211 protein-coding genes, 1 tRNA gene and 1 other RNA gene (2 of these 213 only partly in view) are annotated in these 230686 nt (G+C 64.9%); 112 read left to right on the top strand and 101 right to left on the bottom strand.

What is annotated here, in order from left to right; all coding sequences use genetic code 11:
- Positions 1–644, top strand: partial view of an SDR family oxidoreductase gene (locus tag X268_RS28885; protein ID WP_128928083.1) — the 3' portion only. Its footprint begins 118 nt before the window's first position; the window shows 644 of its 762 coding nt (coding positions 119–762); its start codon lies off the left edge, out of view; the stop codon is at positions 642–644.
- 56 nt (positions 645–700) lie between these two features.
- On the opposite strand, the gene X268_RS28880 is transcribed toward X268_RS28885, so the two are convergent.
- Together X268_RS28880 and X268_RS28875 are read right to left on the bottom strand one after the other, a co-directional pair.
- On the bottom strand, positions 701–2299 hold the full coding sequence (locus X268_RS28880; protein WP_164937977.1) for a GMC family oxidoreductase: 1599 nt from the start codon (positions 2297–2299) through the stop codon (positions 701–703).
- Between the two features lie 157 nt (positions 2300–2456).
- Positions 2457–3833 (bottom strand): coniferyl aldehyde dehydrogenase, encoded by a 1377-nt coding sequence (locus X268_RS28875; protein ID WP_430648431.1) that lies wholly within the window; start codon positions 3831–3833, stop codon positions 2457–2459.
- Positions 3834–4204: 371 nt separating this feature from the next.
- Here X268_RS28875 and X268_RS28870 point away from each other — a divergent pair.
- A tRNA-Met gene (locus tag X268_RS28870) sits at positions 4205–4281 on the top strand.
- Between the two features lie 159 nt (positions 4282–4440).
- Here X268_RS28870 and X268_RS28865 read toward each other — a convergent pair.
- Positions 4441–4932 (bottom strand): hypothetical protein, encoded by a 492-nt coding sequence (locus X268_RS28865; protein WP_128928080.1) that lies wholly within the window; start codon positions 4930–4932, stop codon positions 4441–4443.
- A gap of 281 nt (positions 4933–5213) precedes the next feature.
- On the opposite strand from X268_RS28865, the gene X268_RS28860 reads away from it, so the two are divergent.
- From X268_RS28860 to X268_RS28850, 3 genes are all read left to right on the top strand, one after another.
- On the top strand, positions 5214–8267 hold the full coding sequence (locus X268_RS28860) for an ATP-binding protein (RefSeq protein ID WP_128929420.1): 3054 nt from the start codon (positions 5214–5216) through the stop codon (positions 8265–8267).
- Between the two features lie 311 nt (positions 8268–8578).
- Positions 8579–9796: an OpgC domain-containing protein gene (locus X268_RS28855; RefSeq protein WP_128928079.1), complete on the top strand. Its 1218-nt coding sequence runs from the start codon at positions 8579–8581 to the stop codon at positions 9794–9796.
- Positions 9797–9842: 46 nt separating this feature from the next.
- Positions 9843–10331, top strand: coding sequence for a DUF2059 domain-containing protein (locus tag X268_RS28850; RefSeq protein ID WP_128928078.1), 489 nt, complete (start codon positions 9843–9845; stop codon positions 10329–10331).
- 16 nt (positions 10332–10347) lie between these two features.
- Here the strand turns inward: X268_RS28850 and X268_RS28845 are convergent, their stop codons facing one another.
- The 4 genes from X268_RS28845 to X268_RS28830 form a co-directional block, all read right to left on the bottom strand.
- A complete protein-coding gene (locus tag X268_RS28845; protein WP_128928077.1) occupies positions 10348–11460 on the bottom strand; it encodes an ABC transporter permease in 1113 nt (370 codons plus the stop codon).
- A gap of 2 nt (positions 11461–11462) precedes the next feature.
- Positions 11463–14234 (bottom strand): ribosome-associated ATPase/putative transporter RbbA, encoded by a 2772-nt coding sequence (rbbA, locus tag X268_RS28840; protein WP_164937976.1) that lies wholly within the window; start codon positions 14232–14234, stop codon positions 11463–11465.
- Entirely contained in the window at positions 14231–15298 is a 1068-nt protein-coding gene (locus tag X268_RS28835) for an HlyD family secretion protein (RefSeq protein WP_128928075.1), read from the bottom strand. The genes rbbA and X268_RS28835 overlap by 4 nt, the downstream gene beginning before the upstream one ends.
- A 244-nt stretch (positions 15299–15542) precedes the next feature.
- Positions 15543–16748 carry an ABC transporter substrate-binding protein gene (locus X268_RS28830; RefSeq protein ID WP_128928074.1) on the bottom strand — a complete coding sequence of 402 codons (1206 nt, stop codon included), beginning with the start codon at positions 16746–16748 and terminating at the stop codon, positions 15543–15545.
- 209 nt (positions 16749–16957) lie between these two features.
- Here X268_RS28830 and X268_RS28825 point away from each other — a divergent pair, with 209 nt between their 5' ends.
- Positions 16958–18571 (top strand): acyl-CoA synthetase, encoded by a 1614-nt coding sequence (locus tag X268_RS28825; protein WP_128928073.1) that lies wholly within the window; start codon positions 16958–16960, stop codon positions 18569–18571.
- 76 nt (positions 18572–18647) lie between these two features.
- On the opposite strand, the gene X268_RS28820 is transcribed toward X268_RS28825, so the two are convergent.
- Positions 18648–19850: an MFS transporter gene (locus X268_RS28820; RefSeq protein WP_128928072.1), complete on the bottom strand. Its 1203-nt coding sequence runs from the start codon at positions 19848–19850 to the stop codon at positions 18648–18650.
- A 176-nt stretch (positions 19851–20026) separates the two neighbouring features.
- Between X268_RS28820 and X268_RS28815 the strand changes: the two genes are divergently transcribed.
- The 4 genes from X268_RS28815 to X268_RS28800 all read left to right on the top strand — a co-directional run bounded on the left by X268_RS28815 (position 20027) and on the right by X268_RS28800 (position 24489).
- Positions 20027–20830: an MBL fold metallo-hydrolase gene (locus tag X268_RS28815; protein ID WP_128928071.1), complete on the top strand. Its 804-nt coding sequence runs from the start codon at positions 20027–20029 to the stop codon at positions 20828–20830.
- 143 nt (positions 20831–20973) lie between these two features.
- The gene (locus X268_RS28810; RefSeq protein ID WP_128928070.1) at positions 20974–21990 is read left to right on the top strand and encodes an alpha/beta fold hydrolase; all 1017 of its coding nucleotides are present in this window, start codon (positions 20974–20976) and stop codon (positions 21988–21990) included.
- Between the two features lie 41 nt (positions 21991–22031).
- The gene (locus tag X268_RS28805; protein WP_128928069.1) at positions 22032–22997 is read left to right on the top strand and encodes a fatty acid desaturase; all 966 of its coding nucleotides are present in this window, start codon (positions 22032–22034) and stop codon (positions 22995–22997) included.
- A gap of 259 nt (positions 22998–23256) precedes the next feature.
- Positions 23257–24489, top strand: a complete 1233-nt coding sequence (locus tag X268_RS28800) for an EAL domain-containing response regulator (RefSeq protein WP_128928068.1) — start codon at positions 23257–23259, stop codon at positions 24487–24489.
- Between the two features lie 56 nt (positions 24490–24545).
- Here X268_RS28800 and X268_RS28795 read toward each other — a convergent pair whose 3' ends face one another.
- Positions 24546–24788, bottom strand: a complete 243-nt coding sequence (locus X268_RS28795; protein ID WP_128928067.1) for a hypothetical protein — start codon at positions 24786–24788, stop codon at positions 24546–24548.
- 138 nt (positions 24789–24926) lie between these two features.
- Positions 24927–25907, bottom strand: coding sequence for a helix-turn-helix transcriptional regulator (locus X268_RS28790; protein WP_128928066.1), 981 nt, complete (start codon positions 25905–25907; stop codon positions 24927–24929).
- 87 nt (positions 25908–25994) lie between these two features.
- Here X268_RS28790 and X268_RS28785 point away from each other — a divergent pair, with 87 nt between their 5' ends.
- Positions 25995–26639, top strand: coding sequence for a glutathione S-transferase family protein (locus X268_RS28785; RefSeq protein WP_128928065.1), 645 nt, complete (start codon positions 25995–25997; stop codon positions 26637–26639).
- Positions 26640–26877: 238 nt separating this feature from the next.
- On the opposite strand, the gene X268_RS28780 is transcribed toward X268_RS28785, so the two are convergent.
- From X268_RS28780 to X268_RS28765, 4 genes are all read right to left on the bottom strand, one after another.
- Positions 26878–27663, bottom strand: coding sequence for an enoyl-CoA hydratase/isomerase family protein (locus X268_RS28780; RefSeq protein ID WP_128928064.1), 786 nt, complete (start codon positions 27661–27663; stop codon positions 26878–26880).
- Between the two features lie 13 nt (positions 27664–27676).
- The gene (locus X268_RS28775) at positions 27677–28783 is read right to left on the bottom strand and encodes a cyclic nucleotide-gated ion channel (protein WP_128928063.1); all 1107 of its coding nucleotides are present in this window, start codon (positions 28781–28783) and stop codon (positions 27677–27679) included.
- A gap of 172 nt (positions 28784–28955) precedes the next feature.
- Positions 28956–29174, bottom strand: coding sequence for a hypothetical protein (locus X268_RS28770; protein ID WP_128928062.1), 219 nt, complete (start codon positions 29172–29174; stop codon positions 28956–28958).
- Positions 29175–29356: 182 nt separating this feature from the next.
- Positions 29357–30802, bottom strand: a complete 1446-nt coding sequence (locus tag X268_RS28765) for a TAXI family TRAP transporter solute-binding subunit (protein WP_128928061.1) — start codon at positions 30800–30802, stop codon at positions 29357–29359.
- 414 nt (positions 30803–31216) lie between these two features.
- On the opposite strand from X268_RS28765, the gene X268_RS28760 reads away from it, so the two are divergent.
- Positions 31217–31564, top strand: a complete 348-nt coding sequence (locus X268_RS28760; protein WP_063994636.1) for a DUF3307 domain-containing protein — start codon at positions 31217–31219, stop codon at positions 31562–31564.
- A gap of 246 nt (positions 31565–31810) precedes the next feature.
- Complete coding sequence (locus X268_RS39675; protein ID WP_164937974.1) at positions 31811–32209, top strand: hypothetical protein; 399 nt, start codon at positions 31811–31813, stop codon at positions 32207–32209.
- Positions 32210–32309: 100 nt separating this feature from the next.
- Here the strand turns inward: X268_RS39675 and X268_RS28750 are convergent, their stop codons facing one another.
- Both X268_RS28750 and X268_RS28745 read right to left on the bottom strand, forming a co-directional pair.
- Positions 32310–32633: a YkgJ family cysteine cluster protein gene (locus X268_RS28750; protein WP_164938198.1), complete on the bottom strand. Its 324-nt coding sequence runs from the start codon at positions 32631–32633 to the stop codon at positions 32310–32312.
- Between the two features lie 14 nt (positions 32634–32647).
- The gene (locus tag X268_RS28745) at positions 32648–33346 is read right to left on the bottom strand and encodes a helix-turn-helix transcriptional regulator (RefSeq protein ID WP_128928057.1); all 699 of its coding nucleotides are present in this window, start codon (positions 33344–33346) and stop codon (positions 32648–32650) included.
- 112 nt (positions 33347–33458) lie between these two features.
- Between X268_RS28745 and X268_RS28740 the strand changes: the two genes are divergently transcribed.
- Positions 33459–33719, top strand: coding sequence for a hypothetical protein (locus X268_RS28740; protein ID WP_128928056.1), 261 nt, complete (start codon positions 33459–33461; stop codon positions 33717–33719).
- A 35-nt stretch (positions 33720–33754) separates the two neighbouring features.
- Positions 33755–34483, top strand: a complete 729-nt coding sequence (locus X268_RS28735; protein WP_128928055.1) for a glutathione S-transferase family protein — start codon at positions 33755–33757, stop codon at positions 34481–34483.
- Between the two features lie 209 nt (positions 34484–34692).
- Here X268_RS28735 and X268_RS28730 read toward each other — a convergent pair whose 3' ends face one another.
- From X268_RS28730 to X268_RS28690, 9 genes are all read right to left on the bottom strand, one after another.
- Positions 34693–35844, bottom strand: a complete 1152-nt coding sequence (locus tag X268_RS28730) for an ABC transporter substrate-binding protein (RefSeq protein ID WP_128928054.1) — start codon at positions 35842–35844, stop codon at positions 34693–34695.
- A 77-nt stretch (positions 35845–35921) separates the two neighbouring features.
- Positions 35922–36341, bottom strand: coding sequence for an acyl-CoA thioesterase (locus X268_RS28725; RefSeq protein ID WP_128928053.1), 420 nt, complete (start codon positions 36339–36341; stop codon positions 35922–35924).
- A 22-nt stretch (positions 36342–36363) separates the two neighbouring features.
- Positions 36364–37125: an SDR family NAD(P)-dependent oxidoreductase gene (locus X268_RS28720; RefSeq protein ID WP_128928052.1), complete on the bottom strand. Its 762-nt coding sequence runs from the start codon at positions 37123–37125 to the stop codon at positions 36364–36366.
- 25 nt (positions 37126–37150) lie between these two features.
- Positions 37151–39034, bottom strand: a complete 1884-nt coding sequence (locus tag X268_RS28715; protein ID WP_128928051.1) for a feruloyl-CoA synthase — start codon at positions 39032–39034, stop codon at positions 37151–37153.
- Complete coding sequence (locus X268_RS28710) at positions 39031–39840, bottom strand: crotonase/enoyl-CoA hydratase family protein (protein WP_128928050.1); 810 nt, start codon at positions 39838–39840, stop codon at positions 39031–39033. The genes X268_RS28715 and X268_RS28710 overlap by 4 nt, the downstream gene beginning before the upstream one ends.
- 179 nt (positions 39841–40019) lie before the next feature.
- Positions 40020–40481: a DUF3237 domain-containing protein gene (locus X268_RS28705; protein WP_128928049.1), complete on the bottom strand. Its 462-nt coding sequence runs from the start codon at positions 40479–40481 to the stop codon at positions 40020–40022.
- Positions 40482–40493: 12 nt separating this feature from the next.
- Positions 40494–41813, bottom strand: a complete 1320-nt coding sequence (locus X268_RS28700) for a TRAP transporter large permease (protein ID WP_128928048.1) — start codon at positions 41811–41813, stop codon at positions 40494–40496.
- A 2-nt stretch (positions 41814–41815) separates the two neighbouring features.
- On the bottom strand, positions 41816–42325 hold the full coding sequence (locus X268_RS28695) for a TRAP transporter small permease (protein ID WP_128928047.1): 510 nt from the start codon (positions 42323–42325) through the stop codon (positions 41816–41818).
- Between the two features lie 219 nt (positions 42326–42544).
- Positions 42545–43561 carry a TRAP transporter substrate-binding protein gene (locus X268_RS28690; protein WP_128928046.1) on the bottom strand — a complete coding sequence of 339 codons (1017 nt, stop codon included), beginning with the start codon at positions 43559–43561 and terminating at the stop codon, positions 42545–42547.
- 264 nt (positions 43562–43825) lie between these two features.
- Between X268_RS28690 and pobA the strand changes: the two genes are divergently transcribed.
- Positions 43826–44995 (top strand): 4-hydroxybenzoate 3-monooxygenase, encoded by a 1170-nt coding sequence (pobA, locus tag X268_RS28685; protein WP_128928045.1) that lies wholly within the window; start codon positions 43826–43828, stop codon positions 44993–44995.
- Positions 44996–45223: 228 nt separating this feature from the next.
- Complete coding sequence (locus X268_RS28680) at positions 45224–45643, top strand: PaaI family thioesterase (RefSeq protein WP_128928044.1); 420 nt, start codon at positions 45224–45226, stop codon at positions 45641–45643.
- Between the two features lie 36 nt (positions 45644–45679).
- On the opposite strand, the gene X268_RS28675 is transcribed toward X268_RS28680, so the two are convergent.
- Positions 45680–46564, bottom strand: coding sequence for a LysR family transcriptional regulator (locus X268_RS28675; protein WP_128928042.1), 885 nt, complete (start codon positions 46562–46564; stop codon positions 45680–45682).
- 121 nt (positions 46565–46685) lie between these two features.
- Here X268_RS28675 and X268_RS28670 point away from each other — a divergent pair, with 121 nt between their 5' ends.
- Positions 46686–47309 (top strand): pyridoxamine 5'-phosphate oxidase family protein, encoded by a 624-nt coding sequence (locus tag X268_RS28670; protein WP_128928040.1) that lies wholly within the window; start codon positions 46686–46688, stop codon positions 47307–47309.
- Between the two features lie 412 nt (positions 47310–47721).
- Here X268_RS28670 and X268_RS28665 read toward each other — a convergent pair whose 3' ends face one another.
- The 3 genes from X268_RS28665 to X268_RS28655 are packed head-to-tail and all read right to left on the bottom strand — an operon-like array spanning position 47722 to position 51265.
- Complete coding sequence (locus X268_RS28665; RefSeq protein WP_128928039.1) at positions 47722–48453, bottom strand: ABC transporter ATP-binding protein; 732 nt, start codon at positions 48451–48453, stop codon at positions 47722–47724.
- Entirely contained in the window at positions 48450–50219 is a 1770-nt protein-coding gene (locus X268_RS28660) for a branched-chain amino acid ABC transporter ATP-binding protein/permease (RefSeq protein WP_128928037.1), read from the bottom strand. The genes X268_RS28665 and X268_RS28660 overlap by 4 nt, the downstream gene beginning before the upstream one ends.
- A gap of 5 nt (positions 50220–50224) precedes the next feature.
- Positions 50225–51265: a branched-chain amino acid ABC transporter permease gene (locus X268_RS28655; protein ID WP_164937973.1), complete on the bottom strand. Its 1041-nt coding sequence runs from the start codon at positions 51263–51265 to the stop codon at positions 50225–50227.
- 176 nt (positions 51266–51441) lie between these two features.
- Here X268_RS28655 and X268_RS28650 point away from each other — a divergent pair, with 176 nt between their 5' ends.
- The 8 genes from X268_RS28650 to X268_RS28615 all read left to right on the top strand — a co-directional run bounded on the left by X268_RS28650 (position 51442) and on the right by X268_RS28615 (position 59632).
- Entirely contained in the window at positions 51442–51963 is a 522-nt protein-coding gene (locus X268_RS28650) for a MarR family winged helix-turn-helix transcriptional regulator (protein ID WP_128928036.1), read from the top strand.
- Positions 51964–52220: 257 nt separating this feature from the next.
- Positions 52221–52490, top strand: coding sequence for a helix-turn-helix domain-containing protein (locus tag X268_RS28645; RefSeq protein WP_128928035.1), 270 nt, complete (start codon positions 52221–52223; stop codon positions 52488–52490).
- Between the two features lie 40 nt (positions 52491–52530).
- Positions 52531–54531 (top strand): hydrogenase 4 subunit B, encoded by a 2001-nt coding sequence (gene hyfB, locus X268_RS28640; protein WP_128928033.1) that lies wholly within the window; start codon positions 52531–52533, stop codon positions 54529–54531.
- The gene (locus X268_RS28635; RefSeq protein ID WP_128928032.1) at positions 54528–55484 is read left to right on the top strand and encodes a respiratory chain complex I subunit 1 family protein; all 957 of its coding nucleotides are present in this window, start codon (positions 54528–54530) and stop codon (positions 55482–55484) included. The genes hyfB and X268_RS28635 overlap by 4 nt, the downstream gene beginning before the upstream one ends.
- 3 nt (positions 55485–55487) lie before the next feature.
- The gene (locus X268_RS28630) at positions 55488–56150 is read left to right on the top strand and encodes a hydrogenase-4 component E (RefSeq protein ID WP_128928031.1); all 663 of its coding nucleotides are present in this window, start codon (positions 55488–55490) and stop codon (positions 56148–56150) included.
- Positions 56147–57586 (top strand): hydrogenase 4 subunit F, encoded by a 1440-nt coding sequence (locus X268_RS28625; protein WP_128928030.1) that lies wholly within the window; start codon positions 56147–56149, stop codon positions 57584–57586. Before X268_RS28630 ends, X268_RS28625 begins: the two co-directional genes overlap by 4 nt.
- Before the next feature lie 3 nt (positions 57587–57589).
- The gene (locus X268_RS28620; protein ID WP_128928029.1) at positions 57590–59104 is read left to right on the top strand and encodes a hydrogenase large subunit; all 1515 of its coding nucleotides are present in this window, start codon (positions 57590–57592) and stop codon (positions 59102–59104) included.
- A 3-nt stretch (positions 59105–59107) separates the two neighbouring features.
- Entirely contained in the window at positions 59108–59632 is a 525-nt protein-coding gene (locus tag X268_RS28615) for an NADH-quinone oxidoreductase subunit B family protein (RefSeq protein ID WP_128928028.1), read from the top strand.
- 33 nt (positions 59633–59665) lie between these two features.
- Here the strand turns inward: X268_RS28615 and X268_RS28610 are convergent, their stop codons facing one another.
- The 9 genes from X268_RS28610 to X268_RS28570 all read right to left on the bottom strand — a co-directional run bounded on the left by X268_RS28610 (position 59666) and on the right by X268_RS28570 (position 69598).
- The gene (locus tag X268_RS28610) at positions 59666–60949 is read right to left on the bottom strand and encodes a glycerate kinase type-2 family protein (RefSeq protein WP_128928027.1); all 1284 of its coding nucleotides are present in this window, start codon (positions 60947–60949) and stop codon (positions 59666–59668) included.
- A gap of 205 nt (positions 60950–61154) precedes the next feature.
- Positions 61155–62384, bottom strand: a complete 1230-nt coding sequence (locus X268_RS28605; RefSeq protein WP_128928026.1) for an ABC transporter substrate-binding protein — start codon at positions 62382–62384, stop codon at positions 61155–61157.
- 244 nt (positions 62385–62628) lie between these two features.
- A complete protein-coding gene (locus X268_RS28600) occupies positions 62629–63855 on the bottom strand; it encodes an ABC transporter substrate-binding protein (RefSeq protein ID WP_128928024.1) in 1227 nt (408 codons plus the stop codon).
- Positions 63856–63977: 122 nt separating this feature from the next.
- A complete protein-coding gene (locus X268_RS28595) occupies positions 63978–65213 on the bottom strand; it encodes an ABC transporter substrate-binding protein (protein WP_128928023.1) in 1236 nt (411 codons plus the stop codon).
- A gap of 30 nt (positions 65214–65243) precedes the next feature.
- A complete protein-coding gene (locus X268_RS28590; protein ID WP_128928022.1) occupies positions 65244–66263 on the bottom strand; it encodes a branched-chain amino acid ABC transporter permease in 1020 nt (339 codons plus the stop codon).
- Positions 66264–66265: 2 nt separating this feature from the next.
- Complete coding sequence (locus X268_RS28585; protein ID WP_128928021.1) at positions 66266–67144, bottom strand: branched-chain amino acid ABC transporter permease; 879 nt, start codon at positions 67142–67144, stop codon at positions 66266–66268.
- Between the two features lie 13 nt (positions 67145–67157).
- A complete protein-coding gene (locus X268_RS28580; RefSeq protein ID WP_128928020.1) occupies positions 67158–67871 on the bottom strand; it encodes an ABC transporter ATP-binding protein in 714 nt (237 codons plus the stop codon).
- A complete protein-coding gene (locus X268_RS28575) occupies positions 67868–68665 on the bottom strand; it encodes an ABC transporter ATP-binding protein (RefSeq protein WP_128928019.1) in 798 nt (265 codons plus the stop codon). The genes X268_RS28580 and X268_RS28575 overlap by 4 nt, the downstream gene beginning before the upstream one ends.
- A gap of 66 nt (positions 68666–68731) precedes the next feature.
- On the bottom strand, positions 68732–69598 hold the full coding sequence (locus tag X268_RS28570) for an IclR family transcriptional regulator (RefSeq protein ID WP_164937972.1): 867 nt from the start codon (positions 69596–69598) through the stop codon (positions 68732–68734).
- A 131-nt stretch (positions 69599–69729) separates the two neighbouring features.
- On the opposite strand from X268_RS28570, the gene X268_RS28565 reads away from it, so the two are divergent.
- The 10 genes from X268_RS28565 (at position 69730) to X268_RS28520 (ending at position 82428) form a co-directional block, all read left to right on the top strand.
- Positions 69730–71826, top strand: coding sequence for a 3-hydroxyacyl-CoA dehydrogenase NAD-binding domain-containing protein (locus tag X268_RS28565; RefSeq protein WP_128928017.1), 2097 nt, complete (start codon positions 69730–69732; stop codon positions 71824–71826).
- Between the two features lie 146 nt (positions 71827–71972).
- A complete protein-coding gene (gene pimA / locus X268_RS28560) occupies positions 71973–73655 on the top strand; it encodes a dicarboxylate--CoA ligase PimA (RefSeq protein ID WP_128928016.1) in 1683 nt (560 codons plus the stop codon).
- Complete coding sequence (locus tag X268_RS28555; RefSeq protein WP_128928015.1) at positions 73652–74839, top strand: acetyl-CoA C-acyltransferase; 1188 nt, start codon at positions 73652–73654, stop codon at positions 74837–74839. The genes pimA and X268_RS28555 overlap by 4 nt, the downstream gene beginning before the upstream one ends.
- Positions 74840–74855: 16 nt before the next feature.
- Positions 74856–76046 carry a pimeloyl-CoA dehydrogenase large subunit gene (gene pimC, locus X268_RS28550; protein WP_128928014.1) on the top strand — a complete coding sequence of 397 codons (1191 nt, stop codon included), beginning with the start codon at positions 74856–74858 and terminating at the stop codon, positions 76044–76046.
- A gap of 184 nt (positions 76047–76230) precedes the next feature.
- Entirely contained in the window at positions 76231–77373 is a 1143-nt protein-coding gene (gene pimD, locus X268_RS28545; protein WP_128928013.1) for a pimeloyl-CoA dehydrogenase small subunit, read from the top strand.
- A gap of 134 nt (positions 77374–77507) precedes the next feature.
- Positions 77508–78281: an SDR family NAD(P)-dependent oxidoreductase gene (locus X268_RS28540; RefSeq protein ID WP_128928012.1), complete on the top strand. Its 774-nt coding sequence runs from the start codon at positions 77508–77510 to the stop codon at positions 78279–78281.
- Between the two features lie 199 nt (positions 78282–78480).
- Positions 78481–78816: an endonuclease domain-containing protein gene (locus X268_RS28535; RefSeq protein ID WP_245477692.1), complete on the top strand. Its 336-nt coding sequence runs from the start codon at positions 78481–78483 to the stop codon at positions 78814–78816.
- Positions 78817–79087: 271 nt separating this feature from the next.
- Positions 79088–80593, top strand: a complete 1506-nt coding sequence (glpK, locus tag X268_RS28530) for a glycerol kinase GlpK (RefSeq protein ID WP_128928010.1) — start codon at positions 79088–79090, stop codon at positions 80591–80593.
- Positions 80594–80784: 191 nt separating this feature from the next.
- Positions 80785–81378 carry a GNAT family N-acetyltransferase gene (locus tag X268_RS28525; RefSeq protein ID WP_128928009.1) on the top strand — a complete coding sequence of 198 codons (594 nt, stop codon included), beginning with the start codon at positions 80785–80787 and terminating at the stop codon, positions 81376–81378.
- 306 nt (positions 81379–81684) lie between these two features.
- Positions 81685–82428, top strand: coding sequence for a hypothetical protein (locus X268_RS28520; protein ID WP_128928008.1), 744 nt, complete (start codon positions 81685–81687; stop codon positions 82426–82428).
- An 83-nt stretch (positions 82429–82511) separates the two neighbouring features.
- Here X268_RS28520 and X268_RS40110 read toward each other — a convergent pair whose 3' ends face one another.
- The 3 genes from X268_RS40110 to X268_RS28510 are packed head-to-tail and all read right to left on the bottom strand — an operon-like array spanning position 82512 to position 83926.
- Complete coding sequence (locus tag X268_RS40110; protein WP_245477690.1) at positions 82512–82706, bottom strand: DUF6636 domain-containing protein; 195 nt, start codon at positions 82704–82706, stop codon at positions 82512–82514.
- A gap of 15 nt (positions 82707–82721) precedes the next feature.
- Entirely contained in the window at positions 82722–82931 is a 210-nt protein-coding gene (locus tag X268_RS40105; protein WP_245477688.1) for a hypothetical protein, read from the bottom strand.
- Positions 82932–82942: 11 nt separating this feature from the next.
- Positions 82943–83926 carry a threonine/serine dehydratase gene (locus tag X268_RS28510; RefSeq protein ID WP_128928007.1) on the bottom strand — a complete coding sequence of 328 codons (984 nt, stop codon included), beginning with the start codon at positions 83924–83926 and terminating at the stop codon, positions 82943–82945.
- Positions 83927–83953: 27 nt separating this feature from the next.
- Here X268_RS28510 and X268_RS28505 point away from each other — a divergent pair, with 27 nt between their 5' ends.
- The gene (locus X268_RS28505) at positions 83954–84256 is read left to right on the top strand and encodes an ArsR/SmtB family transcription factor (protein WP_024340569.1); all 303 of its coding nucleotides are present in this window, start codon (positions 83954–83956) and stop codon (positions 84254–84256) included.
- 139 nt (positions 84257–84395) lie between these two features.
- Positions 84396–85025, top strand: coding sequence for a glutathione S-transferase family protein (locus X268_RS28500; RefSeq protein WP_128928006.1), 630 nt, complete (start codon positions 84396–84398; stop codon positions 85023–85025).
- A gap of 284 nt (positions 85026–85309) precedes the next feature.
- Here X268_RS28500 and metH read toward each other — a convergent pair whose 3' ends face one another.
- Together metH and metF are read right to left on the bottom strand one after the other, a co-directional pair.
- Complete coding sequence (gene metH / locus X268_RS28495; protein WP_128928005.1) at positions 85310–89155, bottom strand: methionine synthase; 3846 nt, start codon at positions 89153–89155, stop codon at positions 85310–85312.
- Between the two features lie 6 nt (positions 89156–89161).
- Positions 89162–90082, bottom strand: a complete 921-nt coding sequence (gene metF, locus X268_RS28490; protein ID WP_164937971.1) for a methylenetetrahydrofolate reductase [NAD(P)H] — start codon at positions 90080–90082, stop codon at positions 89162–89164.
- A gap of 393 nt (positions 90083–90475) precedes the next feature.
- On the opposite strand from metF, the gene X268_RS28485 reads away from it, so the two are divergent.
- Positions 90476–91492, top strand: coding sequence for an LLM class flavin-dependent oxidoreductase (locus X268_RS28485; RefSeq protein WP_128928003.1), 1017 nt, complete (start codon positions 90476–90478; stop codon positions 91490–91492).
- A 248-nt stretch (positions 91493–91740) separates the two neighbouring features.
- On the opposite strand, the gene X268_RS28480 is transcribed toward X268_RS28485, so the two are convergent.
- Together X268_RS28480 and X268_RS28475 are read right to left on the bottom strand one after the other, a co-directional pair.
- The gene (locus tag X268_RS28480; RefSeq protein WP_128928002.1) at positions 91741–92601 is read right to left on the bottom strand and encodes a prephenate dehydratase; all 861 of its coding nucleotides are present in this window, start codon (positions 92599–92601) and stop codon (positions 91741–91743) included.
- A 37-nt stretch (positions 92602–92638) separates the two neighbouring features.
- Positions 92639–93379, bottom strand: a complete 741-nt coding sequence (locus tag X268_RS28475; RefSeq protein ID WP_128928001.1) for a 3-deoxy-manno-octulosonate cytidylyltransferase — start codon at positions 93377–93379, stop codon at positions 92639–92641.
- A 218-nt stretch (positions 93380–93597) separates the two neighbouring features.
- On the opposite strand from X268_RS28475, the gene X268_RS28470 reads away from it, so the two are divergent.
- From X268_RS28470 to X268_RS28445, 6 genes are all read left to right on the top strand, one after another.
- Positions 93598–94155 carry a c-type cytochrome gene (locus X268_RS28470; RefSeq protein WP_128928000.1) on the top strand — a complete coding sequence of 186 codons (558 nt, stop codon included), beginning with the start codon at positions 93598–93600 and terminating at the stop codon, positions 94153–94155.
- A 211-nt stretch (positions 94156–94366) separates the two neighbouring features.
- The gene (locus X268_RS28465) at positions 94367–96268 is read left to right on the top strand and encodes an extracellular solute-binding protein (RefSeq protein WP_128927999.1); all 1902 of its coding nucleotides are present in this window, start codon (positions 94367–94369) and stop codon (positions 96266–96268) included.
- A 14-nt stretch (positions 96269–96282) separates the two neighbouring features.
- Complete coding sequence (locus tag X268_RS28460) at positions 96283–98169, top strand: extracellular solute-binding protein (protein WP_128927998.1); 1887 nt, start codon at positions 96283–96285, stop codon at positions 98167–98169.
- Positions 98170–98171: 2 nt separating this feature from the next.
- Positions 98172–99281, top strand: a complete 1110-nt coding sequence (locus X268_RS28455) for a microcin C ABC transporter permease YejB (RefSeq protein WP_128927997.1) — start codon at positions 98172–98174, stop codon at positions 99279–99281.
- A complete protein-coding gene (locus X268_RS28450; RefSeq protein WP_128927996.1) occupies positions 99281–100459 on the top strand; it encodes an ABC transporter permease in 1179 nt (392 codons plus the stop codon). The genes X268_RS28455 and X268_RS28450 overlap by 1 nt, the downstream gene beginning before the upstream one ends.
- 4 nt (positions 100460–100463) lie before the next feature.
- A complete protein-coding gene (locus X268_RS28445) occupies positions 100464–102101 on the top strand; it encodes an ABC transporter ATP-binding protein (protein ID WP_128927995.1) in 1638 nt (545 codons plus the stop codon).
- A gap of 50 nt (positions 102102–102151) precedes the next feature.
- Here X268_RS28445 and X268_RS28440 read toward each other — a convergent pair whose 3' ends face one another.
- Together X268_RS28440 and X268_RS28435 are read right to left on the bottom strand one after the other, a co-directional pair.
- Positions 102152–102994 carry a C40 family peptidase gene (locus X268_RS28440; RefSeq protein ID WP_128927994.1) on the bottom strand — a complete coding sequence of 281 codons (843 nt, stop codon included), beginning with the start codon at positions 102992–102994 and terminating at the stop codon, positions 102152–102154.
- Complete coding sequence (locus tag X268_RS28435; RefSeq protein WP_128927993.1) at positions 102987–104360, bottom strand: leucyl aminopeptidase family protein; 1374 nt, start codon at positions 104358–104360, stop codon at positions 102987–102989. Before X268_RS28435 ends, X268_RS28440 begins: the two co-directional genes overlap by 8 nt.
- 199 nt (positions 104361–104559) lie before the next feature.
- Between X268_RS28435 and X268_RS28430 the strand changes: the two genes are divergently transcribed.
- Together X268_RS28430 and X268_RS28425 are read left to right on the top strand one after the other, a co-directional pair.
- The gene (locus X268_RS28430) at positions 104560–104763 is read left to right on the top strand and encodes a hypothetical protein (RefSeq protein ID WP_128927992.1); all 204 of its coding nucleotides are present in this window, start codon (positions 104560–104562) and stop codon (positions 104761–104763) included.
- Positions 104764–104953: 190 nt separating this feature from the next.
- Positions 104954–105769: a tetratricopeptide repeat protein gene (locus tag X268_RS28425; protein WP_128927991.1), complete on the top strand. Its 816-nt coding sequence runs from the start codon at positions 104954–104956 to the stop codon at positions 105767–105769.
- Positions 105770–105830: 61 nt separating this feature from the next.
- Here X268_RS28425 and X268_RS28420 read toward each other — a convergent pair whose 3' ends face one another.
- The 10 genes from X268_RS28420 to X268_RS28380 all read right to left on the bottom strand — a co-directional run bounded on the left by X268_RS28420 (position 105831) and on the right by X268_RS28380 (position 114764).
- Complete coding sequence (locus X268_RS28420) at positions 105831–106805, bottom strand: type II secretion system F family protein (protein ID WP_128927990.1); 975 nt, start codon at positions 106803–106805, stop codon at positions 105831–105833.
- 9 nt (positions 106806–106814) lie between these two features.
- Positions 106815–107792: a type II secretion system F family protein gene (locus tag X268_RS28415; RefSeq protein WP_128927989.1), complete on the bottom strand. Its 978-nt coding sequence runs from the start codon at positions 107790–107792 to the stop codon at positions 106815–106817.
- Positions 107793–107808: 16 nt separating this feature from the next.
- Complete coding sequence (locus X268_RS28410; protein ID WP_128927988.1) at positions 107809–109278, bottom strand: TadA family conjugal transfer-associated ATPase; 1470 nt, start codon at positions 109276–109278, stop codon at positions 107809–107811.
- A gap of 21 nt (positions 109279–109299) precedes the next feature.
- Positions 109300–110568 (bottom strand): CpaE/TadZ family protein, encoded by a 1269-nt coding sequence (locus X268_RS28405; protein WP_128927987.1) that lies wholly within the window; start codon positions 110566–110568, stop codon positions 109300–109302.
- A complete protein-coding gene (locus tag X268_RS28400; protein WP_128927986.1) occupies positions 110565–111299 on the bottom strand; it encodes a CpaD family pilus assembly protein in 735 nt (244 codons plus the stop codon). Before X268_RS28400 ends, X268_RS28405 begins: the two co-directional genes overlap by 4 nt.
- Positions 111300–111319: 20 nt before the next feature.
- A complete protein-coding gene (locus X268_RS28395) occupies positions 111320–112795 on the bottom strand; it encodes a type II and III secretion system protein family protein (protein WP_164938197.1) in 1476 nt (491 codons plus the stop codon).
- An 11-nt stretch (positions 112796–112806) separates the two neighbouring features.
- A complete protein-coding gene (gene cpaB / locus X268_RS28390; RefSeq protein ID WP_164937970.1) occupies positions 112807–113607 on the bottom strand; it encodes a Flp pilus assembly protein CpaB in 801 nt (266 codons plus the stop codon).
- Positions 113608–113735: 128 nt separating this feature from the next.
- On the bottom strand, positions 113736–114260 hold the full coding sequence (locus tag X268_RS28385; RefSeq protein WP_128927983.1) for an A24 family peptidase: 525 nt from the start codon (positions 114258–114260) through the stop codon (positions 113736–113738).
- A 121-nt stretch (positions 114261–114381) separates the two neighbouring features.
- Positions 114382–114522: a hypothetical protein gene (locus tag X268_RS39670; RefSeq protein ID WP_164937435.1), complete on the bottom strand. Its 141-nt coding sequence runs from the start codon at positions 114520–114522 to the stop codon at positions 114382–114384.
- Between the two features lie 77 nt (positions 114523–114599).
- Positions 114600–114764 carry a Flp family type IVb pilin gene (locus tag X268_RS28380; RefSeq protein WP_128927982.1) on the bottom strand — a complete coding sequence of 55 codons (165 nt, stop codon included), beginning with the start codon at positions 114762–114764 and terminating at the stop codon, positions 114600–114602.
- Positions 114765–115031: 267 nt separating this feature from the next.
- On the opposite strand from X268_RS28380, the gene X268_RS28375 reads away from it, so the two are divergent.
- Together X268_RS28375 and X268_RS28370 are read left to right on the top strand one after the other, a co-directional pair.
- Positions 115032–115859 (top strand): sterol desaturase family protein, encoded by an 828-nt coding sequence (locus X268_RS28375; RefSeq protein WP_128927981.1) that lies wholly within the window; start codon positions 115032–115034, stop codon positions 115857–115859.
- A gap of 157 nt (positions 115860–116016) precedes the next feature.
- Complete coding sequence (locus tag X268_RS28370) at positions 116017–116514, top strand: pilus assembly protein N-terminal domain-containing protein (RefSeq protein ID WP_128927980.1); 498 nt, start codon at positions 116017–116019, stop codon at positions 116512–116514.
- A 167-nt stretch (positions 116515–116681) separates the two neighbouring features.
- Here the strand turns inward: X268_RS28370 and X268_RS28365 are convergent, their stop codons facing one another.
- The 3 genes from X268_RS28365 to X268_RS28355 all read right to left on the bottom strand — a co-directional run bounded on the left by X268_RS28365 (position 116682) and on the right by X268_RS28355 (position 119059).
- The gene (locus tag X268_RS28365) at positions 116682–116894 is read right to left on the bottom strand and encodes a cold-shock protein (RefSeq protein ID WP_097659975.1); all 213 of its coding nucleotides are present in this window, start codon (positions 116892–116894) and stop codon (positions 116682–116684) included.
- Between the two features lie 269 nt (positions 116895–117163).
- Positions 117164–117451 (bottom strand): translation initiation factor IF-1, encoded by a 288-nt coding sequence (gene infA / locus X268_RS28360; RefSeq protein ID WP_024340539.1) that lies wholly within the window; start codon positions 117449–117451, stop codon positions 117164–117166.
- A gap of 24 nt (positions 117452–117475) precedes the next feature.
- Positions 117476–119059, bottom strand: a complete 1584-nt coding sequence (locus X268_RS28355) for a DEAD/DEAH box helicase (RefSeq protein ID WP_128927979.1) — start codon at positions 119057–119059, stop codon at positions 117476–117478.
- Positions 119060–119539: 480 nt separating this feature from the next.
- Here X268_RS28355 and urtA point away from each other — a divergent pair, with 480 nt between their 5' ends.
- The 15 genes from urtA (at position 119540) to X268_RS28280 (ending at position 133461) form a co-directional block, all read left to right on the top strand.
- Positions 119540–120868: an urea ABC transporter substrate-binding protein gene (urtA, locus tag X268_RS28350; protein ID WP_128927978.1), complete on the top strand. Its 1329-nt coding sequence runs from the start codon at positions 119540–119542 to the stop codon at positions 120866–120868.
- An 84-nt stretch (positions 120869–120952) separates the two neighbouring features.
- Positions 120953–122560, top strand: a complete 1608-nt coding sequence (urtB, locus tag X268_RS28345; RefSeq protein WP_128927977.1) for an urea ABC transporter permease subunit UrtB — start codon at positions 120953–120955, stop codon at positions 122558–122560.
- On the top strand, positions 122557–123726 hold the full coding sequence (urtC, locus tag X268_RS28340) for an urea ABC transporter permease subunit UrtC (RefSeq protein ID WP_128927976.1): 1170 nt from the start codon (positions 122557–122559) through the stop codon (positions 123724–123726). The genes urtB and urtC overlap by 4 nt, the downstream gene beginning before the upstream one ends.
- 6 nt (positions 123727–123732) lie before the next feature.
- Complete coding sequence (gene urtD / locus X268_RS28335; protein ID WP_128927975.1) at positions 123733–124494, top strand: urea ABC transporter ATP-binding protein UrtD; 762 nt, start codon at positions 123733–123735, stop codon at positions 124492–124494.
- Positions 124495–124497: 3 nt separating this feature from the next.
- Complete coding sequence (gene urtE, locus X268_RS28330) at positions 124498–125193, top strand: urea ABC transporter ATP-binding subunit UrtE (protein ID WP_128927974.1); 696 nt, start codon at positions 124498–124500, stop codon at positions 125191–125193.
- A 31-nt stretch (positions 125194–125224) separates the two neighbouring features.
- Complete coding sequence (locus tag X268_RS28325) at positions 125225–126055, top strand: urease accessory protein UreD (protein WP_128927973.1); 831 nt, start codon at positions 125225–125227, stop codon at positions 126053–126055.
- Positions 126056–126091: 36 nt separating this feature from the next.
- Complete coding sequence (locus X268_RS28320) at positions 126092–126394, top strand: urease subunit gamma (RefSeq protein WP_007605424.1); 303 nt, start codon at positions 126092–126094, stop codon at positions 126392–126394.
- Positions 126395–126403: 9 nt separating this feature from the next.
- Positions 126404–126709, top strand: coding sequence for an urease subunit beta (locus tag X268_RS28315; protein WP_092227079.1), 306 nt, complete (start codon positions 126404–126406; stop codon positions 126707–126709).
- A gap of 57 nt (positions 126710–126766) precedes the next feature.
- A complete protein-coding gene (locus tag X268_RS28310) occupies positions 126767–127306 on the top strand; it encodes an HD domain-containing protein (RefSeq protein WP_128927972.1) in 540 nt (179 codons plus the stop codon).
- Positions 127307–127340: 34 nt separating this feature from the next.
- A complete protein-coding gene (gene ureC / locus X268_RS28305) occupies positions 127341–129056 on the top strand; it encodes an urease subunit alpha (protein ID WP_128927971.1) in 1716 nt (571 codons plus the stop codon).
- A gap of 125 nt (positions 129057–129181) precedes the next feature.
- On the top strand, positions 129182–129481 hold the full coding sequence (locus tag X268_RS28300; RefSeq protein WP_128927970.1) for a putative quinol monooxygenase: 300 nt from the start codon (positions 129182–129184) through the stop codon (positions 129479–129481).
- A gap of 14 nt (positions 129482–129495) precedes the next feature.
- A complete protein-coding gene (ureE, locus tag X268_RS28295) occupies positions 129496–130134 on the top strand; it encodes an urease accessory protein UreE (protein ID WP_128927969.1) in 639 nt (212 codons plus the stop codon).
- Positions 130115–130843, top strand: a complete 729-nt coding sequence (locus tag X268_RS28290; protein ID WP_128927968.1) for an urease accessory UreF family protein — start codon at positions 130115–130117, stop codon at positions 130841–130843. Before ureE ends, X268_RS28290 begins: the two co-directional genes overlap by 20 nt.
- Before the next feature lie 40 nt (positions 130844–130883).
- Complete coding sequence (gene ureG, locus X268_RS28285) at positions 130884–131507, top strand: urease accessory protein UreG (RefSeq protein ID WP_128927967.1); 624 nt, start codon at positions 130884–130886, stop codon at positions 131505–131507.
- A 292-nt stretch (positions 131508–131799) separates the two neighbouring features.
- Positions 131800–133461: a CHASE domain-containing protein gene (locus X268_RS28280; protein ID WP_128927966.1), complete on the top strand. Its 1662-nt coding sequence runs from the start codon at positions 131800–131802 to the stop codon at positions 133459–133461.
- On the opposite strand, the gene X268_RS28275 is transcribed toward X268_RS28280, so the two are convergent.
- From X268_RS28275 to X268_RS28255, 5 genes are all read right to left on the bottom strand, one after another.
- Positions 133458–134066 carry a TetR/AcrR family transcriptional regulator gene (locus tag X268_RS28275; protein ID WP_128929418.1) on the bottom strand — a complete coding sequence of 203 codons (609 nt, stop codon included), beginning with the start codon at positions 134064–134066 and terminating at the stop codon, positions 133458–133460. The two genes, X268_RS28280 and X268_RS28275, sit on opposite strands and share 4 nt — an antisense overlap.
- A gap of 204 nt (positions 134067–134270) precedes the next feature.
- Positions 134271–135413 carry an OpgC domain-containing protein gene (locus X268_RS28270; RefSeq protein ID WP_128927965.1) on the bottom strand — a complete coding sequence of 381 codons (1143 nt, stop codon included), beginning with the start codon at positions 135411–135413 and terminating at the stop codon, positions 134271–134273.
- A gap of 178 nt (positions 135414–135591) precedes the next feature.
- A complete protein-coding gene (locus tag X268_RS28265; RefSeq protein WP_164937969.1) occupies positions 135592–136047 on the bottom strand; it encodes a hypothetical protein in 456 nt (151 codons plus the stop codon).
- A gap of 92 nt (positions 136048–136139) precedes the next feature.
- Entirely contained in the window at positions 136140–136511 is a 372-nt protein-coding gene (locus X268_RS28260; protein ID WP_164937968.1) for an ElaB/YgaM/YqjD family protein, read from the bottom strand.
- Positions 136512–136588: 77 nt separating this feature from the next.
- Positions 136589–137701, bottom strand: a complete 1113-nt coding sequence (locus tag X268_RS28255; RefSeq protein ID WP_164937967.1) for an AI-2E family transporter — start codon at positions 137699–137701, stop codon at positions 136589–136591.
- A 209-nt stretch (positions 137702–137910) separates the two neighbouring features.
- Between X268_RS28255 and X268_RS28250 the strand changes: the two genes are divergently transcribed.
- Positions 137911–138684, top strand: a complete 774-nt coding sequence (locus X268_RS28250) for a L,D-transpeptidase (protein ID WP_128927962.1) — start codon at positions 137911–137913, stop codon at positions 138682–138684.
- A 17-nt stretch (positions 138685–138701) separates the two neighbouring features.
- The gene (locus tag X268_RS28245) at positions 138702–139352 is read left to right on the top strand and encodes a DUF2865 domain-containing protein (protein WP_128927961.1); all 651 of its coding nucleotides are present in this window, start codon (positions 138702–138704) and stop codon (positions 139350–139352) included.
- A 106-nt stretch (positions 139353–139458) separates the two neighbouring features.
- On the opposite strand, the gene X268_RS28240 is transcribed toward X268_RS28245, so the two are convergent.
- Positions 139459–141552: a methyl-accepting chemotaxis protein gene (locus X268_RS28240; protein ID WP_128927960.1), complete on the bottom strand. Its 2094-nt coding sequence runs from the start codon at positions 141550–141552 to the stop codon at positions 139459–139461.
- A 199-nt stretch (positions 141553–141751) separates the two neighbouring features.
- Positions 141752–143845 carry a methyl-accepting chemotaxis protein gene (locus X268_RS28235; protein WP_128927959.1) on the bottom strand — a complete coding sequence of 698 codons (2094 nt, stop codon included), beginning with the start codon at positions 143843–143845 and terminating at the stop codon, positions 141752–141754.
- A gap of 270 nt (positions 143846–144115) precedes the next feature.
- On the opposite strand from X268_RS28235, the gene X268_RS28230 reads away from it, so the two are divergent.
- Positions 144116–144271, top strand: a complete 156-nt coding sequence (locus X268_RS28230; RefSeq protein ID WP_063694217.1) for a Thivi_2564 family membrane protein — start codon at positions 144116–144118, stop codon at positions 144269–144271.
- A gap of 147 nt (positions 144272–144418) precedes the next feature.
- Here X268_RS28230 and X268_RS28225 read toward each other — a convergent pair whose 3' ends face one another.
- The 4 genes from X268_RS28225 to cysD form a co-directional block, all read right to left on the bottom strand.
- Positions 144419–144619 carry a CsbD family protein gene (locus X268_RS28225; protein WP_164718867.1) on the bottom strand — a complete coding sequence of 67 codons (201 nt, stop codon included), beginning with the start codon at positions 144617–144619 and terminating at the stop codon, positions 144419–144421.
- Positions 144620–144797: 178 nt separating this feature from the next.
- Entirely contained in the window at positions 144798–146963 is a 2166-nt protein-coding gene (locus X268_RS28220) for a malate synthase G (RefSeq protein WP_128927958.1), read from the bottom strand.
- Between the two features lie 396 nt (positions 146964–147359).
- Entirely contained in the window at positions 147360–149273 is a 1914-nt protein-coding gene (cysC, locus tag X268_RS28215; RefSeq protein WP_128927957.1) for an adenylyl-sulfate kinase, read from the bottom strand.
- Between the two features lie 19 nt (positions 149274–149292).
- Positions 149293–150087, bottom strand: a complete 795-nt coding sequence (cysD, locus tag X268_RS28210; RefSeq protein ID WP_128927956.1) for a sulfate adenylyltransferase subunit CysD — start codon at positions 150085–150087, stop codon at positions 149293–149295.
- A 244-nt stretch (positions 150088–150331) separates the two neighbouring features.
- Between cysD and cysG the strand changes: the two genes are divergently transcribed.
- From cysG to X268_RS28150, 12 genes are all read left to right on the top strand, one after another.
- A complete protein-coding gene (gene cysG / locus X268_RS28205) occupies positions 150332–151768 on the top strand; it encodes a siroheme synthase CysG (RefSeq protein WP_128927955.1) in 1437 nt (478 codons plus the stop codon).
- Positions 151765–152082: a DUF2849 domain-containing protein gene (locus tag X268_RS28200; protein WP_128927954.1), complete on the top strand. Its 318-nt coding sequence runs from the start codon at positions 151765–151767 to the stop codon at positions 152080–152082. The genes cysG and X268_RS28200 overlap by 4 nt, the downstream gene beginning before the upstream one ends.
- 10 nt (positions 152083–152092) lie before the next feature.
- A complete protein-coding gene (locus X268_RS28195) occupies positions 152093–153748 on the top strand; it encodes a nitrite/sulfite reductase (RefSeq protein WP_128927953.1) in 1656 nt (551 codons plus the stop codon).
- On the top strand, positions 153735–154250 hold the full coding sequence (locus X268_RS28190) for a DUF934 domain-containing protein (protein WP_128927952.1): 516 nt from the start codon (positions 153735–153737) through the stop codon (positions 154248–154250). The genes X268_RS28195 and X268_RS28190 overlap by 14 nt, the downstream gene beginning before the upstream one ends.
- 2 nt (positions 154251–154252) lie before the next feature.
- The gene (locus X268_RS28185) at positions 154253–154978 is read left to right on the top strand and encodes a phosphoadenylyl-sulfate reductase (RefSeq protein WP_430648430.1); all 726 of its coding nucleotides are present in this window, start codon (positions 154253–154255) and stop codon (positions 154976–154978) included.
- Positions 154979–155086: 108 nt separating this feature from the next.
- On the top strand, positions 155087–156100 hold the full coding sequence (locus tag X268_RS28180; RefSeq protein ID WP_128927950.1) for a sulfate ABC transporter substrate-binding protein: 1014 nt from the start codon (positions 155087–155089) through the stop codon (positions 156098–156100).
- Positions 156101–156121: 21 nt separating this feature from the next.
- Positions 156122–156973 carry a sulfate ABC transporter permease subunit CysT gene (gene cysT / locus X268_RS28175; protein WP_208764397.1) on the top strand — a complete coding sequence of 284 codons (852 nt, stop codon included), beginning with the start codon at positions 156122–156124 and terminating at the stop codon, positions 156971–156973.
- 9 nt (positions 156974–156982) lie between these two features.
- On the top strand, positions 156983–157900 hold the full coding sequence (gene cysW, locus X268_RS28170; protein WP_128927949.1) for a sulfate ABC transporter permease subunit CysW: 918 nt from the start codon (positions 156983–156985) through the stop codon (positions 157898–157900).
- Entirely contained in the window at positions 157890–158924 is a 1035-nt protein-coding gene (locus X268_RS28165) for a sulfate/molybdate ABC transporter ATP-binding protein (protein ID WP_128927948.1), read from the top strand. Before cysW ends, X268_RS28165 begins: the two co-directional genes overlap by 11 nt.
- Positions 158925–159085: 161 nt before the next feature.
- Complete coding sequence (locus tag X268_RS28160; protein WP_128927947.1) at positions 159086–159586, top strand: CAP domain-containing protein; 501 nt, start codon at positions 159086–159088, stop codon at positions 159584–159586.
- Between the two features lie 94 nt (positions 159587–159680).
- A complete protein-coding gene (locus X268_RS28155; RefSeq protein WP_128927946.1) occupies positions 159681–160856 on the top strand; it encodes a DUF3734 domain-containing protein in 1176 nt (391 codons plus the stop codon).
- 1 nt (position 160857) lies between these two features.
- Entirely contained in the window at positions 160858–161646 is a 789-nt protein-coding gene (locus X268_RS28150; protein ID WP_128927945.1) for a 3-hydroxybutyrate dehydrogenase, read from the top strand.
- A 156-nt stretch (positions 161647–161802) separates the two neighbouring features.
- On the opposite strand, the gene X268_RS28145 is transcribed toward X268_RS28150, so the two are convergent.
- The 3 genes from X268_RS28145 to X268_RS28135 form a co-directional block, all read right to left on the bottom strand.
- Positions 161803–162627, bottom strand: a complete 825-nt coding sequence (locus X268_RS28145; RefSeq protein WP_128927944.1) for a sulfite exporter TauE/SafE family protein — start codon at positions 162625–162627, stop codon at positions 161803–161805.
- Positions 162628–162824: 197 nt separating this feature from the next.
- Positions 162825–164192, bottom strand: a complete 1368-nt coding sequence (locus tag X268_RS28140) for an oligosaccharide flippase family protein (RefSeq protein WP_430648240.1) — start codon at positions 164190–164192, stop codon at positions 162825–162827.
- Positions 164193–164295: 103 nt separating this feature from the next.
- A complete protein-coding gene (locus tag X268_RS28135; protein ID WP_128927942.1) occupies positions 164296–165135 on the bottom strand; it encodes a protein-disulfide reductase DsbD domain-containing protein in 840 nt (279 codons plus the stop codon).
- Between the two features lie 142 nt (positions 165136–165277).
- On the opposite strand from X268_RS28135, the gene X268_RS28130 reads away from it, so the two are divergent.
- Positions 165278–165922, top strand: coding sequence for a YqgE/AlgH family protein (locus tag X268_RS28130; RefSeq protein ID WP_128927941.1), 645 nt, complete (start codon positions 165278–165280; stop codon positions 165920–165922).
- 211 nt (positions 165923–166133) lie between these two features.
- Here X268_RS28130 and X268_RS28125 read toward each other — a convergent pair whose 3' ends face one another.
- Positions 166134–167021 (bottom strand): TauD/TfdA dioxygenase family protein, encoded by an 888-nt coding sequence (locus X268_RS28125; RefSeq protein WP_128927940.1) that lies wholly within the window; start codon positions 167019–167021, stop codon positions 166134–166136.
- Positions 167022–167118: 97 nt separating this feature from the next.
- Entirely contained in the window at positions 167119–167898 is a 780-nt protein-coding gene (locus X268_RS28120; protein WP_128927939.1) for an SDR family NAD(P)-dependent oxidoreductase, read from the bottom strand.
- A gap of 99 nt (positions 167899–167997) precedes the next feature.
- Here X268_RS28120 and X268_RS28115 point away from each other — a divergent pair, with 99 nt between their 5' ends.
- Both X268_RS28115 and X268_RS28110 read left to right on the top strand, forming a co-directional pair.
- Positions 167998–168735, top strand: coding sequence for an SDR family NAD(P)-dependent oxidoreductase (locus X268_RS28115; protein ID WP_128927938.1), 738 nt, complete (start codon positions 167998–168000; stop codon positions 168733–168735).
- A gap of 76 nt (positions 168736–168811) precedes the next feature.
- Complete coding sequence (locus X268_RS28110; protein ID WP_128927937.1) at positions 168812–169189, top strand: CsbD family protein; 378 nt, start codon at positions 168812–168814, stop codon at positions 169187–169189.
- Between the two features lie 66 nt (positions 169190–169255).
- On the opposite strand, the gene X268_RS28105 is transcribed toward X268_RS28110, so the two are convergent.
- Both X268_RS28105 and X268_RS28100 read right to left on the bottom strand, forming a co-directional pair.
- Positions 169256–170950: an SGNH/GDSL hydrolase family protein gene (locus X268_RS28105; protein ID WP_128927936.1), complete on the bottom strand. Its 1695-nt coding sequence runs from the start codon at positions 170948–170950 to the stop codon at positions 169256–169258.
- 169 nt (positions 170951–171119) lie between these two features.
- Positions 171120–172517 carry a lytic murein transglycosylase gene (locus X268_RS28100; protein ID WP_208764396.1) on the bottom strand — a complete coding sequence of 466 codons (1398 nt, stop codon included), beginning with the start codon at positions 172515–172517 and terminating at the stop codon, positions 171120–171122.
- Between the two features lie 217 nt (positions 172518–172734).
- Here X268_RS28100 and galU point away from each other — a divergent pair, with 217 nt between their 5' ends.
- On the top strand, positions 172735–173610 hold the full coding sequence (gene galU / locus X268_RS28095; protein ID WP_128927935.1) for a UTP--glucose-1-phosphate uridylyltransferase GalU: 876 nt from the start codon (positions 172735–172737) through the stop codon (positions 173608–173610).
- A gap of 154 nt (positions 173611–173764) precedes the next feature.
- Here galU and X268_RS28085 read toward each other — a convergent pair whose 3' ends face one another.
- Positions 173765–175261, bottom strand: a complete 1497-nt coding sequence (locus X268_RS28085) for a sensor domain-containing diguanylate cyclase (protein ID WP_128927934.1) — start codon at positions 175259–175261, stop codon at positions 173765–173767.
- Positions 175262–175414: 153 nt separating this feature from the next.
- On the opposite strand from X268_RS28085, the gene X268_RS28080 reads away from it, so the two are divergent.
- Entirely contained in the window at positions 175415–175678 is a 264-nt protein-coding gene (locus tag X268_RS28080) for a DUF7662 domain-containing protein (protein WP_128927933.1), read from the top strand.
- 273 nt (positions 175679–175951) lie between these two features.
- Here the strand turns inward: X268_RS28080 and X268_RS28075 are convergent, their stop codons facing one another.
- Both X268_RS28075 and X268_RS28070 read right to left on the bottom strand, forming a co-directional pair.
- A complete protein-coding gene (locus tag X268_RS28075) occupies positions 175952–178828 on the bottom strand; it encodes an EAL domain-containing protein (RefSeq protein ID WP_164937965.1) in 2877 nt (958 codons plus the stop codon).
- Between the two features lie 152 nt (positions 178829–178980).
- Positions 178981–179979, bottom strand: a complete 999-nt coding sequence (locus X268_RS28070) for an NAD(P)H-quinone oxidoreductase (protein ID WP_128927932.1) — start codon at positions 179977–179979, stop codon at positions 178981–178983.
- A gap of 116 nt (positions 179980–180095) precedes the next feature.
- Here X268_RS28070 and X268_RS28065 point away from each other — a divergent pair, with 116 nt between their 5' ends.
- Both X268_RS28065 and rcdA read left to right on the top strand, forming a co-directional pair.
- On the top strand, positions 180096–180287 hold the full coding sequence (locus tag X268_RS28065) for a DUF1192 domain-containing protein (RefSeq protein ID WP_128927931.1): 192 nt from the start codon (positions 180096–180098) through the stop codon (positions 180285–180287).
- Positions 180288–180875: 588 nt separating this feature from the next.
- On the top strand, positions 180876–181385 hold the full coding sequence (gene rcdA / locus X268_RS28055) for a protease adaptor protein RcdA (RefSeq protein ID WP_128927930.1): 510 nt from the start codon (positions 180876–180878) through the stop codon (positions 181383–181385).
- Positions 181386–181558: 173 nt separating this feature from the next.
- Here the strand turns inward: rcdA and rpmE are convergent, their stop codons facing one another.
- Entirely contained in the window at positions 181559–181786 is a 228-nt protein-coding gene (gene rpmE / locus X268_RS28050) for a 50S ribosomal protein L31 (RefSeq protein ID WP_024337552.1), read from the bottom strand.
- Between the two features lie 196 nt (positions 181787–181982).
- Here rpmE and X268_RS28045 point away from each other — a divergent pair, with 196 nt between their 5' ends.
- Positions 181983–183833 carry an ABC transporter ATP-binding protein/permease gene (locus tag X268_RS28045; protein WP_128927929.1) on the top strand — a complete coding sequence of 617 codons (1851 nt, stop codon included), beginning with the start codon at positions 181983–181985 and terminating at the stop codon, positions 183831–183833.
- A 38-nt stretch (positions 183834–183871) separates the two neighbouring features.
- On the opposite strand, the gene X268_RS28040 is transcribed toward X268_RS28045, so the two are convergent.
- From X268_RS28040 to X268_RS28025, 4 genes are all read right to left on the bottom strand, one after another.
- Positions 183872–184090: a hypothetical protein gene (locus X268_RS28040; RefSeq protein ID WP_128927928.1), complete on the bottom strand. Its 219-nt coding sequence runs from the start codon at positions 184088–184090 to the stop codon at positions 183872–183874.
- A gap of 76 nt (positions 184091–184166) precedes the next feature.
- Positions 184167–184613: a GNAT family N-acetyltransferase gene (locus X268_RS28035; protein WP_128927927.1), complete on the bottom strand. Its 447-nt coding sequence runs from the start codon at positions 184611–184613 to the stop codon at positions 184167–184169.
- Positions 184613–185641: a peptidoglycan -binding protein gene (locus tag X268_RS28030; protein ID WP_128927926.1), complete on the bottom strand. Its 1029-nt coding sequence runs from the start codon at positions 185639–185641 to the stop codon at positions 184613–184615. The genes X268_RS28035 and X268_RS28030 overlap by 1 nt, the downstream gene beginning before the upstream one ends.
- Before the next feature lie 42 nt (positions 185642–185683).
- Entirely contained in the window at positions 185684–186700 is a 1017-nt protein-coding gene (locus X268_RS28025; protein WP_164937964.1) for a flagellar motor protein MotA, read from the bottom strand.
- 166 nt (positions 186701–186866) lie between these two features.
- Here X268_RS28025 and X268_RS28020 point away from each other — a divergent pair, with 166 nt between their 5' ends.
- The 4 genes from X268_RS28020 to X268_RS28005 all read left to right on the top strand — a co-directional run bounded on the left by X268_RS28020 (position 186867) and on the right by X268_RS28005 (position 193820).
- Positions 186867–187886, top strand: coding sequence for an SAM-dependent methyltransferase (locus X268_RS28020; RefSeq protein WP_128927924.1), 1020 nt, complete (start codon positions 186867–186869; stop codon positions 187884–187886).
- Between the two features lie 234 nt (positions 187887–188120).
- Complete coding sequence (locus tag X268_RS28015; RefSeq protein WP_128927923.1) at positions 188121–189314, top strand: efflux RND transporter periplasmic adaptor subunit; 1194 nt, start codon at positions 188121–188123, stop codon at positions 189312–189314.
- A gap of 6 nt (positions 189315–189320) precedes the next feature.
- Positions 189321–192479: a multidrug efflux RND transporter permease subunit gene (locus tag X268_RS28010; RefSeq protein WP_128927922.1), complete on the top strand. Its 3159-nt coding sequence runs from the start codon at positions 189321–189323 to the stop codon at positions 192477–192479.
- Between the two features lie 225 nt (positions 192480–192704).
- The gene (locus tag X268_RS28005) at positions 192705–193820 is read left to right on the top strand and encodes an AAA family ATPase (RefSeq protein ID WP_128927921.1); all 1116 of its coding nucleotides are present in this window, start codon (positions 192705–192707) and stop codon (positions 193818–193820) included.
- Between the two features lie 269 nt (positions 193821–194089).
- Here X268_RS28005 and X268_RS28000 read toward each other — a convergent pair whose 3' ends face one another.
- From X268_RS28000 to tkt, 8 genes are all read right to left on the bottom strand, one after another.
- Positions 194090–194881, bottom strand: a complete 792-nt coding sequence (locus X268_RS28000; RefSeq protein WP_128927920.1) for an inositol monophosphatase family protein — start codon at positions 194879–194881, stop codon at positions 194090–194092.
- An 85-nt stretch (positions 194882–194966) separates the two neighbouring features.
- Positions 194967–196049 carry a tetratricopeptide repeat protein gene (locus tag X268_RS27995; RefSeq protein ID WP_128927919.1) on the bottom strand — a complete coding sequence of 361 codons (1083 nt, stop codon included), beginning with the start codon at positions 196047–196049 and terminating at the stop codon, positions 194967–194969.
- An 8-nt stretch (positions 196050–196057) separates the two neighbouring features.
- Positions 196058–196741 (bottom strand): thiamine phosphate synthase, encoded by a 684-nt coding sequence (locus tag X268_RS27990; protein WP_128927918.1) that lies wholly within the window; start codon positions 196739–196741, stop codon positions 196058–196060.
- Positions 196742–196744: 3 nt separating this feature from the next.
- The gene (locus tag X268_RS27985; protein WP_128927917.1) at positions 196745–197770 is read right to left on the bottom strand and encodes a class I fructose-bisphosphate aldolase; all 1026 of its coding nucleotides are present in this window, start codon (positions 197768–197770) and stop codon (positions 196745–196747) included.
- A gap of 248 nt (positions 197771–198018) precedes the next feature.
- Complete coding sequence (fba, locus tag X268_RS27980) at positions 198019–199086, bottom strand: class II fructose-bisphosphate aldolase (protein ID WP_128927916.1); 1068 nt, start codon at positions 199084–199086, stop codon at positions 198019–198021.
- Between the two features lie 40 nt (positions 199087–199126).
- On the bottom strand, positions 199127–200323 hold the full coding sequence (locus X268_RS27975) for a phosphoglycerate kinase (RefSeq protein WP_128927915.1): 1197 nt from the start codon (positions 200321–200323) through the stop codon (positions 199127–199129).
- 127 nt (positions 200324–200450) lie between these two features.
- Complete coding sequence (gap, locus tag X268_RS27970) at positions 200451–201458, bottom strand: type I glyceraldehyde-3-phosphate dehydrogenase (protein WP_128927914.1); 1008 nt, start codon at positions 201456–201458, stop codon at positions 200451–200453.
- 151 nt (positions 201459–201609) lie between these two features.
- Positions 201610–203595 (bottom strand): transketolase, encoded by a 1986-nt coding sequence (tkt, locus tag X268_RS27965; protein WP_128927913.1) that lies wholly within the window; start codon positions 203593–203595, stop codon positions 201610–201612.
- Between the two features lie 373 nt (positions 203596–203968).
- Between tkt and X268_RS27960 the strand changes: the two genes are divergently transcribed.
- The 5 genes from X268_RS27960 (at position 203969) to X268_RS27940 (ending at position 206647) form a co-directional block, all read left to right on the top strand.
- On the top strand, positions 203969–204289 hold the full coding sequence (locus tag X268_RS27960; RefSeq protein ID WP_018318703.1) for a DUF4164 domain-containing protein: 321 nt from the start codon (positions 203969–203971) through the stop codon (positions 204287–204289).
- Entirely contained in the window at positions 204286–204669 is a 384-nt protein-coding gene (locus X268_RS27955; RefSeq protein ID WP_128927912.1) for a cell division protein ZapA, read from the top strand. The genes X268_RS27960 and X268_RS27955 overlap by 4 nt, the downstream gene beginning before the upstream one ends.
- A 220-nt stretch (positions 204670–204889) precedes the next feature.
- A non-coding RNA gene (gene ssrS, locus X268_RS27950) (6S RNA) lies at positions 204890–205050 on the top strand.
- Between the two features lie 198 nt (positions 205051–205248).
- Positions 205249–205845: a 5-formyltetrahydrofolate cyclo-ligase gene (locus tag X268_RS27945; RefSeq protein ID WP_128927911.1), complete on the top strand. Its 597-nt coding sequence runs from the start codon at positions 205249–205251 to the stop codon at positions 205843–205845.
- Positions 205823–206647 carry a TIGR00282 family metallophosphoesterase gene (locus tag X268_RS27940; protein ID WP_164937963.1) on the top strand — a complete coding sequence of 275 codons (825 nt, stop codon included), beginning with the start codon at positions 205823–205825 and terminating at the stop codon, positions 206645–206647. The genes X268_RS27945 and X268_RS27940 overlap by 23 nt, the downstream gene beginning before the upstream one ends.
- 425 nt (positions 206648–207072) lie before the next feature.
- Here the strand turns inward: X268_RS27940 and X268_RS27935 are convergent, their stop codons facing one another.
- The 5 genes from X268_RS27935 to X268_RS27915 all read right to left on the bottom strand — a co-directional run bounded on the left by X268_RS27935 (position 207073) and on the right by X268_RS27915 (position 214991).
- On the bottom strand, positions 207073–208416 hold the full coding sequence (locus X268_RS27935) for a c-type cytochrome (protein ID WP_128927910.1): 1344 nt from the start codon (positions 208414–208416) through the stop codon (positions 207073–207075).
- Positions 208413–210578, bottom strand: a complete 2166-nt coding sequence (locus tag X268_RS27930; RefSeq protein WP_164937962.1) for a xanthine dehydrogenase family protein molybdopterin-binding subunit — start codon at positions 210576–210578, stop codon at positions 208413–208415. Before X268_RS27930 ends, X268_RS27935 begins: the two co-directional genes overlap by 4 nt.
- An 8-nt stretch (positions 210579–210586) precedes the next feature.
- Complete coding sequence (locus tag X268_RS27925) at positions 210587–211051, bottom strand: (2Fe-2S)-binding protein (protein ID WP_208764395.1); 465 nt, start codon at positions 211049–211051, stop codon at positions 210587–210589.
- Between the two features lie 647 nt (positions 211052–211698).
- On the bottom strand, positions 211699–213123 hold the full coding sequence (locus X268_RS27920; protein ID WP_128927908.1) for a methyl-accepting chemotaxis protein: 1425 nt from the start codon (positions 213121–213123) through the stop codon (positions 211699–211701).
- A 119-nt stretch (positions 213124–213242) separates the two neighbouring features.
- Positions 213243–214991 (bottom strand): methyl-accepting chemotaxis protein, encoded by a 1749-nt coding sequence (locus X268_RS27915; protein WP_128927907.1) that lies wholly within the window; start codon positions 214989–214991, stop codon positions 213243–213245.
- 218 nt (positions 214992–215209) lie between these two features.
- On the opposite strand from X268_RS27915, the gene X268_RS27910 reads away from it, so the two are divergent.
- The 7 genes from X268_RS27910 (at position 215210) to X268_RS27880 (ending at position 220411) form a co-directional block, all read left to right on the top strand.
- Positions 215210–215956, top strand: coding sequence for a YebC/PmpR family DNA-binding transcriptional regulator (locus X268_RS27910; protein WP_128927906.1), 747 nt, complete (start codon positions 215210–215212; stop codon positions 215954–215956).
- A 125-nt stretch (positions 215957–216081) separates the two neighbouring features.
- Positions 216082–216609, top strand: coding sequence for a crossover junction endodeoxyribonuclease RuvC (ruvC, locus tag X268_RS27905; protein WP_128927905.1), 528 nt, complete (start codon positions 216082–216084; stop codon positions 216607–216609).
- Positions 216606–217223, top strand: coding sequence for a Holliday junction branch migration protein RuvA (ruvA, locus tag X268_RS27900; RefSeq protein WP_128927904.1), 618 nt, complete (start codon positions 216606–216608; stop codon positions 217221–217223). Before ruvC ends, ruvA begins: the two co-directional genes overlap by 4 nt.
- Positions 217224–217243: 20 nt before the next feature.
- A complete protein-coding gene (ruvB, locus tag X268_RS27895) occupies positions 217244–218281 on the top strand; it encodes a Holliday junction branch migration DNA helicase RuvB (protein WP_208764474.1) in 1038 nt (345 codons plus the stop codon).
- A gap of 127 nt (positions 218282–218408) precedes the next feature.
- The gene (locus tag X268_RS27890) at positions 218409–219329 is read left to right on the top strand and encodes a metallophosphoesterase (protein ID WP_128927902.1); all 921 of its coding nucleotides are present in this window, start codon (positions 218409–218411) and stop codon (positions 219327–219329) included.
- A 68-nt stretch (positions 219330–219397) separates the two neighbouring features.
- Positions 219398–219847, top strand: coding sequence for a tol-pal system-associated acyl-CoA thioesterase (gene ybgC / locus X268_RS27885; RefSeq protein ID WP_128927901.1), 450 nt, complete (start codon positions 219398–219400; stop codon positions 219845–219847).
- Between the two features lie 96 nt (positions 219848–219943).
- Positions 219944–220411 (top strand): nuclear transport factor 2 family protein, encoded by a 468-nt coding sequence (locus X268_RS27880; RefSeq protein ID WP_128927900.1) that lies wholly within the window; start codon positions 219944–219946, stop codon positions 220409–220411.
- 116 nt (positions 220412–220527) lie between these two features.
- On the opposite strand, the gene X268_RS27875 is transcribed toward X268_RS27880, so the two are convergent.
- Together X268_RS27875 and X268_RS27870 are read right to left on the bottom strand one after the other, a co-directional pair.
- A complete protein-coding gene (locus X268_RS27875) occupies positions 220528–221247 on the bottom strand; it encodes a type 1 glutamine amidotransferase (RefSeq protein WP_128927899.1) in 720 nt (239 codons plus the stop codon).
- 29 nt (positions 221248–221276) lie between these two features.
- On the bottom strand, positions 221277–222203 hold the full coding sequence (locus X268_RS27870) for a LysR family transcriptional regulator (RefSeq protein ID WP_128927898.1): 927 nt from the start codon (positions 222201–222203) through the stop codon (positions 221277–221279).
- Positions 222204–222354: 151 nt separating this feature from the next.
- Between X268_RS27870 and X268_RS27865 the strand changes: the two genes are divergently transcribed.
- The 9 genes in view from X268_RS27865 to X268_RS27825 are tightly spaced (at most 42 nt apart) and all read left to right on the top strand, a layout consistent with a single transcriptional unit that may run on beyond the window.
- A complete protein-coding gene (locus tag X268_RS27865; RefSeq protein ID WP_128927897.1) occupies positions 222355–223311 on the top strand; it encodes an N-carbamoyl-D-amino-acid hydrolase in 957 nt (318 codons plus the stop codon).
- Between the two features lie 42 nt (positions 223312–223353).
- A complete protein-coding gene (locus tag X268_RS27860; protein ID WP_128927896.1) occupies positions 223354–224181 on the top strand; it encodes an ABC transporter substrate-binding protein in 828 nt (275 codons plus the stop codon).
- Positions 224178–225035, top strand: a complete 858-nt coding sequence (locus X268_RS27855) for an amino acid ABC transporter permease (RefSeq protein WP_164937961.1) — start codon at positions 224178–224180, stop codon at positions 225033–225035. Before X268_RS27860 ends, X268_RS27855 begins: the two co-directional genes overlap by 4 nt.
- Complete coding sequence (locus X268_RS27850) at positions 225032–225796, top strand: amino acid ABC transporter ATP-binding protein (protein WP_128927894.1); 765 nt, start codon at positions 225032–225034, stop codon at positions 225794–225796. The genes X268_RS27855 and X268_RS27850 overlap by 4 nt, the downstream gene beginning before the upstream one ends.
- 15 nt (positions 225797–225811) lie before the next feature.
- Positions 225812–226627, top strand: a complete 816-nt coding sequence (locus X268_RS27845) for an ABC transporter substrate-binding protein (RefSeq protein WP_164937960.1) — start codon at positions 225812–225814, stop codon at positions 226625–226627.
- Complete coding sequence (locus X268_RS27840) at positions 226614–227498, top strand: polysaccharide deacetylase family protein (RefSeq protein WP_128927892.1); 885 nt, start codon at positions 226614–226616, stop codon at positions 227496–227498. The genes X268_RS27845 and X268_RS27840 overlap by 14 nt, the downstream gene beginning before the upstream one ends.
- An 8-nt stretch (positions 227499–227506) precedes the next feature.
- Complete coding sequence (locus X268_RS27835) at positions 227507–228160, top strand: aspartate/glutamate racemase family protein (RefSeq protein WP_128927891.1); 654 nt, start codon at positions 227507–227509, stop codon at positions 228158–228160.
- Positions 228161–228182: 22 nt separating this feature from the next.
- Positions 228183–229766 carry an ABC transporter substrate-binding protein gene (locus tag X268_RS27830; RefSeq protein ID WP_128927890.1) on the top strand — a complete coding sequence of 528 codons (1584 nt, stop codon included), beginning with the start codon at positions 228183–228185 and terminating at the stop codon, positions 229764–229766.
- A protein-coding gene (locus X268_RS27825; protein WP_128927889.1) for an amidohydrolase family protein crosses the window boundary here: on the top strand, positions 229763–230686 show its 5' portion. Its footprint extends 450 nt past the window's final position; 924 of the gene's 1374 nt are visible here — the first part of the coding sequence; the start codon lies at positions 229763–229765; its stop codon lies beyond the right edge, outside the window. Before X268_RS27830 ends, X268_RS27825 begins: the two co-directional genes overlap by 4 nt.

The following is a 230686-nucleotide window of genomic DNA, read 5'->3' as shown; positions in this document are numbered from 1 at the left end:
CGCGGCAGACCGGCAAGCTGAAGAGCCTGGCGGAGGAGATTTGCGGCGAGGGCGGCCGCGCCGCCGCGGTCGCGCTCGACGTCACCGACACGGCCTCGATCGCCGGGGCCATGGATGCCGTGGAAGCGACGCTCGGTCCGGTCACGGTGCTGATCAACAATGCCGGCATCGCCATCGAGAAGCTCGCGACCGAGCAGACCGAGGCCGATTGGGACGCGGTGATCGGTGCGAATTTGAAGGGTGCCTATTTCCTGGCGACCGAAGTCGCGCGGCGCATGATCGCGCGCAAGCAGCCGGGCAACATCGTCAACATCGCCTCCGTGCTCGGCACCAGCGTGCTGAAGGCGGTGTCGCCTTACGCGATCTCCAAGGCCGGCATCATCCAGGCGACCAAGGCGATGGCGCTGGAACTCGCCGGGCAGAACATCCGCGTCAATGCGCTCGCGCCCGGCTACATCGACACCGAGATGAACCACGCCTTCTGGTCGACGCCCGCAGGCGAGCGCCTCGCCAAGCGCATCCCGCAGCGCCGCGTCGGCGCTGAATCCGATCTTGACGGCGCGATCCTGCTGCTGGCGTCAAACGCGTCGCGCTACATGACGGGGAGCGTGGTGACGGTGGATGGCGGGTTCCTGCTCAACTAACCACCGCTGTCGTCCCGCGTTCGAGGGGACGACAGCGGATGACGCGACACCGTCGCTCAACTCGTCCGCATCTCCCCACGGATCATATCCGCCGCCTTCTCCCCGATCATGATCGTCGGCGCGTTGGTGTTGCCGCCGATCAACGTCGGCATGATCGAGGCGTCGACCACGCGCAATCCCCCTATGCCGTGCACCTTCAGCGCCGGGTCGACCACGGCCATCGCATCCGTCCCCATCTTGCAGGTGCCGACGGGATGATAGACCGTGTCGACGCGTTGGCGCAGAACGCTGCGGATGTCGTCATCGGTTCGCACGTCGGCGGTGAACATGTCCTTCTTCTGCAGCGCGCGCAGCGCCGGCGTCTCCATCAGCCGTCGCGTGGTCTTGAAGCCCGCGACCATCCTCTCGAGATCCTCCGCCTCGCCCAGGAAGTTCGGGTCGATCATCGGCGCTGCGAGCGGATCGGAGCTTTTCAGCCATACGCTGCCGCGGCTCTTCGGCCTGAGCAGGCAGACATGGCAGGAGAAGCCCGCCTCCTTGTGCTTCTTGCGGCCGTGGTCGTCGAGCATCGCGATGACGAAGTGGAGCTGGATGTCCGGCACGTCGAGGTGGGGCTGTGTCTTCAGGAAGCCGCCGCACTCGGCGAAATTGGTGGTCATCAGCCCGCGTCGCTCGCGGCGGTAGCGCTGGATGGCGCGGAGCAGGGAGGGCAGCCGGCTGATCGACGCGTGAACGAAGTGCGGATAGTCGGAGGCATAGACGAACACGAAGTCAGGATGGTCCTGCAGATTGCGCCCGACACCCGGCAGATGATGCACGACGCCGATGCCATGCGCGGCAAGCGCAGTGCCGTCGCCGATGCCCGACAGCATCAGGAGCTGCGGGGACTGGAACGCGCCGGAGGCGAGGATCACCTCGCGACGAGCGCGAAGCTGCTTTTTCTGCTTGCCCTGCACATATTCGACGCCGACGGCGCGGCCACCTTCGAACAGGATCTTCGTTGCCTGCGCCGCCGTCTCGACACGCAGATTGGCGCGCCTCTCCAGGTGAGGATCCAGATAGGCGCGCGCCGCGCTCCAGCGCTCGCCATTGTGCTGCGTCACCTGGTAGCTGCCGAGCCCCTCATGGTCCTCGGCATTGAAGTCGTCGCGGATGCGGAACTGCGCCTCGCGCGCGGCCTGCTGGAACACGTCATGGATCGGATTGTCCGAGCGCAGCCTGTTGACATGCAGCGGGCCGCCCTTGCCATGATACTCGCCGTCGAAATCGGCGTTGTTCTCCGACCGCGTGAAATAGGGCAGCACGTCGGCATACGACCAGCCGGCATTGCCGAGCGAGGCCCAGTGGTCGTAGTCCCATTTGTGGCCGCGGATGTAGACCATGGCGTTGATCGCCGAGGAGCCGCCGAGGCCCTTGCCGCGCGGTTGATAGCCGATGCGGCCGTTCAATCCCTTCTGCGGTACGGTGTCGAAGGCCCAGTTGGCCGCCTTGTAGGGCAGGGCGAGCCCGAATGGCGTGGTGATCCGCCAAGTGTCGTTCCGTCCGCCGGCATCGAGCAGCGCGACGGATGTCCCCGCATCCTCCGACAGCCGCCCTGCAACGGTGCAGCCGCCGGAGCCCGCGCCAACCACGACGAAATCGAATGTGTCGGTCAATGCTGTTTCCCCCTTGTATTTTCTTTTCGTCATTCCGGGGCGCGCGCAGCGCGAACCCGGAATCCATTTAGCCGCATCAACGGTGCGAAATGGATTCTCAGGTGCGCAATTGCGCACCATAGCTCGCCTCTTCGAGGCGCCCCGGAATGACGAGCTCCTACGACATGAACCGCATCAGCTTCTCCAGCCGCGCGATCTTGCCGCCATAGGGCGGATAGAGATCGGCGAGGCGGTTGAACTTGGAGCGATAGAACACCGGCTTCAGCTTGCTGAAGGTGCGAAAGCCCCATTCGCCGTGATAGGCGCCGGTGCCGGAGGCGCCGACGCCGCCCATCGGCTGGGTGATTTGCGTGAAGTGAAACAGGCAGTCGTTGACGGTGACGCCGCCGGAGACGGTGCGCGCCAGCACCGCGTCGCGCGCGGCAGCGTCCTTGCCGAACCAGTACAGCGCCAGCGGGCGGTCGCGATGGTTGATGAAGGCGATGGCATCAGTGGGGTGGCGATAGCCGAGAACGGGCAGCACAGGCCCGAAGATCTCCTCCTGCATCGCCGCCATTGCTTCGGTTGCGCCGACGATCAGCGTCGGCGGAAATTTGCGGTGCGCCTTCCAGTTCGGATCGTCCGCCTTCGCCGGTTGCAGGATTTTTGCGCCGCGCTGCGCCGCATCGGCGACGAGACCTTCGAGCCGCGCATAGTGCCGGTCCGAAATGATCGAGGTGTAGTCCTTGTTCGAAGGGTCCGTGCCGAACATCCGCCGCATCTGGGTGCGCACCTTCTCGGCGAAGGCCTGCAGCGACGGCTCCGGCACCAATACGTAGTCGGGCGCGATGCAGGTTTGCCCGGCATTGAGCAGCTTGCCGTAAGCGATGCGCTCGGCGGCTTCCTCGAGGTCGGCCGAGGCGTCGATGATCGCTGGCGACTTGCCGCCGAGCTCGAGCGTGACCGGCGTCAGGTTACGCCCCGCGGCTTGCGCGACCAGCCGCCCGACCCGGGTCGAGCCGGTGAACACGAGGTGATCGAACGGCAGCCGCGCAAAGGACTCTGCGATCTCGCCTTCGATGCCGGTGACGAGCAGCTCGGTTGCATCGAACCTCGCTGAGACCGTCTCCTTCAGCAGGCCTGCGAAATGCGGCGTGAGCTCGCTCGGCTTGATGAGAACGCGGTTGCCGGCGGCGAGCGCGCCGATCGCGGGGGCGAGCGTGAGCTGGAGCGGATAATTCCACGGCGCGATAATGCCGACGACGCCGAGCGGCTGCGGCATCAGCCGGTTGCGCGCGGGGAGGAATTGCAGCGCGGTCGCGATCCGCTGCGGCGCCATCCAGGCCTTCAGGTGCTTGGTGGCATACCGGATCTCGGAGAACAGCAGCATGGTCTCGGCGATGGTGGTCTCGACCGCCGACCGGTGGCCGAAATCGGCCGAGATCGCCTGGCGGAAGCGCTCCTCGTTGTCGGCGACGACGCTGCGCAGCCGCGCCAGCCGGTCGAGCCGCTCGGCCAAGCCGGGCGCCGGCTCGTCCCGCGACCGCGCGACCATGGCGTGGAACGCCTCCTCCAGCGCTCCGACCGGGGCGCTCGTCAGGGATTTGTCCACGGCGTTCCTCCCTCAGGCACGCGTTTTGAGCCCAAATCTTGTTGCCGCAAGCTGGCCCTTTGTGGAACTTCTGGCAAGAGCGCAGGCAATGCCGCGGAAATTGGTCGATTCCCCTGTCATAAAGTCGAAAAAAACGTTCCCGCAGCCCTTTCCAAAGCCACCCTGCCTTGATACATACGCCCCGCACCCGACGGGCTTTGCCCCGGGATTGCCTTCCAAGGAAGCCTTTGGGACGGACCAGAAGAGCCGCGCGAACCGCGTAGGCCTCAACCGACCGTCCCCGGGATTTAACTGAAGGCAAAGCAAGTGTTTAACGCGGGGTGGAGCAGCCCGGTAGCTCGTCAGGCTCATAACCTGAAGGTCATAGGTTCAAATCCTATCCCCGCAACCAAATTCGGATTGACCGGATCCGAGACGAAAATGGCCCGCTTGATGCGGGCCATTTTTGTTTTGGGAAGTTCTGTCGCAGCGCTCCTTTCCGACCACCGCGATCAGCGTGCGAGGCTGTAGTTGCGTCGGCTGCAAGGTGTCCGCGGGAGCAGGATGATGATCAGTCCCTGTACGGACAGACCATCGTCAGATTGAGCTGCGTCGGCTTGTCCGAGCCCTTCTTGTACTGCCACTCCAACCGGATCTCGTGCCGGTGGGCATAGGCGTCGTTCGGCGCGTGGACGATGATGTTGGTCTTCATCGGGATCGGCGGTTCGGAGTTGAAGCACTTCCGGACGCACGCATCGAGCAGGTCGCATCGCGTCAGCGGGATGACACCGGGCTCGTCCCTGGACAGCGGGACCGTGTTCGGCTGGGTGCTGAGGTCGAGACGAGCCCGGCCCTTCTCCTTGTGCCAGTACTTGGCGCTTCCCTGCGGCCACTTCGAGGCCGGCGTCAGAATCAGATGATACTGACCGTATTCCAGGGTCGGCAGGTCGATGTCGTCCGACGCCTTGAGCTTGGCCACGCTCTTCTTCATGTTCGCCAAGGGGTAGTAATTGCTGTTCATCAAGTCCCGAAATGCCTTACCGCTATATGTCCTGCCGCCCATCGCCTTGTCCTTCGATCCAATCCAATCAATGAGGGAAACGTGCAAGCCCAGCAGGTGCGTTGGCTAGAACGAAGCCCCGGTGCCCCCTAGAATGCGCGGCCCCATCTCGCGCGCGCAAACGCTATCACTCGAAATTGTGCTTCGTCCAGAGAGATGCAGACTGGCGATGCCGCCACGCTTGCGTGCAAGTTCGATTGCCATGAATCGTCCGATAGGTAATCTTGCGTCAGGCTCCTCGCGCGCGCCGGAAGGACGGTGCTGCTATTTTTGAAGGCACGGAAATGTATTGTGCCGCGTGTCAGTCGGCGATCGACCCAGGCCATAGCTGGTGCTCCAAATGCGGCATGGCCGTGCGGCGCTCCGAACCGGACAGCGAACGGCGGTTCGTGACGATTCTCCGCGCCGACGTCGTGGACTCGACCGAACTTGTTGCCGATCTCGATCCGGAGGAGGCAGTCTCGCGCCTGGAGCCGGCGCTGGCTGCCATGAGGGCTGCGGTGCGTCAGTTCGGAGGCATCGTCAGCAAGGAATTGGGCGACGGGCTCTCTGCGGTGTTCGGTGCTCCGATCGCGGACGACAATCATGCACCCCTGGCTTGCCACGCGGCGATCGAGCTGGTCCGACGCGTTGCCAGCCTCGGCGACCCCGGACTTCAGGTCCGGGTCGGCCTCCACTCGGGCCATGTCGTTGCCTACATGGTCGCCAGTGAGTTTTCGAAGGTCTACGAGATCGGCGGGGCTGCCCAGCATCTGGCGGCCCGGCTGGAGGCCGCGGCCGAGGCAAATCAGATCTATGTGTCGAAGGCCTGCCAGGAGCTCGCCGAAGGGCACGTCCGATTCGAGTTTCTGGGGGGGAAGCTGCTACGCGGCTTCAACCAATCCGTACCGGTCTACCGGATCGTGGGAGCGAGTGATCTGTCGAGCTGGCGGGTGCGGCGCGCGCGCAGCGTCTCGCGGTTTGTCGATCGGACCACCGAGCGGGCATTACTGGCCCGTGCAGTCGAGAGCGCCGGAACGGGCAGGCAGACAGTTCTGCTGCTGGGCGATGCCGGCATCGGCAAGTCGCGGCTCGCGCATGAGTTTGTCCAGGAGCTCAGGTCCGACGGCTGGCGCCTGATCGATGCCGAGTGCAGCCCGAATCTCCAGGGGGCTCCGTTCAGCACGCTCAAGCGCCTCTTGCTCTCGGCCCTTGAGGCGGCCACCAAGGAATCCGGCAGTCCCTCAGATCCCCGGAAAGATCTGGACGAGATTCAGCGTTGCGCCCTCGACGCCGTGCTAGATATTCCGATTGCGAATCCGCAGTGGAATCAGCTCGAGCCTCACGCCCGGGGGCGAGCCATCCTCGAGGTAAGCTGCGCTATCATCGAGACCATTGCTCGTCGCCAGCGAACGGTGCTGCTGCTCGAGGATCTGCACTGGATCGACCGGGCCAGCGATACGGTCGTGGCCGCGATCGCTTCGCTTCAGGCGCCCAACCTTCTCGTGCTCCTCACGTCCCGGCCCAACGGCATGCCGGTATGGATCGCGCGCTGCCGCGCCGAGGTCGTTGCGCTTCAGCCCCTCGACGACGATTCGGGGTTGGCCATGTTGGCCGATATGCTCGGTCCTTCCACAGCGAACGACGATTTGAAGCACCGGATCATTTCGCATACGGCCAATGTGCCTCTGTTCATCGAGGAGGTCTGCCGCGGGCTTCGGGACAGCGGAACGCTCCGCGGCCAATGGGGCGATCTGGCGTTGATGCGTCCGATCGAGGAACTCGGCATTCCCTCGAGCATTCAGGGAGTGATTGCCGCGCGGCTCGATCGCGTGTCGCGGCAGGAGCGGTCCGTCTTGCAGGTCGCGGCTGCGCTCGGCCCGCGATCGAGCGTTGCCGTGCTGCGCACGCTGCTCGATCTGTCCGAGGACAACCTGCAGGATTGCCTTGCCGCGCTCGATCGCGCCGAATTGCTGGTGAGGATCGACAGCGAGTTGGGGGACGTGCTCGAGTTTCGGCACGAGATGGTCCGTCAGGTGACCTATGACTCGATGGTCGAGAAATTGCGCGAAGACATTCACGCGCGCATTCTTGCGAGGCTGGAGAGCGACGAGGCGGGCGCGGATGAGCCCGACGCGCTGTGCTATCACGCGGTGCGCGCCCGCGATTGGCTCAAGGCGTTCAGCCACGGCAGGAGCGCGGGACGAAAATGCTTGACCCGCTCGGCGTTTTCGGACGCGGCCAGCTATTTCGAGATCGCGATGAGCTCGCTCGACAAGACGCCGATGACGCCTTTGCGGGAGATGGAAGCCATCGATTTGCGGACGGAAGCGCGTGCGGCGTTCATCGCGTCCGGCCAGGTGACCGAGTGGCTGGATCTTGGAAAAGAGGCTGAGCGGCGGGCGGGGGCGATCGATGACATCGGACGCAAGGTCGCCGCCATGACGGTCCGGGCCGGCGCACAAAACTTCTTCGGAGCGCCCGTCGAAGCGGTCGCAGTTTCGGAAGAGGTGGTTCGCCTTGCGGAAGAGTGGGGCAATGCGGGGTGGCTCAATCTCGCGCGATACGGTCTCGGGCAGGCGTATTTTCTTGCCGGCCGCTATCGCGAAGCAGTGCGTACGTTGGCCGTGGCTTGGGCCCAGTTGGAGGGGCCGCAAGCCAGCGCTCCGATCGGCACCACCCCACGATCTCTCCTTCTCCTCTGCTGCATGATGAAGAGCTTCACCCACACCGTGATGGGTGAGCTCGAGGCCGCCGAGCAGCTCCAGCACCAGGCCGCGGCGATCGCCGAGGAGACGGGGCGTCCCTACGACCGCGTCGCCGCCGCCTATAGCGGCGGCTGGCTGAAGCTCGGCCGGGGCGACCCAGCGGCGGCCGCGGCCATTCTCGAAGACGGTTTCGTACTGGCGCAGAAGCACGGCATCCGGCTGTTCGTGCCGGTACTCGCCTGCCACCTCGGCATCGCCTATCTGGAGCAGGGGCTGTTCGACCGGGCGCGCGGCATACTGACGGAGGCGCGCGAGGAGGCGAGGGCGGTTGGCTATACCTCGGCTGTGCTGCGCAGCTCGATCTACCTCGCGCTCGCGACATGGCGCCTCGGCGATGCGACGGCGGCGCAGAACATGCTGCGCGAGGCGCGCAATACCGCCCGCCAGCAGGGGTTTTCGGGCCTCGAGGCCGAGGCCCTGGTCGGCGAAGCCGTCGTGACGCCCGCTACGGGCGAGGACAACAAGGCGGCTATCCTGGCGTCCCTGCGCGCAGCGATCGCGATCGCCTCCGAAAGCGGCGCGCTGCCGCTGCAGCATAAGGCCGAGGCGATGCTGAACGAAGTGCTGGCGCGCGGCGGCGAGTTGATCTGACGCCGCGCCCGGCCGGTCCGTCGACTGGTGCCGCGAGGGCGATCGATGGCCGAATCTCAAATAAATCTCGCAATTAACTCAATGAGTTAGCTACTGTGCATGGGGTTGTTTTTCGATATTTTGATCAGGCGCCGCGTCCCGGCGGCCGTCGGGTGCGCCCCGCTCGCCGCCATGACGAGCCCCTTGCACGCAGGCCAAGCTGGGCTACCGTTCGTACCAGCCGCAAGGCGAAGTGACTTTTGATGATTGTTTTTTAGCATCCGATTTGACGGCGCCGCGATGGCGCGACGCCCAGCGAGAGAGGCGGGGCCATGATTGCCCGGGACCAGTCAGCTCTGTTGTCGCCGGTCGAGCGCGACCTGCGGCTCGATCTCTTCCGTGGAGTCGGCCTGTGGATGATCTTCCTCGACCACATCCCGCAGGACGTCGTGGCCTGGCTGACCTTGCGCAATTACGGCTTCAGCGACGCCGCCGAATTCTTCGTGTTCATCTCGGGCTACCTGGTCGGCTGGATCTACGGGCCCGTCATCGCCGGCGGCTGGTTTCTCGCGGCCGCCAAGCGGCTGTGGCGGCGCGCGGCTGAACTATATGTCGCCCACATCATGCTGTTCCTGCTGTTCACGGCGCAGATCGCGCGGACCGTGCGCCGCTTCGACAATCCGATGTACGCGCACGAGTTCAACGTGTTCAATTTCCTGGCGCATCCGGACGAACTGATCGGGCAGGCGATCGTGCTGAAATACAAGCCGGTGAACCTCGACGTGCTGCCGCTCTACATCGCGCTGGTGGTCGCCTCGCCCGTCGTCGTGTGGTGCCTGGTGCGCCGGCCGAACCTGACGCTTGCCGGCTCTATCCTGCTCTACGTCCTGTCGCGCTGGTTCGACTGGAACATCGCCTCCTATCCGCCCGGCACGAAATGGTATTTCAACCCGTTCTGCTGGCAGCTGATGTTCGTGTTCGCGGCCTGGTGCGGCATCGGCCAGGTCGACACCATTGCTAGATGGGTCTGGTCGAAGACAACGATGGTCTTGGCGGCGGCCTGGCTCGTCTTCGCCTTTCTCATCGTGATGACCTGGCACGTCCATGCGCTCGAGGCGCTGATCCCGAAATGGATGATCAAGGCGATCTATCCGATCGACAAGACCAACCTCGACATGTTGCGCCTGACGCATTTCCTCGCATTGGCGATCTGGGTCACGCACTTCCTCTCGCGCAAATGGCGGGCGCTGCATGGGATCTGGCTGCGCCCGATCATCCTCTGCGGCCAGCATTCGCTGCCGATCTTCTGCCTCGGCGTCTTCCTGTCATTCTCGGCGCACTGGATCCTGACGCAGTACACCAGGGGAATCTGGGAGCAGCTTGCCGTCTCTGCCCTCGGCATCGTCATCATGATCGGTGCGGCCTGGCTGCTCGACCGCGCCGAGCGCGTGCCGGAACTGTTCGTGAAGGTGACCGAGGTCGAGGAGCAGGAGGCGGTCCCGGACAGCGCGCCGGCGACGGCCCCCGCCGCGGCGCGCGCGGCGCATTGAGCGTCGCCGGCCGGTAGTCTCGTCGAGAAGTCCAACGGAGAGATCCATGTCCAGACGTGTATTGACGATCGCCGGCGTCCTCCTGCTCATGGTCTGCGGCGCCTCCGCGCAAGCACCCGCGCCCGAGGCGATGACCGCATCCCGCAAGCTCGTTCTCACCCTGGGGATCGCGAACCAGTATCGCGCGCAGCTGCCACAGCTCCTGCTCAGGCTCCGACCCGTGGTCGCGCAGGACCGGCCGGAGATCGAGCGCGACTACGACGCGATGACGGCGCCCGGCGCCGAGATCTACGCCCCGTTGCTGGCATCGCTGATCGACCAGATCGCGGCGCTCTATGCCCAGAACTTCAGTCTGGACGAGCTGCGTCAGATCGAGGCGTTCTATGCCCAGCCCACGGGCAAGAAGTTCCTGGAGAAGTCGGACGCGCTGGCACAGGCCAGCGCGCAAATCGGCCAGGAGGTCAGCCAGAAGGCGGCCGACGAGCTGAAGCAGCGCCTGATCGAGGCGCTGCGCCAGAAGGGCCACAAGCTCTGAAAGCGTAGCGCGCGGCTCAGGCCAGGAACGCGCGGAACCGGCGCTGGGCAATCACGAAGAAGACGCCGCCGATCACGGCGAGCGCGACCAGCTGCAGCCACACCGCCTCGAGGCCCGCGCCGCGGAACAGGATCGCCTGGGCCAGCATCACGAAATGCGTGTTGGGCGCCGCCAGCATGATGTCCTGGACGAATTGCGGCATGCTCTCCCGCGGCGTCATGCTGCCCGACAGGGTCTGCAGCGGCAGCAGGATCATGATCAGGAGCATGCCGAACTGCGGCATCGATCCGGCGACGGTCGCAAGAAAGATGCCCATGCTGGTGGTGGCAAACAGCTGCAGCGCGGCGCCCACGAGGAACAGTGCGAGCGAGCCGTCGATCGTGACCTCGAGCCATCCCTTGACGACAAAGGCGATCGACAGCGCGGAGGCGACCAGCACCACGGCTCCCATCGACCAGACCTTGCTCACCATGATCTCCAGCGGCGTGACCGGCATCACCAGGAGGTGCTCGATCGTGCCATGCTCGCGCTCGCGGATCAGCGCCGCGCCGGTCAGGATGATCGAGAGCATCGTGATCGAGGTGATCACGTGGTCGATGGCGCCGAACCAGGATTTCTTCAGCTCCGGATTGAATCGTGCCCGCAGCGCCAGCTCGATCGGCACGGTCTGGGCACCCCGCGTGTGCGCCAGGAATTCGGCTATTTCCGCGCTGACGATCTGCTCGACATAGCCGCCGCCGTTGAATGCCTGCGAGATGCGCGTCGCATCGACGTTGAGCTGGATCGTGGGCGATTTGCGCGCCAGCAGGTCACGCTGGAAGTCGGGCGGGACGTCCAGCGCGAAAGTGTCGAGGCCGGCGTCCATCCTCCGGTCCATCTCGTATTGCGAGATCAGGCGCGGCTCGGAGAAATAGGGCGTCGTGAACGCCATCTCGATGCGGGTCGAGATCGGCGAATGGTCTTCGTCGACGACCGCTATCGCGGCGCGGTTCAACGTTTCCGGCAGCGCCCTGGCGCCGGCATAGACGGCCAGCGTGAAGGAATACACGATCAGCACGAGCAGCATCGGGTCGCGGACGAGACCGCGCAGTTCCTTGATGCCGAGCTGAAATACGTTGTCGAAGCGCATGGTCAGCGGGCCTGTTTCTTCAGCAGCATCGAACCGGCAATCACCAGGACCGGCACCATGATGGCGAGCGCCAAGAGATCGTTGTGGAGGGTGTCGAACCCCAGGCCCTTTGAGAAGGTGCCGCGCGAGATCGTGACGAAATAGGTGGTGGGGTAGATCCGCCCGATCAGGGCACCAAGTCCCTGGAGCGATGAAACAGGGTCGATCAGTCCGGAATACTGGATGGCCGGAATCAGCGTGACCAGGACAGTGCCGAACAAGGCCGCGATCTGGCTGTTCATGAACGCCGAGATCACCAGCCCCATGCCGGTCGTCGCCGTGACGTAGAGCAGTGCCGCAAGAGCGTAGGTCGGAAAGCTCCCGGTGAAGGGGACCCGGAAGACTGCGAGGGCAAAGGCGACCAGGAGGAGGAAGTTGCCGAAGGCCAGCACGACATAGGGCAGCTGCGTGCCGAGCAGGAATTCCAGCCGCGTCACCGGCGTCACGTAGAAATTGACGATCGAGCCGAGCTCCTTCTCGCGCACGACTGCGAGGGCGGCGAGCACGGCCGGAATCATGACCAGTAGCAGCGGGATGATGCCGGGCGCCATGGCGACGACGCTGATGACATCGGGATTGTAGCGGTAGCGCAGCTGGAGCTGGAAGGCGCCGGCGATCGCCGCCTCGCCGTAGAGCTCGCGGCCCTTTTGCGCGAGCCAGGAGGCGTGGATCGCCTGCGCGTAGGAGCGCAGCGTTTCGGCCCGTGTCGGATTGGCGCCGTCGACCCAGGCGCCGACCTCGACATGGCGGCCGCGGCTGACGTCGCGGCCGAAGCCCGGCGGCAGCTCGATGGCGAGGCCGATCTCGCCGGCGCGCATGCGGCGGTCGAGATCGGCATAGTCGATGATCGGGGATTTCTCTGCGAAATAGCGCGAGCCTGCGATCTGAAGGCTGTAGTCGCGGCTGATCGCGCTGTCGTCGCGGTCGAGCACGGCGAAGGTCAGGTTCTCGACGTCCATGCTGATGCCGTAGCCGAGCACGAACAGCAGCAGCACGCTGCCGAGGATCGCGAGCGTGGCGCGGATCGGATCGCGCCGCAGCTCGAGCGCCTCGCGGCGCGAATAAGCGAGCATGCGGGTCGGGTTGAACGTCATGCCGCGCTTGCGCGGCGCCGCCGTCCCCTCCGCCGGCATGGCCGGTGCGGCCGTCGGCTGGCCGGCGGCATCCGGGGTGTCGGCGATCGCCTCTTCCAGGCAGGCGATGAAGGCCTGCTCCAGCGTCGTGGTGCCGCGCGCAGCCACGATCGCCGCGGGCGTGTCCGAGGTCAGCACCTTGCCGGCATGCATCAGCGAGACCCGGTCGCAGCGCTCGGCCTCGTTCATGAAATGGGTTGAGACGAAGATGGTGACGTTGTCCTTGCGGGAGAGCTCGGCGAGGATCTGCCAGAAGTGGTCGCGCGCGATCGGATCGACGCCGGAGGTCGGCTCGTCGAGGATGAGGATGTCGGGCGCATGGATCATGGCGACCGCCAGCGACAATCGCTGCCGCAGGCCGAGCGGCAGCGCATCGGGCAGCGCGTCGGCGACGTCGGCAAGCTCGAATCGGGCGATCATCTCGTCGATGCGCGGGGCGATGGCTTCGGCCGGCAGCTCGAACAGCCGCGCATGCAGGTTGAGATTTTGCACGACCGTGAGCTCCGAATAGAGCGAGAAGCCCTGCGACATGTAGCCGATGCGCCGCCGCACCGACATGTCGCCGGCATCGATGGTGTTGCCGAATAGCCGCGCAGTGCCTTCGCTCACCGGCAGGAGGCCGGTGAGCATCTTCATGGTCGTTGTCTTGCCGCATCCGTTCGAGCCGAGAAAGCCGAAGATCTCCCCCTTCCTGATGCGGAAGCTGACGTCGTCGACGGCCACGAAACCGTTGAACCGCCGGGTGAGATGATCGGCCTCGATCGCGATCTCGTCATGGTCCTCGGCGCGCGGGGGGATGACGACGTCGGCATGGTTGCTACGATCCGCATCGGGCAAGAGGCGGATGAAGGCCTCGTCGAGCGTCTCGGCTCCGGTCTGCCGCTTGAGTTCGGCGGGCGTTCCGGTCGCCAGCACGCGGCCGGCATTCATCGCGATCAGGAAGTCGAACTGCGCGGCCTCTTCCATATAGGCGGTCGAGACGATCACGCTCATGCCCGGCCGGCTGTCGCGGATCGAAGTTATCAATTCCCAGAACTGACGGCGAGACAGCGGATCGACGCCGGTGGTCGGCTCGTCCAGGATCAAGAGCTCGGGATCGTGGATCAGGGCGCAGCACAGGCCGACTTTCTGCTTCATGCCGCCGGAGAGATTTGCCGCCGGCCGGTCGGCGAAGGGCGTCAGTCCGGTGTCGCGCAGCAGGCCGGCGATCCGCCTGTTCCGTTCGGCCCTGTCGTGTCCGAACAGGCGGCCGAAGAAGTCGATATTCTCGAACACCGACAGCGTCGGATAGAGATTCTTGCCGAGCCCCTGCGGCAGGTAGGCGATATCAGGGCATACGTTCCGGCGGTGCCGCGAACTGGCCATGTCGCCGCCGAGCACGTAGACGCGTCCCTGCTGGATCGCACGCGCACCGGCGATCAGCGAGAGCAGGCTCGATTTGCCGACGCCGTCGGGGCCGATCAGTCCGACCATGCAGCCGGATGGCAGGTCGAGCGTGATCGCATCCAGTGCGCGGGTCTTGCCGTAGCTCAGGCCCACGTCCTCGAGGCGCACCACGCTGCCGCGCGCGGCAGCTGGCTCGGCTGCGGCCGTCGTGCTCATCTCGTCAGCTTGATCTTGAGGTTGTCGGGCCATTGCGCGGCCGGATCGAGCTGCACATAGGCCATGCCGGGCAGGCCTGTCTTCACTTGCTCGATGTGCTGGCGCAGCAGATCGGGCGCGATATGCGCCTTGACACGGAACATCAACTTCTGGCGTTCCTCCTCGGTCTCGACGGTCTTGGGCGTGAACTGCGCGACGTCGGCGACGAAAGTGGCCTTGGCAGGGATCACATATTGCGGGATGGCGTCCAGCACGAGCCGGACCTCGGCGCCGATCGCGACGCGGCCGGCCGCCGCTGTCGGCAGGAAGAACGTCATGTAGACGTCACCGAGGTCGACCATGTTGAGAACGCGGCCTCCGGCGGCGAGCACCTCGCCGGGCTGCGACACGCGATACTGAACGCGGCCGTCGCGCGGCGCCTTCAGCACGCTGTCATTGAGGTCGGCATTGATGCTTTCGATCGCGGCCTTGGCGGCGTCGACTGCGGCGCCGGCGTCGATCACCATGGCGCGGGAGGAACTGATCGCGGCTTCCGATGCCGCGACCTGGGCCTGGGACGCGGCGAGTGCCGCCTTTGCCGTGGCGTTGGCGGAGCGATCGTCGTCCAGCACCTGCTGCGACACCGCGCTGGTCTTGATCAGCTGCTCGGACCGATCGAGCTTGCGACTCGTGGTGTCGAGCTGGGCCATGCGCTGGTCGACGACGGCTTCGGCGGCCTTGCGTTCGGCTTCGCGCTGGTTCACCAGGCTCTTGGCTGTCTCCACGTTGATCGTTGCGCGCTGAAGCTGCGCGTCGGCCTGGCGGCGCTGGGCCTGCAATTGCTCGGTGTCCATTCGGGCCAGAATCTGACCGGCGCGGACGAAATCGCCTTCGTTGACCAGGATCTCGCCAATCCGTCCCGGCGTCTTGGTCGCGATGTCGATCTCGACCGCTTCGATGCGGCCGTTGCCGCGGGCGAAGCCTGCCGGCAGCGGGTTGGAATCGCGGTGCTGCCAATAGTAATAGCCGCCACCCGCGAGCAGAATGGCGATCGCGGCGACGACCCGACCGGGTGTAAAGTTCATCTGTTCATCACGCCGTGCGGCGGCGTCCACTGTTGAGACGTACGCCCCCGCCGCTGATCGCGCGGAAGGGACGGTCGCAACATTGCAGCGAAATTTTGCACCGCAACTTGATGCAGATCAGACGGCGGCGCGAAGCGGTCCTGCCGCTATTTTGGGCCATCTGTCGCCGCTCGTCCGCCCTGATTGGTCAGGCGGACGAGCGAGGCTTGCTGAACCGATTGCTGTTGGCGCGATCAGGGCCGTCTCACTTCACAAGCGGGCAGCCGCCATCTTTCAGCGGGCGGAACGCCTGGTCGGCAGGCACCTCGGCGAGCAGCTTGTAGTAATCCCACGGCCCCTTCGATTCCTCCGGCTTCTTGACCTGGAACAGGAACATGCTGTGCACCATGCGGCCGTCCTCGCGCAGCACGCCGTTGTCGGTGAAGGCGTCGCGCACCGGCAGCTCGCGCATCTTCGCCATCACCGTCTTGGTGTCGCGGGTGCCGGCGGCCTGCACCGCCTTGAGGTAATGCAGTGTTGCGCTGTACGTCGCCGCCTGGTTCATCGTCGGCATGCGCTTGACGCGCTCCATGAAGCGCTTGCCGAAGCCGCGGGTCTTGTCGTTGAGATCCCAGTAATAGGCTTCAGTAATGATCAGGCCTTGCGCGAGCTTCAAGCCCAGGCTGTGCACGTCGGAGATGAACATCACGATCGCGGCCAGGTTCTGGCCGCCGGCGACGATACCGAACTCGCCGGCCTGCTTGATCGCATTGATGGTGTCGCCGCCGCCGTTGGCGAGGCCGATGATCTTGGCCTTGGACGCCTGGGCCTGGAGCAGGAACGAGGAGAAATCCGCCGTATTGAGCGGATGCTTGACGCTGCCCAGCACCTTGCCGCCCGCGGCCTTGACGACATCACCGGTATCGCGTTCGACCGAATGGCCGAACACGTAGTCGGCGGTGAGGAAGAACCAGGTGTCGCCGCCGTTCTTGACGATGGCGCTGCCCACTGTGTGCGCGTTGGCGTAGGTGTCGTAGGTCCAGTGCGCCGTATAGGGCGAGCACGATTTGCCGGTGATGTCGGAGCTCGCCGCATCCGTCACGATCATGACTTTCTCGTACTGCTTCGACAGCTCCATCACCGCAAGCGCGGTCGCCGACGTCGGCAGATCGATGATCATGTCGACGCCTTCGGTCTCCCACCATTTGCGTGCGATGGTGGAGGCGACGTCGGGCTTGTTGAGCACGTCGGCCGAGACCATCTCGATCGGCTTGCCGAACATCTGACCGCCGAAATCCTCGATCGCCATTTTGGTGGCCTCGACATTCCCCATGCCGCCAATGTCGGAATAGACGGAGGAGAAGTCGGAGAGCACCCCGATCTTGAGCGGCGCCTGCTGGGCGAGGGATGGATTGATGGCGAGCGATGCGAGCCCGGCCGCGAAGGCGGCACGCATAATAATCCGGCACATGGTATTTCCTCGAATTTTCTAATTGATGCGCCGGTTCAGATTGCCTCGGCGCATCGGCAATTCTTGCGTAACGACGTCGCGCATGCGAGCCGAATTGACGCGGCCCATCGCCCCGACTAGCTTTTGCGCAAACATCGGAAGCCCGCAAAGGCAACGGCCTGGCCAATGCTCCGCGGCTTTCCGGCAGATTACCAATTCGGGGGACGGAAATGACCTGCGACACCACAGCTACCATCTCGAAAGCCCGCGAGCATTCCATCGGCGATCTCCTACGCCGGTCGGCGGGCCGCGAGCCGAGCAAGCTCGCGGTGAGCTGCGGCAGCATGAGCTGGACCTTTGCCGAGATGGATGCGATCTGCAACCGGCTCGGCCGCGGCCTGCTCGGTCTCGGCGTCAAGAAGGGTGATCGCCTCGCGGTGCTCTCGCGCAACTCGCATGCGTTTGCGGCGCTGCGTTTTGCGGTGGCGCGGATCGGGGCGGTGCTGGTGCCGATCAATTTCATGCTCAACCCAGACGAGATCAATTTCATCCTCAGGAGTTCGGGCGCCAAGCTGCTCGCGACCGGCCCCGATTTCGTCGAGCCGGCGAAGGCCGCGAGCGCCAAGGATTGCGCAGTCGAGAAGATGATCTGGCTGCCGGGGGAGGATCCAGCCACGGCGCCCGTGGGCCTCACCACCTTCGACGATCTGCTTCATGCCGACGGCTCGTTTCTGGAGGTGTCGGTCGACAGCCGCGATCTCGCGCAGATCGTCTACACCTCAGGCACAGAATCGCTGCCCAAGGGCGCGATGCTGACCCATGAAGCCGTGATGTGGCAGTATGTCAGCTGCATCATCGATGGCGGCATGAACGTGGAGGACAAGTTGCTCCACGCCCTGCCGCTCTATCACTGCGCCCAGCTGGACGTGTTCCTGGGGCCGCAGATCTATCTCGGCGCCTCCGGCGTCATCACCGGCAAGCCCACGGCCGACAACATTCTGGCGCTGATCCAGGCGCACAAGATCACGTCCTTCTTTGCACCGCCGACGATCTGGATCGCGATGCTGCGCTCGCCGAATTTCGACAAGACCGATCTGGCGACGCTGCAGAAAGGCTATTACGGCGCCTCGATCATGCCGGTGGAAGTATTGCTAGAACTGCAGCGCCGCTTGCCGAATGTAAGATTCTGGAACTTCTACGGCCAGACCGAGATCGCGCCGCTCGCGACCGTGCTGCGTCCCGAGGACCAGCTGCGCAAGGCAGGCTCGGCCGGCAAGCCCGTGCTCAATGTCGAGACGCGCGTGGTCAATACGGCGATGGAGGACGTCAAGGTCGGCGAAGTCGGCGAGATCGTGCACCGCTCGCCGCATCTGCTCTCCGGCTATTACAACGATCCCGTCAAGACCGCGGCGGCGTTTGCGGGCGGCTGGTTTCACTCTGGCGATCTCGCCACGATCGACGACGAGGGCCACATCACCGTGGTCGATCGCGTCAAGGACATGATCAAGACCGGCGGCGAGAACGTCGCCAGCCGCGAGGTCGAGGAGATGGTCTATCGCATCCCGGGGGTCTCCGAGGTCGCCGTGGTCGGCCTGCCCGATCCGCGCTGGATCGAGGCGGTGACCGCCATCGTCGTGGTCAAGAGCGGCGAGACGCTGGACGAGGAGGCCGTCATCAAGCACTGCGCCGGCCAGATGGCACATTTCAAGGTGCCCAAGCGCGTCATCTTCGTCGATGCCTTGCCGAAGAATCCGAGCGGCAAGCTGCTCAAGCGCGAGCTGCGCCAGCGCTTCGTCGGCGGCGAGACGCTGGACAAGGCGGTGCAGAAGAGCTTTGGCACCTGAGACGGAGCGCTTTTCATGAAAGCCTGACGGGTCGCGCGCGACACGTTGCGCAGCGGCCGCCGTACGGCGCGGCGACTCAGTACTTCTTCACCGCCGCCCCGAAGGCCAGCCAAAGCGCCATCGAGGCGAGGCCGAAGCCGCCGAGCAGCAGGAAGGTCGGCCCGTAGCCGATCCATTGCGCGATCCAGCCGCCGATCGCGGGGCTGAGGCTGGCGCCGACGCCCTGGACCGTGATCACGGCGCCCTGGCCGAGATTGATGCGGCCGGTGCCGTTGAGCGCGCGTGCGACCATGCCGGGAACGGCGACCGTCTGCAGCCCGGTGCCGATGCCGTCGAGCACCTGCATCGGCACCACCCCCCACCATCCCGTGACGAAGAAGGCGAGCACGCCACGAACGGGCAGGAACATGAAGGACACCAGGATGATCGGCCAGTAATTGCGCTTGCTCGCGGCCTTCATCGCGATCAGCGAGGTCACGATCATCACGCCCTGCGCGATCACCACGGTGGTCGCGACGAAGCTCGGGCCGTTGGCCTGTCCTTCGGCGACAGCCGCAAGTCCGTAGAGCGGAACGATCGCCGCATTGCCGAGATGAAATACCGCGAGCGCCAACGCCAGCACCAGCAGCGCCTTGTGCTTGAGTAGCATCGTCATCGCGTCCGGCGGAGCCTTGGAATCGTCTTCCTTGCTGCCGCGCGCAGCATGGTCGTCGATGGCCTTGGCGGGGATCATCATCACGCAGGCGATCGCGATGGCGCCGAACACGGCCGCCAGCACGAACACAGCGACATAGCCGTATTTGTAGCCGAGATAGCCCGACAACGCCGCACCGACCATGTTGCCGGCGTGGTTGAAGGCCTGATTGCGGCCGTTCAGGGCGTTGAAGCCCTTCTGCTTGGCGATGCCGAGCGTGATGCCCGTCACCGCCGGCACGATGGCGGCGCTCGCCAGCGACTGCGCGACTTGCGAGAAAGTCACGGCCCAGAAATTCTGCGAGATCAGGATGATCGCGGAGGCGAGAACGACGCAGATGCCGGGAATGACGACCCATAGCCGCTTGTTACGGCTGGAATCGATGAAGCCGCCGATCGGCGTCGTGATCAGCATGCCCGCGACATTGCCGATCGTCATCGTCGTGCCGATCAGCCCGGTCACCCAGCCGCGCTCCTGCAGGAAGACGCCGACGAACGGACCGATGCCCGACTGCATGTCGGCCATGAAGAAGTTGAGCGCGAAAAGGGGCCAGAGGCGGGATGGGGAAGGGGACCGCGATGTCATCGAAACTCGAACATGCTCTTTCGTGTGTCGTGATCCCTTGGGTCATTCGTTTAGGCGTCGACCTGAACGTAACGGGCGCTCGCCGCGTTAGTTCCAGCCGAGCCCTGCGGCTCGTCGGCCTTGCCGACGGCTCGTTCGCAATGTCATCTTGCGATCTTTCCCCGGGAGCCCGAGCCATGCCTTTCTGGACCTGCGAAACCTGCGGCGCGCAATTCCCGAACGGCGGAAATCCGCCCGTCTCCTGCGTGATCTGCGAGGACGAGCGGCAGTTCGTGAACTGGAAAGGGCAGAGCTTTCTCACGCGCGAAGAGCTTGCGCGGGCGCACCGACTGGTGGGACGCGACGATCTCGGCCTCACCGGCATCGGCCTGGAGCCGAGCTTCGCCATCGGCCAGCGCGCGTTGCTGGTGCCTCAAAGCGACGGCTGCGTCATGTGGGATTGCATTCCGCTGGCAACCGATGACGCCATCCAATATGTCGCAGCACTCGGCGGATTGAAGGCGATTGCGATTTCGCATCCGCACTATTACGGCGCGGCCGCCGACTGGAGCGATACTTTCGGCGGCGTGCCGGTCTATCTGCATGCCGACGATCGCGCTTTCGTCACGCGGCCGCATTCCTCGATCGTGCACTGGACCGGCGAAAGTCACCGCATCTCCGACGATCTGCTGGTGCTGCGCACCGGCGGTCACTTCGCCGGTGCCACCATGCTGCATTCGGCGCGGAGTGCCGGGGGCAGGGGTGCGCTGCTCGCTGGCGACATCGCACAGGTGACGATGGACCGCCGCTTCGTCAGCTTCATGTACTCCTATCCCAACTACATGCCGCTCAACGCCGCGGCGGTGCGGCGGATCGCGGCCGCCGTCGAGCCGCTCGCCTTCGATCGCATCTATGGCGCGTGGTGGGGGCGCAACATTGCCAGCGACGCCAAGGCCGCCTTCGCGGCGTCGGTTGCGCGTTATCTGGCGGCCATCGCCTGAGCCGGATTTATCTTGCCGGTTTCTAATAACTGTACTATATGTACAGTTATGTTATAGCTGCAACGGCGCAGCTGCGGGTCCGGCATGATCGATGCATCGTGCAGCCGCGGCCCTCGGCGGCCGCGCGAGCGGGAGTTGGACGCATGACGGCGCAGCGGGATTACGAGATTTTCGAGGCCGGCGACGTCACGCTGCAGTCCGGGGCCGTCTTTCCCTCGATGAAGCTCGCCTACAAGACCTATGGCACGTTGAGCCCGGCCAGGGACAACGTCATCTTCTATCCGACCTCGTTCAGTGCGCAGCACACCGACACCGAATGGCTGATCGGGCCCGACGGCGTGCTCGATCCCACGCGTTACTTCATCATCATCCCGAACCTGTTCGGCAACGGCCTGTCGTCCTCGCCCTCGAATACCGCGCCGCCGTTCCCCGAAGTGACCTATCACGATGCCATTGCGGTCCAGCACCGACTCCTCACCGAGCGCTTCGGCATTTCGAAGCTGGCGCTCGTCTATGGCTGGTCGATGGGCGGCATGCAGGCCTATCACTGGGCAGCGCTGCATCCCGATATGGTGGCGCGCGCTGCGGTGGTCTGCGGCAGCGCGCATTGCGCGCCCTACAATTACGTCTTCCTCGAAAGCGTGAAGGCCGCGCTGACCGCCGATCCCGCCTTCCGCGACGGCCGCTTCGCCGAGAAGCCGGTCGCCGGCTATCGCGCCATGGGGCGCGTCTATGCCGGCTGGGCGATGTCGCACGGCTTCTATCGCGACGAGCTCTGGCGCGAGGCCGGCTTCACCTCGCTGGAGGATTATCTCGTCCGCACCTGGGACGCGACGTTTGCCCGGCGCGACGCCGATGATCTCTTGGCGCAGATCGGCATCTGGCAGAACGGCGATATCAGCCGCTGTACGACCTTCGCAGGCGATTTCGATCGCGCGCTGGCCGCGATCAAGGCCCATATGCTGCTGATGCCGGGCGCGACCGATCGCTATTTCGACGTTCGCGACAACGAGGACGAGCTCGGCCGGCTGGTGAACGCGACATCGGCCGTGCTGCATCCGATCCCGTCGCTGCACGGCCATCGCGCCGGCAACCCCGTCGGCAATCCGCGCGACAAAGCCTTCATCAAGGCCGAGATCGCGGCGCTCCTCGCCAAGTGACCTCGACAAGTGACCTCGCCAAGCAACACAGGCAATCGAACATGACTGACGCGACCGTTTCCGAGCCCGGCCATCGCCTGAAGCCGCTGAGCCCGGCCATGCTGCGGGAATTGTCGATGCGCTCCAACCTTAGGGGCAGCATGCAAAGCCTCGGCCATTACGGCATAATCGTGCTGGGCGGCGCGCTGATCTGGAGAGTGTCCTCGACGTGGGACGTGCTCTGGGCGTTGCCGTTGATGGCGCTGCAGGGCTATGTCGTCGCCTTCCTGTTCATGGCGGTGCACGAGACCGCGCACAAGACCGCGTTCAGGAGCCGCGGCCTCAATCTCGCCGTGGGCCATCTCTCGGCCTTCATCATCGGATTGCCTTACGAATATTACTGCCTGTTTCACTGGGACCATCACCGCTACACCCAGGATCCGGCCAGGGATCCCGAGCTGATCGTCGGGGTGAAGCCGACATCCGACACGCAGCTGGCGCTCGCTTATAGCGGCCTGCTCCAGGTCGCCGGTCGCCTCCGGCTGATGCTCGGTCATGCGGTCACCGGCAAGGTCACCGTGCCCTGGATCCCCGACAGCAAGCGCGCCGTTATCGTGCGAGAGGCGCGTGTCTATGCCTCGCTCTATGCCCTGCTGCTTGCACTCTCGCTGTGGTTCTCGTCAGCGCTGCTGCTGTGGGTCTGGATCGTCCCGCTTATCATCGGGCAGTTCTTCCTGCGGCCCTATCTCTATGCCGAGCACACCGGTTGCGAGCGCACCCGCAGCGCGTTCCAAAACACCCGAACCACCTACACTGCGGCGATCGTCAAATGGATCGCGTGGAACATGCCCTACCATGTCGAGCACCACGCCTATCCCTCGATTCCCTTTCACGCGCTGCCGAAGCTGAACGAGATCGTCGACGGCGAGATCGTCCATCGCGGCCGCGGCTACATCAGGACGACCCGCCAGACCTGGGCCTGGTTTCGCCGAGAGCGGCAGGCCAGCCAAGTCAACGCGCGCCGGTGAAGGCTCCGTTTGCCGGCTTCCGATAGCAAGCTTTACGACGTGTTCATTGCGCTTGCGCACGGCGCGGAGCATTGCGGTACCGTCCCGCTCGCGCGTTGCGGGAATTCCCTCAAAATCAATCACTTGAGCACTGTGAAAACGTACCTAAGGAATCCTTACCGATCGGGAAAGTTTTAGCCGTCTTGTATTCATAACCAAGCGAGGCCGCTGCTCTAAGCGTTGCAGCCATCAACGCCGAAGAGGTCTGGAGAGATTGGTGATGAGTGCGACGCGAGGCCGGCTTCTGGTGGTCGACGACGATCTGGTGCAGCGCGTTCTAATCGGCAAGATCGGGGCGAAGCTCGGCTATGAGACGGTCGTTGCATCTTCCTATGAGGCCGCAACCGAGCTTCTGTCGCGCGAGGCCTTCGAGGTCATGGCGCTCGACCTGTCGCTCGGCGAGCGGGACGGCGTGGAGCTGCTGCGCTTTGTCGCCGAGCGGGGCCTCCGCGCAATGTCGATCGTGATCATCAGCGGCTGCGATCAGCGCATCATGAAGGCCACACGCAGGGTCGCGAACGGGTTGAAGCTGCCGATCGGCGGATGCCTGACCAAGCCGCTCGATCTGAACCGCTTGCGCAGCGCGCTCGAATTGCCGCAGCGCGCGCCGCTGGCGGCAACATCCATCTCACCGCAATTTCGGATCACGCCAGAGCGGATCATGCGCGGCCTCGCCGACCGCGAATTCTTCGTGGAATTTCAGCCGAAGATCGCGCTCGAGACCGGAAGGGTCGTCGGCGCCGAGGCGCTCGCACGCTGGCGCACCGCCGAATTCGGCATGGTCTCGCCCGTGGTCTTCATTCCGGTCGCGGAGCAGGCCGGCCTCATGCGCGAGGTGACTGATTGCATCCTGTCATCGGCGATGTCGCAGGGCCGCAAGCTGATCGAGCGCAATCCCGGCTTCACCATCGCGGTCAACATCTCGGGCTCGCTGATGTCGGATCTGACCCTGCCCGACCGGATCGAGGAGATCCTGCGCCGCGAAAACATCTCGCCGACGTCGCTGACCGTGGAGATCACCGAAACCTCGGCGATGGCCGACGTCGAACGCGCCAACGACATCCTGGTGCGGCTGCGGATCAAGAAGATCGGAACGGCGATCGATGATTTCGGCACCGGCTATTCGTCGCTGGCGGCCCTGGCGCGGCTGCCGTTCAGCGAACTGAAGATCGACCAGTCCTTCGTCAAGGGCTGCGAATCCGACGACGACATGATGAAGATCGTCGATGCCTCCGTGGCGCTAGCGAAGGCGTTCAATATGAAGGTCGTGGCCGAGGGCATCGAAAGTCCTCAAGCGCTCGACATCATCCGCCGGATCGGTTGCGACGTCGCCCAGGGCTTCCTGTTTGCTCCGTCGCTGCGTTGCTCGCGCGCCGAACGATGGATCTCCGAGCGCAATGCTCTTGCGGACGAGCAGGCCGCTTCCGCGGCGCCGACGGCTCTCGCAAGCTGAGACGACGAACCCCGGTCGCTGAGCGGCCGGGGTTGCGCCAATCGATGCAGAAGGGCTCAGTAGATCCCGTAGGCGCAGACGTTCACGACGCGCACGCGCAGGCCGTGACGGGTCTGGACCAGGCGTTCCTGGTAGCAATTGCTGACGCCGGTGTTGACGTAGATGCCGCCATAGCCCCAACCCGGGCCCCAGCCATGACCCCAGTGATGGAAACCGTGAGCCGAAGCGGCGGTGGGGGCGAGAGCGGCAACGCCGAGCGAGCCGGCGGCGATCAGACCAAGAGCAAGCTTACGAAACATCTTCATTCTCCATTTGGCGCTAGGGCCATTGTTGCGTCCCTACATCTCGGTCGAGACGAGATGCGATCGCGTTCACAGGCGAGGTGGAGAATCGTGTTTCAGGATTGTTTCGTGGGCTTGCGGCAAAATGTGCCGCGGTCAGGCTTTTCGCACCGCGCAATAGCGCTTAGCCATGGCTTGCGTCATCTCGGCCATTTTGTCGCGCAGATCGGCGGGCTCCAGCACTTCGGCCTCGGGGCGGAGCCGCAACAATTCGGCCGCGGCGTGCCAGGATGTCCTGCCGACCGGCACGCGCGCAGTGCGCCAGCCGTCGGCATCGGCGGTCTCTTCCAATAGCGTGCGCGTCTTGACGTAGGGCTGGCTCAGCGCGTCGAGCAACTTGACGCCGAACGGCGACAGCCGCACGACTGCGACATTCGGATGCATCTCCGCCTCAAGGCGAAGTGTCGCGGTCTGCCAATAGGCGGCGAGATCGAAATCGGCAGGCCGATCGAAGCGGTCGTCGAGCGCCGTGCAGTCGAGCACGCGAGCGACGCGATAGGTGCGCACGTTGCCGTCGACCTGCCCCGCGAGATACCAGCTGCCGCCCTTCAGCACGAGCCCGAGCGGCGCGAGGCGGCGCTGCTTCTCCGCGCGCCAGCTCTGGTAACGGATCCTGATCAGCGTGCCGCGCAGCAGCGCGCCGGCAATCGTGCGCAGATGCTTCGGCTCTTCCGCCTCGCCGAACCAGCCCGGCGCATCCAGGTGAAAGCGCTCCTGCATCCGGCTGGCATCCTGGCGCAGATGGGCGGGCAGCGCCGCCATCAGCTTGTTCTGGGCGGCGATCATCGCCGCATCGAGCCCGAGCGCCGCGGCGGGGCCCGGCAGCCCCGCGAGGAACAGTGCCCCGGCCTCGGTCTCCGACAGCCCGTTGAGCCGCACGCGATAGCCGTCGAGCAGGCGATAGCCACCCTCCGCGCCGCGGTCAGCATAAACAGGAACGCCGGAGGCCGCGAGCGCATCGATATCGCGATAGATCGTGCGCACCGAGACCTCGCAGGCCTCCGCGAGCTCGGGCGCGGTGACCTGCCCCCTGGCCTGGAGAGTGGTGAGGATCGACAGCATCCGGCTCGCGCGCATGCGCCCTTAAACCATACCTGACACAGGATGTCAGGTATGGTTCGCTAGAGATGGCGCCTCGCCCGACCGCCCCCCGAGGAGACTGCCATGACCGATCCGAACCCCATCACGCTGTATTACTCGCCGCAAAGCCGCGCCACCGGCACGCGGGTGCTGCTGGAGGAACTGGGCGCGCCCTACGATCTCCATGTCCTCAACATGAAGGCCGGCGAGCAGCGCCAGCCCGGCTATCTCGCCATCAATCCGCTGGGCAAGGTGCCGGCGGTCCATCATCGCGGAGAGCTCGTGACCGAGCAGGTCGCGATCACCATCTATCTCGCCGATCTCTTCCCGCAGGCAGGTCTGACGCCCGCGCTGAACGATTCCTTGCGCGGTCCATATCTGCGCTGGATTGCCTATTACGGCGCCTCGTTCGAGCCGGCGCTGATCGACAAGTTCATGCAGCGTGAGCCGGCCCCGATCACGCAGTCGCCTTATGCCGACTACGACACCATGCTAGGGGCGCTTGAAGCGCAGCTGTCGAAGGGGCCGTATCTGCTCGGCGAGCGCATGACGGCCGCGGACGTGCTGTGGGGCGTCGCCTTCAACTGGACCATGATGTTCGGCATCGTGCCGAAGAAGGACGTCTTCGTCCGCTATGCCGAGCGCATGACCGCGCGTCCGGCGTTCCAGCGCATCACTGCGGCCGACGAGGAGATGGCCGCACAGCATGCGAAGGCGTCGGGTGCGTAAAGGCATTTGTGTTGATGCCGACAGGCGCGCCTCAATCTCCGCTGTCGTCCCGGGCAAGCGTCAGCGCGGGCCCGGGACCCATACGCCGCAGCGATAGTTTTGCGAAGACCTGGAGTGACCAGCCCTGCGCCACAACCACTCGTCGTGGCTATGGGTCCCGGATCTGCGCGCTTGAGGCGCGCTTGTGCGGGACGACAGTGGAGTATGAGGCGCCCCCTCGTACTCCCTGACCGCCTTCTCAAAACCGCGGCGCCCTCTTCTCCGCAAACGCCTTGATGCCTTCCTTGATCTCGTCACCGCGCATGCTGTCGCGGTGGCGCTGGTCGGCGGCGTCGGCGTCGAGCTCGCCGCGGGCGAACTCGTTGATCGCGCGCTTCATGCCGCGCATGGCTTGCGGCGCGTTGCCGGCGAGAATGTCGGCGAGCTTGTCGACTTCCTCGTCGAGCGTCTCTTCCGGTACCATGGCGGTGAGGTAGCCGATCCGCAGCATCTCCGGCGCGCTGATCTTTTGCGCGGTCAGGAACAATCTTTTCGCGTTGTCGACGCCGAGCCGGGTGACGTAGCGCTTGATGCCGCTCGGGTAATAATGCAGCCCGAGCCGCGCCGCCGGCATGAACATCTCGGCGCTGTCGACGCCGATGCGGAAATCGCAGGCGAGTGCGAGATCAGTCGAGCCGCCATAGACGCCGCCGTTGAGCCGGCAGATCGTCGGTACGCCGAGATCTTCCAGCCGGTTGACGACCGCCTCGAAGGCAGAGCCCGCGCTCTGCTGCTCGGTTGCGCTGACGGCACGCTCGGCAACCGAGTTGAGGTCATAGCCGGCCGAGAACGCGCGGCCGGTGCCGGTCAGCACCAGCACGCGAATGGCTGGATCGGCCTCCACCACGTCGAACAGTCTGACGAGCTCGTCGAGATCCTCCGCCTGGAGCCGGTTGAGATGCTTTGGCCGGTTGAGGCGGATGGTCGCGCGCGCGCCGTTGGTTTCGAGCACGGGGCTGGATGCCGCGTCGGCTGTGTCCGACATTCTTGTCTCCTTCTTACTTGTTTTCCAGCGCGCGGCGTCTTGCTTCCGCGTCGATGGTCTCGGCGAGATCCGGGTGCCGTGCCATCAGCACGCGGAAGTCGACGAGGTCGAGCACCAGAAGCCGCGACACTTTCGTGGTCGAGACGTTGGCGCCGCGCTTGTTGTTGCCGAGCAGCGCCATCTCGCCGAAGAAGGCCCCTTCGCCGAGCTGAACCTTCTTGCCGGGCAGGTCGACCTCGACCTCGCCGGCGGCGATGAAATACATGCAATCGCCCTGCGCTCCCTTGCGGATGATCATGGTGCGCGCCGGCAGCTCCATGGTCCGCAACATGTGGGTGACGTCGGCGATCGCAGCCGGTCCAAGCGCCGCGAAGAACGGCACCTTGCTGACGGCCTCCCAGGTCTTGAGGAAATTGTCGCGCCGCGTCTCGGCGGCGAATCCGGTCGCCAGGATACCGGTCCAGAGGCCGAACACGCCGAGGCCGGAGATCATCACTGCGGCCGCCACCAGGCGCCCGAGCGGCGTGACCGGCACGACGTCGCCGTAGCCCGTCGTCGTCAGCGTGACGACGGCCCACCACAGCGCGGCGGGGACGCTGCCGAACGTCTGCGGCTGCACGTCCCGCTCCAGGAAATATTCGGCGACGGAGGCGAGGAAGACCACCATCAAGAAGATCACGAGCACGCTGACCAGCGGTCCCGATTCCAGCACCAGGACGCGGCGAAGCTGCCGCAGGCCCGGAATGCCCGGGACCACCTTCAGCACCCAGAGCACGCTGAGCAGCCAGGCCGTTCTGGGCTCGACGCCGAGGAGAAGCGCGACCGGCACGGCCAGCGCTCCGATCGCGTCGACGATGCCGGCGGAAGAGGACACATAGAGCGAGAGCCGCCCCTGTTGTCCCATGTGGCGCAGCCGGACCAGCCATTCGAACACGAAATAGGCGAGGCACGCCCAGAGCAGCGCGTTGATCCAGCCGTGCAGCTCGTCGGCCCGCTTGTCCGACAGCAACACCATGCCGAGCACGCCGATGCTGACCGCGACATAGGCCGCCTTGGTCATGTTGCGGCCGGCCGTGGCGGCCGCGAACTGGGCCAGAGCGGAAATCAGCGGCTTGGACATGCGGGAAGGCGGCTCGGTCTGGGCTGTCTTGGGACAAGTCTTCGGGGCCCCGGCTGGGACGCCGGCGCCAAAGTGCCCGCCCGGGCGAGGGCCGTCAACGACGCGGGCAGGCAGCGTGATCGGCGCCGCCGCGCCGGGCCCACCGGTCCCTGCTGCCGTCGTTGCGGGTGGCCTACTTGAAATGTGGCGGCTCGTCGTAACCGCGGCGGCTGCTGAAGAACAGCAGAACCATCAGTCCGACACCGACCAGGACGGAAAAACCTGCGCCGAGGGCCAGCGCCACGTAGCCTTCGGTCGGGATCGGCTCGCCTTCGACCGCCATTGCGGAATAGGCGAAGTAGCCGGCCGCCGCCAACATTCCCAGAAGGAGGATGATGAGGAGTGCTCGCATGCTGCGGTCTCCGGTTGTAACCGCGAACCAACGGTTGCAGATCACAGCGGTTCCAGACGGCGGGTCATCGATCGGGCGGGCATGGCCTCACTTTCGTGCTCCAGACGCAGCGCAGCAATGCCTTCGACATTGCGGCCTATCCGGGACAAGAGATTGATGGACAGCCTGACCGGCCCGGCCTCTCAGGCGCTCTGGGCGGTTTTCACCACCACGACATTGCTGTCGTCGGGCTGGGCAGGGCCGGCGTCGCGCGCCGCCTTCTCGGTCTCGCTGGCATGACGTTTCAGATAGTCGCGACGCATGCCGATCTCGTCGCGGACGAATTCGTAGCCGAGCTTGAAGGTGTCGAGCCCGTCGGTACTGATCGTGCCGTCTCTGAGGCCGATGACGGCGCCGCGCAAGATGCCTTCCAGCTCGTCCTGGAGGCATTCCAGCTGATCCAGGGAGTGGGCATGCTCGATCCGCTCGCCGATGTCGAGGATGGCGGTGGAGAGCTCGCTGGCCTTCTCCGGCGCGATGCGCGTGACCTTGGCGTAGATCGCGGCGAAGATCGAGCCGATGACGCTGAGTGCGGCGGCGCTCAGATACATCAAGTCGCTGTACTTATCCATGAACGACTTGGTGTCGTCGTTGATGTAGTCGGCCGCCCCCTGGTGCGCCATGACGAAAGCGTCCTTTTCGACCGAGGCCGGCTCGATCCTGGTGGCAAAGCCGTTGTCGAGCCCGAGTGCGGATTTGTTCTCGTAAACGGTGCGTGCGAGCTCGCCTGCCGTGGTCGGAGACATCCTGGATTGTGCGACCAGCAGCCATTCCAGCCCGATCGTGTCGAGGTCGTCGTCGGGTATTTGCGGCGAGGTCGACAGGGTGCCTGCCGTCAGCGTCTCGCTCGAAATGCCGGGAAGCCGGCGCGCCAGCGCCTTGGCCTCGTCGATCGCGTTGAGGGTAAAGCCGCCGCGCCTGGCGAACCGCTCATAGGCCTTGTCCCGCACCGCCCTGGAGGCATGGACGATGGCAATCACCGCGCCAAAGCCGTTTGACGGCGCAAACAGCTTGTCCAGCGTTGCTCCCTGCGGCGCCATCTGGATCTTCGCAGCGTCCGGACCGTCGGGGAGGTCGAGGATGCTGCGGACGAAGGCGACGGAGGATTCGCTCTCGGCGAGAACGGCGACCTTCTTCTTCTTCAGCTCGGCGATCGACTTGATCTTCTTGTTGCCGGGACCGAGCAGAAGCACGAGATCGTGCTCGAGAACCGCGAGCGTGCGGGCCCGCAGCGGCACCTTGGCATCGGTGCGCAGGACGGCAAGGTCAGCCTGCTTGCGGTCGAACTGTGCGAGCGCCCTGGCGTTGTCGGCGTTGTTGACGACCTTGATCCGGAAGCGCGAGGCGTTGGCCTTCAGCACGCTGGCGAGCTTGGCCGCGAACAGGGCCTCGTCGCTGTTGGAAGCGCCGACGGCAAAGGTCAGCGTTTCCGAATTGTGCAGCATGATGCGGCCACCCCAGACGGTGGCGAGCGACAACAGCAGGGTCAGCACGACGTAGAGGAAGACCTGCTGCTGATTCGTCTTGATCACCTTGGGGCGCCGGGGCGGCGGCTCCGTCAGTGGCGACGTGGGGCCTTCAGTACTCATGGCAGCACTCTGGCCTTATTCTTTCGGTGGCGGGGCTCGCGGGCGAGATCGCGGCGAGCGGCCTGTAATTCGTAAGCGCCTGAAAAAAGAACGATATTTTCTATCTTCGATGATAGCGCGAAGGCCGCGGAATGCAAATTTCGAGCCGACGGTAACCTTACGCTTCGCCTCCGCCGCGATTGCTCATCCTATCACCAGTTAGCCACACTTGACGATTTTCCGGTTCCCCCCGGCTGCATTCCGCCGCGGGAGATGTCATAAATCGCCCGTCCCGGCGATTTGACCGGTCCAGAACTGGTCCAAGAAGAAGCTGCGCTGAACGCTCCAATTTTTCTTGTCACGTCAATGAGGGCGTCAGCTTTGTCGTTTCCACCCATGTCATCGGCGGTTCCGGTCGAAGCGCTCATTGGCTGGATGTTGCTGCTCACCTTCAAGCACATTATCGCCGATTTCGTGCTCCAGACCGCCTGGATGGCGCACGGCAAGGACCAGAAGCACGGCTGGGCCCTGCCACTTCTGGTGCACTGCCTCGTTCATCTTGCGGTTGCGCTGCCGCTGATCCTGATCGTGGCGCCGAAATTCTGGTTCGTGGCGCTGATCGACTTCGTGATCCACATCACGATCGATCGTGCCAAGGGGTTCGTCTCGGCGAATTTCGGTGTCGACCTTGCGCATCCCTGGTTCTGGACCTTGATCGGCGTCGATCAGGCCTTGCATCACCTGACCGGCTTCGGCCTCTCCATCTTCATGGCGGCGAACTGACTGCTACGCAGTCATTCCGAGGCTCGCGAAGCGAGAACCCGGAATCTCGAGATTCCGGGTTCGGTCCCGCGGACCGCCCCGGAATGACGGAGTCACAATCTTCATGCTCCAACTCCTCCAACATGATGGACGGCGCCCCTTTGATTCGCGGTCCACGCGCAAGCGCCCCGGGTGACTACCGGGCAGCGTGGTTAACCTTTCATTAGCGAATTGCGCTGCATTTTCTTCCCACGAGGGAGAACTGCAATGTTTTCAAGCCGCGACGCCTTTGAAAGCGATTTCTGCCCGGTCCGCGACGAACTCCTTGGCGAGATGTATCGCGCCAGCGAGAGTGGCCTGCCGAGGCTGGTTGAGAGTGTTTCCCCTGACGTGCGCGCCAGGCTGGCGTTGTTCTGCTACCGCCGCAGCCACCTGCACTCGCTGGCGGTCGCGATCGCAGCGAGCTGCAGCGAACGCGACCTGATCGAGAACGGTGGCCGCGTCGGCTCGACGCTGCATGCGTTGTCGCGCCAAGGCACGGCGAAATCCTCGCCGTCGCTGTCGGGCGGCCGCAAGCCGATCACGCTGTCGACAAAGCCGCTCTCGGTGCTCGCACCGCTCGAGGACGAATTCGACGACGAGATCAGCGAAGCAGTTCCCGCTTAAGGGGCTTCTTGTTGGCGCATGATCTCCGCGCAAACGCTTTGCGTTTGTCGCGCGGAAAACCGCTGCACACTTTGCGCTAACGCGGCCCTGCGGGTCCGGATCATGCGCTCGCGATCACCGGCAGCCCGAACTTCCGCCGCGCCATCGCGCATTCGGCATCGCCCGGCATGCAGGTGCGGCACACCTCCGGCCGCATCGCATAGATGCCGCACGCCGTCGCTTTCCCGATTTCCCCCTGCAGGGCGGCGCAGCGATCTCCGTCGCAACGCATGCCGGATTGGCGTTCGTTGACCAGCGTCTCCGGAATGGCGGCCAGCTCCTCGTCGGTCTCGATCGAGAATCGCGGCCAGTTGGCCGAATAGCCGCAGCACGCGCCGCAACTCTGGCAACAGCTCGACGGATCGATGGGGGAACTCTCTTGCATTCTCGTCACGTTCTTCAAGTATCCTTGGGCGGGCCCCAGACCAGGCTCTGCCGCCATCTGGCGCGGAGCACGTCGCGTCGTTCCGGATATTTCTCGTCGAGGTAGCTCGCCTCCACCACGCGGTCGGTCCGGAAGCTGCGGAAGTCGCTGCGCAGCTCGCACCAGGCTGCAAGCAGCCGCACCGCTTCGAGGTAGCCGACCGAGATCGGCCAGATCATGCGCTCGCTGGCGCGGCCCTGCTCGTCGCGATAGCGCAGCATGATCTTCTTGCCCTCGTGGATCTGGGTGCGGGTGCGCACCATGTCCAGGCGGTCCGGCTCCCTGTTCCAGCTGGGGCGTGCGCGGCTCGCCGGCTCCAGCACGAAGGGACGCAGGCGCTCGGGCACGGTGTCGGCGATCTTGGCCATCAGGTCTTCGGCCGCGCGCGCCAGCGCCGAGTCGGCGTGGCCGGCGACCCATTGCGCGCCCAGCACGGCCGCCTCGATCTCGTCGGGAGTCAGCATCAAGGGCGGCAGGTCGAAGCCCTTTTCAAGGATGTAGCCCATGCCAGCTTCGCCGCGGATCGGCACGCGCTGGCCGATCAGCGTTGCGATGTCGCGATAGATCGTGCGCTTCGAGGTTTCGAGCTCGGCCGCGATGGCATCCGCCGTCAGCGGCTTACGCGTGCGCCTCAGCACCTGGATGATCTGAAACAGCCGGTCGGCGCGTCTCATGACAATTCTCTTATCGGTCGTCTTTCAGAAAGGGGCGCGCGGCTGCTGACAGGATGTTGGCAGCAGGGGAGTTCTATACCGGGACAACACAGCGACTGAAGAGGATTTGTCCATGATCATTCCAACCCATTTCGGCCCGGCCGTTCCGATGCTGCGGGCACAGGCGTGGTCCGCATCGGTGTTCGGCCGCCTGGTTTCGCTCGATCTCATGGCCGTCGACCTCCGGTTTGCCCTCGCAAGCCTGGCTGAACGCTCGCTGACCCAGGCCGCGAACGCGCTGGTCCGCCACATCATGGGCCGCGCCTGGCGAGGGGCCCGTTTCGCAGAAGATATCACGGCTGCTGCCACCATGGTGGCAGCAGCCGGTCACTAGGTTCCCCAAACTTTCGCAGGTCCAGGAGAGATCGCATGATCACGCTTTACGGCTTTGGCACCGGCTTCGGCCTGCCTGAAATCAGCCCCTTCGTCACCAAGACCGAGGTGCAGCTCAAGATGGCGGGACTGCCCTACCGGAAGGAGCGGGCGATGCCGCCGGCCTCGCCCAAAGGGCAACTGCCGTTCATCGACGACGGCGGTGAGGCGGTGGCTGATTCCACCTTCATCCGCGCCCATATCGAGCGCCGTTACGGCTTCGATTTCGATGCCAGCCTCACGCTGGCCGAGCGTGCGCAGGCCTGGGCGTTCGAGCGCATGGTCGAGCATCATATCTACTGGGGGCTGGTCGGGGCGCGCTGGGTCGATCCGGTCAATTTCGCCAAGGGGCCTGCGCATTTCTTCGACGGCGCACCGGAACACAACCGCGAGAAGCTGCGCGAGGACGCGCAATTCCGCGTCGCCGAGAACTATCTGCTCTCGGGCCTCGGCCGCCACGCGCCTGATGACGATGTCGACCTCGCCGTGCGCTCGCTGTTCGCGCTGTCGGTGCAGCTCGGCGACAAGGCGTACCTGATGGGCAACAAGCCCTGCGGCGTCGATGCCACCGCCTTCGGTATGCTCGGGGGGGTCCTGACGCCCTTCTTCGAATCCGCCCTGCGCCAACGCGCCGAGGGATTTCCAAACCTCACCGCCTATGTCGACCGCATGATGGAGACGTACTATCCCGAGTTCGCCTGGATCCCGCTGCGGCAGGCGGCTTGAGTCTGATACGACGCTTCGAGTTTGTGGCGCGAAATCTACCATATCGTCATGGCCGGGCTTGTCCCGGCCATCCACGCCTTCCCGCAGGCTCCAAAGAACGTGGATGCCCAGGACAAGCCCGGGCATGACAGCCAGAGGGTGTCTGGAGCTGAAAACACAAGAGCCGGCCCATCAGGCCGGCTCTCGTCGTCTCAAAACTCGCGCCGCACTCACTTCACCAGCGAATACTTGCCGTCCTTCACCGTGAGCAGGATGCGGGCGCGTTCGTCGACGCCGTAGCGGTCCTTTTCGGTGAAGTTGTAGACGCCCTGGCTTGCCGCGAGGTCCTTTTCCGACAGCAGCGCCTGACGGATGGCTTCGCGGAATTCCGGCGTGCCGGGCTTGGCCGTCTTCAGCGCCACGGGGACGACACGCTTCAGGATCTCGAAGGCGTCGTAGGAATGGCCGGCGAACTGGCTGCGGCTGTTCGGGCCGTATTTGGCCTCATAGGCCGAGTTGAGCGCGAGGCCCGGCTTCTTGGTGAGCGCGCTGTCAGGCTGGTCCTCCGGGTCCATTACCGGGCCCGAGGCCATCAGCACGCCTTCCGCCGCTTTGCCGGCGATGCGGATGAAGTCCATGCTGGCGGCACCATGGGTCTGGTAGATCAGGCCCTTGTAGCCGCGTTCGCGCAACTCGGTCTGCGGCAGCGCGGCCGCGGTGCCGGATGCGCCGACCAGGATCGCGTCGGGATTGGCGGCAACGAGCTTCAGCACCTGTCCGGTCACCGACGTGTCGGGACGGGCAAAGCGCTCCTCGTCGACGATGGTCATGCCCATCGGCACGGCCTGGGCCTTGAGGTCGTTGAACCAGAGGTCGCCATAGGAGTCCGAATAGCCGATATAGCCGAGCGTCTTCACGCCCTTGGCCTTCATGTGGTCGTACAGCACCTTGCCGACGATCGGAATCGGCTGCGGCATCGCCACCGACCACTTCATGCGCTCGGGCGTGATCGGGAAGGGCGCCAGGCCAAAGTGCGGAATGCCGGCTTCATTGGCGACGTTGGAGACCGCGATGGTCGGCGGCGTCAGCGCCGAGCCCATGATGATGTCGGCCTTGGATTCGGTCACGAAACGGCGGGCGTTGGTGGTCGCGGTGGTGGGGTCGCCGCCGTCGTCGAGCACGATCACCTTCAGCGGCACGCCGCCGATCTCCTTCGGCACGAATTCCAGCGCGTTGCGCTCGGGAATGCCCAGCGCCGCGCCGGGCCCGGTCGTGGTGGTGGTGATGCCGATGGTGATTTCGCTAGTCTGGGCCAGCGCGGGCAGCGCCGGCAGGGCGAGCGTCGCCGCGGCAATCGCGGCAGTCAGGTAAAAGCGTTTCATCTATTCCTCCCTTGACGTGTTCTTTGAAAGCAGAAATCGGGGGGTAATTCAGCCCCCTCTTTTGGTGATGCGGCGATTTAGCTTCCGGTGAATTTGGCTACCATTTCCGCCGGGAATGGTGCCGATTTCAGCTTGTCGGGGTTAACGGGATCGCGGCCGACCAGGACGCGGGTCTCGAAGCCCTCGATCGCCAGCGCCTCGCCCTTGTAAACGTTGTGCTTCACCTCGAAGCTCGAGCGCTTGATGCTCTCGATCTTCGTTTCAATGGTGATCCAGTCGCCATAGGTCGAGGGGATGTAGAACTTGGCCCGCGTGTCGACCATGGGGATGCCCACCAGGCCGTATTTGCGGACCAGATCCTGCTTGGAGAAACCGGCGACCTCGAACAGGGTCGAGGTCGAATCGTCGAACATCGCGAAATAGCGCGGGTAGTAGACGATGTTGGCGGGGTCGCAATCGCCCCACTGGACCTGGACCTCGCGCCGGTTCACGAACATCTGTCGCGCCTTACTTACGAAGTTACTTCGGCGCCATGCGCAGCGAGCCGTCGAGGCGCACCACTTCGCCGTTCAGGTACGCGTTCTCGACCATGTGCAGCGCGAGCGCGGCGAATTCGTCGGCCTGGCCGAGCCGGCGCGGGAAGGGGATCGCGGCGGCCAGCGAATCCTGGGCTTCCTGCGGCAGATTGGCGAGCAGCGGGGTCAGGAACAGGCCGGGTGCGATGGTCAGCACGCGGATGCCGAACTGCGCCAGCTCGCGCGCGATCGGCAGCGTCATGCCGACGATTCCGCCCTTGGACGCCGAATAGGCGGATTGGCCGATCTGGCCGTCATAGGCGGCGACGGAGGCCGTGTTGATGATGACGCCGCGTTCGCCGGTGGCCTGCGGCTCCAGCTTGGACATCTCGGTGGCGGCGAGGCGCAGCATGTTGAAGGTGCCGATCAGATTGACCTTGATCACCTTGTCGAAATCGGCGAGCGCCATCGGGCCGTCGCGGCCGACCACGCGCTTGGCGACGCCGATGCCGGCGCAATTGACCAGCACGCGCGCCGGGCCGTGAGCTTTCGCAGCCTGCGCGACCGCAGCCTCGGCGGAGGCGGCATCGGAGACGTCGCAGGTCACGGCGACGCCCTTGATCTCGGCGGCGACCGTCTCAGCCAGCTTGGCATTGAGATCGCAGACCGCGACCTTGGCGCCCTGCGCCGCCAGCTTCCGCGCGGTGGCCGCGCCCAGTCCCGATGCGCCGCCGGTGACGATGGCTGCCTGATCCTTCAACAACATGGCGTTCTCCTGGTGCGGTGATTTCTTATCCGACCGATATCACACGGTTGGACGGATTGGCAGCGTAGAGCTCCTCGATCAATTCGGTGCGATGCTCGAGCACCGCGCGCTGGTTGATCGAGCCCTTGTCGGTGACCTCGCCCTTGTCGATCGAGAGCGGCGCGTCCATCAGGATGGCGCGCGTGATCCGGGTCGAGGAGCCGGTGGCCTGGCTGAGGAAACGGGTCAGGCGCTCGCGGAAGGCTTCGCGCCCCAGCCGGTCGCGCGTCGCGACGACGAGGTCGTCGGTCGGCAGCGTCGGATTGATCAGCCGGCAGCCGTCGAGGTCGAGCACGACGAGGGCGGAGATCTCGTCGCGGTTGATGCCGGCGATGACGACGTCGCGCACCAGCGGCGCGCAGGCCGCCGTGAGGCGCGCGCGCAAGGGGCCGACGCTGACCCAGGTGCCGCTGGCGAGCTTGAAGTCTTCACCGACACGGCCGTCGAAATCGAATCCGGCATTGAGATCCTCAGGGTCGGACGGCTTCAGCGCATCACCCATCTTGTAGAATCCTTCCTCGTCGAAGGATTTCGCGCTGATGTCGGGCTGGCGCCAGTAGCCGGGCATGACGTTCGGCCCCTTGGCGCGCACTTCCAGCTTGCCGTTGTTCGGCACCAGCTTGGCGTCGTTGCCGGAGACGGGAAGGCCGACATGGCCGGAGCGGCTGGGGCGTGGGGTGACCGACATGAAGAACGGCGCGGTCTCGGTCGCCCCCAAGCCGGTCAGCATCGGCACGCGGTAGCCTTTTTCCTTCACCGCGAGCTCATCGAGGCTGTCCCAGATGAACGGCGAGAGCGCGGCGCCCGAGAAGAACATCGCATGCAGCCGGTCGAAGAATTTTGCACGCAGGCCCTGGTCGTCGCGCAGATAGGGCAGCAGCGATTCATAGCCCTTTGGCACGTTGAAATAGACCGTCGGCGAGATCTCCTGGAGATTGCGCACGGTCTCCTCGATGCCGCCGGGCATCGGCTTTCCGGCGTCCAGATACATCGAGCCGCCATTGTAGAGCGTCAGCCCGATATTGTGGTTGCCGCCAAAGGTGTGATTCCAGGGCAGCCAGTCGATGATGACGGGCGGCTCGTCCTTCAGGAAGGCGAGCGTCTCGCGCAGCATCACCTGGTTGGCGCAGATCATGCGCTGGGTGTTGATGACGGCCTTGGGATTGCCGGTCGAGCCCGAGGTCAGCAGGAACTTTGCGATCGTGTCGGGGCCGATCCTGCCGTGGACCTCCTCGAGATCGCTGCGGATCGGCGTCGCCATCAGGTCGGCGAGCGTCGTGACGTCGCGGCCCGGCACGCCGCCATAGGACGCGGCGATCTCGGTGCCCAGCGAGACATTGGCGGCGAGCGCGTCGGCGAACTTGTCGGCATCCTCGGCGAAGACCAGCCCGGGCGTCAGCAGCTTCATCAGGTAGGACAGCTTGCCGTAGTCCTTCGACACCAGCGAATAGGCCGGCGATACCGGGCAGAACGGAATGCCGGCATAGAACGCACCGAAGGCGAGCAAGGCGTGGTCGATCGAGTTGCCGGAGAGGATGACGACCGGCCGCTCCGCGGACAGGCCGCGCGCAATCAGGCCCGATGCAATGTGCCGGCTCGCAATGAGCAGCTCGGCGTAAGTGAGCTTGCGCCAGCCGCGGCCGCCTTCGCGCTCGGCCATGAAGACCCGCTCCGGCGTCGTCGTCGCCCAGTGATGCAGGCGATCGGTGATGCGCACGGGATAGTCGCCGAGCGGCTGCTTCGGCCTGAGATAGATCGTGCCGTCGTCGCGCCGCTCGATGTTGACGGCGGGATCGCCGAACGAGATGGGCCGCAGCGGAAAAGTGTTCGCGCCGCGCTCCATGCTGGAAGAGGACGGCTGCGCGCTCATGACTTGGGCTTCACCTTTGCGGTCTTGTGCTCAAGGAATTCGCGGATCCGGCGCTTCGCCTCCTTGTCGCTCTGGGCCACGGTGGCCATCAGCGACTCCATCAGCAGGCCGGTCTGCGGATTGGCCTCCGCGATCATCGGCAGCGCCTGAAGCACGGCGAAATTCGTCAGCGGCGCATTGGACGCGACCTTGGTCGCAAGCTCCATCGCCTTGCCGAGCGCGTTGCCGCTTTCCGTCACATATTGCGCGAAGCCGTAGGACGCGCCTTCGGTCGCGCTGTAGACGCGGCCGGTCAGCATCATGTCCATCATCCTGGCGACGCCGATCACCCGCGGCAGCCGCACCGAGCCGCCGCCGCCGACGAAGATGCCGCGCTGTCCCTCCGGCAGCGCGAAATAGGTCGAGGGCTCGGCGACGCGGATATGCGCCGAGCAGGCCAGCTCCAGCCCGCCGCCGATCACCGCGCCCCTGAGCGCCGCGATCACGGGCACGCGGCTGTACTGGATGCGGTCGAACACCCGGTGCCACATCTGGGAATGCAGCAGGCCGCCGGTCGCGTCATGCTCGGTCAGTTCGGAGAGGTCGAGGCCGCTGGAGAAATGATCGCCGATGCCGTGGATGACGACCGCGCCGATATCCTCGGGCAGGGACGCGAAACACTTGCCGATTTCCAGGATGATGCCGTCGTTGAGCGCATTGCGCTTGGCCGGCCGGTTCAGACCCACGGTCAGAACCCGGTCCGCCCGCTCGATCTTCAATAGCCCGGAGGCACCCGCGTCAGCGGTTTCGGCGTTTCCCTGTGTCATTTGCGTCCTTGTCAGAATAGTTATGTTGTATAACGAATTCTGGAGGAGTCAAGGAGGGACGGGGTTAGGATATGGCTCCGGCGGGCGCCTCGCGTCGGAAAAAATGGGTTGTGGAGCTCAACTACAATAACATTCCCCGTCATTGCTTCGCTACGCACGCAATGACGAGGTCGCGGCCCTCACATCACCTGATGCACGTCGATCACCACCCGGTCCGCGTGCCGCGCGGCCGAGCCGACAAAAAGGTGCTCCATCAGCCAGCGATACTTCGCGTGCCCGGTCTCGAACCGCGGTACGGTGCGGAAATAGATCAGCTTGGGATCGACCGGCTCGCCGCGCTTGAGCTTCTGCAGCAGCTCGACGGGCCCGAAGCGCATGCCCTTGTTCTCGACATAGACCACGGCGCCGTCGCCGGTCTCGAAGGCGTACCTCGCTTCGAGATCGATCAGCTCGTTGGGACGGATGGTCTGGAAGTCGGCGCCGAACGGCAGCACCTTGCCGGAGATCGCGCCCTGCACGTCACCGCCGATGATCGGAATGATGCGGCGCACGCCGATGCCGGTCTCGCCGGCGGTGACGACGTCGCCGATGCGGGCAGTGATGGTGAAGACGTGCTTTGTTTCCAACGTCGGCGTGGTCATCGCTTCACCTCGTCAATTCGCCATCATACGGGTCGGCAACCAGGTCGCCAGCAGCGGGAAGGCGATCAGGATCACGAGACGGATCAGGTCCGTGACCACGAACGGGATCACGCCCTTGAAGATGGTGGAGAAGGAGACGTCCTTCACCACGCTCTTGATGACGAAGACGTTCATGCCGACCGGCGGGGGGATCAGGCCGAGCTCGACGGGCATCACGATGATGACGCCGAACCAGATCGGATCGAAGCCGAGATGCGTGATGACGGGGAAGATGATCGGCACGGTGAGGATGATCATCGCCATGGCGTCCATCAGGCAGCCGAGCACCAGATACATCACCATGATAAGCGCCAGCACGCCGTAGCTGCCGAGGCCGAGGCCGGTGAGGAATTCCGTCACCTTCTGCGGCGTCTGCGTCACCGTGAGGAAATAGCCGAAGATCAGCGCGCCGATTAGCACGGTGAAGACGGCGGCCGCGGTGCGCGTCGCCTGCAGCAGCGAGGCCAGGATCTTCTCGCGGTCGAGGCGGCCCGTCAGCACGCCGATGATGAACGCGCCGGCGGCGCCGACGCCGCCGGCTTCGGTCGGAGTGAAGCGCGGCAGGAACGGCAGGCCGTAGAGCCCGCCGATCACGAACACGAACAGCAGCACCGGCGCCCAGATCTCCTTCAATCCGGCAAAGCGCTCGCGCCACGGCGTCACCTTGCCTTTGGGCAGGAAGTCGGGGCGGAAATAGCCGATCAGGAAGATCGTGATCATGTACATCGACATCGCCAGCAGGCCCGGGATGATGCCGGCGATGAAGAGCTTTCCGATGTCCTGCTCGGTGATGATGCCGTAGACTGCGAGCACGGTGGAGGGCGGCAGCATCGCGCCCAGCGTGCCGCCCGCCGCGATCACGCCGGTGGCAAAGGACTGCGGATAGCCGAAGCGGCGCATCTCCGGGTAGGCGACGGCGGAGAAGGTCGCGGCGGTCGCGCCCGACGAGCCGCAGATCGCGGCAAAGCCGCCGCAGGCGCCGACGGTGGCGATGCCGAGGCCGCCGCGCAAATGGCCGACGAAACCGTTGGCGGCGCGGAACAGCTCGCGGCTCATGCCGGAGTTAGACACGAACGAGCCCATCAGCAGGAACATCGGGATGACGCCGAACGTGTAGTCGGTCACCGTGCGCATCGAGGTCTGGCCGACCAGCTTCAGCGCCGCGTTGCCGTTGACGAGATAGGCGAAGCCGGAGACGCCGACGAGACCCATGGCCATGCCGACGGGCACGCGTAGCAGCATCAGGAGAAATAACGAAACGAAGCCGATTAAGGCGACGGCATCGGTGCTCATGATTACTCCGTCGCCTTCAATTTGGGATCGTGCATGTCTTCGGGATGGAATATCAGCCGGTAGGTGCGGATCGCGATCAGCAGCACGGCGGAGACGTCGCCGATCCAGGCGATCGCGAAGAACGGCCAGGTCGGCATGTGCATGTCGAAGGTCTGGACGTTGTCGTTGTAGGTGCCGCGCACCTTGTCGAACAAAGTCCAGGTCTGCACCGTCACCACGAACAGCAGCACCAGGGTCGCGAACACGTCGATCCAGCGCTGATAACGCGGTCCGACATTGCCCCAGACGAGATCCACCGTGATATGGGTGCCGCGATAGGAGGTCGCCGCAATGCCCCAGAAGATGAGGATGCCGAGCAGCATGCGGCCGATGTCGAAGCTGTCGGGGATCGAGTAGTTCAGCGTGTTGCGCAGCAGCACCGACAGGAAGATGTCGAGCGCGACGATGCCGACGAAGCCGGCCGCGATCCATTCGATGGAATCGATGATGCGGTCCATCCAGGAGCGCTTCATGGGAGTGTCCTATCGCGTGAGGTCATTCGTTTGAGCCAGATGTCGCCGCGCGCTTCGCCTCTCCCCGCGTGCGGGGAGAGGCCGCAACGCATCGGAGATGCGGTGCGGGTGAGGGGGACTCTCCGCGAGTCCATCTGTCGCCATCTTTGCGGAAGCAGCCCCTCACCCCAACCCTCTCCCCGTAAGAACGGGGAGAGGGGGAGAGAGCTCGCCATCGCGTCACTCCGCCAGCGCGTTGTACTTCTTCAGCGACGCCTTGAGCTCGGTCAGCGCCGCGTCCGGATCGGCGCCGGCCTTCTTGGCGCCGTCGGCCCAGGTCCTCACCAGCGGCTCGGCGGCCTTCTTCCAGGCGGCGGTCTGCTCGGCCGTCAGCTTGTAGACGTCGTGGCCGGATTCGGCCTTCACCTTGTCGATGCCGGCGTCCTCGAACTTGCCCCAGTGCTCGCCGACCGCGCCCGCCATCTCGACCGAGCAGTTCTTGTCGATCGCGGCCTTCTGCTTGTCGGACATCGCATTGTACTTGTCCTTGTTGATCACGAACACGAAGGTCGTGGTGTAGAGCGGCGCCTCCATGTCGTATTTGGTCACCTTGTCGATGCCGAACAGCACCAGGGAACCCCAGGGGAAGGTGACGCCGTCGGCGACGCCGCGCTCGATGATGTCGCGCACCTCCGGTGCCGAGGACTGCACGTTGGTGCCGCCGAGGGCGGTGACGAAGTTCGCCATGGTGGCGTGTGCCGGGCGGATCTTCATGCCCTTTACGTCCTCGGGGTTGACGATCTTCTTGGTCTTGGAATGGAAGGAGGAGGGCGAGTGGACGAAGGCGAGGCAGTATTTGACGTCCTTCATCTCCTTCTCGGCATATTTGCGATACCAGGCGTCCAGCCCCATCGAGCCGCCCTTGGCGTCCGAGATCAGGAACGGCAGCTCGCCGGCGCCGACGATCGGGAAGCGGCCGGGCTGATAGCCGGGATTGACGTAGGTGACGTCGGCAATGCCGTCGCGCGCCATGTCGTAATGGTCGAACGCCTTGCCGAGCTGCTGGGCTGGAAACACCTTGCCTTTGATGGTGCCGCCGGAATCCTTCTCGACCGCCGCAGCCCAGTCCTCCAGCGACTTCTGCAGTGGATGCGAGGCCGGCACCCAGTGCGAGATCTTCAAATCGAAGGTCTTGTCCTGCGCAAACGCAGGCGTCACGCTTGCTGCCAGCAGCAACGCCAGACAGGCTTTCCTCATCACGTCTCTCCCTGTTGTCGACGGCGGGCTTTCGATGGCCCGGTCTCATTAATTAACATGTTATCTAAATGGCGGACGTGTTCAAGTCGGAACTGGCACGCAGCTCTGTCGCATCCTCACCGTCAGCCTTGGCATGGATTCGTCGCCCTTCGCAGCGACCAGCGCTCCCCTTTTGCCCAACCGTTATATGGTATAATTATCCTGCGCGTCTTGACGCGACAAGCGGGTCGCGACGAAAGCCTACAGGATCGGGAGGAGCAAGTATTGCGGACAAAGGTCGCAATCATCGGGGCCGGGCCGGCCGGATTGTTGCTTGGGCAATTGCTGCACGCTTATGGCATCGACAATGTCATTCTGGAGCGGCAGAGCGCGGATTATGTGCTCGGCCGTATCCGCGCCGGCCTTCTGGAGGAGGGAACCGTCGCACTGCTCGACCAGATCGGCGCAGCGACCCGGGCACATGCCGAAGGCCTGGTGCACGAAGGCATTGAGCTCGCTTTTTCCGGCCGCCGTCACCGCATCGACATGAAGGGCGCGACCGGCAAGACGGTCATGATCTATGGCCAGACCGAGGTCACGCTCGACCTGATGAATGCGCGCAAGGCCGCGGGCCTCGTCTCGGTCTACGAGGCCAAGGACGTCAAGCCGCACGACTTCGACGGCAGTCACCCGCGCGTAACTTACGTCAAGGATGGCGTTACCCACGCGATCGACTGCGACTTCATCGCCGGCTGCGACGGTTTCCACGGCGTCAGCCGCGCCGGCGTGCCGGCCTCGGCGATCGAGGAGTTCGAGCGGGTCTATCCGTTCGGCTGGCTCGGCATCTTGTCGGATCCCCCGCCGGTGAGCCACGAGCTGATCTACTCCAACCATGCCCGCGGCTTTGCGCTCTGCACCATGCGCTCGACCAGGCGCAGCCGCTACTACGTGCAGTGCTCGCTGGATGACAATGTCGAGCAATGGCCCGACGACCGCTTCTGGGACGAGCTGAAGCGCCGGCTCGATCAGGAGGCCGCCGACAGCCTCGTCACGGGTCCCTCGATCGAGAAGAGCATCGCGCCCCTGCGCAGCTTCGTCGCCGAGCCGATGCGCTTCGGCAGGATGTTCCTGTGCGGCGACGCCGCCCACATCGTGCCGCCGACCGGCGCCAAGGGCCTGAACCTCGCCGCCAGCGACGCGCATTATCTGTCGAGCGCGCTGCGGGAATTCTACGATGAGAAATCAAGCGCCGGCATCGATGCCTATTCGACCAAGGCGCTGGCGCGCGTCTGGAAAGCCGTGCGCTTCTCCTGGTGGATGACCTCGATGTTGCACAAATTCCCCGACACCGGCACGATCGGCGCGCGCATCCAGCTCGCCGAGCTCGACTACGTCACGCAGTCGCAGGCGGCGATGACGTCGCTGTCGGAGAATTATGTGGGGCTGCCGTTTTAATGTAACAGTGCCGTAGGGCGGGCAAAGGCGCAAAGCGCCGTGCCCACGATTCTCCTATCATCGCGAAAGCTCGTGGGCACGCTTCGCTTTGCTCACCCTACCTTATCTGTGCCTTGCGACACCATCCATTTCAAACACCCGCGCAAATCCCGTTTAAAACTTTGTAGGCGGTGAAACTGTCATCCACATCGCGTTCAATGGCGGCAGCCAACGACACGCGAGACAGCCATGACCTCCACCGACATCCCCATTGGCTTGGAGCCGCTCTTTCGCAAGAGCCCTCTCAGCGAGCCCTGGGAGCCACTCTATGCGAAGAAGACCGACAAGGCCGTCATCATCGGCCTGCGGCTGGCGAAGCCGCACACCAACGGTCGCGGCCTGATCCATGGCGGCCTCATCACCGCGCTTGCCGACAACGCCATGGGCTATAGCTGTGCGCAGGCGACGGGCTGGACCATTTCGTTCGTGACGGTCTCGCTCTCGGTCGATTTCGTCGGCTCCGCCGAGATCGGCCAGTGGTGTTCGATCGAGAGCGACGTGATCAAGACCGGCAAGACGATCTGTTTCGCGCAGTGCCTGGTGAAAGCCGATGATGCAGTGATCGCGCGCGCGAGCGGCACGTTTCGCGTGGTGCCGAAGAAGGGGTAGCTGTCGTTCCTGGGGACCGCCCCGGAATGACGATCCTCACCCAAACCGCCACTCCGCCGTCTCCACCACGAGATCGATGAACGCGCGCACCTTGGCCGAGAGCAGGCGCGAGGTCGGATAGACGATGTGGATCGGCAGCGCCGGCTGCTCATATTTTGCCAGGACGATCTTCAGCCGTCCGCGCTTCAGCCCGTCCGCGGCCTGATAGGCCAGCACCCTTGTCACGCCGCCGCCGGCCTCGGCATATTGCAGCGCCGCGTCGGCGCTGTTGCTGCTGAAGCGCGGGACCGTGGCCACCTCGACCTCGCGGCCGTCCTGCACGAAATGCCAGCTGGCGGACGGCCCGAACTGGATGGTCTGGTGCTCGCGCAGCGCCTCCGGCATCTTCGGCTCGCCATGGCGCTTGAGATAGCCGGGCGAGGCCACCACGATCCGTCGCATCTCGCCGACCTGGCGCGCCACCAGCGAGGAATCGGCGAGGTGACCGATCCGCACCGCGGCGTCGACGGCATCCTCCACGAGGTTGACGAGATGGTCGGACAGCCGCAATTCGCAGGCCACCTCGGAATAGCGCTTGAGATAGGCGGTCATGACCGGGCCGACATGCAGGCGGCCGAAGCCGACCGGCGCCGACACCACCAGCCGTCCGCTCGGCCGGTTGCGCTCCTCCCGCGCGGAGCCGTCGGCCTCCTCGACATCGGCGAGGATGCGCCGCGCACGCTCGAGGTACCGCGTGCCGACGTCGGTCAACCTCACCTGCCGCGTGGTTCGCTGCAGCAGCCGCGCGCCGAGATGCTCCTCCAGCGCCGCGATCAACCGCGTCACCGCCGAGGGCGACAGCTGCAGCTTGCGCGCCGCCGGCGCGAAGCCGCGCAGGTCGGCAACGGTGACGAAGACGTGCATGGCGTCGAGGCGGTCCATGGGCATTATTGCATATACCGCAATGATGAAGTGTCAAGCAGGCAGATTGTTTTGGCGCGCGGAAGGTCCATTTCTGTCGGCGAAGACGCAGCGATGCGCCGGAATTTCAGGAGGCGTTCCGATGACAGCAGTCCGCACCTATGCCAGCGACGTCGCGTTCTCGCCGGCGGTGAAGGCGATCCAGGCCCGCAAGGGCTCACGTGAGGCCTATGCGCGGAGCGAGCAGCGCGGCTGGCGCACCGAGGTCGATGACAACCTCGCGGCTTTTCTGGCCGATGCCAACAGCTTCTATTTCGCCACCGCCGCGGCCGACGGCCAGCCCTATATCCAGCACCGCGGCGGCCCGAAGGGCTTCCTCAAGGTGCTGGACAAGCAGACCCTGGCTTTCGCCGACTATGCCGGCAACCAGCAGTTCATCACGCAAGGCAACCTATCGGAGAATCCCAAGGCCTATATCTTCGTGATGGACTACGCCCATCGCCGCCGGGTGAAGATCTGGGGTGAAGCGCGAATCGTCGAGGACGACGAGGCGCTGACGACCTCGCTGATGCCGAAGGGCTACCGTGCGCGGCCGGAGCAGGTAGTCCTGTTCAAGATCGCGGCATGGGACACCAACTGCCCGCAGCACATTCCGCAGAAGTTCGACGCGGCAGATGTCGCAGCCGCGCTGGCGGCAAGGGACGCGCGGATTGCGGAGCTGGAGGCGGAGGTCGCGGCGTTGAAGGGCGAGAAGGCGGTGGGTTGAGCTTCGTAGGTCGCTGCTCGCTTACCCTCCCCCGGAGGGCAGGGCTATCGCATATGGCTCTTTGCGCGAGCTGAGCGCGCGCCTCGTCCTTCGAGACGACCGCTTCGCGGTCTCCTCAGGATGAGGCTAAGCGATATCGGAGGCCGTTGAAACGAGCGAAATGCCCTCAGTCCTCATCCTGAGGGCCCGCCAACGGCGGGCGTCTCGAAGGATGGCCACGGGCGACATCACTCCCATATGCGATTGCCCTGCCCTGGAGGGGGAGGGTCGATCGCGCGCAGCGCGAGCGGGGTGGGGTGATCTCTCCACTCGGGAACTGTTGGATGTGGAGAGACCGTCACCCCACCCCGTCTCACATTACGCTTCGCTCCATGTGAGCAGACCCTCCCACTCCAGGGGAGGGTAAGAAAGATCAAATCGCGCTCGCGCCTTCGTGCTGGAAGCCGAGATAGCTCGCCGCCACCCGCTCGTTCGCCGCGATGTCGCTGGCCTTGCCGCTGAGCACGAACTCGCCGAGCTCCATCACATAGGCCTGGTCCGCGATCTTCAGCGCGGCCTGCGCGTTCTGTTCGACCAGCAGCACGGAGACGCCGCTGGCACGCAGCGCGGTGACGATGCGGAAAATGTCGGCGACGATGATCGGAGCGAGACCGAGGCTCGGCTCGTCCAGCATCAGCAGTTTCGGCTCACCCATCAGCGCGCGGCCCATGGCGAGCATCTGCTGCTCGCCGCCGGAGAGCGTGCCGGCGAGCTGCTTGCGCCGCTCCTTCAGCCGCGGAAACAGCGCATAGACGCGCTCGATCGAGGCCTTCGCCCTGCTGCGCTCGATGCGGAAGGCACCCAGCTCGAGATTGTCCTCGACATTCATGGTCACGAACAATTCGCGGTGCTCGGGGACGAGGCCGAGCCCCATCGCGACGCGGTCCTCGATATCGAGCCGGGCGAGATCCTGCCCGGCAAAGGCGACGCGGCCCTTCAGCGGCAATATGCCCATGATGGCGGACAGCAGCGTGGTCTTGCCGGCGCCGTTGGCGCCGACGATGGTGACGATCTCATTCGCGCCGACCTCGAGCGAGACCGAGCGCACCGCCTCGACCTTGCCATAGGCGACGTGGGCGCCGGTGACGGACAAGAGCGCGCTCATGCCGCCACTCCGAGATAGGCCTTGATCACTTCGGGATTGGTCTTGATCGTGGCGGGGGGGCCCTCCGCGATCTTGGTGCCGAAATCGAGCACCACGATGCGGTCGGCGAGGTTCATGACGAAGCCCATGTCGTGCTCGACCAGAAGGACGGACATGCCGCCGTCGCGCAGCTCACGCAGCAGTGTCGCGAGCCGCTGCTTCTCCATGTGGCGCAGGCCCGCGGCCGGCTCGTCGAGCAGCAGCAGCATCGGGTCGACGCAGAGGGCGCGTGCGATCTCGACGATGCGTTGCTGGCCGAGCGAGAGCGAGCCTGCGAGCTGGTGCATCTGCTCGGCGAGGCCGACGCGCTCGATCTGGCGCGCGGCTTCTGCCAGCAGCTTGGCCTCGTCGCCGCGGTCGAGCCTCAGCATCGAGGAGATCGGCCCGGCATGGCCGCGCAAATGCGCGCCGATCGCGACGTTCTCCAGCACGGTCATGTCCGGCACCAGCTTCACATGCTGGAAGGTCCGGCTGATGCCGAGCTTGACGATCTCCTGCGGCGGCGCCTTGTCGACCTTCTTGCCCAGCACCGAGACCGAGCCTGACGTCGCCGACAGCACGCCGGTGATCAAGTTGAAGGTCGTGCTCTTGCCGGCGCCGTTGGGGCCGATCAGCGCGACGATCTCGCGGGCCTGGACGTCGAAGGAGACGTTGTTGACCGCAACCACGCCGCCGAACTGCTTTCGCGCCTTTTCGACCTGCAGCAGGGTGCTGCCCTTGCCGGGCGCGCGCGGGCGCTGCTCGAGCTTCAGGGAAGTGTCGGGCTTCTTGCCACTGGCGCGCTCGGGCAGGAAGGAGATCAGCCAGGGCCAGAGGCCGCCCGGCGCAAGCTGCAGCAGCGCGACCAGCATGATGCCGAACACGATGGTCTCGACCTGTCCGGAGCCGGGCAGGATCAGCGGCAGGTAGCTTTGCAGCACCTCCTTCAGCACCACGACGATTGCCGCGCCCAGGACGCCGCCCCAGACATAGCCGGCACCGCCGACCACCGCGATGAAGAGATATTCGATGCCGGCCTGTGCGCCGAACGGCGTCGGGTTCACCGCGCGCTGGAGATGCGCATAGAGCCATCCCGACAGGCCGGCGAGCACGGCGGCGTGGATGAACACCAGCAGCTTGGCGCGCGGCGTGTGCACGCCGAACGCTTCCGCCGCGACATGGCCGCGGCGCAGCGCGCGGATGGCACGGCCGGTGCGGGAATCCAAGAGGTTCATCGTCAGCAGCGCCGAGAGGATCACGGCGACCCAGATCGCGTAATAGATCGAGCCGGGCGAGAGCATCTTGAACGCGCCGATCGACAGCGGCGGGATCGCCGAGATGCCGTCGTTTCTCCCGAGGAATTCCAGCTTGCTGAACAGATAGAACAGCCCCAGCCCCCAGGCGAGCGTGCCGAGCGGCAGATAATGGCCGGAGAGGCGGACGGTGATCAGGCCGAGCAGCACCGCCAGCGATCCGCTGACCACAAGCGAAAGCGGCAGCGTCAGCCAGGGCGACAGGCCATAGGCGGTCGACAGCACCGCGGTGGTGTAGGCGCCGAAGCCGACGAAGGCTGCCTGTCCGAACGACGTCAGGCCGCCGACGCCGGTCAGCAGCACGAGCCCCATTGCGACGAGGGCGGCGAGGCCGATATTGTCGAGCAGCACGATCCAGAATGGCGGCATGCCGGGGAGATGCGGGATCGCCGCCATGACGAGCGCAAAGACGAGGATGGGAAGCCGGCTCTGCATCGGGCTCAGTCCTTCTCTTCCTCGACCGCGGGCGCGGCGAGCGAGCGCAGCAGCAGCACGGGGATCAGCAGCATGAAGACGATCACCTCCTTGTAGTTCGAGGCATAGAAGGATGAGAACGCCTCGACGATGCCGACCACCAGCGCCGCGACCGCGGTGAGGGGATAGCTGACGAGGCCGCCGATGATCGCAGCGACAAAGCCCTTCAGGCCGATCAGGAAGCCCGAGTCATAATAGAGCGTCGTGATCGGCACGATCATGATGCCCGACAGCGCGCCGATGACGGAGGCCAGCAGGAAGGCGATCTGCCCCGACAGCGTGGTGCGGATGCCGGCAAGCCGTGCCCCCAGCCGGTTCACGGCGGTCGCGCGCAGCGCCTTGCCATAGAGCGTCAGGCCGAAGAACAGCCACAGCCCGACGATGAAGGCGACGGTGATGGCATAGACGGTGATGCTCTGGCCGGTGAAGCGCAGCGCGCCGGCGGTGAAGGCGCCGGACAGCACGGCAGGTCCGCGCTGGCCTTCGGCGCCGAAGAACAGAAGACCGAGACCTTGCAGCGCAAGGTGGACGCCCACCGACGCGATCAGCAGCACCAGCACCGAGGTGTGCGCCAGCGGCTGGAACGCGATCCGGTAGAGATAGAGGCCGATCATCGCCACGATCACCAGCGACAGCGCGATGCAGATGGCGACCGGCGGCTTCTGGGCGGCGAAGTACAGGGTCAGTGCCAGCACGATGGCGGGCAGCACGATGTTGGCGATGACGCTGCGCACCACCAGCCGCGCATGCAGGGCCTTGCGGGCCTCGAACAGGTCGAAGGCGAAGGCGCCGATGCCGAGCGCGAGCGCGAGCTTTGCCGTGCCCGGCATCTGGCCCGCGGCCAGCGAGGCATAGGTCAGCGCGCCGTAGGTGACGAATTCGCCCTGGGGAATGAGGATGACGCGGGTGACGGCGAATACCAGCACCAGCGCGAGGCCGAGCAGCGCGTAGATCGCGCCATTGGTGATGCCGTCCTGCACCAGGAACAGCATGATGGTGGTATTCAAGACCGGACGCTCCCCCTAAAGATTACGAACCGGTCCCCTCGATTGCGGTGGACGGTCCGCTCACAGCCATTGAAAAACGCATGCGATATTTGATATGGTCCATAACAATTATCAAATATAACTTCAAGGGCAGGAACGACCCGTCCCAAACTTAGCGGGATTACGAGCACGAGGCGATGACCGTTTCCAAGACCGCTGAAAAGTCCTCCGAAAAGTCGGCCGACGCGGCCAAGGGCCGCAAGGACGCAAGCGAGCCGCAGGCGGAAGCCCTCCAGCTCGGCGAGCTCTCCGAGCAGCTCGGCTATGTCCTGAAGCGCGCGCAGCTCAAGGTGTTCGAGAACTTCCTGCGCTGCATGACCTCGCTCCAGCTGACGCCGGCCCAGTTCTCCGTGCTGCTGCTGGTCGAGAAGAATCCCGGCCGTAACCAGACCGAGATTGCCTCCACCCTTGGCATCCTGCGCCCGAACTTCGTCGCGATGCTCGACAATCTCGAGAGCCGCGATCTCTGCGCCCGGATCCGCTCCACCAACGACCGCCGCTCGCACATCCTGGTGCTGACCGACAAGGGCAAGGCCGTGCTGGCCCGCGCCAAGAAGCTTGTTGCCACCAAGCACGAGGCCCGGCTCAACGATCTGCTCGGCCAGGCCAACCGCGAAGCCCTGATCGGGATGCTCGCGAAGATCGCCAACGAGTTTTGACGGACTTTCATTCCCGCATGCGCGCGAGCGCACCCTGGAATCTCACGCCGTATTCATGCGGTTGTCAGGATCGGGCCCGCACGCCCCCAGAATGACGCTGGGACGGGCCCGGCGATGGTGGCGGGGGATGGAGCGTGAGCGCGGAGCCGTCGAACGGGAATGATGCGTTGCATCTATAAGATGATGCTTGAAACGTCATTTTGTGCGCTCTAAGCTTGGTAAATCAAGCGCTATAACTGCCACGGACAGTCTGCCCCGTGATCACCGCCGCGCAGCTTCGAGCAGCCCGTGCCTTGCTCAGGATCGACCAGCGCGAGCTCGCGCAGCGCTGTTCGCTGTCGCTGCCGACGATACAGCGCATGGAAGCCTCCGAAGGGGTGATCCGCGGCAATGTTGATTCCCTGGTGAAGCTGGTCGAGGCGCTGTCGGTTGCCGGCATCGAGCTGATCGCCGAGGGGGCCGTGTCGAGCGCCGGAGGGCGTGGTGTGCGGCTGAAGTCTCCACCCTCGAGCGCAGGCGGCCAATAGCGATGATGACGCGCGCGCAAATCATGATCCAGGAGGGGTTATGATCGCCGTGGCGCTATGGTCAGTGGCGGCTCTGCTGGTGCTGGCGCCTGCGGGAATCGTGCTATCGACGCACCCGCGCGGCTCGGTCATCCTTTACGGCGGATGCTTGATCGCCACATCGACGCTATGTGTCACGGCGCTGTCGGATCTGCTCTATTTCCCTCATCTGACGCCGAGCGCGACACTGCCGATCGGCCTGCCCTGGCTCGGTGCCCATTTCCGGCTCGATGCGCTGTCCGCCTTCTTCCTCATCGTCGTCAATCTCGGCGGCGCCGCCGCAAGTCTGTTCGCGCTCGGCTATGGCCGGCACGAGGACTCCCCCGGCCGCGTGCTGCCGTTCTATCCTGCCTATCTCGCGGGGATGAACGTCATCGTGCTGGCAAACGATGCTTTCAGCTTCCTGGTCGCCTGGGAATTCATGTCGCTGACCTCCTGGGCGATGGTGGTGTCGCATCACCGCGAGGCCGAGAATGTCCGCGCCGGCTATGTCTATCTCTTGATGGCAAGTTTCGGCACGCTGGCGCTGCTGCTCGCCTTCGGCTTGCTCGCGAGCGGCGCTGGTTACGATTTCGATGCCATCCGAGCCTCGCATCCTTCCGCGGCGCTGAGCGGCGCGGTGATGATCCTCGTGCTGCTGGGCGCCGGCTCCAAGGCTGGCCTGGTGCCGCTACACGCTTGGCTGCCGCTCGCCCATCCCGCCGCGCCCAGCCACGTCTCTGGCCTCATGAGCGGCGTCATGACCAAGGTCGCCGTCTACGGCTTCGTGCGCATCGTCTTTGATCTTCTGCCCGAACCGGTATGGTGGTGGAGCATGGTGATGCTGCTGGTCGGCGGTCCGTCGGCGACGCTGGGCGTGCTCTATGCGCTGATGCAGCGCGATATCAAGCGCGTGCTCGCCTATTCAACGATCGAGAATATCGGCATCATCTTCACCGGCCTCGGGCTGGCGCTGGCCTTCAAGGCGGAAGGGCTCGACTGGGTGGCGGCGCTCGCTTTCACCGCGGCGATGCTGCATGTCTTCAATCATGCGCTGTTCAAGAGCCTGTTGTTCTTCGGCGCCGGCGCGGTGCTGGGGGCAACCGGCGAGCGCGACATGGAGAAGCTCGGCGGACTGATCCATCGCATGCCGAAGACGGCGTTCGCGTTACTGGTCGGCTGCGTCGCAATCTCGGCATTGCCGCCATTCAACGGCTTCGTTTCGGAATGGCTGACCTTCCAGGCAATCCTGCTCTCACCGCAGCTGCCCTCCTGGGGCCTCAAGCTGGTCATTCCGGCGGTCGGCGGTTTGCTGGCGCTCGCGGCGGCCTTTGCCGCGGCCTGCTTCGTCAAGCTCTATGGCATCAGCTTCCTTGGTCGGCCACGTTCGGATGTCGCGGCGTCAGCACATGAGACCGACCACTTCTCCCTGACGGCGATGCTCGTGCTTGCCGCCCTCTGCCTCGTTGCCGGCATCCTGCCGGGGTTGTTCATCGATGCACTGGCGCCGGTGAGCAAGGATATGGTCGGCAGCATGATGCCGCATCAGGTCGGATTGCAGTGGCTTACCATCGTGCCGATCGCGGAAAGCCGCAGCTCCTATAACGGCCTTCTGGTGTTCCTGTTCGCGGCCCTCTGCGGCACGGCGGCGGCGACAGCCATTCATCGTTTCGCCTCCGATCGCCTGCGCCGCGCGCCGGCCTGGGATTGCGGTTATCCCGATCCGAACCCAGCGATCCAATACTCAGCCTCCAGCTTCTCGCAGCCGATCCGCCGCGTGTTCGGCAGCGTCGTCTTTGCCGCACGCGAGATCGGCGAGATGCCGCCGCCGTCCTCGCCGGCTCCTGCGCGGCTCCAGGTCGAAGTGCACGATCTGATCTGGGATGTGCTGTACGCGCCGATTGCGAAGCTCATCGGCTTTGCGACGGACCGCATCAATATCCTGCAGTTCCTCACCATCCGTCGCTACCTGACGCTCGTCTTCGTCGCCCTGGTCGTGCTGCTGCTGGTGGTGGCACTATGACCGCGCTGAGCGACATCCTCTCCCAGGGCGCCCAGATGTCGCTGGTGCTGGGGGGCGCGCCGCTGCTGACGGGTTTCGTGCGGAAGGTGAAAGCTCGGCTGCTGCGCCGTCGCGGGCCGCCGCTGCTCCAGCCCTATCGCGACCTCATCCGCCTGATGCGCAAGGATGTCGTGCTCGCGGACAACGCATCCTGGCTGTTCCGCGTCATTCCCTATCTGATTTTCGCGGGCACCTGGGTCGCCGCCTCGCTGGTGCCGACTTTCGGCAATGGCCTGTTGTTCTCCTGGACCGCTGATCTCATCGCCATCATTGCGCTGCTCGGCAGCGCCCGTTTCTTCCAGGCGCTCGCCGGCATGGATGTCGGCACCGCCTTCGGCGGCATCGGCTCCAGCCGCGAGGGCATGATCGCCTCTCTCGCCGAGCCCGCGATGCTGATCACAGTGTTCTCGGTCGCGATGATCGCGGGCTCGACGCAGCTCTCCAACGTCGCCGAGTTCATGGGCTCTGACGCGGTCGGCCTGCGTGTGTCCCTGGGCATGGCGTTTGTGGCGTTGACCATCGTGGCGCTGGCGGAGAATGCCCGTATCCCGGTCGATAACCCCGCCACCCATCTCGAGCTCACCATGGTGCATGAGGCCATGGTGCTGGAATATTCTGGGCGGCATCTCGCGCTGATCGACCTGTCGTCGCAGCTCAAGCTCCTGCTCTATGTCTCGCTGATCGCCTGCGTGTTCCTGCCATGGGGCACGGCGACTGCGGACGCGGGCGCCGGGAGGCTCGCCTTCGGCGCGCTGCTCTATTTCGGCAAGCTGACGGTACTCGGCTTCCTGCTCGCCGTGTTCGAGACGTCGATCGCCAAGATGCGCGTGTTCAGGATTCCGGAGTTCTTGGGCGCGGCGCTGATGCTGGCGTTGCTTGCCACCCTGTTGCGCTTCGTGTCGGGGAGCCTCTGAGAGATGAGCAGCCTGCAATTCGACATCGCCCATCTGCTCGCCGGCTCCCTCGTGCTGGCGAGCTTCATGATGCTCTATCAGGATCGGCTCTATGCGCTACTCAACGTCTATGCGCTCCATGCCGGCGTGCTGGCGCTGTCGGTAGCCTGGCAGGCCTATGTGCAGCATGCGCCGCATCTCTATGTCACGGCGCTGATCGCGCTGGTGTTCAAGGCCATCATCATCCCGGTGGCGCTGCACCGGATCATCAAGCGGCTCGGCATCCACCGCGAGATCGAGAACGTGATCGGCATCGGGCTGACCATGATGGCCGGCATCGGCCTCGTCGCGCTGTCGATGGTGGTGATGCTGCGGGTGACGCCGAGCGCCGATGCGCTGGCGCGCGAGGACCTTGCCTTCGCGCTGTCGGTGGTGCTGCTGGGGCTCCTGATCATGGTTACGCGACGCAACGCCGTGAGCCAGGTCGTCGGATTCATGTCGTTGGAGAACGGGCTGGTGCTGGCGGCAACCGGCGCCAAGGGTATGCCGCTGGTGGTCGAGATCAGCGTCGCCTTCTCGGTGCTGATCGCCTTCATCGTGATCGGCGTCTTCCTGTTCCGCATCCGCGAGCGTTTTGACAGCGTGGACGTGCAGGAGCTCGATCGCTTTCGCGGAGAGCGGCGATGAGCATCGACGCGCTCAGCGCCATCCTGCTGATCCCGGCCCTCTCGGCGGCGGTGCTGGCAATTCTGCCCGGCTACCGACTGACGGCGAAGCTGAACGTAGCGGCATCGCTCGCGACCTTCCTCACCTCGCTCTCGCTGTTCGTGGTCGAACCGGTATCGGGGCAGTATCTGCTGATGGACGATCTCAACAAGGTCTTCATCGTATTGACCACCTTCGTCAGCCTCACCACATCGGTGTTCAGCGCGAGTTACATCCAGCATGAGATCGAGACCGGGCGCCTGACGCCGGCGTTCCTGCGCTTCTATCACGCGATGTATCAGACGCTGATGTTCGCGATGAACCTCGCGCTCGTCGCCAACAATATCGGCCTGATGTGGGTCGCGGTCGAGGTGGCGACGCTGACGACCGTTCTGATGGTCGGCATCTATCGCACCCATGAGGCGCTGGAGGCAGCTTGGAAATATTTCATCCTCGGCAGCGTCGGTATCGCGCTCGCGCTGTTCGGCACGATCCTGGTCTATATGGCGGCGCGCCCGGTGGTGGGTGAGGGACTTGACGGCATGGTGTGGACGGTGCTGGTGAAGCACGCCGCAAAGTTCGACCCGGCGTTGCTCAACGTCGCCTTTGCCTTCCTCCTGCTTGGCTACGGCACCAAGGTCGGTCTCGCACCGCTGCATGCTTGGCTTCCGGATGCGCATGCCGAAGGCCCGACGCCGATCTCGGCGGTGCTGTCCGGGCTGTTGCTCAATGTCGCACTCTATGCGCTCCTGCGCTTCAAGATGATGCTCGCGGTCAACTCCGCGGCGATCGCACCAGGTCCGCTGATGGTGACCATGGGCCTGATCTCGGTGATCTTCGCCGCGCTGATGCTGTACCGTCGCCGCGACATCAAGCGGATGTTCGCCTATTCCTCGATCGAGCATATGGGCATCATCGTCTTCGCCTTCGGCATGGGCGGGCCGCTCGCGAATTTCGCAGGGCTGTTGCATATGACCATGCATTCACTGACCAAATCGGCGATCTTCTTCGCGGTCGGCCATATCGCACAGGTCAAGGGCACACAGAAGATCGCCGATATCAGCGGGCTCACGGTGACCAATCCGGCGCTCGGCTGGGGCCTGATGCTCGGCGTCATCGCCATCGTCGGGCTGCCGCCGCTCGGCATCTTCATGAGCGAGTTTCTCGTGGTGAGCTCGACTTTCGCCCGCGCGCCCTGGCTGACGGTCATCCTGGTGCTCGGCATCATCATCGCGCTCGGCGGGCTCTTGTTGCGGATCGGCGCGGTGATGTTCGGCGAGCCCAAAGGCAGGACCGCGCCCGCGGAAGCCTCCTACGTGCCGATGTTCACGCACCTCGGATTGGTGCTGATGGCCGGCATCTATCTGCCGCCGGTGCTGGTCACCGGCTTCCAGAACGTCGCGAAGCTCCTGGGGTAAGCCATGGGCATCCTCGACAGCATCTCCCATGTTCATACGGCGTCGTCGCATCGGCCCTGGCCGCGCGCGGTCGTGACGGAGGCGGGCTGGCAGGCGGCGATCGACCGACTGGTCGAGGGACGCCTTACGCTGCTTGGCTTCTGGGGCGAGCCGACCGCGGTGCATATGGCGATGCTCGATGGAGGCTCGGCGGAGATCGCCGTCGTGACCTACGCGTGTACGGCCGGCACGTTTCCAAGCGTCGCCAGCCGTCATCCGCCGGCGCTTCGGCTGGAGCGCACCATTCACGATCTGTTCGGGCTTGTTCCAGCCGCCGCCGACGATCTGCGGCCATGGCTCGATCACGGCGCCTGGGGCAAATCCTATCCGCTCTCGGACCGCAATGCATCGCGCGACGTGCGGCCATACCAGTTCCTGCCGGCCGAGGGCGAGGCGTTGCACCAGGTGGCGGTCGGCCCCGTCCATGCCGGGATCATCGAACCCGGCCATTTCCGCTTCACCGCCAATGGCGAGCATGTGGTGCGGCTGGAGCAGTGGCTCGGCTACACCCACAAGGGCATCGAGCAGCTGATGCAGGGCGCGAGCCTCGAAGCTGCGGCAAAACTCGCCAACCGCATCTCCGGCGACAGCGCCGTCGCCTATGCCTTCGCCTTTGCGAGTGCCGTGGAAGCGGCGCTGCAGATCGAGGCGCCTCGGCAAGCGACGCTGCTGCGGGCGCTGATGGCGGAACTGGAGCGCCTGGCCAACCATCTGGGCGACATCGGGGCCATCTGCAACGACGCTTCGTTCGCGCTGATGCATGCCCAGACCGGCATCTTGCGTGAGCGCTGCTTGCGCGCCGCGAATGTCGCGTTCGGCCATCGCCTGATGATGGACGTCATCGTGCCCGGTGGCGTGGCGCGTGACATCGCGCCGGACGGCGTTGCTGCGCTACGCGCGCTGCTCGCGGAGCTACGAAAGGTCTTTCCGCGCTTGATCGAGCTCTATGACAACACGGCGTCCTTGCAGGACCGCACCGTCACCACGGGCATCGTGAAGGCGGAATATGTGCGCCAGTTTGGCGCCGGCGGTTATGTCGGCCGCGCCTCGGGCCGCAATTTCGACGCGCGGCGGGCCATGGCCTACCCGCCTTACGATGCCTTGTCGTTCGAGGTGCCGGTACTAGAGGCCGGTGACGTGAACGCGCGGGTCTGGATCCGAATCCGCGAGGTCGAGCAGAGCGCCGGACTGATCGAGCAGATCCTCGATCAACTTGGGCCGGGAGGGTTCGAAACCGCGCTGCCTGCCGGGACCGGCCACGGTGCCTGTGAGGGCATGGCGCTCATCGAGGCCTTCCGCGGCGACGTTCTGGTGTGGCTGCGGCTCGATGGCGAGTTGCGGGGCGAACGCTGCCACCTGCGCGACGCGTCGTGGTTTCAGTGGCCGCTGCTGGAAACCGCGATCGAGGGCAACATCATTGCCGACTTTCCGCTCTGCAATAAGTCGTTCAATTGTTCATATTCGGGCGCGGACCTCTAAGCCATGCGCAAGACCCTGCTCGAAAGCCTCACCCATGGTTCGCTGACGGAGCCCGCGCCGGCGCCGGACGAGGCGGCGCTGTCGGAGCTTGCAGCGAAAGTCGACCGCGCTGCCCAGGCCAGGCTCGGACGTTCTCTCGCCATTCGCGAGGTCGATGCCGGGTCCTGCAACGGCTGCGAACTGGAGATCCACGCCCTGTCCAACGCGTTCTACGACATCGAACGTTTCGGCCTGCGCTTCGTCGCCTCGCCGCGCCACGCCGACGTCCTGCTGGTCACGGGTCCGGTGACGAAGAATATGCGGCAGGCGCTCGAGCGGACCTACAACGCGACGCCCGATCCGAAATGGGTCGTCGCAGTCGGCGGCTGTGCGATCGATGGCGGCATTTTCAGAGGCAGCTACGCCTGCGTTGGCGGCGTGTCCGAAGCCATTCCGGTGGATTTGCACATCAAGGGCTGCCCGCCGTCGCCGACGGACTTGTTGAAGGGTCTGCTCGCGCTGCTGGAGCACGTCGGCTGCAAGCGGTAGGCCGCAGCCGCATATTCCGTCACTGCGCGCTTCTCAATCCACCAAGATCACCCTGATATCGTTCACGTTGGTCAGCGTCGGGCCCGGCAGCAGCAGGTCGCCGGTCGCCTCGAAGAACGCTGTGGCGTCGTTGTTGTCCAGATATGCCTGCGGCTGCAGCCCTTGCGCCTTCATCTTTGCGAACGTCGCCGCATCGATCAGCGCGCCGGCGGGATCGGTGGGGTTGCCGGCGCCGCCGTCGGCACCGTCGGTGTCGCCGGCCAGCGCCGAGATGCCGGCCGTGTCCTTCAATAGCGATGTCAGCGCGAGCGCGTATTCCTGGTTGGGACCGCCGCGGCCATTGCCGCGCACGGTGACCGTGAGCTCGCCGCCGGAAAGGATTGCGAGGTGCTTGCCTTGCGCACGCGCCTGCAGTGCCAGCCTGGCGTGATCGGCGGCGACCTCGCGCGCCTCGCCCTCGAGGTCGGCGCCGAGATCGATTGCCTCGTAGCCGGCCTGGCGCGCGAGCTGCACTGCGGCGTCGAGCGACTGCTTGGGCCGCGCGATCAATTCGAAATGCGCGCGGGCGAAGGCAGCATCACCGGGCTTGCAGCTTTCATTATTGGGGTCGTCGAGCGCGCGGCGGACCGTGTCGTCGATGTCGAGCCTGTACTTCGCGACGATCGCGCGTGCGTCGGTCAGCGTGGTCGGATCGGGCACGGTGGGGCCGGAGGCGATCGCGGAAGGATCGTCATGCGGCACGTCCGAGATCGCGAGCGTCACGATCTCGGCGGCATTCTTGCCGGCGCGTGCCAGCCGGCCGCCCTTGATCCGTGAGAGGTGCTTGCGCACGACGTTCATCTCGCCGATCGGCGCGCCCGAGCGCAGCAGCGCCTTGTTGACCGCCTGCTTCTGCGCAAAGCTGATGCCATCCACCGGCGCGATCCAGTTGGCCGAGCCGCCGCCGGTGAGCAGCACCAGCAGCAGATCGTCCGGGCCGGCTTCGGCTGCGAGCGCGAGCGTGTCGGCGGCGCCCTTGAGGCCGGCCTCATCGGGCACGGGATGACCGGCCTCGACCACGCGGATGCGGCGCGTCGGCACGCCGTAGCCGTGGCGCGTGGTGGCGATGCCGACGAGGCGTTCCGGGGCGAGCCCCAGCGTGTCGAGATAGTGCCGCTCGGCCGCCGCGGCCATGGCGCCTGCGCCCTTGCCGGCCGCCAGGCAGATCACGCGCCCTTTGGGCGCCGGCCGCAGGTGCGGCGCCAGAATCGTGTTGGGATGGGCGGCGGCGACGGCGGCGTCGTAGAGCGCGCGGAGCAGGGGGCGTCGATCGGTCATGACGATGGCCTTGGGCAAACTCTTGAGCAGACTAGAGCGACGGCGAGGGCGTCGCCATTCCCCCTGCCTAGCGCATCGGGCGCAAAAGGGTAAGCAGGCTTTACCATCATTCGATTGTGCAATCGCGTGATGATAATCGGCGCACGGCAAAGCCCCCTGCGATCATCTCGCAGGGGGCTTGTTATCGCCGCATTGTCCGTTTGGGCTAGCCGCCGGCGTCGGCGCTGATGACGTCGCCGAACAGCTCCCAGCGCTCGCCCTTGAACTTCTCGAGGCGCAACTGGCTGATCGGCGCAAAGTCGTTCGGCCCGGTGTTGATCTGGATGCCCGGCAGCAGCGCCTCGGTGCGGAAGTTCTTCAGGCTGGCGGCCTGCTTCATGATGTTCTCGCGCGTGAGATTATCGCCGCACTGCTTCAGCACCTGCACCAGCGTCTGCGCCACGGCGTAGCCGACGATGGTGCCCTTGTCGAGCTTGTCGCCTTCGGGGAAATACTTGGTCATGAAGGCGAGGAATTCCTTCATGCCGGGATCGTCCTTCCATTCGGGATCGGAGACGTCCTTCAGATAGTCCGCCGAGATGATGTCCTGGCCGTTCTCGAATCCGGCGGGCTTCATCACGCTGCCGACCGAGGCCGAGACGTTGTTGAGGAAGTGCAGCGGCTTCCAGCCGATCTCGGCGTTCTTCTTGATCGCTTGCGCCGCGAATTTCGGCGTCGTGATGTTCATGAAGACGTCGGCGCCGGTCGATTTCAGCTTGACGATGTGGTTGTCGATGGTCGGCTCGGAGGTCTCATAGCTCTCCTCGATCACGATCATCGACGCGGCCTTGGCGCCGAGGCCGTCCTTCAGGCCCTTCAGATAATCCTTGCCGTAATCGTCGTTCTGGTAAAGCACGGCGATCTTGGCGTCCGGCTTGTTCTTGAGCAGCCACTTCGCATAGATCTGCGTCTCGCTCTGGTAGTTCGGCTGCCAACCCATGGTCCATGGGAAGTTCTGCGGATCGTTCCATTTGGTGGCGCCGGTGGCGACGAACAGCTGCGGCACCTTCTTCGAGTTCATGTATTTCTGGATCGCCGAGTTCGGCGGCGTGCCGAGCGAGTTGAAGATGAACAGCACCTCGTCGCTCTCGACCAGCTTGCGCGCCTGCTCCACCGTCTTGGGGGGCGAGTAGGCGTCGTCATAGGAAACGAAATTGATCTTGCGACCGTTGATGCCGCCCTCTTCGTTGATCTTCTTGAAATAGGCGGCTTCGGTCCGCCCGATGATGCCGTAGGCGGAGGCCGGTCCGCTGTAGGGCATGATGTTGCCGATCTTGATCTCGGTATCGGTCGCGCCGGTATCGTATTTCTTCTGGGCCGATGCAATCGAGGTCGAGGCCGCAATGAGCGCGAGCGCCAGTGACGCGGCCGCAAGCTTGCCGGTGACAGCGGGCATTCCAATCTCCCTAATTTTTCTTGGTGTGTGTGCGTCCCTTTTCTTGGCTTGATGGTTTTTGGCGACGCGAGCGCAATTCAATACGATTTGGCGGAGACCTTCAACAGAAAGCCCCTGCGACTGCGTCGCAGGGGCTGCGTCTTTAGTAGTCACAGACGACCGGCTTTCCGTGTGCGACTGCGAGAAGGGACGGCTGTCCTGGGTTGTTTAATGCATCCGGCATCGATTTCGAGTTGCGGCGGCGTCAGTGACCCGTCTCGCTGGAGATGATGTCGCCGAACAGCTCCCATTTCTTGCCCTTGAACCGCATCATCTGCAGCTGCTCGATCGGGGCGAAATTGTCCGGCGCGGTGTTGATCTTGATGCCGGGCAGCAGCGTGTCGGGTGCGAAATCCCTCAAGGAGGCTGCCTGCTTCATGACGTTCTCGCGGGTGAGCTCGTCGCCGCACATCTGCAGCACCTTCACCATGGTCTGCGCGGCGGCGTAGCCGAACACGACGCCGGCATCGAGCTTGTTGGCCTTGGGGTCGTATTGCGCGACGAAATTATAGAACTTCTTCATGCCGTCGTCGGCATTCCACTGCGGGTCGGAGCCGTCCTTGGTGTAGCTCGCCGACAGAATGCCCTGGGAGATCTCGAAGCCGGCCGGCTCGATCACGCCGCCGACCGAGGCCGAGACGTTGGAGATGATGTGGACCGGATGCCAGTTGATCTCAGCCGCCTTCTTGATCGCTTGCGCGGCGAATTTCGGGGTGGTGATGCTGATGAAGACGTCGGCGTCCGAGGCCTTCAGCTTCACGATGTGCTCGTCGATCGCGGGCTCCGAGGTGTCGTAGGCCTCCTGCAGCACGATCATCGAGGCCTTGGCGCCGAGGCCGTCCTTCAGTCCCTTCAGATAGTCCTTGCCGAAATCGTCGTTCTGGTAGAGCACGCCGATCTTTCCGTCCGGCTTCTCTTTCATGATGTACTTGGCATAGATGCGCGCCTCGCTCGCGTAGCTCGGCTGCCAGCCCATGGTCCAGGGATATTGCTTGGGATCGTTCCACTTCGAGGCGCCGCTCGCCACGAACAATTGCGGCACCTTCTTCTCGTTCATGTATTTGCGGATGGCGCTGTTGGTCGAGGTGCCGAGCGAGCCGAAGATCAACAGCACCCCGTCGCTCTCGACCAGCTTGCGCGCCTGCTCCACCGTCTTCGGTGGCGAATAGGCGTCGTCATAGGAGATGAACTTGATCTTGCGGCCGTTGATGCCGCCCTCGGCATTGACCTTGTTGAAATAGGCTTCCTCGGCCTTGCCGATCGCGGCATAGGCCGAGGCCGGGCCGCTATACGGCATGATATTGCCGATTTTGATCTCGGTATCGGAGGCGCCGCTGTCGTACCTCTTCTGCGCCAGTGCCGGGCTGTTCATCGCAGTGCACAACGCCAGCGCGGCCCAGAGCGGCGCAACCTGAAAACGAACAGCGGTCATTGCTCTCCTACCCCGGATTGGATCGGCGCCGCATTGAACAAGATTGACGCCAGCCGTCAACAAAAAGCCCCCGCGATCGCTCGCGGGGGCTTCTGGGAAGGTTGAACTATTGCGTCCGCCCGTCACTCGGAGGCGACGTCGCCGCTGATGATCTCGCCGAACAGTTCCCACTTCTCACCCTTGAAGCGTTGCATCTGGAGCTGGGCGATCGGGGCGAAGTCGGTCGCGCTGGTGTTGATCTTCACGCCGGGCAGCAGGGTGTCCGGCGCGAAGTCCTTCAGGCTCGCGGCCTGCTTCATGATGTTGGCCCGGGTGAGATCGTCACCGCACATCTCCAGCACCTTGGCCAGCGTTGACGCAGCGCCGTAGCCGTAGACCATGCTGGTGTCGGACTTGTCGGCGCCGGGCATGTACTTGTCGACGAACTCGTTCCACTTCTTCATGCCGGGATCGTTGGCCCACTGCGGATCGGTGGAGTCCTTGGCATAGGCCGCCGACAGCACGCCCTGCGCGGCTTCGAAGCCGGCCGGCTTCATCACGCTGCCGACCGAGATCGATACGTTGGTGAGGATCTGGAGCGGCTTCCAGCTGAGCTCGGCGGTCTTCTTGATGGTCTGGGCCGCGAACTTCGGCGTGGTGTAGATCAGCAGCACGTCCGGGTTGGCCGCCTTGATCTTGACGATGTGGCCGTCGATCGAGGGTTCCGACACCTCATAGCTCTCTTCCATGATGATCATGGAGGAAGCCTTGGCGCCAAGGCCGTCCTTGGTGCCCTTGAGGTAGTCTTTGCCGAAATCGTCGTTCTGATAGAGGATCGCGATCTTCGCGTCGGGCTTCTCCTTCATCAGCCATTTCGCGTAGATATGCGCTTCGCTCTGGTAGGAGGGCTGCCAGCCCATGGTCCAGGGGAAGTTCTTCGGGTCGTTCCACTTGGTGGCGCCGGTGGCGACGAACAGCTGCGGGATCTTCTTGGCGTTGAGATATTTCTGGATCGCCGTGTTCGAGGGCGTGCCGAGCGGATTGAAAACGGCCAGGACCTCGTCGCTCTCGATCAGCTTGCGCACCTGCTCGACGGCCTTCGGCGGCGAATAGCCGTCGTCATAGGTGACGAAGTTGACCTTGCGGCCGTTGATGCCGCCCTTGTCGTTGATCATCTTGAAATAGGCTTCTTCGGTCTTGCCGATGATGCCATAGGCCGACGCCGGACCGCTGTACGGCATGATGTTGCCGATCTTGATTTCGGTATCGGACGCGCCGGTGTCGTATTTCTTTTGGGCGAGTGCTGCGCCGGAGGTGAGAGTGATGGCCGCCGTTGCCGTGACCAGCGCGGCGGCTCGCAGTGTTCTTCCAAAATACAATTCGGTCTCCTTGGTTAATTCAACGAATCTTCAGTTCTTCTTGAGCTTCCCGGCCAGTTGCTGGCCCAGGATCGCAGCCTGCCTTGCGCCATGCGGCACCAGGTAGATGACGAGGAACAACAGCACGCCGAACACCGCGCCGGAGAGGCCCTTGGAGATGCTCTCCGCCATGTTCGGCACGAAGATGATGAACGCCGCGCCGACGAACGATCCGGGCAGCCAGCCGACGCCGCCGACGACCATGCCGAGGAACAGCGAGATCGCCAGCGTGATGGTGTAGCTGTCGGGTGCGACGAACTGCACGGCGATGGCGCCGAGCGAGCCGGCAACACCGGTGATACCGGCGGACACGCCGAAGGCCAGCGTCTTGTACAGCGCGACGTTGACGCCCATCGAGGAGGCTGCGATCTCGTTGTCACGGATCGCCATGAAGGCGCGGCCCGAGCGGGAGCGCAACAGGTTCACCGAGAAGATGTAGATCGCGATCGTCACGACGAGGGTGAAGTAATACAGCCACATGTCCTGCGACATCGGCAGGCCGAACGGCGCGTCGGGCTTGGTGACGACGAGGCCCTGCACGCCGCCGGTCCAGTGCTCGAGGAAGTTCAGCTTCAACAGCTGCGGCATCGCGGTGGCAAGCGCGAAGGTCGCGAGCGCCAGATAGACGCCCGAAAGCCGCAGCGCCGGCTTGCCGAACAAATAACCGAATCCGAAGCAGACCGCGGCGGAAATCGGAATGGTCAGCGCGTAATTGATGTTGGCGTGCTCCATCAACACCGCGGTCGTATAGGCGCCGACGGCGTAGAAGGCGCTCTGGCCCAGCGAGAACTGGCCCGAGCCGCCGGTCAGGATGTTCAGCGCCAGCACCGCGAGCCCGTAGATCAAGAGCATCGTCATCTGGAAGATGATGAAGTTCTTGACGAAGGCGGGCGCGATGAGCAGCGCAGCGAGGACCACCAGCGAGGTGCCGGTGCCCAGCGTCATGGCGCGCTTCGGAACGGCCTCGACCGCCTCGTGGCCTTCTGCAACGACTTCTTCTGCAGCGCTCATGATCAAACTCGCTTGACGATGTGCCGGCCGAACAGGCCAGCGGGTTTGACGACCAGGACGGAGATGATCAGCGCGAGCGCGATCGGCAGTTTCAGCTCGTTGCCGACGCCGGGGATGTAGGTGCCGGCGAGATTCTCGAAGACGCCGACCAGGAAGCCGCCGACCACGGCGCCGAACGGGCTCGACAGCCCGCCGAGCACCGCGGCGGCAAAGCCGTAGATCAGCACGCCGCCCATCATGTTGGGCTCCAGGAACACGACCGGCGCGATCAGCATGCCGGCGATCGAGCCGATCGCGGTCGCCATGCCCCAGCCCAGCGCTATCATCCAGCTCGTGTTGATGCCGACGAGGCGGGCCGATTCAGGCACCGAGGCGGCGGCGCGCATGGCGAGGCCGATGCGGGTGTACTGAAAGAAGAAATACAGTCCCAGCAGCAGCAGCACGGTGACGCCGATCATGCCGGCCTGGTGGGTCGAGATCAGCTGGCTGCCCAGGAAGGGCGAGGAGCCGAACGGGGTCGGATACTGTTTGATGGTGAAGTCCCAGATCAGGCCGGCGGAGGAGTTGATGATCGCGAACAGCGCGATGAAGCCGGCGACGTTGGTCAGCACCGGTGCTTTCGCAAGCGGCTTGAACAGGATGCGCTCGATCGCGATACCGGCGACGAAGGAGAATGCCAGCGTGATCACGAAGGCGGCCCAGTAGGACACGCCCCATTGCATCAGCTGCCAGGAAATGAAGGTCGAGAACATCGCCATCTCGCCCTGCGCGAAGTTGAGATGGTCGATGGCCTGGTAGATCATGACCACGGCGAGGGCCATGCAGGCGTAGATCGCGCCCGTGGCGATGCCGGCCAGGACCTGGTTGGTGAACAGCTCCATTGTCCCGGCTCCCTCAGTAACCCAGATAGGATTTACGGATTTCTTCGTTGTTCGCGATGTCCTTGGCGTTGCCCGACATCACGATGCGTCCGGTCTCGATCACATAGGCCTGGTCTGCCAGCTCGAGCGCGAGCTGGGCGTTCTGCTCGACCACCAGGATCGACACCTTGTCCTCGCGGTTGATCTTGCCGAGGATGCCGAACAGGTCGCGCACCACCAGTGGCGCAAGACCGAAGGACGGCTCGTCCAGCAGCATCAGGCGCGGCCGCAGCATCAGCGCGCGGGCAACCGCGAGCATCTGCTGCTCGCCGCCCGAGAGCGTGCCGGCCTGCTGGGTGTGCCGCTGCTTCAACACCGGGAAGTGCGCATACATGCGCTCAATGTCGGAGACGATGCCGGCGCTGTCCTTGCGGGTGATGGCCCCGAGCTGGAGATTCTCCTCCACCGTCATGGTGGTGAAGGTGCCGCGGCCCTGCGGCACATGGGCGATGCCGAACCGCACGATGTTCTCGGTCGAGCGATTGTTCAGCGGCTTGCCGTCGAACTCGATCGCGCCGGTCGAGCGCACCATGTTGCAGATCGCGCGCAGCGTCGTAGTCTTGCCGGCGCCGTTGGCGCCGAGCAGCGTGGTCAGGGAGCCCTCGCTAAGCGAGAAGGACAGGCCATGGAGCGCCTGGACCTGGCCGTAATAGGCGCGCAGGTCCTTGACGTTGAGCAGCGTCGTCATTGGTCCTTGCTCCCGAGATAGGCCTTGATGACGTCGGGGTCTGCCTGCACCTGGGCAGGGGTGCCTTCCGCGAGCTTCTTGCCGAAATTCAGCGCGACGACGTGGTCGGCGATCGACATCACGAGGCCCATGTGATGCTCGACCAGCAGCACCGTCATGTGGCGCTCGTCACGGATTTTGCGGATGAGGTCGCCGAGCACATAGACTTCCTCGTGGTTGAGGCCACCGGCGGGCTCGTCGAGCAGCAGGATCTTCGGATCGGCCGCCAGCGCACGCGCCAGCTCGACGCGCTTCTGCGTGCCGAAGGGCAGGCCTGACACCACAGTGTGGGCGACGTCCTCGAGATCGAGATAGGCGAGAATCGCGTGCACCTTCTTGTTGACACTGGTCTCGCTGCGCCGCACCCACGCCAGTTTCAGGGAGTCGCTGATGATGTCGCTGGAGGTCTTTGAATGGGCGCCGACGCGGACGTTGTCCATCACCGAGAGGTTCGGAAACAGCGCCACGTTCTGGAAGGTGCGGCCGATGCCGATCTCGGCGATGCGGTGCGGCGGGCGCGACAGGATGCTGACGCCCTCCATCAGGATATCGCCGGACGAGGGCTGATAGAGTCGGGACAGGCAGTTGAACAGCGTGGTCTTGCCGGCGCCGTTGGGCCCGATCAAGCCGAGGATCTGGCCCTTGTGCATGTCGAAGGACACGCCGTTGAGCGCGACGATGCCGCCGAACACGACGCTGACGTCGCGAACCGCGAGCAGGGGCGATGTCCCCCGCGCGAGCTGTGCCTGCGTCATCTCGTCTCGCCCACGCGATTGAGTGAGCGAAGGGGCGATGCGAACCGCTCCCAATGATGACAAAGGCTATCTGATCCCCTCGGCCACACGCGCAACTTTTCCTCCTGATTTCAGCTTTTTGCTGACTTCTTTTTTGGAATGCGGCATCAGACCCCCGAGTGCCGCTTCGATGTTCCTTACCATCGTGAGCAGACGCGGTCCAATGTCGTTGATCAAACGCTCTTCCGTGAAGCGGAATGCGGGCGCACCGCAATTGAAAGCGTAAGGTCCGGTTCCGTCGTTGAGCCTGAGCGCGACGCCGGCGGCGCCGATGTCGTCGTGCCAGTCGCCGACCGAAATCGCAAAACCGTATTTCGCGACGGTTTCGCCGGAACGTTCCAATCCGTCGCGCATCTTCGGCCAGCGGCTGCCGTAATGTTCGCGCAGCAGGCGCGACAATTCCGTGCGATCCTCGTCGTCGAGCGCCCAGAAATAGGCCCGGCCCATCGCACTGGTTGCAATCGGCACGCGGGAGCCGACGTCAAGTTGAACGCCGACCGTCTCGCTGCCGCGGCTCTGCCCGAAATAGATCATGCTGTGACGGTCGCGGCCGCCGACCGCGACGGCGCCGCCGGTCGCGCGCATCACTTCTTCGCGGAACGGCTCGGACAAATGCCGAACGCCGAGATTGGCGAGCGCGGCGTAGCCGAGCGACATCGCAGCAGGCGTGAGCTGGTATTTCTCGAAGCGGGGAACCGGCGCAAGATAACCGAGCTTGGTCAACGTGTAAGTCAGCCGCGACACCGTCGGCTTGGGCAGGTTGGTGCGCGCCGCAATCTCCTGATTGCCGAGCAAGCCGTCATTGGGGTGGAATGCGCGCAATACGTCCAGTCCGCGGGAAAGCGCGACGACGAAATTCCGATCGGTCGCAGTCTTCTTTCCTGTACGCTTCATCCCTGATCTGCTTCTTGCGCGGAGTCGTTGACAAGCCACGTGCTTCAAAATAACCCTGCCGTCAAGATGCGGAATTAAATTCCGCACCGCGAAATCGAACAAAAGTTAATCCCCACCAAGGAGGGAACACCGTGAGCGAAGTGGTCAAGCTTGAGCGTCATGACGAGGTCGGGATCGTCACGGTCAACAGCCCTCCGGTCAACGCGCTGAGTGCCGCGGTCCGCGATGGTATCTTGGAATGCATCAAGGCCGCCGTCGCCGATCCCGCCATCAAGGGCATCGTGCTGACCTGCGCCGGCCGCACCTTCATCGCCGGCGCCGACATCACCGAATTCGGCAAGCCGCCGAAGCCGCCCGCCCTCAATGACGTGCTGTCCGAGATCGAGAACTCGCCGAAGCCGGTGGTCGCCGCCATTCACGGCACCGCGCTCGGCGGCGGTCTCGAGGTCGCGCTCGCCTGTCATTTCCGCGTCGCGGTGAAAGAGGCCAAGCTCGGCCTGCCCGAGGTGAAGCTCGGTCTGCTGCCGGGCGCCGGCGGCACCCAGCGTCTGCCGCGCGCGGTCGGCCCCGAGCTCGCCGTCAAGATGATCGTCGGCGGTGATCCCATCGGCGCTGCGGACGCGCTCAAGAGCGGCCTGATCGAGGAGATCGTCGAGGGACCGGCGTCGGGCGGCGAAGCCTTCGTGCGCAAGCTGCTGGCCGAGAAGCGTCCGCTGCGGCGTCTGCGCGACGACGATTCCAAGATCGCGACCGCCAAGGCCGACCGCTCGATCTTCACCAACGCGGTTGCCGCCATGACCAAGAAGTCGCGCGGCCTGGAGGCGCCGTTCGCCGCCGCCGACGCCGTCGGCTACGCCATTGACCTGCCGTTCGACGAAGGTCTGAAGAAGGAGCGCGAGGGCTTCCTCAAGCTCGTCGCCAGCGATCAGTCCAAGGCGCAGCGCTACGCCTTCTTCGCCGAGCGCGAGGCCAACAAGATCGCGGGCGTTCCTGAAGGCACCAAGCCGCGGCCGGTGAACCGCGTCGCCATCCTCGGCGCCGGCACCATGGGCGGCGGCATCGCGATGTCCTTTGCCAATGCCGGCGTGCCCGTCACCCTGATCGAGACCGGCGAAGAGCAGCTCAAGCGCGGCATGGGCATCATGCAGAAGAACTGGGAAGCGACCGCGGCGCGCGGCGGCATCCCGGCGGATGCGCCCGCCAAGCGCATGGCGCTGATCAACGGCGTCGTCGGCATCGAGAATGTCGGCGATGCCGATCTCGTCATCGAGGCCGTGTTCGAGACCATGGCAGTGAAGAAGGAAGTATTCGGCAAGCTCGACCAGTACGCCAAGCCCGGCGCGGTGCTCGCCTCAAACACCTCCTATCTCAACATCGACGAGATCGCGAAGTCGACCAAGCGTCCGCAGGACGTGCTTGGCATGCACTTCTTCTCGCCAGCCAACGTCATGAAGCTTTGCGAGATCGTGCGTGCCGACAAGACCGCGCCGGATGCGCTGGTGACCGCGGTGACGATCGCGCGAAAGATCGCGAAGGTGCCGGCCGTGGTCGGCGTCTGCGACGGCTTCGTCGGCAACCGCATGCTGGCCCAGCGTGGCAAGCAGTCGGAAAAGCTGCTGTTTGAGGGCGCGCTGCCGCAGCAGGTCGATGCCGTCGTCACCAAGTTCGGCATGCCGATGGGCCCGTTCGCGATGGGCGACCTCGCCGGCCTCGACATCGGCTGGCGCTCGCGGGAAGACCGCGGCATCAAGTCGGAAATCGCAGATGCGCTGTGCGAAGCCGGCCGGTTCGGCCAGAAGACCGGCAAGGGCTACTACAAGTACGAGGCCGGCTCCCCCGCGCCGCTGCCCGATCCGGAGGTCGAGAAGCTGATCGACGAGACGCTGCTGCGCCTCGGACGCAAGAAGCGCGTGGTCAGCGACGAGGAGATCCTCGAGCGCATGATGTATCCGATGATCAACGAGGGCGCGAAGATCCTGGAAGAGGGCATCGCCGCGCGTCCCTCCGACATCGACGTGGTCTGGCTCTACGGCTATGGCTGGCCGATCTACCGCGGCGGCCCGATGTTCTGGGCCGACAGCGTCGGTCTCAAGCACATCGCCGACCGTCTCTCCTTCTATGCCAAGGAGACCAACGACCCCAGCCTCGAGCCCGCCCCGCTGCTGAAGAAGCTCGCAGCCGAAGGCAAGACGTTCGCCTCGCTGGCCGCCGAGTCGAAGGCGGCTTGATGGAGCTTCGCGCTCCAGCTCTCGGTCATTCCGGGGCGCCCGCAGGGCCAACTATGGTGCGCAGTTGCGCACCTGAGAATCTCGAGATTCCGGGGGGCGACTTGGTCGCGCCCCCGGAATGACGGTCTGTGCAGTTTAAGGAATCCATGACCCATCCCGGCGAACAGTTTTACCCCGAGGGCGTGCGTTGGGACGATCCCATCGTCCAGGGCTCGTTGCCTGACCTCTTGTCGAAGGCCGCCGCCGACTACGGCCCGCGCACGGCGCTGGAGTTCCGCGACCGCGCGATCAGCTACACCGAACTCGCAGCTCAGGCCGACCGTGCCGCCGCGGCGTTCCTGCGGGCCGGCTGCGGCAAGGGCACGTCGGTCGCGTTGTTCCTCGGCAACACGCCCGACCATCCCGTCAATTTCTTCGGCGCGCTGAAAGCAGGCGCCCGCGTCGCGCATCTCTCCCCACTCGACGGCGAGATCGCGCTGACGCACAAGGTCTCGGATTCCGGCTCGCGCCTGCTCGTCACCTCGAACCTTGCCGCACTGCTGCCGACCGCGCTGAAATTCCTGGACAAGGGCCTGATCGACAAGCTCGTCGTCTGCGAGGACGACACTTGGGGCAAGGTCGGCACGCCGCAAGCGGCGATCCCAAATGATCCCCGCATCGTCACCTTCAAGACCTTCGTCGAGGGGGCGGCCGCGCCTGCGCAATGGCCGAACGTGACGGCCGACGACGTCGCGCTGCTGCAATATACCGGCGGCACCACCGGCCTGCCCAAGGGCGCGATGCTGACGCACGGCAATCTCACCGCGGCGGTGTCGATCTACGACGTCTGGGGCAAGCCGGCGCGCGCGGCGCGCGGCGAGGTGATCGAGCGCGTGATCTGCGTGCTGCCGCTGTTCCACATCTATGCGCTCACCGTGGTGCTGTTGTCCTCGCTCAGCCGCGGCAATCTGATTTCGCTGCATCAGCGCTTCGACGTCGAAGCCGTCATGCGCGACATCGAGGTCAAGCGCGCGACGTATTTTCCGGGCGTGCCGACGATGTGGATCGCGATCGCCGCGCTGCCCGATCTCGACAAGCGCGACTTCTCCTCGCTTGCCACCATCGGCTCCGGCGGCGCGCCGCTGCCGGTGGAGATCGCGAGCTTCTTCGAGCGCAAGGTCGGCAAAAAGCTGAAGAGCGGCTGGGGCATGACCGAGACCTGCTCGCCCGGCACCGGCCATCCGCCCGCAGGGCCCGAGAAGCCCGGCTCGATCGGCCTGATGCTGCCCGGCATAGAGCTCGACGTCGTCGCGCTCGACGATCCCAGACGGGTGCTGCCGCCCGGCGAGGTCGGCGAGATCCGCATCAAGGGCCCGAACGTCACCAAGGGCTACTGGAACAAGCCGGAGGGCTCTACCGAGGCCTTCGTCGACGGCCGCTTCCTGACCGGCGACATCGGCTATGTCGACACCGACGGCTATTTCTTCCTGGTCGACCGCAAGAAGGACATGATCATCTCCGGCGGCTTCAACGTCTATCCGCAGATGATCGAGCAGGCGATCTACACCATTCCGGGCGTGCACGAGGTCATCGTGCTCGGCATTCCCGACCAGTATCGGGGCGAGGCCGCAAAGGCCTTCATCAAGCTGAAGCCGGACGCCAAGCCGTTCTCGCTCGACGAGCTGCGCACCCAGCTCGCCGGGAAGGTCGGCAAGCACGAATTGCCGGCCGCGGTCGAGTTCGTCGCCGATCTGCCGCGCACGCCGGTCGGAAAATTGTCGCGCCACGAATTGCGCCAGCAGCAGAAACCGTCACAATCCATCCAACCCGTATCAGGAGGTCGTTCTTGACCGACGCCGTCATCGTTTCCACCGCCCGCACCCCGATCGGCAAGGCCTATCGCGGCGCGCTCAACGCCACCGAGGGGGCGACCCTGCTGGGCCACGCCATCGGCGAAGCCGTCGCCCGTGCCAAGGTCGATCCGAAGGAGATCGAAGACGTCGTGATGGGTGCAGCGCTGCAGCAAGGCGCGACCGGCGGCAACATCGCGCGCAAGGCGCTGCTGCGCGCCGGCCTTCCCGTCACCGTCGCCGGCACCACCATCGACCGGCAGTGCGCCTCGGGCCTGCAGGCGATCGCGCTCGCCGCGCGCTCGGTGATCTTCGACGGCGTCGAGATCGCGGTCGGCGGCGGCGGCGAGTCGATCTCGCTCGTGCAGAACGACAAGATGAACGGCTTCCACGCCCAGGATCCGGCGCTGCTCAAGATCAAGGGCGAGGTCTACATGCCCATGATCGACACTGCCGAAATCGTCGCCAAGCGCTACGGCATCTCGCGCGAGAAGCAGGACGAATATTCGCTGGAGAGCCAGCGCCGCACCGCTGCCGCCCAGCAGGGCGGCAAGTTCAAGGAGGAGATCGCGCCGATCACGACGCAGATGGCGATCACCGACAAGGCGACCGGCGCCGTCTCGATGAAGGACATCACGCTGTCGCAGGACGAGGGCCCGCGCCCCGAGACCACGATCGAAGGCCTCGCCGGCCTCAAGCCCGTGCGTGGCGACGGCTTCACCGTCACCGCCGGCAATGCCAGCCAGCTCTCCGACGGCGCCAGCGCCTGCGTGATCATGAGCGACAAGGAAGCGTCCAAGCGCGGCCTCAAGCCGCTCGGCATCTTCCGCGGCTTCGTCTCGGCCGGCTGCGAGCCGGACGAGATGGGCATCGGCCCGGTCTTCGCCGTGCCGCGCCTGCTCAAGCGTCACGGCCTCACGGTCGACGACATCGGTCTGTGGGAGCTCAACGAAGCCTTCGCGGTGCAGGTGCTGTACTGCCGCGACAAGCTCGGCATCGACCCCGAGAAGATCAACGTCGACGGCGGCGCGATCGCGGTCGGCCATCCCTACGGCATGTCGGGCGCGCGCCTGACCGGTCACGCGCTGATCGAAGGCCGCCGCCGCAAGGCGAAGTACGCGGTCGTCACCATGTGCGTCGGCGGCGGCATGGGCGCGGCCGGGCTGTTCGAAGTATTGCAGTAATTCACAGGAGGATCCGATGGATCTCGCATTCACGAAGGAAGAGCAGGCGTTTCGCGAGGAAGTGCGGCAGTTCTTCCGCGACAACGTGCCGCCGGACACCCGGCGCAAGATGGTCGAGGGCCGCCACCTCTCGAAGGACGAGATGGTGACGTGGTGGCGCATCCTCAACAAGAAAGGCTGGGGCGTCAGCCACTGGCCCAAGCAATATGGCGGCACGGGCTGGACCTCGGTGCAGCACTACATCTTCAACGAGGAGCTGCAATCCTATCCGGCGCCGCAGCCGCTCGCCTTCGGCGTCAGCATGGTCGGCCCCGTCATCTACACCTTCGGCAACGAGGAGCAGAAGAAGAAGTACCTGCCGCGCATCGCCAATGTCGACGACTGGTGGTGCCAGGGTTTCTCCGAGCCCGGCTCGGGATCCGACCTTGCCTCGCTGAAGACGAAAGCCGAGCGCCGTGGCGACAAGTGGATCATCAACGGCCAGAAGACCTGGACCACGCTCGCCCAGCACGCCGACATGATCTTCTGCCTCTGCCGCACCGACAACAATGCCAAGAAGCAGATGGGCATCTCCTTCATCGTGTTCTCGATGAAGTCGAAGGGCGTCACGGTGCGTCCGATCCAGACCATCGACGGCGGCCATGAGGTCAACGAGGTCTTCTTCGACGACGTCGAGGTGCCCATCGAGAACCTGATCGGCGAGGAGAACAAGGGCTGGGACTACGCAAAATTCCTGCTCGGCAATGAGCGCACCGGCATCGCCCGGGTCGGCGTCTCCAAGGAGCGGCTGCGCCGCATCCGCGAGCTCGCCGGCAAGGTCGAATCATCAGGCAAGCCGATCATCCAGGATGCCGCGTTCCGCGAGAAGCTCGCCGCCTGCGAGATCGAGCTGAAGGCGCTCGAATTGACGCAGCTGCGCGTCGTCGCCGACGAGGGCAAGCACGGCAAGGGCAAGCCCAACCCGGCCTCCTCGGTGCTGAAGATCAAGGGCTCGGAGATCCAGCAGACCACCACCGAGCTGCTCATGGAAGTGATCGGCCCGTTCGCCGCGCCCTACGATGTGCACGGCGACGACGGCTCGAACGAAGCCATGGACTGGACCGCCCAGATCGCGCCAAGCTACTTCAACAACCGCAAGGTTTCGATCTACGGCGGCTCCAACGAGATCCAGCGCAACATCATCGCCAAGGCGGTGCTGGGGCTGTGATCTTCCACCTCTCCGCGACGGCGGGGAGAGCAATATTTCCACCGTCATTCCGGGGCGCGACGAAGTCGCGAACCCGGAATCCATCGGGCCGCATACGCAGAGGCGAAATGGATTCCGGGCCTGGCCCTTCGGGCCATGCCGGAATGACGAGGCCAAATAAGTCCGGGTACGAGGAACCAAAGAAATGGATTTTGATCTGAACGAGGAGCAGCGGCTTCTCAAGGAAAGCATCGACGGCCTGCTGACCGACTCCTACGATTTCGAGCAGCGCAAGAAGTACATGAAGGAGAAGGGCGGCTGGAGCAAGACGGTCTGGCTCAAGCTGGCCGAGCAGGGCCTGCTCGGCCTGCCCTTCAGCGAGGCCGATGGCGGCTTCGGCGGCGGCGGCGTCGAGACCATGATCGTGATGGAAGCGCTCGGCAAGGCGCTGGTGCTCGAGCCTTATCTCGCGACGGTCGTGATCGGCGGCGGCTTCCTGCGCCATGCCGGCACCGATGCGCAGAAGGCCGCGCATGTGCCCGGGATCATCGACGGCAGCAAGACGCTGGCGTTTGCGCAGCTCGAGAAGAACTCGCGCTACGATCTGTTCGACGTCACGACGACCGCGAAGAAGAAGGGCGACGGCTACGTCATCGACGGCGAGAAGTTCGTCGTGCTCAACGGCGAGAACGCCGACACGCTGATCGTCACCGCGCGCACGAGGGGTGACCGCCGCGACAGAAGCGGCATCGGCGTGTTCCTGGTCCCGGCGAACGCCAAGGGCGTCGCCAGGAAGGGCTATCCGACCCAGGACGGCCTGCACGCCGCCGACATCACCTTCACCGGTGTCGAGGTCGGCCCGGATGCCGTGCTCGGCAACCCCGAGGATTCTCTCGCGCTGATCGAGCGCGTGGTCGATGAAGCCCGCGTCGCGCTCTGCGCGGAGGCGGTCGGCCTGATGGACGAATCGCTCAAGACCACGGTGGAGTACATCAAAACGCGAAAACAGTTCGGCGTCGCGATCGGCTCGTTCCAGTCGCTGCAGCACCGCGCCTCCGACATGTTCGTCGCCACCGAGCAGGCGCGCTCGATGTCGATGTTCGCGACCATGGCGAACGATTTCGAGAACGCCAAGGAGCGCACCAACGCCATCGCTGCGGCCAAGGTGCAGATCGGCAAGTCGCTGAAATTCGTCGGTCAGCAGTCGATCCAGCTGCACGGCGGCATCGGCATGACCATGGAGGCGAAGATCGGCCACTACTTCAAGCGCCTCACCATGATCGAGAACTCGTTCGGCGACACCGATTACCACCAGCGCCGCGTCGCCGACGCCGGCGGGTTGGTGTAGTCGCCGCCACCACTGTCATCCCGGGGCGCGCGTAGCGCGAACCCGGGATCCATCGGGCGGCAACACGCGCGGTGAAATGGATTCCGGGTTCGCGCTACGCGCACCCCGGAATGACCAGGAGAGGCAGGTAACAAATGCAAAACACCCCGTTCGATCTCACCGGCAAGGTCGCCGTGGTCACCGGCTCCAGCCGCGGCATCGGCCGCTCCTCCGCTGAGCTGCTGGCCAAGTTAGGGGCCAAGGTCGTGGTCTCCTCGCGCAAGGCCGAGGCCTGCCAGGAGGTCGCCGACGGCATCAATGCGTCCGGCGGCGATGCAATCGTCATTCCCTGCAACATCGCGCGCAAGGCCGAGGTCGAGGCGCTGATCGCAGGCGCCACCAAGCATTACGGCAAGATCGACATCCTCGTCTGCAACGCCGCGGTGAATCCTTACTACGGCCCGCTGCTCGACATATCAGACGAAGCCTTCGACAAGATCATGGGCAGCAACGTCAAGAGCAACATCTGGCTCTCCGCGCTCGCGATCCCTGAGATGGCCGAGCGCGGCAAGGGCTCGGTGATCATCATCTCCTCGATCGGCGGCCTGCGCGGCTCCACCGTGATCGGCGCCTACGGCATCTCCAAGGCGGCCGACTTCGCGCTGTGCCGCTCGCTAGCCGGCGAATGGGGCCCGAAGGGCGTCCGCGTCAACTGCATCGCCCCCGGCCTCGTCAAGACCGATTTCGCCCGCGCGCTCTGGGAAGACGAAGCCAATCTCAAGCGCCGCACCGCTACCACGCCGCTGCGCCGCATCGGCGAACCCGACGAAATCGCCGGCGCCGTCGCCTACCTCGCCTCCGACGCCTCGAGCTTCATGACCGGCCAGACCATCGTCATCGACGGCGGCGTGACGACGGCGGCGGTGTAGCTCGACATCCGTTAGTTGCGTCAACGTGACGCTTCCCTTACCCTCCCCTGGAGGGGTCCGGGACGAGCGTAGCTCGCCCGTGGGTCGCTCACGCATAGCGTGAGCGGGGTGGGGTGAAGCCACGGCAATGGTCTCAACATCAATCCGACGCGCTGCCGCGAAGAAGCTGAGAGCCAACACCACCCCGCACGAGCGAGCTTTGTGGCGCGCCCTCAAAGACCTTCCCATGGACGGCTCGCACTTCCGCCGCCAGGTGCCGATCGGACCCTACTTCGTCGACTTCTTCTGCCCGGCCAAGCGGCTCATCATCGAACTCGATGGCGGATACCACAATGAAGACGATACGGCCGCCCGCGACCTCGAACGCCAACGCTGGCTCGAGCACGAAGGCTACCGCGTGATCCGATTCTGGAATTCGGAGATCGCGGTGGATCTGACGGCAGTGCTCGAACGCATCTATATCGAGCTGTACGGATCGCGCCAGGCAGAAGCCATGCACCTTCAGCACCGGCGCAAGCGAAAGATGCCAACGTAATCGAGAAGTGCCCCTTTCTTACCCTACCCTGGAGGGGGAGGGTCGATCGCGCGTAGCGCGAGCGGGGTGGGGTGATCTCTCCCCACGGGCACTGTTCGCTGCGGGGAGACCGTCACCCCACCCCGGATCACATTCCGCTTCGCTGCATGTGATCCGACCCTCCCCCTCCAGGGTAGGGTAAGAGCAGAGCCGCCTTGACCTTGCCGCGCTAATCCGCTCCCTTTGGCCGCGACAAAACGACCCCCCAAAGGGAAACGCCAAGGTAATCTCCATGTCTTTCGTCCTCGCCATCGACCAGGGCACCACGTCATCGCGCGCGATCGTGTTTCGCGGCGATATTTCCATCGCCGCCAAGGCGCAACAGGAGTTCCCGCAGCATTTTCCGGCCTCGGGCTGGGTCGAGCACGAGCCTGAGGACATCTGGACCTCGACTGTGATGGTCTGCCGCGAGGCGATCGAGCAGGCCGGTATCACCGCAAAGGACATTGCCGCGATCGGCATCACCAACCAGCGCGAGACCACCGTGGTGTGGGACCGCGCCACGGGCCAAGCCGTGCACCGCGCTATCGTCTGGCAGGACCGCCGCACCGCCGACATCTGCGCCAAGCTGAAAGCCGACGGCCGCGAGGGCGTGATCTCGCAGAAGACCGGCCTGATCATCGATCCCTATTTCTCCGGCACGAAGGTCGCCTGGATCCTCGACCACGTCCCCGGCGCCCGTGCCCGCGCCGCGCGCGGCGAATTGATGTTCGGCACCGTCGATTGCTATCTGCTCTGGCGCCTCACCGGCGGCAAGGTGCACGCCACCGATGCCACCAACGCCTCGCGCACGCTGCTGTTCAACATCCACACCGGCCAGTGGGATGACGAACTCTTGGAGATCATCGGCGTGCCGCGCTCGATGCTGCCCGAGGTGAAGGACTCCTCCGCCCGCTTCGGCGAGAGCACGCCGGACCTGTTCGGTGGGCCGATCGCCATCTCCGGCATCGCCGGCGACCAGCAGGCCGCCACCATCGGCCAGGCCTGCTTCCGCCCGGGCATGATGAAGTCGACCTACGGCACCGGCTGCTTCGCGCTGCTCAACACCGGCACGACGCCCGTCGTCTCCAAGAACAAGCTGCTCACCACCGTTGCCTATCAGCTCGATGGCAAGCGCACCTACGCGCTCGAAGGCTCGATCTTCGTCGCGGGCAGTGCGGTGCAATGGCTGCGCGATGGCCTTGGCATCATCAAGCATGCCGCCGAAACCGGCCCGCTCGCGGACCAGTCGGACTCCATGCAGAGCGTCTATCTCGTGCCCGCCTTCGTCGGCATGGGCGCGCCCTACTGGAATCCGCGCGTGCGCGGCGCGCTGTTCGGCCTCACCCGCAACACCGGCCCCGCCGAGCTCGCCCATGCCGCGCTGGAAAGCGTCTGCTACCAGACCTTCGATCTCTGGGCCGCGATGCGAGCGGACTGGCCGAGCTCGGAAGTGGCCAGCGTCGTGCTCCGCGTCGACGGCGGCATGACCGCATCCGACTGGACCATGCAGCGTCTCGCCGATCTCCTGGATGCGCCGGTCGACCGCCCCGTGATCCAGGAGACCACGGCGCTCGGCGCCGCCTACCTCGCCGGCCTCAACGCCGGCGTCTATCCCGAGCCCACCAAATTCGCCGACAATTGGCGCCTCGAGCACCGCTTCAAGCCCAACATGAGCCAGGCGACACGAGAGCGGAAGCTCGCCGGCTGGGCGCGCGCGGTCAAGGGCGTGCTGGCGAGCGACGAGGGGGAGGGGTAGGCGCGTCCCGCGTACCCGCGTGGAGTGAGGTGCAGCCTGCTGCCTCCACACCCGTCATTGCGAGGAGCTCTTGCGACGAAGCAATCAAGATTGCCGCCGCGGAAACAGTCTGGATTGCTTCGCTGCGCTCGCAATGACGGAGTATGGAGCAACCGACCCGGGCTGACCTCTAGGGAACGAAAGCAAGAAGCATGATCCTCCCCGACGGCTATTCCGACGTCCCCGCCGGCAAGATCGCCGCCGTCGTCACCCATCTCGAGATGACCGCGCCTCCCGCGCGCCGCGACGATCCGCCCGGCGCCTGGACCCTGCGCAAGGTCGACGCCCCCGCGCTCGCCTGGTACCGCGATCTCTACCGCCGCGTCGGCGAAGACTGGCTGTGGTTCTCGCGCGCCCGCATGACCGATGCAGAGCTCGCCGCGATCATCCACGCGCCCGGCATCGAGGTCTATGCCCTGGTTGCGGACGGCCGCGATGAAGGCCTGCTGGAGCTGGACTTTCGCGAGGTGGGCCAATGCGAGCTGGTCTATTTCGGCGTCACCGCACCCTTGATCGGCACGGGCGCCGCCCGCTTCCTGATGAACCGCGCATTGGAGCTTGCGTGGTCACGCGACCTCCGCCGCGTCTGGGTCCACACCTGCACCTTCGATCATCCCTCTGCCGTCGCCTTCTACCAGCGCTCCGGCTTCCGCCCCTTCCGCAGCCAGATCGAGATCGCCAACGATCCGAGGCTTGATGGGACGGTGCCGTACGATGCGGCGAGGCACGTGCCGATCATCGAGTAACAGCGGCAACTGTCAGCTCAAAAGCATCTCCAGCTTCGCCTTCCATGAGAGACTACATTCATAACGTCGCAGAATCCGCAGTCGACGAGATGTTCGCGAGTGGTTAGCGCCTCGGAGCCGAGCTTCAAAGCGAAGATCGCCGGCCGATGCACGAGCGAAAGCGGCGGTGAGGGGGCGTGCTGGCGAGCGGTGGAGAGAAATGGTAGAATTTTTGATTGGAGGATTCTGGCAAAGATGTCCCGTTTTAGTCACCTATATATACAACCGCCGGAGCGTTTGCCTGATAGTGCTCGTGCAAGAAGGCGCTTGGCAAGCGTGTTAGAGCGGCTGACTCCGAACAAGCTAGCACACGAACTCAATCAGTACCTTGAACAAGAATTGGGAATCGACCCAAAGGTAAACTATTCTTTCAATTGGCCTAATTTCTTTGCTTCTTGCGAAGTTCGGGACTTGCTCGATTCGGTGACGTTGGCGGCGCAATTCTTCAAACGCAAGGGTCACGATCCTTCGACCCTATGGCGCGGTCCAGTTCGTCGAATCTTTGCCGAAGAACATCTTGCTTATGAAATCGATGATGAATGTATTGTTCATCCGGCGGTAGATATTGAATTCCAAAGGAATAGAGCGGCTACGGTTGCAGGGCTTCAGTCTCCGCGATACGCCAATAGCCTCGTGGCCTTCGAAAGGATTTCCGACGAGCTTGCTGCGACGCCGCCGAACGCTAAGGAGGCCTGGAGGGCAGTGTTTGGCGCGGTTGAGGGCCTGTTCCGTTTGATGTTTCCGTCTGCTCCGCACCTAAACGCTGGCGCTGTGGACGCCTATCTCGCTCCTGCAATTCAGAAGGCCTACGCTGGAGAGTCTGTTGCCCTTCGGGCCGCGAACAAGCAACTCGCCTCCTTCAAGGATTGGGTAGATGCCTCACACAATTACCGCCATGAACAGGGAAGCGAAGAGCCGATCCAACCACCGCTCGATTTGGCGGTATTGGCCGTTAGCAACGGTGCAAGCTATCTTCGTTGGCTGATCGCTATTGATCAGTCGTCGCTGTAGTTTTCCGCCGGCGATGTGTAGTTGTGTCATGGTGTAGTCTATTCAATGGCTCGATGACTGGCAGCCGAAGTGGATGCAGCCTCTCAAAACACCTCCTGCTTCCCCCGCGCCAGCGAGAACCCCCGCTGCATCGCATTGAAGCACGTCAATCCCGTCTGCTCCGACCGGCATGTGAATCCCCCGCGCTGCAACACCTCGCCATAGGCCAGCACCGGCAGCGAGGGATCCATCACGCTGTCGCCGGCGCAGATGCGGCTAGCGGCGCCTTTCGCGCTCATCTCGAAGGCGTGGCCCTAATCGAGCTCGCAATCGGGCGGCCGGCGCGGGGGCGCGTCCATGCTCATGATGTCGCAGCGGAGCACGCCCTGGCCGTTGTCGGTGAAGAACTGGCAGGCGATGTTCTTCGACGGCGTCAGGAAGCCGATCGGGCGCTCTTGGGCGTGGGCGGCACCGATCATCGGCAGCAGGATCGCCATCAGGATCAGTCCGCGCGGTCCCGTCATGTCATTCCCGCTCAGCTATCGAAATTCACCGCATTGGTGTTGGCGCCGCAGACCAGAACCGCGACGCGCTCGGTGGGTGAGGAACGATGGCGGCCGGAGAGCACCGCGGCGAAGGCGGCTGCGCCGCCGGGCTCGGCCACGAGGCGCAAGTGCGACCACAGCGCGGCCTGGGCCTGGCGGATCGCATCGTCGCTGACCAGGACGACGCGCTCGACATGGGCCCGCGCGACCGGAAACATCAGCTCACCGACGCGGCGCGGCGCAAGGCTGTCGGCGGCGATGCCACCGGCCGGCGCATCGACCGGCGCGCCCGCCGCGAACGCGCTGTGCAGGGTTGGCGATTGCTCCGGTTCGACCGCGACGATGCGCGTCCTGCCAGCGTACCACGCCGCAATGCCGCCGATCAGCCCGCCGCCGCCGACCGCCACCAGCAGCGTGTCGATGTCGGGCGCGTCCTGCTCCAATTCCAGTCCGACGCTGCCCTGGCCGAGCAGGGTTTCGGCTTGATCGTAGGCATGGACGGCCAGCGCGCCGGTCTGCGCGACATGCGCCTCGCTTGCGGCGAGCGCATCGGCGTAGCGATTGCCCGCGATCACGAGCTTTGCGCCGTAATTCCGGATCCGCTCGGCCTTGGCCGGCGAGGTGATGTCAGGCACGAAGATCGTGGCGGGAATGCCGAGCCGCTGCGCCGCATAGGCGACAGCCGCGCCGTGATTGCCGCCGGAAGCGGCGACGACACCGGACTGCGGCCCCTGCCGCAGCAACAGATTGGCGAAGGCGCCGCGCGCCTTGAACGATCCAGAATGCTGCAGCATCTCGAGCTTGAACGTGACGGGCGCGGCCGGCAGGCCGAAATCGGCGAGGTCGGCCTGAAGGAGCGGCGTACGCCTGATATGCGGACGGATGACCGGCTCGGTCGCCGCAATCCGCTCCCGCTTGATGTCCATTGTCGCTGTCATGATGTCGTCCAGGATAACGCAGGGGAGCGTTGACATCAATTAGGTAATTAGCAAAATAACTAAATGAAATTTGCCGTCGCCTTGCGCGCGCTCGCCAACGAACGCCGCCTGCAGATCCTGGAATGGCTGCGGGATCCCAGGAAGCATTTCCGCGAGCAGGCCGATGGAGACCTGGTCGAGGACGGTGTCTGCGGATTGCTGATCGCCGAAAAGCTCGGCGTCAGCGCGCCGACGGTGAGCGAGCACATGCGGGTGCTGACATCAGCCAAGCTGGTGCGCGCCAAGCGGATCAAGCAGTGGACGATGTACAAGCGCAACGAGACCGCCATCGCCGCGATCAAGCGCTCGATCCAGGACGGTCTTTGAGCACATCGCGCGACGCGGCTGCGGGCGACGTTGCAATCGGCGCAATGCTCCATTTCCGAGATTTTTGTTGCGCCGCGCCGTGCCGGTCGTGGAGACTGATCGGCCCTGCCTTGTTCAATGATTGAGAAAAGCGCGAACCATGTTCCTGATCGGCCAATATGATTCCCCGTTCGTCCGCCGCGTCGCGATTGCGCTGCGGCTCTACGGGCTCGCTTTCGAGCACAAGCCCTGGTCGACCTTCGGCGATGCCGACAAGATCGCGCCGTACAATCCGCTGCGCCGGGTGCCGACGCTGGTGCTCGACGACGGCGAGGCGCTGATCGAGAGCATGATCATCCTCGATTATCTCGACGAGCGCGTCGGCGCGGACAAGGCCATGCTGCCGCGCAGCGGCGCCGAGCGGCGCAGGCATTTGCGCATCTGCGCGCTCGCCTCCGGCCTTGGCGACAAGGCGGTCAGCCTGCTCTACGAGCGCGTGCTGCGGAAGGAGCAGCTTGCGCTGTGGGTCGAGCGCTGCCAGGCGCAGATCGCGGACGTGCTAGAGGTGCTTGAGGCCGAGCGCGCCAAGGTGACGACGCCCTACTGGCTGGGGACGCGCATCGGCCACGCCGACATTGCCGTCGCCTGCGTCGTCCGCTTCACCCGCGAAGCGCATCCGCAGCTGTTCGATGCCGCGCGCTATCCGGCGCTCGCGGCACATGCCGAGCGCTGCGAGGCACTGGCCCCGTTCCAGGAGATCGTGCAGCCGCTGGCCCCGCCGAAGGGGTGAGACGCTCTGTCTTTCCGGGGCGCGCGTAGCGCGAGCCCGGAATCCATCATGCAGTGGATGAAGCGGAGAAATGGTTTCCGGGCGCGCCAAGAGGCGCGCCCCGGAATGACGGCGCTGGGCTTGGCGAGCGTTGTCAGTCCACCACCCCAGCCGATGATGCGATAATACCCCTGTTTTGCCCGACGCCGCAAATGCGTCTTCGGCAAGGCCGAAATTGCTGAGGCTTTTCAACCCCATCGCTACTGTGCATGGGGTTGTTTTCGCGTTTTTGCCTTTGGCGGCGTCTATCCCGCTCCCGCGCGCTTCTTCTGCCAGACGAGGTGCACCGCGCAGGTGCAGCCGGGCGGATGCGAGGCGAGATCCTTTGGGGCCTCGTCGTTCGCCGGCGTTGCCGCAAAGGCCTTGTCCTGTTGCGTCGGGATGTAGTTCAGCCCCGGCGCGAGCCAGCGCTCGGCCTCCGCTACCGTCATGCCCTTGCGCGCGGCGTAATCCTCGACCTGGTCGCGCTCGATCTTGCCGACGCCGAAATAATAGCTCGCGGGGTTCGCGAAATAGAGCCCCGACACGCTCGACCCCGGCCACATCGCAAAGCTCTCGGTCAGCTTCACGCCGGCCGTCGCCTCCGCATCGAGCAGCTCGAACAGCGTCGCCTTCTCGGTGTGGTCGGGCTGCGCGGGATAGCCGGGCGCGGGGCGAATCCCAGAGTATTTCTCCAGGATCAGCTCCTCGTTGGTGAGCGCCTCGTCCGGCGCATAGGCCCAGAACTCGCGGCGCACGCGGGCATGCATGCGCTCGGCGAAGGCTTCGGCGAGGCGGTCGGCCAGCGCCTTGCACAGGATCGAGGAGTAATCGTCATTGGCCATCTTAAAGCGGTCGGCAACTACGTCCTCGCCGATCCCTGCGGTGACGACGAAGCCGCCGATATAGTCGGGCACCCCGGCAGGCGCGATGAAGTCGGCGAGCGCCGCGTTGAAGCGGCCTTCGCGCTTCTCCAGCTGCTGGCGCAGCGTGTGCAGCGTCGCGATGCTCTTAGTCCGGCTCTCGTCGGCATAGAGCACGATGTCGTCGCCCTGCGCGTTCGCCGGCCAGAAGCCGATCGTCGCGCGGGCCCGGAACCATTTTTCCTTGACGATGGTGTCGAGCATCTTTCGCGCATCGTCGTAGAGCGAGCGCGCGACCTCGCCGACCTTGGCGTCGTCGAGGATGGCGGGGAAGCGGCCGGCGAGCTCCCAGGTCTGGAAGAACGGCGTCCAGTCGATGCAGTCGACCAGCTCGGCGAGATCGTAGTCGTCAAAACTCTTGATTCCGAGGAAGGTCGGCTTCACCGGCTTGCTCTGGTTGAAATCGACCGGAACGCGATTGGCGCGGGCGTCGCTGAGTTTCAGCCGCCTCTTGTCGGCCTGCGCACGCAGATGCGCCTCCGAGATCTTGGCGTATTCGGCGCGGACCTCGGCGGCATAGGCCTCGCGCTTCTCAGGCGAGAGCAGCGAGGAGGCAACACCGACGGCGCGGCTGGCGTCGTTGACATGCACGACGGGCCCGGCCCGGTAGCTCGGGTCGATCTTGACCGCCGTGTGCACGCGGCTGGTGGTGGCGCCGCCGATCAGGAGCGGCAGCTTCAGGCCCTCGCGCTGCAATTCACCGGCGAAGAACGCCATCTCGTCGAGCGAGGGCGTGATCAGGCCTGACAACCCGACGATGTCGGCCTTCTCGGCCTTCACGGTCTCGACGATCTTGGCGGCCGGCACCATCACGCCGAGGTCGATGACCTCGAAATTGTTGCACTGGAGCACGATGCCGACGATGTTCTTGCCGATGTCGTGGACGTCGCCCTTCACCGTCGCGAGCACGATCTTGCCGGCAGACGAGGAGGCCTCGGTGCCGATGCCGCTGGCAAGGTTGCGCGCCTTCTCCTCCTCCATGAACGGCATCAGGTAAGCCACGGCCTGCTTCATGACGCGGGCGGACTTCACCACCTGCGGCAAGAACATCTTGCCGTCGCCGAAGAGGTCGCCGACCACGTTCATGCCGGCCATCAGCGGGCCCTCGATCACGTCGAGCGGGCGCGAGCAGCTCTTGCGGGCCTCCTCGGTATCCTGCTCGATGAACTCGGTAATCCCATGCACCAGCGAATGCGATAGCCGCTTCTCCACCGGCCATTCGCGCCAGGCGAGGTCGGCTTCCTTGCTTTCGGTCTTCTTGCCGCGGAATTTCTCCGCCAGTGCCAGCAGCCGTTCGGAGGCGCTGGCGTCGCGGTTGAGAACGACGTCCTCGCACACTTGGCGCAACTCCGGATCAATGTCGTCATAGACGATCATCTGCCCGGCATTGACGATGCCCATGTCCATGCCCGCCTTGATGGCGTGATACAGGAACACCGAATGCATGGCCTCGCGCACCGGCTCGTTGCCGCGGAACGAGAACGACAAATTGGAGACGCCGCCCGAGACATGCGCACCCGGCAGGTTCTGGCGGATCCAGCGCGTCGCCTCGATGAAGTCGACGCCGTAATTGTTGTGCTCCTCGATGCCCGTCGCGATCGCAAAGATGTTGGGATCGAAGATGATGTCTTCCGGCGGGAAGCCGACCTTGTTCACCAGGATGTCGTAGGCGCGCTTGCAGATCTCGGTCTTGCGCGCGAACGTGTCGGCCTGGCCGACCTCGTCGAACGCCATCACCACCACGGCCGCGCCGTGGCGGCGGGCGATCCTGGCTTCAAAGATGAACTTCTCCTCGCCTTCCTTCATCGAGATCGAGTTGACGACCGGCTTGCCCTGCACGCATTTCAGGCCGGCCTCGATCACCGAGAATTTCGATGAATCAACCATGACCGGGACGCGGGCAATGTCGGGCTCGGCGGCGACGAGATTGAGGAACGTCACCATCGCCGCTTCGGAATCGAGCAGGCCCTCGTCCATGTTGACGTCGATGATCTGCGCGCCGTTCTCGACCTGGTCGCGCGCGACCTGGAGCGCGGCCGTGTAGTCGCCGGCAGTGATCAGCTTGCGGAAGCGGGCCGATCCGGTGACGTTGGTACGCTCGCCGACATTGACGAAGGGAATCGCGTCCGTCAGCACGAACGGCTCGAGGCCGGAAAGCCGCAGCCGCGGGGGGATCTCCGGCACGATGCGCGGCTTGTGCGGGGCAACAGCGGCGGCGATCGCCGCGATATGTTCCGGCGTGGTGCCGCAGCAGCCGCCGACGATGTTGACGAGGCCGTCGCGCGCGAATTCGCCGACCAGGCGCGCCATGTACTCAGGCGTCTCGTCATACTGGCCGAACTCGTTGGGCAGGCCGGCGTTCGGATAGGCGCACACCAGCGTGTCGGCGACGCGGCCGATGTCGGCGATATGCGCGCGCAAATCTTCGGCGCCGAGCGCGCAGTTGAAGCCGATGGTGATCGGCTTTGCGTGCCGCACCGAATTCCAGAACGCCTCCGGCATCTGGCCCGAGAGCAGGCGGCCGGATTTATCGGTGATGGTGCCCGACACCATCACCGGCATGTCGATGCCGCGCTCTTCGGTGATCTCGGCGATCGCATAGAGCGCCGCCTTGGCGTTGAGCGTGTCGAAGATGGTCTCGACCAGGAGCAGGTCGACGCCGCCGTCGAGCAGGCCACGGATCTGCTCGCCATAGGATTTGCGCAAGTCGTCGAAGGTGACGGCACGGTAGCCGGGGTTGGAAACATCCGGCGAGATCGAGGCGGTGCGGTTGGTGGGACCGATGGCACCCGCGACGAAGCGCGGCTTGCCGTCCGCGGCCTCGACGCGCCGTGCAGCATTGCCGGCGAGCCGGGCGCCCTCGCGCGCCATCTCGTAGACGATGTCGGCGAGGTCGTAGTCGGCCTGCGCGATCGAGGTGGTGGAGAAGGTGTTGGTCGCGACGATGTCGGCGCCGGCGCGCAAGTATGCAGCGTGGATGTCCTCGATCGCCTGCGGCTGGGTCAGGATCAAGAGGTCGTTGTTGCCGCGCAGGTCGCGATGGAAGTTCTTGAAGCGCTCGCCACGGAAGGCTTTCTCGTCGAACTGCAGGTTCTGGATCATCGTGCCCATGGCGCCGTCGAGCACCAGGATGCGCTGGCGCGCGGCGTTGAGCAGGGCAGTTCGCTTCGGAGAGATGGTCACGGTCATTTTCTCTTACGCCGCCTTCTGCGCGCTCTTGGCGCGAATGCCGAGCAAATGGCTGATCGCGAACACGAGATCGGCGCGGTTCATGGTGTAGAAATGGAAGGTTTCGACGCCGTGCTTGGCGAGCTTCTGCACCTGGCCGGCGGCAACCGTCGCGGCCACCAGCTTGCGGGTCTCGGCGTCGTCATCGAGGCCCTCGAACTTGGCGGCGAACCAGTCCGGCACGGTGGTGCCGGCGCGGGTGACGAAATTGCGCGCCTGCTTGAAATTGTGCATCGGCATGATGCCCGGCACGATCGGGATATTGATCCCGCGCGCGCGGACGCGATCGAGATAGCGGAAGTAGAGGTCGTTGTCGAAGAACACTTGGGTGATCGCGCGCGTCGCACCGGCGTCCACCTTGGCCTTCAGCGTGTCGATGTCGGAATCGAAGTCGCGCGCTTCGGGGTGCTTCTCCGGATAGGCCGAGACGGAGACTTCGATATCGGCATGCCGCTTCTTGATCCCCGCGACGAGGTCCGCGGAGTTCTGGTAGCCGTCGGGATGGCTGGCATAGGGCGTGCCGATGCCGCCAGCGGGATCGCCGCGCAGGGCCACGATGTGGCGGACGCCGACCTCGTGATAGCGGTCGACGATCTCGTCGATCTCGCCGCGCGAAGCACCGACGCAGGTCAGATGTGCCGCCGGCAGCAGCGCGGTCTCTTTCAGGATCCGGGCGATGGTCGCGTGGGTGCGCTCACGCGTCGAGCCGCCGGCGCCGTAGGTCACCGAGACGAATTTCGGGTCGAGCGGGGCGAGCCGGTTGATGGTCTCCCAGAGGTTACGCTCCATATCTTCCGTCTTCGGCGGAAAGAACTCGAACGAGATCGCAGGCGGCTTCAGGTGCCCGTCTTGCCGGTCGGCCCGGGTAGGGGTCGTCAGATCGGTCATGGCACCACTCACTCCAGATTTGTCGCAGTTTCGGCGGCCGACGGTCAGGCCTCGCTTGGACACCCAAGATAAGCCAAAGGCGGGTTGATCGACAGCCCATCGGAGATGGGAAATAGCCCACTTATGCCATGAGATTGCGGGATTATAGGTCGTAATCCGATCTTGTTGGGACATCGGTATCTTAATATAATATATACATTTCAATATGTTAACGAAAGACAGGGATGAACTCGGGGAGTCCGAGCGGGTGGGCCAATGGAATCGATCGTTATCCAGACGTTAATTGGCCCAACAACCTGCTCCGGCCAACCGCGTCGGCTCGCGGCCTGCACAAATCAGGCCTGCGCGGCCGACCCATTGTCGCCGCGCGGCCCTCCATTAGGGTAAGTCGCCATGATCCCGCTTTCCGTTCTCGACCTCTCCGTCGTCACCACCGGCACCAAGCCCGCCGCGGCGCTGCGCAACAGCATCGACCTTGCGCGCCATGTCGACGGGCTCGGCTATGTCCGCTATTGGCTCCCCGAACACCACAACCTTGCCTCCGTCGCGAGTCCTGCGCCCGACGTCATGATCGGCCAGATCGCTGCGGTGACGCAGCATATCCGCGTTGGCTCCGGCGGGGTGATGCTGCCCAACCATGCGCCGCTGGTCGTCGCCGAGCGCTTCAAGATGCTGGAGGCACTGTTTCCGGGCCGGATCGATCTCGGTCTCGGCCGCGCCCCCGGCACCGACGGCGCCACGGCTTATGCGCTGCGCAGCCGGCTCGATCGCCGCGAGGGCGACGATTTCCTTGAGCGGCTGCACGAATTGATCCTGTGGGAGACGCGCGAATTCCCCGCAGGGCACCCCTACAACAACGTCGTCGCCATGCCTGACGACACCAAGCTGCCGCCGATCTGGCTGCTCGGCTCCAGCGATTATTCCTCGGAGCTGGCCGCGCAGGTCGGAATGGGCTTCGCCTTCGCCCATCATTTCGCGTCCCACGACGCGATCGATGCGATGGTGCAATACCGCAACCGCTTCCAGCCCTCGGCGTGGCGTGCGAGTCCGCATGCCATCCTGGCGGTCGCCGTCATCACCGCGGATACCGATGAGGAAGCCGAACGGCTTGCCTCTTCGTTTGACCTCAACCGGCTGCGCCGGGACCGCGGTCAATATCTGCCGCTGCCGAGCGTCGAGGAGGCGATGGCCTATCCGTATACGGATGCCGAGCGCACATCGATCCTGCGCACCCGCTCCCGCCTGTTCGTCGGCAGCCCCGCGACGGTGCAGAGGAAGCTGCAGCCGCTGATCGATGCGAGCAAGCCGGACGAGCTGATGGTGATCACCGCGGTGTACGATCACGCCGCGCGGAAGAAGTCGTATTCGCTGCTGGCAGAGGCGTTCGGGCTGACGAACCGGGCGGTGTGACTCACCCCCCTCCGGCGCAGGGCTATCGCATATGGCTTTGTGGCGGGGCCCGAGCAAGCGCCTCTCCTTCGAGACGCCCGCTTCGCGGTCTCCTCAGGATGAGGCTGAACTGTATCGGTGTCCGTTGAAAGTGCTGCCGCGCACTCCGTCCTCATCCTGAGGGCCCGCCAAAGGCGGGCGTCTCGAAGGATGCGCACAGGCAACCGCACTCATCTGCGATAGCCCTACCCTCCAGAGGAGGCGAAGCATCAATCCTGCTGCGCTTCGCTGAAAGTCGCGCGGAACGGATGGCCGGGATACACGCCGACGATGCGGAATTCGCGCGAGAAGAATTTCAGCTCCTCGATCGCGAAAGCGAGGCCCTTGTCCTCGGGGTGCCCATCGACGTCGGCATAAAACTGCGTGGCGAAGAAATTGCCGTCGACCATGTAGCTTTCGAGCTTGGTCATGTTGACGCCGTTGGTGGCGAAGCCGCCGAGCGCCTTGTAGAGCGCGGCCGGCAAATTGCGCACCCGGAAAACAAACGTCGTGACCAGCCGGCCGGAGCCCTGCGCGGCCCATTTCGGCTCGCGCGCTAGCACCACGAAGCGCGTGGTGTTGTGGGCCTCGTCCTCGATGTCCTCGGCGAGGATGTCGAGGCCGTAGATCTTGGCGGCGAGGCGCGAGGCGATCGCGGCCACGGTCTTGTCCTTGCGCTCGGAGATGTCGCGGGCGCTGCCGGCGGTGTCGGCGTGCACGATCGGCTTGATGCCGAGCTTGCGGATGATGCGCCGGCACTGGCCGAGCGCGTGCACATGGCTCTCGACGCTCTTGATGTCTTCGAGCCTGGTCCCCTTCACCGCCATCAATTGATGCCGAACGGGGAGGAACCATTCGCCGATGATGAAGAGTCCGGAGGCCGGCAGCAGATGATGGATATCGGCGACCCGGCCGGCGACCGAGTTCTCGATCGGGATCATGCCGAGATCGGCCTCGCCCGACGAGATCGCCGACAGCGCGTCCTCGAAGGTGGCGCAGGGCATCGGCTCGGCGTCAGGATAGGCCTCGACGATGGCGATGTGCGAATTGGCCCCGGGCTCGCCCTGGAATGCGATTTTCAGCTTGCTCATGTCTCGAAGTGCTCCTGCGGCGCCTTGTAGCAGCCGCTCAGGATTTGGAAAGGATGCTGCGCGCGGTTTCGAGATCGGGCGGCGTGTCGACGCCGCGAGGCACGCTGTCGACGATCATGATGTCGATCCGCATGCCGGCTTCGACCGCCCGCAGCTGCTCAAGGCTTTCCTGGCGTTCCAGAGGCGAGGGCGGCAGCGACACGAACCGCTCCAGCGCCGCGCGGCGGTACGCATAGAGGCCGATATGGTGGTACCGCGGTCCGTTACCGTAAGGGGCTGTGGCGCGGGTAAAATACAGCGCCCGCAGTCGCCGCGGTCCGATCGGCGAGCCGATGGCCTTCACCACGCTGGGGGCGAGATCTTCCTCCTCGGTGTGGATCTGCGAGGCCAGCGTCACGATGTCGACCGCCGGGTCGTCAAAGGGCGGCAGCACCTCGCGGATGGTCTGCGGCGTGATGGTCGGGAAATCGCCCTGGAGATTGATCACGATCTCGGCCTTGCCCTCGGGGTCGAGCTTCTGCATGGCCTCGTGGATGCGGTCCGAGCCAGAGGGGTGGTCGGCGCGGGTCATCACGGCCTCGCCGCCATGGGCGGTGACGACGGACGCGATCTCCGGCGTGTCGGTCGCCACCGCGACCCGGCCGATGGCAGCGGCCTCGGCGCGGCGCAGCACATGCACGATCATCGGCAGGCCCGCGATATCGGCGAGCGGCTTGCCGGGCAGGCGGGTGGCGGCCATGCGGGCTGGGATCAGCACCAGGATGCGGGGATCGATCATCGGTCAAGGGCCTGAAAACGGAGCGTTTTCCGCACCGGGAAATGGGATGGGGACGAGCCTGAAGCCGGGTCGCTTATACGGGTTGCCAGACCCCTGGCAAACCGATATCTCAATGGCAAAACTCGGGGAAACAATAAGGAACGTTTGATTCTCCCGAGGCTCGTCCTGGCGGCCGCCCGGCCGCTCAATCCTTCTTGCGGTGTGGGGCCTGGCCGGAAATGGACTCTTTCGAACTCAATAAGATTCTCGGTGCCGTGCTGGGCACCTGTCTCATCCTGCTGGTGACGAGCTTCACCGCGAGCGCGCTGTTCTCGCCCAAGATGCCGGAAAAGCCGGGCTTCGAGATCGCCGTGAAGGAAGATGCCGGCCACGGCAAGGAAGGCGGCGGCGCCGCTGCTGCATCCTCCGAGCCGATCGAAAAGCTGCTCCAGACTGCCTCCGTCGAAAAGGGTGCCGCCGCTGCCAAGAAGTGCGGCGCTTGCCACACCTTCGAAAAGGGTGGCCCGAATCGCGTCGGTCCGAACCTCTATGGCGTGGTCGGCGAGAAGCGGGGCGAGGGCCGGAATGGCTTCAATTTTTCCGCAGCCATGAAGTCCAAGGGCGGCACCTGGACTTTCGACGACCTCAACAAGTTCATCGCCAACCCGAAGGGCTTCATCCCGGGCACCGCGATGGGCTTCGCCGGTATTCCGAAGGATTCCGAGCGCGCCGACGTCATTGCCTACCTGAACTCGCTGTCGGAGCATCCGCAGCCGCTGCCAACGGCCTCGAAGTAAGGCCTCAAGAACCTGTCTTGGAATGTGCGGCCAGGCTGAGAAGCCTGGCCGTTTCCGTATCCGGGCCTCGCGATGACGTTATCGGGGCGTTTGGCCGCATCTGACAGGCCGTCCGGCCTTTCAAGATGAGGAAAAAGCAACATATTCGGTCGAAACCTCGCCTATATTGGGAACTTAAAGGAGTAGCCTCCTTCAAGACAGGGATGTTGATTTGGCCATTACCCGACGCGATCTCCTGCTCACCGGCACTGCGGCCGCAGCGCTTCCCGTCCTCGGTTCCGTGGCGGGCGTTCCCGCCATCGGCTCAGCGCAGGCGCAATCTGCCAGTGAGCCGCCTTGGCGCCATGCGCTGTCGCTGTTCGGAAAGGTCAAGTACCCCGCAGATTTCAAGCGCTTCGACTACGTCAATCCGGAAGCGCCCAAGGGCGGCGTCGCCCGCCAGATCGCCGTCGGCACCTTCGACAATTTCAACATCGTGGTGTCGGGCGTGAAGGGGCAAGTCGCCGGTGCGGTCGCATTCATCTACGAATCCCTCACGACACCCTCGCTCGACGAGGTCTCGACCGAATACGGCGCGCTGGCCGAGGCCGTCAGCCATCCGGACGATTTCTCCTTCGTCACCTACCGCTTGCGGCCACAAGCCAAATGGCACGACGGCAAGCCGGTCACTCCCGACGACGTGATCTTCTCGCTCGATTCCTTCAAGAAGCACCACCCGATGTACTCGGCCTATTACAGCCATGTGGTGAAGGCCGAGAAGGTCAGCGAGCGCGAGGTGAAGTTCGTGTTCGACGCGCCGGGCAATCGCGAGCTGCCGCAGATCGTCGGGCAGCTCATCGTGCTGCCGAGGCATTGGTGGGAGGGGACCGATGCGCAGGGCCGCAAGCGCGATGTGTCCACCACCACGCTTGAAGTGCCGCTCGGGTCTGGTCCCTACAAGATCAAGGATTTTGTTGCAGGACGGTCGATCGCGCTGGAGCGCGTCAAGGACTATTGGGGCCGCGACCTGCCTGCCAATGTTGGCCGCAACAATTTCGACGAGCTGCGCTACGAATATTTCCGCGACGCCACCGTGGCGATCGAGGCTTTCAAGGCCGACCAGGTCGATTGGCGTACCGAGAACAGCGCGAAGAACTGGGCGACGGCGTACGATTTTCCGGCCGTGAGCGAAAAGCGCGTGATCCTCGAGGAATTCGCCAATCGCAGCTCTGGCGTGATGCAGGCCTTCGTGCCCAACCTGCGCCGCGCCAAGTTCAGCGATCCGCGCGTGCGTCGCGCGCTCAACTACGCGTTCGACTTCGAGGAGATGAACAAGCAGATCTTCTTCGGCCAGTACAAGCGCATCAGCAGTTATTTCGACGGAATCGAAGACCTGATGGCGACCGGCCTGCCGCAGGGGAAGGAGCTCGAGATCCTCGAGACGGTCCGCGCCCAGGTCCCGCCCGAAGTCTTCACTACGGCCTACACCAATCCCGTCGGCGGCAGTCCGGAAGCCGTGCGCGACAATCTTCGCGAGGCGCTGCGCCTGTTCAAGGAGGCCGGCTATGAGGTGCGCGACCGCAAGCTGATCGACGTCAAGAGCGGCGCACAGTTCTCCCTGGAATTGCTGAACTCGGATCCGAGCTTCGAGCGGATCACGCTGTTCTACAAGCCGTCGCTGGAGCGGCTCCGCATCGCCGTCAGCGTGCGGACGGGCGACCCGACCCAGTACGAGAACAGGACGCGCGAGTGGGATTTCGACATCGTCACCAATTCATGGGGCGAGTCGCAGTCGCCGGGCAACGAGCAGCGCGAGTTCTGGTCGTCCAAGACAGCCGACATCGCCGGCTCGCGCAACATCGCCGGCATCAAGAATCCGGCGATCGATAAGCTGATCGAGCGGGTGATCTACGCCAGGGATCGCGAGGATCTCGTCGCCGCGACCAAGGCGCTCGATCGCGTGCTGCTGTGGAATCATTACGTCGTGCCGCAATGGACCTATAACAAGGTGCGCACGGCACGCTGGGATCGCTTCGGCCGGCCGGCGGAATTGCCCCGATACGGTCAGTCCGGCTTCCCCTTCATCTGGTGGTACGACGCAGAGAAGGCGGCGCGGATCGCAAAGAAGTCGTGAAGGACATTTCCCGCATGACGCAGATGTCACGCCGCCATGTGCTGGCCCTCGGAGTTGGCGGCGCCTTCGGGGCGTCGCTGGGCACGAAGCCATTGCGTGGTGCGCGAGCATCGGAAGCGGGGACCGAGGCACACGGCATCTCGGCCTTCGGCGATCTCAAATATCCCGCCGACTTCCATCATTTCGACTACGTCAATCTCGACGCGCCGAAGGGCGGCACGTTCTCTCTGATCCCGTCGGTGCGCGCCTATAACCAGTCCTACCAGACCTTCAACTCGCTCAATGCCTTCATCCTGAAGGGCGACGGCGCGCAAGGCATGGACATGACGTTCTCGCCGCTGATGGTGCGGGCGAACGACGAGCCGGATGCGATGTACGGGCTTGCCGCCAAATCCGTACGGATCTCGCCGGACAGGCTGGTCTATCGCTTCACGATGCGGCCCGAGGCGAAATTCCACGATGGCACGAAGCTCACCGCTCACGATGCCGCGTTTTCGCTGACGTCGCTGAAGACCAAAGGCCATCCGCTGATCATCGTGCAGATGCGCGACATGGTCAGCGCGGAAGCGATCGACGATGCGACGCTCGTCGTCACCTTCGCCAAGGGACGCGCACGCGACGTGCCGCTCTATGTCGCGGGCCTGCCGATCTTCTCGAAAGCCTATTACGCGTCCCGCCCGTTCGACGAATCGTCTCTGGAGATTCCGCTGGGCTCGGGTCCGTACAAGGTCGGCAGGTTCGAGGTCAATCGCTACATCGAGTTCGAGCGGGTCAAGGACTGGTGGGCGGCCGGTCTGCCGGTTTGCCGCGGCAGCTACAATTTCGACGTCGTGCGCTACGAATTCTATCGCGACCGCGATGTCGCCTTCGAGGGCTTTACCGGCAAGAGCTATCTCTACCGCGAGGAGTTCACCTCACGCATCTGGGCGACGCGCTATGACTTCCCCGCCGTGAAGGACGGCCGGGTCAAGATGGAGGTCGTGCCCGACGATACGCCCTCGGGCGCACAGGGCTGGTTCATCAACACGCGTCGCGAGAAATTCAGGGATCCGCGCGTGCGCGAGGCCCTGATCGACGCCTTCGATTTCGAATGGACCAACAAGACCATCATGTACGGCGCCTATGCCCGTACGGTGTCGCCATTCCAAAACTCGGACCTCATGGCAGGCAACGCGCCGCCCTCGCCGGAAGAGCTGAAGCTGCTGGAGCCGTTTCGCGGCCAGATTCCCGACGAGGTATTTGCTGCACCTTTCGCGCCTCCAGTCTCCGACGGCTCGGGTCAGGACCGCAGCCTGCTCCGCAAGGCGCAGCAATTGCTGACCGAGGCCGGCGTGCCCATCAAGGACGGCAAGCGGGTGCTGCCGAACGGCGAGCCATTCAAGATCGAGTTCCTGTTGGATGAACCCTCGTTCCAGCCGCATCATGCGCCCTTCATCAAGAATCTCGCGACGCTCGGTATCGAAGCGAGTGTGCGCCTCGTTGATGCCGTACAGCACAAGGCCCGGCAGGAAGAGTTCGACTTCGACATGACGATCCAGCGCTTCAGCATGTCGGCAACGCCGGGCGATGCCATGCGCGCGTTCTTCTCCTCGCAGGTCGCGAATACCAAGGGCTCGTACAATCTCGCCGGCGTCGCCAGCCCGGCAATTGATGCCATGATCGAGAAGATCATGGCTGCCGACAGCCGGGAGGAACTGACCATCGCCTGCCGTGCCTTCGACCGCCTGTTCCGCGCCGGCCGCTATTGGGTGCCGCAATGGTACAACAAGACGCACCGGCTGGCTTATTGGGATCAGTTCGGCCATCCGCAGAGGCTTCCGCGTTATGCCAACGGCGTCGGCGCACCCGACATCTGGTGGCATGAGCCGGCCAAGGCGGCCAAGCTCGAGCAGGCGAAGTAGCCATGAGCGCCTATATCGCCCGCCGCATCCTCCTGATGATTCCGACGCTGCTTGGAATCCTCTTCGTCTCCTTCGTCGTCGTGCAGTTCGCGCCGGGCGGCCCGGTCGAGCGCGTGATTGCGCAACTCTCCGGCGCCGATACCGGCGGCACCTCGCGCATTTCCGGCGGCAGCGATTTTGCACAGCGTGCGCCCGGGCAGGTCGGGGCCGGCGGCGATGCCATCAACTCGAAATATCGCGGCGCGCAGGGGCTCGACCCTGACTTCATCAAGAAGCTCGAAGCGCAATTTGGTTTCGACAAGCCGGCACCGGAGCGCTTCGCTCTGATGGTTTGGAATTTCGCCCGCTTCGATTTCGGCAAGAGCTATTTCCGCGACGTCAGCGTGATTCAGCTCATCAGGGAGAAGCTGCCTGTCTCGATCTCGCTCGGCCTCTGGCTGACGCTGGTTACCTATCTGATCTCGATCCCGCTCGGCATTCGCAAGGCGGTGAAGGACGGCACGCGTTTCGATACCTGGACATCGACCATTCTCGTGCTGGGTTATGCCATTCCCGGCTTTCTGTTTGCGATCCTGCTGATCATCCTGTTTGCCGGCGGATCCTTCTTCAACTGGTTCCCGCTGCGCGGACTGACCTCGGACGGCTGGTCGCAGTTTCCATGGTACTGGAAGATCATCGATTATTTCTGGCATCTGACACTGCCGCTGATCGCCATGGGGCTGGGTGCCTTCACCACCATGACGTTCCTGACCAAGAACTCGTTCCTGGACGAGATCCGCAAGCAATATGTCATGACCGCGCGCGCCAAGGGCTGCAGCGAGGGCCGGGTGCTTTACGGCCATGTCTTCCGAAATGCGATGCTGATCGTGATTGCGGGCTTCCCCGGGACCTTCATCCACGCCTTCTTTTCGGGCTCGCTTCTGATCGAGACCATCTTCTCGCTGGATGGGCTCGGACTGCTCAGCTTCGAGAGCGTGCTCAACCGCGACTATCCCGTGGTGTTCGGGACACTCTACATCTTTTCGCTGGTCGGCCTCGTGATCAATCTGATCTCCGACCTGACCTATATGTGGATTGACCCTCGGATCGATTTCGAGGCGCGGGAGGTCTGATGACGATCACCGCGCCGACGCCGATCGAAACCACAGCGAAGTCGCCGCTTGGCGATGCCGTTCCGATCACGCGCAAGCCGTTCGCACCTTCGCCGCTGAACAGGCGGCGGTGGCAGAACTTCAAGGCGAATCGCCGCGGCTACTGGTCGTTCTGGATATTCATCGCCCTGTTCGTGGTCTCGCTGTTCGCCGAGCTGATCGCCAACGATCGGCCCTTCCTGATCAAGTTCGACGGCCATCTCTATTGGCCCGCCTTTGTGACCTATTCGGAAACCACCTTCGGCGGCGACTTCGAAACCGCTGCCGACTATCGCGACCCGTACTTGCAGAAGCTGATCAAGGACAAGAACGGCACCATCGTCTGGCCCCTGATCCGCTATTCCTACGACACCCACAATCTCGATCTGCCGACGCCGGCGCCCTCGCCGCCGACCTGGATGTTGACCGAGAAGCAGTGCCAGCCGGTCGTGGAGAAGAAAGGGCTGAAGAGCTGCCGCGATCTCGAATATAACTGGCTCGGCACCGACGATCAGGGCCGCGACGTCGTCGCGCGGCTGATCTATGGCTTCCGCATCTCGGTGCTATTCGGCCTTTGCCTGACCATCGTCTCCTCCGTCATCGGCATCGCAGCGGGCGCGGTGCAGGGATATTTCGGCGGCCGGGTCGATCTCATCTTCCAGCGCTTCATCGAGATCTGGACCGCGATCCCCTCGCTCTACCTTCTCCTCATCCTGTCCTCGGTGCTGGTGCCCGGCTTCTTCGTGCTGCTCGGCATCCTCCTGCTGTTCTCCTGGGTCTCACTGGTTGGCCTCGTGCGGGCCGAGTTCCTGCGCGGTCGCAACTTCGAATACATTCAGGCGGCGCGGGCGCTCGGCGTCTCCAACCCCGTCATCATGTTCCGCCACCTGCTGCCGAACGCCATGGTGGCGACCATGACCTTCCTGCCGTTCATCGTGTCGAGCTCGGTGATGACGCTGACTGCGCTCGATTTCCTGGGCTTCGGCCTGCCGCCGGGCTCGCCTTCGCTCGGCGAACTGCTGTCGCAGGCCAAGGCCAACGTGCAGGCGCCCTGGCTCGGCTTCTCCGGCTTCTTCTCGGTGGCGATCATGCTGTCGCTCCTGATCTTCATCGGCGAAGCCGTGCGCGACGCCTTCGATCCGCGCAAGACGTTCAGGTAAGGTCATGGACGCGATCAACCAGCCCCTGCTCAGCGTGCGCGATCTCTCTGTGGCCTTCCACCAGGGCGGCGCGACCACGCTTGCGGTCGACAAGGTCTCGTTTCAGATCAAGCGCGGCGAATGCCTTGCGCTGGTCGGCGAATCCGGCTCCGGCAAGTCGGTGAGCGCGCTGTCGATCCTGAAGCTGCTGCCCTATCCGAACGCCTCGCATCCGTCAGGGAGCATCCGCTTCAAAGGTGAGGAGCTGATCGACCGCTCCGAGCAGCAGATGCGGGAGATCAGAGGCAGCGACATCTCCATCATCTTCCAGGAGCCGATGACCTCGCTCAATCCGCTGCACACGATCGAGGCGCAGATCGGCGAGATCATCCAGCTGCACAATCCGACCAGCAATGCGGAGGCCCGCAGGCGGACACTGGAGCTGCTGACGCAGGTCGGCATTCCCGATCCGGAGACGCGGCTGAAAAGCTATCCACACCAGCTCTCTGGCGGCCAGCGCCAGCGCGTCATGATCGCGATGGCGCTCGCCAACGAGCCGGACCTGTTGATCGCGGACGAGCCGACGACGGCGCTCGACGTCACCGTGCAGGCGCAGATCCTGGCGCTGCTCGCCGAGATCCGCTCGCGGCTCGGCATGAGCCTGCTCTTCATCACCCACGATCTCGGCATCGTGCGCCGCATCGCCGACACCGTCTGCGTCATGAAGGGCGGCGAGATCGTCGAGCAGGGGCCAGTCGAGCAGGTCTTCAAGGCCCCCAAGCATCCCTATACACGCGACTTGCTCGCGGCGGAGCCGAAGCCGGATCCGGCGCCGCCACAGCCGGATGCACCGGTGGTGATGTCGGCCAATGATCTGAAAGTGTGGTTCCCGATCAAGCGTGGCTTGATGCGCAAGACAGTCGGCCACATCAAGGCGGTCGACGGCGTCAGCGTCGCCGTGCGCAAGGGCGAGACGCTCGGTGTCGTCGGCGAATCCGGCTCGGGCAAGACCACGCTGGGGCTGGCCCTCTTGCGCCTGATCTCCTCGAACGGACGCATCGTCTTCTTAGGGAAGGACATCCAGGGCCTGCGCTTCAAGGAGATGCGCCCGTTCCGGCGCGACATGCAGATCGTGTTCCAGGATCCGTTCGGCTCGCTCTCACCGCGCATGTCGGTCGCCGACATCATCGCCGAAGGTCTCTCGGTGCATCAGCCGAAGCTGTCGCGCGAGGAGCGTGAGGCGCGCGTCGTCAAGGCGTTGGAAGACGTGGGCTTGAAGCCCGACACCCGCTATCGCTATCCCCATGAATTCTCCGGCGGCCAGCGCCAGCGCATCAGCATCGCGCGGGCGGTGGTGCTGGAGCCCGATTTCGTCGTGCTGGACGAGCCGACCAGCGCGCTCGACATGCTGTTCCAGGCGCAGATGGTCGATCTCTTGCGCGAGCTCCAGCGCAAGCGGGAGCTCACCTACATGTTCATCTCGCACGATTTGCGTGTCGTTGCTTCGCTTGCGAGCCACCTGATCGTCATGCGTGGCGGCAAGGTGGTCGAAGAGGGACAGGCCTCCGAGCTGTTCAAGAACCCGAAGACCGATTACACGCGCGCGCTGTTCGCGGCGGCGTTCCGGCTGGAGACGGCCGGCAACGGCTCGGGGGCGACGTAGCGTTCGTCATTCCGGGGCGCGCGTCGCGCGAACCTCGAACGACGGGACGGTCAGAGCCGCTTGATTGCGACGACCTCGCTGCCGGCCTGCTTGATCCGCGCGATCGCTGGCTCGATCGGTTCGATCACGGTCGCCATGTGATGCGCATTGGCGTGAACCATGGTGCTGCCATCGCGGACGATCGCGACATGGCCCTTCCAGAAGATCAGATCGCCGCGCTGCAAGCGGCTTCGCTCGTGCGGTTCCAGGGGGCGGCCGAGGCCGGCGAGCTGCATGTCGCTGTCGCGCGGGCAGCCGATCCCGGCGGACGTCAGCGAGACCTGGACGAGACCGGAGCAATCGATGCCAAAGCTGCTCTTGCCGCCCCAGAGATAGGGCGTGCCGACGAAGCGCTCGGCGACTGCGACGAAGTCCGGCTCGCGATGATCGAGCCGGACGAGATGCGTTTTCGGCACATAACTGCCGTCATGCGTCACGGCGAAGCTGCCGTCCTCGCGCGTCACGGCGAGCTTCGATCCCATCACGAGCGTATCGGCCGGCGGCAGCTTGATCGAGGGACCGGGGAACGCAAATGTCCGCAGCGCGCCGACCAGATGAGTTGGGGCGTCCGATGGCCTCGCGAGCGCCGCATCCGGCAGCCAGCCGACATAGCCATCGCCATGGAGCTGGGCCCACGCCCAACCCTCGCCGTTGCGGTCGTAGACCATGACGCGTTCGCCGCGCAGGGCCTGCGTCATCAGCATCGCGCTCGATGACGGCTGCTCGCGCACCGGCGCGATCGCTTCGACCACCTCGAATTCCTCGCCGCTGACGTATCGATCCGCCTGCACCTTGCCTTCGAGATATTTTGCGGCGAGGTCACCCCGCGCCGGCGTCAGCCGCGGGTCATGCATAGCGTTCGCTCAGGAGTGCGTAGATGGCGCGCGCGGCCTGGCACTCGCCGCCTTCGGGCCGCGCCGGCTTCGCCGACGGCGTCCAGCCATAGATGTCGACATGCAGCCAGCTCCTGGCCTGCTCGACGAAGCGCTGCAGGAACAGCGCGCAGGTGATCGAGCCGGCAAAGCCACCGGAGGGCGCATTGGTGATGGTGGCCGTCTTGGAGTCCAGCCATGCATCGTAAGGCGGCCATAGCGGCATGCGCCACAACGGATCGTTCTCCTTCACCGCGCAGCGCGCGAGGTCGGCGGCAAGGGTCTCATCATTGGTGTAAAACGGCGGCAGATCCGGTCCCAGCGCAACACGCGCTGCGCCCGTCAGCGTGCCGAGGTCGACCAGCAAGTCGGGCGTCTCCTCGTCAGCCAGCGCCAGCGCATCTGCGAGCACCAGGCGTCCTTCCGCGTCGGTATTGCCGATCTCGACGGTGATGCCCTTGCGCGAGGTGAAGATATCGAGCGGGCGGAAGGCATTGCCGGCGACCGCGTTCTCCACGGCCGGAATCAGCACGCGTAGCCGCACCTTCAGCTTCGCGTCCATCACCATGCGCGCCAGCGCCAGCACGTTGGCGGCGCCGCCCATGTCCTTCTTCATGATCAGCATGCCGCTCGACGGCTTCAGATCGAGCCCGCCGGTGTCGAAGCAGACGCCCTTGCCGACCAGCGTCACCTTGGGATGACCAGGATCGCCCCAACTGATGTCGATCAGCCGCGGGGCGCGGCTGGATGCCATGCCGACGGCGTGGATCAGCGGGAAATTCTTCGCCAACTCCTCGCCGACGGTGCAGGCAAAGCTCGCACCGAATTCCGCCGCTAGCGCTTGCGCGACTGCGGCGAGCTCATCCGGGCCCATGTCGTTGGACGGCGTGTTGATGAGGTCGCGTGCCAGCGTCGCCGCACCGGCGATCCGATCGATCTCGGCCGGGTCCACGCCATCAGGCGGCACCAGCCGGACCTCGGGCCTGTCAGTCTTGCGGTAGCGCGCGAAGCGGTATGTGCCGAGCGCGAAGGCGAGCGCCGCCAGCCGTGCATCGTGCGGCGCATTGGCAAAGCGATAGGTGCCGGGCGGCAGCAGGCCGGGCAGGGCGCCGGGCCGGAACAGGTCGCGCGATCTTGCGCCGTCGTCCTCGAGGCCGAACAGCACCTGCGCGATCGCGCCATCCGGCGCGGGCAGGGCGAGATAGCCGCCCGGCTTGGCTGCAAAGGCGCTGGCGCTCGCAAACTGGCGTTGCGCCGGCGGCAGCGTCCCGGCGACCTGATCCCAGCTCGATTTGGTGACGAAGGTGATCGGGATGGCGGTGGGGGACGTCTCGAAGACAGAAGGCATTGGCGGGTCCGGATCGTCGGATCAGGCGGGGCATGCGAATGGACGAGACTTCGCAGAGTTTCGCCGCGGCTGCAATCGGCTTTGCTGTCCCCGTTCGGCGAGCCGCTACTCGCGGCGAGGGGGCCATGCTAGGTTCCGGCAACGGTCGCCGGAATGAAATCGGGGGCGACCGACGACAAACGCGCCGGGAGGACATGCAATGGAATTTGTGTGGAGCGTGGTCACATTCATCGGCCAGGCTATCGAGGTGATCTTCGGTTACGTCGAGCACCACCACTGGATCTTCGCGTTCCTTGCCGGCGGGGACGTCTTCTATCTGCACGATCGCTCCGTCCACGCGCGGTTCGATGCGCTCGACAAGCGCATCGACGAAATTCGCAAGCGGCTTGCCATCGAATATTGAGGCGGCAGTTGCCGAGGCGTGTGGACGACCAGTTGAGTGCGCTCCGCCGCGATCTCGACCTCGGGCGGCGGGACGCCGCCACAAGCATCGCGCGGAGAGCGGCCCGGGAGCTGCGTTAACCGGCCGTTAGGGTTAACAGCCTATTGCTGGCGCGTTCGGCTCGATCAATCGGCTCGAGAGTCAAGGCGTCATGCGTCAACGGTTCAGTCTTGCCCGGCTTCTTGCGTCCACCTCGATGGTGGCGGCGGTGGCCATGGGCCTCGGCGGCTGCTCGGGCATGTCGAAACTCTCGGACGTGACGGGCTCGATCGGCGGGCCACGGGCGGAAGCCGCTCCCACTGATCCGGTTCGCGCCGTCGAGGTCTATGGCGAGCGCTACCGGGCCAATCCCAAGGATGCCGACGCTGCGCTCGGCTATGGTCAGGCCCTGCGCGCCAATGGTCAGCGCGCCCAGGCCGTAGCCGTGCTCGAGCAGGCGACCATCGCCAATCCCGGCAACAAGCCGCTGCTCGCCCTGTACGGCCGCGCCCTCGCCGACAACGGTAATTTCCAGCAGGCTTTCGACGTCCTGTCGAAGGCGCATTCGCCCGACAATCCGGACTGGCACCTGCTCTCCGTGCAGGGCACCGCCCTCGACCAGATGGGGCGCCATGAGGAGGCGCGTTCCTATTATGCGAGCGCGCTGAAGATCGCGCCGGGTGATCCCGGCGTACTTTCCAATCTCGGCCTGTCCTACATGTTGACGAAGGATCTGCCCAAGGCCGAAGAGGCGTTGCGGCAGGCCTACGCCTCGCCGCGTGCCAGCAGCCGGGTGCGGCAGAATCTCGGCCTCGTCGTCGGTCTCCAGGGCCGCTTCGCCGAGGCCGAGACCATCGTGAAGGCCGATCTGCCTCCGGATCAGGCCGAGGCCAACGTGGCTTATCTCAAGGACATGCTGAGCCGCAGCGACGGCCATCGCGGCACGCCGAAGCGGACCCCGGTCGCCTCGCTCAACCAGCCCGACTGACCAGTCCTGATCCTCGACGATCGAAGTCGTCCCACGGACCGCGTGCAGTCCGTGCCCTGCCTCACTGCATCTCGGTGACCTTGATGGCGGTCGGCCCGAGAATGACGACGAACAGGACCGGCAGGAAGAACAGGATCATCGGCACGGTCAACTTCGGCGGCAAGGCGGCGGCCTTCTTCTCGGCCTCGTTCATGCGCATATCGCGGTTTTCCTGCGCCATGACGCGCAAGGATTGACCCAGCGGGGTACCGTAGCGTTCCGCCTGCTGCAGTGCCAGGCACACCGACTTGACGCCCTCGAGCCCGGTGCGTCGTGCCAGATTCTCATAGGCGACCTTGCGATCCTGCAGATAGGACAGTTCGGCGGTTGTCAGCGTGAATTCTTCCGACAACGCGATCGACTGTCCCACGATCTCGGTGGCGACCTTCCGGAATGCCATTTCGACCGACATGCCGGACTCGATGCAGATCAGAAGCAGGTCGAGTGCATCGGGAAAGGCGCGCTTGATCGAGAGCTGGCGCTTCGAGATCGCATTCCTGAGGAACAGCATAGGCGCCTGGAGGCCGAGATAGGCTGCGCCGAGGCAGATGCCGATCTTGATCGGCATCGCCTGCTGCAAATGCGCGATCAGGAAAACATAGATCACCGAGCCGACGAAGAGCACGATCGGAGCGACCATGCGGGCAAACAGGAAGGTGATGTAGGGAGCCTGGCCGCGGTAGCCGGCCATGATGAGCTTGTCCCGCGCTGCTTCCTGCGCGAGCCATTTGGTGAGGTTGAAGTCCTCCACGACCTTGGAGACGAGCTGCTTCGGCGTCTGGCGCAGGGAGACCTTCTCGCTCTTGTGAAGGCGCTCACGCTCGCGCTGCCGGATGCGTTCACGCTCGCTCGCCACCGCCTTCATGCGCTTGGAGAGGCCTTCTCCGGCGAACAGCGGCATCACCAGCGTATAGACGGTGGCGCTGGCGGCGATGGCTGCCAGCATCATGGTCATGAACCGGACGTCGTGCAGTTTCGTAACGAGGAACTCGACCATCGGTCACCGTCAGAAGTCAAAATTGATCATCTTTTTCATCACCAGGACGCCGATCGCCATCCAGACGACGCAGCCGACCAGCATCAGCTGGCCGGTGGGATGAGTCCAAAGCAGCGAGATGTATTGTGGCGTCGTGAGATAGACCAGGAACATCACGATCGGCGGCAGCGAACCGATGATGCCGGCCGAGGCCTTGGCTTCCATCGACATCGCCTGGATCTTCTCTTTCATCTTCTTGCGGTCGCGCAGCACCTTCGACAGGTTGCCGAGCGCTTCGGAGAGATTGCCGCCGGATTTCTGCTGGATCGACACCACGATGCCGAAGAAATTGGCTTCCGGCAGCGGCATGCGCTCATAGAGCCGGGAGCAAGCCTCGCCCAGCGGCATGCCGATTGCCTGCGTCTCGATGATGGCGAGGAACTCGCTGCGCAGCGGCTCGGGCGAATCCGCAGCGACGACCTTGATCGATTCGAACAGCGGCAGGCCGGCCTTGATGCCGCGGACGATCACGTCGACCGCATCGGGCAGTGCCTTCAGGAACTTGTCTTCCCGGCGCTTCTTCAGATAGCCCAGCGCCCAGCGGGGCAACCCGAAACCGCCGGCAAAGGCGAGGCCGGCAGCGCCGATCAGGCCGCCGCCGGCGAACAGGGCGCCTGCGAAGAACAAGCCGGCCACGACGGCGGACACGATCCAGAATTTCTGCGGCGTCCAGTCGAGCCCCGCCTGCGACAAGCGGACAGTGAGGGGAACGTTCTTTTCCTGCAGGCGTCGCGCTTCGAGATCCTTCAGCGTGCTCTCGACCTGCTCGCGGCGCGAGCGCTGGTTCTTCTCGGCTTGGCGGACCGTCGGCGTCTCGGCGCGCGAGATCGAGGCGCGGCGGCTTTCCGCCTTTCGCTCCCCCGACAGCAGCGGATAAAGGAAGACCCAGGCGATGCCGCCGACCGCTGCGGTGGCGAGGAATGCGAGGGCAAGGACCTGCATCTTCATGGCGATGTTGACCTGCTCACGTCTTCGGCGCGACTTCCGCCGCGTCCAGCGCAGCGGAAAGCCGCTTCTCATCGCCGTAATAGCGGGCGCGCTCCCAGAACTTCGGACGGCCGATGCCGGTCGAGCGGTGCCGGCCGATGATCTTGCCGTTGGCGTCCTCGCCGACCATGTCGTAGAGGAAGATGTCCTGGGTGATGATGGTGTCGCCTTCCATGCCCATCACCTCGGTGATGTGGGTGATGCGGCGGGAGCCGTCGCGCAGGCGCGCGGCCTGAATGATGACGTCGATCGAGGCGCAGATCATCTCGCGGATCGTTCGCGAGGGCAGCGAAAAGCCGCCCATCGTGATCATGGATTCGCAGCGCGACAGTGCTTCGCGCGGGTTGTTGGCGTGCAGCGTGCCCATCGACCCGTCGTGGCCGGTGTTCATGGCCTGCAGCAGGTCGAACGCCTCGGGTCCGCGGACCTCGCCGACGATGATGCGTTCGGGACGCATACGCAGGCAGTTGCGCACCAATTCGCGCATGGTGACCTGGCCCTCGCCCTCGATATTGGGCGGGCGGGTTTCCAGCCGCACCACATGGGGCTGCTGGAGCTGGAGCTCGGCGGCGTCCTCGCAGGTGATGACGCGCTCGTCATGCTCGATATAGTTGGTCAGACAGTTGAGAAGCGTGGTCTTGCCGGAGCCGGTGCCGCCGGAGATCAGCACGTTGCAACGGCAGCGTCCGATGATCTGGAGGATCTCGGCGCCCTCGGGCGTGATCGCGCCGAACTTGACGAGCTGATCCAGCGTCAGCTTGTCCTTCTTGAATTTGCGGATGGTGAGCGCGGGGCCGTCGATCGACAGCGGCGGCACGATGGCGTTGACGCGGGAGCCGTCGGCGAGGCGCGCGTCGCAGATCGGCGAGGATTCGTCGACGCGCCGGCCGACTTGGCTGACGATGCGCTGGCAGATGTTGAGAAGTTGCTGGTTGTCGCGGAAACGGATGCCGGTGCGCTGGATCTTGCCGCCGACTTCGATGTAGACGGTGTTGGCGCCATTGACCATGATGTCGGCGATGTCGTCGCGCGACAGCAGCGGTTCGAGCGGGCCGTAGCCGAGAACGTCGTTGCAGATGTCGTCGAGCAGCTCCTCCTGCTCGGCGATCGACATCACGATATTCTTGATCGCGATGATCTCGTTGACGATGTCGCGGATTTCCTCGCGCGCGGATTCCGAATCGAGCTTGGCGAGCTGGGCGAGGTCGATCGCCTCGATCAGCGCGCCGAAGATGGTCGCCTTGACCTCGTAATAGTTGTCCGAGCGCCGGCTCTCCATAGCCGGGGGCGGGGACGCCTTGGCGGGCGCCAGCGGCGGCGAGGCGACGGCCGGCGGGGGCGGGGCGCGCGACACCGTCGGTGCTGGAGCCTGGGTAGGCTCGAGCGACATCGCACCGGGCTTGGGCGCCCGAAGGTCGGTGTCTGTTCCGCTACGCTTACCGAACACTTAACGACTCCTTGCGGCGGCCTATTTTCCCCGCAACTTCTCAATCAGGGGGGAAAATAGGGACGACTTTTGTTTCTTGGTCTCGCTGCGGCCGGTCAGGCGCTGGGCGATCTGAAGGAACATCTCGATCGATTTGTGGTTGGCGGAGATCTCCGCGATCATCTGCCCGTTGTTGGCCGCCGAGCCGAAGATCTGCGGCTCGAACGGGATCGAGACGATCGGCTGGCTCTCGATCGCCTTGGCGAACTCCGCGGCGGCGATTTCGGGCCGTTTCGGCACGCCGACCTGGTTCAGGCAGTACAGCGGCGGCCGGTCGTTGGGCCGCGCGGCCTTCAGCAGATCGAACAGGTTCTTGGTGTTGCGTAAATTGGCGAGGTCGGGGGCTGCCACGATCAGGATGTCGTCCGCTCCGATCAAGGCACGCTTGGTCCAGCCCGCCCATTGGTGCGGAATGTCCAGCACGATGCAGGGCATGGTGGAGCGCAGTGTGTCGAACACGGCGTCGAAGGCGTCGGTGCCGAAATCGTAGACCCGGTCGAGCGTCGCCGGCGCCGCCAGCAGGCTGAGATGGTCGGTGCACTTCGACAGCAGACGGTCGATGAAGGCGGTGTCGACGCGATCGGGCGAGAACACGGCGTCGGCAATGCCCTGCGGCGGATCCTGGTTGTAGTCGAGGCCAGCGGTGCCGAAGGCGAGGTCGAGATCGGCGACGACGGCATCCATTGCGAGGTCGCGCGCGATCGCCCAGGCGACGTTGTGGGAGATCGTGGAAGCGCCGACGCCCCCTTTGGCGCCGACCACGGCGATGATGCGGCCGACCGCCTTGGCTTCCGGCGCCGAGAACAGGTTGCAGATCGAGCGTACGACGTCGATCGCGCCGACTGGCGCAAGCACGTAATCGCTGACGCCGCGGCGCACCAGTTCGCGGTAGAGCATGACGTCGTTGATGCGGCCGATCACGACCACGCGGGTGCCGGCATCGCAGACGGTGGCGAGCTGATCGAGACCGCCCAGCAGGTCGTTGCGGCCGTCGCTCTCGAGCACGATCACGTTCGGCGTGGGAGCCGAGCGGTAGGCTTCGATCGCGGCCGCCATGCCGCCCATCTGGATCTTCAGGTGGGCCTTGCCGAGACGGCGATCCTCGCCGGCCGACTGGACCGCGGCAGCCGTTTCCACGGTCTCGCAGAAGGCCTGGACCGAGACGCGCGGCGCGGGCGCGATATGCTCCTCCACCGGCGGCGGAGGTGCTTCCGGCTGCTCTTCGTGTGTCTGGCGAGCGTAGCTGATCATTTGCCGGTGTCGCTGAGTTTGGCCTTGTCGGCCTCAGGATAGGTGGTCGCCGTCGTCGTTCCCTTGCGATACTTCTCGAAGCCGGTAATGCGCCGGGGTGTGTAGGACGGCGTCTCAGGCCGCGGCTGCTCGAGGTCCGACGGATTGTCGACCATCGCCGCGAGGTTGCGCTGATAGGCGCAGCCGTAATTGTAATAGTCCTTGTTCTCGAACCAGCCCCTGTTCTTCATGGAAGGGCCAATGTCGTCCGGCCACAGGCCACAGGGACCCGCGATCGCGGCGATCTTGGAGTAAGTGAGCCGGATCGGCGGCAGGAAGCGCTTGTCCTCGGGATGGTAGGGACGAACGTTGACGCCGCGCGGCGGAACGCCTGCTCCGGCCAGCATCGCCTGGATTTCACGCATCGTATCTGCGACCGGACGCGCATTGGGCGTGCCGGACGGCACGTCGATGCGGATGGCCCCGGTGCCTTCGTGCAACCATGCCGATGCGACACCCATCACGTCCGCGCGCTGGGCGGCGGTCAGTCCCCCGCGGGCATGGCCGACGAAGACGACGATCGAGCGGTTCTGCTCCTCGATCGCGATCGGATGGCGCTGCTTGTAGTCGTCGGGAATGGACGCGGTAACGGCTTCGTCGTGCTGGCAGCCGCCGAGCGCGAGCGCCATGCCGACGAGCGCGCCGCCGAAGCGGATGGCGCGTGTGCGAAGCTGGGGTGGTTTTGTGATCATCGTGAAGTCCCCGTTCCGCCTCAGTCGGTAATGAAGCCGTAGGTGCCGCGGTAGTTCTTGGCCGGCTCGGTCCGGCCGGGCACGCCGTAGATGCGGTTGATGTTGCCAATCAGCTGGGCCTGAGGATCCACCGGCGGGGCGAAGCCGTCATCCGGCCGCGACAGGTCCTTCGGCGCCACCGCGCGAACGACATAGGGCGTCACGATCACGCAGAGCTCGGTGGCGTTGTTGACGAAGTCGCGGCTGCGGAACAGCGTTCCGAGGACCGGGAGCTGCATCAGTCCGGGCAGTCCGCTGATCGCCTGCTTGGTCTGCTGCTGGATCAGGCCGGCCATCGCCATCGCGCCGCCGGAGGGGATTTCCAGCGAGGTTTCCGCGCGGCGGGTCCTGATCGAGGGCACGGTCAGCGAGTTCACCGTCGACGTGGTCACCGCCTGCGACAGCGTGATTGCGTTTTCGTTCGACAGCTCAGAGACCTCCGTCATCACGCGCAGGCTGATCTTGCCCTCGCTCAGCACCACGGGGGTGAAGTTCAGCGAGATGCCGAACTTCTTGAAGCTGATCTGGGTGGTGCAGACATGCGTGGTGGGATCGCACGCATAGCCGGCCGGGACCGGGAATTCACCGCCGGCGATGAACGTTGCCGATTCACCGGAGATCGCGGTCAGGTTCGGTTCGGCCAGCGTGCGGATGACGCCCGCGGTTTCCATCGCGCGCAGGGTGGCCTGCACCGACGGTGCCGCGCCGAACTTCGTCGTCAAGTTGTTGCCGTCCACGAGGTTCTTGCCGAGAGCCGTGAACGGATTGGCGTTGGTGAAGCTCACCACCGAGGTGCCGTAGTTGAGGTTCGCTGAGAGGTCGATGCCGAGCTGCTTGACGATGTTGCGCTGGACTTCCGCCACCGTCACCTTGAGCATCACCTGATCGCGGCCCCGTACCACGATCGAGTTCACCACCTTGTCGGCGCCGCCGGCCAGGCGCGCGGCGAGCTCGTTGGCCTGCTGCGCCTCCATCGGATTCGCTGCCGTGCCGGTCAGGACGATGCCGTCGCCCAGTCCGTCGATCTGGATGTCCGAATTGGGCAGGATCTGCTTCAGCGCGGCCCGCACGCCGTTGAGGTCGCGCTTGACCGCGATGTCGTAGGCCGCAATCTGCTGACCGGCGGAATCGAAGAACACGATATTGGTCTGGCCGACCGTGGCGCCGATGATATAGGCGCGTTGCGCGGAGCGGACCACCGCGTTGGCGATCTTGGGATCGGCGACCAGCACATCCTTGATGTCGCGCGGCAGGTCGATCACGATCGACTTGCCGACGCCGAGCGAGAGGAAGCGCGCGTTTATCTGGCCGTCCGCCGCGGCCGACGCCGCCGGACGGTAATCGGCGGCGACCGCGGGGGTCAGCACCGGGTTGAGCGCCAGCGCGAGAGCGGCCGTGAACGACAGGGCGCGAACCGCCGAGGTCCGCATCGTCGCCAGATCCACCCTGCATTTCATATCGACTATCTTCATCGTGCTTTCGCCGTCTGGCTCGGAATTCCGTAGCGGATGATCGAAATACCGTCTCGCTTCTGCGCGGAATCATCGAGCGTGATTTCGCTCATCTTGACGTCGACGATGCTGCGCAGCGCCAGCGACAGCGTGCCGCTCTGGCGTGCCGCGGAGAGTGTCGCGGTCTGGGCGGGATTGAGCTCGAGCGTGACGGTCTTGCCGACTACCGAATTCTGGCCGTCTTTTTCCTTTGGCGCCTGGTCGATCGCCAGGACGCGGATATTGGCCAGGATGATCTCGGAGGTGACGATGTCGGGGGCGCCGCTGGCCTGGTCCGGGTTCTTCAGCCGGCGGGTGAGAAGAACGTCGACGCGATCGTTGGGCAGGATGAAGCCGCCTGCGCCGGTCTCCGGCGAGATCTCGGTCGAGATCGCCCGCATGCCGCTGGGCAGGATTGCCGCCATGAAGCCTGAGCCTTCGGCCTTGACCAGCTTCTGATCGCGGATCGGCTCGCCTTGAATGAAGGGCGCGCGCGCGATCGAACCGGTGACCTGGGTGGCGCCGTCGGGACGCTCGTTGCGACGGATGAAGGTGGCGCTGGCGGTCGCGGCCGGCCAGGTCTGCCATTGCACGTCGTCCGGCTTCACGGTCTGGCCGAGGCCGATGTCGTTCTTGGCCACGAGAACGTCGACGGTCGGAAGCTGCGCGACCGGGGCCGCCGGAGGCGGCGCAGTATTGTCCGAACCGCTCGCCAGGTACGCGGCGACACCGCCGGCGCAGATGGCGACCGTCAGGACGACAATGCGTGCCCTATTCATACGCTTCACTTTCCAACAAACCGCCGCGACGCTGCCGCCGCCGTAATCGGCAGTTGACCAGCTATTCGTCAAAGCATGGTTAATGAGGCGTATCTAAATCGCCTTAACGCCGGGTTTACCCTGTGCGTTCAGCGCAGTGCGAGGTGAGCGAGATCGATCGCCTTCACCCATTCGGTCTCCGGGTAGACCATCAGCGCGCTCAGCGCGAGCGCGATGCCGTAGGGGATGCCGCTCTCCTTGGCGTGCAGCCGTGCGAGCCAGGCCTGGCCCGCCAGCCCATAGGGCAGCGGCCATTGCCGGAACTGGAGCAGCAGCAATGTCAGCGCGCCGCCGAACAGCGAGGCGTAGAGCAGGAAGTTCATCAGCTGTGCGAAGCCGAACCAGAGCGCGACGGAGGCCGCGACCTTGGCGTCGCCGCCGCCGACCCAGCCCATCGCGAAGCAGGTAAACGCCACAGCGAGGAGAAGCGCGCCGGCGCCAACATGACTCAGCATCTCGTAAGGTGCCATGCCACCGGCGAAAGCGAGCGCGAAGAAGCCCGCGACCAGCGCCAGCGACACGCGGTTCGAGATCGTCATGGTGAAGAGATCGCTCGCGGCGGCGAACGCCATCAGGGCCGGGAAGAGCAGAAGGCGCGCAAGGTCGAGGATCATGGGCTGCGTCTTGAGGCCTGGGTTTATCGCGGGGACTGGCGTCGGCGGATGCTAGCCGGCAGTGCTAAACAAACCGACAACACAGCAAGGGGCGCGGGCGCCGAAGCGGCGGAGCGCGTGCTTACCAGAGGCTGGCGATCCGTGCGGCGAGCGCGACGGTTGCAAGCAGCAGCGCAAGGCAGACCCAATAGACTGGCGAGCCGGCCTGCGCCGCCCCTGTCTGGTTCGCCGCGACTGCGGCATCGGTTCTGTACTCGCGCAACGCCACTGGAACTCGCCGTCTTCAGAAAAACAAAGGCCCCGGAGGTCCGGGGCTTTTGCCGTCGTTGGCCTGTCCGCTTACTTCAGCGAGCTGCTGATCGCGGAGAACTTGGTGTTCAGCGTGCTGCCGAGATTGTTGACGACGGTGATGATGGCCAGCGCGATGCCGGCGGCGATCAGACCGTATTCGATGGCGGTGGCGCCGGATTCATCCTTCGCGAAACGCGCAATCAAGTTCTTCATGAACAAACTCCATTGGGGTTGGATCGCCTCGTTCGGCGCCGTCTTTGACCCAATAACCATGAGAGCCGAGCTCTTTCGGTAGAGTTAATTCGATCGCGCAAACCCCCGTCTGGCGCGATGCTTTGGCCCAGAGTGAATTTCGCCTTAAGACCGCGGCTCCAATTCGCGTTGGTTCCAGATACATCGTCAGCGCGTCGGCGGTTTCACCCTCCCTTAAATTTCACGGAGTAGGCGTAAGAGAACTGGAATCCGCGGAGAGAGGCGACGATGTCGAGCCTGCCCATGCAAGTCGCCCTGATGCTCGGCGAGACTATCGTAAAGGTCGTCCCCGTCACCTTGGTGCTCGCGGCGGTCTTCACCGTGCTCGAGCATTTCTGGGCCTGCAATCCCGGCGCGCCGTGGTGGCGCAAGCGGGAGATCGTCACCGACATCTGCTACTGGTTCTTCGTTCCGGTGTTCGCCCGGACCATGCGGATCGGACTTCTGATCGTCGGTGCCAGCGTCGTCTTCAACATCCACGATGCCGACGAGCTCATTGCCTTCTACGACAACGGCCACGGCCCGCTGTCGCAGCTGCCCGTGTGGGTGCAAGCCCTGCTGTTCCTGGTGCTGTCCGATTTCATGCTGTATTGGCTGCACCGGCTTTTCCACGACGGCGGCTTCTGGAAGTATCACGCCATCCACCATTCGTCGGAGGAGATCGGGTGGATCTCCGCGGCCCGCTTCCATCCCATCAATCTCATGCTCGGGACGATCGGCGTCGACGTCGTGCTGCTGATGGCCGGCATCTCCCCGAACATCATGATCTGGGTCGGCCCGTTCACCACCTTCCATTCGGCCTTCGTCCACGCCAACCTGAACTGGACTTTCGGACCCTTCAAATATGTGCTGGCAACGCCGGTGTTCCACCGTTGGCACCACACCCCGCTCGAAGAGGGCGGCAACACCAATTTCGCCGGGACGTTCCCGGTCTGGGACGTGCTGTTCGGTACCTTCCGCATGCCAGAGGGGCGCCTGCCGCAGGATTACGGCAAGGACGAAGCGACGATCCCGAAGGAGATCGTGGGCCAATTGGCCTACCCGTTCCGCCGCTAGGACGGGGATATCGAGAGCGTAAATACCGGTCCGCTCAAACAATAGTCCCGGAGTTTGCGGAACGTTCACGAATTAAAGGCAGGTTAGTCGGGTCGGGCACCGGCTCCGCTGTTATCCGTTCGCTTCTGCCGGTTTGTGACGTCCCGGGGGTAAGAGTATGCGTAAGGAATTGCTGCGCCGTCAGGCGCGCATCTGTCTTCTGGTTGCTGCCGCAGTGCTGGCGTCGCCGGCTGCCGGCTCAGCCGAGTCCACCGCCGACACCATCGCCGTCAATGTCGACCAGGCCAAGCTGGTGCGGCTGCCAGGCAAGGTGGCGACCATCGTGGTCGGCAATCCCCTGATCGCCGACGTCACGCTCCAGCCCGGCGGCATGATCGTCGTGACCGGCAAGGGCTACGGTGCCACCAATTTCATTGCGCTCGACCGGAGCGGCGAGATTCTGGTCGATCGCCAGATCCAGGTCGAAGGCCCTAGCGACCGGCTCGTCACCGTCTATCGCGGGATCGAGCGGGAATCCTACAGCTGCGTGCCGCTTTGCCAGCGTCGCGTGACGCTCGGCGACAGCGACACCTATTTCAACAATACGATGAGCCAAGCCGGTTCGCTGAGCAGCAGCGCCAGCGGTGGCGGCAGTGGGGGCACCAAGCCCAACTAGCTGAGCGATCTGTCCTACGCGCGGCCGCGTCAAGTCACTTGCGTTGCCCTACAACGGCGTACCGTCCTCGTGCTGACATCCGCCAGCGGGCATGAATGAAAAAGGCCGTGCGCTATGCACGGCCTTCTTGTTTCTCGCGAGCCGATCGGGCCAAGCGCCCGGCCGGTTCAGCCTGCGGCGCGGAGGTTGTCTGCTGCCGATTTGCCGGAGCGGCGGTCGGCCACGACCTCGTAGGAGATCTTCTGACCTTCACGGAGCGTGCCGAGGCCGGCGCGCTCGACAGCGCTGATGTGAACGAACACGTCCTGGCCGCCATCGTCGGGCTGAATGAAGCCGAAGCCTTTGGTCGCGTTAAACCACTTCACGGTTCCCATGCTCACGGGGGTAGTCCCTTCTCAGATAACACAATGTGAGAGCCCGCTTGCGCAGGCCGGTTAGATCGAATTTTTGGAAGGGTCGTCAGCGTGTCTGAACCGGCTATACCGGTGGATGCTAATGTCGTCCGGCCGAAAATCGATAAATTCCTTTTATCGGAATTCGGGCCTCAAAACAATCCGGACGCGCACGATTTTTTGATCCGCCGCTCTGTCCGCGGCGGATCAATAAACAGGTCGGAATTTTACTGCCGCGCTCGCGCGTCGGCCCTCGGTTAGCGGCGGCGGAACTGGCCGCCGCGCTGTCCGGGCCGGGGCGGTCCGCCAGCCGTGCTGGGACGTTCGTCCTTGTGGCGGAAAATCAGCCGGCCCTTCTCCAGGTCGTAGGGCGACATCTCGACCGTCACGCGGTCGCCCGCCAGCGTCTTGATGCGGTTCTTCTTCATCTTGCCGGCGGTGTAGGCGACGATTTCGTGCCCGGCGTCGAGCTGCACGCGGTAGCGGGCGTCGGGGAGGATTTCGGTGACCAGTCCTTCGAACTGGATCAGCTCTTCCTTAGCCATGTGGGTGTCTCCAGTCGTAGACTGTTAGTTCGAATGAGGGTTGCGGTTCGGTCGGCCGGTGGGGCGGCTCTCGCGACGCAAAAAGGCAACGCCTTGTATTCCATCAGGCTTGCCGGCGCTATGCGCTGGACGCTGTTCCGACCGATCGGCTGGTGAGAAGGTCATCTTACCACCGGAACCGCGGCGGCGGCGAGACCCCTTGGAGGCCGTGTGGCCATCACCGGGCCTGCCATCAACAGGCCTGCCCTCGCCATGGCGTCCTTCGCCCGGCCGTCCGTCGCCGTGCCTGCCGCCACTGTGGTGGCGTCCCTCGGCATGTCGCTCGTCGCCACGCCGTCCGTCGCCATGCCGGGCGCCCTGCGGACGCTGGCCTTGACGGCCCGGGCGGCCCTGCCGTTGCTGCGGCGGGGGGGGACCGGCATCGCGGCGGCCGGCATCGGTGCGATGGTCTTCGCGCGGCAGCGCCACGCGGATCAGCCGTTCGATGTCGCGCAGGTAGCTGAGCTCCTCGCCGCCGGCCACCAGCGAGATCGCGGTGCCGTCAGCGCCGGCGCGCGCGGTGCGGCCGATGCGGTGAACGTAGGTTTCCGGCACGTTGGGCAGGTCGAAATTGATGACGTGGCTGATCCCGTCGACGTCGATGCCGCGGGCCGCGATGTCGGTGGCGACCAGGGTGCGGATCTCGCCCGAGCGAAACTGGGCGAGCGTGCGCTCGCGATGGTTCTGCGACTTGTTGCCATGGATGGCGTTGGCCGCGATGCCGGCCTTGGCCAGCGTCTTCACCACCTTGTCGGCACCGTGCTTGGTGCGGGTGAAGACCAGCGCCCGATTGATCGCCGCGTCCTGCAGCAGCTTGGTCAGGAAGGCGGGCTTGGCCGAGAAGTCGACCTGGAGGATGCGCTGGTTGATTCGCTCGGCGGTCGAGGAGACCGGGGTCACCGCGACGCGGGCGGGGTCGCGCAGCATGGAATCGGCGAGCTCGGCGATGTCCTTCGGCATGGTCGCCGAGAAAAACAGCGTCTGTCGCTTGATCGGCAGTTTGGCGACGATCTTACGAATGTCGTTGATGAACCCCATGTCGAGCATGCGATCGGCCTCGTCGAGCACGAGGAATTCGACGCTGGAGAGCTTCAACCCGTTGCTCTGCACGAGGTCGAGCAGGCGGCCGGGGGTGGCGACCAGCACCTCGACGCCCTGCATCAGGGCGCGGACCTGGCGGCCCATCGGCACGCCGCCGATGGCAAGCGTCGAGGACAGGCGGATGTGGCGGCCATAGGCATTGAAGCTGTCGAGGATCTGGCCGGACAGTTCGCGGGTCGGCGACAACACCAGCACGCGGGCCGTCTTCGGCTGCGGCTTGATACGATGCTCGAGCAGGCGGTGCAGGATCGGCAGTGCGAAGGAGGCAGTCTTGCCGGTGCCGGTCTGGGCGATGCCGACGACATCGCGGCCGGTCAGCGCCAGCGGAATGGTCTGAGCCTGGATTGGGGTGGGGGTGACGTAATTCTCTTCCTGAAGAGCGCGCGCGATGGGTTCGGCGAGGCCGAAGTCCTGAAACGAAGTCAAAAGTGGGGTTCTTTCCATGTCAAAAGCGAACGCCCGGCGCATCTAGCGCGGCGCGCGCAAAAGGGTGTCGAGAAGACACCTGCGTGTTTGGGGTGTCGGATGGCTTGGGAGATATGGGGCAAGCCAGAGGCCCGCAGGGGGCTTAAGAACACGCGGCTCGCTATGACCCCTTGATTCGCAAGAGATCTCACCGTTCATATGGAACATCGAGGGGGCGCTTTCAAGGCACGCTGGTCGCAAATGGCGATTGCCGTGCACAAATAGTTGTGCCGGAAATTTAGCCAGAACGGACAATTTGCTAAAATAATAATCCGCCTGCCGCTTTGGCATACATTTGGATTGCTCAAAATTTGAGCCGTCTGCTCGCCGCGAAACTTTGTTTTCCGACAGTTCTCGTCATGGAATCAAAGGCTTATTGGGTGCTTAGCCCATGGCACGGTTCTTGCGAATCCGTTAATCGCAGGCGGCCGTGGGGCCGTTTCGCAGCGTTTTTCACGTCTGCGTCAGGGAGATGAGACACTCATGCTTAGCAAATCTACTCACGATATAGCGGCGTCATTTAGCCGCCGCGGCGTGCTCGCCGCGACCGCCGGATTGATGCTCGGTCTGGCTTCATTGACTGGCGCGAAGGCCGCCGACGGGACCATCAAGGTCGGCGTGCTGCACTCCCTTTCCGGCACCATGGCCATCAGCGAGACCACGCTGAAGGACACCATCCTTTTCCTGATCGACGAGCAGAACAAGAAGGGCGGCGTTCTCGGCAAGAAGCTCGAAGCCGTCGTCGTCGACCCCGCGTCGAACTGGCCGCTGTTCGCCGAGAAGGCGCGCGAGCTGATCACCAAGGACAAGGTCTCGGTGGTGTTCGGCTGCTGGACCTCGGTGTCCCGCAAGTCGGTGCTCCCGGTCTTCAAGGAGCTGAACAACATCCTGTTCTACCCCGTGCAGTACGAGGGTGAGGAGAGCGAGCGCAACGTGTTCTACACCGGTGCGGCGCCGAACCAGCAGGCGATCCCCGCCGTCGACTACCTGATGAAGGAAGAGAAGGTGAAGCGCTGGGTGCTCGCGGGCACCGACTACGTCTATCCGCGCACCACCAACAAGATCCTGGAAGCCTACCTGAAGTCCAAGGGTGTCGCCCAGGAAGACATCATGATCAACTACACGCCGTTCGGTCACTCCGACTGGCAGACGATCGTGGCCGACATCAAGAAGTTCGGCTCGGCCGGCAAGAAGACCGCGGTGGTCTCGACCATCAACGGCGACGCCAACGTTCCCTTCTACAAGGAGCTCGGCAACCAGGGCATCAAGGCGAAGGACATCCCGGTGGTGGCGTTCTCGGTCGGTGAGGAAGAGCTCGCCGGCATCGACACCAAGCCGCTGGTCGGTCATCTCGCCGCCTGGAACTACTTCGAGTCGATCAAGACCAAGGACGGGTCGAACGAGAAGTTCATCAAGGAATGGCAGGCCTACACCAAGAATCCGAAGCGCGTGACCAACGATCCGATGGAAGCGCACGTGATCGGTTTCAACATGTGGGTGAAGGCGGTTGAGAAGGTGAAGTCGACCGATCCGGACAAGGTGATCGACGCGCTTCCCGGCATCGAGGCGCCGAACCTGACCGGCGGCGTGTCGAAGATGCTGCCGAACCACCACATCACCAAGCCGGTGTTCATCGGCGAAATCAAGGCCAACGGCCAGTTCGACGTGGTCTGGAAGACCCCGGGCCTCGTCGCGGGCGATGCCTGGTCGAAGGAGCTCGAGGGCTCCAAGGACCTGATCGGCGACTGGGTCGGCAAGAAGTGCGGCAACTTCAACACCAAGACCAACAAGTGCCTCGGTTCGGGCTCCTGATCCGGGTCTGACACTCCATTGCAAGATCGGAGAAGGCGGCGATCCCGCCGCCTTCTCCACTCATTTCTGCCGGGGTCATTCACAGTGCCAGCCCATTTGTCCGCACGCCTCTGTTCGCTTGCGCTCTCATTGTTCCTGATCGCGTTTGCGCTGCCGGCCTTCGCCGGTCCGTTCGAGGACGGGGTCGCCAAATTCGCCAACGATGATTTCTCCGACACGGAAGAGGCAATCGGTGTGGTCGCCAGCAGCGGCAACAAGCTGGCCTTTCCCATCATCAGCGCGCTCCAGGACGGCCGGTTGATGGCCGATCCGGACAGCAAGAAGGTTTACATCACCGGCGCCGACGGCAAGTCGATCGACGCCGCGACCGGCGAGGCGGTGGCCAGCGTTCCCGACAGCGCGAGCGCGGTTCGCCTCAACAACCGTCTGCGCCGCAGCGTCGATGCCGCGCTCGGCAGCATGACGCTGCAGTCGCCGGACGTTGGAACGCGGCTCCAGGCGGCGCAATCCGTCTTCAAGTCGCATGAGGAGACTGCGCTCGAGGCGGTCGATGCCGCGCTCGCCAAGGAAACCAACAAGTCGGTCAAGGCGGCGCTCGGCGAGGCCCGCGCCGCCATTCTGCTGTTCAAGGCGGACGCCTCCGAGGTCGAGAAGCTTGAGGCGGTCGCAACGCTCAAGGCGCGCGGCGACCAGGAAGCGCTGGCACTGCTCACCGGCATGGGCGAGCAGCCGGCCTCGGTGGCCAAGGCCGCCGCGAGCGCCATCGGCTCGATCCAGAATTCGCTCGCGGTCTGGTCGATGGTGCAGAATGCCTGGTACGGCCTCTCGCTCGGCTCGGTGTTGCTGCTCGCCGCGATCGGCCTCGCCATCACGTTCGGCGTGATGGGCGTCATCAACATGGCGCATGGCGAGATGGTGATGATCGGGGCCTACACCACCTTCGTGGTGCAGGAGGTGATCCGCACCCGCTATCCCGGTCTGTTCGACTATTCGCTGCTGATCGCCGTGCCCCTCGCCTTCGTCGTCGCCGGCGCGATCGGCGTGCTGATCGAGCGCAGCATCATCCGCTTCCTCTACGGCCGTCCGCTGGAGACGCTGCTTGCGACCTGGGGCCTCTCGCTGGTGCTGCAGCAGGCGGTGCGCACTATGTTTGGCCCGACCAACCGCGAGGTCGGCAATCCGTCCTGGATGAGCGGTGCGTTCGAGCTCGGCCAGATCACGATCACCTATAACCGGCTCTGGATCCTCTGCTTCACGCTGGCCGTGTTCGCGATCCTGCTCGCGATGCTGCGTTACACTGCGCTCGGCCTCGAGATGCGCGCGGTGACGCAGAACCGCCGCATGGCGGCCTCGATGGGCATCGCCACCTCGCGCGTCGACGCACTCACCTTCGGCCTCGGTTCGGGCATTGCCGGCATCGCCGGCGTGGCACTGTCGCAGATCGACAATGTCAGCCCCAATCTCGGCCAGAGCTATATCATCGACAGTTTCATGGTCGTGGTGTTCGGCGGGGTCGGCAATCTCTGGGGCACGCTGGTCGGCGCCTTCACGCTCGGCATCGCCAACAAGTTCCTGGAGCCGGTCGCCGGCGCCGTGCTGGGCAAGATCGCCATCCTGGTTCTCATCATCCTGTTCATTCAAAAGCGCCCGCGCGGCCTGTTCGCGCTCAAGGGCCGTGCGGTGGAAGCATGACCCCTCACATGCTGACGCGATCGCTGGACCGCGGCGCGACCATCTTCCTTGCCGTCGTCGCGGCCTGTGGCATCCTCATCCCGCTCTCCAACCTGCTGCTGCCCGCGGGCTCGTTCCTGCAGGTGCCGACCTATCTGGTCGCGCTCTGGGGCAAGTATGTCTGCTACGCCATCCTGGCGCTCGCGATCGACCTGATCTGGGGCTATTGCGGGATCCTCTCGCTCGGCCACGGCGCCTTCTTCGCGCTCGGCGGCTATGCCATGGGCATGTACCTGATGCGGCAGATCGGCACCCGCGGCGTCTACGGCAATCCGATCCTGCCCGACTTCATGGTGTTCCTGAACTGGCAGAAGCTGCCCTGGTACTGGTACGGCTTCGACATGTTCTGGTTCGCAGCGCTGATGGTGCTGGTCGTGCCCGGCCTGCTCGCCTTCTGCTTCGGATGGCTCGCGTTCCGCTCCCGCGTCACCGGCGTGTATCTGTCGATCATCACGCAGGCGATGACCTATGCGCTGCTGCTCGCCTTCTTCCGCAACGATTTCGGCTTCGGAGGCAACAACGGCCTCACCGACTTCAAGGACATTCTCGGTTTCAACGTGCAGGCCGAGGGCACCCGCGCGGCGCTGTTCGGGCTGAGCTGCCTCGCGTTGATCGTCGGTTTCCTGATCTGCCGCGCCATCGTCTCGTCCAAGCTCGGCAAGGTCCTGATCGCGGTGCGTGACGCGGAATCCCGCACGCGCTTCCTCGGCTATCGGGTCGAATCCTACAAGCTGTTCGTGTTCACGGTGTCGGCCTGCATGGCCGGTGTCGCTGGCGCGCTGTACGTGCCGCAGGTCGGCATCATCAATCCAAGCGAATTCGCGCCGGGCAATTCGATCGAGGCGGTGATCTGGGTCGCGGTCGGCGGCCGCGGCACGCTGGTCGGCGCCGCGCTCGGCGCGGTCGTCGTCAACTACGCCAAGACCTTCTTCACCTCGGGCGTGCTGGCGCCGTACTGGCTGTTCATGCTGGGCGCGTTGTTCATCCTGGTGACGCTGCTGCTGCCCAAGGGCATCGTCGGCACCTTCAACGCCTGGTGGGATCAGTCGAAGGACAAGCGCAACGCCACGACCATGGCGAGTGCTGCGGCCGAGGACGGCGTCACCGAACCCAAGATGGCGGAGTAGGCGCACATGAACGTCATGGACAATCGCGCGACCTCCGCGATGCTCTATCTCGACGGCGTGCACGTCTCGTTCGACGGCTTCCACGCCATCAACAATCTGTCGCTGACGCTCGCGCCCGGCGAGATGCGCGCCATCATCGGCCCGAACGGCGCCGGCAAGACCACGATGATGGACATCATCACCGGCAAGACTAGGCCCGACGAGGGTACGGTTCTGTTCGACGGCGTCACCGATCTGACGCGGCTGGACGAGACCCGCATCGCCGAGCTCGGCATCGGCCGCAAGTTCCAGAAGCCGACCGTGTTCGAGAGCCAGAGCGTGCAGGACAACCTCCTGCTCGCGCTCAATGTCGACCACAGTGTCAAGGGCACGCTGTTCTGGCGCGGCAGCAAGGCCGAGTCCGAGCGCATCGACAAGGTGCTGGAGACGATCCGCCTCACCGACGCCCGCAACCGTCTCGCCGGCAGCCTCAGCCACGGCCAAAAGCAATGGCTGGAGATCGGCATGCTGCTGGCGCAGGACCCGAAGCTGCTCCTCGTCGACGAGCCCGTCGCGGGAATGACCGACGTCGAGACGCATCTTACCGCCGAGCTCTTGAAAGAGATCAACAAGACCCACACCGTGATGGTCGTCGAGCACGACATGACCTTCGTGCGCGAGCTCGGCGTCAAGGTCACCTGCCTGCACGAGGGCACGGTGCTCGCGGAAGGAACCATCGACCAGGTCTCGTCCAACGAGCGGGTCATCGAAGTCTATCTGGGACGCTGAGCGATGCTTGAGGTCAAGGACATCAATCTGTTCTACGGCGCTGCGCAGGCGCTGCGCGGCGTCTCGATTTCGGCCGAGCCGGGCAAGGTGACCTGCGTGCTCGGCCGCAACGGCGTCGGCAAGACCTCGCTCTTGCGCGCCATGGTCGGGCAATATCCGATCTCGTCGGGCGCGATCGTGCTCGACGGCAGCGACATCACCGGCCTCAAGCCTTATGAGCGCGCCCGCAAGGGCATCGGCTTCGTGCCGCAGGGGCGGGAGATCTTTCCGCTGCTGACGGTCGAGGAGAACCTCAAGACCGGCTTCGGCCCGCTCAAGCGCGAGGACAAACACATCCCGGACGACGTGTTCTCGCTCTTCCCGGTGCTGCAATCCATGCTCGGCCGGCGCGGCGGCGATCTCTCCGGCGGCCAGCAGCAGCAGCTCGCGATCGGGCGCGCACTGGTGATGCGGCCGAAACTGCTGCTGCTCGACGAGCCGACCGAGGGCATCCAGCCTTCGATCATCAAGGACATCGGCCGCGCCATCTCGTACCTGCGCAATCTCGGCAACATCGCCATCGTGCTGGTCGAACAATATCTCGACTTTGCCTGCGAACTCGGCGACAGTTTTGCGGTGATGGATCGCGGCGCGGTGAAGTTCACCTGTGACCGCTCCAATCTCGATCCGGCCGAGATCAGCCGCCAGATGGCGCTGTAGGCCATTCTGCCGCGACCGGCTGGGGAGGCGGATGCGCAGCGACGTTTCAATCCTGTCAGGGGTGTTCGAGGCAAACCGCGCCCGTGGCGCGGTGCGCTTCGAGGTGCACGCGCGAGACGGCGTGACGCGTCGCGGAGCCTTGCATGAATCCGGCTCCTTGCGCGTGCGCTTTCCCTCGCCGGAAGGCGAGGGGCTGTCCGGCGTGTTCGTCAACACGGCCGGCGGGGTTGCTGGTGGCGACCGCTTCGATATCGACATCACGGCGGGCCAGGACTCGCGCCTGACGCTGACGACCGCAGCCGCCGAAAAGATCTACCGAGCGCCCGGGGCGGCGGCCCAGCTCGATATCGCCTTGAAGGTCGATGCGGGGGCGCATCTCGCCTGGCTGCCGCAGGAGACCATCCTGTTTGACCGCGCCCGCGTCCATCGCCGCTTCGACATCGTGCTCGACGAGGCGGCCTCACTCCTGCTCTGCGAGATCGTCGTGTTCGGCCGGACCGCCATGGGCGAGCGAATGGAGCAGGGCGAGTTCGTCGACCGTTGGCGGCTGCGTCGGGGTGGCCGGCTGGTGTTCGCCGAGACGGTCCGGCTCGACGGCAATGTCGGCGCAAAACTCGCCCGATCCGCCGTTGCCAAAGGCGGTGCTGCGATTGGCACGGCGCTGATGGTCCCCGGCGACGAGGCCCTGGTCGAGAGAATCCGCGAGGCCTCGGACTCTTTCGTCGGCGAGGTCGGAATCTCGGCGTGGAATGGCTTTGCAATGGTGCGGTTCTGTGCCCAAGATGCGGCGCGCTTGCGCGCCGACATGATGGCCGTGCTGGCGCGCACCGGCGCGGCGCTGCCGCGGCTCTGGCTGAACTGATGACGGAATTGACGTGTTGAACGGAAGAGATTCTTCATGAACCTGTCTCCCCGCGAAAAGGACAAGCTTCTGATCTCGATGGCGGCGATCGTGGCCCGCCGCCGGCTGGACCGCGGCGTCAAGCTCAACCATCCCGAGGCGATCGCCATCATCTCCGATTTCATCCTGGAAGGCGCGCGCGACGGCCGCACCGTCGCCGAGCTGATGCAGTCCGGCGCGCAGGTGCTGACCCGCGACCAGGTGATGCCGGGAATTCCCGAGATGATCCACGACATCCAGGTCGAGGCGACCTTTCCTGACGGTACGAAGCTCGTCACCGTCCACGAGCCGATCCGATAGGAGCAGAGCATGATCCCCGGTGAACTCTTCATCCAGGACGGCGAGATCGAACTCAATGCCGGCCGCAAGACCGTAACGCTGACGGTTGCCAACACCGGCGACCGGCCGATCCAGGTCGGTTCGCACTACCATTTCTTCGAGACCAACCCGGCGCTGAAGTTCGATCGCAAGAAGTCCCGCGGCATGCGCCTCGACATCGCCGCCGGCACCGCCGTCCGCTTCGAACCCGGCCAGACCCGCGACGTGCAGCTCGTCGCCCTGGCCGGCAAGAAGACCATCTACGGCTTCCGCGGCGATGTGATGGGGAAGCTGTGAGCTCCACAGGAACGGGCACGGCGCGGCACGGTTGAGGCGGAAACGGAGGTATTTCCCATGCTCTCGCCCATCCGCCTCATCTGCGAAGCTGCCGAGCTCGCCGCGCATCGTCACAACGGCATGGCGCGCAAGGGGCGCGGCAATGAGCCCTATATCAATCACCTCGCCGAGGTCGCGAACCTGCTCGCCACCGCGACCGACGGCGCGGACGCCGAACTCGTTGCAGCCGGCTGGCTGCACGATTCGATCGAGGACACCGACACCACGCGCGAGGAGCTCGCGCAGAAATTCTCGGATCGTGTCGCCTCTCTCGTCGCCGAGTGCACCGACGACATGAGCTTGCCGAAGGCAAAGCGACGGCAGAAGCAGATCGCGGACGCGCCCCACAAATCGCCGGGCGCCAAGCTGATCAAGATCGCAGACAAGATCAGCAACACGCAGGCGCGCATTCAAACCGATCCGAGCGCCGAGGAGCGCGAGGATCTCGCCGACTACGTCGCGTGGGCGACGCAGGTCGTGGCGGGGGGCCGCGGCGGCAACGCGTGGCTCGATACGACATTCGACGATGCCGTCAAAGCAGCAAGGGCCTTGCTGTGACCAACCAGACATTCAAACGCAAACGGGGCTTGTGATGTCCGTCAAGATGAAGCGTTCCGTCTATGCCGACATGTTCGGCCCGACCACCGGCGACAGGGTGAGGCTGGCCGACACCGACCTCATCATCGAGGTCGAGAAAGATTTCACCACCTATGGCGAGGAGGTGAAGTTCGGCGGCGGCAAGGTGATCCGCGACGGCATGGGCCAGTCGCAGGTGACGAACCGGCAGGGCGCGGCCGATACCGTCATCACCAATGCGCTGATCGTCGACCATTGGGGCATCGTGAAGGCCGACGTCGCCATCAAGGACGGCATGATCTCCGCGATCGGCAAGGCCGGCAATCCCGACATTCAGCCCGGCGTCACCATCATCATCGGCCCGGGCACCGACGTGATCGCGGGCGAGGGCAAGATTCTCACCGCCGGCGGCTTCGACAGCCACATTCACTTCATCTGCCCGCAGCAGATCGAGCATGCGCTGATGTCTGGCGTCACCTCGATGCTGGGCGGCGGCACCGGCCCATCGCATGGCACTTTCGCCACGACCTGCACGCCGGGGCCCTGGCACATGGGGCGGATGATTCAGTCGTTCGATGCCTTCCCGGTCAATCTCGGCATCTCAGGCAAGGGCAACGCATCGCGGCCGGCCGCGCTGGTCGAGATGATCAAGGCCGGCGCTTGCGCGCTGAAGCTGCACGAGGATTGGGGCACCACGCCGGCGGCGATCGACAACTGCCTGTCGGTCGCCGACGCTCACGACATCCAGGTGATGATCCACACCGACACGCTGAACGAATCCGGATTCGTGGAGGACACCATCAAGGCGTTCAAGGGCCGCACCATCCATGCCTTCCACACCGAAGGCGCCGGCGGCGGTCACGCTCCTGATATCATCAAGGTCGCCGGCCTGAAGAACGTGCTGCCGTCCTCGACCAACCCGACGCGCCCCTTCACGCGCAACACCATCGACGAGCATCTGGACATGCTGATGGTGTGCCACCACCTCGATCCCTCGATCGCGGAAGATCTGGCCTTTGCCGAGAGCCGCATCCGGAAAGAGACCATCGCCGCCGAAGACATCCTGCACGACCTCGGCGCCCTCTCGATGATGTCCTCGGACTCGCAGGCCATGGGTCGCCTCGGCGAGGTCATCATCCGGACCTGGCAGACCGCCGACAAGATGAAGAAGCAGCGCGGGCAGCTAGCCCAGGACAAGGGCAAGGACAACGACAATTTCCGCGTCAAGCGCTACATCGCCAAGTACACCATCAATCCGGCGATTGCGCATGGCGTGTCGAAGCTGATCGGCTCGGTGGAGAAGGGCAAGCTCGCCGATCTCGTGCTGTGGTCGCCGGCGTTCTTCGGCGTCAAGCCGGACTGCATCGTCAAGGGCGGCACGATCGTCGCAGCGCCGATGGGCGATCCCAACGCCTCGATCCCGACGCCGCAGCCGGTGCATTACCAGCCGATGTTCGGCGCCTTCGGCAAGGCGCGTACGGCATCGTCCGTGGTGTTCACCTCGAAAGCCGCGATCACCGGCGGCCTGGCGCGAAAGCTCGGCATCGAGAAGAAGCTCTATGCCGTCCAGAACACCCGCGGCAGGATCTCCAAGAAGAGCATGATCCACAACGATGCCACGCCCAATATCGAGGTCGACCCCGAGACCTATGAGGTGCGCGCCGATGGCGAATTGCTCACCTGCGCCCCGGCGGAGGTGCTGCCCATGGCACAGCGATATTTCATGTACTGAAATAGCGCCTCGACGCATGTCCCGGGGTATCCGGGGACGGCTTTTCCGGTTTTGCGTTCGATCCAGCCTGGTCTAATGTCCCGCCCGGTATCTAACCCTGAGAAGAAAAGCCGGGAGGATTTCTCGTGATCTACGTCGTTGCCACCTTGACCATCAAGCCCGAAACGCGCGCCGAATTCATTGCAGCGGCCACCGCCTGCATCAAGGAGACGCGGAAGGAGCCCGGCAATATCGCCTATGACCTGCATGAGAGCGTCACCGACCCTGCCAAGATGGTGTTCGTCGAGCAGTGGGAGAACGCCGAGGCGCTGGTGCCGCATCGGGCGATGGAGCACATGAAGACGTTCGGCCGCGTGGCGGTGAAGTGCTTCACGGCGCCGCCGAAGATCGAGGTGATCACGCCCGCGAAGGTCGAGACACGGTAACGGGGTAAAAGCGCATGATCCGGGCGACGCAGGTCAAGGGACAACACCGCTTCACGGAAGCGCCGGTGGACACGGTCGTGCTCGATTTCGACGATCGGCACCGCCGCCGCATGGCGATGACGGGTACGCGGGGTCTCGAATTCCTGCTCGACCTGGAGCATGCCGTTGCGCTCCGCGGCGGCGATGCGCTGGTGCTGGAGGATGGAAGGCTGATCGAGGTGGTCGCGGCGCCCGAGCCGCTGCTGGAAATCCGCGGCCGTGATCCGCACCACCTCATCCGCGTCGGCTGGCATCTCGGCAACCGCCATCTGCCGACCCAGATCATGGCCAAAGCCTTGCGCATTCGCCGCGATCACGTCATCGAGGCCATGGTGAAGGGCCTCGGTGCGCGCGTGATCGAGATCGAAGCGCCGTTCGATCCCGAAGGCGGCGCCTACGCAGATGCCGGTCACGCGCATGGGCACGACGACCACGCGCATCACGATCACGGCCATCATCATGATCATGGTCACCATGATCACCACGGCCATGATCACCAACACCATGGTCATGCCGCCCATGACCATGGCCACGACCATCACCATCACCACGACGAGCATTGCGACCATCCCGACCATCACCACGGCCACAAGCATGCTCATGACCACAAGTGAGCCGGTCGGCGCCGATGGCCTCGACGAGAGTGAGGCGGCGGCGCTGTACCGGCTGATGACCTGGCTGTCGCCGGCATTCCCGGTTGGCGGATTTTCCTATTCCAGCGGCATCGAATGGGCGGTCGAGGCGGGCGACATCGTCGACACGGCGACGCTGAGCGATTGGCTCGACGCGATGCTCGGGGACGGCCCCGGTTTTTGCGACGCGACGTTTCTGGTCCACGCCTATCGCGCCGCGGAGGCGGGCGACAAGACGGCTTTGAACGATGTCGCCGAGCTCGCCGCGGCCTTCGTGCCTTCGCGTGAGCGGCAGTTGGAGACGAGCTCGCAAGGCCGCGCCTTCATCGACATCGCACGCGCCGCGTGGGATGCCGACGGGCTGGATGCCATGGTGTCGGCATGCCGCACGCCACCAGTTTATCCCGTCGCCGTCGGCGTTGTCGCGGCTCAGCACCGCGTTGCACTGGCGCCGACGCTGCACGCCTTCCTGCATGCGCTGGTCTCGAACTGGATCTCTGCGGCCAGCCGCCTCGTTCCCCTCGGTCAGACCGACAGCCAGCGCGTGCTGGTGAGGCTAGAAGCCGCCGTCGCCGCGACTGCCAATCGCGCGCTGAATGCGACCTTGGACGATCTCGGCAGCGCAACCTTCCGCGCCGATCTCGCCAGCCTGCGGCATGAGGCGCAATATACGCGGCTGTTCCGGTCGTGAGAGCGCCGCGCCTTTGACCCATCGAGAGAAAGCGAACACCATGTCGAAATCTCACGGCCCCTTGCGTGTCGGTGTCGGCGGTCCGGTCGGATCGGGCAAGACCCAGCTGATGGACCTGCTCTGCAAGAGCATGCGCGACCGCTACGACATCGCCGCGATCACCAACGACATCTACACCAAATGGGATGCGGAGTTCCTGGTGCGTTCGGGTTCGCTGACGCCGGACCGCATTGCCGGCGTCGAGACCGGCGGCTGTCCGCACACCGCGATCCGCGAGGATGCCTCGATGAATCTCGCCGCTGTGGCGGACATGCGCGCCAAGTTTCCCGGGCTGGACCTCGTGCTGATCGAGTCGGGCGGCGACAATCTCGCTGCCACTTTTTCCCCGGAGCTGGCCGACCTCACCATCTATGTGATCGACGTGGCGGCCGGCGACAAGATCCCGTCCAAGGGCGGTCCCGGCATCACCCGGTCCGATCTTCTGGTCATCAACAAGATCGACCTCGCCCCCCATGTGGGCGCCTCCCTGGAGAAGATGGACACGGACGCCAAGCGCATGCGCGGCGAGCGTCCTTTCGTCATGACCAACCTGAAGAAGAGCGAGGGGCTGGACCGCATCATCGGCTTCATCGAGGCCAAAGGCGGCCTGAAACGGGCCGGCTGACGGCGCGACGACTTGGCGCACGCGTTTTTCGCCGTTAACCCTGGGCTCAGGCCGCAACGACGGAACAAATTTCGGACACGGCGATTGACTACCTCCGGCGCCCGGGCAATTCCCCGGCCAGACCATCGGCCGGGCGGATTAAGCTTTCCAGGCGACCTACGTTGCGTACCGATGCCTCCTCCTCCATTATCTCTGCCACTGGGGTTCACCCTGTTTCGGCACATGGCCGTTCGAGCGGCATTCATATGCTCCTTGTTTATTGCCGACCTCCTGCTTTCGCCTGAGTAGTCGCGTGGTCCGGCTGGGTTTCATCATCGGTTTCATCGCTCTGCTCGGAGCCTTGCTCTCAGGGCTTGCGGCCTATCGTGTCCACGACCAGGAGCTGGCGCTGGACCGGATCGCGCTCGCGCGTGCGATCGACGTCCACGCCAGCCTGGTTCAGGATCGGCTCACCGAGCGCGAACTGCTCGCGCGCGTCGCCTCAGGCCTGTTCCGCACACCATCCGTGATCAAGCCGAACATGCTGGAGCCGCTGCGCTCGGCCATCTACGCCTTCAAGACGGATTTCGTGGTGGCCGGCTGGATCGCCCGGCTGAAGCCGAACGAGCTCAACGCGGCGCAGGCTGCCATTGGCGGCGCCGGCTTCCCGAATCCGAAGATCCGCACCTTCGACGACAAGCCGATCATTCCGGCCGAGATCACCCAGCCGATCGACGTGCTGCTGGATCTCGAACCGCGCAGCGACGAGACCAAGGCCCTGCCGGGCCGGAGTTACGACCAGGACCAGGTTCGCAGCGCCATGCTGACCCGCGCCCGCATCGAGAAGAGGTCGGTGGCTTCGGACCCGGTTCCGCTGTTGCGCGCAAATGGGCCGGTCGGCGTCATCGTGGCCGCGCCCGTCATTCCCGAGGGAGCGACCGAGCCGGCCGGGTTCGTCACGTTTTCCTATGAGCTCGCCTCGCTGATGTTGACCAATGACGACATGTCGTTGTTCTCGGTCGCGCTCAGGGATCCGCGCAAGGAAGGCGGCGAGCTGATCGCCAACGACCAGGGCGTGGTCTCGACGCGCATGGCGGCGGCGGACGGACCGGTGCCGTCGGCGACGCGCACGGTGAGCTTCGGTGGCCGTGATTGGCAACTCGGCTATTACGCGAAGACCAACTCGGTGCGCCGTGCCGAGCAGACTGCGATCATCGTGGCGGCGATTGGCTTTGCGATCACCGCGATGGTGTGCGGCCTGTTTGGTTATGTCGCCTACAACAATCTGCGGCTCAGCCGGGAAATCCAGGTCAGAATCGGGTTCGAGCGCCGGCTGACGGCGGTGATCGACGAACTCAACCACCGGGTCAAGAACATCCTTGCGGTGATCCAGTCGATCGTGACGCGTACTCTGCGCCACGGCTCGGATATCGACGTCGCCCGCGAGCTCCTGATCGGGCGCATCCATGCCATGTCCAACGTGGTCTCGCTGCTCAGCGAGAGCCAGTGGCAGGGGGTCAAGCTGAAGGGCCTGTTCGAGGCGCGTGCCATCCCGCATGCCGACCGCATCGCCGTCACCGGTCCCGATATCGCGGTCAGCGCGCGTGCGGCGCAGAGCCTCTCGCTGCTGTTCTTCGAGCTTGCCTCACATTCCGACGAGGGCCTGTCGCTGGTCGGAAAGCATCCGCACATCACCGCGAGCTGGACGGTGACGGGCGAGAATCCCGACGAGATCTTCCAATTCCGCTGGGAGGAGTTCAACACCAGCGAGGCGACGCGCCGCCCCGATTCCGATTTCGGCCTGATCCTGCTCGACCGTGTCGCCCCCGAGGCGCTCGGCGGCACCGCCAAGCGCTATTTCACCGACGTCTCCTACGTCTATGAGCTGACTGCGCCGATGGAGACGGTGGTCGACATGACCGAACGTGACCGCACCGACAAGATCTCGGCCCCGGTGCGGCCCGCGCGCAGCTAACTCTTCGGCCGCAACACCAGATTGACGAGGTTGCGCGCGTAGCCAGGTGTGATCGGCGCGATGCCGAAGACGTAGCGGTAGAACAGGCCGCCGTAGATCGCGTCGTAGAGATCCTCAGCCGGCCCTTCGGCCAGGATGCTGCCGTCGTTCTGGCCCGCCGCGATCATCTCCACCAGCGCGTCGCGACGGAACTGCAGATAGCGGGCGTAGAACAGCTCGGCAGAGCCGGTCTTGGAAATGCATTCGGAGATGACGGCGAGCTGCACCTTGCCGAACTCACCCTGGAGGGCCTCGGCATAGGCCGCGGCATGACGGCGCGCACGCGCCGCGGGGCTGCCGGAGCTCACCGGGGGCAGCGGCAGCATCTGCGCGGCATGTTGAAGAAAGGCGTCGATCAACAGCGCCTCGCGGGACGGCCACCATTTGTAGATCGTCATCTTGGAGACGCCGGAGTGTCGGGCGACCGCGTCGATGGTGGTGGCGGCAAGGCCGGTGGAAGCCATCAGCGCATAGGCGCTTTCGAGAATGGCGTTGCTGGTCTCGATCGATCGCGGCCGGCCGCGCCGGGGGGCGCTGTCGGCCCTGTCCCCCCCGCCATTCGCCATCACCACGCCCGGTCTCCTCGCGCAAGCCGCTCCTGCTCCGGGATAGCGCAGCCTCGACGGCCGGCCTAGGGAAATCGGAACGTGGGGGCCCGGTCGCGCCGCGCTAAAGCATGATCCGGAAAAGTGCGAGGCCGTTTTCCGCAATCATCATGCGCAAACAACCACCCAAAGCGCGATGACGATTCATCTAAATCTCATCGCGCTTTAGGCCTGCTGCCGCAAGGCCGCTGGCAGGTCCTGCCATTTCGACCAGGCGACGTAGTAGGCCACCGCAGTCATCGCCGCGAAGCCGGTGAGGCTGACCACGATCTGCATCACCACCAGATTGGCGCTGGTGAGCAGGATGAGATGACCGGCGAAGGACAGGAACACGCCGACGCAGAACACGGCGAGCCACTCCTCGCCGCATCGGATCACTGCCTGGAGCGGCTTCAATCGCAGGCCGGGATGATTGGCCGGAATCAGATGGGTCGCGAGGAGGGCGAGTGCGAGGAAATGAACCACGCGATAAGGCGCGAGGTTTTCCTTGTCGGTCGGCGCGATGCTGTCGAGCAGAAGGTCCGGCAGGTAAGCGGACAGTGCCGGCGAATGGCGCAGCAAGGTGACGGCCATCGCGAATACCAGATAGCTTCCGGCGAGTATCCGCAGCCAGGGCATGCCGCGCAGCGCGCGCCCTGGCGCGCCGGTCACGGCGAACCAGCCTCCGAGCACCATCAGCATCTGCCAGCACAGCGGATTGAAGGTCCATTCCTGGTCCGGAGAGACGCGAAAATTCCAGTCGAACCAGCGCGCGGCAAGATAGAGCGCGACCGATGCCGCCAGTGTCACGTTCGGCCACCGCAACAGGCCCCACAGGGCGAACGGAAAAAAGGCCATCAGCGGAATCATCAATTGCAGGAGATCGAGGTTCAGCGGCTCCTCCTGAAGCACGAGGCCTCGGATCAGGATGCGCAGCGGGTGCTCGAGTATCCCCGAGATGTTGTATTCATTGATGATTTCCGGCGCCATCGACTGTGAGGCGACGTAGGCGATGGTGTCGATGTAAATCACGAACAGCACGACATAGGCGGCGTAGAGCCGCCAGACGCGGCGGAAGATGCGCGTTGCGGCGACGAGGTAGCCGCGCTCCAGCGCGATCCGGCCGTGGATGATTGCGACGCCATAGCCCACCACGAACACAAACAGGTCGGCGGCGCCGCTGAAGCCAAAGTTGCGTAGCGTCAGCAGGTTGACGACGTTGTTCGGGATATGGTCGACGAAAACCGACCAGTTGGCGATGCCGAGCGTCAAATACAGCCTGGCGTCGTGATGGAATGCGGCAAGGTTCGCCTGGACGGATGGTTTCATTGCAAAAATGACTTTTGGAATCAGGGGCGACGCTTTTAGCGGCATCCTCCTGCCCATCCGAGTAGCGTTTGCGTGAGTGGAGGCCTGATGCTCGAAAATTGCCGCAAGGCCAGCCGGCGACAGCCGCCGCGCGTCTGCGCTTGTCGTGGGACGAAATTTTCTGAATGCGACCCCGTGCTTACTCGGCCGGTTCGGCCGATACCTCGTCGGACACGCCGGCGCGGCTCGCCATGATGCCTAGCGCGACACCGCCGATCGCCAGGATCGGCAACAGCCGCTTGACCCCGATGGCGCGAACGATCTGGAGCCCGGTGGCGAGCAGCATGGGGTCGGCGAGCATGCTCGAGGCGGCCGACTTGGCGGCGCGCTCCGCTGCGATCTGGGCCTGCTTGCGCAGCTGTCGCTTGTAGGCCCAGTAGCTCACGGCTGCGGCCAGGGTCAGCAGGAAGAAAACACCGGCACCGGCGAGGCAGGCTTGCACCGGACCATACTTATTGAGCACGGAAATGAATGCCGCCGCGCACAGGAAGCACGTGGTGATGAATAGCGCCAATGCCGCGCCTGCGGCCAGCGAGGTCAGCCGCACAGTCGTGCCGGTGGATGCACTGATCCCATCGATGATGCGCTGAAACATGGCCTTGCTCCTCAATCCCCACAAGCCGAATCGTCCACAAGCCGGCACCGGCAGCGCGGTCGCGCCGCCGTCTCACGGTCCGATCGCGTTTTCTACCGGCGCCAGGCGGCGCCGATCAGAAAGCCGATCCCGAGCGCGAGCCCGACGGTCGCGAGCGGCCGCTGCGTGATCGCGTCTTCGAGCGTTTCCTCGATCGATCCATAGGCCTCCTGGGCCGCATCCATCATCGCGCTGCCGCGCTCCGACATGTCGTCCATTGCGGTGTCCATGTTCTCGCGCGCCTGGCGGTAGCCGCGGCGGGCCTGCTTGCTGGTGGAATTGGCAAAGGTGTTGAGCGCGTCGGTGATCTGGTCGGTGAGGGCGGCGATATCGCTTTTCACGGCTGCTACATCCTTCTCGAGGCGTTCTCGGGTGGCTTTGTCGGTCCAGTCTCTCATCCCGGTTTCGGTATTGGTCGTGGACATCAGGAGCTCCGGACTGTTGACGGTGAGATAGCCGGGAAACGTTTCGCCATCAGGGAAGTTCCGTTCGCGGAAACCGGTCAGTCCTGCGGAAGCTGCGGCGAATCCGCCGGCAGCAGATGCTCCTTGAGGATCAGCGCGACGATCAGGAGTGGTGACGACAGAAACGCGCCCATCGGGCCCCACATCCAGGTCCAGAACGCCAGCGCAAGCAGGACTGCAAGTGCATTCAGCGCCAGCCGCCTGCCGATGATGGTCGGGGTGATGAAGTGCCCTTCCAGAAAGGTGAGGCCGCCGAAGGCGAGTGCTGCCATCAGGCCGCCGCTGATGGTCGGAAAGGCAACCAACCCGACCACGACGAGCACAGCGAACATCGCGACCGGCCCGATGATCGGGATGAAGTTGAGGGTTGCTGCGAGCGCGCCGAGGCCGGCCGGATTGGGCATGCCCGTGAGCGCGCAGATGAAGCCGGTGGCGACACCGACGCCGACATTGATGAGCGTCACAGTCAGGAGATAATTGCCGAGATGCTCCTCGATCTCGTTGAGAATCCGCAGCGTGCGGAGCCGCGCGTCACGATCGCCGAAGTTCATGATCAGGGCGCGCCGCAGGTCGCGCCAGCTGGCGATGAACAGGATCAGGGTGACGAAGAACAGCAGAAATTCGGTGAAGGTCGGTGACAGGAATTCCAGTGTCGGCTGCACCCATTCGACTTTGGGCATCTGGAAACTCGGCACCCCTTCCGAACCGCCGAGCATGGCTTGCGTCTCCCGCCACAGCGCAAGCGGCCGGTCGAACACGTGCAGCTTGTCCCTGAGTTGCGCGCCGAGCTCCGGCAAGCGCGTGCTCCACGTCATCACCGGCGAGGCGATCAGGGCCACAACGAAGGCGACCACCGCCGTTCCAGTAACCACTATTAGGACGGCACCGACCGCCCGCGGGACTTTGTACCGCTCCAGAAAGCCCGCCGCCGGCGACAGCATCGTGCCGGTAACGAAGGCCATCACCACGGGGAGGAAGAAGGCCCGGCCGACGTAGAGCACGGTCACGACCGCAATCAGCAACAAGCCAGCGAGCGCGAAGGCGACGAATTCGGTGCGGCGGATGACCGGCGGCAACTCGGAATGGCTGTCGGGAAGCGGGTCGCCTTCGCTGCTACCGGGAATTAGACGTTCACTGGGAAGGACGCGCACGATCTCTCTCCCACACGGAAGCCTCGATCCGCGTGCCCGGCAACGAGCTGATAATGCGCGAGCAGGGCGCCGGTTCCATCGCGGCTTCGTGAAGATGGGCTCTCTTGACTGTGACAAGGCTGCCGCGCGCCGCCCCGGAACTACGAACGCCCTCGCGGAGTTCTCTGGCAAGCGCATCACCCTGATGCACACATTCCACGGGGCAGCACATGACAAGATTCTCTGCAGTCCGTCGCAGCTTCTCGCCGCGGGCCATCACCGCATTCGTCTTCGCGACCGCTCTGTTCGCGCTGCCGCTCGGCGGCGCGAGCGCGCAGACGTTCGGCTATGCGCCAATGCAGCCGCAGGCTTACCCGCAGGATCAGGGCTACACGCAGGGCTACGCAAATGAGGCGCCGCAGGCGGCAGACGAGGATGCCCAACTGCCCGATCGCCTGCGCAAGCAGATCGTCGCCTTCGATCGCAGCGAGCCGGCCGGCACCATCGTGATCGATACCAACAACACCTATCTCTACTACGTGCTCGGCAACGGCCGTGCCATCCGCTATGGCGTCGGCGTCGGCCGCGAAGGCTTCACCTGGTCCGGCGTGCAGAGCATCAGCCGCAAGGCGGAGTGGCCGGACTGGCATCCGCCGGCCGAAATGATCGCGCGCCAGCCCTATCTGCCGCGCTTCGTCGCTGGCGGACCCGGCAACCCGCTCGGCGCGCGTGCGATGTATCTCGGCTCCAGCGAATACCGCATTCACGGCACCAACGATCCCTCTACGATCGGCAAGTTCGTCTCCTCCGGCTGCATCCGCATGACCAACGAGGACGTCATCGACCTGTTCGGCCGCGTCAATGTCGGCGCCAAGGTTGTGGTGCTGCCGAAGAATGCTCCGCTGATGGCCAGGGGCGGTGATCCCATGCGCAAGCGTCCGGCCGTAACGACGCTGCCCACGGGGCGGCAGGCGCTGAATGCTTCGACGTCAGCCCTGAACTAGGAGTTCAATGAGGTCACATGGGTAAAGGCTCGATCGGCAAACTGCCCGTTGGCGCGGCGGCAATGCTCGCCGTTGTTGTCTTCGGTCTCGCGCTGACGCCGTCGGCGCATGCGGAAGATTTCTTCTCGGCGCTGTTCGGCGCGTTTGGAGCACGACCTCCACAAGTCCGGATGCCGTTCCCCAATGACGACATGCCGCGCTACGACGTGCCGCGCCAGCGGGCCACCTATGGCGGCGGCACCGCCTATTGCGTACGCGGCTGCGATGGCCGCTACTTCCCGGCGCAAGGCAATGATGCCGAGAGCAAGGCTCAATCCTGCAAGAGCTTCTGCCCGGCTTCCGAGACGTCGCTGGTCTATGGGAGCAATATCGACGACGCCACGACGGAGAATGGAAAGTCCTATTCCGACCTGCCGAACGCATTCCGCTATCGCAACGAGATCGTCGCAGGCTGCACCTGCAACGGCAAGGATCCGGCCGGGCTCGCGCAGGTCAAGGTCGAGGACGATCCGACCTTGCGCAAGGGCGACATCGTCGCCGGCGCCAACGGCCTCGTGGTCGCCAGCCGCAATGCCAATGATCGCCGTGGCGTCGCGATGAACTTTTCACCTTTGCCGGATTCGGTGCGCGCCAAGTTCCGCCAGATGCCGGTGGTGGCGAAGGAGTAGGGGCGGACGTTGGCTGAGTTGCCGCGCTGGCAGCCGCACGAAGGCTGTCGTCCCGGATCAGCGCCCGCTTGTCCGCGACGACATCGATCGTGTTGCGTTGCGTGCCCTACGCCGCGCGAATCTTCCCCAGGAAGTCGCTGACCTCCTGGCCCAGCTGGCGGCTCTGGGTCTCCAGTGTCTCCGACGCCTGCTTGACGTTGTCCGCGGCACCGGCGGCGGTGTCGGCATCGGCCTTCACACCGGTGATGTTGTCCGAGACGTTCTTGGTGCCCTGCGCCGCGTATTGTGTGCTGCGGGTGATCTCCTGAGTCGCTGCGCCCTGTTCCTGCACGGCGGCGGCAATCGCGGTGGCGACTTCGTTGACCTCGCCGATGATGCCACCGATTGCCTGGATCGCGTTGATGGCATCGCCTGCGACCCTCTGGATGTCGGAGATCTGGTCGGAGATCTCCTCGGTGGCCTTGGCAGTCTGGCTCGCCAATGACTTCACCTCGGAGGCGACCACAGCAAAGCCGCGGCCGGCTTCGCCGGCGCGTGCCGCCTCGATCGTGGCATTCAGCGCCAGCAGGTTGGTCTGTGCCGCAATGGTGTTGATCAGGCCCACGACCTCGCCGATGCGTCCGGCCGATTGCGCCAGCCCTTGCACGGTGCTGTCGGTTTCTCGCGCCTGATTGACGGCCCGGCTGGCGATACCTGCCGCATGGGCGGCCTGCTGGCTGATGTCGTTGATCGAGGCGGAGAGCTCCTCGGCGGCTGCCGCGACGCTCTCGACGCTCGCCGACGCCTCGTGCGACGCCTTGCCGGCGATCTCGGCGCGTTCATTGGTCTGGCGCGAAACCGCGGACAGGTCACCGGAGGTCTTGCGCATTTCGCCGGAAGCCTCGCTCAGCTCGCCCAGCGACTTGCGCACGACGCCTTCGAACTCGCCGACATAGGCCTCCATGGCGCGCTGGCGCGCCGCGGCACCGGCGTTGCGCTCGCGCTCCTGCTCCTCGATCTTGAGCTTGTCGATCGCCTGCTGCTTGAAGGTCTCCAGCGCACCCGCAAGCGAGCCGATCTCGTCATGACGGTCGAGATAGCCGCTGTCGACGGTGAGATCGCCGCCGGCGACCTCGAGCATGGCGTCGCGGATCCGGTGCAGCGGCGTGATCACGCGGCGGCTGACCGCCAGCATGGCGGCGCCGGTCAGGACGATCGCGGCGACGAGCAGGGCGGTATTGACGATCAGTAGTTGCACCGCGGCCGCGCGCTGGGCGGCAGAGTGGTCCTTGGCCGCCTCGAGCGCGGCGTCAGCGAGCTTGATCGCGCTCGCCATGCGGCCCACCGAGTAGGGGCTCCACTGGTTCGCGGTCATCGACGGTTTTTCGCCCTTGGCGACCGCGGCAATGATGCCGTCGCGCGTGGTGGCGTATTGCGGGTCGAAATAAACCGCTTTGGCGTCCGCCATCGCCGCGGCGAGCGCCGGCGGTAGTTGCATGCCGACCGTGGCGAGTTCGATCGCATTCCAGGCGGTATCGGTGCCGCCAACGAATTTGGTATAGGCGAGTTGAAGCTCCGGCGTGATCTTGCCAGTGCCGAGCGCGTTTCCGACGATCAGCGAAGACTCGCCGGCACTCAGGCGCAAGAGCCAGGCCATTTGCTTGATCATCAGGAACTGGTCGATGATGGCGTCCTGATGATTGACGCTGGCGCCGAGCATCGGCGCCAGCTTTTCGAGGATCGCCATCAACCCATCCTCGGCGTCGGTATATTCCTTGGCGAGTGCTGCGCGGCGCGAAGCCTTGGGCTTGGCGACCTCTGTCCAGAATTCTTCCTGCTTCTCAAGCAGCAGCCTGTTCAGCCGACTGAGGTCGGACACCATCGCCTCGCCCTGCGGCAAGTCGATGGAGGGAAGAATCTCGATGCCGCGCGCCAGTGCCGGCATCAGGATGTCGCGGATTCCGCGGATATATCTTTCAATGTCCTGGTCCAACTGGACATCGGAGGTGAGCTGACGGTTGCTGGTCGAGCGGTCGGCCCGAATGTTGGCCATCGCCTTGAACACTTCGGCCGAGGCGGCCGAAACCGCGACGATCCGGTTGGCTTGCTGAAGCCGGCCCCATGAGCTCCATGCGCTGATTGAGAAACCGACGACGACGATGAGTGCGGTGGAGAGGATCACCGCCTTCAGCAGCGTGGATACGGTCAAGCGGTTGAGCATCGGAGACCCCAAGGGTATGCGTTTCGAGTTCGTGGCCCTGAACGGCAGCCCCACGACTTCGAACACCAAGGGATGCACGCAACAGATGCGCCCGCCGGTGGCGAGCGCATGAGCGGCATTTGGCCCGAAAAGGGTAAAAACTTCGGCAGTGCTCCTGCCGTAAAATCACGGGCCGGCGGCGCCCCCTCTCGGTCCGCCTCTACGCCGCGCGGATCTTGCCGAGGAAGTCGCTGACTTCCTGGCCGAGCTGGCGGCTCTGGGTCTCAAGCGTCTCGGAGGCCTGCTTCACATTGTCGGCGGCCGCAGCGGCCGCATCGGCATCGGCTTTGACGCCGGTCATGTTGTCCGCGACGTTCTTGGTGCCCTGGGCCGCATATTGGGTGCTGCGGGTGATCTCCTGGGTCGCCGCGCCCTGCTCCTGCACGGCAGCGGCAATCGCGGTCGCCACCTCGTTCACTTCGCCGATGATGCCGCCGATGGTCTGGATCGCATTGATGGCATCGCCCGCGACTTTCTGGATATCGGCGATCTGCTCGGAGATTTCCTCGGTCGCCTTCGCGGTCTGGCTTGCCAGCGACTTCACCTCGGAGGCGACCACGGCAAAGCCGCGGCCGGCCTCGCCGGCGCGCGCCGCTTCGATCGTGGCGTTGAGCGCGAGCAGATTGGTCTGCGCCGCGATGGTGTTGATGAGGCCGACGACCTCGCCGATACGCCCCGCCGATTTCGCCAGGCCCTGCACGGTGCCGTCAGTCTCGCGCGCCTGGGTGACGGCGCGGCCGGCGATGCCCGCGGCATGCGCGGCCTGCTGGCTGATGTCGTTGATCGAGGCCGAGAGCTCTTCGGCGGCCGCGGCCACGCTGTCGACGCTCATCGAGGCGTCGTTGGAGGCCTTGCCGGCGACCTGCACGCGGTCGTTGGTCTGACGCGACACGGCGGAGAGGTCACCCGAGGTCTTGCGCATTTCACCGGATGCCTCGTTCAACTCGCCCAGCGTCTTGCGCACCGCGCCCTCGAACTCGCCGACATAGGCCTCGACGGCGCGCTGGCGCGCGGCAGCGCCTGCGTTGCGCTCGCGCTCATGCTGTTCGATCTTGAGCTTGTCGGTCGCCTGCTGCTTGAAGGTTTCCAGCGCACCGGCAAGCGCGCCGATCTCATCCTGGCGATTGAGATAGCCGCTGTCGACGGCAAGGTCACCGCCGGCGACCTTCAGCATGGCGTCGCGGATGGTGGTGAGCGGCGTGATGACGCGGCGGCTGACCAGCGTGATTGCGCCTGCCGCGAGTCCGATGGCAAGCACGAGCAGTCCAAGCTGCATGATCAGCGCGCGTTGCGCTGCGGAGCGTTGCTGCAGCGTGTGGTCCTTGGCGGCATCGAGTGCGGCTTCCGCCACCGCGACCGCGCTGGACAGGCGGCCGACGGTGAGCGGGCTCCACTGGTTGGCCGTCATCTCGGCCTTCTCGCCCTTGACCAGCGTGTCAGCGAGACGGTCTCGCAGGGTCAGATATTGCGGCTCGAAATAGGCCGTTTTGGCCGTAGCCAGGGCGGAGGTGAGCGCGGGCGGCAACTGCATGCCTGAGGCTGCCAATTCCAGCGCCTTCCACATCGCCGAGGTGCCGCCGACATACTGGGTGTAGTTGTTGCGGGCTTCGGGTGTGATTTTGCCGGCGGCAAGACCGGTCGAGACGATCAGCGAAGCTTCGCCCGCGGTGTTGCGGAGCAGCCAGGCGTTCTGCTTGATCGACAGCAATTGGTCGATCTCGGCGTCCTGGTGATTGACGGTGGCGGCCAGGACGTTCGACAGCTTGTCGAGCGTTTCGAGCAGGCCACCCGTCGTCTCCATATATTGCTTGGGTAGGCCGGCCTGGCGCTGATCCTTGGGCTTGGCCATATCCGCCCAGAACTGTTTCTGCTCTTCCGTCAGCAGCTTATGGAGGCGCGCCAGCTCCGGCACCAGCGTGCCCGATTGCAGGAAGTCCATGGCCGGCAGCAGCTCCAGTGCGCGTGCCATTGCGGGCATCTCGGTGTCGCGGATTGCGCGCAGATATTTCTCGATTTCGGCGTCCATCGGCTCTGCCGAGTTGAGCAGCCGCGTCGTGGTCGAGCGGTCGGTGCGTAGGCTGTGCATCGCCTTGAACAAATCGGCGGAGGCATCGGCGATCTGGGAGATGCGGCTGGCGGTTTTGAGGCGATCCCAGGACTCGTAGGCGGTGAGCGAGAGTGCGAGCACCACGCAAGCCGACGTGATCGCAATTACCGCCTTCAGCAGCGTGGACACGGTCAAACGGTTCAGCATTGAAGTCCCCCAAATTCCAATTCGCAAACTCAAAAGGACGCCCGGCAACATCAACAAACGGGGGCGCGGCAGATCGGCAATCGCATGCCGTTTGCGGCTCAGAGCGCAAACGGCGCTCGCATCTGAAAGGAAAAGGGTAAAATTTTAGGCAGATCAGCGGATCGTAGAAGTACGGAATTACTAGAAGTTGCAACGGGTTGCTTCAATGGAACCAGCGCGGGCGACGGGCGTTAGGAGAGTGATCGCCATTTGCCTGAAGGGGGTCTCGCGATGCTGGTGGGCGTGCTCGTCACTTTTCTCGTCATTATTCTCGTCCTTTATCTCATCAACATGTTGCCGATGGACGGCCGCGCCAAGCAGATCGCGCGCGTGATAGTCATCATCATCGGCATCGTGTCGTTGTTGAAATATCTCGCGGTGTTCTAGCGGCGGTCACGTAGTGGGTAGCCCGGATGGAGCGCAGCGAAATCCGGGACTTGCCGTAGGCGATACTCGCGGATTGCGCTTCGCTTCATCCGGGCTACGATAATCAGCAAAAAGCCCCGGCTTTCGCCGGGGCATTTTCGTGCCGCTTCAGTGCAGCGACTTGAGCCAGTCGTCGACGTCCTGACGAACCTGGTCCTTGGCCTTGCCGTAGCGTTCCTGGAGCCGGCCCTCGAGCTGCTCGCGACGGCCCTCGATCAAGCTGAGGTCGTCGTCAGTGAGCTTGCCCCATTTCTCCTTGGCCGATCCCTTGAACTGCTTCCAGTTTCCTTCGATCCGATTCCAGTCCATGACCATCTCCCGTTGGTTGATGGCCCGACAACGCGAGGCACACGCAGGCTGTTCCGTGACATGGCGCGACGTTTCGCCCAATAAAAAAGCCCCGGCGAGGCCGGGACTTTTGATGTTCCTGTGATTTCGCTCAGCCGAGCGCCTTGTTATCCAAGAGCCTTTTTATCCAAGAGCCTTTTTATCCAAGAGCCTTGGCCTCGCGGCGGCGCGCGGTGAGGATGTATTCGGTGTAGCCGTTCGGCTGCTCGCGCCCCTTGAAGATGAGGTCACAGGCGGCCTTGAAGGCGACACCGTCGAAGGCGGGCGCCATCGGCTTGTAGATGGGATCGCCGGCGTTCTGCTTGTCGACCACGACGGCCATGCGCTTCAGCGATTCCATCACCTGCGCCTCGGTGATGACGCCCTGGTGCAGCCAGTTGGCGAGATGCTGGCTGGAGATGCGCAGGGTGGCGCGGTCTTCCATCAGGCCGACATCGTGGATGTCGGGCACCTTGGAGCAGCCGACGCCCTGATCGATCCAACGCACCACATAGCCGAGGATACCCTGACAGTTGTTGTCGATCTCCTGCTTGACGTCATCAGGGGCCCAGTTCGACTTCGACACCGGAATGGTGAGGATGTCCGAGAGCTTTGCGCGCGCTCCGCCCTTGGTGAGCTCGTCCTGGCGCGCGATCACGTTGACCTGGTGGTAATGCAGGGCATGCAGCGTCGCGGCGGTCGGTGAGGGCACCCAGGCGGTGGTGGCGCCGGCCTGCGGATGGCCAAGCTTCTGCGCCAGCATGTCCGCCATCTTGTCCGGCGCGGCCCACATGCCCTTGCCGATCTGGGCGTGGCCGGGCAGGCCACAGGTCAGGCCCATGTCGACGTTCCAGTCCTCATAGGCCTTGATCCAGGCCTGTGCCTTCATCTCGTTCTTGCGGATCATCGGGCCCGCTTCCATCGAGGTGTGGATCTCGTCGCCGGTGCGGTCGAGGAAGCCGGTGTTGATGAACATGATGCGCTTGGAGGCGCGCTGGATGCAGGCCTTGAGGTTGACGGTGGTGCGCCGCTCCTCGTCCATGATGCCGACCTTGAGCGTGTTCTCGGGCAGCGAGAGCATCTTCTCGACGCGGTCGAAGATCTCGCAGGTGAGCGACACTTCGTCGGGACCGTGCATCTTCGGCTTGACGATATAGGCCGATCCCGTGCGGCTGTTCTTGACCTTGGAGTTGCCCTTGAGGTCGTGAATGGCGAGCAGGCCGGAGACGGCGGCATCCAGCAGGCCCTCCGGAATCTCCTCGCCCTTTTCGTCCAGCACCGCGTCGGTGAACATGTGGTGACCGCAATTGCGCATCAACAGCAGGCTGCGGCCGTGCAGCTTGAGCTCGCCCTTGCCATCCGGGGTCTTGTAGCTGCGATCGGCGTTGAGCGAGCGCGTCAGCGTCTTGCCGCCCTTCTCGAAATCGGCCGACAGCGTGCCGTTCATCAGGCCGAGCGTGTTGCGGTAGACCAGCACCTTGTCCTCGGCATCGACCGCGGCGACGGAGTCTTCCATGTCGAGAATGGTCGAGACCGCGGCCTCCATGATCATGTCGGCGACGCCGGCCGGATCGTCCTTGCCGATCGCGCTGTTGCGGTCGATCTTGACCTCGACATGCAGGCCGTTGTTGACGAGCAGCACTGCGCTCGGCGCGGCCGCATCGCCCTGGAAGCCCGCGAACTGCGCGGCGTTCTTCAGCGCGGTGGCATTGCCGCTCTTCAGCTTCACCGCGAGCTGGCCCGCGACGACGCTATAGGCGGTGACGTCGGTGTGGCTGCCGGTTGCGAGTGGCGCGGCGGTATCGAGGAACGCCTTGGCCTTGGCGATCACCTTGTCGCCGCGCGCCTTGTTGTAGCCCTTGCCGCTCTCGGAAGGATCATGCGGAATGGCGTCGGTGCCGTAGAAGGCATCATAGAGCGAGCCCCAGCGCGCATTCGCCGCGTTCAGCGCGTAGCGCGCATTGGTGAGGGGCACGACGAGCTGCGGGCCACAGATCTTGCCGATTTCCTCGTCGACATTGGCAGTCTCGACCTTCTGCGTCGCCGGCTCCGGAACGAGATAGCCGATCTCCTTCAGGAAGGCAGTGTAGGCGTTGAGGTCGAACGCCTTGCCCTTGTTGGCGCGATGCCAGTCGTCGACCTTGACCTGCAGCGTGTCGCGCACGGCGAGCAGCGCGCGGTTCTTCGGCCCCAGATCCCGGATGATGGCGGCAACCCCGGCCCAGAACGCATCCGGTGCGATCCCCGTTTTCGGGGCCGCTTCCGTGGCGATGAAGTCAAACAGAACAGGGGCGATCTTCAATCCGTGGGCGTCGACGCGTTTCATGATGGGCTTTCTTGTTGGAAATGGCTGTTTTTGACTGCTTTTGACCCGTCAGCAGCAAAATGCGCCCACCGGGGGCGGCCTTCGAGATCCTATTAGCCCCAAAACCGGGGCGGTGAGAAGACCTTCATAAGTTGTCAAAATGTCAAGGGAGGGAGGCGGGCTTGGCGCGTGTTACAGGCGATCGAGCCCAACTTTGCGCCACACACACAACTGCGCTCCCTCCCTCCTTGCGGGGAAGGGCGGGAGCGGGGGGGGCCAGGAAAAGGTTCGTATTAGGCGACGGAGCGAAGCGCTATCGCCGATGGAGGGAGTCCCCGTGTGGACCCATTTCCCTAATCCTCCCCCCCAAAGGGGGAGGGAACGCACCGCATGTATGGTGGCAGTGAGTGAACGCGCTTAGATATTCGCGGCGAGGTCCACGGCCTCGTCGAACAGCACGCCTGATGTCTTCAGCATGCGTTCGATCTCGTCGGCGGCCTCAGCGACCGTTCGCTTCGACGTGTCGATCACGAGCTCGGCCGCCTGCGGCGCTTCGTAGTCGTTGCCGATGCCGGTGAACGAGGCCAGCGCGCCGGCGCGCGCCTTCTTGTAATGGCCCTTGGGGTCGCGCTCCTCGCACACGTCGGCGGGGGTCGCGACGTGGATCTCGCGGAAGGTGTCGGCGATGCGACGCGCGGTGGCGCGATCTTCGCGGGCCGGCGAGACGGCGGCGACGATGGCGATGTGGCCGTTACGCGCGAGATGCGTCGCCACTTCCGCGAGGCGGCGGATGTTTTCGCTGCGGTCCGCGGCCGAGAAGCCGAGATCGCTGTTGAGCCCGGCGCGCAGCGTGTCGCCGTCGAGCAGGATCGGCGAGCCGCCATTGCTGAACAGTCGCCGCTCCAGCGCCTTGGCGAGCGTGGACTTGCCGGAGGCCGGCAGGCCGGTGAGCCAGACCACGGCGCCGTTGTGCTGATAGCGCGCCGAGCGTTCGTCGGGACGCAAAGCCGATTCCACCGGCACGATGTCGACGGGGACGGCGCGCTGGCCGGCATCGACCGACAGCACCAGGCCGCCGCCGGCGATGCGTCCGGCGATCTCGATCACCAGACGCCCGGTGCGCGGGTTCTCGTTGTAGGGATCGGTGGCAATCGGATTCGAAAGAGAAATATCGATCTCGCCGACATGGTTGCGGCCGATCGCCTTGTTCTCGCTGCTTTCGAGCTCGCCCGGATCGACCGCCTTCTCGATCGCCACCACGGTGGCGCGGCTTTCCTTCGGCCCGCAGCGAACCAGCAGCTGGTCGCCCTTGGCGAGCGGCTTGTCGTGCAGCCAGAAGATGCGCGCGCGCAGCCGGCGCGTCTCGCGCGGGGCGGTGCCGGCATGCGCGACGATGTCGCCGCGCTCGATGAACAATTCGCGGTCGAGCGTGACGCCGACCGAGCGGCCGGCGCCTTGCCGGCCCGCAACCGGCGTCACTGGCCAGCTTTCGACCGTCTTGATCTTGGCGATCTTGCCGGCCGGCATGATCACGATCTCGTCGCCGGCCTTGAGGCTGCCGGACTCGATGCGGCCCGCCACGATGCGGCGGGCGTCGAACTTGTAGATCGCCTGCACCGGCAGGCGCAACGCCAGCGCTTCCAGCGGGCGTGCCGGCTCGAGCCTGTCAAGCGCCTCGACCACCGTCGGCCCCTTGTACCAGCCAATCCGGTCGGTGCGATCAGCGACGCCGTCACCGTCGCGGGCCGAGATCGGGATCACGGCCGTGGGCGTCACGCCGAGGCCGCTCAGATGTGCGGAAATCTCGTCGCTGATCGCCTTGAAGCGATCGGCGGAAAAGTCGACGCGGTCCATCTTGTTGACGACGATCGCGACCTGCTTCACGCCGAGCAGATGCAGGAGATAGCCGTGCCGCCTGGTCTGGTCGCGCACGCCTTCGAGCGCATCGATGATCAGCACCGCGCCGTCGGCCTGCGAAGCGCCGGTGATCATGTTGCGGAGGAATTCGGCGTGACCGGGCGCGTCGATCAGCACGATGTCGCGCGAATTGGTGCGGAAGCGGATCTGCGTGGTGTCGATGGTGATGCCCTGGTCGCGCTCGGTCTGCAGCGCGTCGAGCAGGAACGACCATTCGAACGGCATGCCGCGCCGTGCGCTGACGGCTTTCAGCATTTCCAGCTTGCCGTCGGGGAGGCTGCCGGTCTCGTGCAAGAGGCGGCCGACCAGCGTCGACTTGCCGTGGTCGACATGGCCGACGATGACGATGCGCACTTGCGGACGGGTGGTGCCGTTCGGCGTTGTGGGCGAGGCAGGCGTGACGAGCATGTTCATAGCCGCATTGCGTCCTTGATCAGAGATAGCCGGCGACGCGCAGGCGCTCGAAGGCGTCCTCGGTCTCGTGGTCGAGCGCGCGCCCCGCGCGCTCCGGCACCTTGGTCTGTTCGAGCTCGATCAGGATCTCGTCGATGCTCGAAGCGGTCGAATTCACGGGATTGGTGATGTCCTGATCGCCCAGCGAGCGGTAGCGTTTGCCGTTCTTGGCGAGATAGAGCGGGATGATCGGGATGTTCTCGCGCTTGGTGTAGGCCCAGATATCGGCCTCGGTCCAATGCAGGATCGGGTGGATGCGTAAGTGAGCACCTTGCGGCGGCGAGGCGTTGAAGTGGTCCCAGAATTCCGGCGGCTGGTCGCGCACGTCCCAATTGCCCTCCAGGCCGCGCGGCGAGAACACGCGCTCCTTGGCGCGGGTTGCTTCCTCGTCGCGGCGGATGCCGGCGATCAGGCCGTCGAAGCCATACTTGGCGAGCGCCATCTTCAGGCCCTCGGTCTTGCGCGCGGCGGAGCGGGCGGCCGGCGGCAATGTCGGATCGACGGCATCGATGGGCGGGCAGGGCTCGACGCGCAGATCGAGATCCCACTCCTTGCCGTAGTGATCGCGGAAGCGATACATCTCCGGAAACTTCTTGCCGGTGTCGACGTGAAGGGCCGGGAACGGCATCTTGCCGAAGAAGGCTTTCCGCGCCAGCCAGATCATGACGTTGGAGTCCTTGCCGAGCGACCACAGCAGGGCGATCTTCTTCAGGCGGGCAAAGGCCTCGCGGAAGATGTAAATACTCTGCGCCTCGAGCTGGTCGAGATGGTCCATGCTCGGCGCAACATCAGCAGAAAATTCTTGCTGGCCCGAGCGCGCGATGGAGACTGGGCTGCTCACTCCGACGGCTGCGGAATCGTCCTTGAGAAGATGCATCTCTGCCACTTTGCGTTTGGAGGCGAAAATTCTATAGTTGCGATGCGGAAGAGAAGAAAAAATTTTCTCTTTGCGCGCTAGAAACGACACATATATAGAAAATAATTCCAGTCAACCCCGGATGTGGGGAAGCGAGTATCGCATGCGGTTCTTGCCGGTATTTCTCGATCTCAAGGCCGGGCCGGTGGTTCTCATCGGCACGGGCGAGCTTTTGCGCGCCAAGCTGCGCGTGCTCGCCGCCGCCGGCGCGCGCCTGCGCGTGCATGCGATCGACGGCAATCAGGATCTCGGCCTCGGCTCCGAGGACACGGCGCGCATCGAAATTGCGACGGGCGATCCGTTGACCGTTGACCTTGGCGGCGTCATCGCCGTCGTCTGCGCCGGTGCGGGAGATGTCGGTGTGGCGATGTCGGTCCGCGCCAAGGCGCTCGGCCTGCCCGTCAACGTCATGGACGATCTCGAGCATTCCAGCTTCATCTTTCCGGCGATCGTAGACCGCGGCGACGTCGTGGTGGCGGTGGGCACCGGCGGTACCTCGCCTGTGGTGGCGCGGCGCGTGCGCGAGAAGATCGAGGCGCTGCTGCCGGCGCGCATCGGCGAGCTCGCCGAGTTCATCGGCAGCTTTCGCAAATCGATCAACGAGCGCATCGCCGAGTTTCCGCTGCGCCGCCGCTTCTGGGAGCGGGTGATCGACGGCCCGATCGGCACCGCCGTGCTGGCCGGCCGCAAGGCGGAGGCAGATGCGGCGCTCAAGGCCATTTCAGATCCGACCGACTTCGCACGCGCCGACAAGCCGGAAGGCTCGGTCGCGCTGGTCGGCGCCGGTCCGGGCGATCCCGATCTCCTCACCATCAAGGCGCTGCGCGCATTGCAGGACGCCGACATCGTCTTCCATGACGAGCTGATCTCGCCCGAGATTCTCGACCGCATCCGCCGCGATACCACGCGCGTGGCCGTCGGCCGCCGCGTCGGCAAGCCGGGCATCGGCCAGGACGCCATCAACAAGCGCATGATCGAGGCCGCGCAATCCGGCCAGCGGGTGGTGCGGCTGAAGGGCGGCGATCCCTTCGTGTTCGGACGCGGCGGCGAAGAGATCGAAGCGCTGCGCGCGGCCGGTGTCGTCTATTCGATCATTCCCGGCATCACCGCAGGTCTCGGCGGGGCCGCCGATTTCGAGGTGCCGCTCACCTACCGCCATGAGGCGACCCGCATCACCTTCCTCACCGCCCACAAGGCGCGCGACGCGGAAGTGGTGGACTGGTCGACGCTGACCGACACCAGGATGACCGTCGTCGTCTACATGGGCGTGTCCGCTGCGCCTGCCGTGCGCGCGGGCCTGCTTGCCGCGGGCCGTTCGCCGGAGACGCCGGTCGGTGTGTTCGCCCGCGTCACGCGTCCCGATGCGCAAGGCGCGATAGGCACGCTCCGCGACCTTCCCGAGCTCGCACGGCGGGCCGATGGCGGTCCCGCCATTCTCATCATCGGCGAGGTGGTCCGGCATGCCGCCTCGCTTCGCCGCCAAACGCCCAAGAAAAACTCAGCTCAAATCATCTCTGACCTATTGGATGCAGCCGAATGACCTCCCCGCTTGAACAGAAGAAGATCAAGATCGCCGGCCCCTCGATCGTGACCGCCAACCGGACCTGGGACGGCATCGTGGTCTATCGCACCGCCGTCAAGAGCTGGTCTGCGGACCTGTCGGAAGCTGCGATCGTGCGCAACTCCGACGAGGCCAAAGCGTTGCTTGCGGAGTCCGTCGCCGATGACGTCGGCGCGATCGGTCCCTATATCGCCCCGGTGCAGGTCGGCGCCGACGGCAAGATCGAACCCGGCAACCTGCGCGAACAGATTCGCCGCACCGGTGTGACCATCGGACAGTCGGCCCAGGTTTAAGGCACCTTCTATGTACGCTTACGACGAAATCGACCGCACGCTCGTCAACGAGCGCGTCTCGGAGTTCCGTGATCAGGTGAAGCGGCGTCTCTCCGGCGAGCTTACCGAGGACGAGTTCAAGATTCTGCGTCTGCAGAACGGCGTCTATCTGCAATTGCACGCCTACATGTTCCGCGTCGCCATTCCCTACGGCACGCTGGCGACCAACCAGTTGCGGGCGCTGGCCCATGTCGCGCGCAAATACGATCGCGGCTATGGCCACTTCACCACGCGGCAGAACATCCAGTTCAACTGGATCAAGCTCGCCGAGCTGCCGGACGCGCTGGAAGATCTCGCCAAGGTCGGCATCCATGCGATGCAGACCTCCGGCAACAACATGCGCAACGTCACCTCGGACCAGTGGGCCGGCGTCGCGCCCGGTGAAATCGAGGATCCGCGCATCTGGTCGGAACTGATCCGCCAGCACACCACGCTGCATCCGGAATTCTCGTTCCTGCCGCGCAAGTTCAAGATCGCGATCACCGCGTCCGATCACGACCGCGCCGCGATCAGGATCCACGACATCGGCCTCCGCTTGATCAAGAACGAGAAGGGCGAGACCGGCTTCGAGGTGCTGGTCGGCGGCGGTCTCGGCCGCACGCCGTTCATCGCCAAGACCATCAAGCACTTCGTGCACGGCCGCGATATCCTCAGCTACATCGAGGCCATCCTGCGCGTCTACAACCAGTACGGCCGCCGCGACAACATCTACAAGGCGCGCATCAAGATCCTGGTGCACGAGCTCGGCATCGAGAAGTTTTCGCGCGAGGTCGAGGAGGAGTGGCAGCACATCCGTAACTCTTCGCTCCAGATCGACGACGAGGTGATCGAGGACATCCGCTCGCGCTTCACCTATCCTCTTTACGAGAAGCTGCCGCACATGCCGGACGAGCTGCGGCAGGCTGCGGCCGATCCTGACTTTGAGGCGTGGCGCAAGAATTCGGTAGCCCCCCACAAGGTGCAGGGCTACTCGATCGTCACGATCTCGCTGAAGCCCACCGGCGGGCCTCCGGGCGATGCCACCGCCGAGCAGATGGACGCGCTCGCCGATCTCGCCGACAAATATTCCTTCGGCGAGATCCGCGTCGGCCACGAGCAGAACCTGACGCTGCCGCACGTCGCCAAGCGCGACCTGCCGGCGCTGTGGAAGGCGCTCGACAAGCTCGGACTCGCAACGCCCAACGTCAATCTGATCAGCGACATCATCGCCTGCCCCGGGCTCGACTATTGCTCGCTGGCGAACGCGCGCTCGATCCCGATCGCGCAGGAATTGACCCGGCGCTTCGCCAATCACGAGCTCGCCAATTTGATCGGCCGGCTCCACATCAACATCTCAGGCTGCATCAATGCCTGCGGCCATCACCATGTCGGTCATATCGGCATCCTCGGCGTCGAGAAGAACGGCGAGGAGGTCTATCAGATCACCATCGGCGGCCGCGCCGACGAGAACGCCGCGCTCGGCACCTTGATCGGGCCGGGCGTCAAGTTCGACGAGGTCGCCGACGTCGTCGAGGACATCGTGGAAGCCTATCTGGCGCTGCGCGAGCGGCCCGAAGAGCTGTTCATGGACACCGTGAAGCGCCTCGGCGTCGAACCCTTCAAGGAGCGCGTCTATGCCACTCGTTAAAGGCGGAAAGATCACCGACGACAGCTTTGCCAAGCTCGCCGTCGATACGCCGCTGCCCGAGAGCGGCGACCTCCTGGTGCCGGCCGAGCGCTTCCTTGGCGAAGCCGATGCGCTGCTCAAGCGTTCTGGCAAGGTCGGCGTGATCTGGCCCAACAATCGCGACATCAGCGAGCTCGTGCCGTATCTCGGCAAGATCGTTGCCGTCGCGCTGGTCTTCCCGACCTTCCGCGACGGGCGCGCCTACAGCCAGGCCCGCCTGCTGCGCGAGCGCTACGATTACCGCGCCGAATTGCGCGCCACCGGTCAGGTGCTGCGCGACCAGTTCGTGTTTATGCTGCGCGCCGGCTTCGATGCCTTCGAGGTCAAGAAGCAGGCCGATGCGGAAGCGTTCATGCAGACCGCCAAGCGCTATTCGGTGTTCTACCAGCCGACCGGCGATGGCCGCATCACGGCGCTGCACCGGCGCATGCAGCTGCGTCACTCCGAGGGGGTCGGCACGTGAACATGGTTGCGTCTCAGCTCGCTCCGGTGTCCGTTGCCGCGCTGCCTTCCGCGGAGGAGCTCGATCGGAGCTTGCGCGATGCCTCGCCGGCGGAGATCATCGCTGCAGCGCTGAAGACGGTCGGGCGCGAGAAGCTGGCGCTGGTGTCATCCTTCGGCACGGAATCGGCGACGCTGCTGAAGGTCATGGCCGACGTCGATCCGGCGATCCCGGTGATCTTCCTCGACACGGGATGGCTGTTCGAGGAGACGCTCGCCTATCGGGACACGCTGATCGCAACGCTGGGCCTGAAGGATGTCCGCTCGATCAAGCCGGCCGAGGAGACGCTGTCGCGCCAAGATCCCGATCGCGATCTCTGGTTCTCCGATCCCGATGCTTGCTGTCGCATCCGCAAGGTGGAGCCGCTGGCGCGTGCGCTGAAGCCGTTCTCGGCCTGGCTCAATGGCCGCAAGCGCTTCCAGGGCAATGCGCGCACCGACATTCCCGTCGTCGAGGACGACGGCGCGCGGTTGAAGTTCAACCCGTTCGCCAACGTCTCGCGCGAGGACCTCGAGGCGATTTTCGTCCGCGCCAAATTGCCGCGTCACCCCTTGGTCGCCTCCGGTTTCCGGTCGGTTGGGTGTATGCCTTGCACGAGCAGAACGGCCGAGGGCGAGGATGAACGCGCCGGTCGCTGGCGCGGCCGAGCCAAGACAGAATGCGGCATCCACACGATGAAGACTTCGTAGCACAGTCGCGCTGCGAGCTGGCGAACAAGAAAATCCGGTTCCGTTGACTTAAGAGCGTTTCGCCCCGAGTTATGCCTGCCATCGATGACGCCGATGTCGTCGAGGTGAATGGAGATGGACATGATGCGCCGTATCGTTCCGCTCGTGGCAGGACTGCTCGCAACGGGTGTCTGGGCAAGCTCGGCTCTCGCCGCCGATATCAATCTCTTGAACGTGTCGTACGATCCGACGCGCGAGCTCTATGCCGAGTTCAACAAGGCGTTCGCGAGTGCCTATCAGAAGGAAACCGGCAAGAGCGTCGAGATCAAGCAGTCGCACGGCGGCAGCGGTTCGCAGGCGCGCGCGGTGATCGACGGCTTGCAGGCCGACGTGGTGACGCTGGCGCTCGCCTATGACATCGACGCGATTGCCGGCAAGGGTCTCACGGTGACGGACTGGCAGAAGCGGTTGCCGCAGAATTCATCGCCTTACACCTCGACCATCGTGTTCCTGGTGCGCAAGGGCAATCCCAAGGCCATCAAGGATTGGGACGATTTGATCAAGCCGGGCGTCGCGGTTATCACGCCGAACCCGAAGACATCGGGCGGTGCGCGCTGGAATTACCTCGCAGCGTGGGGCTCTGCGCAGAAGAAGTTCGGCTCGACGGACAAGGCCAAGGACTTCATCGGAAAACTCTACCAGCAGGTGCCGGTGCTCGATACCGGCGCGCGCGGCGCCACCGTGACCTTCGTCGAGCGCGGCGTCGGCGACGTGCTGCTCGCCTGGGAGAACGAGGCGTTCCTGGCGCTGAAGGAGTTCGGGGCGAGCAAGTTCGAGATCGTTGCGCCGCCGCAATCGATTCTGGCCGAGCCGCCCGTCACGATCGTCGACAAGGTTGCCGATAAAAAGGGCACTCGCAACGCCGCCGATGCCTACCTTCAGTATTGGTACACGAAAGAAGGTCAGGAGATCGCCGCGCGCAACTTTTACCGTCCGCGCGATGCCGAGATCGCCAAAAAATATGAAAACGCCTTCGCCAAGGTCGAACTATTTACGATCGACGACGTTTTTGGAGGTTGGACCAAGGCTCAGAAGGAGCATTTTGCCGACGGCGGCGTCTTCGATCAGATCTACAAGAACTGATCGGGCGCTGTCGGAGGGACTATGACAGGGGGCTTGGTGAGCGCGATCGCAGCACGACGCCGGACGTTGCCGGGCTTCGGTCTCACGATGGGACTGACGCTATCCTGGCTGTCCGTCATCATCCTGATTCCGCTCGCCGGGCTGTTCTTGAAGTCGCTCGAGCTCAGCCCCGAACAATTCTGGAATATTCTCTCCAGCCGCCGCACCCTGAACGCCTTGCGCGTCTCCTTCGGCCTCGCTTTCGCGGCAGCCTGCGTCAATCTCGTCATGGGCAGCATCATCGTCTGGGCGCTGGTGCGCTACCGCTTTCCCGGCCGCCGGCTGTTCGACGCCATCGTCGACGTGCCCTTCGCGCTGCCGACCGCGGTTGCGGGCGTCGCACTGACCGCGCTGTTCGCCGAGAAGGGCTGGCTGGGCGCCCCGCTCGCGGCGCTCGGTATCAAGGTCGCGTTCACGCCGGTCGGCATCTTTGTCGCCATGATCTTCATCGGTATTCCGTTTGTGGTGCGCACCGTGCAGCCGGTACTGCAGGATCTCGACCCGGAGATCGAGGAGGCGGCGGGCAGCCTTGGCGCCAGCCGCTGGCAGACCATCATCCGCGTGATCCTACCCTCGCTCGCGCCGGCGCTGCTCACCGGGCTCGCGCTCGCCTTCGCCCGCGCGGTCGGTGAATACGGCTCGGTGATCTTCATTGCCGGCAATCTGCCCAACGTGTCCGAGATCGCGCCGCTGTTGATCGTGATCCGGCTCTCCGAGTTCCGCTATGCCGACGCCACCGCCATCGCGGTGGTCATGCTCGTCGTCTCCTTCGTCATCATCTTGGCCGTCAACCGGCTCCAGCGCTGGGCGCAGAGCCGGATACCAGCGCGTTGAGGGCGGACCATGACGATGCAGATCGCAGATACCGTGTCGCTCTCGGTCTCCGATGCCAAGGCCCGGGCGCGTGCGCGTGCGGCGGCAGCGCGCGATAACCTTCGCACCGAGCCGCGCGCGGTGCGCATTGTCATCATTGCGCTGGCGGTGATCTTTCTCACCATGTTCGTCGTGCTGCCACTCGTCGTCGTGTTCGCGCAGGCGTTTTCGCACGGCATCCTCGCCTATTTGGCCGCGCTCGCCGAGCCGGAGGCGCTGGCGGCAATCAGGCTGACGTTGCTGGTCGCCGCGATTTCAGTGGGCCTCAATCTCGTGTTCGGCCTCGTCGCCGCCTGGGCCATCGCCAAGTTTGATTTCCCGGGCAAGACCTTCCTGATCACGCTGATCGCCCTGCCGTTCTCGGTGAGCCCGGTGATCTCGGGCCTCGTCTTCGTGCTGCTGTTCGGCGCACAGGGCTATTTCGGCAGCTGGCTGCGCGACCACGACATCCAGATCCTGTTCGCGGTGCCCGGCATCGCGCTCGCCACCACCTTCGTGACCTTCCCGTTCGTGGCGCGCGCGTTGATCCCCCTGATGCAGGAGCAGGGTACGCAGGAGGAGGAGGCCGCGATCTCGCTCGGCGCCTCGGGTCTTCAGACCTTCTTCCGCGTCACCTTGCCCAACATCAAGTGGGGCGTGCTCTATGGCGTTCTGCTCTGCAACGCGCGTGCGATGGGCGAATTCGGCGCGGTCTCCGTCGTGTCCGGCCATATCCGCGGCGAGACCAACACCATGCCGCTGTTGGTCGAGATCCTCTACAACGAATACCATTTCGTCGCCGCCTTCGCGATTGCCTCGCTACTCGCAATGCTGGCGCTAATCACGCTGATCGCCAAGACAATTCTCGAACGGCACCTCGACGAAGGACAAGACGTCAATGACCATTGAAGTCAGGAATCTCGTCAAGACGTTCGGCAGCTTCAAAGCCCTCGACGGCGTCGATCTCAAGGTCGATAACGGCGAGCTGGTGGCGCTGCTCGGGCCGTCCGGATCGGGAAAGACCACGCTGCTCAGGATCATCGCTGGCCTCGACTGGCCCGACTCCGGTGAGGTCTACATCAACGGCGAGGATGCGCTCGCGCAAGGTGCGCGCGAGCGGCATGTCGGCTTCGTGTTCCAGCACTATGCGCTGTTCCGACACATGACGGTGTTCGAGAACGTCGCCTTCGGTCTGCGCGTGCAGCCGCGCGCCGTTCGGAAGGATGAGGCCACCATCCGTGCGCGCGTGAAAGAGCTGCTCGACCTCGTCCAGCTCGACTGGCTTTCCGACCGCTATCCGAGCCAGCTCTCCGGCGGCCAACGCCAGCGCATCGCGCTCGCCCGCGCGCTGGCGATCGAGCCGCGCATCCTGCTGCTCGAGGAGCCGTTCGGTGCGCTCGATGCCAAGGTGCGGAAAGAACTGCGGAAGTGGCTGCGTTCGCTGCACCACGAGATCAACGTGACCTCGATCTTCGTCACCCACGACCAGGAGGAGGCGCTGGAAGTCGCCAACCGCGTCGTGGTGATGGACAAGGGCAGGATCGAGCAGATCGGCTCGCCGGATGACGTCTATGAGAGCCCGGCCAGCGCGTTCGTCCACGGCTTCATCGGCGAATCCATCGAGTTGCCGGTCCAGGTCGAAGGCGGTGTCATCAGGCTCGGCGACCGGCCGCTCGCCCTCGCGGCGGACGGGCTTGCGCCTGGCGCGTCAAAACTGTTCGTGCGGCGACATGACATGCTGGTCGGCCCGCCCGGCAGCGGCGCCTTCGAGGGCGCCGTGCAGCACGTCCGCAATTTCGGTCCCGTGCAGCGGGCCGAGGTCGCGCTGTCAGGCGGCAAGACCATCGAGATCGACGCCCCCCGCGACAAGGAACTGCGCATCGGCGACACGATCGGCCTCAAACCGCGCCGTTACCGGATCTTTGCGGGATAAGCCACCGTCATTCGGCATGGTCCAAAGGACCAGACCCGGAATCTCGTGATTCCGGGTTCGATGCTGCGTACTGCCCCGGAATGACGGCTCAAATTTTCCTCAAAATTCACCTTTCAGCCACGGTTGGTATGCAACAACGGCCCCTCATTCGGGGGCACTCCATGCGCGCTGCGGCCGCAATTCTCATCACTTTGCTGCTCGCCGGCTGTGCCGGCAACGAAGCACCGGTCCAGCAGCCGTCCATGTATGCCGACATGGCGGTCCCGGGCTCCAAGCTGGATGCGCAGGCGGCCGCGATCATGATCTCGCAATATCGCCAGAACAACGCCCTCGGCACCGTCGTGATCGATCCCGATCTGATGCGGCTCGCTGAATCCCAGTCAAATGCGATGGCGGCGGCCAACAAGATGGACCACGACGTCCGTGCGCCGCTGGCCAAGCGCCTGGCCGCCGGCGGCTATCCCGCGACCGTGGCGGTCGAGAACATCTCGGCCGGCTATCATACGCTGGCGGAAGCGTTTTCCGGCTGGCGCGACTCGCCCCCGCACCGCGCCAACATGCTCAAGGGCGGTGTCACAAAATTGGGCATCGCGGCGAGCTATGCTCCCGGCACCAAATACAAGGTGTTCTGGACCATGATCCTGGCCTCGACGGAACGATAAGCCAGACTTGATCCCGGCATGCATTGACGCCGCGGCGGAGTGTCGTCACGGTGGCGCGCCATTTGCTGTTGTTCCCTTTTGCTAACGTTCCCCCATGACCGATCGTAGCCCGGAATCCGCCAGCATCCCCGCGAATGCGCAACGCGTCCTGGTCCTGCAGGGCGGCGGCGCGCTCGGCTCTTACCAGGCCGGCGCCTATCAGGCGCTGTGCGGCGCCGGCTTTGAGCCGGAATGGGTCGCCGGCATCTCGATCGGCGCGGTCAACGCCGCCATCATCGCCGGCAATGAGGGGCAGACCCGGGTCAAACGGCTCAAGGAATTCTGGGAGATGGTGTCGGCGCCGGTGCCGTGGAAGCCGATCGGCAAGAGCGATCACAGCCGCGAGTTGTTCAATTCGACCAGTGCCGCGCTGATCGCGACCTTCGGTGTGCCCGGCTTCTTCACGCCGCGGATTCCGCCGGCACCGCTCTGGCCGCCCGGCAGCCCGCAGGCCGAGAGCTATTACGACACCTCGCCGCTGAAGAAGACACTGGAGCGCCTCGTCGATTTCGACCGCATCAACGACTTGAAGCCCCGCCTGTCGGTCGGCGCCGTCGGCGTCACCTCCGGCAACTTCAAATATTTCGACAATTTCGAGTTCAAGAAGCTCGGCAAGTCCATCGGTCCCGAGCACATCATGGCTTCCGGCGCGCTGCCGCCCGGCTTTCCCTCCGTGATGATCGAGGGCGAGCACTATTGGGACGGCGGCATCGCCTCCAACACGCCGCTCGACTATGTGCTCGATGCCGAGGTCGATCGCGACATGCTGATCTTCCAGGTCGATCTGTTTTCCGCGCGCGGCGATCTGCCGACCTCGCTGCTGGAGGCCGCCGAGCGCGAGAAGGACATCCGCTATTCCAGCCGCACACGGATGAACACGGACAAGAACAAGCAGCTGCACAACGCCCGCAGGGCCGTGCGCGACCTGATCGGCAAATTGCCGGACTATCTGAAGAACGATCCTTCGGTCGAATTCCTGGCGAAAGTGTCGCGCGAAAGTACCGTTACCGTGGTGCATCTGATCTACCGCAGCAAGAACTACGAATCCTCGTCCAAGGATTACGACTTCTCTCATGTCGCCATGGTCGAGCATTGGGAGGCCGGCGTGCGCGACGTGCATTTGTCGATGCGCCACAAGGATTGGCTCGAGCGGCCACAGTCGGGCGAGACCATGGTGACCTACGATCTCACGGGGGACGTCTCCGCGCCCCCGGTAAAAAGGAGCGAATAGAATGGCTAGTCTGTCAGGCAAGAATGCCGTCGTGACCGGGTCCACCAGCGGCATCGGGCTCGCTTATGCGCGTGCGTTCGCCAGCGCCGGTGCCAACGTCGTCATCAACGGCTTCGGCTCGCCGGAGGACATCGAGAAGGAGCGCGCCAAGATCGAGGCGGATTTCAAGGTGAAGGCGATCTATTCGCCAGCCGACATGACCAAGCCCGCCGAGATCGCCGGCATGATCGCGCTCGGCGAGACGACGTTCGGTTCGGTCGACATCCTCGTCAACAATGCCGGCATCCAGTTCGTCTCGCCGGTCGAGGAGTTTCCGATCGAGAAATGGGACCAGATCATCGCAATCAACCTGTCCTCCGCCTTCCACGGCATCCGCGCCGCGGTGCCCGGCATGAAGAAGAAGGGCTGGGGCCGCATCATCAACACGGCGTCTGCCCACTCGCTGGTGGCTTCACCCTTCAAGTCGGCCTACGTCTCGGCCAAGCACGGCATCGCCGGTCTGACCAAGACCGTGGCATTGGAGGTCGCGACCCACAAGATCACCTGCAACTGCATCAGCCCGGGCTATGTCTGGACGCCGCTGGTGGAGAAGCAGATCCCCGACACCATGAAGGCGCGCAATCTGACGCGCGAGCAGGTCATCAACGACGTGCTGCTCGATGCGCAGCCGACCAAGGAGTTCGTCACCTCTGAGCAGGTCGCCGCGCTGGCGCTGTTCCTGTGCAGCGATGACGCCGCCCAGATCACCGGCACCAATCTCTCGATCGACGGCGGCTGGACCGCGGAGTAAGTCGCGCCGGTTCAGCTAGCTCACTGTCATGCCCCGGCTCGACCGGGGCATCCAGTACGCCGTGGCTTATCGATTCAATTATAGCTTTCTCGGAGTACTGGATCGCCCGGTCAAGCCGGGCGATGACAGTGAGAGTGGAGCAATCCTCTGGCCTAACTAATGCGTCCAGGCCAGCGCCGTCACGATCACGGACGACAGGTTCAGCTCCGCAAACATGATCTTGCCGGCGACCACGAACAGCACGCTGGCAAGCGTCAGGCGCAACACCGTCTCGGGCACGCGCGTCGCGCTGTAGCTGCCGACGATGATGCCGGGCAGCGAGCCCGTCAGCAATACGGCCATCAGCGCCCAATCGACGTCGCCGAGCACCCAGTGCCCGATGCCGGCGACCAGCGTCAGCGGCACCGCGTGGGCGATATCGGAGCCGACGATGGTCGCCATCGGCAGACGCGGATAGAGCAGCAGCAGGACGGTGACGCCGACCGCGCCGGCGCCGACCGACGAGATCGAGACCAGCACGCCGAGCACGATGCCGGTCACGACGGTCGCGATCGCGGTGGTGCGATGGTCGACACGCTCCAGCCTGCTGCGGTAGCGCTCGATGATCGACTTGCGGAAGATCAGCGACGTCGCGGTCAGCAGTAGCGCGAAGCACAGCACCAGATTGACCAGGCTGCGCTCGGCATCGCTTCGCAGGTCGAGCTTCCACAGCACCAGCAGCGTCAGCGCGCTCGCAGGGATGCTGCCGCGGGCGAGCCGCAGCACCGCCGGCCAATGCACGCTACGCGACCAGCCATGCACCACGCTGCCGCCGGTCTTGGTGGCGGCGGCATAGAGCAGGTCGGTTCCGACCGCTGTGGAGGGATGAATACCGAACAGCAGGATCAGGAGCGGCGTCATCAAAGAACCGCCGCCCACGCCGGTCATCCCGACAAGCAGGCCGACGCCGAAGCCAGAGGCGACGTAGAGTGGATCGAGCATTTCAGCGGAATCTTAGGTTGATCTCGTCGGTTAGGCAATACGACGTAGAATAAGGTTCCCCCAATGTGCAACTGTTTGGGTGCAATAAGAAGAATCTTGCATCAGATCGAATAAGGGGAGGCGTTTTTCCTCGTTCGCATGCGTGCTCAGACAGGGCCGTTCCCCGAGTTGCGGCGGGCAAAGCGGGCGTGCGGCGCCTATCTGCCGAACGCCAGCACGTGCAGGCCGAGGCGCTGCCGCACGATCCAGAACAACAGCACCGTTTCGAAGGTGAGGGAGATCGAGGTCGCGGCTGCCGCGCCGTGGCCGCCGTAGTGGGGTACCAGCGTGATGCAGAGCACGACGTTCATCACGAAGGCCAGTGCATAGGCCAGCGCGCAGACCTTCTGCTGGCCGAGCATGTTGAGCAGCCGCTCGACCGGCCCGATCGCGGCGCGCACCACGAGCCCGATCGCGGCGACGAACATGATGTCGTAGCCGACCACAAATTGCGGCCCGAACAGCCAGAGCAGCGGCTTGCCGAGCGCGAGCAGCACGATCGTCGCCGCCAGCGACGGCCAGAACGTCCAGCTGATCGCATGCGCGACATAGGCCGACAGCCGCGCCTTGTCGCCGCTTGCGTTGTATTCGGCGAAGCGGTGCGCCGTCGTCGCCGACATCGCGTAGTGGATGAACGAGACCAGCGCCAGCGTCTTCACGACAGCGAAATAGACGCCGACCTCGTCGGAGGGACGGAATTGCTGCAGCACCAGCACGTCGGTGTAGGACAGCAGCAGGTAGAAGCTTTCGACCAGCAGGATCGGCAGCGAGACGGCGAGCCAGCCGCGGATGTCGTAGGCCTTGGGGCCGGGCGCGATGTGATCGGCAAGCCTGCGGTTCAGCACCACCATCTGCCCGGTCATCGCGATCCACACGGCGGCGGCGCTCGCAACCATCGCCGCGACGGCGCCGAGATGATAGCCGAGCAGGAAGGCGATCGCGGTGATGGCGATGATCAGCGCCTGGCGGATGATGAACTGCGGCATCAAGCCGAGCTGCATCCAGTCATGCGAGCGCGCGATGCCGTCCTGGGTGTTGGCGACCACGAAGGCGGGCAGGGTCATGCAGCCGATATAGAGCGGCAGCTCCTCGGCGGGGGCGATCCAGGGCGACAGCAGCTTGACGATGCCCGCGAGGGCGAGCGACACCAGCGTCGACACGGCAAAGGTCAGCCAGCGGCTGCCGGAGAGGAAGCCGCGGAGCAGCGCTTGCTCGCCGCTGCTGCGATACTCCGGAATGATTTTCTGTGCCGAGGCGGAGATGCCGAAATCCATCATACTGCCGAGCAGCAGCACCCAGGTCCAGACATAGACATAGGTGCCGTAGTCGGAGGTGCCCATCCAGCGCGCCAGCAGCACCTGCGAGACATAAGCGAGCCCGGCGCTGATGACGCGGATGATGAAGATGGTGCCGGCGAGCCGCCGTGTCAGCGAGGCCTCGTTCGACCCGCCCGTCAGCCTGGCCCGCAGCCGTGCAATCAGCCCGGCCCGTCCGGTCGTCGCGGGTTGTGCGTCCATCACGGCCAATTCGAAGGTCCCCGGCGTTCCGCCTGCCGCGGCGGGCTTGATGCGGTGACCTCAGGAATTAGCAACCATTCGTTAAGATTCGGTTGGGTGGAGTGCTGTCGCCTCACTCCAGATTCGTGTTGAACTCGTACGACTTCTCCGGCCCGACCAGCGTGAATTTCAGCGCTGCGCCGTCGGGCTTGGCGCCCGGCGGCAATCCATCGAGCTCGAACGCGAAGCGTTTGACGCCGGCCGGGCTCTGGTCGACCGGAGCCGGAATTGGCAACGCCCAATCGGGCGTCGGCCCTTCCACGTACAAATTGACCTCGCGGTTGTCAGGGACAGCCACGTCGACCACCACGTTCTTGGGCCCGTCGCGCTTGACGTCGCGGATGGTGAGCGGATTGGGATCGCCGATATTGGCGGGGTTCGGCACGGTGTCGAGCGCCGCTCGCAGGTTCGCGTCCTCGGTCGAGGCGACGCTGCTGAAACCGAGCTCGGCGCTGGCCTCGACTGGAATGCAGAGCTTCTCGCACACCGCGTAGTTGATCTCGGCGCGCAACGTCACCGGCTTGTCGGCCGCCTTGGCGACGATGCGCAACGGCAGCACGATCTGGTTGTGATAGCCGATCGAATGGCCGCCCGCGCCGTCGTCGAATTTCAGCGGCGCAGGCCACATCACCGTCACCGCCTCGACATTGTCCGACTTCGAGAAGTCGAACCGCGGTGGAACGCCGGAATCCCCGGGGCTGCGCCAGTAGGTCTTCCACCCCTGTTGGAGCTGGAAGGCGATACCGCCGAGCAGCACAGAGCCGCTGCGCGATCCCGCCAATAGCCGCACCGCGGAATGACCATCGCGCTGCCACGGCGAAGCGTCATCGGCGCGGGCTGCGATAGCGAGCGACGACGCAAGCAGGGTTGTTGCGACGCCAATCGCCGCACGCAGGGGAACTCTTGTGAGCATGGCACGTCTTTACAGGGTCGCCCCAGGGCAAACCATTGAATTGCTTGTGATGGATGCACTTGAATCGAATCACTGCAAGCCTTGATTTGACAGCCGCCCGGCCCGACATCAGGATAGGAATTGAAACCGGAGTGCTTCACCGATGGCTCCCACAGGCAAGAGGACGGGCGAAAGCACCCGAAAGCCGGGCCCCGGGCTGCCGAGTTCGGCCGGCTATCTCGACGGCCGGCTGCTGATCGCGATGCCCGTGATGGGTGACTCCCGCTTCGAGCGTTCGGTGATCTATCTCTGCGCCCATTCGGCGGAGGGAGCGATGGGTATCATCGTGAACCACCCGGCCGGCAGCATCGACTTCCCCGAGCTGTTGGAGCAGCTCGGCATCATCAAGAAGGGCGAGCACATCAAGCTGCCGGAGAATGCCGAAAGCATGAAGGTGCTGCGCGGCGGTCCGGTCGACACCGGCCGCGGCTTCGTGCTGCATTCCAGCGACTTCTACATCGAGAACGCGACCCTGCGGATCGACGAGGGCGTCTGCCTCACGGCGACCGTCGACATCCTGCGCGCCATCGCCAACGGATCCGGCCCCAAGCATGCCATTCTCGCGCTCGGCTATGCCGGCTGGGCGCCGGGCCAGCTCGAGACCGAGATCCAGAGTAACGGCTGGCTGCATTGCGACGCCGATGCGGACTTGATTTTCGGCGACGATGTCGACGACAAATACAACCGCGCTTTGCAGAAGATCGGCATCGACCCCGGCATGCTCTCGAATGAGGCCGGGCACGCGTAGCTGGCGTTGCTATCGCCACACCCTCGGTGTCGTCCCCGCGAAAGCGGGGACCCATAACCCCAGGGAGAAGTTGCTGCGCTAGCTGGTAACTCCGAGTCTTCGTCAAACTACTCCCTGTGGTTATGGGTCCCGGATCTGCGCTCCGCTCTCGACAACGCTTTGCCTCGTCGAGAGCTCCGCTTGTCCGGGACGACAGCGGAATGCGTAGCGTCTACTCCGCCGCCTGCTGCTGCACCGTCGGCTCCGTCCCGGCCACGGTGGCGCGGCGCATGTCGCGGGGCTGCGACTGGTCGTAGCGGCGGACGCGGGGCATGGTCTGGCGGTTATCCCACATCACGAGGTCATGCAGCTTCCATTTGTGGACGTAGACGAACTCTGCCTGCGTCGCGTGCTCGTTGAGATCACGCAGCAGCAGCCGGCCCTCCGGCACGCTCATGCCGACGATCTTGCCGGCATGCGATGACAGATACAGCGACTTGCGGCGATGCACGGGATGCGTCCGCCCCAGCCGTTGCAGCACCGGCTTGAACATCTCCTTCTCCTCGTCGGTGTATTCGGTGAAGCCGAGCGAGCCCCGCGAATACATCAGCGAGTGCTCGCAGACGAGGTCCTCGATCTCAGCTTTGGTCTCGTCGTCGAGCGCGTCATAGGCCGCGCGCATGTCGGCGAATTCGGTGTTGCCGCCCTTCGGGTTCACCACGCGCGCCGACAGCAGCGAGAATTTTGCAGGGATCGGACGGAACGAGCTGTCGGAGTGCCACAGGCAATTGCCGAGGTTGAACAGATGCGCGCGGCTGTCCTTCGCCAGCGGCTTTCCGTCCTTGCCGAGATTGGAGACGTCGTTCAGGCCCGACTGCAGCCGGTAGTCCTTTTCCTTGGTCACGGTGCCGCCACGCGCGTCCTCGCGCTGACCAAAGTTCAGTGCGAAGGCCATCTGCTGCTCGTCGGTGATATCCTGGTCGTGGAAGACCAGCACCGCATATTTGTCCATGGCGGCCTCGATCTCGCGCGCTTCGGCCTCGGTGAGAGGCTTTCGCAGATCGAGGCCGGAAACCTCGCCGACAAAATGTTTCTGAAGCTGCCGGATGGCGATCGTCATGGCGTTTCTCCCACAGGTCGCGAACGGTTGGTCCCGCTCTGTCGGTGAAAAAGCTACTCCCGGTCTCGTCGTTGTCAACGCTTCGGGCGCATGGCTCTCACGCATTCCTCGCCATTAAGCCGCCATCCACCGGGATGACCGCACCCGTCAGGAACGACGCCGCCGGCAGGCACAGGCTCAGCGTCATATGCGCGACCTCCTCGGGGTCGCCGTAACGGCCGAGTGCGGTGCGGCGCTTGGCGTAGATCGTCTTGTGCTCTTCCGAGATGCGGTCGGTGATCGCGGTGCGGATCGGGCCCGGGCAGATGCAGTTGACGGTGATGCCCTCGCGGCCGAGCTCGACGGCGAGCGAGCGGGTGAGGCTGGCGACACCGCCCTTCGCCGCCGAATAGGGGCTGTGCAATGCGGTGGCGCAAAGCGCCTCGGTCGAGGCGATGTTGACGATGCGCGGACATTTCGACTGGCGCAAATGCGGCAGCGCGGCGCGGATGATGCGCGGATGCGCCGTCAGCATCACCGCGATGCCCCTGGCCCAGGCGTCTTCGTAGGCTTCGTCGTCGAGCGCGACCCGCACGGAGATGCCGGCATTGTTGACGACGATGTCGAGCCCGCCAAAATGTGCGGCAATCTCGCCGACAACGCGCTTGATCTCGCCGCCATCGGCAACGTCGAGCTTCCACGCCTTCGCGGAGCCGCCGCGCGCGGCAATGTCCTCGGCCACGGTGCGCGCACCCTGCTCGTCGTAGTCGGTGACGGCAACATTGGCACCTTCAGCGGCGAACAGAAGCGCGGTCGCGCGCCCCATGCCGCTCGCTGCGCCGGTGACGAGAACGGTCAGGCCATTGACGGACCGGCTGAGCTCTTTGAACCCGGACATGTTGTTTCCTCAGGAAGCCTGCTTGTTCTTGTTATGATTGACAAGGCTGGCATCGATCCGCAGAGAGGTCAAACAAGCAAGATAAAAGGGGAGGCCGCCATGGCGAACGAGCTCGATTTCTCAGGCAAGCAGGTACTGGTCGTCGGCGGCTCCAGCGGGATCGGCAACGGCATCGCGCAGGCTTTTCGCACGCGGGGCGCGCATGTCGCAGTGTGCGGCACGCGGGCCCAGCCGAAGGATTACTTGGTCGAGGAGGGCTCCGATCTCACCGGCCTCTCCTATGCGCAGCTCGACGTCAGCGATCCCGGTGCGATCGAGGCGTTCAAGCCGTCCTTCGACAGGCTCGACGTGCTCGTGCTCGCGCAAGGCGCGGTGCTCTATCGCCGCGGTGAGTTCGAGATGGCTGGTTTCCGCAAGGTGGTCGAGGTCAATCTGATGAGCCTGATGGCCTGCGCCACGCGGTTTCATTCCATGTTGCGGGATTCCAAGGGCGCGCTGATTATGGTGTCCTCGACCGCGGCCTATCATTCCACCATGGGCAATCCCGCCTATAACGCCTCGAAGACCGGCGCGGTCGGATTGACGCGGACGCTCGGCGAAGCCTGGGCCGAGGACGGCATCCGCGTCAACGGCATCGCACCCGGACTCGTCGACACCAAGATGACGAAGGTGACGACCGACAATCCGAAGCGGCTCGAAGGCGCGCTCGCGCGCATCCCGCTGCGGCGGCTGGGCACGCCGGCGGACATGGCGGGCGCGGCGCTGTTCCTGGCCTCGCCGCTGTCGTCCTACATCATCGGTCAGACGCTGGTCGTCGATGGCGGGCTCATTTTGTAAGCCTACACTTTCGCCGACACTTGGAACTGCGCCGCGCCTGATCGGTTACTTGGGCTGACCCCCGAGGAGGAGCATCATGGACACGGATCGGATTGTTGGATCGGCCAAGGAATATGCCGGACGCGCGGAAGGCGCGATCGGAGACATGGCAGGCGATGCCAAGACGCAGGCGTCGGGCAAGGCGCGAGAGGCCGCAGGCACGGTGCAGAATCTCTACGGCCAGGCCAAGGATGCCGTGCGTGACGCCGCGGACACCGCGACCAGCTACGCCAAGGACGCCTATGACAACAGCGGCGAGACCTTCCGCGACGGCACGCAGGCTCTGTCGAAGAAGGTGCAGGACAACCCGCTCGGCGCGCTGCTGGTGGCCGGTGGCATCGGCTTCGCGCTCGCGCTCCTGATGTCGCGCCCCGCACGCCGTCCGCCGCCGTCGCGCTGGCGCTATTACGGCTAGTGCGTCATTCCGGGGCGCGCCTCTTGGCGCGAGCCCGGAAAGACACCTGACATCGTCAGAGACGAATTACCGGAACATCTCAGCCGAGCGGCCAACGTTGCCCGGCGGGCGCGGAATCCCCGGATTGGGGTTCGGATTGCGCGGTCCGGGCGCCGGCGTCATTTGACGCGGCGGCGGCTGGGGAGAGCCGAAGCCGAAGAAATCGCGGAATGTGGGCGTCGCCTGTGCCGGCTGTTGCGGCGGGGCCGGTGGCTTCTTCGGCGCGAGTTTCGGCGGCGCGATCGCGGCGGCAGCGCCCGGCGCCGCGGGATTGGCGGCGTTGCCCTCCGGCGTCGTCGCCGCCATCGGCGTATCGCCCTTGGCCTGCTCGCGGCCGACTTCGCGGCGCGGCCAGGCATAATCGTCGGCGCGACCGGCCGGCGCCGTCAGCGGCTCGCCTTTCACCATCGTCCTCGCAGCGAGCGCATCGACGGCGGCGGGACGCGAGCCCGGCCCGCCCAGCAATTGATCGGTCGAGATCGACGCCGCAACCAGCGGCACGATCGGCCCCGCCAGCGGCCGCGGCGCGGGCTTGCCGGGTTCGGCGCTGGTGTCGGGGGTCGCCGGCTCGCTCGGTAACGCGATCGGACCGGAGCGTCCCGCCAACAGGCGCGTGATCTCGCGCTCGACATAATGCGCGAGCTTGCGCGCGCCGGCCTTGGTAAAATAGACGCCGTCAGAGCTGCGGAGCTGGCGGATCTGGCCTTCGAAGTCCGGGCCCTTCTGGAGGAAGCGGCCGGCTTCGTCGACGAAACCGTCCCAGACATCGACATAGGTGATGCCGGCCTTGGCCGCGCCCTCGCGGTAGAGCGAATCCAGGAACAGCGTGTCCGCGGTGCCCTTGGGCCCACGAACCGCGGGCAGGCCGACCCAGAGCACCGGCACGCCCTTGGATTTGAGGATGTTGGCGAGCTCCTCGATCTTCTTGCCGTAGAGCTCGACCCAGCGTTCGTCGCGGAATTCGTAGAGGCCGTTCGGATTGCGGGCGGCCTTCTCGGGCGCCGCCGCGGGCGTGTCGGCGTTGTCGGCGTCGTCCTGCGGCAGGTCGGCATCGGCAGGCTTGTCGTCCGGCTTTGCAGCGCTGTCGGTGCCGGGCTTCGTCTCACCGGGCTTTGCCGGTGGCTTGCCTCGCGCGCCCTTGTCGTTCTTCTTGTCCTTGTCCGTAGTCTTCTCCGGCGCAGGCTCGCGGATCGCGGCGCGGTCGTTGAGGCCCAGCATGACGACGATGACGTCGGGCTTTTCGGCCTCGAGAATCCCTCTTGCCGCCGCCGCCCAGTCCGAAGGCTCGCCGCGCGGCTGGTATTTGATCAGGCCTGAAACGGTCTTGTGCTTGCGGATCACGCCCATGTCGGGCTGCTCGGCATAGGCGTCTTCCAGGCCATAAGCGAGCCAGTCGGCCATGGCGTCGCCGATCACCAGCACGTTCTTGTCGGGGATGGTGTCGCGCTTGGCCGGCGCCGGGGCGCGCGAAAAATCCTGACGCGGCGCTTGCGGTTGTTGCTGCTGGAACGGCGCGAAGAAGTCGCCGCCGAACCATCCGCCTCCACCGCCGCCCCGTTGTGGTGGCGGAGCCGAGCGCTGCGGCGGGCCGCCGAAGCCGGGGAAGTTGAAGAACTGCGCCGAGGCAGGGCCCGCTACCGCGACCAGGATCGCAAGCGCCGTCCCCAGCGCGATCAACGGGCCGGTCTCGGTCAGCGCCTTGAACAGGGACTTCTTCGACATGCGATCTCGGGCACGCGCAACGGGACTGAGAGTGGCTCAATATAGTAACGGAATCGGGCGCCAAACGGGCAAATTCCGTTGCAGATTCTTGCCCCATACACCGGGGAACAGCGGCCTCCGTCAAGGCTGGCTGCCGAAATCCCTGTTCAGGGTTACTTTCGGGCCGATTTTACCGCCCGCGCAGCCGATCCAGCACGTCGGACGAGGCAAAGCCGTCGGCGGGCACCCCGATCGAGGCCTGGAAATTGCGCAGGGCTTCCCGGGTCTGGCCGCCGAATTGGCCGTCCGGGGTGCCCTTGTAGAAGCCGCGCTGGGCCAGCAATTGCTGCAACTCCAGCCGCTCAGTGCGCGACAGTTCCCGCTCCTGCCGCGGCCAGGGCTGCACGAAGGGCTGGCCGCCACGCAGGCGGTCGGCGAAATGGCCGATCGCCAGCGCATAAGCCTCTGCCGGGTTGTACTTCATGATGACGCGGTAGTTCTGCAGCATCAGGAAGCCGGGTCCTTGCGCCCCCGCCGGGGCCAGCAGATAGGCTTTCTCGGACGGATGCGGGAAGGGCTGATTGTTCGGACGCTTCAGCCCGAGCTTCTCCCATTGCGCGATCGGCATCGCCTTGGCGCGATCGGCCAGCATGTAGTTGAAGCCTTGGGGCACCACGACCTCAAAGCCCCAGGTCTGGCCGGCCTGCCAACCGTCCTTCTTCAGATTGTTGGCGGTCGAGGCGATCAAATCGGTGGGATTGTCGACGACGTCGCGCCGGCCGTCACCATCGCCGTCGACGGCAAAGCGCTTGAACGCAGTCGGCATGAACTGGGTCGGGCCGAAGGCGCCGGCCCAGGAACCGCGCATCTGCTCCGGCTTGAGGTCGCCGCGGTTGAGGATCTCCAGCGCGGAGAGGAATTCATCCTTGAAATAGGCCTGACGGCGACCGATGCAGGCGAGCGTCGCGGTCGATTGCAGCACGCTGCGATCGCCCATCTGTGTCGAGTAGTTGGATTCGATGCCCCAGATCGAGGCGATGATGAAGCGGTCGACGCCGGTGGCCTTCTCTGTAGCGTCGAACTGCGCCTTGTATTTGGCGAGGATCTCGCGCCCCTTGGCGAGGCGGTTGTCGTTCACGAGGATGTCGAGATAGTCCCAGATCGATTTTGTGAACTCCGGCTGCGAGTCCATCAGGTCCATGATGCGCAGATCGGGGCTGAGGCCTGCGGTGAAGTGCTGAAAATTCTCCTGCGTGACGCCGCGCCGCGCGGCATCGGGCCACATCCCGGCGACACAATTGCTGAAATTGCCGGCGGCCTCGCGGATCGCCGCGGCCGTCATCAGCGGATGGCCGGAAGCACCGTCCTCGCCGCTCCAAGGCAGCGCTCCGGTTGGCGCGCCACCCGGGCCGGCCGCTGCCTGCGAAGGCGCCGGGTTTGCACCCGAGAAGATGCCGCCGAACAGGTTGGACAGGCCGTTCTGCGTCTGGGCGTGCGCGCCGGCAGGCAGCAGCAAGGCGGCCGCAATCGTCATTGCGCCGGTCAGGGATACCGCCCGTCTTGCCTGTGCTGCCACCGATCGCATCATGTCCCACCCGCCGGCCTTAACAATTCGCCATCAGGAGGCCTGGTTACGGTTGCCAATAGCTTAACAAAAGTGAAATTTTGGCGGCGGCCTTTTTCTTAACTCTGCGCGGATGAGGCCCCACATCCGCCTTTGTTGGCGGCTGCAAACAGGCTAGCAAGATGCCATTGCTCCGTTCCCGGCCCCGTTCACATCTGCCCCCAGGTATTCGAACAATCACATGAAAATTCGCAAAGCCGTATTCCCCGTCGCCGGCCTCGGCACTCGCGTCCTGCCCGCCACCAAGGCGATGCCGAAGGAAATGCTGACCATCGTCGACAAGCCGCTGATCCAGTACGTCTATGACGAGGCGAAGGAGGCCGGCATCGAGCACTTCATCTTCGTCACCGGCCGCAACAAGAACGTCATCGAGGATCATTTCGACCGGATGTACGAGCTCGACGCGACGCTCGCCGCGCGCGGCAAGAAGACCGAGCAGGACATCCTGGCGCAGAACCAGCCCGACGCCGGTGCCGTCAGCTTCACGCGCCAGCAGGCGCCGCTCGGCCTTGGTCACGCCGTCTGGTGCGCGCGCGACATCGTCGGCAACGAGCCGTTCGCCGTCGTGCTGCCCGACGAGCTCGTGCTCAACACGCCCGGCTGCCTCAAGCAGATGATCGAGATGGCCTCCTCGCTGGGCGAGAAGTCCAATCTGATCGCGGTCGAGGCGGTGCCCGACCATCTCACCCATCAATACGGCATCTGCGGCGTCGGCAAGCGCAACGGCAAGATGTTCGAGGTCGACGGCATGGTCGAGAAGCCGGCCAAGGGCACTGCGCCCTCCAACCTCTCGATCACCGGCCGCTACATCCTGCAGCCGGAGATCTTCAAGATCCTGGAGACCCAGGAGCGCGGCGCCGGCGGCGAGATCCAGCTCACGGACGCCATGATCGGCCTTGCCAAGTCGCAGAAGTTCTACGGCGTCGAGTTCGAGGGCGAGCGCCACGACTGCGGCTCCAAGCCTGGCTTCCTGCGCGCCAACATCGCCTACGGCCTGAAGCGCCCGGAGCTGCGTGACGGGCTGATCGCGGAGATGAAGAAATATCTGGGGCAGTGACATCGAAGGCGAAGGCCTTCGATGTCATCCCGGGATGGTCCGAAGGACCAGACCTCAGATGCGCAATTGCGCATCGGGGGATCTCGAGGTTCTCAGGTGCGCAATTGCGCACCATAGTTCGATGCTTCGCATCGCCCCGGAACGACAGTGTAGATCACGCCACCAGCGACAGCTGAGGCAGGCTCGCCACCACCGACTGGTTGCGGCCGCCGGCCTTGGCGGCATAGAGCGCCTTGTCGGCGGCGGCGACCAGGACCGACCAGTCCATCCCGGCGGCGGGAACGACGCTGGCGACGCCGCAGGACACCGTCGAAATCACGGGATCGTCGGACCAGCCCTGCACCTTGGTGCGGATCGCCTCGGCGACCTTGAAGGCGTCCGGGGCCGAACTGTTCGGCAGCAGCACCGCAAATTCCTCGCCGCCATAGCGCGCGGCACAGTCGCCGGCCCGGCTCACCGAATCGGCAATGCAGATGGCGATGCCGACCAGCACCTGGTCGCCGGCCTGATGGCCGAACGTGTCGTTGTAGGCCTTGAAGTGATCGGCATCGATCATGAGCAGCGCGATCGGCGCCTTCTGTCGCATCGCGCGACGCCATTCGACGTCGATGACGGAATCGAATTTGCGGCGGTTCTTCAGGCCGGTGAGCGCGTCCGTCGTCGCCATCTCCTCGAGCTTGCGCTCGGCCTCGGCGCGCCGGCCGATCTCGCGCGCGAGCACGAGTGTCGATCCCAGCACGAACAGGATCAGCGCCAGCACCACGGCGCCGATGCGGAACGCCTCCTTCTGCCAGAGCGCGAACACCGCGGCCAGCGGCTTGCCCGCCACCACGAACAGTGGTCCGTTGTCGCCGCTGCGGACATAGAGCCGCGGCGTCGGATCGACCGGGCCCTGTCCCGAATAGGCGGCGCCGATCGGGAGGTTGTCGGCCTTCCAGGCCCGTCGGTCGTTCAGATTCGTGCCGATGACGTCGAGGTCGAACGGCCGCCGCATCATGATGGTGCGGTCACGCCTGAGCACGGTGATGGTGTCTTCGGGATCGAGATTCAGCCGCTCGAACAATTCGTGGAAATAGCTGAAGCGGATCGAGCCGGCGACGACGCCGAGGAAGCCGCCGTCGGTGTCGCTGATGCGCCGGCTCAGCACGATGGAATAGGCGCCGCGGAACAGCATCGGACGGCTGATGTAGAGTCCGGTGGCGGGATTGTCGCGATGGACCTTGAAATAGTCCTCCTCGCTGCGGTTCTCCGGGAGCGGATCGAGCGTAGAGGCGTCGATCGCGAGCATTCCCTCGGAATCGAACACCTGGATGGCGCCGAAATGCTTGGCCGTGGTCGCATGGTCGAACAGGATCAAATGACGGATCGGTTTCGACACCGTCGCGAGCTCGGGCAACAGCATGTTGCTGGCGACCGCCTTCAACGACAAATCGTAGATCTCGACGTTACGGCTGACGTCGGATTGGATGGTCGTCGCGAGGTTCTCCAGCGTCTGGCGGGCGAGCGCCTCCTCGCCACGGCGCATGTCGAGCATCACGTTGACGCAAATGGCGGAAAAGCCGATCACCGTCACCACGGACGAGATGATCAGCAGCTTCGCCGAAATCCGCCACGGCCGCCGGGCCGTGATTTCGCGCCATCCAGACAGCATCGTTTGCTCCGATCCTAGTGGATGCGCTCGAAATCTTGAGTAGTGTTTAAGGTGGAACAACGCTGCCGCAATGAGTTAAGAATCGGTTTACGCAGCTCGCGGTTTTCGGCAGACCTCGTGCGAGCAGATCCGGTTTCGGACGAGAGGACCATTGTGAACGACTACGACGCGTTGCGCGACTATCTGATGCGGCAGAAGCAGGCTGAATTCGTCCTGAGCTTCGAGCAGATTGAGGAGATCATCGGCGCGGCGCTGCCACGCGCGGCGCATCGTGCCTCGTGGTGGGACAGCCTGCGCAGCCCCGACATCCAGATGCCGCAACGCGAGGCCTGCCTTGCCGCCGGATTTGTCGCGACACGGATGCCGGACGGCCTGAGCGTGCGGTTTACAAAGCGGAAGAACGACAGGCGGCGGTAGTGGTTGCGCCACGCTCTTACCCTCCCTCTCCAGGGCAGGGCAATCGCATATGGGAGTGATGTCGCCCGTGGCCATCCTTCGAGACGCCCGCCGTTGGCGGGCCCTCAGGATGAGGACTGAGGGCATTTCGCTCGTTTCAACGGCCTCCGATATCGCTTAGCCTCATCCTGAGGAGACCGCGAAGCGGTCGTCTCGAAGGATGAGGCGCGCGCTCAGCTCGCGCTAAGAGCCATATGCGATAGCCCTGCTCTCCAGGGGAGGGTAAGAGCACGATCAGCTCGCCGCTTCCAGCCGCACTTCGGTCAGCAGCCGCATCGCCGCGTCCGCATCCATCGGCTCCCCGAAGGCAAAGCCTTGCGCATATTCGCAGCCCATCTGGTAGAGCTCGACCGCATCCGAATCCGTCTCGGCGCCCTCGGCCACCACGTCCATGCCGAGATCGTGCGCGAGCGCAATGATCGACTTCAGGATCACCGGGCGCGTGCCGCGGTTGGTGGTGCGCACAAACGACTGGTCGATCTTGATGGTGTCGAACGGGAAGCGCTGCAGATAGGCCAGCGAGGAATGGCCGGTGCCGAAATCGTCGAGCGAGAGCCCGGTGCCGAGCTCGCGGATCCGCGTCAGCATCTGCGCGGCGTGCTCCGGATTCTCCATCACCAGCGATTCCGTCAGCTCCAGCTTGAGCGTGCCGCGCGCTACCGAGGAGCGCGACAGCACGGTGCGGATGTCGTGGATCAGATCGTGACGCAGCAGCTGCCGCGAGGAGACGTTGACCGAGGCGAAGATCGGCTCCCGCGAGCGCATCGCGCGCTGCCACACCGAGAGCTGTTTCGCGGTCTGGTCGAGTACGAACATGCCGAGGTCGACGATCAGGCCGGTCTCTTCCGCGATGGTGATGAATTCCGACGGCGCCATGCGCCCGAGCTTCGGGTGATCCCAGCGCACCAGCGCTTCGAAGCCGGCGACCGAACGATCCTCCAGCCGCACGATCGGCTGGTACAGGATCGTCAGCTCCTGCCGCTCGATGGCGCGGCGCAGCTCGCTCTCCAGCGTCAGGCGATCGGTCTTGCGCGCCCGCATCGCGGGCTTGTAGACGTCGATGCGGTCGCCGCCGATGCGCTTGGAGTGATACATCGCAAGCTCGGCGTCCTTGATGATCTCGTCCGTCAGCTGCGTCTGCGGGTCGGACAGCGCGAGGCCGATCGAGGCGGTGAGGAAGATCTCGCGGTCGTTGAAGGCGATCGGCGCGCGGATGGTTTTGCGGATGGTCTCGGCGAAGGCGGTGATGCGGGCCGGGTCCTGCTCCGACAGCAGGATCAGACCGAACTGATCGCCGGCCATGCGGGCCAGCGTGTCCTGCGGCTTCAGGATGCGGGTGAGGCGGCGCGCCAGCGTCAGCAGGATGGAATCGCCGACCGCGATGCCGACGGAATCGTTGACCTGCTTGAAGCGGTCGAGGTCGATCACCATCAGCGTCGGCCGCAGCGTCGGCATGCTCTTGGCGAAATGCGCGACCGCGCGGAGCCGGTCCATAAAAAGTTTGCGGTTGGGCAGGCCGGTGAGGTTGTCGTGCACGGAATCGTGCAGCAGGCGCTCCTCGGCATTGCGCAGCTCGGTGACGTCGGTGAGCGTGCCGACGACGCGCGAGACCTCGCCGTCCGAGCCGACCACCGGACGCGCCTTGAGCGCGAACCACATGAAGTGACCGTCAGGGGTGCGCAGGCGGAAATCCTGCACCAGACGGCCGCGGCGCTGGTCCAGCACGCTGTCGAGCGCGGCGCGGAAACGATCCTGGTCGAGCGGATGCAGCACCTCCAGCCAGGAAGCGGCCGGGCCTTCCAGCGTGCCGCGCTTGAGGCCGAGCAGGGCCTCGGTCTCCGGGCTGGTGAAGACCTTGTCGGCGGAGACGTCCCAGTCCCAGATCAAATCGCCGGAGCCGGCCAGCGCCAGGGCGCGCCGCTCGATGTCGGAGACGACGCCGGTGCTGGCGCCGCCGCCGGCAAAGGCGTGCTGCATCACCGTGAAGCCGATCAGCATCACGATCAGCACGAGGCCGCCGAGCAGGGCAGGGCCGACGATGTCGTTGGTGACGGAACCCGCGACCGTCATGCCGGCCGCGACCACCCAGACCACCAGCAGGAACCAGGTCGGGATCAACAGCACCGCGCGGTCGAAGCCGTGGGTGGACAGATAGACGATCAGCGCGAAGCCGGCGAAGGCGATCAGCACCAGCGAGATGCGCGCGATGCCGGAGGCCACCGCCGGATCGAACAGGGCCAGCGCCACCAGCGAGCCGAGGAACGCGAGCCAGCCCACCGTGATGTGCGAATAGCGCACGTGCCAGCGGCTGAGATTGAGATAGGCGAACAGGAACACCAGGAGCGTCGCCGCCAGGATCGCTTCACCCGCCGCGCGCCAGATGCGCTCGGCGTTGTTCGACATGTCGAGCACCTTGCCCCAGAAGCCGAAATCGACGCCGATATAGACCAGCACCGCCCAGGCCAGCGCGGCGGCGGCCGGGAACATGATGCTGCCCTTGACCACGAACAGAATGGTCAGCACCAGCGCGAGCAAGCCGGAGATGCCGATCACGATGCCCTGGTAGAGCGTGAACGAGTTGACCTTGTCCTTGTAGGCTTCGGGTTCCCACAGGTAGAGCTGCGGCAGCTTGTCGGTGCGCAGCTCCGCGACGAAGGTAACGACGGCGCCGGGATCGAGCGTGATGCGGAACACGTCCGCAGTTGCACTTTCCTGACGTTCGGGCCGGTCGCCGATCGAAGGCGTGATGGTCGCGATGCGCGACAGCCCGAGATCGGGCCAGAGCAATCCCGACGAAACGATGCGGTAGTGCGGGGCGACGATCAGGCGGTCGAGCTGGTCGTCGGTGTTGTTGGCGAGCGCAAACACCACCCAGTTCTGCCCGCCCTCGCGGGCGCGCACCTCGATGCGGCGGACGATGCCGTCGGTGCCGGGCGCGGTGGAGACCTGGATGCGATCGGCATCGCTGCGCTGATGCTCGAGTACGCCGGTGAGGTCGATCGCGGGCGCGTCACTGCGGACGCTGACGGCATCGAGCGCGCGCGCCGGGGACGCGGCGACAAGAATCATGAGGCCCAGCGCGATGGGCGCGAGGCACCTGATCAGACGCAAGGTCAGTTCTCCGCGTTCGACGCAAACTTCGAGTGCAAGGCGATTCTAGAAGGTGATCACAGGCCGGCCGGAAACCGCCCGGTGCGTCGCGATAGATGCCACGAAAGCAAGGAAAATCAAAGGGTTTCCGCCGGCGCCTGTGGGCCGGAGGCCTAGACCTCCAACACAATTTTGCCAATATGTGCGCTGGTTTCCATGCGCCGATGCGCATCGGCCGCCTTTTCCAGCGGGAAAGTGCTGTCCATCAGCGGTTTGACGCGGCCTTCGCGCAGCAGCGGCATCACTTTCTGCTCGATTGCGGCCACCATTGCCGCCTTGTCCGCATTAGTACGGGGGCGCAGGGTCGAGCCGGTATGGGTGAGGCGTTTGACCATCACCTTGGCGATGTTGACGGTGACCTTGGGCCCGGTGAGGGTTGCGATCTGCACGATCCGGCCGTCGACCGCGGCGGCATCATAGTTGCGGTCGACATAGTCGCCGGCAACCATGTCGAGGATCAGGTTGACGCCTTCCTTGTTGGTCTCTTCCTTGACCACGGCGACGAAGTCCTCGGTCTTGTAGTTAATGGCGCGGTCGGCACCCAGCTTGAGGCAGGCGTCGATCTTGTCCTGCGATCCCACGGTGACGAACACCTTGGCGCCGAACGCCTTCGCGAGCTGGATCGCCATCGTGCCGATGCCGGAGGAGCCGCCATGGATCAGCAGCGTCTCACCGGCCTTGAGGCCGCCGCGCTCGAACACGTTGTGCCAGACCGTCATCAGGGTTTCCGGCAGCGCGCCGGCTTCCTTGATCGACAGCGCCGGCGGCACGCTCATCGCCTGGGCGTCCTGGGCGATGCAGTACTGCGCATAGCCGCCGCCGGCGACGAGCGACATCACCTTGTCGCCGATCTTGTGCCGCTTGGCATTGCTGCCGACGGCGACGACCTCACCGGCGATCTCGAGGCCGGGCAGGTCGCTGGCGCCGGGCGGCGGCGGATAGGCGCCGGAGCGCTGCGCCACGTCGGGCCGGTTGACGCCCGCGGCCATCACTTTGACCAAAATCTCGTCAGGACCCGGCTGCGGCACGGGGCGTTGTTCGGGCACCAGCACCTCCGGTCCGCCGGGCTTGGAGATGGCGACCACGGTCATTTGCGCGGGCAGCTTGTCCATGATGTGTCCTTGAGCAAAGGTGCGGGATGAACGAGGCCCCTGCTTAGCCAGCGCGGTCCGGACTGGCAACCGCCTCAGCCGTGGGGTCCGGTCCGCGGACTTTGGGAGAAACGAGGATGGCGATGGAAGACGACGACCGCCCGCGCAAGAAGATCACGCATGAGATCGGACAGGATCTCTCACTCTTGTCGGTCGAGGAGCTGACCGAGCGCGTGACGCTGCTCAAGACCGAGATCGCAAGGCTGGAGGAAGCCGCCACCAGGAAGCGCGCCTCGCGCGATGCGGCGAACAGCTTTTTCAAGTCGTAGTCGCCGCCACACCAACAGCCGTCGTCCCGGACAAGCGCGCCATAAGCGCGTCGATCCGGGATCCACGCCTCGCCAAATTATTTCGTGTTGTCATTCCGGGGCGGCGCGGAGCGCCGAGCCTGGAATCCATAACCACAGGCCGTTGAAACTGGCAGACGGCCACCCCGTCTTCCTAGGATTATGGATTCCGGGCTCGCGACTTCGTCGCGCCCCCGAATGACGGCGGAGAGTTTTGTTCCGTATCCCCCTCGGCCACTGGCCGACATGGCTAACGAACCCTCAAGAAATTGGCTCGTTTACGGTCGATTAAGCTTTCGGGTTTATGACTGAACTGTCCTCGTTTGGACACCGAGTGGCTCCTGTCCACTCTGTTTGACGCCTCCCTGTTATCAACTTTCAAAGCCGCCGGTCTCCGGCGGCTCTTTTTTGCGTTTTTGCATCTCGTTGCGGTTGAATTCCTGGGAATGACCCGCGGAAACCATATCCGCGCTTGTCACTGGACTCCGGGTCTCGCCCGCGCAATGATTTGTTCATCATAAGCCGGCGCCAAAGCCGGACAGTCAGACAGTTGCGTAAGGGGCGTTAACCATGGAACGTTTGCAGGCCGACGGCGCTCTCGTTCAACTCAGCGAGCGTTTCACCAATTCTGCGGCGTTCGGCGCGCTGTTCCGCGAGGGCATGGACCTGGTCGAAGAGACCGCCGCCTATCTCGATGGCGCCGGCCGCGTCGAGGCCAAGGCGCTCGACCGTGCCGCCAGCCTCACCTACGCGACCGAGAGCATGCGTCTCACCACCCGCCTGATGCAGCTCGCCTCGTGGCTGCTGCTGCACCGCGCGGTGAAGGAAGGCGAGATGACGCTGAGCCAGGCCAATCGCGAGAAGACCAAGGTCAAGCTCAGCGCCGCCGATCCCGGCCCGGCCGACACCATTGAGAAGCTGCCCTCGCAGCTGCAGGACCTGATCCATCGCTCGATGAGTCTGCAGACCCGCGTCCGCCGCCTCGATACCACCATCCACCCCCCGCCGGCCGAGCACGTCGCGATCGGCAATCCGCTGGTGCCCCACCTCAACGCGCTGAAGGCCGCGTTCGAGCGGTAAGTCTTACGCTGTCATTCCGGGGCGCGCGGACAGCGAACTCTGGTGCGCACTTGCGCACCAGAGAATCTCGAGATTCCGGGTTCGGCTCTGCGAGCCGCCCCGGAATGACGATGGAAAACAAAAACGCCCCCGGCTCTGCGGGGGCGTTTTCGTGTCCAGCCTTGCGGGCCGGATCAATCCTTTTTGAGAAAGCCCGAAAACTTCTTCTGGAAGCGCGAGACGCGGCCGCCGCGATCCATGATCTGGGCGGAGCCGCCGGTCCAGGCCGGGTGCGACTTCGGGTCGATGTCGAGGTTCAGCGTGTCGCCTTCCTTGCCCCAGGTCGAGCGGGTCAGGTACTCCGTTCCGTCGGTCATCACGACCTTAATCGTATGATAATCCGGATGAATTTCGGCTTTCATGGCAAATTCCTCGGCGCCCGGCGCCTTTTTGGTGGCTAGCGAATGACGGATTTGGGCGGCTCTATACCTCACGATATCAGGCAAAACAAGCCATGCTGCCGGGCTGAACCGGGTTTGCCCCTAAGGGACATCCCGGATTTGCCACTACTCTTGCACCGGCCTATTGGGAGCAAACGAATGCAATGGGTCGGATCTCATGAGCGCAGTGGAACGGCTTGATGACCAATATGTCGATCAGCCCGGAATGAACGCCGCGGACACCCCCTCGATCGAAGCCGAGCTGATCGAAGGGCCGGCCAAGGGCCGCGCCAAGCTGCGGCCGCTGCTCGCGCTGGCGCCCTATGTCAGCCGCTATCGCGGCAGGGCGGCGCTGGCCTTCGTCGCACTCACGATCGCGGCACTGACCACGCTGCTGGTGCCGGTCGCAGTGCGCCGGATGATCGATTTCGGCCTGACGCCCGAGGGCATCGAGCTGATCAACAGCTACTTCTCGGTGATGCTTGCCGTGGTCGGCGTGCTCGCGCTGGCGAGCGCCGCGCGTTACTACCTCGTGATGACGATCGGCGAGCGCATCGTCGCCGACCTCAGGCGCGACGTCTTCGCCCATCTGCTCTCGCTGTCTCCCGCCTTCTTCGATTCCGCGCGCAGCGGCGAATTGATCTCGCGGCTCACCGCCGACACCACCCAGCTCAAATCGGCCGTCGGCGCCTCCGTCTCGATCGCGCTGCGCAATCTGATGATGTTCCTCGGCGCTGCCACGATGATGGTGATCACCAGCCCGAAACTGTCGGGCTTCGTGCTGCTGGCCATTCCCTTGATCGTGTTGCCGCTGGTTGCCTTCGGGCGCTGGGTGCGGCGGCTGTCGCGCAATGCGCAGGACACGCTCGCCGAGGCCTCGGCCTATGCGGGCGAGCTGGTCGGTGCGATCCGCACCGTGCAGGCCTATACCAGCGAGCAATTCGCCGAGAAGCGTTTCGGCGGCGAAGTCGAGCAGGCCTACGAGGCGGCGCGCACCTCGACCCAGGCGCGCGCCGTGCTCACCGCCATCATCATCTTCATCGTGTTCGCCAGCGTGGTCGCGATCCTCTGGATCGGCTCGCATGACGTGCTCACCGGTACGATTTCGCCGGGCCGGCTCGGCCAGTTCGTGCTGTATGCGGTGTTCGCCGCGGCGGGCCTCGGCCAGCTCAGCGAGGGCTGGGGCGAGGTCTCGGCGGCATCGGGCGCGGCCGAGCGCCTGTTCGAGATCCTGCATGTGAAGCCCGACATCACCGCGCCCGCCTCCGTGCGCGCGCTGCCGGTGCCGGCACGCGGCGAGGTCGGATTCGATCAGGTCAGCTTTGCCTATCCGGCGCGGCGCGACGTCAACGTGCTCGATGCCGTGTCGTTCACGGTGCGCCCGGGCGAGAAAGTGGCGATCGTCGGACCGTCCGGTGCCGGCAAGAGCACGATCTTTCACCTCCTGCTGCGCTTCTACGATCCCCGCAGTGGCGCGATCTCGCTCGACGGCGTGCCGGTCAAGTCCGCGGACCCCAGGGATTTCCGCGCGCGCATCGCGCTGGTGCCGCAGGAATCCGTGGTGTTCGCCGCCAGCGCCCGCGAGAACATCCGCTTCGGCCGGCCCGATGCGACCGATGCCGAGGTCGAACGCGCCGCCGAGCTCGCTCATGCCGCCGAATTCATCCGCCGTCTGCCCGAAGGGTTCGAGACGGCGCTCGGCGAGCGCGGTGTGACACTGTCCGGCGGCCAGCGCCAGCGCATCGCGATCGCCCGCGCCATCCTGCGCGATGCGCCGCTGCTGCTGCTCGATGAAGCTACCTCCGCGCTCGATGCGGAGAGCGAAACGCTGGTGCAGACCGCGCTGGAGGAGCTGATGCGCCACCGCACCACGCTCGTCATCGCCCATCGCCTCGCCACCGTGCTGTCCTGCGACCGCATCCTGGTGATGGACCAGGGCAAGATCGTCGAGCAGGGCACGCATGCCGAGCTCGTGGCCGCCAACGGGCTTTATGCGCGACTGGCGCGGCTGCAGTTCGAAGGCGCGTGAGGCGTTGCCTCACTCTCGTCGGAGGGCAGCTTCGCATCTTACCGGCACTTCGGCGAGAGCGCCGGCACGTTGGGCCATGGCCAGTTCTTCCAGCTGCCGTCCTCGCCGACGCAGGCCGATGCGGCAGGCGCGATCGTCGGCGCAGGCGTTGTCTCGCGCGATGCGAAGCGCTGGTCGACATAGCTGGTCGACACATATCCGGCGAGGATGACGCCCAGGAAGACCGAGGAACCCTGAGCCAGGTCGCGCAGCTTCATCGATCGTCTCCCGCTGGTGGTCGCTGCTTAGGGTACAACGATTAGCAGACAGCCCCGGATCCAACCGTGACAGGCCTCACGCCCGCCACACCAACTTCAGCACCGGCCGGCCCGAGGTGGGGTTCACGTCGGAGCCCTCATGGGCAAAGCCATTGCGCTCGTAGAAGCGGATGGCGCGGGCATTGTCCTTGTTGACGAGCAGCGTGACGCCCGAGGGCGACAGCCGCTTGGCTTCATCCACCAGCAACCGCGCCGCGTCCGAGCCCCAATGCGCGGGATCGACCACGAGCTGGTCGAGATAGCCCTCGCCATCGATGGTGACGAAGCCGGTCAGCGCGCCGTCCTGTTCCGCCACGACGATCGCGGCCTTGGGCACCAGATCCTTGCGCCAGCGCTCGCGCCACCAGTCGAGCCGGGCCGCGAAGTCGATCTGCGGATAGGCCTGCTGCCAGGTGCGATGCCAGAGGTCGATCGCGGCGGCCTCGTCCTCAGGGCGATAGGGGCGGAGGTGGAGCGCGCTCACTACCGCTCCGTCAGCTTCAGCTCGATGCGGCGGTTGCGCTTGTAGGCGTCCTCGGTATTGCCTGGATCGAGCGGCTGGAACTCGCCGAAGCCGGCCGCAACGAGGCGCTGGGCGGGCACGCCGAGCGAGATCAGATATTGCACCACCGAGATCGAGCGCGCGGCGGACAGGTCCCAGTTCGACTTGAAGTTCGGCCCGTTGACCGGGCGTATGTCGGTATGGCCGTCGACGCGCAGCACCCAGGGGATCTCGCTCGGGATCTTCTTGTCGAGCTCGATCAGCGCGGTCGCGAGGGTGTCGAGCTCGGCACGGCCTTCGGGCAGCAAGGTCGCCTGTCCGGTGTCGAAGAACACCTCGGACTGGAATACGAAGCGGTCGCCGACGATGCGGATGTCCGGCCGGTTGCCGAGGATGGCGCGCAGGCGGCCGAAGAACTCCGAGCGGTAGCGCGACAATTCCTGCACGCGCTGCGCCAAGGCAACATTCAGGCGGGACCCCAGATCGGCAATGCGGTTCTGCGATTCCTTGTCGCGCTTCTCGGAGGCATCGAGCGCCTCTTCCAGCGCGGCCAATTGCCGGCGCAGCGCGCTGATCTGCTGGTTCAGCACCTCGATCTGCGCCAGCGCCCGCGCCGAGACCGCCTTCTCGGAATCCAGCGCCTTGCCGAGCTCGGCGGTCTTGCCTTGCGCGTCGTTGCCAGCGGCAGCGAGGCCGTCATAGAGACCCTTGATGCGATCGCGCTCGGACTCGGCCGAGGCGAGGCCCGCCCTCAATTGCGAGACCTGGTCGTCGAGCGTGAGCTTGCCGAGCTTCTCCAGCGACAACAGCTCGTTGAGCTGGGCGATCTTGGCGTTGAGCTGCTCCAGCGCCTTGTCCTTGCCGGTGACCTCCTGCGACAGGAAGAACTGCACCACCAGGAACACCGACAGCAGAAACACGATCGACAGCACCAGCGTCGACAGCGCGTCGACGAAGCCGGGCCAATAGTTGAAGGCGCCTTCGCTGCGGCGGCCGCGCGCTAGAGCCATTTACGTCTCCGTTTCTGTCGTGTCCGGGACGCGATACCGTCCTCAGCTCTTCTCCGGTTGGCGCGCGAGGCGCTCCAACAGGCGCCGGATCTCGCGGTTCTGCTCGCCCTGGCCGTCGGCCCATTCGCGGATCATCTGCTGCTCGGTGCGCATGTGCGAGACCAGCGCCTGGATCGCTTCGGCAAGGCTCGCCATCGCCGCCGTGGTGCCGCGGCTGGCACTGCCTTCCTCGAGCACGGAGCGCAGCCGCTCGACTGCGGCCTGGAGCTCGCCGCTGGCGCCCCCGCCGCTCGCCGCAACCGGCATCTCGCCGTTGCCATATTCGCGCACGGTGGTGGCCAGCCAGTCCTCGAGGTCGGTGTAGAAACGGTTCTGCGCCTGGCTCGATTGCAGGTCGAGGAAGCCGAGGATCAGCGAGCCGGCGAGGCCGAACAGCGAGCTCGAGAACGAGATGCCCATGCCGCCCAGCGGCGCGGCGAGCCCCTCCTTCAGCGTGTCGAACAGCGCCCCGGAATCGCCGCCGACCTTGAGGCCGTCGATCACCTTGCCGACCGAGCCGACGGTCTCGATCAGGCCCCAGAAGGTGCCGAGCAGGCCGAGGAAGACCAGCAGGCCGGTCATGTAGCGCGAGATGTCGCGGGCCTCATCGAGGCGAGTCGCGATCGAATCGAGCAGATGCCGCATGGTGGTCTGGGTGATGCTCATCCGCCCGGAGCGCTCGCCGCCGAGGATGGCCGCCATTGGCGCCAGCAGTTTCGGGTGCCGGGCCGGCGCCAGGCCGGGATCGGCGATGCGGAAATTGTTGACCCAGGAGACCTCGGGATAGAGCCGGATCACCTGCCGGAAGGCCAGGATGATGCCGATGAACAGCACGGCGCCGATCAGGGCATTGAGCCCGGGATTGGCGAAGAAGGCCTGGATGATCTGCTTGTAGAGCACCACGCCCACCAGCGTGCACAGCACCAGGAAGACCAGCATCCGCACCAGGAAGACGCTGGGCGAGGACAGTTTGGTGTACTCGATATCCATGGTGGAACGGGGCGAAGTGCCTGACGGCATGGCCGGTATCATCCATTACAAACTTGCTTGCGCTGCGCACTATGGCACAGCGCCAGCCCAAAAAAAGCGCCGGATGCGCCGATTTCGGGGACGGCGTGGGGAACCCGGACCGGAAACGACGCTTTGATAACCGGGTCTTTGCAGAGATTCGCCATTCGGGGGACGCATGAGCGTCGTTTCCGCGATCATCGGGACTGCCGAACGCGTGCCGTTGCCGGACGTCGTGATCCGCGCCGCGATCCAGCGCCTGTGCTCCCGCACCGCAACCCGCCTCGCCGCCCATGACGCGGCCGCCGAGGTCGCCTTCGCGGGCCGGATGATGCTGCGGCCGATCGCCGAGGATGCCGAGGCCGGACGTGACGAGGTGCCCGCTTCGTTCTTCGCGGACGTGCTCGGCCCCAGCCGCAAGGACTCCTGCTGCTTCTACAAGACCGCCGCGACCACCTTGCGGGAGGCGGAGGAGGAGGCGCTGCGCCAGACCGTCGAGCATGCCGGCCTCGCCGACGGCCAGACCATCCTCGAGCTCGGCTGCGGCTGGGGCTCGCTGTCGCTGTGGATGGCGCGGCAGTTTCCGCACGCCAAGGTGACGGCGGTGGCGACGTCGCAGGCGCAGCGTGCCCATGTCGAGCAGCAGGCGCGGCAGCGCGGCTTGCTGAACCTGCGCGTGATCGCAGCGGACATGAACGTGTTCGCGCCCGACGGCCAGTTCGACCGCATCGTCGCGGTCGAGACGTTCGAGCACATCATGAACTGGCGCAAGCTGATGACGCGCCTGCGGTCATGGCTTTCGCCCGAGGGGCGCTTCCTGATGCACATCGCCACGCATCGTACCGGGTCCCACCTGTTCGACCGGTCCGATCGCGAGGATTGGATCGCCCAGCACGTCTTCACGGGTGGGTTGATGCCGAGCCATCACCTCGTCAGGCAATTTGACGACCTCTTTGCAATCGAGAAGGAATGGTGCTGGAGCGGCACCCATTATCAACGCACCGCCAATGACTGGCTCGCCAATTTCGATGCGCACCGGGACGCGATCGAGGTATCCCTGCGCAAGGTCTATGGCGAGCAGACCTGCATGTGGATGCGGCGCTGGCGCTGGCTCTTGCTCGCGACATCGGGCCTGTTCGGCTATGCCGATGGAACCGAATGGGGTGTCAGCCACTACCGGATGAAGGCGGCCGAGTAATTGCGATCTTCTGTCGCGGCACGCCCGGATGGAACCGGACTCACGATCCGGTGACACCAAAAAATGTTCGTTTATTCAAGGCGGTAGCCCGTGTGACAATGAGCCGCCCGCGATCCGCGTTGCGTCGCAGCAGCTCCATTCTATTTTGACCTCATCAGCCGCGCGGTCATTCGCCCAGAACGGGCGCCGCGCCGTGCTTGATTCCGTATCAACAACCTCGGGGCACCTCACTTCATGTCTGGACTTCGCGCGCGAACGGCATGCGTTGCACTAATGCTCGCGGCCCTTGCGCCGCTGCTCGGGGCTTGTGAGGAATCCAGCTCTGCAGTGTCCGCCGCGCCGCCGGCTGACCCTGACGTCAGCATCGTCATCGTCAAGCCGCAAGCCCGCGCCGTCGTGCGCGAGCTGCCCGGCCGCATCGCCCCGACGCGCGTCGCCGAGGTGCGGCCGCGCGTCTCCGGCATCGTGGTCGAGCGCCTGTTCCGCCAGGGCAGCGAGGTGAAGGCGGGCGATCCGCTCTACCGCATCGATCCGCGCCCGTTCGAGGTCGAGGTGATGGCCAACGAGGCTGCGCTCGCCAAGGCGGAAGCCGCCTTGATGCAGGCGAGGCAGCAGGCGCACCGTATCGCCACCCTCACCAAGGATCGCGCCGCCCCGGAAGCCGAGAACGAGAAGGCGATTGCGGCCGAACGCCAGGCTCATGCCGAGGTCGAGGGTCGCAAGGCCGATCTCTCGCGGGCAAGGCTCAATCTCGATTATGCCACCGTGCGCGCGCCGATCGACGGCGTGGTCGGTGCGGCCCTTGTCAGCGAGGGCGCCCTTGCGGTGCAGAACGAGACCAATCTCGCCACCATCCAGCAGCTCGATCCGATCTATGCCGACTTCACCCAGTCAGTGACCGAGCTCAACCAGCTCCGCCGTGCCTTCGAGACCGGCGACCTCGAGCGCATCGCCTCCGATGCGGCCAAGGTGCGCCTGGTGCTCGACGACAACACCCTCTATTCGCTCGACGGCAAGCTGCTGTTCTCCGACGCCAAGGTCGACGCTCACACCGGGCAGGTGACGCTGCGCGGCGAGTTCCCCAATCCCAAGCGGGAACTGCTGCCGGGCATGTATGTCCGCGTCCGCATCGACCAGGGCCTCGATTCCGATGCGATCGCGGTGCCGCAGCAGGCGATCCAGCGTAATGGCGGCGGCGGCAGCGAAGTGTTCGTCGTCAAGGACGACAACCACATTGCGGTGCAGCCGGTGCGCACCGGATCGGTGCAGGACGGCGTCTGGTTCATCACCGAGGGCCTGAAGGCCGGCGACAAGGTCGTGGTCGAAGGCTTCCAGAAGTTCGCGGCCGGCGACAAGGTCAAGCCGCAATCCTGGTCGGAAGCGGACGCGACCGCGGACAATCGGCACGCCCTCAAGCTCACGCGGTAACGCGCCATGGCGAGTTTCTTCATCGACAGGCCGATCTTCGCCTGGGTGGTCGCGCTGTTCATCTGCTTGATCGGCGCCATCGCCGTGCCGCTGCTGCCGATCGCGCAATATCCGATCATCGCGCCGCCCTCGATCTCGATCTCGACCAGTTATCCCGGCGCCTCGCCGGAAAACCTCTACAACAGCGTCACGCGGCTGATCGAGGAAGAGCTCAACGGCGCCGCCAACATCCTCAACTTCGAATCGACCAGCGACTCGCTCGGCCAGGTCGAGATCATCGCCAACTTCCAGCCGGGCACCGATACCAGTGCCGCCTCGGTCGAGGTGCAGAACCGCATCAAGCGCGTCGAGGCGCGCCTGCCGCGCGCGGTGATGCAGCAGGGCATCCTGATCGAGGAAGCATCCAGCGCGGTGCTGCAGATCATCACGCTGAATTCGACCGACGGCAGCCTCGACGAGGTCGGCCTCGGCGACTTCATGATCCGCAACGTGCTCGGCGAGATCCGCCGTATTCCCGGCGTCGGCCGCGCCACGCTTTATTCGACCGAGCGCTCTTTGCGCGTCTGGGTCGACCCGGCCAAGCTGGTCGGCTATGGGCTCACCGCGGACGACATCAACAAGGCCATCGCCGCGCAGAACGCCCAGGTCGCCTCGGGAAGCCTCGGTGCCGAACCCTCGACGTCGAGCCAGCGCACCTCGGCGCTGGTGCTGGTCAAGGGCCAGCTGTCCTCGCCGGACGAGTTCGGCGCCATCATCCTGCGCGCCAATGCCGACGGCTCGACCGTGCGCCTGCGCGACGTTGCGCGCGTCGAGATCGGCGGTCTCAGCTACCAGTTCAACACCCGGCTCGACGGCAAGCCGACCGCGGGTCTCTCCGTCCTGATGTCGCCGACCGGCAATGCGCTGGCGACCGCGAGCGCGGTCGAAGCCAAGATGAAGGAGCTGTCGCGCTTCTTCCCGGCCAACATCACCTACGAGATTCCCTACAACATCACGCCCGTGGTCGAGGCCTCGATCAAGAAGGTGCTTTCGACCTTGGTCGAAGCCGTCGTGCTGGTGTTCGTGGTGATGTTCCTGTTCCTCCAGAACATCCGCTACACCATCATTCCGACCATTGTGGTGCCGGTGGCGCTGCTCGGGGCCTGCTCCACGCTGCTGCTCGCCGGCTATTCCATCAACATGCTCTCGATGTTCGGCATGGTGCTCGCGGTCGGCATCCTCGTCGACGACGCCATCGTCGTGGTCGAGAACGTCGAGCGCATTATGAGCGAGGAAGGCCTGCCGCCGAAGGAAGCGACGCGCAAGGCGATGTCACAGATATCGGGCGCCATCATCGGCATCACGCTGGTGCTGATGGCGGTGTTCGTGCCGATGGCGTTCTTCCCGGGCTCGGTCGGCATCATCTATCGCCAGTTCTCGGTGACCATGGTCGCCGCGATCGGCTTCTCCGCCTTCCTGGCGCTGTCGCTGACGCCGGCGCTGTGCGCGACCCTGCTCAAGCCGGTGGCGGCCGGCCACGGTCATGCGAAGAGAGGCGTGTTCGGCTGGTTCAACCGCGTGCTCGAAGGCGGCAAGGAAGGCTATTCCCGCACCGTCGGCTTTTCGCTGAAGCGCACCGGCCGCCTGATGCTGGTCTACGTCGCGCTGCTGGTTGGTCTGTCCTGGGCGTTCGTCAGCCTGCCCGGCGGCTTCCTGCCGGTCGACGACCAGGGCTTCGTCACCACCGACGTGCAGACGCCGTCGGATTCGTCCTACGCCCGCACCGAGGCCGTGATCGAGAAGGTGGAGAAATATCTGGCACAGCGGCCCGGCGTCGACAACGTCACCTTCCTCACCGGCTTCAGCTTCTCCGGCCAGGGCATGAACACCGCACAGGCCTTCATCACGCTGAAGGACTGGTCGGAGCGCGGGCCGAAGGATTCCGCCGCGGCGATCGTCAACGACATCAACCGCGATCTGTCGTCGATCCGCGACGCCAAGATCTCGGCGCTGCAGCCGCCGCCGATCGACAATCTCGGCAACTCCTCGGGTTTCTCGTTCCGCCTCCAGGACCGCGGCCAGAAGGGCTATGCGCAATTGATGCGCGCCGCCGACCAGTTGATCGCGGAAGCCAATGCCAGCCCGGTGCTGCAGAAGGTCTATATCGAGGGGCTGCCCGAGTCGGGTGTGGTCAATCTCGTGATCGACCGCGAGAAGGCCGGCGCCTTCGGCGTCACCTTCGAGGACATCAACAACACGATCTCGACCAATCTCGGCTCGAACTACATCAACGACTTCCCGAACCGCGGCCGCATGCAGCGCGTGGTGGTGCAGGCCGATGCCCGCGACCGCATGCGGACTGAGGACATCCTCAATTACAACGTCAAGAACAGCCGCGGCCAGCTCGTGCCGTTCTCCTCCTTCGCGACGGTCGAATGGGCGCGCGGCCCGACGCAGATCGCCGGCTTCAACTATTATCCGGCGGTGCGCATCTCCGGCGAGGCCAGGCCCGGCTTCACCTCGGGCGACGCCATTTCCGAGATGGAGCGGCTTGCCGGCCGCTTGCCGCGCGGCTTCGGCTATGAATGGACCGGACAGTCGCTGCAGGAGAAGCTGTCGGGCTCGCAGGCACCGTTCCTGCTGGCGCTGTCGGTGTTCGTGGTGTTCCTGTGTCTGGCCGCGCTCTATGAAAGCTGGACCATTCCGCTCGCGGTTCTGCTCACCGTGCCGCTCGGCATCGTCGGCGCCGTGACCGCGGCGATGCTGCGCGGTCTGCCCAACGACGTCTATTTCACCGTCGGCCTGATCACCATCATCGGCCTCGCGGCCAAGGACGCGATCCTGATCATCGAATTCGCCAAAGACCTGCGGAAGGAAGGCAAGCCCCTGGTCGACGCCACCATCGAAGCCTGCCGCCTGCGCTTCCGTCCGATCCTGATGACCGGCCTTGCCTTCATCTGCGGCGTGCTGCCGATGGCCATCGCCCACGGCGCCGGCGGCGCCAGCCAACAGGCGCTCGGCAGCGTCGTGATGGGCGGCATGATCGCCGTGGTGATCCTGGCGCTGCTGATGGTGCCGGTGTTCTTCGTCTCGGTGCAGCGCGTGCTGGCCGGGGACAGGGAGCCGAAGGCGGTGGGGGACGGCGAGGCGTATGGTCCGCCAGCGCGGGCGCACACCGGCCACTGAACGCTCCCGTCATTCCGGGGCGTGCGAAGCACGAGCCCGGAATCCATCGGGCGGCCATCACAGTCATGAATGGATTCCGGGCTCGCGCCTAGAGGCGCGCCCCGGAATGACAGCGGAGAGCTTGTCTTACCCGATTAGTCAATCCAGACTCCATCTCTGGATAGAATCGGCGTCCGTTCCCCACGGCAGGGCGAATGCATAGCCAGCACCGACTGAGAGCACCTGATGCGTCCGACCGATATAGCGATCTCGAACTATCGCTCGATCCGGCGGCTCTCCCTACCAATCCACCCCCTGTCCGTCTTTGTGGGGGAAACTGGCGTCGGCAAGTCCAACCTCTACAAGTCCTTGTCGCTGTTGCGCGACGCGGCGAGCGGGCGGATCACGCGCACGATCGCCGAGGAGGGCGGACTGAATTCGGTCTGCTGGTCAGGCATCCGCAAACGCGGCGAGGATGGCCGATTGCGATTGACGGCGAGATTCGATCGCCTGAAGATCGGATTTCCGGCCTCGCTTGAGGCAGCGTTTTCCGGCGAGCCGATGATCAAGGCAGAAAGTATCGAGGCGACGCAGGGCAAACGAACGGTTCTCCTGATGGAGCGGAAGAACTCGCTCGTCAGCATCCGCCGCGACAGCGGCGCATGGACCAGCCACAAGGACGCCGTGCTGCCGTCCGAGCCGGCGCTCGCGGGTTTTTCCGACGGCAGGGAATGCCCGGAAATCGATTTGATCAGAAGCGCGATGCTGGGCTGGCGCTTCTATCATGACTTTCGCACCGATCCGGCGTCACCGATACGAAAGCCTTGCCTCGCAATCACGACGCCCTCACTGAGTGCCGATGGAAGCGACCTGGCTGCGGCCCTGGCGACACTCTATACCATCAGGGAAGACGCAACCGACTTGCACGACGCGATCCAGGATGCATTTCCGGGCGCCGAACTCCGCGCATGGGAACAAGGTGGCTCGTGCGAATTCGATCTGCAATTGGAGGACATGCCGCGCCCGTTCAGGGCTCATGAACTGTCCGACGGAACGCTGAAATATATCTGCCTGCTTGCCGTGTTCATGGGCTATCGGCTTTCGCCGTTCATCGCGCTGAACGAACCCGAGACCAGCCTGCATCCGTCGCTGCTTGCGCCATTGGCCCGTCTGATCGTCAAGGCATCGAGCCGCGCCGACATCTGGATTGTCACCCATTCGGAGCAATTGATGGAGGCCTTGCGAAGCGAGAGCGCGGTCCCGCTTCGCCGGGTGATCAAGCAGAAAGGCGCCACGACGATCGAGGGCCTGACCCTCGGCGGTGAGTATCGGGACGATGAATCCGACGAAGACGACTCTTAAAGCATGATCCGGAAAAGTGCGAAGTGGTTTTCCGGAAAGATCATGCGCAAAACAACAACCTAACGCGCGATGACGATTCGTCTAAATCTCATCGCGCTTTAGTCGTTGAGGTACCGCCGCGCCGCTGGTGAAACCGTAAGGCACACTGTCCCGCGAAAGCGGGGCATCCAGCACGCCGCGGCTTCTCCGTATCCGACTGACGTCTCTGGAATACTGGATCACCCACTTTCGCGGGTGATGATGGCGGAGCGTGAAGCCCGGGCTTCGCCTTACGCAGGCTTCCGCAAAATCCTCACCAGCTCCCCGTGCACATACTCATTGCCGCACACCACGTCCCCCGTCACCAGCGCATCGCCGGGCGTGTTGATGTCGCTCACCGTCCCCCCGGCTTCACGCACCATCAGCATGCCGGCGGCGATGTCCCACGACTGCAAATTCCGCTCCCAATAGCCGTCGAGGCGGCCGGCGGCGACGAAGGCGAGATCGAGCGAGGCGGCGCCGAAGCGGCGGAGGCCCGCGACGCGGTCCTGGATTGCGGTCATTTCGCGGCGGAATTCCTCGTGGTCGCCGCGGCCGATATGGGGCAGGCCGCAGGCCACCACGCATTCGTTGAGCTGGCGGCGGCCGGCGACGCGCAGGCGCTGGTCGTTGAGGAAGGCGCCCTTGCCGCGTTCGGCGATGTAGAGCTCGTCATTGGCGGGGGTGTAGATCACCCCCGCGATCACCGTGCCCTCGCGCGCAAGCCCGATCGAGATCGCAAATTGCGGGATGCCGTGCAGGAAGTTGGTGGTGCCGTCGAGCGGGTCGACGATCCAGGTGTGGCTCTTGTCGGTACCCTCGCGCTGTCCCCCTTCCTCGCCGATGAAGCCATAGCCGGGGCGGGCCTTGGCGAGATCCTGATACAGGATCTCCTCGGCACGCTTGTCGGCGAGCGAGACGAAATTCGCCGGCCCCTTCAGCGAGACCTGCAGATGCTCGATCTCGCCGAGATCGCGCTTGAGACTGCGGCCGGCGCGGCGCGCAGCCTTGACCATGACGTTGATAGTGGCGGAATACAGCATGAGGCTCTAGGTCTTGATCGGGAGAGAGGCGCAGAAACAGGCCTGCTTGAGGGACTGGGTGCCCCGCGAGGGGGCCCGCGTCAAGTCATTTGCTCCCGAGCCACTTCCTGGCGGCGGCTTCTGCCTTGGCCCGGTCCTCGGCCGGCAGGTCGGACAATTGCTTATCGAGCTCCGGGTCACCCTTGCCTGATGTCTTGGCCACCAGGTGCCATTTGAAGCCCTCGACCTTGTCCATGGATGTGCCGACGCCGTTGATCAGCACCCACGCCAGCCGGTTCTGCGCGATCGCGCTGCCCTGGCGGGAGGCCTTGCGGAGCAGGGCGACGGCGGCCGGCTGGTTCTTCGGCGTGCCGGTGCCGTTGAACATGGCGATGGCATATTCGACCTCGGCATCGACATTGTCGGCGAGCGAGGCGGCCTGCAGCAGCCGCACCGCGCGTTCCGGGTCCTTCGGCACGCCGGTGCCTTCCTTGTAGAAGGTCGCCAGCGCGTATTGCGCCTCGGGCAGGCCGGCATCGGCAGCCTGGCGCAGCAGCTCGGCGGAGCGCCTGACGTCCTGCGGCAGGGGCTGGCCATCGAGATAGAGCAAAGCGAGGTTATAGGCCGCCTTGGGCTCGCCGAGCTTGGCGGCGGAGGCCATCAGCTTGACCGCCTCGCTCTTGTCGACCGAGCCGCCGCGGCCGGAGATGCGCAGCATGGCGAGCGCGAACATCGCCTCGCGGTCGCCGGCATCCGCAGCGCGCTTGTACCATTCGGCCGCCTTGGCGTAGTCGCGCCGGATGCCCATGGCGTTGGAATAGAGCTCGCCGAGCATGGTCATCGCCTTGGGATCGCCTCCTTGTGCACGGGCGGTGGCGAGGTCGAACGCGGTCTTGTACTGGCCACGCTGATAGGCGCCGTAGACCAGATCAGCGCTGGAATTGTCGGTCGGCGGCGCCGGGATCACGGTCGCGGCCGGAGCCGGCTTGGGTGAGGCCGTGGGCTTGGGCGAGGCCGTGGGCTTCGGCGCCGGCGCGGCGTCCTTCTTCTTGGTGAGCGCGTGCGGCTTGGGCTTTGGCTTTTCAGGTGCCGCGCTCGGCGTCGTCGCTGGCGGGGGGATCTGGAGCTGCGCGGCCGCGGGCACCGTGAGCAGCAGCGTGACCAGCGTGGTGATGCAGGGGAGCTTCATGTCGGGCGCTAGCCGTGCTCGCTGCCCGCAGGATTCTGGCTCGCCATCGCATGGGCCTTCTTGATCGCAGCGTCCGCCTCGACCAGCGCGGTTTTGGCCCCGCGCGGATCGGCCCAGATGAAGTCGCCGACCAGCACGAAGTCGGCGCCGCTGAGGGCGAAGTCGTGGGCCTCCTCCAGCGAGGTGGCAAAGCCGACACAGGGCGGCTCGAACAGCTCGGCCCACCAGTCGAGCCGCTCGGCGATCGCTTGCGCCTGGGGGCGCTGGCCTTTCGCATCGGGCTCGCCGAACAGAACGTAATCCGCGCCCATCTCGCCCGCATCCATGGAATGGTGCCGCGTCGTCAGCCCGCCGACGCCGGCGATGCGATCGGGCTTGAGCGACGGCAGCGCCTCCTTCAGCGCGGCGATGCCGGGCAGGTGCGCGCCGTCGGCGCCGCCGCGCGCCACCAGCTCGGCGTGGCCGTCGACGAGCAGCGCGGCGCCTGCCTTCTGCACCGGCGGCGCCAGGGCCTTGATGCGCGAGATCATGGTGCGCTGATCGGTCTCCTTCAGCCGCAGCAGCACGGCCGCGACGTCGGCGGCGGTGAGCAGGGCCGGCAGCTCGGCGACGAGCGCGGCGGGATCATCGACGACGGGCGTCGCGAGATAAAGGCGCGGCGCCGGGCGCGGCGGAGGCGGTTTGTTCGACAAGATCTAGGCTGCCTTCTGTTCCAGGCTGCTTTGCCATTCGCCCTTGGAGGCGAGGCCGTTCATCCGGGCGCGATGGCTGAAGGCGCGCTGTCCGGCCGCGACGTTCTCAGGCCTCCCGGACCAGGCCTTCTGCGGCGCGGCCTGCAGCGCGCGGCCATAGGAGAAGGTCAGGCCCCAGGGCAGCGGGCCGAGCTTGTGCATGGCGTTGAGATGCGCGGTCGCCTCCTCGTCCGACTGGCCGCCGGAGAGGAAGGCGATGCCGGGCACCGCGGCGGGCACGCAGGCCTTCAGCAATCGAATTGTCTTCTCCGCGACCTCCTCGACGGAGGCCTGCTTTACGCACTTCTTGCCTGATATCGCCATGTTCGGCTTCAGCACCATGCCTTCCAGCGCCACGCGCTGCACGCGTAGCTCTTGGAAGGTCTTGTTGAGCACGCGCTGCGTGACCTCATAGCAGCGGTCGATGTCGTGATCGCCGTCCATCAGCACCTCCGGCTCCACGATCGGCACGATCTGTGCTACCTGGCACAGCGCGGCATAACGCGCCAGCGCGTGGGCGTTGACGCTGATTGCGGTCATCGAGGGAATGCCGCTGCCGATGTCGATCACCGCGCGCCATTTGGCAAAGCGCGCGCCGCGCTCGTAATATTTCTTCAACCGCTCGGCGAGCTTGTCGAGCCCGACGGTGACGAGCTCGCCGGGGCACATCGGCAGGGCCTGCGTGCCCTCGTCGACCTTGATGCCGGGAATGGCGCCGCTACTCTCGATCAGCTTCACCAGCGGCGTGCCGTCCTTGGCATCCTGCCAGATCGTCTCGTCGTAGAGGATGACGCCGGAGATGTACTGGCTCATGGCGTCCTTGGAGCGGAACAGCATCTCGCGATAGTCGCGGCGGTTCTCTTCGGTCGAGTCCACTCCGATCGCGTCGAAGCGCTTCTTGATGGTGCCGGAGGATTCATCGGCGGCGAGGATGCCCTTGCCGGGTGCGACCATGGCCGCCGCGATCCTGTTGAGCTCAGTCAGATTCATCGAGAGGTCCTCCCAAAACGACTCTGCCCATGCCCGGGAAAATAGACCGTTCTCGGGCATTTGCCGAGTTAACGTTCGTCGCAGGGTAAAGGGGGGAGGCGGTCATTCCGGGGCGCGCCCCTTGGCGGCGAGCCCGGAATCCATTGATCCGCGTCGATGGTAGCACCATGGATTCCGGGCTCGCGCTCCGCGCGTCCCGGAATGACGGCAAATGGTGCCTGCGGCCCTTACGCCACCTTCGCGATCGCTTACGCGACCTTGGGGTCCAGCTCGCCCTTGGCGTAGCGCTTGGCCATCTCGGCGGTGGTCAGGACGCGCTTGATCTTGGAGGCCTGGCCTGCGGTGTTGAACTCCTGCAGGCGCTGTTTGCACAGCTTGGTCATGGCTTCCATCGCCGGCTTCAGGTACTTGCGCGGGTCGAACTCTTCCGGGCTGTCCTTGAGCACCTTGCGGATCTGACCCGTCATCGCCATGCGGTTGTCGGTGTCGATGTTGATCTTGCGCACGCCGTTCTTGATGCCGCGCTGGATCTCGGCGACCGGCACGCCCCAGGTCGGCTTCATCTTGCCGCCATAGGCGTTGATGATGTCCTGCAGCTCCTGCGGCACCGAGGACGAGCCGTGCATGACGAGATGCGTGTTCGGCAGTTTGCGGTGGATCTCCTCGATCACGTTCATGGCGAGGATGTCGCCGTCGGGCTTGCGGGTGAACTTGTAGGCGCCATGCGAGGTGCCCATCGCGATCGCGAGCGCGTCGACCTTGGTCTCCTGCACGAACTTCACGGCCTCGTCCGGGTTGGTCAGGAGCTGGTCGTGGCTGAGCTTGCCTTCGGCGCCGTGGCCGTCTTCCTTGTCGCCCATGCCGGTCTCGAGCGAGCCGAGCACGCCGAGCTCGCCCTCGACCGAGATGCCGCCGAGATGGGCCATGTCGGTCACGGTCTTGGTGACGCCGACATTGTAGCCCCAGTCGCCGGGCGTCTTGCCGTCGGCCTTGAGCGAGCCGTCCATCATCACCGAGGTGAAGCCGGCCTGGATCGCGGTCATGCAGGTCGCCGGCTCGTTGCCGTGGTCGAGATGCACGCAGACCGGAATGTGCGGATAGATCTCGGTCACCGCGTCCATCATGTGCTTGAGCATGACGTCGTTGGCGTAGGAGCGCGCACCGCGCGAGGCCTGGATGATGACCGGCGCGTCGACCTGGTTGGCCGCGTCCATGATCGCCAGCGCCTGCTCCATGTTGTTGATGTTGAAGGCCGGTACGCCGTAATCGTTCTCCGCCGCGTGGTCGAGCAGTTGACGTAACGTGATCCGAGCCATCTGTCTTTTTCTCCCGTTGGGGCCTGCAAGGGCCGCTTGCTTACTTGATCCGCAGAACTTCAACGCCGGGCAGGGGCTTGCCTTCCATCCATTCGAGGAATGCGCCACCGGCGGTCGAGACATAGGTGAAGTCACCGGCCACATGGGCCTGGTTGAGCGCCGCGACGGTGTCGCCGCCGCCCGCGATCGAGGTCAGCTTCCTGGCCTTGGTGCGCTCGGCGGCATGCTTGGCGGCCGCGACCGTGCCGCGGTCGAACGGCTGCATCTCGAACGCGCCGAGGGGGCCGTTCCAGACCAGCGTCGCGGCGTCGTCGATCGCGGCGTGAACGCGCGCGACCGATTGCGGACCGACGTCGAGGATCATGCCGTCGGCCGGAATCGCATCCAGCCCATAGGCATGCGACGGCGCGTTCGCCGCGAAATGATAGGCGACGGTGGCGTCGACGGGGAGGATGATGGCGCAATTGGCGGCTTCCGCCTTCTCCATGATGCGCAGTGCCGTGGCGCTAAGATCCTTCTCGGCCAGCGACTTGCCGATCGCGACGCCCCGGGCGTGCAGGAAGGTGTTGGCCATGCCGCCACCGATCACGAGCGCGTCCACCTTGCTCACGAGATTTTCCAAGAGGTCGATCTTGGTCGAGACCTTTGCGCCGCCGATGATGGCGATGACGGGCTTGGTCGGCGAGCCCAGCGCCTTCTCCAGCGCGTCCAGCTCGGCCTGCATGGTGCGGCCGGCATAGGCCGGCAACTTGTGACCGAGGCCCTCGGTCGAGGCATGGGCGCGGTGCGCCGCCGAGAACGCGTCATTGACCCAGATGTCGCCGAGCTTTGCCAATTCCGCGACGAAGGCCGGATCGTTCTTTTCTTCCTCTTTGTGGAAGCGGGTGTTTTCGAGGCACAGGATGTCGCCATCCTTCAAGCCGGCAACCGCCGTGGCCGCGGGCTCGCCGATGCAGTCGTCCGCGAAGCCGACCGGCTTCTTCACCACCTTGGCCAGCGCCTCGGCGACCGGCTTTAGCGAGTCCTTGGCATCGCGTCCCTTCGGCCGGCCGAAATGCGCCAGCAGGATGACCTTGGCGCCCTTGTCGGCAAGCTCGGTGATGGTCGGCGCCACGCGCTCGAGCCGGGTCGTGTCACTGACGCGGCCGTTGTCCATGGGCACGTTGAGATCGACGCGCAGCAGCACGCGCTTGCCCTTCACGTCGACGTCGTCGAGGGTGCGGAATTTGTTGGTCATCTGACGCTTCCTTGTCCCGGGCCTCTGGGAGGTCATTCCGGGGCGGTGCGCTGGCACCGAACCCGGAATCTCGAAATTCCGGGTCTGGTCCTGCGGACCAGCCCGGAATGACGAAATCGCAGCGTGCTCAGATCACCTTCGCCATGGCGACAGCGGTGTCCGCCATGCGGTTCGAGAAGCCCCACTCGTTGTCGTACCAGGACATCACGCGCACCAGCGTACCGTTCTGCACCTTGGTTTGGTCCTCGTGGAAGGTGGAGGAGTGCGGGTCGTGGTTGAAGTCGATCGAGACGTTGGGCGCGTTGGTGTAGCCGAGGATGCCCTTGAGCTGCTGCTCGGAGGCACGCTTCATCGCCGCGTTGATTTCCTTCGCATCGGTGGCACGCTTGGCGACGATCTTGAGATCGACCACCGAGACGTTCGGGGTCGGCACGCGGATCGCGACGCCGTCGAGCTTGCCCTTCAACTCGGGCAGCACGAGGCCGATCGCCTTCGCAGCGCCGGTCGAGGTCGGGATCATCGACATCGCCGCGGCGCGGCCGCGGTAGAGATCCTTGTGCAGCGTGTCCAGCGTCGGCTGGTCGCCGGTATAGGCGTGGATCGTGGTCATGAAGCCGGTCTCGATGCCGACGAGATCGTTCAGCACCTTGGCGACCGGCGCGAGGCAGTTGGTGGTGCAGGAACCGTTGGAGACGACCAGGTGATCCTTGGTCAGCGTGTCGTGGTTGACGCCGTAGACGATGGTGGCGTCGGCGCCGTCGGCGGGCGCGGAGACCAGCACGCGCTTGGCGCCGGCGGTCAGGTGCGCGGAGGCCTTGTCCTTCGAGGTGAAGATGCCGGTGCATTCCAGCGCGATGTCGACGCCGAGATCCTTCCAGGGCAGCTTCGAGGGATCGCGCTCGGCGGTCACCTTGATCTTGCCGTTGCCAAGGCTGATCGAGTCGCCATCGACGGTGACGGTGCCGGGGAAGCGGCCATGGACGCTGTCGAAACGAAGCAGATGGGCGTTGGTCTCGACCGGGCCGAGGTCGTTGATGCCGACGACCTCGATGTCCTTGCGGCCTGACTCGGCGATAGCCCGCAGGACGTTGCGGCCGATGCGGCCAAAACCGTTAATTCCGACGCGGACTGCCATGTTTCGTCTCCTTCAATGACCGTTGTCATCCCGCACAACGCGCGGTTGGCGCGCTTGCGAGGGTTTTTTTAGGGGCGGGCGCCCGGTTCGGCCGGGCGGTGCTTGATCATATGAGAGATTACGTAGTCCTTTTTTGCGGCAAGCTCAACTCTCAGGAAACGCGCTTCAGCACAGCGTTAACCGCGGCCTCGGCGGTAATGCCGAAATGCTTGTAAAGCTCCTTTGCAGGGCCGCTTTCACCGAAGGAATGCATGCCGATGAATTCACCATCCTGGCCGATCACGGCATCCCAGCCCCAGCGCACCGCGGCCTCGATCGCGACCTTGACCGGCGCGTTGCCGATGATTGCGGCGCGCTTGGCCTCTGGTTGCGCTAACAACAGCTCGAGCGAGGGAACAGAGACCACCCGTGACGCGATGCCGCGTTCGGCGAGCTGCTTCTGGGCGGCAACCGCGATCTCGACCTCGGAGCCGGACGCGAACAGCGTCGCCTTGGCTTCGCCCTGGGCGGCGACCAGTTCATAGGCGCCGGCCGCGCAGGGATTGTCGTTCGGTGCGGTGGTACGCAGCTGCGGCAGGTTCTGGCGGGGCAGCGCCAGCACGGTCGGACCGTCGATGCGGTTCAGCGCAAGCTCCCAGCACTCGGCGACTTCCATCGCATCGCAGGGACGGAACACGCGCATGTTGGGAACGGCTCTGAGCGCAGCGAGATGCTCGACCGGCTGATGGGTCGGGCCGTCTTCGCCGAGGCCGATCGAGTCATGGGTCATGACGTAAACGACGCCGGCTCCCATCAGCGCGGCAAGGCGCATCGCAGGCCGCGCGTAGTCGGTGAACACCAGGAACGTCGCGCCGTTCGGCGCGAAGCCGCCGTGCAGGAAGATGCCGTTCATCGCAGCCGCCATGCCGTGCTCGCGGATGCCGTAATGGATGAAGCGGCCCTTCGGCGTCTTGGCCGAGAACGCGGTCGCCGACTTCGCCTTGTTGTTGTTGGAGCCGGTGAGGTCGGCGGAGCCGGCCAGGAATTCCATCGGCATCGCGCCGGCGATCACTTCGATCATCGCTTCCGACGACTTGCGGGTGGCCGCGGTCATCGGCTTTTCCAGCAGCTCCTTCTTGTAGGCGCGCACGGCCTTGGCGAGCGAAGCGGGACGCTCGTGACGCAGCCGGCGCTCGAACTCGGCGCGCTTGCGGCTGCCGAGCTCACCGAGCCGTGCTTCCCATTCCTGCCGCGCCGCGGCGCCGCGGCTGCCGGCCGCGCGCCAGGCCTTCAGCACGTCATCGGGCACCGAGAACGGCTCCAGCGCGATGCCGAGATTTTCCTTGGCGGCCTTGAGCTCGTCGGCCCCCAGCGCTTCGCCATGCACCTTCGCCGTGCCGGCCTTGTGCGGCGCGCCGAAGCCGATCGTGGTACGGCAGGCGATCAGCGTCGGCTTGTTGGATTTTTGCGCGCGGGGGATTGCAGCCGCGATCGCCGCCTGGTCGTGGCCGTCGATCTTCTCGGCGGCCCAGCCCGCCGACTTGAAGCGCTTCACCTGGTCGACCGAGTCGGAGATCGAGGTCGGGCCGTCGATCGAGATGCCGTTGTCGTCGTAGAGCACGATCAGCTTGCCAAGCTTCCAGTGGCCGGCCATCGCGATCGCTTCCTGCGACACGCCTTCCATCAGGTCGCCGTCGGAGGCGAGCACGTAGGTGTGGTGGTCGACGATCTTCTTGCCGAACTCGGCCGCGAGCATCTTCTCGGCGAGCGCCATGCCGACCGCCGTCGAGATGCCCTGGCCGAGCGGACCGGTCGTGGTCTCGATGCCCTTGGTGCGGAAATTCTCGGGGTGGCCGGGGGTGAGCGAATCGACCTGGCGGAACTGCTTGATCTGGTCCAGCGTCATCTCGGAATTGCCGGTGAGATACAGCAGCGAATAGAGCAGCATCGAGCCGTGACCGGCGGAGAGCACGAAGCGGTCGCGATCCGGCCAGGCGGGCGCGGCGGCGTCGAATTTCAGGAATTGCGTGAACAGCACCGTGGCGATGTCGGCGGCCCCCATCGGCAGGCCGGGATGACCCGATTTCGCCTTCTCGACAGCGTCCATCGAAAGGCCGCGGATCGCGTTGGCCATACGGGTGTGATCGACCTGCGTCATGTCTGAAATCCGTCTGAAATGAGGCGCTTGGAGGCGATGTACGCCCGCGCGGGAGGAGCCTGGCGGCCACTGAAGGTCGGGGCTGGGATAGCACCTCGGTTCCGGGAGTCCAAGGCAGTCAAACGCCGATTTGGCCGCAAAAGTTGCCTCTGTGGAGATCGGTTTTCGCCGGGCTCTTGCGCGGGAGGAAGGCGCGCAGCCGGACGACCTCGGTCCGATCTATCGGTGCATAGTTTCGCGGCGGCGTTGCGCTTGGCTAGCTTGCCACGTAAATTTCTGCTTCTAACCGCTTGCCGAACCGAGTCTTTTGCCGGGCGGCAAGCCCCAGGAAAAGGCCACTGGGCAAAGGCCGCCAGGTTCCACCGCTGACTACATGAACGATCGCGTGTCCAACAGTGCCGCCATGACGGAGTCCTCCGCGGTGGAGATCGAGATCGCGACCCGCAGGCTGATGGCGGCGCTCGACGCGCTTGAAAGCGCGGTGGAGCGGCGACGCGATGCCGATCGCGACGAGAACGAGCTCGCGGCGCGGATTCAGGCACTGGGCGCGGACCGCTCGCGGCTTGCCGATGAGCTCGATGGCGCGCTGGTGAAGGCCCGCAAGCTCGAGCGCACCAATCGCGAGATTTCCGACCGGCTGGATTCCGCGATCGTCACGATACGTTCGGTGCTCGATACCGGAGAGGATGGATGAGCCACATCAACGTCACCATCAACGGCCGGCAATACCGCATGGCCTGCGAGGAGGGCCAGGAGGTGCGGCTGCTCAAGCTCGCCGAAACACTGGAGACGCGCATCCAGTCGCTGCGCGGAAAGTTCGGCGAGATCGGCGATGCGCGCCTCACCGTGATGGCTGCGCTCACCGTCTGCGACGAGCTGGTCGACACCAGCAACCGCGTCCGAAGCCTGGAGCAGGAGCTGACCGAGCTGCGGGATTTCCGCAACGCCGCCGTCGAGCGCGCTCGTATGACGCAGACCGCCGTAGTGAATGCGCTCAACGCCGCCGCCGAACGCATCGAAAAATCGACCCAGGTGCTGAACCGCACCGTCGGAGGCGGGATCGCGATCGGGTAGGGGATGCTGCCGTTAGGCTTGCGCAAGCGCCTCGTCCTTCGAGACGACCGCTCCGCGGTCTCCTCAGGATGAGGCTGACCGGCAGCTCTGGCTGTAGAAATTGCTGCTAAGCACTCAGTCCTCATCCTGAGGGCCCGCCGCAGGCGGGCGTCTCGAAGGATGGCCGCATGCGTACTTCGCGCCACTGGCGATTCGTCAGTATCGTTGTTACATTGCGCGAGCGAGGCTGCGACGTGCGTCAGGAGCCATATATCCCCGGGGCCTTATCGATCCTTTAGGGAACTGTCCCTGGCCGGGCCCGTGGGCCCGGACATATGGTGCCCACCTACTTTCGTAGGGAACTCCGGGATCGAGTGCTTCAACGGCGTACGCGGCTTCGCACTTTCGTTTGCTTGGTTTGTGCTTGTTGAAACGACTGCGGCCAGTTCAGCAGGTGTCATGCCCCCCTGGTGCATAATCGCGCATGAGGCGGGGCATCCAGTACGCCGCGGCCTTTGTGTGAATCACGACCGCCTCTGGAATACTGGATCACCCGCGCAACGGCGCACAAGAGGGTGATGACGTGGGGGACCAAAGCACATGCCCAACACCAAAGCCGAACTCCGCGCTAAAGCCCTGGCGGCGCGCGACGCCTTGAGCGAGAAGAAGCGCATCGCCGCCGCCGCAAAGCTCGCCAAGCGCGGGCTGCCGTTCAAGCTCTTGCCCGGCAGCATCGTCTCCGGCTACTCGCCGATCCGCAGCGAGATCGATCCGATGCCGCTGCTCACGAGGCTCGCGGAGGAGGGGGCCAGGCTGGCGCTGCCCTGCGTCACCGCGCGCGGTCAGGCCCTGATCTTCCGCATCTTTCATCCGAGCGACCGGCTGATGCTCGGCCCGCTCGGCATTCCCGAGCCGTCGCCGGCAGCCGCCGAAGTCATTCCCGATATCATGCTGACGCCGCTCGCGGCGTTCGACCGCCTCGGCCATCGCATCGGCTATGGTGCGGGGCATTATGATTTCACCTTCGCGCATTTGCGCAAGACCAAGCATATCGTCGGTATCGGGCTCGCTTTCGCAGCGCAGGAGATCAAGGCGGTTCCGGCACTATCGCACGACGTCGCGCTGGATTATGTGCTAACGGAATCGGACGTGTTCGATTTCCGGAGTTCTGAAGTTGCGCATTCTCTTCGTGGGTGATGTCGTCGGCCGTAGCGGGCGTGAGGCCGTCGCCGAATATCTGCCCGGCATGGTCAAGGACTGGTCACTCGATTTCGTCGTCGTGAACGGCGAGAATTCGGCCGGCGGCTTCGGCATCACGGAAGCGATCTACCAGGAATTCATCGAGGCCGGCGCCGATGCGGTGACGCTCGGCAACCACTCCTGGGACCAGCGCGAAGCCCTGGTGTTCATCGAGCGCGCCGACCGCCTGGTGCGTCCGGCGAACTATCCGCGCGGCACGCCCGGCCGCGGCGCCGCCTTGGTTGAGACCAAGAACGGCAAGCACGCGCTCGTCGTCAACGCTTTGGGCCGCGTCTTCATGACACCGTTCGACGATCCCTTCGCAGCACTGGAGCGCGAGCTAGGGGCCTGCCCGCTCGGCGTTGCCGCGGATGCCATCGTCGTCGATTTCCATTGCGAGGCGTCGAGCGAGAAACAGGGCATCGGCTTCTTCTGCGATGGCCGGGCCAGCCTCGTCGTCGGCACACACACGCACGTGCCGACCGCCGACCACCAGATCCTTAACGGCGGCACCGCCTACATGACCGATGCCGGCATGACCGGCGACTACGACTCCATCATCGGCATGCAGAAGGAAGAGCCGCTGCGGCGGTTCACATCAGGAATTCCGTCGGGCCGCTTCGAGCCGGCGGCGGGCGCAGCAACGCTCAGCGGCGTTGCCGTGGAGACCGATGATGCGACGGGACTCGCACTGAAGATCGCGCCGGTGCGCGTCGGTGGCCGGCTGGAGCCGGCGACGCCGAAGTTCTGGTTGAGCTAGCTCGCGCGGCAAACACCGCTGCTACCCTCCCCTGGAGGGCAGGGCAATCGCATATGGGAGTGATGTCGCCCGTGGCCATCCTTCGAGCCGCCCGCCGTTGGCGGGCCCTCAGGATGAGGAATGAGGGCATTTCGCTCGTTTCAACGGCCTCCGATATCGCTTAGCCTCATCCTGAGGAGACCGCGAAGCGGTCGTCTCGAAGGACGAGGCGCGCGCTCAGCTCGCGCTAGAGCCATATGCGATAGCCCTGCCTGGAGGGGAGGGTCGGTCGCGCGGAGCGCGATCGGGGTGGGGGAAGTTTCCCCACGGGCAGTGTTCAATGCGGAGAGACCGTCACCCCACCCCGTCTCACATTTTCGCTGCGTTCAATGTGAGCCGACCCACGGGCGAGCTACGCTCGTTCCGGAGAGAGGGTACGAGAAGCGCTACTCCGCCGTCTGCTCCCGCAGCTCCGCCACATCTTTCGCCGTCAGCTTCGAGCCCTTCGCACCGAACCGCGCCGTGACATAGTTCGCGACCGCCGCGATCTCGTCGTCCGTATAGGCATTGCCGAACGCAGGCATCGACAGCGCACCGTCAGGCGTATGCCGCTTGGTGCCCGAGATTACGATCTGCGCGACGTTGGTGGCGGCGGGGTCGTTGACGGCCCAGGTGCCGGTCAGCGTTGCCATCGGCGAGACCGGGCTCTCGCCGCTCCAGCCATGGCAGCTGGCGCAGGCGCTGGCGAACACTTTTTTGCCGCGCGCGTCCGCTGTCACGCCGTCGCGATGCGAGGCTGGGGCGACCGGCGCCGTGGTTGCCGGCAGGTCGGGCGAGGCCTGCGGCGGCACGCTGCGCAGGTAGGCAACGATGCTGCTGATGTCTTCCGGCGCGAACTGACTGAAGCTGTGGTCGACCGCTTCACCCATCGGACCCGAGGCCGAGCCGTGGCTAGGGGCGTGGCCGAGCGACAGATACGAGATCAGGTCCTGATCGCTCCAACTGCCGAGACCTGTCGCCTTGTCGGAAGAAATGTTGAAGGCGCGCCAGCCCGCGGTGATGGCGCCGGCGAACTTCCTGCGATTGTCCAGCGCGAAGCCGAGATTGCGCGGGGTGTGGCATTCGCCGCAATGCGCCAACGCCTCCGCGAGATATGCGCCTCTGTTCCACTCCGGACTTTTCGACGTATCAGGCGCAAAGCGCGTGTCCGGATTGAATACCGCCGACCAGACCATCATCGCCCAGCGCTGGTTGAACGGGAACGACAGCGTGTTGTCGGGCGTCTTGGCGCGCACCGCCGGCAGGCTGAACAGATAAGCCTTCACCGCCAGCACGTCCTCGTCCGTCATGAACGTGTAGGACGTGAATGGCATGGCCGGATAGAGCCGGGCTCCGTCGCGGCGCTTGCCGTGCTGGACCGCATTCAGAAAATCCTGATCGCTGTAATTGCCGATGCCGGTGTCCTTATCCGCTGTGATGTTGGTCGAATAGAGCGTGCCGAACGGCAGCTTGAAGGCGAGCCCGCCGGAATACTCCTTCTCGCCCGGCTTGGTGTGGCAGACCATGCAGTCGGCGGCCTTGGCGAGATACTCGCCGCGTTCGACCAGGCTCGCCTTCTCCAGCTTGGCAGGCACGCCGGTCGGCTTGCCGGCGCGGTAATCCGCCAGCGCCACCTTAGGTCCGCCGGCAAAGTCGAGCGGGCCGGGCCCGCGGATGATCCAGACGCCGAGCGCCACCGCGACGATGGCGATCACGATCAGGCTCGTGAGGATACGCATCTTGCCGCTCATGCCTTCTTCCCCGCAGCCAGCAGTTTCCGATCGATCGGCAGGCGCCGTAGCGCCACGCCGGTTGCCGCGAGAATCGCGTTACGCAGCGCCGGCGGTCCGGCATTGACGCCGGCCTCACCGATGCCGCCGGGCGCCTCGCCGCTCTTGACGACGATCACCTCGATCTTCGGCGTCTCGTTGATGCGCATCATGCGATAGTCGTGGAAGTTCGACTGCTGCACGCGGCCCTTCTCGATGGTGATTTCGCCATAGAGCGCGGCGGTGAGGCCGAAGATCAATCCGCCCTCGATCTGCGCCTTCACCGTATCGGGGTTGACCGCGATGCCGGTGTCGACCACCGAGGTGACGCGGCGAAGCGTGATCTCGCCGATGTCGTCGATCTCGGCTTCCACCACGGTGGCGATGAAGCTTGCGAAGGACGGTTGCACGCAGACGCCGCGCCCGACGCGTGGCGGCAATGGCTGCCCCCAGCCGGATTTTTCGGCGACCTGGTTGAGCGCCGCGAGCATACGCGGGTTTTTCGTCAGCATGGATTTGCGGAATTCGATCGGGTCCTTGCCGGCCTTGCGCGCGAGCTCGTCCATCGCGCATTCGACCGCAAACACGTTGTTGTTCGGGCCGACGCCGCGCCAGAAGCCGGTCGGCACCGCCGGCGGCTCCGCGCGAACGTATTCGACGTGGAAGTTGGCGAAGTCGTAGGGAGCATCGACCGCGGCGTCGATCGCATCGATGTCGATGCCCTTCTGGAACGCCGGCGGCAGCCAGCGCGCCAGCACCGCGGAGCCCGCGACCTTGTACTTCCAGCCCGCGACCTTGCCGTCCACCAGCGACGCCGTGATCTGGTCGCGATAGACCGGACGATAGACGTCGTGCTGGACGTCCTCCTCGCGGGTCCACACCACCTTGACCGGATAGTCGACCTGTTTTGCAATTTTCACCGCCGCGACAACCATATCGGGCTCGAGCTTGCGGCCGAACCCGCCGCCGAGCAGATGCTGGTTGACGATCACCTTGTCGACGGGAAGACCCGCGGCCTTTGCGGCCTCCGACTGCACGCGGGTCATGATCTGCGTTCCCGTCCAGATCTCGCAGGCATCAGGCCTGACATGGACGGTCGCGTTGATCGGCTCCATCGAGGCATGGGCGAGGAACGGCAGCTCGTAGGCGGCCTCGAACTTGTCGCCGCGGGCGAGGGCCTTGGCGATGTCGCCATCGGATTTCGCGACCGCGCCGTCCTTCTCGCTGGCCTTGCGCAGATCGTCCCAGATGTCCTTCGTGGAGATCTCAGCGTTCGGCCCCTCGTTCCACTCGATCTTGAGCGCTTCGAGACCTTTCTTCGCGGCCCACATGTGATCGCCGATCACGGCGACCGCATCGTCGAGCACGACGACCTTGCGCACGCCGGCGACCTTCGTTGCGGCGCTATCGTCGACCTTGCCGACCTTGCCGCCGAACACCGGGCAATTGGCGATCGCGGCGATCTTCATGCCCGGCAGGATCGCGTCGATGCCGTAGAGCGCCTTGCCGTTGCCCTTGTCCGGCGTGTGGAGCCGCTTCAGCGGCTGGCCGATGAGGACGAAATCTTTGGGGTCCTTGACCGCGACGTCCTTGGGCGGCGTCTGAGCTTGGGCTGCAAGCGCAAGCTCGCCATAGCCGAGCTTGCGGCCGCTCGCGGTATGCGCGACTTCGCCCTTCGACGCGGTGCAGCTCGATGGCTCGACGCCCCACTGGCTGGCCGCAGCCTGCACCAGCATCGCGCGCGCTGTCGCGCCGGCCTTGCGCAGCGGCAGCCACCAGGCGCGGATCGAGTTCGAGTTGCCGGTGACCTGAAGGCCGAAAGTCGGATTGCCATAAAGCTTGTCGTTCGGCGGGGCATGCTGCACCTCGACCTTGCTCCAGTCAGCATCGAGCTCCTCGGCGATCACGGCCGAGATCGAGGTGTAGGTACCCTGGCCCATCTCGACCTGCGGCATCATCAGGATGGTGCGGCCGGTCTGGTCGATGCGGATGAAGGCGTTGGGTGCGAACTTGCCGTCGGTCACATCGCGCTGCGGCGGCTCGTTGGGGGCGGCGCGCAGCGGCAGATGGAAGGCGAGCAGGAAGCCGGTGGCGAGGCCGCCGGTCAGAAGCGCGCGGCGGGAGACGTTGTTTTGTGCGTTCATGGCGGAGCTCACGATGGACGGCCGTTCGCGGCCTGCTTGATGGCCTCGCGGATGCGCACATAGGTGCCGCAGCGACAGATGTTGCCGGCCATCGCGGCGTCGATATCGGAATCGTCGGGGTTCGGCGTCGCTGCCAGGAGCGCAGCGGCCGCCATGATCTGGCCGGACTGGCAATAGCCGCACTGGATCACTTCGGCCTCGAGCCAGGCCTTCTGCACCTTCGCACCTGATGGCGTGCTGCCGACATGCTCGATGGTGGTCACAGTGCGATTGGCGACCGCGCTCACCGGCAGCACGCAGGAGCGCACGGCCTTGCCGTCGACATGGACCGTGCAGGCGCCGCATTGCGCGATGCCGCAGCCGAACTTGGTGCCGGTCATGCCGAGGATGTCGCGCAGCACCCACAGCAGAGGCATGTCCGGTGGCGCGTCGAACGATTTCGTTTCGCCGTTGATGATGAGTGTTGTTGCCATGTGCATCCCCTTGCTCGACGAACGCTCGCGGCGTTCGGCGATTTGCGCGCGACCATAATCATACCGACGCGAAACCATGAAGCTTCCAAAATCGCAGCAATGCATATTTGCGCGGTTGGAGCGGCAGACCATGACGTTCACGAATTTGTGCGGCGATCACTGCGACGATTATGGGCTAATTGATATGATAATCGTCATGTTTTGACGCATTTTCATCCCGCGCGTCGTCGGCCTTCGGCAAATCGTCGTGCGAATGCGCAAAGCCGGGCCATGACGAAATTCGTGCGATTGGAAAAGTCGCGCGGCGGCACGTCCGAGCTTGCCGCCATCCTTCGAGACGCCCGCCTGCGGCGGGCCCTCAGGATGAGGGCGGAGTGCGCCGCCGTAGTTTTGACGAGCACCGATGCAGCTGAGCCTCATCCTGAGGAGACCGGTGAAGCGGTCGTCTCGAAGGACGAGGCGCGCGCTCAGGCGCCGCCAAGCTCAACTGTAAAATTTCGGAATAATAGCATTATGCGCCTGTGTTGCCCGACGAGTCAAAACGGGCGCCAGCCTGTCGGCGTAAGCCATTGATTTCGCTTGCCCCGGCTACTGTGCATGGGGTTGTTTTTCATCTTTTTTTTATTGAGCGGGCGTAGCGCCAGCCGTCAGCCTTGCCGAAAGCCCATCCGGAAGGCGCCCCAGTGTTTGCCGCGGACCATGATTGGCGAGGACAGGTCCTTCATCAGCACGAACTGCCCGCCGCCCATGTCGCGGCGGTAGGTCTGGAGCAGGAATGGCTTGGTATTGCCTGCGACCTTCTTCACCGTGCGGTCGTTGAACAGGCGGCGATTGCGGCAGTTGGCATTGTTCCAGACCGGATCCTTGCCCTGGGGCAGGCGGTAGTTCGGATTGTGGGTCGGCAGATAGCCGCTCCGCGCCCAGGCGACGCAGTAGACGATGCGCGGATCGGATTTCTGGATCGGGTCCTGGATCGCGGGCAGCACGCGGTCGGTGAACGCGACATAGTCGGTGAGGTACTGCTTCGGATCGGTGCCGGGAATTTCGCGATAGGTCTCGTCGAGGAGCTGGTCGAGCGTGATATCGCCGCGATCGATCGCGGCCTCGAACTCGGCCGAGATCCGCTTGGCGGTCTCGACCACGACACGGATCAGCGGCGTGTCCGACGTCTCGACGCCGCTGTCGGCGATCAGCGCGATCAGGCCCTCGGATGTGTCGAGCAGCTTCGCCACCCGCTCGTCGGCGTGTTTGAGGTCGCGCGAGGAGAGGTCGACGCCCTTGGCGAGCTCGTTGAGCTCGCTGATCACCGTGTCGCAATGTCCGAGATTGGAAGTTGCGGCGCGCGTGACATTGTCGATCTCCGCTTCCACGGAGGCAAACCCCTGCTGAACGCGCGAGATGATGCCGGAGATCGCTTGCGCGCCTTCGCCCGCGGTCTTGGCGCGCTGGGAGGCGTCGCTGCTCTCGCCGATCAGGCCTTCGATCTGGCCGTCGAGATCGCGCACGGTGTCGGAGATCTGGTGCGTCGCCTGGCGGGTGGCCTCGGCAAGGTTCTTCACCTCGCTTGCGACCACCGCAAAGCCGCGGCCGGCATTGCCGGCGCGGGCGGCTTCGATGGTGGCGTTCAGCGCCAGCAGATTGGTCTGCTTGGCGATCGCCTCGATCGAGCCGGATACTTTCGCGACCTGCGCCAGCGCCGAGCCGACGGCGCTGAGGCGGGCTTCGATCCGCTCCACCGCTGCGACGAGCTCGGAGATGTGGCTGACCGCGGGGTCGACGGCGCTGCGCGACTGCGCGATCTCGCCGACCGCCGCGGAGGGGGTGGTTTGCACGGCCTGCGATGCATTGGCGATGTCATGGTTGGCCGAGACCATCGTCTCGGCCGTCTTCTGCAGGTGATGGAACCGCTCCGACTGGTTGGCGACGCGATTTGCGACTTCCTGGACGTTGCCGGCGATATCAGCGAGCTCCACGCCGAGGCCGCCGATGCGGTCGGCAAGCTGATCAATCAGCCGCTCGGCCAGCGTGCGGTTGGAGCCGGTGTCCAGTACTGCAAGTTGTGCCAGGGACATGTACGCGCTTTCTCCAGTCAGAGCCGGTGATCGGCTCTCGGCGGCATTCCCATTTCAGTTTGGACGTTAGAGGATGATTCGCGCCCGCCGTCTTGCCCAGGAGTGCACCAGAGCGGGCGTTACAGCCTATAAGCGGTGCGGAATCCGCCCCAGTGCCGGCCCTTGACGCGGATCGGCACGTCGATCTCGCGCATCATCACCGTATTCCCGTTGCCCATGTCGCGCGCATAGCTCTGGACTAGGTACGATCGCAGGTTGCGCGCGGCGGCGAGCCCCGCCGGATCGTTGAATATCCGCCGGTTGCGGCTGTTGGCCGTATTCCAGGCGACGTCGCCCGGTCGCTGCGGATGCGAATAGATCTTGTTGTGCACCGGCAGGAAGCCGTTGCGGTCGACCATGGCGCAGAACGCCATGCGCTGGTCCTTCGCCAGAAAGGCCTCCTGGAACGGCGGCAAGGCGCGGTCGGCCCAGTCGAGATATTTCGTGCGGAATTGCTGCGGATTGGTTCCGGCGATTTCGACATAGTCAATGTCGAAGAGGTCGTCGATCCCAATCTCGCCGCGCGCGACCGCCTGCTCGAAGATCCCAGTCAGCACGTTGCCCGCCTCCATGGCGCGGGTGACGAACTCGGTGTTCTCCTCGTGGATCGACCAGAGCTTGTCCTCGATCTTCTCCTTGAGCTCGGCAGTGGGGCTGGCGAATTGCGCGCGGGCGCCGGCCTTGGATTGCTCGACCACGCGCAGGCGACAGGCGCCGACGTCCTCGAGGGTGCCATCGATCATGGCTTGCGGCGCAAGCCGGCCGGCATCCGCGCCGCCGATCAAGACGCCGTCCATCGCGATTTCATAGATCGGCATCACGCCGCGTACGCTCTCGAATTTGAGATGGCAGGGCAGCCGTTCGGTCTTGCGGCGGTCGTCGTGCTCGCTCTGGCGCAGCAGCACCGCGCAACGCGATTTCAGCTTTTGTGCAAAGGTGGTGACGGCCTTGCCGGCGCTGGCGACGTTCTCGCCGTGGCTCTCGGCTGCCTTGGTCGCGGCATCGATCTCGGCCGCGCTCTCGCCGACCGAGACGATGAACTCCGAGGCGCTGGCGGCGTTGCCTGAGACTTCGCTGGTGGTGGCGTTCTGCTCGGCGACCGCGCCGTTGACGGTCTCGAAGACTGGGCGGATCGCTTCGATCGCCTGCGAGATGCGGTGCACGGCATCGGCGGAGCCGGCGGCGTCGCGCTGCAGTGCGTCGATCTTCTTCGTGATTTCTTCCGTCGCGCTCTGGGTCTGCACCGCGAGCGCCTTGACCTCGGTTGCGACGACCGCAAAACCCTTTCCCGCAGCGCCCGCGCGCGCGGCCTCGATGGTCGAGTTGAGGGCGAGCAGCGTCGTCTGCCGCGCGATCTGCGCGATCAGATTGACGACGTTGCCGATCGCGGCGGAGGATTCGCGCAAGCGGTCGACGTTGGCGCGGGCTTCCTGCGCCGCGGCGCTGGCCGCGTCGGCAAGCTTGCCGGCCTCGCGAACCTGGGCGCCGATGCCCAGGGCGGACTGGGTGAACTTGTCGGCGGCATGGGCGAAGGTGGATGCGGTCGATTGCGCCGCATTGGTCCGGCCGGTCAAGGCATCGGTGCGGTCGCGAATGGCGGCAAGGGTCGCCGCGGTCGCCTCGGCGCCGCCAGCCACTGAATTGGCGGCGCGTTCGAGCTGGCGGATCATGGCGCCGAGCTCGAGTTCCAGCAGCTCCAGGATTTCCCGTGCCGAATCAGTTTCGGCCGCGGCAGCGGGCTCGGATTGGACCGCCGCCTGCGGAGCCGCCGGGGTCGGCGCAGGCGCAGCCGGGTCCGGCAGACGCTTCCGAAATAGTCCGAACGCCATCAGCTCTCTCTTGTCGGGGAACGGTCGGACGCAATTTTCGCAGCCCGGAATGAAATCAGGGTTAACGATGCCCGACCACTAGGCACCGGCGATTCCGGTGGTTACCTTTACAGTGCTACCTCAGGGCAGCAGATCCCTTTGATTCCGGTGGGGTGGCGGCCTATAAGGCCGCGCTTCCCACGCTCATCTTTGGCTGACGATTCCTCAAGAGACCACGCATGGCCGGACATTCCCAATTCAAGAACATCATGCACCGCAAGGGGCGGCAGGATGCCCAGAAGTCGAAGCTGTTCGGCAAGCTGGCGCGGGAAATCACGGTCGCTGCCAAGCTGGGCACGCCCGACCCTGCCATGAACCCCCGTCTGCGCGCTGCCGTGATCGCCGCGCGCCAGGAGAATATGCCGAAGGACAATATCGAGCGCGCCATCAAGAAGGCACTCGGCAGCGACAGCGAGAACTATGACGAGATCCGCTACGAAGGTTACGGTCCCGGCGGCGTTGCTGTCATCGTCGAGGCGCTGACCGACAACCGCAACCGCGCCGCATCCGACATCCGCTCCTTCTTCACCAAATCGGGCGGAAATCTCGGCGAAACCGGCTCGGTGTCGTTCATGTTCGACCGCACCGGCATCATCGAATACGACCGCAGTGTCGCCTCCGACGATGCGGTGCTGGATGCCGCGATCGAGGCTGGCGCAGACGACGTCGTCTCCGGCGAGGGCGGCCACGAGATCTACGCCTCGACCGAAGGTTATCGCGACGTCGCCAAGGCGCTGGAGGCCAAGTTCGGCGAGCCGCGCAAGGCCGCGCTGATCTGGAAGCCGCAGAACACGGTCGCGGTGGACGACGAGACTGGCGAGAAGCTGCTCAAGCTGATGGATTTGCTCAACGAGCACGACGACGTCCAGAACGTCTACGCCAATTTCGAGGTGTCGGACGCGCTTGTTGCGAAGATGGCCGGGTAGAGTAGCTTGCTTGGACGGTGTGCACCCTCGCCCCGCTCCTGCCAGGCGAGGCGAAGGGCCACTTCCCCTGTTACTTCTGTTCTGTTTCTGTTTCGCATCCAACGGCCAGCGGCTATCAGTGGCCCATGACCGCACTCCCGATTCGTAGCCCCGTCCGCATCATCGGCATCGATCCCGGCCTGCGCCGCACCGGCTGGGGCGTGATCGAGGCTGACGGCAACCGCCTGATCTATGTGGCCTGCGGCTCGGTGGAACCGCCGAACGCCCTGCCACTGGCGAGCCGGCTGCTCGCGATCCACGAAGGGCTGGCCGCCGTGCTCTCGAACCATCAGCCGGTGGAAGCCGCGGTCGAGCAGACCTTCGTCAACAAGGACGGCGTTGCGACGCTGAAGCTCGGCCAGGCTCGCGGCGTCGCCATGCTGGCGCCCGCAATGTTCGGCATCACGGTCGCCGAATACGCGCCCAATCAGGTCAAGAAGACCGTTGTCGGCGCCGGTCACGCCGAGAAGGCCCAGATCGCGATGATGCTGAAGATTCTTCTGCCCAAGGCCGAGCCGCCGTCGGCCGACGCCGCCGACGCGCTCGCCATCGCCATCACCCATGCCCATCATCGCCAGAGCACCGCGCTCAGGCTCAAGGTGGCGAACCTATGATCGGCAAGCTCAAGGGCCTGATCGATTCCTATGGCGAGGATTTCGTCATCCTCGACGTCGGCGGCGTCGGCTACCAGGTGCATTGCTCGTCGCGCACGCTGCAGCATCTGCCCGCGCCGGGCGAAGCCGCCGTGCTGTCGATCGAGACTTACGTCCGCGAGGATCAAATCAAGCTGTTCGGCTTCCGCACCGACCAGGAGCGCGAATGGTTTCGCCTGCTCCAGACCGTGCAGGGCGTCGGCGCCAAGGTCGCGCTCGCCGTGCTCGGCACGCTGGCGCCGGCCGATCTCGCCAATGCCATTGCGCTGCGCGACAAGGCCGCGGTGTCGCGCACGCCCGGTGTCGGCCCCAAGGTCGCCGAGCGCATCGTCACCGAATTGAAGGACAAGGCGCCCGCCTTTGCCAATGTCGATCCCGCCGTCGTGCATCTTGCCGGCGCCGTCGACGACCAGCGCGCGCCGCGCCCGGTGGCGGATGCGATCTCTGCGCTGGTCAATCTCGGCTACGGACAGCCACAGGCCGCCGCGGCGATTGCGTCGGCCTCGCGCAGTGCGGGTGAGAATGCCGAGACCGCGCAGCTCATCCGCCTCGGCCTGAAGGAGCTCGCGAAGTGAGCGATCCCAAGGCCGGCCGCATGGTCTCGCCGGAACGCCGCAGCGACGATGTCGGCGACACCGCGCTGCGTCCGCAATCGCTGTCCGATTTCGTGGGCCAGCAGCAGGCGCGCAAGAATCTCTCGATCTTCATCGAGGCGGCGCGCAAGCGCGGCGAGGCGCTGGATCACGTGCTGTTCGTCGGTCCCCCCGGCCTCGGCAAGACCACGCTGGCACAGATCGTGGCGAAGGAGCTCGGCGTCGGCTTCCGCGCCACCTCGGGCCCTGTGATCGCCAAGGCCGGCGATCTCGCAGCGCTGCTGACCAATCTCGAAGAGCGCGACGTGCTCTTCATCGACGAGATTCATCGCCTGAGCCCGGCGGTAGAAGAGGTGCTCTATCCCGCCATGGAGGATTTCCAGCTCGACCTCATCATCGGCGAGGGTCCGGCGGCGCGCTCGGTGAAAATCGAGCTGTCGAAATTCACCCTGGTCGGCGCCACGACGCGCGCAGGGCTGCTCACCAATCCCTTGCGCGACCGTTTCGGCATTCCGGTGCGGCTCAATTTCTACACCATCGAGGAGCTCGAGAGCATCGTCAGCCGCGGCGCGCGCGTGCTCAATGTTGGCATGAGCGCGGACGGCGCCAACGAGATCGCGCGCCGCGCCCGCGGCACGCCGCGCATCGCCGGGCGCTTGCTGAGGCGCGTGCGCGATTTCGCCTCGGCGGCGAATGCCGACACGATCGACCGCAAGATCGCCGACCACGCGCTGAGCGCGCTCGAGGTCGACGCCGCCGGCCTCGATGCGATGGATCGCCGCTATCTCTCGACCATCGCGACGAACTATGGCGGCGGTCCGGTCGGCGTCGAGACCATGGCCGCCGCGCTGTCCGAACCGCGCGATGCGATCGAGGACATCATCGAGCCTTATCTCATCCAGTGCGGCTATCTCCAGCGTACCCCGCGCGGCCGCCTGCTCACCTCGCACGCCTTCCGCCATCTCGGCATCGCCGAGCCCTCGCGAGACGCGGCGGCACAGTTCGGCCTGTTCGGCACCGATCAGGCCGAAGACGACTGATCCGCGCAAACACAGCGCTCCCTTTGTCATGAAATTCTGGTAATCTCGTGCAAATGATCTGCACGAGCGCACCCCAATTCCGCTCCAATCGGACCGCATCAAGACGGCGCATCTCGATCGGGTTTCCATGATCACGCGCCGTCATCTCATCCGTTCCATCGGCGGCCTGTCCGCCCTCGGCATCTCGACCGCTGCCTATGGCGTCGGCGTCGAGCCGGTGCTGCGGCTCCGCGTCACCCGCTATCATCCGAAGCCGCGGCAGTGGCCGGCGGATCTCCCGCTGAAGATCGCCGTCATCGCTGACATTCACGCCTGCGATCCCTGGATGTCGCTGGAGCGGATCGAGTCCATCGTCGACCGCACCAACGCGCTGAACGCGGATATCGTCGTACTGCTCGGCGACTACGTCGCCGGCATGCATCAGGTCATGCGCATGATTCCCTCGCGCGAATGGGCGAGGGTGCTGGCCGGCCTCAGGGCGCCGCTCGGCGTCCATGCCGTCATGGGCAATCACGATTATTGGGACGACAGGACCGTCCAGCAGGCAGGGCACGGGCCGACCGTCGCGCACCGGGCGCTGGAGGCGGCCGGCATTCCCGTCTACGAGAACGACGCCGTGCGCCTCACCAAGGACGGCCGCCCGTTCTGGCTCGCCGGCCTCGGCGATCAGCTGGCCTTCCTGCCGGCGCGGCGCTTCCGGAGCGTGGCGCGCTTCGGCGCAGACGATCTCAACGCCACGCTGGCGAAGATCACCGACGACGCGCCCGTCATCCTGCTCGCGCATGAGCCCAACATCGCGCCGCTCGTGCCCGCACGTGTCGCGCTGCAACTGTCCGGCCATACCCATGGCGGCCAGGTCCGCCTGCTCGGCTGGTCGCCGGCGGTTTCGCCCCGGAACGGACTGCGGCTCGCCTATGGCCACTTCCGCCTGAAATGCGACCTCATTGTCTCCGGTGGCCTCGGATGCAGCATCATGCCCGTCCGTGTCGGCGTGCCCCCCGAGATTGTCGAGGTGACGCTGGGGCGGGCCGGGCCGGTTGTGTCCTAACACGCTTGCGCGTCCGGCTGTTTTTGCGCAAAACGGCCTGGTTACCGACAAGCGAAGAGGCTCGCGACGTGACTGCCCATCTCGACGGCGAGATCCGCGACGGCCGCCATCACATGCAGGTCCGTGTCTATTACGAGGACACGGATTTCTCCGGCATCGTCTACCACGCCAATTACCTGCGCTACATGGAGCGTGGACGCACCAATCATCTCAGGCTGATGGGCGCCGAGCAGCAGGCGCTGTTCGAGCCGACCGAGACGGAGAGCGCGGGCTTCGCCTTCGTGGTGCGCTCGATGCATCTGGATTTCCTCAAGCCTGCGCGGATGGACGACGTGCTCGACATCGTGACCTGGCCGGTCGCGGTGAAGGGTGCCTCCATCATGCTGGCGCAGGAGGTGCGGCGTGGCGAGGACGTGCTGGTGAAAGCCGAGGTGCGCGTCGCCTTCATCAGCGGCGGCCGCGCGCAGCCGATCCCGAAATCGATCCGCACGCTGATGAAGGCCGATTTGATTTCCTGATCGCCCGATAAGTGATCGGCCGATAGGTCATGGCCTATCGACTCCGCCGGATGCAGCAGTAGATTGCGGCCTCCATCAACCGATGAGGCCATCATCATGTCGCGTCCGCCGCTGCCGCCCTTCACCCGAGAAACTGCCGCGCAGAAGGCGCGCATGGCCGAGGATGCCTGGAATTCGCGCGATCCGGTGCGCGTCTCGCTCGCCTATACCGAGGACAGCCGTTGGCGCAATCGCTCCGAGGTCTTTCAGGGCCGCGAAGCCATCGTCGCCTTCCTCACCCGTAAATGGGAGAAGGAACAGGATTATCGCCTGATCAAGGATCTCTGGGCGTTCGACGAGAACCGCATCGCGGTGCGCTTCCAGTACGAATGGCACGATGGCAAAGGCCAGTGGTATCGCTCCTACGGCAATGAGCAGTGGGAGTTCGACGAGCACGGGCTGATGAAGCGCCGCGAAGCGTCCATCAACGACATTGCCATTGCGGAAAAGGACCGCCGCTTTCACTGGGCGGCGCCGGGGCCAAGGCCAGTAGATGTGCCGGGACTGGGAACGGATCCGTTCTGAGCCAAGCACCACTCTCTCCCCTCATGGTGAGGAGCCGCGCAGGGCGTCTCGAACCATGCAGGCCCCGCTGCTGCATCCGGCCTTCATCCTTCGAGACGCGCGCGAGAGCGCGCTCCTCAGGATGAGGGGATGGGCTTTCGCGCCAGAACCCGCGTGATCGCCCCGCCGAGCTTCGCGTTGTCCATCGGCTGCGCCAGCGAGTCTCGCGCCGTTGCCACGACATCATCCGGCGCCTTGCCGTCACGCAGGTCGCAGCACACTTGCGCAAAAGCCACGTCGAACTCCGGATGGGGCTGCACGGTCAGCGTCGTGCCGTTGGCGTAGAGCAGGCCGGCATGCGGGGTGAAGTCCGACGATAGGATCGTCAGCGCGTCATTCGGCGGCTCGATCACCTGGTCCTGATGCGAGGCCGCGATGGCGATGGCTTCGCCCTCGACGACGCCGTTCTCCGGCAGCACCTGATAGACATGCCGGCCGATGCCCCAGCCCTTCTCCGATTTGCGCACGGTGCCGCCGAGCGCCTGCGCGATCAGCTGGTGGCCGAAGCAGACACCGACCATCGGCGTCTTGTTGGCGTAAGCCGCCCGCACGAAATCCTCCAGCGGCGCGATCCAGTCGAGCCCGTCATAGACGCCGGCGGCCGCGCCGGTGATCAGGACGGCCTCGAGCTTGCTCGGATCGGGAAGCGCATCGCCCTTGGGGATGCTGACGACCTCGACCGTCGCGGCCGGATCCTCGGCGCGGACCATGCGCGCGAACATGTCCGGAAACGAACCGTGGTGCTCGCGGTGTTTTTGCGGGACCTCTCCGGTCTCGATGATGGTGATGCGTGCCATGTGCCCCCGGGGTCAAAAGGTTACGAAGCTCAGTCGCTTTCTGGCTGATGTTGCTGGTGTGGCGCTGAGCGCTCCAGCAGCGCGCTTTGCTTGCGCACCTCGTTGAGGAATGCCTTGGCGAGGCGCGACAGCGGTTCCGCCTCCGACCACAGCATATAGGCCACTGCGTGGGTCGTCGGCGTGAACGGCCGCACGACGAGGCCGCTGCCGCCGTTCTGCCGGGGCGAGAACGGATCGACCACCGCGGCGCCGACGCCGGCGGCGGCCAGCACGCAGGCCGTGTTGCAGTAGCGCACCTCGACGGTCGGCCGGAACGGTGCACCAGCCCGGGCGAAGCTGTCGCGTACGGCTTCGCCGAGCCGCGTACCGCGCTCCAGCCCGATGAAGGGCAGGCCGGACAGGTCGGAGGCGGAGATCACCGGCCTGTCGGCGAGCGGATGCTGCGGCGGCAGCACGCAGACCATCTCGCCGGTGTGCACCACCTCATGCGCGATCCCAGGATGATGCGTCAGGCCGAGCGCGAAGCCGAGCTCGGCGACGCGGCTGAGCACGCCCTCGATGATGCCCTCATAGCGCCGCACGTCGAAGAACACGCGTGTCTCCGGGCGGCGGCGAAGGAAGCCTGACAGTGCGGAAGGGATGATGCTGTAGGCGAGCGGCGGTGTCGCCACGATGGCAAGATGCCCGGAGCGGTTCTCGCGCAGATCGCGCACGCGGCTCTCGAGCTTGGCGTGCAGCGCGAAGATCGCCTCGCTCTCCTTGTAGAGCGCCATCGCTTCCGCGGTCGGAAACAGCCGGTTGTTGACCCGCTCGAACAGGGCAAAGCCCGCCTGCGCTTCCATCGTCTTCAGCGCATTGCTGACCGCGGGTTGCGACAGGGCCAGTTCGTCCGCTGCCGCCACGGTGGTGCGATGGCGGATGACAGCACGCAGGATTTCGAGCTGACGCAGGTTCATATCACTGCCGATTATAGTAAGGGCCAAAACATCATAGCAGGACGAATTGATTTTGCAGCCCCGCTTGCCCGTAATGGCAGCGGATTTGCGCGTCGCATCAATGGGTTCATTCGCCCATTGAGGCAGCACTGCGCACAGATTGGAGGCAATCTTGGTTCGAGTTCTTCGCGCCGCCGCCGCTCAGATGGGGCCGACGCAAAAAGCCGATACGCGCGAGCATACGTTGTCGCGGATGCTTGCATTGCTGGAGGAGGCAGCCGGCCGCGGTGCCAGCCTCGTGGTGTTTCCCGAGCTTGCCTTCACCACCTTCTTTCCGCGCTGGCTGCTCGAAGGCGAGGCGCTCGACCGATATTTCGAGCGCGGCATGCCGAACCCGGCCGTGGCGAAACTGTTCGACCGTGCGCGTGCGCTGCGCGTCGGCTTCTATGTCGGTTATGCCGAGCTGACGCCGGAGGGCCGGCGCTACAATTGCTCGATCCTAGTCGATCGCGACGGCGAGATCTTGGGCCGCTATCGCAAGGTGCACCTGCCAGGTTCGGTCGAGCCCCGCGAGGGCGCACGCTATCAGCAGCTCGAAAAGCGCTATTTCGAATATGGCGACCTCGGCTTTCCCGCCTTCCGCGCCGGTTCGGCCTGGGCCCATGCCATCATGGGCATGATGATCTGCAATGATCGGCGCTGGCCGGAATCCTGGCGCGTGCTCGGTCTGCAGGGCGTCGAGCTCGTCTGCATCGGCTACAATTCGGCGGCCTACGATCCCAATGGCGGCACCACCGAAGACGGGGCCTTGCGCACCTTCCACTCGACGCTGGTGACGCAGGCCAACGCCTACATGAACGCGACCTGGGCAATCTCGGTCGCGAAGGCGGGCGAGGAGGATGGCTCCGGGCTGATCGGCGGCTCCTGCATTGTCGATCCCAACGGCCGCATCGTCGAGCAGGCGCAGACGCTGGCCGACGAAGTGATCGTCGCCGACATCGATCTCGATCTCTGCCGCCAGGGCAAGGACAAGATGTTCAATTTCGCCGCGCACCGACGGCCCGAGCAGTACAGGGTGATCACTGAGCGCGCCGGCATCATCGAGCCGGCCGTTCTCGACGCGGACTGACTCTTGCACGGCGCTAGCCAAAGGATCGGCAAAGGAGCTGACATGACACGCCTCTCGCATTTCCTTGTGCTCGCAGCCCTGACCGCCGCGACCTCGCCGCAGGCGGCCGAGCTTCCGGCGGAGATCAAGCAGGCGGGAACGCTGAAGCTTACGGTCAACTCCACTTACGCGCCGATGGAATATCGCGATCCCGCCAGCAACGAGCTGGTCGGGCTCGACATCGATCTGGCGAACGAGCTCGCCAAGCGGCTCGGCGGCCTCAAGATCGTCTGGAGCGAGACGCCGTTTGCCGAGCTGATTCCCTCGCTCCAGACCAGGCGCGCCGATTTCATCATCTCCGGCATCTCCGATCGCGCCTCCCGGCGCGAGACGGCGGATTTCATCGATTATCTCGCGACCGGCCCGCAGTTCTTCGTGATGGCGGACAACGCGGCGAAGGATGCGACCGATCTCTGCGGCAAGAAGGTTGGGACCACCCGCAGCACCAGCTTTCCGGTCGAGATCGAGAAGTGGAGCAAGCAGAATTGCGAGCCGGCCGGCAAGCCTGCGATCCAGTACGTGCCGGGCGAGAACTCGATCGATGTCCGCAACCAGCTCAAGCAGGGCCGCATCGACGCCGCCGTGCAGGGCAGCGAGACGTTGCCCTATGCGCAGTCCCAGGAGCCCGGCAAATACCGCATCGTCGGCGAGGCCTTCGCCAGGGGTTATCAGGGCATCATGTTCCGCAAGGACGACGCCGCCTTGCGCGAGGTTGTGACGGAGAAGCTCGCGGCCATGATCGCCGACGGCTCCTACAAGGCCATTCTCGACAAATGGGGCCTCGGCGCCAACGCGGTGGCCCAGCCCATGCTGAACGCGGCGCCGCAATGAAGCCGGCGCCGGCCCTCGCGGAGGGTTTTCCCGATCTGTCGGGCCTGCGCATCGCGCGCGAGCCGCACTGGTTTCGCTGGATCAGCGCGGCCCTGATCGTCCTCGTGCTGGCGGCGATCGTGCGCGCGTTTGCGAACGGCCAGATCGAATGGTCCTATGTCAGCCGCTTCCTGACCGTGAAGGTCATTCTCGAAGGGATCGTCAACACCATGGTGATGGCGGTGCTGGCGATGATGCTCGGCATCTTTCTCGGCATCGTCGTTGCGATCATGCGGCTGTCGCCCAATCCGGTGCTGAAGTCGGTTGCCGCAGGTTACACCTGGCTGTTCCGCGGTACGCCGCTGATCCTGCAACTGCTGCTGTGGTTCAACCTCGCGCTGGTATTTCCGGCCATCGGCATTCCCGGCCTCTGGTCCGCGCGGGCCGTCGACGTCATGACGCCATTCCTCGCCGCGCTCCTCGGGCTCGGCATCAACCAGGGCGCCTACACGTCGGAAGTGATGCGCGCCGGCATGCTGTCGGTCGACGTCGGGCAATATGAGGCAGCGCAGGCGATCGGCATGGGACGGCTGCGCGCGCTGCGCCGGATCGTGTTGCCGCAGGCGATGCGGGTGGTGATCCCACCGCTCGGCAACGAGTTCATCGGCATGGTGAAGGCGACCTCGCTTGCGAGCGTCATTCAATATCCCGAGCTGCTGCACAACGCCGAGAACATCTACTACGCCAACTCGCGCGTGATCGAGCTCCTGATCGTCGCCGGGCTCTGGTACCTGCTCGTGGTTTCGATTCTGACGCCGCTGCAGATGCTGCTCGAACGTCGCTTTGCGCGCGGCACATTGCGGCTGGCACGATGACAAAGCCCCTCGTCGCGATCCGCTCCGTCAGCAAGAATTTTGGCGAGTTTCAGGCTCTCAAGAGCGTCTCGCTCGACGTCTGGCCCGGCGAGGTGATGTGCCTGATCGGCGCCTCAGGGTCCGGCAAGACCACGCTGCTCCGCTGCATCAACCAGCTCGCCATGATCGACGCGGGCGGCATCTGGCTTGACGGCGAGCTGCTGGGGGTGCGCGAGCAGGGCGGCAGGCTCCATCGCCTCAGCGAGCGCGAGGTCGGGCGGCAGCGGCTGAAGACCGGCATGGTGTTCCAGCGCTTCAACCTGTTCCCGCACAAGACCGCACTGGAGAACATCACCGAGGGTCCGACCCAGGTTCAGGGACGCAAATCCGAAGAGGTGCGCACGGAAGCGCTCGAGCTGCTCCGTCGCGTCGGGCTGGCGGCCAAGGCGGACTGGTATCCTGCGCAGCTCTCCGGCGGCCAGCAGCAGCGCGTGGCGATCGCGCGCGCGCTCGCCATGAAACCGATGCTGATGCTGTTTGACGAGCCGACCAGCGCGCTCGATCCCGAGCTCGTCGGCGAGGTGCTTGCCGTCATGAAGGAATTGGCGAAGAGCGGCATGACGATGATGGTGGTCACGCACGAGCTCGGTTTCGCGCGCGAGGCCGCCGACCGGGTCGTCTACATGGACCAGGGTGCGATCGTCGAGCAGGGGCGCGCCTCCGAGGTGTTGGGCGCGCCGCGCGAGGAGCGCACCAAGGCATTTCTTTCGGCAGTGATCTGACATGGGGGCGTGGTGATGAAGAGACTTTTGCTTGCGGCGGTGTTCCTGGGCGCCATGAGCGCATCGGTGATGGCGATCGAGTTGCCGCCTGAGATCGCCAAGCGCGGCAGCCTCAAGGTTGCGCTGGTGCCGAACTATCCGCCGATGGAATTCCGCGATCCCGCCACCAACGCGCTCTCCGGCTTCGATGTCGAGTTCGGCGAGGCGATCGGCCGCAAGCTCGGCGTCAAGATCGAATGGCAGGAAACGAGCTTCGCCGAGTTCATGCCGTCGATTGCGACGGGGCGCGCCGATGCGATCCTCTCGGGCTTCACCGACTATGCGAGCCGGCATGAGACCGCGACCTTCGTCGACTATCTTCGCAGCGGTCCACGCTTCTTCGTTCAGCAGTCGCGCGCGTCGGAGTTCAGGGATGCCGTCGCGCTCTGCGGCAAGAAAGTCGGTGCCAGCCGCCGCACCATGTTCCCGGCCCAGATCGCGGCCTGGAGCGAGAAGAATTGCGGCAGCAATCCGATTCAATTCGTCGGCACCGACGGCTCGGCGGATGCCCGCACCCAGCTCAGGCAGGGACGTATCGACGCCGCCGTGCAGGGCGATGAGACGCTGCCCTACATCATGGATCAGGAGCCCGGCGCCTATGTGCCGGTCGGCCAGACCCTTGCGCAGCAATTCACCGGCATTGCCCTGCCGGTGAAGGAAAAGGCGCTGCACCAGGCGATGCTGGAGGCCGTCGATGCGCTGATCGCGGACGGCACTTACAAGGCCCTGCTGGCGAAATGGAAATTGAGCGACAACGCAATCGAGAAGGCGACCATCAATGCTGGACAGTAAGGCACTCAAGAGCATCCCGCTCGTCCCGGCCAACACCGCGGATCCCGCGCCTGAATATCCCTGGCCGAAGCCGTATAATTCCGCGATGTTCCTGTCGTTCGACGTGGACGCGGAGAGCGCGTGGACCAGCAAGGACGCCGTGCATGCGCAGCGGCTCATCACCATGAGCTATGGCGGCTATGAGGCGCGCGTCGGCACGCCGAAACTGCTGGAGCTGCTCGACCAGCTCGATCTCAAGGCGACGTTCTTCGTCACGGGCTGGTCGGTCGATGCGCATCCGGCGATGGCGGAATCGATCCTGAAGGCGGGGCATGAGATCGGCCATCACGGCTATCATCATCTGTTGCCCGACCCCGGCGATCCCTGGATCGAGGAGGAACTGGAACGCGGCTTCGATGCGCTGAAGCGCCGGCTCGGGGTCAGGCCGACCGGCTATCGCGCGCCTTACGGCGAATTCACCGAGGAGCTGCGCGTCGCGCTGGTGCGCCACGGCATCGTCTACACGTCCTCGTTCCGCGACGACGTCAGGCCCTATCGCCATCGTCTCGCCGACGGCAAGCCCGGCACCATCGAGCTGCCGGTGACCGCGAGCTACGACGACTGGATGCACGGTCTCTCGGCCCGCTTCAGTCCACGCTCGATCTTCCCTAAGGAGCACGTGCTCTCGATGTGGAAGGACGAGCTCGACGAGGTCCGCGACTGGGGGGCGATGGTCACGACTGTGCTGCATCCGCAGTGCAGCGGCCGTCCGATGCGGCTGCGTCTGCTGCGCGAGTTTCTCACCTACGCGAAATCGTGCCCGGATGTCTGGATCACGACCGGTGAGAAGATCGCGGAAAACTTCCTCCGTCACGAAGCCGGCAATCGCTGAGCCAAGCCATGACCCGTCGCATCCTCGTCATCAACCCCAATTCCTCGGCGTCGGTGACGGCGGCGATCAACGACGCGGTGGCGCCGCTGCGGATCGTCGGCGGACCTGACGTCAGGGTGGTCGGCCTTGCCGAAGGGCCGCCGAGCATCAGCTCGCAGCGCGATGCCGACAGCGTCGTGATGCCGCTGGTCAACCGTGTGTCGCGCGACGATGCCGATGCCTTCGTGCTGGCCTGCTTCAGCGATCCCGGCCTGCATGCCGTGCGCGAGGCCGCCGGCGGTCGCCCGGTCATGGGCATCGCCGAATGCGGCATCTTCCGCGCGCTGATGCTGGGCGAACGCTTTGGCATCATCGCGCTATCGCCGTCGAGCATCCGCCGCCAGCAGCGCATGGCGCGGGTGATGGGCGTCGACAGCCGCTATGCCGGAAGCTGGTCGGTCGGCGCGAGTGCGGCCGAGACCGCCGGCGCCGACATCCGCGGCCGCTTGATCGATGCCGGCCGCGCGTTGGTCACGCAATGCCGCGCCGATGTCGTGGTGATGGGCTGCGCAGGCATGGCGTCGCACCGCGCGGTGATTGCGGAGGCGATCGGCGTGCCGGTGGTCGAGCCGGCGCAACAGGCGGTGGCCGCGGCGATCGGCGCGGTCTTGTTGAACACGTAATCTCCTTCAGGAGCCTCTCGTCATGCCCATCCCCCGCCGCTCGCTCCTCAAGGCAGCCGCCATAGCTCCGGCGCTCTCGCTGCCGGGCATCGTCCGCGCTGAATCCCAGTCAACGCTGCGCTTCATCCCCGTGATCGACCTTGCTTTCGTCGATCCCATCTATTCGACCGCACAGGTGTCGCGAAACCACGGCTTTATGGTCTACGATACGCTCTACGGCATGAGCTCCTCGCTCCAGGTCTCGCCGCAGATGCTGTCCGGCCATGTCATCTCCGGCGACCAGCTGCAGTGGGACCTCACGCTTCGTGATGGCCTGTTCTGGCACGACGGCGAGCGCGTGCTGGCGCGCGACTGCGTCGCCAGCATCCGTCGCTGGGCCGCCCGCGACGGTTTTGGCGGCGAGTTGATGGAGGCGACGGCCGAGCTCTCGGCTGCCGACGACCGCACCATTCGCTTTCGCCTCAAGCGTCCGTTCCCGCTGCTGCCGCAGGCGCTCGGCAAGGCCGCGATCAATGCGTGCTTCATGATGCCGGAGCGGCTGGCGAGCCAGGACCCGTTCAAGCCGCTGACCGAAGTCATCGGCAGCGGCCCGTTCCGCTATCTCGCCGACGAGCGCGTGCAGGGCGCCCGCAACGCCTACGCCAAGTTCGAGCGCTATCAGCCGCGCACCGACGGCAAGCCGGACTGGACCGCCGGGCCCAAGATCGTGCATTACGATCGCGTGGTCTGGACCACGACGCCCGATGCCGGCACCGGTGTCGCCGCGCTCCAGACCGGCGAGCAGGATTGGCAGGAGACCACGCCGCACGATCTCTTGCCGGTGATCAAGGCCGCCGGCGATATCGAGACGCGCATCCTCGATCCCCGCGGCTATGCCTGCATGCTGCGCCTCAATCATCTGCAGCCGCCATTCGATAATCCCGCGATCCGCCGCGCGCTCTTGGGGGCGATCGATCAGTCGGCGTTCATGACTGCTGTCGCCGGCGTCGATCCCGCCTTCCAGGTCTCCCCGATCGGCTATTTCGCGCCCGGCACGCCAATGGCGAGCGAGGTCGGCCTCGACGTGTTCCGTGGCCCGCGCAATTACGACAAGGTCAGCGCCGCTCTCAAAGCTGCCGGCTACAACGGAGAGAAGATCGTGGTGCTCGTGCCCACCAACTCGCTGGCGCAGAAGCCGCTCGGCGAGATCGCGGTCGACAGCCTGCGCAAGGCCGGCATGAACGTCGAATATGCCGGGCTCGATTTCGCCGTCGTGCTGCAGCGCCAGCTGAAGAAGGACCCGATCGGGCAGGGCGGCTGGAGCGCCGCCGTCGGCAACTGGCAGGGCATCGACTGGCTCAACCCGGCCGGCAACACCAACATCCGCGGCGAAGGCAAGGTCGCCGGCTGGTATGCGAGCGAGAAGATGGGACCGCTGCGCAGCCAATGGCTGGCGGCCTCCGAGCTCGCCGAGCAGCAGCGCATCTGCCGCGAGATCCAGGCGGTGGCGTTCGAGGAAATCCCCTATATTCCGATCGGTCTGTACAAGCAGCCGACCGCCTATCGCAAAGCCATCACCGGCATTCTCGACGGCACCGCCGTCTTCTGGAACGTACGCCCCGCATGAGCACAACGGCAATCTTCGGCAGCTATGTGCTGTCACGGAAAGACGGCGCGCAGGATGTGTTGCGCGACCATTGGGTTCTGGTCGAAGGCAGGAAGATCGCCGCGGTCACGCGCGACAGACCGAACGCAGATCAGATCTACGACCGTCCCGGCCGCTTCGTGTTGCCGGGCCTTCTGAACCTGCACAATCACTGTTTCTCCGAAGCCGTGGCGCGCAGCCACACCGAGGACGGCAACGGCCGCAAGAACAACCAGAGCATCGTCTACACGGTGCTGCTGCCGCTGACCAAGCGCGGCGCCGATATTCTGTCGGCGGAGGAACGGCTTGCGATCGCGCGGCTCGGGATCCTCCAGCTCCTCAAGGGCGGCGCCACCACGGTGATGGAGCCATTCCGCAACTCGATCCCCGAGATGTTCGACGCGGCGGAGCAGATGGGCATCCGCTTCTACGGCGCGCCCTATCTGTTCTCGACCTCCGATGCCAAGGCCGGCGCTGACGGCGTGGTCCGTTATTCCGGCGACGACGGTGCCGCCGACATGGCGACATGGGACGCGCTCTACCAACGCTGGAACAATCGTGGCGACGGCCGCATCGGCCTCGCCATGAGCCCGCATGCGACCGACACCTGCGGCCCCGATCTCCTGAAGGCCTGCGCCACGCGGGCGCGCGAGCTCGGCGTTCCCATCACCACGCACATGGCGCAGAGTCGCGCCGAGGTCGAGACCATCGGCAAGCGCTATGGCGGTCGCACGCCGGCAGAATATCTCGACTGGCTCGGCCTGCTCGCGCCCGACCTCATGGCCGCGCACTGCATGTTCTCGAGCGACGACGATCTCAGGCTGATGGCCGCGCGCGGCATGACCGTGCTGAACTGCCCGCGCGTGTTCGCGCGAGCCGGCATCACGGCGGCGTTCAGCCGC

The organism is Bradyrhizobium guangxiense, assembly GCF_004114915.1.
GTDB lineage: Bacteria > Pseudomonadota > Alphaproteobacteria > Rhizobiales > Xanthobacteraceae > Bradyrhizobium > Bradyrhizobium guangxiense.
This window is presented reverse-complemented; position numbering and strand designations above follow the sequence as displayed.

Bases quoted from the DNA above. Each gene is read 5' to 3' on its own strand.
- X268_RS28775 (WP_128928063.1), bottom strand. From the start codon at position 28,783: ATGTCCAAGCCGCTGATTTCCGCTCTGGCCCAGTTCGCGGCCGCCACG.
- X268_RS28260 (WP_164937968.1), bottom strand. From the start codon at position 136,511: ATGTCCACGACCAATACCGAAACCGGGATGAGAGACTGGACCGACAAA.
- X268_RS28320 (WP_007605424.1), top strand. From the start codon at position 126,092: ATGAACCTGTCTCCCCGCGAAAAGGACAAGCTTCTGATCTCGATGGCG.
- X268_RS28680 (WP_128928044.1), top strand. From the start codon at position 45,224: ATGACCTCCACCGACATCCCCATTGGCTTGGAGCCGCTCTTTCGCAAG.
- X268_RS28730 (WP_128928054.1), bottom strand. From the start codon at position 35,844: ATGAAACGCTTTTACCTGACTGCCGCGATTGCCGCGGCGACGCTCGCC.
- X268_RS28620 (WP_128928029.1), top strand. From the start codon at position 57,590: ATGGGCATCCTCGACAGCATCTCCCATGTTCATACGGCGTCGTCGCAT.
- X268_RS28825 (WP_128928073.1), top strand. From the start codon at position 16,958: ATGACCTGCGACACCACAGCTACCATCTCGAAAGCCCGCGAGCATTCC.
- X268_RS27920 (WP_128927908.1), bottom strand. From the start codon at position 213,123: ATGTCCCTGGCACAACTTGCAGTACTGGACACCGGCTCCAACCGCACG.
- X268_RS27975 (WP_128927915.1), bottom strand. From the start codon at position 200,323: ATGACCAACAAATTCCGCACCCTCGACGACGTCGACGTGAAGGGCAAG.
- X268_RS28085 (WP_128927934.1), bottom strand. From the start codon at position 175,261: ATGCTGTCTGGATGGCGCGAAATCACGGCCCGGCGGCCGTGGCGGATT.
- X268_RS40110 (WP_245477690.1), bottom strand. From the start codon at position 82,706: ATGAGCGCGAAAGGCGCCGCTAGCCGCATCTGCGCCGGCGACAGCGTG.
- X268_RS28865 (WP_128928080.1), bottom strand. From the start codon at position 4,932: ATGGGCGGCAGGACATATAGCGGTAAGGCATTTCGGGACTTGATGAAC.
- X268_RS27860 (WP_128927896.1), top strand. From the start codon at position 223,354: ATGACACGCCTCTCGCATTTCCTTGTGCTCGCAGCCCTGACCGCCGCG.
- X268_RS27880 (WP_128927900.1), top strand. From the start codon at position 219,944: ATGTCGCGTCCGCCGCTGCCGCCCTTCACCCGAGAAACTGCCGCGCAG.
- glpK (WP_128928010.1), top strand. From the start codon at position 79,088: ATGTCTTTCGTCCTCGCCATCGACCAGGGCACCACGTCATCGCGCGCG.
- X268_RS28570 (WP_164937972.1), bottom strand. From the start codon at position 69,598: ATGAAGCGTACAGGAAAGAAGACTGCGACCGATCGGAATTTCGTCGTC.
- X268_RS28630 (WP_128928031.1), top strand. From the start codon at position 55,488: ATGAGCAGCCTGCAATTCGACATCGCCCATCTGCTCGCCGGCTCCCTC.
- X268_RS28830 (WP_128928074.1), bottom strand. From the start codon at position 16,748: ATGTGCCGGATTATTATGCGTGCCGCCTTCGCGGCCGGGCTCGCATCG.
- X268_RS27835 (WP_128927891.1), top strand. From the start codon at position 227,507: ATGACCCGTCGCATCCTCGTCATCAACCCCAATTCCTCGGCGTCGGTG.
- X268_RS28790 (WP_128928066.1), bottom strand. From the start codon at position 25,907: ATGCGCGCGAGCCGGATGCTGTCGATCCTCACCACTCTCCAGGCCAGG.
- X268_RS27850 (WP_128927894.1), top strand. From the start codon at position 225,032: ATGACAAAGCCCCTCGTCGCGATCCGCTCCGTCAGCAAGAATTTTGGC.
- gap (WP_128927914.1), bottom strand. From the start codon at position 201,458: ATGGCAGTCCGCGTCGGAATTAACGGTTTTGGCCGCATCGGCCGCAAC.
- X268_RS28760 (WP_063994636.1), top strand. From the start codon at position 31,217: ATGTTGCTGCTCACCTTCAAGCACATTATCGCCGATTTCGTGCTCCAG.
- X268_RS28445 (WP_128927995.1), top strand. From the start codon at position 100,464: ATGGACGCGATCAACCAGCCCCTGCTCAGCGTGCGCGATCTCTCTGTG.
- X268_RS28040 (WP_128927928.1), bottom strand. From the start codon at position 184,090: ATGAAGCTGCGCGACCTGGCTCAGGGTTCCTCGGTCTTCCTGGGCGTC.
- X268_RS28715 (WP_128928051.1), bottom strand. From the start codon at position 39,034: ATGAGCGCGCAGCCGTCCTCTTCCAGCATGGAGCGCGGCGCGAACACT.
- X268_RS27925 (WP_208764395.1), bottom strand. From the start codon at position 211,051: ATGGCAACAACACTCATCATCAACGGCGAAACGAAATCGTTCGACGCG.
- X268_RS28795 (WP_128928067.1), bottom strand. From the start codon at position 24,788: ATGTTTCGTAAGCTTGCTCTTGGTCTGATCGCCGCCGGCTCGCTCGGC.
- X268_RS27960 (WP_018318703.1), top strand. From the start codon at position 203,969: ATGAACGATCGCGTGTCCAACAGTGCCGCCATGACGGAGTCCTCCGCG.
- X268_RS28670 (WP_128928040.1), top strand. From the start codon at position 46,686: ATGACAGCAGTCCGCACCTATGCCAGCGACGTCGCGTTCTCGCCGGCG.
- X268_RS28070 (WP_128927932.1), bottom strand. From the start codon at position 179,979: ATGGACAAGCTGCCCGCGCAAATGACCGTGGTCGCCATCTCCAAGCCC.
- X268_RS28105 (WP_128927936.1), bottom strand. From the start codon at position 170,950: ATGTCGAAGAAGTCCCTGTTCAAGGCGCTGACCGAGACCGGCCCGTTG.
- X268_RS28585 (WP_128928021.1), bottom strand. From the start codon at position 67,144: ATGGAGCTGTTCACCAACCAGGTCCTGGCCGGCATCGCCACGGGCGCG.
- X268_RS28020 (WP_128927924.1), top strand. From the start codon at position 186,867: ATGAGCGTCGTTTCCGCGATCATCGGGACTGCCGAACGCGTGCCGTTG.
- X268_RS28415 (WP_128927989.1), bottom strand. From the start codon at position 107,792: ATGAAGATGCAGGTCCTTGCCCTCGCATTCCTCGCCACCGCAGCGGTC.
- X268_RS27855 (WP_164937961.1), top strand. From the start codon at position 224,178: ATGAAGCCGGCGCCGGCCCTCGCGGAGGGTTTTCCCGATCTGTCGGGC.
- urtC (WP_128927976.1), top strand. From the start codon at position 122,557: ATGACCCCTCACATGCTGACGCGATCGCTGGACCGCGGCGCGACCATC.
- X268_RS28160 (WP_128927947.1), top strand. From the start codon at position 159,086: ATGCGCGCTGCGGCCGCAATTCTCATCACTTTGCTGCTCGCCGGCTGT.
- X268_RS28180 (WP_128927950.1), top strand. From the start codon at position 155,087: ATGGAGATGGACATGATGCGCCGTATCGTTCCGCTCGTGGCAGGACTG.
- X268_RS28430 (WP_128927992.1), top strand. From the start codon at position 104,560: ATGGAATTTGTGTGGAGCGTGGTCACATTCATCGGCCAGGCTATCGAG.
- X268_RS28510 (WP_128928007.1), bottom strand. From the start codon at position 83,926: ATGTCAACGCTCCCCTGCGTTATCCTGGACGACATCATGACAGCGACA.
- X268_RS28385 (WP_128927983.1), bottom strand. From the start codon at position 114,260: ATGATCCTCGACCTTGCGCGCCTTCTGCTCTTCCCGGCCCTGATGGCG.
- tkt (WP_128927913.1), bottom strand. From the start codon at position 203,595: ATGACGCAGGTCGATCACACCCGTATGGCCAACGCGATCCGCGGCCTT.
- X268_RS28475 (WP_128928001.1), bottom strand. From the start codon at position 93,379: ATGATCGATCCCCGCATCCTGGTGCTGATCCCAGCCCGCATGGCCGCC.
- X268_RS28425 (WP_128927991.1), top strand. From the start codon at position 104,954: ATGCGTCAACGGTTCAGTCTTGCCCGGCTTCTTGCGTCCACCTCGATG.
- X268_RS27910 (WP_128927906.1), top strand. From the start codon at position 215,210: ATGGCCGGACATTCCCAATTCAAGAACATCATGCACCGCAAGGGGCGG.
- X268_RS28315 (WP_092227079.1), top strand. From the start codon at position 126,404: ATGATCCCCGGTGAACTCTTCATCCAGGACGGCGAGATCGAACTCAAT.
- ureG (WP_128927967.1), top strand. From the start codon at position 130,884: ATGTCGAAATCTCACGGCCCCTTGCGTGTCGGTGTCGGCGGTCCGGTC.
- cpaB (WP_164937970.1), bottom strand. From the start codon at position 113,607: ATGAATAGGGCACGCATTGTCGTCCTGACGGTCGCCATCTGCGCCGGC.
- X268_RS28190 (WP_128927952.1), top strand. From the start codon at position 153,735: ATGCCACTCGTTAAAGGCGGAAAGATCACCGACGACAGCTTTGCCAAG.
- X268_RS28240 (WP_128927960.1), bottom strand. From the start codon at position 141,552: ATGCTCAACCGCTTGACCGTATCCACGCTGCTGAAGGCGGTGATCCTC.
- galU (WP_128927935.1), top strand. From the start codon at position 172,735: ATGAAAATTCGCAAAGCCGTATTCCCCGTCGCCGGCCTCGGCACTCGC.
- X268_RS28540 (WP_128928012.1), top strand. From the start codon at position 77,508: ATGCAAAACACCCCGTTCGATCTCACCGGCAAGGTCGCCGTGGTCACC.
- X268_RS28450 (WP_128927996.1), top strand. From the start codon at position 99,281: ATGACGATCACCGCGCCGACGCCGATCGAAACCACAGCGAAGTCGCCG.
- X268_RS28455 (WP_128927997.1), top strand. From the start codon at position 98,172: ATGAGCGCCTATATCGCCCGCCGCATCCTCCTGATGATTCCGACGCTG.
- X268_RS28505 (WP_024340569.1), top strand. From the start codon at position 83,954: ATGAAATTTGCCGTCGCCTTGCGCGCGCTCGCCAACGAACGCCGCCTG.
- X268_RS28155 (WP_128927946.1), top strand. From the start codon at position 159,681: ATGACCGATCGTAGCCCGGAATCCGCCAGCATCCCCGCGAATGCGCAA.
- X268_RS27870 (WP_128927898.1), bottom strand. From the start codon at position 222,203: ATGAACCTGCGTCAGCTCGAAATCCTGCGTGCTGTCATCCGCCATCGC.
- urtA (WP_128927978.1), top strand. From the start codon at position 119,540: ATGCTTAGCAAATCTACTCACGATATAGCGGCGTCATTTAGCCGCCGC.
- ruvC (WP_128927905.1), top strand. From the start codon at position 216,082: ATGACCGCACTCCCGATTCGTAGCCCCGTCCGCATCATCGGCATCGAT.
- X268_RS28650 (WP_128928036.1), top strand. From the start codon at position 51,442: ATGACCGTTTCCAAGACCGCTGAAAAGTCCTCCGAAAAGTCGGCCGAC.
- X268_RS28770 (WP_128928062.1), bottom strand. From the start codon at position 29,174: ATGCGAGCACTCCTCATCATCCTCCTTCTGGGAATGTTGGCGGCGGCC.
- metF (WP_164937971.1), bottom strand. From the start codon at position 90,082: ATGACCGATCTGACGACCCCTACCCGGGCCGACCGGCAAGACGGGCAC.
- X268_RS28850 (WP_128928078.1), top strand. From the start codon at position 9,843: ATGTCCAGACGTGTATTGACGATCGCCGGCGTCCTCCTGCTCATGGTC.
- X268_RS28875 (WP_430648431.1), bottom strand. From the start codon at position 3,833: ATGGTCGCGCGGTCGCGGGACGAGCCGGCGCCCGGCTTGGCCGAGCGG.
- X268_RS28745 (WP_128928057.1), bottom strand. From the start codon at position 33,346: ATGAGACGCGCCGACCGGCTGTTTCAGATCATCCAGGTGCTGAGGCGC.
- X268_RS28815 (WP_128928071.1), top strand. From the start codon at position 20,027: ATGCCTTTCTGGACCTGCGAAACCTGCGGCGCGCAATTCCCGAACGGC.
- X268_RS28855 (WP_128928079.1), top strand. From the start codon at position 8,579: ATGATTGCCCGGGACCAGTCAGCTCTGTTGTCGCCGGTCGAGCGCGAC.
- X268_RS28500 (WP_128928006.1), top strand. From the start codon at position 84,396: ATGTTCCTGATCGGCCAATATGATTCCCCGTTCGTCCGCCGCGTCGCG.
- urtD (WP_128927975.1), top strand. From the start codon at position 123,733: ATGAACGTCATGGACAATCGCGCGACCTCCGCGATGCTCTATCTCGAC.
- X268_RS27985 (WP_128927917.1), bottom strand. From the start codon at position 197,770: ATGAATCTGACTGAGCTCAACAGGATCGCGGCGGCCATGGTCGCACCC.
- X268_RS28355 (WP_128927979.1), bottom strand. From the start codon at position 119,059: ATGCGCCGGGCGTTCGCTTTTGACATGGAAAGAACCCCACTTTTGACT.
- X268_RS28785 (WP_128928065.1), top strand. From the start codon at position 25,995: ATGACCGATCCGAACCCCATCACGCTGTATTACTCGCCGCAAAGCCGC.
- X268_RS28005 (WP_128927921.1), top strand. From the start codon at position 192,705: ATGCGTCCGACCGATATAGCGATCTCGAACTATCGCTCGATCCGGCGG.
- X268_RS28835 (WP_128928075.1), bottom strand. From the start codon at position 15,298: ATGAACTTTACACCCGGTCGGGTCGTCGCCGCGATCGCCATTCTGCTC.
- X268_RS28625 (WP_128928030.1), top strand. From the start codon at position 56,147: ATGAGCATCGACGCGCTCAGCGCCATCCTGCTGATCCCGGCCCTCTCG.
- X268_RS40105 (WP_245477688.1), bottom strand. From the start codon at position 82,931: ATGACGGGACCGCGCGGACTGATCCTGATGGCGATCCTGCTGCCGATG.
- X268_RS28845 (WP_128928077.1), bottom strand. From the start codon at position 11,460: ATGCGCTTCGACAACGTATTTCAGCTCGGCATCAAGGAACTGCGCGGT.
- X268_RS27995 (WP_128927919.1), bottom strand. From the start codon at position 196,049: ATGAAGCTCCCCTGCATCACCACGCTGGTCACGCTGCTGCTCACGGTG.
- X268_RS28230 (WP_063694217.1), top strand. From the start codon at position 144,116: ATGCTGGTGGGCGTGCTCGTCACTTTTCTCGTCATTATTCTCGTCCTT.
- metH (WP_128928005.1), bottom strand. From the start codon at position 89,155: ATGACCGTGACCATCTCTCCGAAGCGAACTGCCCTGCTCAACGCCGCG.
- pimA (WP_128928016.1), top strand. From the start codon at position 71,973: ATGACCCATCCCGGCGAACAGTTTTACCCCGAGGGCGTGCGTTGGGAC.
- X268_RS28575 (WP_128928019.1), bottom strand. From the start codon at position 68,665: ATGACGCAGGCACAGCTCGCGCGGGGGACATCGCCCCTGCTCGCGGTT.
- pimD (WP_128928013.1), top strand. From the start codon at position 76,231: ATGGATTTTGATCTGAACGAGGAGCAGCGGCTTCTCAAGGAAAGCATC.
- X268_RS28615 (WP_128928028.1), top strand. From the start codon at position 59,108: ATGCGCAAGACCCTGCTCGAAAGCCTCACCCATGGTTCGCTGACGGAG.
- cysC (WP_128927957.1), bottom strand. From the start codon at position 149,273: ATGAACATGCTCGTCACGCCTGCCTCGCCCACAACGCCGAACGGCACC.
- cysG (WP_128927955.1), top strand. From the start codon at position 150,332: ATGCGGTTCTTGCCGGTATTTCTCGATCTCAAGGCCGGGCCGGTGGTT.
- X268_RS28470 (WP_128928000.1), top strand. From the start codon at position 93,598: ATGGACTCTTTCGAACTCAATAAGATTCTCGGTGCCGTGCTGGGCACC.
- X268_RS28125 (WP_128927940.1), bottom strand. From the start codon at position 167,021: ATGACGATCGCCATCCGGCAGCTTCAGAAACATTTTGTCGGCGAGGTT.
- cysD (WP_128927956.1), bottom strand. From the start codon at position 150,087: ATGGACCATCTCGACCAGCTCGAGGCGCAGAGTATTTACATCTTCCGC.
- X268_RS28245 (WP_128927961.1), top strand. From the start codon at position 138,702: ATGGGTAAAGGCTCGATCGGCAAACTGCCCGTTGGCGCGGCGGCAATG.
- X268_RS27935 (WP_128927910.1), bottom strand. From the start codon at position 208,416: ATGAGCGGCAAGATGCGTATCCTCACGAGCCTGATCGTGATCGCCATC.
- X268_RS28100 (WP_208764396.1), bottom strand. From the start codon at position 172,517: ATGATGCGATCGGTGGCAGCACAGGCAAGACGGGCGGTATCCCTGACC.
- ruvB (WP_208764474.1), top strand. From the start codon at position 217,244: ATGGTCTCGCCGGAACGCCGCAGCGACGATGTCGGCGACACCGCGCTG.
- X268_RS28590 (WP_128928022.1), bottom strand. From the start codon at position 66,263: ATGAGCGCTGCAGAAGAAGTCGTTGCAGAAGGCCACGAGGCGGTCGAG.
- X268_RS28710 (WP_128928050.1), bottom strand. From the start codon at position 39,840: ATGACACAGGGAAACGCCGAAACCGCTGACGCGGGTGCCTCCGGGCTA.
- X268_RS28235 (WP_128927959.1), bottom strand. From the start codon at position 143,845: ATGCTGAACCGTTTGACCGTGTCCACGCTGCTGAAGGCGGTAATTGCG.
- X268_RS28525 (WP_128928009.1), top strand. From the start codon at position 80,785: ATGATCCTCCCCGACGGCTATTCCGACGTCCCCGCCGGCAAGATCGCC.
- X268_RS27945 (WP_128927911.1), top strand. From the start codon at position 205,249: ATGCCCAACACCAAAGCCGAACTCCGCGCTAAAGCCCTGGCGGCGCGC.
- X268_RS28120 (WP_128927939.1), bottom strand. From the start codon at position 167,898: ATGTCCGGGTTCAAAGAGCTCAGCCGGTCCGTCAATGGCCTGACCGTT.
- X268_RS28310 (WP_128927972.1), top strand. From the start codon at position 126,767: ATGCTCTCGCCCATCCGCCTCATCTGCGAAGCTGCCGAGCTCGCCGCG.
- infA (WP_024340539.1), bottom strand. From the start codon at position 117,451: ATGGCTAAGGAAGAGCTGATCCAGTTCGAAGGACTGGTCACCGAAATC.
- X268_RS28675 (WP_128928042.1), bottom strand. From the start codon at position 46,564: ATGGACCGCCTCGACGCCATGCACGTCTTCGTCACCGTTGCCGACCTG.
- X268_RS28000 (WP_128927920.1), bottom strand. From the start codon at position 194,881: ATGCTGTATTCCGCCACTATCAACGTCATGGTCAAGGCTGCGCGCCGC.
- X268_RS28130 (WP_128927941.1), top strand. From the start codon at position 165,278: ATGGCTCCCACAGGCAAGAGGACGGGCGAAAGCACCCGAAAGCCGGGC.
- X268_RS28605 (WP_128928026.1), bottom strand. From the start codon at position 62,384: ATGCCCGCTGTCACCGGCAAGCTTGCGGCCGCGTCACTGGCGCTCGCG.
- X268_RS28405 (WP_128927987.1), bottom strand. From the start codon at position 110,568: ATGATCAGCTACGCTCGCCAGACACACGAAGAGCAGCCGGAAGCACCT.
- X268_RS28860 (WP_128929420.1), top strand. From the start codon at position 5,214: ATGTATTGTGCCGCGTGTCAGTCGGCGATCGACCCAGGCCATAGCTGG.
- X268_RS28610 (WP_128928027.1), bottom strand. From the start codon at position 60,949: ATGACCGATCGACGCCCCCTGCTCCGCGCGCTCTACGACGCCGCCGTC.
- X268_RS28045 (WP_128927929.1), top strand. From the start codon at position 181,983: ATGAGCGCAGTGGAACGGCTTGATGACCAATATGTCGATCAGCCCGGA.
- X268_RS39675 (WP_164937974.1), top strand. From the start codon at position 31,811: ATGTTTTCAAGCCGCGACGCCTTTGAAAGCGATTTCTGCCCGGTCCGC.
- X268_RS27890 (WP_128927902.1), top strand. From the start codon at position 218,409: ATGATCACGCGCCGTCATCTCATCCGTTCCATCGGCGGCCTGTCCGCC.
- X268_RS28265 (WP_164937969.1), bottom strand. From the start codon at position 136,047: ATGTTTCAGCGCATCATCGATGGGATCAGTGCATCCACCGGCACGACT.
- X268_RS28660 (WP_128928037.1), bottom strand. From the start codon at position 50,219: ATGCAGAGCCGGCTTCCCATCCTCGTCTTTGCGCTCGTCATGGCGGCG.
- X268_RS28720 (WP_128928052.1), bottom strand. From the start codon at position 37,125: ATGTTGTTGAAGGATCAGGCAGCCATCGTCACCGGCGGCGCATCGGGA.
- X268_RS28375 (WP_128927981.1), top strand. From the start codon at position 115,032: ATGTCGAGCCTGCCCATGCAAGTCGCCCTGATGCTCGGCGAGACTATC.
- X268_RS28145 (WP_128927944.1), bottom strand. From the start codon at position 162,627: ATGCTCGATCCACTCTACGTCGCCTCTGGCTTCGGCGTCGGCCTGCTT.
- X268_RS28115 (WP_128927938.1), top strand. From the start codon at position 167,998: ATGGCGAACGAGCTCGATTTCTCAGGCAAGCAGGTACTGGTCGTCGGC.
- X268_RS27840 (WP_128927892.1), top strand. From the start codon at position 226,614: ATGCTGGACAGTAAGGCACTCAAGAGCATCCCGCTCGTCCCGGCCAAC.
- X268_RS28370 (WP_128927980.1), top strand. From the start codon at position 116,017: ATGCGTAAGGAATTGCTGCGCCGTCAGGCGCGCATCTGTCTTCTGGTT.
- X268_RS28735 (WP_128928055.1), top strand. From the start codon at position 33,755: ATGATCACGCTTTACGGCTTTGGCACCGGCTTCGGCCTGCCTGAAATC.
- X268_RS28705 (WP_128928049.1), bottom strand. From the start codon at position 40,481: ATGACCACGCCGACGTTGGAAACAAAGCACGTCTTCACCATCACTGCC.
- X268_RS28765 (WP_128928061.1), bottom strand. From the start codon at position 30,802: ATGAGTACTGAAGGCCCCACGTCGCCACTGACGGAGCCGCCGCCCCGG.
- X268_RS28135 (WP_128927942.1), bottom strand. From the start codon at position 165,135: ATGCTCACAAGAGTTCCCCTGCGTGCGGCGATTGGCGTCGCAACAACC.
- X268_RS28325 (WP_128927973.1), top strand. From the start codon at position 125,225: ATGCGCAGCGACGTTTCAATCCTGTCAGGGGTGTTCGAGGCAAACCGC.
- X268_RS28600 (WP_128928024.1), bottom strand. From the start codon at position 63,855: ATGACCGCTGTTCGTTTTCAGGTTGCGCCGCTCTGGGCCGCGCTGGCG.
- X268_RS28250 (WP_128927962.1), top strand. From the start codon at position 137,911: ATGACAAGATTCTCTGCAGTCCGTCGCAGCTTCTCGCCGCGGGCCATC.
- X268_RS28750 (WP_164938198.1), bottom strand. From the start codon at position 32,633: ATGCAAGAGAGTTCCCCCATCGATCCGTCGAGCTGTTGCCAGAGTTGC.
- X268_RS28460 (WP_128927998.1), top strand. From the start codon at position 96,283: ATGACGCAGATGTCACGCCGCCATGTGCTGGCCCTCGGAGTTGGCGGC.
- X268_RS28110 (WP_128927937.1), top strand. From the start codon at position 168,812: ATGGACACGGATCGGATTGTTGGATCGGCCAAGGAATATGCCGGACGC.
- ruvA (WP_128927904.1), top strand. From the start codon at position 216,606: ATGATCGGCAAGCTCAAGGGCCTGATCGATTCCTATGGCGAGGATTTC.
- X268_RS28150 (WP_128927945.1), top strand. From the start codon at position 160,858: ATGGCTAGTCTGTCAGGCAAGAATGCCGTCGTGACCGGGTCCACCAGC.
- X268_RS27930 (WP_164937962.1), bottom strand. From the start codon at position 210,578: ATGAACGCACAAAACAACGTCTCCCGCCGCGCGCTTCTGACCGGCGGC.
- X268_RS28800 (WP_128928068.1), top strand. From the start codon at position 23,257: ATGAGTGCGACGCGAGGCCGGCTTCTGGTGGTCGACGACGATCTGGTG.
- X268_RS28485 (WP_128928003.1), top strand. From the start codon at position 90,476: ATGATCCCGCTTTCCGTTCTCGACCTCTCCGTCGTCACCACCGGCACC.
- X268_RS28395 (WP_164938197.1), bottom strand. From the start codon at position 112,795: ATGAAATGCAGGGTGGATCTGGCGACGATGCGGACCTCGGCGGTTCGC.
- X268_RS28435 (WP_128927993.1), bottom strand. From the start codon at position 104,360: ATGCCTTCTGTCTTCGAGACGTCCCCCACCGCCATCCCGATCACCTTC.
- cysT (WP_208764397.1), top strand. From the start codon at position 156,122: ATGACAGGGGGCTTGGTGAGCGCGATCGCAGCACGACGCCGGACGTTG.
- X268_RS28200 (WP_128927954.1), top strand. From the start codon at position 151,765: ATGACCTCCCCGCTTGAACAGAAGAAGATCAAGATCGCCGGCCCCTCG.
- X268_RS28695 (WP_128928047.1), bottom strand. From the start codon at position 42,325: ATGAAGCGCTCCTGGATGGACCGCATCATCGATTCCATCGAATGGATC.
- X268_RS28010 (WP_128927922.1), top strand. From the start codon at position 189,321: ATGGCGAGTTTCTTCATCGACAGGCCGATCTTCGCCTGGGTGGTCGCG.
- X268_RS28440 (WP_128927994.1), bottom strand. From the start codon at position 102,994: ATGCATGACCCGCGGCTGACGCCGGCGCGGGGTGACCTCGCCGCAAAA.
- X268_RS28740 (WP_128928056.1), top strand. From the start codon at position 33,459: ATGATCATTCCAACCCATTTCGGCCCGGCCGTTCCGATGCTGCGGGCA.
- ureC (WP_128927971.1), top strand. From the start codon at position 127,341: ATGTCCGTCAAGATGAAGCGTTCCGTCTATGCCGACATGTTCGGCCCG.
- rpmE (WP_024337552.1), bottom strand. From the start codon at position 181,786: ATGAAAGCCGAAATTCATCCGGATTATCATACGATTAAGGTCGTGATG.
- X268_RS28480 (WP_128928002.1), bottom strand. From the start codon at position 92,601: ATGAGCAAGCTGAAAATCGCATTCCAGGGCGAGCCCGGGGCCAATTCG.
- X268_RS28690 (WP_128928046.1), bottom strand. From the start codon at position 43,561: ATGAGGAAAGCCTGTCTGGCGTTGCTGCTGGCAGCAAGCGTGACGCCT.
- X268_RS27830 (WP_128927890.1), top strand. From the start codon at position 228,183: ATGCCCATCCCCCGCCGCTCGCTCCTCAAGGCAGCCGCCATAGCTCCG.
- X268_RS28810 (WP_128928070.1), top strand. From the start codon at position 20,974: ATGACGGCGCAGCGGGATTACGAGATTTTCGAGGCCGGCGACGTCACG.
- X268_RS28195 (WP_128927953.1), top strand. From the start codon at position 152,093: ATGTACGCTTACGACGAAATCGACCGCACGCTCGTCAACGAGCGCGTC.
- hyfB (WP_128928033.1), top strand. From the start codon at position 52,531: ATGATCGCCGTGGCGCTATGGTCAGTGGCGGCTCTGCTGGTGCTGGCG.
- X268_RS28380 (WP_128927982.1), bottom strand. From the start codon at position 114,764: ATGAAGAACTTGATTGCGCGTTTCGCGAAGGATGAATCCGGCGCCACC.
- X268_RS28805 (WP_128928069.1), top strand. From the start codon at position 22,032: ATGACTGACGCGACCGTTTCCGAGCCCGGCCATCGCCTGAAGCCGCTG.
- X268_RS28420 (WP_128927990.1), bottom strand. From the start codon at position 106,805: ATGGTCGAGTTCCTCGTTACGAAACTGCACGACGTCCGGTTCATGACC.
- X268_RS28725 (WP_128928053.1), bottom strand. From the start codon at position 36,341: ATGTTCGTGAACCGGCGCGAGGTCCAGGTCCAGTGGGGCGATTGCGAC.
- X268_RS28665 (WP_128928039.1), bottom strand. From the start codon at position 48,453: ATGAGCGCGCTCTTGTCCGTCACCGGCGCCCACGTCGCCTATGGCAAG.
- X268_RS28015 (WP_128927923.1), top strand. From the start codon at position 188,121: ATGTCTGGACTTCGCGCGCGAACGGCATGCGTTGCACTAATGCTCGCG.
- X268_RS28400 (WP_128927986.1), bottom strand. From the start codon at position 111,299: ATGATCACAAAACCACCCCAGCTTCGCACACGCGCCATCCGCTTCGGC.
- X268_RS28270 (WP_128927965.1), bottom strand. From the start codon at position 135,413: ATGAAACCATCCGTCCAGGCGAACCTTGCCGCATTCCATCACGACGCC.
- ureE (WP_128927969.1), top strand. From the start codon at position 129,496: ATGATCCGGGCGACGCAGGTCAAGGGACAACACCGCTTCACGGAAGCG.
- urtE (WP_128927974.1), top strand. From the start codon at position 124,498: ATGCTTGAGGTCAAGGACATCAATCTGTTCTACGGCGCTGCGCAGGCG.
- X268_RS28220 (WP_128927958.1), bottom strand. From the start codon at position 146,963: ATGAAACGCGTCGACGCCCACGGATTGAAGATCGCCCCTGTTCTGTTT.
- X268_RS28700 (WP_128928048.1), bottom strand. From the start codon at position 41,813: ATGAGCACCGATGCCGTCGCCTTAATCGGCTTCGTTTCGTTATTTCTC.
- X268_RS28065 (WP_128927931.1), top strand. From the start codon at position 180,096: ATGGCGATGGAAGACGACGACCGCCCGCGCAAGAAGATCACGCATGAG.
- X268_RS28165 (WP_128927948.1), top strand. From the start codon at position 157,890: ATGACCATTGAAGTCAGGAATCTCGTCAAGACGTTCGGCAGCTTCAAA.
- rbbA (WP_164937976.1), bottom strand. From the start codon at position 14,234: ATGAGCACGACGGCCGCAGCCGAGCCAGCTGCCGCGCGCGGCAGCGTG.
- X268_RS28580 (WP_128928020.1), bottom strand. From the start codon at position 67,871: ATGACGACGCTGCTCAACGTCAAGGACCTGCGCGCCTATTACGGCCAG.
- X268_RS27845 (WP_164937960.1), top strand. From the start codon at position 225,812: ATGAAGAGACTTTTGCTTGCGGCGGTGTTCCTGGGCGCCATGAGCGCA.
- X268_RS28635 (WP_128928032.1), top strand. From the start codon at position 54,528: ATGACCGCGCTGAGCGACATCCTCTCCCAGGGCGCCCAGATGTCGCTG.
- X268_RS28025 (WP_164937964.1), bottom strand. From the start codon at position 186,700: ATGCCGTCAGGCACTTCGCCCCGTTCCACCATGGATATCGAGTACACC.
- X268_RS28290 (WP_128927968.1), top strand. From the start codon at position 130,115: ATGCTCATGACCACAAGTGAGCCGGTCGGCGCCGATGGCCTCGACGAG.
- X268_RS27875 (WP_128927899.1), bottom strand. From the start codon at position 221,247: ATGGCACGCATCACCATCATCGAGACCGGAGAGGTCCCGCAAAAACAC.
- X268_RS28820 (WP_128928072.1), bottom strand. From the start codon at position 19,850: ATGACATCGCGGTCCCCTTCCCCATCCCGCCTCTGGCCCCTTTTCGCG.
- fba (WP_128927916.1), bottom strand. From the start codon at position 199,086: ATGGCTCGGATCACGTTACGTCAACTGCTCGACCACGCGGCGGAGAAC.
- X268_RS28780 (WP_128928064.1), bottom strand. From the start codon at position 27,663: ATGTCGGACACAGCCGACGCGGCATCCAGCCCCGTGCTCGAAACCAAC.
- X268_RS28185 (WP_430648430.1), top strand. From the start codon at position 154,253: ATGGTTGCGTCTCAGCTCGCTCCGGTGTCCGTTGCCGCGCTGCCTTCC.
- rcdA (WP_128927930.1), top strand. From the start codon at position 180,876: ATGGAACGTTTGCAGGCCGACGGCGCTCTCGTTCAACTCAGCGAGCGT.
- X268_RS27915 (WP_128927907.1), bottom strand. From the start codon at position 214,991: ATGGCGTTCGGACTATTTCGGAAGCGTCTGCCGGACCCGGCTGCGCCT.
- cysW (WP_128927949.1), top strand. From the start codon at position 156,983: ATGACGATGCAGATCGCAGATACCGTGTCGCTCTCGGTCTCCGATGCC.
- X268_RS28275 (WP_128929418.1), bottom strand. From the start codon at position 134,066: ATGGCGAATGGCGGGGGGGACAGGGCCGACAGCGCCCCCCGGCGCGGC.
- X268_RS28225 (WP_164718867.1), bottom strand. From the start codon at position 144,619: ATGGACTGGAATCGGATCGAAGGAAACTGGAAGCAGTTCAAGGGATCG.
- X268_RS27955 (WP_128927912.1), top strand. From the start codon at position 204,286: ATGAGCCACATCAACGTCACCATCAACGGCCGGCAATACCGCATGGCC.
- X268_RS28030 (WP_128927926.1), bottom strand. From the start codon at position 185,641: ATGGCTCTAGCGCGCGGCCGCCGCAGCGAAGGCGCCTTCAACTATTGG.
- pimC (WP_128928014.1), top strand. From the start codon at position 74,856: ATGGATCTCGCATTCACGAAGGAAGAGCAGGCGTTTCGCGAGGAAGTG.